Genomic DNA, 230686 nt, shown 5'->3' on the forward strand with positions numbered 1-230686 from the left:
CTAAAATTTAATATGAACACATGCATATAGACCGTATGAACTGCTCGGGGATAAAACAAAAAGGGCATTGATAGAGGAGATGCTCCCTGGAAAACCAGGGAGCATGCAAAGCATTTAAGGCCTGTTTGACCTTTGATGAAACGCGGTAAATGGGCCAAAAAGCAAGCTATTTTGTTCAAGCTATAAAATTTGCGGTCCAAAAGGCTATGAATTCAGGATTTTCTTAGCGCTTTCATTGTTCACGTCCGTGACATGGGGAATGCCTGTTTCCTGGGCAGTTTCCCTGTTTCCGGAAAAGACCTCGTTCCGGGAAATCTGGTCAAGGGAAAATTTTCTGGCCCCGGCCATGAGCTGCTGCATGCCGCATCCGAGCTTGTCTGCCAGGGTGTAAAAGCCAATGGCGCCGTAGGGAATTTTTTTCATTTCATCCTTGCCCACCTTGTCGGCAAGGTCATGGTAGCCGGCAAAGATCTCATCTGCGGTCTTGCCCACTTCAAGAACGTTCTTGGGCAGCTCATTCCAATTGCCGCTGACACTGGCCCGCCGCTCGGGATAGATGGCCCCTTCAATATTGGCGCCCAGAAATCCCGGGATCATGATGCCCCGGCCCATGCATATCAGTTTGGTGTACGGTGCCCCCAGGGCCAGGCCCTTGAAAATATGGTCTTCCAGGGCAAATCCGCCGGCAAAGGACATGTCCACGACATTTTTCCCCTTGGCAGATAAAATACTGGCATATTCACAGGCCTTGGCATGGAGATTAATGGAGGGAACCCCCCAGCTTTGCATCATGTTCCAGGGACTCATGCCGGTTCCCCCGCCTGACCCGTCTATGGTGAGCAGGTCCAGTTCAGCATCGGTTGAAAACTTGATGGCCATTGCCAGTTCTTCCATGCCGTAGGAACCTGTCTTCAGGGTGATTCTCTCAAATCCCAGACTGCGCAGGTACTCCACGGAATTCATGAAATCCTCCTGGACCTGGGCCACGGTGGACAAATGGGTGGACCCCAGCCGGCTATGCCGGGCAAAGGACTTGATCGCCCCCTGCTCAAACCCGGCCTGGACCTCGGGCAAAGAGGGATCCGGATCCACCACATAGCCCCTGTCCTTGAGGAAAACGGCATATTCAAGACTTCTGACCTGGATCTCTCCGCCAATATTCTTGGCCCCCTGCCCCCACTTAAGCTCTATGATACATTTATTCCCGTACTTGTCCATCACGTATTCAGCCACACCGTTTCGGGTGTCTTCCACGTTGAGCTGGACAATAATGGCTCCGTATCCGTCAAAATACCTCAGATAGGTGTCGATCCTCCGGTCAAATTCAGGCGCGCTTTTTATTTTACCCTGTTTGATTTCGCCTGTACCGATTTGCGAATTTCTGTCAACGCCCACCACATTTTCCCCGACGACCACGGGAATACCGATAAGGGCGCCGCCAATGGCAAAACAATCCCAGTATTTTTCAGCAATAAAGGTGGACCCCAGGGCCCCGGTCATCAAAGGCATGCGCACCTTTGTCTTCTTTTTCTTCCCAAAGGAGGTTTCAAGGCTGACATTGGGAAAAATGCAGTCATCAGGGCTGTTGGTTAAATTCTCGCCCATGCCCTGTGCCCCGTATACATACCCTTGAATCCTCAGAGAATTGTACGATACCCCGACATGGGTGGTGTTATTGGCCCCTGCCGTAACAAGGCCAAAACTTCTGGGATAGAGCAGCTTTCTTCCCACCATGCTGGACAACCAGGTTTCGCACTTGCCTTTACAGTCTGCCCGACACAGGGTGCACAGGCTTGACTCGCAGGCATTTCCCCTGTTTTTAGTGCCTAGCGCATCATTGAATTTTGAAAATCTCATTTCCATGGGATGAATTCTCCTTTTAGGTTAAGCATTAAATTTATAGGCCAATATTTAAAGCTCCGGCATTTAAATCCGGAGCCTGCATCACTGTCGGGGATTTTTTAGACTAACGATTACTTATTATGGAAAAGAATTTAATGTCAACCCATTATTTCGAATAAAAAAGACAGAAAACAGGCTGGAAAAACTCAGATTTCCCATGCCGGAAGAAAAGGCGTCCTGCCATATTCGGGTCAAGATAATTCTCTGGTTTCAAAAACAAACCTTCCTGTCTCTTCGGGCTGAATATCCCGGCAAAGGTATATCATCTCATTGTCCGCAGTGAATACGGCCTTATGGTTCAGATTCTTGGCGGCCTTATCACTTACCTGTTACTGGCAATCCATTGCCCAAAACAGTTTAATGAAAAGGTCACGATCAAAAGAGTTCGGCAGCTGCGAACCGCCATTCTAAATGACCTGTTTGGCTGCGAGGAGCAGGGCTCTCATAGTTCAAACAGGGACAATATTGTCAAAGATCAAAAAATTATTGAGCAAGCAAAAACCTAACCGGACATCACTGACTGGGAATCAGTAGTGTCCGGTTAGGTTGTTGCATATAAAAAGCATCTAAAATCATTGAAAAAACAGTCGGTTTTGTGTTGACAAATGTGCGTAAAAATTTTTGTGCGCCTTGAAAACTTAACTCAAGGAGCTCAAATGACGCACATCTCAGTCCCTAAAAAACAACTACGGTCCCTGAACTTTGACAATTTCAGGTGCCCTCTGATAAAGTCACTTTCAAAAGCACCGGAATTACAATCTCGAGGAGACCGCCCTTTAAAAATGACATTCGAAGACCAGATAAATGCTTTGGTTTATTTCCATCTTCAGGAGCACAAGTCTGCCCGACATTTAATTCAGGATCTCAAGGAGAATGTTTTTGCTAAAGAAAATATTGCGCCAGACGGTGGTATCAGCCGTAGTAGTTTCTGTGAAGCCATCAATCACAGGGGACTCGAACAACTGCAATTTATCTTTGAGGATCTTTATAAACAGGCTCTTGAGTGTCATCCGGGTGAACACGCCGAGTTAGGAGAGTTGGTTTCCATTGACGGTAGTCTCATAAATGCAGTCCTTTCAATGCACTGGGCGAACTACAGAAAAGGAAGTAAAAAAGCCAAAGTACATTGCGGATTTGACATTAATCACGGAATCCCAAACAAAATCTTTTTGACTGAAGGCAACGGCGCTGAACGCACTTTTGTTCCCAAAATACTTTCCAAGGGGCAAACAGGTGTTATGGATCGTGGATATCAATCCCATAAAGAATTTGACCTGCTTCAGGAGCAAGGCAAACATTTTGTCTGCCGTATAAAAACCAGGACAACAAGAACAATTATTGATAACCACGAGACCCCTTCCGACAGCTACATTTTTTATGATGCACTGGTTAAACTTGGTACTCCGAATCAAAACCAGACGAAAAGGCCTGTTCGGGTTGTTGGCTATAAAATTGCTGGCGTCAAATACTATGTGGCAACTGACAGGCATGATTTAACAGCGGAACAAATAGCAACAATTTATAAACTCCGGTGGACCATTGAGGATTTTTTCAAATGGTGGAAAGAACATCTGAAGGTATATCATCTCATTGCCCGCAGTGAATACGGCCTTATGGTTCAGATTCTTGGCGGCCTTATCACTTACCTGTTACTGGCAATCCATTGCCAAAAACAGTTTAATGAAAAGGTCACGATCAAAAGAGTTCGGCAGCTGCGAACCGCCATTCTAAATGACCTGTTTGGCTGCGAGGAGCAAGGCTCTCATAGTTCAAACAGGGACAATATTGTCAAAGATCAAAAAATTATTGAGCAAGCAAAAACCTAACCGGACATCACTGACTGGGAATAGGTCTCAATGAGTTTTTCAACAGAAGAATGAATATCGGCAATGGGAATTTTGAAAATAAATTTAGACAGATCCTTTCCAAACGAAGGATTTTCAAGAAGCGGCCTGCCGAATTTTGAAAAAATATAGGCTTTAAAGGCCGAGTCCCGGATGATGCCCACAGGTTCGTCATACTCATTGACCACGGGGAAAAACATAGACTGTTCCTCTTTTCTGAACCGATCCACAATAAAAATTATATCGCAGTCAGAGTTCACAGGTGTCACGTACTGGATCTTGCCTGAAATCAGGGATCTGTCCTGGAATTGGCCACGGCGTTTTTCCTGCCGGGACAATTGCCGGACTTTTTTATATTTGGGTTTGAGTTCTTCCATGTTCCGGGTGGGGATCTGGACAAAATACCCCTGGACCATATCACACCCAATGGCCTTGCACTGGGCAAACTCCTCCAGGGTTTCCACGCCCTCGGCAATGACAAGACTGCCCATGAGATGGGCAAAATTGACCATGGTGGAGACCAGGAGCCGTTTTTTGGGATCATTTTCCATATTCTGGATAAAAAACCGATCTATTTTAATATAGTCAGGTTCCGTGTAATAGATCAGCTGAAGGCCTGAAAATCCTGTGCCGCAATCGTCCACAGCAATTTTAAAGCCCTGGGAATGGTAGGCTTCCAGAATTTTAGCCGCATCCCCGTTATCATGGAACTTATGTTTTTCAGAAATTTCAAAACAGATGTCATTCTGGGAATACCCCAATGCCTTAAGAAGCCCCAGGGTGTTTCCGGGTGAATAATCCATGGAGTCAAAGAGCCGGTTGTCCAGGTTATAAAAGAGCTTGACAGGATTTTGCCTGTAGAATAAAGAAAATTTTTTCAATACCTTTTTGCGCAGGGCCAGGTCAACCTGGTGGAGCAGCCCCTTTTCATAGGCCTTGTCAAACAAATCGTCAATGGAAGAAAACCCGGCCGCTTCATGGCAGCGAACAAGGGCTTCAAACGCAAAGGTATTGCCCGTATGGATGTTCACAATGGGCTGAAATGCATAGTCAAGCCTGTCCAGCCTCAGTGCCCAGTCACCCTCTTTGATATCCGGTGGATCTGCCTCCCAGATCATACTCTCTCCTAATTCTTGTCATAAAATTATTAAAAGATTACACCAAGAATATGAGAATCGTATTAATCCCGACAAAATCACCAAAGAATAAAATCACCTTGAATGAAGGGTAAAGGTTTTGATCATAAGCTCCCGGAACACCTGGATATAATCCGTCACCTCACGGGAAAAACGGCAAAGCCTTTTAGCTTCAGCACCGTTGATACCCGGTCCAGATACCAAGAGGGCACCTGCTTTTTATAGGATTCTTTTTTAATATCCCTGACAATCATATCTGTCTGCCCAAGGATGGACTGGTTAAAAAGATCGGCACCGGATTCAATTTTAAAGGCCATGGCCGATAAAATATCTTCAGGCCGGGGGTCTCCTTTAAAAAATCTGGGTTCCATGGTGCTGGTCTCTTTTTTCTTGATGCTGATGACCACCTGGTTAAAATAAAAACAATCATCCATAACGCCCACAAGGCGGGTAAAGACCTTGTGAATACTCATCTTCCGATCAAGGGCGTCTTTTATCCGGGTCATCCCGTGGAGCAGCTCTTTTTTATCTTTGATGCCAGGATTTTTGTTCAATGTATTGTCCACCAAAGGATCAATGTCCAGAAGCTCAGCATGGCGCACCATTTTTTCTCTGGACATCCGGACCAGGTTCACAGCCGTTCTCATATCAATATCAAGGATTTCAAAATACGTGTCAGAAACCTTTCCTGCCTCTTCACAGGGGTCTTTGTCCGAAATATCGGATAAGGCCTTGATAAAGGCGCACAAATAACGCTGGGTCTCTTTTGGGGCCAAATCTGTCCGGCCATGGGGGATCTTGGGGATGGGCTTCATGGCCTGGACCACATCCTGGGGCAGGTTCAATTTCAGGGCCACCACCCGGCCCAGGTCGGAATAGGTCAGGCCGACAATCTGCTTTGCGGCAATTTCCCTGGAAATTTTTTGGTCTTCCATGGCAAGTTCCACACGGATATAGGTCTGGGGGTCAAACAGGGCCACCAGGTATTCCCCAAGATCATAGACCATGGCTGAAATCTGCAGGGCATCAGAGGTTTTACCCCCCATATCCTCGGCAATCTGTCTTGCCATAATGCTGCGCTGGAGTCCTTTTAAAGTCTTTTCCTTGAGGATTTTTGAATTGGCCAGTCCCTTCATCATCTCATAGACCTTGAGGCTGGCAGCGATCTGTCTGACCTCATCCGTGCCAAGGATGATCATGGCCTCTGAAATGGTTGAAATTCCTTTTTGGGAAAACTGGCGGTAAAAAGACGAATTCACCAGTTTGAGAACCTGGGCGGTAAGGGCCAGGTCCTTGAGAATCACCCGGGCGATATCATCGGCCGAGGAATAGGTCATATTCAAAATCTGATTCACATTATTGATCTGCCGGGAAAAGGACAAAAAGGCTTTCTGGCTTTTCATTTTCTTAAAAATGGAATTGACAAAGACCCGGTAATTTTCAGGGTCAGATGCAATCTCCTCCTTGGGGCGATTTGCCTTTTGGGAGACCAAATCATCTATGCAGATGGTATCCAGATCAATGCCTGCATGGGGGGAATCCATATCGCCCTTTCACACTCCATTTTAAAACATACTTGAAAACAATGGGAAATATTTCGTATACTGTTAGTATATCTTAAACGGTTTACCCCATATTATCAATTCATTTTAATCTCCCTTGGGAGCCAGAATCGCCATGACCCGGGAACAGGCCAGGACAAAATTAAAGATTCACGAGATGAAATCGGCATTCTCCAACTATAATATGGTGAGAATGCGAGAAGCCCTGCGTTATCTGTCAGGCCCCAAGCTGACCTTGTTCGTAAAAATCCCTTTTCTCATCCATACGAATCTGCCCCAGCTGCCGGGCTATGTCCAGGATCTGCCCACGGCCCACGGAATATACAATTTCCAGGCAACTGGTTTTTTCAAAGAGGCCCTAAGCCAGGGCAAATTAGAAGAAGCGCTGGTAAAGGCAGGCCCGGTTGAAGCCCCCTGCGTGCTTGGCTTATACCATATCGGATCTTTGGGGACCTTTACCCAGTCTCCCCAATCTGATTTTGATTATTGGGTAATCATTGATAAACACAGCTTTACTGAAAAAAGGTATTATAACTTTGAAAAAAAATTGGCCCATATTGTTAAATATTCCAGGGAAGAATTCAGCCAAAAGGTTAGTTTTTTCATCATGGACCAGGCTGATATCCGCAAAGACTGCTATGCCGGATTCAACACCCGGGAAACCATGATTGCGCCCAAGCTCTTTTTAAAAGAGGAATTTTACAGAACCTTTCTCATGATCGCAGGTAAAATACCCATCTGGACCCTTTTGCCCCCCAATATACCCAAGGGCATCTACAAAGAGAAGGTCAACGGTCTTTTGCAAAAAAAAGAGATGAATATTAACCGGGAGTATATTGATCTTGGCAAGATTGAAATTCCTGAAAACCAGGATATCTTAAAGGGCATTCTCTGGCATATCTGCAAGTCCAGGCAGGACCCGGTCAAGGCCATGATCAAGGCGAGCATGATCATGTCCCACAGGTTCGGCAGCAAGGAACAGTCGATTCTGCTCTGCGATGAAATTAAAAAAGGGTTTGCACTTGCCAATATTGACGATTACGGGGCAGACCCTTATAAAATCCTCTTTGACCGGGTGATTGCCTTTCATAAAGAGAACCAGCCCGGAAGCCTGAACCTGATCAAAAACGCCATATTTTTCAGGCTGTGCGAATATCCCATGGTTCAATCCCCGGCACCGGGATCTCCTAAAAAACAACTTTTGGACCGGTATATCAGGACCTGGAATCTGAACCCGACCCAGGTTAAAAAACTCATCACCTATCCAAAATGGCCGGAACAGGAAAAAAGACTGCTTGAAAAAACCTTTGTCAAACAATTGTCCAGGATGTACAAACAGATCAGCCAGGGCGATGAACTCAATTTTTCAGGCCTTGGCCAGACAGACCAAAGAAACCTTAAAATCCTGATCAACAAGACCCGGGAACGGCTCAACCTTTCAAAAGATAAGATCCAGGAAAGTTCCACCTACCTGGCCCGTCAATCGTACACCTTCTTTTTGTTCAGGAAAAAAAGATTTGCAGGGTGGGAATTGAGCACCCTTGAACCTAAGGGATCAAAGGAAATAACCCTTCAAACCTCTCCCAGTTTTTTGGGACTTCTGGGATGGATCATTGAAAACCGGCTCTACCATAGGGCAGAGGCCTCAATGAGAATTGATGTAAAATCCAACCTCTTTGGCAGCCAGGATCAGCCGATTTCAGCCGATGCCCTCTACCTTGAATTTCAACCGGCCAAACCCTTGTCAGACGATGTGTTTGAACATGGGGCCCTTTGGCGCAAACTGATGGTCCTTTTGGTTGAATCCACCTCTTCAAAGGGCTTTTCCCGGGTGGAAATCCTTGCCTTGAATACCTGGGGGGAACTCTTTGAATCTCAATTGGAACTTGACACCCAAACCAGGATGGATGATAGATATAAAAAAATCGCATCACAAATTAACCTGTACAAGGGGAAAAATTTAAAACTTCTTTTTTACCAGATGTCGGACCGGCGTGATCCAGATGCGGTTTTTCGGATCAGCCAATACCTGGAACCCAGATTTTTTACCCCCCAGGAAAAGGACCCTTTGAGAAAACGTCCCCTGCTGGACAAACTTTAGGAAACCCTATGACCCATCCATCAATTCTCATTGTCTCGGAAAACATAGACGAACAGGAACATTTGGAGACCGCCCTGGCCGGTTTGGGCTATGATACCCCCATGAAAGCCCATGGAGGAGGCAATGCCTGGGCCCTATTGAAATCCGCTCAAATCGACTGCGTGATTGCCGCCTATGAGATGGAGGAAATGTCAGGCCTGGCCCTGCTGAAAATCCTTCGGAGGGAAGAAAAATTAGGCGAGGTTCCCTTTTTCCTGACCCATGATGCATTTACCAAAATTAAGGTGATAAAGGCAGGTGTCTCAGGCCTTTTTGTCATTCCCTATGAACCGGCGGGAATGAAAGCCAAACTGGACATGGCCATGACCCGGACAAAAGATCCCGTAATTCATCAGGCAGAACTGCGCATTGACAAAGGGCTTGAACTCATCGAACAAAAAGAATTCACCAAGGCCCTGGCGGTGTTTGAGACCCTGGTCAACCAAAAAGAAAATCCTGAATATTATTTTAACATCGGCTATATCAAAACCGCCCAGAGCAAGCATTCAGAAGCCATAGACGCATTTTCCAAGGCCACCCAGCTCGACCGGCTGTTTGTAAAGGCCTACGAGGCCATGGCCAGGGCCTATAAAGCCATGGGAGAACTTGAAAAATCAGAACAATACATGCAGACCGCCGCTGAAATTTATATGGACACAGACAAGCTCGGTGCGGCAGAAGAACTGCTTAACGAACTTTTAGATGCCGGGGCCAACTCGTTAAATGTATTTAATACTTTAGGCGTGCTCCACAGGAAAAAAGGCAATACCAAACAGGCCCTGGCCCAGTACAAAAAGGCCCTCAAAGTCCATCCGGACGAACCCTATATCTATTACAATATCGGCCGGATCTACCTGGATATCAAAGATACAGGCAAAGCCAAAGCCTATTTTCAAACCGCCCTGGACAAGGATCACGACTTTGACGAGGCCAAACAGGTGATCAAGGCCATTGACCTGGGTCTGATCTGAGACTGCCAATCCCCTGTGAGCCGTTATCCCATGGAAATATGGTTCCGGCATTTAACAAAATTGATTCAAGAGGCCTCAAAATAATCACCGATAGCACCGATTAAAGGATCTAACCAGAACAAAATCAGAAAAAAAGATAAGCAGACGTTCAGTTCGGTGCCAAGGATGACCATGTAAAAAAATTTAGATTCTTTTTCAGCATCATATACTGAAACCCCGGTTATTTTCCCATAAAGCGGATCCATAAGAGCTTCACAAAGACTGCTGAAAAATTCAACAACATGGACAATGATGATAAATATGATGTTCAATCCCAAAAGGAATACCAGGGGGGCTGGGCTAAATTCTGTCAAGCTCTTCCAATACAGATCCAGGCTGTAAAGTGTAAAACCAGGGCTTCCATTGGCAACGATTCCCAAGACAGGAAAAAGGGCAAAAAAGACTGCCATGGTCAAAACCCAGTATATGCAAATTTTGAGTTTAAAGGATTGATTGGAATTGATTTTTACATCCGGTGGCCCCTTTTTTTCCGGATTCAGATCCACCGGCTCCGCAGAAAAGTCCCCCGCCTCAGATTCAATGACGCTGGTTGTTTCAAAACGTTTATTTTTCCCCAGTGGTTCAGGTGCTATAAAGGCAGAGATCTGCGAATAGCAAGAGGGGCAAATATTCCAGTTGGTGGTATCCGGGGCAACAATATTATGTTTCCAATGCTCAAAACTTTTTCCCCTTGTCCAGCCGAGCATTTCATAAGCAGGATCCACTGAAATCAAACCAAGAGTATAGGGGTTGAATCCTTTGCTAACCGATAATTTCACTTCATTGGAAGTCACCTCTTTAAACTGCCCCGGTCTACTGCAAATGTCACAAATCATATGGCAAAACCTCCCTAAGTCACCTTTAAAATAAACAGATCAAAATGCGGCCTTGAGTCTGAAAATCAAAACACCATTGTTGGGTTGACAAGGGCCTTTTTGCAGTCCGGGCAACATAAGGATTCTCCAATAAAGGTTGTTTTTGTACTGCTGCACTGGGGGCAGAATAATTTGGCGCAGGATTCACAATACCCCCAGGGAGATCCGCTGATCACAGCCACTCCGGTTTTATACGCCCCGGGTATAGAAATACCGCAATGACCGCAGCAATCCCCAGGTTCGGCCTCCATGTCTGTCTTGTCTCCCGGATCCTGCTTCATTCCTGTGGATGGAATATTCGTGTTTTGATCGGGTTTTGTTTCAGACCTGAGAATCTCTATTATTTTAAGTTTAATCTCTTGATTTTTTCCTTCAACAGAGTCCAGGGCGGTCTTTTTATCCCTTGCCCGGATATTGACATCTGCACCCATCTCAATAAGCTGTGTGATTACTTTCAAGCGATGGGCATCTTTTTTCTCTAAAACACTGATATCCATACCTCCGGCAAGCAAAAGCGGTTTCAGTTCTTTAAAATAATCTCCCTTGGCAACCTGAATTAATGCGGTTCGGCCCTGACTGTCCACGGCATTGATATCTGCCCCCTGGTCAATGAAAACCTTGCACATATCAAGATTGCCCTCAAGGGCCGCTTCCATCAGTCCTGTTCGACCGGATGAGTTCAGCTGATCCGGGTTATCTTTTTTTCCCAGAAGCAGTTCAAGAATCTCGGGTTTGCCATAGGCACAATCCATGGCTGATTTTCCATTTTTGGCGATCATGTCAAGGCTTGCCCCGCTGTCAATCAAACGCTTGATCAAAGGAGCCTTATCATTATGAGGACTGTGGGTTTCAATGAGAGACATGAGACCGGTTTTACCGTCATCATCCACAGCATCCAAATTTATCCCGCAACTGACCAGCAGTTCAAGAATTTTAGCTTCATCTCCCTTTCCCCAAAAAAAATGAAGCGCTGACATATTCCCCTGTTTTGCTGCGCCTGCCCCCAAACTTAGACCACGGAACTGGATTTCTTAAGTGGAAAATGCGTTCCTATGGTTCGTGATTTAAGCGGCCTGAGAGCCGCCTGTTTAAATACTTTTGTGCCATAATCCTCTTGTAATTTTATAGCATCATGGTATCCTCCTGCCGCCAGCCTGGAGGATAAGGCAATGCTGGGAAGCAACCTGAGCGCCATGACTGGTAACGGAGACATGGGGGCAGCATACAGTCAGTTTTATGCTGCCCTCTCTTCCATGTTTCTGTTCTTAATGCGTTAAATCCCCGCGCCTTAGCGCGGAATAAATACCCCGTAGGGCCGCCGGAGGCATATTCAATCATGATTCCTTATGAACCTCCTTGTTGACAAAGCTTTTCATGAATACCTCAGCCGGGGTTTGCTTGTCCAGTGCAGAATGCTTTCGTTCGCAATTATAGTATCTGAAATAAGCATCCAGCCCTCTATAAAGCGCATGACCATCACTGTAGGCTTTGGGATAAACGTCTTCATACTTGAGGGTCCACCAAAACCGTTCGATGAATACGTTGTCAATAGCCCTTCCGCGACCATCCATGCTTAAGGAGACTTGTTTATCCAACAATACACTGGTAAAGGCTTCCGAGGTAAATTGTGAACCCTGGTCTGTGTTAAAGATCTCCGGAGTGCCTTGTTCCAATGCCCGTCCCAGCGCTGCAATACAAAAAAGACTTTCCAGTGAATTCGATAATTCCCATGAAAGAACATATCTGCTATACCAGTCGATTACAGCGCTCAGGTACATGAACCCGTGCTGCATCGGAATGTAGGTAATGTCGGTTCCCCAGGCCTGGTTGACGCGTTCAATCTCAACACCACGAAGTAAATACGGATATATTTTATGTCCAGGTGCAGGCTTGCTCGTGTGTGGCCCAGGGGTGATTGCCTGAAGCCCCATGCGCTTCATCAGACGTGCCACCCGTTTATGATTGACACAATGCCCCTGATCACGAAGCCAATCGGTCATTCTCGGATAGCCGAATTCAGGATGCTTCATATACTGCTCGTCAATCAGACGCATCAACACAAGATTTTCATTTGTTTCGGGAACAGGGTTATAATAAAAACCCGAACGTGGTACGCCTGCCAGCCTACATTGGCGCCGGATCGAATAGACGGGGTCAGGTTTCACCAAACCCCGACGTGATGAAACCGGCAGGCTTATAGCTTTTTTTCAAGCCACTTGATATCCATCTTCAGTCGCCCGATTTCTTCATAAAGTGGAGAAGTAAGCTCTTCCTCGCTTTTTGACTGCCGTTTTTTTCCAGATGAAAAAAGTTCCGGGGCATTTGAAAGCAGTTGCTTCTTCCAAGCTGATATTTGATTTGGATGAACCTTATAAGTTGCCGATAACTCAGCTAATGTTTTTATCCCCTTTATTGCTTCGACTGCCACTTTAGCTTTAAATTTGTCCGAAAATTGTCTTCTTTTACGTTTCATTTTCATGCGTCCTTTTTTACCATTTTCAGGACGCAGATTCCACCTTAGTAAGTGGTCCAAAAATCGGGGTTAAGCGCAGTGCATTCACATCAGCCCCTGAATCAACAAGCAGTTTGACAATATCATAATGCCCGTTATTGACGGCAACAAGGAGTAAAGGTCTGATGTTTTTATCCTTTGAGGTTATGCTGGCGCCTTGGTTAAGCAAAAATTTGACGATTTTGGTATGCCCGCTCCAGACTGCTTTAAACAATGCATTGAACCCGATTTCCTGGGAGGTATTCAATGTTTTTGAAGAAGATGAAAATATTTTTTTAAAGTATTTTTTTACGGTCTGAAAATCGCCATTGTCACACGCTTCAAACAATTCTTCTTTATACATTTTATCTCCAAAAATTAGTAAAATATGGTTAAGGGTGAGTCCTCATTTTATAGTCACTTAAAAAAGTTTACGACGATTTTCTCCTTTGCCCGTTTATGCGTTGGATATTTTTTTATTTTCTGTGCATCATTAAATCTCTTGTTCAATATCGGCTTTAATTTTTTGTAAAAATTGCCTTGCCCCTGGTGGAGACGGGTACTTTTCCAGTGTTATCAAGGCCCTGTTACAATTTTCCAGTGCAGGGCCAAACTTTTTAAATTGAAAATAAATCAATGTTTTGTTGGTCAGGCTCTGGCATAATCCCTTTGGATCATTGATTTGGGTACAAATTTTTTCATGTTCCCGGCTTATTTCAAGGGCATGATCTTTTCTGCCGGACTCAATCAGTATTCCTGCCTGATTGCCTAGGGCATTTGCATAGGATTTTAAATTGCCTATTTCATATGCGATTTCAGCTTTTTGCCGGTTCAGCTCAATTGCTTTTTCACAGTCTTTTAACTCATAATAAATATTGCCCATATTTCCCAGACAGATGGCCAGGCTTTTTTTATTGCCGGTCTGCCTGCAGATTCTCTCTTTTTCCCGGTAAAGGGCCAATGCTTCGTCAAAGCGTTTAAAGGCCCTGAATATCATTGCCTTGTTACCGATTACAGTCTGGAGGCCATCGTTTAGTCCAAGTTCCCTGCAGATGAATTCGGCTTTTTCCAAAAGGCCCAAAGATTCTTCATACCGATGCTGGGCGTTCAAAATAAGGGATCTGGCATTATAACAGCTGACAATATCCTTTTTGAGCCCATTTCCGGCATATAGATCCTGGGCTGTTTCCAAAAGGGTCAAGGCCTGGTCCAAATGGCCCTGATTCTGAAGGATGCCTGATTTTTTAACCAAGGCATCTGCCATGTTCTGCCAGTCCTTTGTCCTGTCACTGAGACTCAAGGCCCGGTCAAGGATCTTTTGGGCCGGGCCTAATTTCCCCTGGAAAACCAATAGATCAGACTGCCCGATAAGGCTCTTGGCCACCATTGGGTCGTTGCCCAGGGTGTCAGCCTCTTTTATGCATTTTTCATAAAGAAAAAACGCCTGGGAAAAATCAGATTTCTTTTTTAAGATCGTGGCCTGATCCCACAAAAGGCTTAAAACAGAAGCGTCATCTTGAATTTCCTGGCATAGCTTCAAAGCCTTTGCTGAAAATTCAAGGGCCTTGTCAAAATCTCCGGCACTGTCAAAAACAGCTGATTTTATGGCCCAGAGATGCTGAATCATGTATTTGTTTTCCAGAGCCGTGGCAATCTCCAAAGCCTCATCAACTTTTGCCAAGGCCCTCTGGGTTTGAATCCTGGCCGCAAGTATATCGGCCTGGTGCCCCAGCACACGGGACAGGTTATCCTTGTCATTGAGATCCCGGCAGAGAGCCTCGGCATTCTCAAGTTCACCCTCGGCCTTTATAAATTGATTTTTCCGTTTATAAATATTTGTCTTCTCAATCAGGCTTGGAATCAGGTCCCGGGCATTGCCTTGGTGAATTGAAAGCCCCATAAGACAATCCTGGAGTTCCCCGGATTCATCTGGATATCCCAGGTTAAGAAAAAGGCGGGCAAGCCTGTGCAGATACCGTCTATGGAATTTGGGATGCTCAAAAACAGAGGCAAAGACCAATCTTAAATTAATGGGCTGATTCTTTTTAAGCGCTGTCCAATACCGGTACAGATCAAACTCATTAAATGCAAAGGCTGCCATGAAAAAATCAAGATCTTTTAAAAGATGCGCCAGCTTATCCCTGTTCTTGGCACACATCAGCTGCCAGGGATATTCCTCAATTCTCCGGCTGCCAAAGCTAACCTGCCCAAAATACCGGGCAAGGCATGAATGAACATCACCAGCCGCTTGGGGGCGGGTCAAATATTTTTCCTGAACAGCCTTTGAAAAATATTCATGGGAAAAATGTATATATCCGGAACTATTTACCAAAAAATTCCGGCATGCCAAAAAAAGCTGGGCCCAATAAAATTGAGGCAGGGGGCGGTCAAAAGTCTTGCCTGTCAGGCCAAGCAGTTCCGACTCCAAAAGCCCCCGCCGGGATGCCCATATAAAGGACATGATCTTTCTCACAAGACCTGGATTTTCTTTTTCATAGTCCTGCTCATACCGTGAGAGCACATATTTAAAAAGCTCAACAGGTGTTTTTGCCTCAAGGTAAGCCTCTATTTTACGGCCAAGGGTTTTATGATCTCCATGGAGACGAATTTCTTCTAAAAGGGTTCGCATGTATACCGGTAGCCATGCCTGGGGACTTTTAATAATTTTCTTTTTATTTTTCCGGTCCAGTTTTTTACGGTAGAGTTTTAAATAATCATCAATGAATTGTTTACATTCTTTTTCGCTTTCAAGGGGATAAATGACCATCTGTTCATATTTTTTTGCCGCTATATTTTTTTCAATGTCCCCAAAAGTGCAGGAAGTGACCAGATGAACATGGGCCGGCAGGGCATCTGGTATCCAGAACAACCCTTTGGAAGGGCGCATTCCCATTTTCCCGGTTTTAAAAAGGCCTGTCTTTTAGAGCAAAAAGAATGATATCCTCTGTTGCGCTGAAATGAACATAAATGGATTGTGCTAATGAAGAAAGCTGAAGATTGTAATACTGTTGATGAAGTCCTTGCATGCCTCAAAGAACTGGAAGAAGATCCAAATCGCTTGGTTCGTAACGCTAACGAATTAGAACAGATGGAGCAGGAAATCCTTGAGTATACAAATCGGATAAGCGCCTTTTTTTTAAAAAAAAGATCCTGGCCTCAGTAGATTCCTCTGAACAGGTCGACCAAGAAAAAAAATTGATGTCCAATTGGCCGGGACGGATGAAAAGCGAAGGGCTTGAGACCGTTTGGATTCAGCTTTGTACAGATAGTTCGGTTGATATTCATGTTCGATACTATCGAAGGTCCTGTGACCGCCGAAAAGGAAAAAGATATAAAGGTGCATACGCTGGCTTAATCCTTCTTGGAATCCATGATCGCTGCTCGCCTGCTTTGGCTTCTATGATGAGTTCTTGGTCAGCCTTATTAAGTTCTTTTGAAGAAGTCCGTCAAGTGCTTTGTGACCGTGGGATGACGTTGGGTATAAAGGTCATCCGTAAACTGACCTATCGGTACGCATAGCGGGCTCGAGCCGAACAACAAGCGGGCCGAATCCCATTAAATGATAGAGATTTACTTGAAGGGCGGCGAGTCGTTATCAGCACTGATGGTGGCCGCACTCGGCTCAGAGAGAAGAAAAGGGGACCAAAAACCCAAAAGGATAGAACCCGATTTCGTGGGGCATGGCGAGAACCCAAGCTTTTGATCATTTATGTAGTGGACGCCCATGGAAAACAAGAAAAAAGCTTTTCACCATTTATTGATGGCTGTTTCAATGGACCGGATGGTGTATTCCACTTGTTAAAGGGTTATTTGAACTCCCTTCATATTCAGAACTCAGACAAAATACTGTTTGTTGCAGATGGGGCACATTGGATTTGGAATCGAATCCCCGGACTGCTAAAAGCATTGGGTTTGGCTCCTGAGCGTGTGTATGAACTTCTCGATTTCTACCATGCAGTTGAGCATCTGGGTACAGTAGCAGGCTTAAGGAAGACCTGGTCATCCAAGGAACGCAAACGCTGGGTATCGAAGCAGCGAGGTCTTCTGCTGAAGGGAAAGGCGATTGAGGTGGTACAGGCCGTCCAGAAGCTTTGTAGAGGCAGAAACAGTAAGGCTATCAAGACGGAACGGGATTATTTTGTGCGCAATGAACTGAGGCTTAATTTCTCAACTGTAAAAGCGTTGAACTTACCTATTGGCAGCGGTGCTATTGAAAGTTCGATTCGGAGAGTCGTGAATTTACGTCTTAAAGGTCCATGCATCTTTTGGTATCGGGAGAATGCAGAAAAAATGATTATGCTGCGATCATTTTATAAAGCAGGGCGTTGGAACTGCCTGAAGCAGATGGCAAACATGCACAATCCAGTGCCAGCGGTATAACCGGGAAAATGGGAATGCGCCCCTTTGGAAAGGCCTTGGGCAGAAAGCGTATTAAGCGAATCAATCAGGATGACAACTCGAAAGGTTTTGGGAATCTTTTCCAAAACCCTTTGAAAGATCAGGTGAATATCTTTTAAATCCTGGGGCAGATCAACGGATAAATGATACCGGCCCGCAAGTTCATGGATAAACCGTTTTAATATCTGCTTATAATCGCTGCTCCGGCTTGAGGCCCCGACAAAATGGGTCAGCCATATCGTCCCTGGATATTTTGCCGGGGCCCGGGATACCCAGGCAGCCAAAAATGCGGATTTGCCCACCCCGGATTCACCCGAGATATTGATAAACGGATTTTCCTGGTCAATGAGTGCATTTAACTGCTCAAAATATTTTTCCCCGCCAATATAAATCTCTGACTTTTGGATACAAAAAGTCTCTTGGGCAATGGCTTCAAGAGTGTGTTCACTCAAATTTTCTTCATCTTCAGGAAACTTGGCATTGATTATGGAAATTAAATCCTTTTCAACAAGCGCTCCTAATTCCCGTAGGGATTTAAAATTTTCCCGAACCTTAAAACCGCTTTTCCTGATCTGATGCTTTAGTTGGGCAAGCTGCTTTTTTTTTTGACTGGATTGATTGACCGCCTTTTTAAGGCCCAGCCTTTGGATATCTTCAGGGGAAGGCCGTTCCTCATAACGACTGCGTTCCTGCTCAGGAAGGCTGTTGAGAACATCGGGGTCCCGAAAATAAAAAAAGGCATGTTCCGCCATATGGGGATCATTTAAAACCCCGTGGAGAATTTCAAGTTCGGTTACAGACTTGTGCCTGTGTTTTTTGACCCATTTTTCCTGGTCAACCACCTGTTTTGGAATCTGGTCAGGCACCCAGCCGTACCGTTCCCCCAACAATCCTATAAAATAGGGGCGGCAATGGTTGATTTCCTCCAGACAGATGGGCAGCACCCGCCCCTGGCGGCTTTCCTCTTCCGTGATTCCCCAGCGCAGATCAACCTCTTTAAAAGAAACAGATCGTTTTTCGCAAAGGGCTTTGAGTTTCAAAAAACTGTTTTTCAACAGATAATCCCTTTCTTTTTGCATATCAAGAAAGGTGGAGGATATAAAAACCCGGATTTCTCTGTTTTGTCTGGTGTTTTTTAATCTGATTTCCATGTTCAATCCGCTTGCCGGTGACCAAAAACATTTTTTTCCGAACCTATAAAAAAAGCAGATCTCCAAATCTCTTATGGGACATGGGGGTTGGTTCAATTTTGCAATGTTTTAAACTCATCCCATGTGCTGCGATATTTTTGTAACCGGGACAAATCTTAGTCCCTTATTTTTTTTAAATCTTCTGATATCCATATTGCCCTCAAGGTCTGCCAGTTTCGCTTTAACGGCCAGGGCATTTTCTTTGACTTTTGACATGCTCTGTTCATAGATTTCCTGACCCTGGCTCCGTGTCTGGCAAAAGATTGCATCCAAAATGTTCTTGATAAACCCGAGCCGGGCCAATTCATCAAGGGTGAATTGGGAATCCTCAACAGCATCATGAAAAACCGCTGCAATCATCTCTTCTTGGCTGTCCATTTTCATCATTACCCGCAGGGGATGATGAATATATTCCCAGCCGGAACCATCCTTTGGGAAACCTAGTATCCCAATCATTTTTCCATTGCCCTGTTTGCAAAACAAATCATTTAAAAATAAACATTGATTCGCAAAAAGATAAACAGACTTATAGTATTGCAAAGGATTTCATGTCAACAATATGGGAGAGATAAAAAAAATATTTTTCAAGTGATCAATAAAACAAAAGGCAAACCCAGAAGGCCCGCCAGGGAACAGGCAGGGAAACAAAAAAGGGGAATCAGGTCATGACAATATGAATTGACAATAATTGATAGATCCTGTTACACTTAACATCTCTTCTCTGAGATTCAATTGAGACAGACATTTTTCTTATCCCCATTGCTGCTGGCCATACTTTTTTTACACTATTTTATTAAAAAGGAGGCAATATGGCAGTTTCCATTATTATCAAACGTTCTGTAAAGAATCAGGACATCGCATCCCAACTGGCGCCCTTTATTGTTCAGATGAGGTCCAGGGCTGCGGTACAGCCGGGGTTTATCACCGGCCAGACCTTTTCATGCCTGGACTGCCAGGGGGAATATCTGGTCATCAGTACCTGGAACACTCTGGAAGACTGGAACAAATGGATGCACAGCCAAGAACGGAAAAACATCCAGAACCAGGTGGATGAACTTCTAGGCGAAAAAACCGTTTACCGGTATTATGAACCTGTGGTAGGGGGAATTCCCCCAAGGTTTCAAGAGGAATACCCGGCCGGATCATAGGATGACCCCCAAATCCGGCCCGGAAATCAAGGATATTTTGGGATCACTGATTTTCTTGAGCAGCGCATCCTTTGCCTGAGCCTGTTTCATCCCCCTGAGTCTCAAGCCCCAGATGGGTCCTGACCTTGCAGATGTCATTGCCTTCCACCACCCAGGACCCGTCAGAGGCTACAACCAGGGGAACAAAGGAGATCTGTGCCAATTTGAACAGATCATTGGTTTTTTTGATCAATTCATCGGCCTTTTCGCAGATGGCCATGGCATTTTCCCCGGTCATCCCCTGATAATCCTCATATGAATAATCATTGCAGATGGCATGGGCAGCCATGTCCCGGCTTTTTGTGCCCAGCACCGGATAGATGATCATCTCAAGGAAGAGTTTGGCTTCAAAGGCAAGTTCTTCAAGATTGGACATCAATTCTTTGCAATGGGAACAATTGGGATCCGTGATCACATAGATTGATCCTTTTGGATTCCCAGGTTTAAAGGACATGGACACAAGGGGGGCAATGACTTGATCCGGGTCTTGAAAAAGGCCTTGCGCTTTTCTACAAGCAAGGCCTCTTTTTCCTTTGCCGCCTTTTGCTCCTCTTGGGCCACATCAGACAAACCGTCCATGGTCTCCCGGGTCAGGGCCTGGCCTTGCTTGTACATCTGGCCTGCCATAACAAAATCTTTGCCCGCATATATGGGCGCAAGCCGGCCTTCAATGGAAAGGACCACTTCGCACAACCCGCTTTGCTCCTGTTTAAAAACAATTTTTGCATCAGGGGGCAGCGGGGCCTGGGCAGAAATCCAGTCCAGGTCAACGTGGGTACAGGCATCATTGGCCATGGCCAAAGGCAGAATCCCAAAAAATACAAACCATCCGATCAATAGCAACCTTACTCTCATGGAAACGTCCTTTTTCTACAGGGGGTATCAATTTTGGCACCCTTATGCCGGGTGAAAGCCTCTCTCTTTGTATCATACTCCTTTATCCGGGCACAAGAAAAGATCAGCCATCCCAGGGCTCACGCATGTAAATATCGTAAAGTGCCTATAGTTTTGATTGGTTCAAGTATCATCCAAACATAACTTCCTCCAGATATTTGATATCCATAGCAGCATTCAACCTTTTGGTTTTTACACTCCCTTTAAATGTCTTATTGTTCCGTAATAAATTTAATGCAATGTGCCGAATCGCTGCAAAATTCTCAGGAGAGTTCCCCTTTCTGACTCTGCTTTCGTCTTCACGGAACGCAATATCCAATACCCAATGCACTGAATTTTCAATTCCCCAATGCCTCCTGACAGCATTACCAAAAATATTGGGGTCGCTATCCAGGCTCGATATATAATATCGCTTTTCATGACTGATCTGGCCGTCCATTTCCCGGGTGGATTCAATCATTCCAATACTTTTCAAACCTTTCCAACTTTTTTTATCTTCAAACCAATCAATATCAGAGGTTATCACAGCCCTGCGCGTTTCGACTCGACCGTGCCCTCCGTCAACACTGGTCTGTTCATTAAACTGGTACCCCTGATTTTTCATTTCTTCCATTTTATTGAAAAAAAGTACCGCTTCATCATGCAAGGTTTTATGATTTTCTTTCAGGGCAAGGACATAGTCACACCCTTTGTTTATTATGGTTTCAGCGATTTTCTTTTGAGTGCCCATGGCATCAATGGTTATAATGCAGCCCGAGATATCTAAAAGTTTTAAAAGATTTGGAATGGCCGTAATTTCATTTGATTTTTCTTCGGTTTTTAATTGCCCTAAAACCACTTTATTAGACGAAGCCCACGCACTGATCATATGAATGGCTTTCTTATCATTGGAGGTATCGTGTGAACGCCTTAGAGTTTTGCCGTCGATTGCAATGACTTGACCTTTGGTCATCTTTGCAACCGACTGAACCCAGTGCATAAAACTGCTCTGAAATTCATTCGGGTTCATCCTTTCAAAAATTCTGCCAAAGGTGTCATGGGAGGGTATCCCATGGGGAAGGCTTAGAAATTTTGACAACCACCTTTTTCTCTTTTTGCCAAAGTTTTCAATTTGCTCATAAGTGTCTGCGCCAGCAACTACCGCACAAATTGCGATGATGACGACATCAATTAAATTATGAAGCTTATTGTGGTGTATGGGGTCCTGAATATTGTCAAAAAAAGTTTCAAGAGATTTTTTTTCGTTCATTGGCAACTCCCTGTGTTTATTGCCATATATATCGTATCTGTGCAGCGATGTCTAGGAAAATTTTGTTCGATGCTCATATACTATAACAAGCCAGGAGAGCCAGGCTGGGATAGGGTGAAGGGGGTGGAGTGGCGTAAATGAGCGGCCCGCCAGGACGGCATAGGTCCGATCATTTCCGCTTCTTAAGCGGTCAGGACGACCGCTTAAGATTTAACGGAATCCCCCTCACCTATTCCAGCTGGGTAAGGACGAATCTTAATAAAAGTTACATGCGATGACCCTGGTTGGGGCGCCATTTTTTAAAGGCAGGCCGTTGTAGTGATTCATTATAGAATCGTAAAAAAATGTAAAATTGCATTGCATATTAAAGCGGACTGGTTATTTTTCTTGAAATTTAAAAATTTGATTGACTTGAAACGGAGATCTTGTATTTTTATCATCTCAAATGAGACGCTTAAGTATCAAACGAGATGAATTTGTTTAAATTGGGATGGAATATGAATCAGACAACCCGGGAACGGATTATTAAACAGGCCATTGTCTGCATTGCACAGGACGGCAATGCCGGACTGGATGACATTGCCAGGGCTGCCAATGTCGGGCGGGCGACCCTTTACCGCCATTTTAAATCCAGGGCCGACCTTTTGACCGAGCTTAAACTCAGTGCCGGAGACCAGCTTAAGGATGCGGTGGGTCCGGTTTTTGACTCTCAGATGTCCGCTTTGGAAAAACTGGTCCGAATTGTCAGGCTCCTGGTCCCGCTGGGTGCCAGCCTTAATGTCTCTTCCTATTTTAAACAATCCATTAAAGATGAAAAAAATCTTTTGGTCAGGCAGGGGTATGAATGGCACCAAAAAAATGCCCGGCAATTATGCCTGGATCTGAAAAAAGAGGGGGCCCTGGCAGGGGATCTGCCTCTGTCCTGGCTGGTTGCCAGTATGAACAGCCTTTTGTTTGCCGCCTGGGAAAAGGTGGAAGCCGGGGATCTTGCCCCTAAACAGGCACCTTGGCTGGTGTTGACCACCTTTTTAACGGGGCACGGTACCTTAAAAACCCAAACCTGGTTTACTGATTTAAAGGAAGCAACTCAATGAAAGAAAAAAAAGTATGGCGCCTGGCTGTTCCAGCATCCTTGTTCTGCCTGGCCGTAGGCCTGTTCTGGCAATGGGATCTTGTGGATAAGCATTTGGTATCTGCTGCCGTGGGCAAAGACGAGTCAGGTTTGGAAAAAAAACAAGAGACCATATCCAGAATCGTGGGGGTGATTCAGCCAAGGCCTGTCACACAGGGAGCGGTTATCACCCTGCCGGGCAGGGCCAGGGCCGCCACCCAGGCCACCTTGTTTTTCAGGGTTTCAGCCCCCCTTTTGAAAATCCATGCCAGCCCCGGAGACCGGGTTAAAAAAGGGGATTTGCTTTTGGAACTGGATGACCGGGACTACCGCCGGAAGATTGGGGTGGTGGAAAGTCAGCTTAAATCAGCAACAGCCGGTCTTTTGAAGATGAGAACCGGTGCCAGGCCCGAGGATATCAGGATCATCAAGGCCTCCCTTGCTGCGGCCCGGGCTGATCTGGAACTGGCCAGAAAAGAACTTGAACGCCATGAGATCCTCTATCAGAACCAGGCGGTGTCCGAACAGGCCTATGACCGGGCCAAGACAAATGTTCAAGGGCTTGAGGCCCGTGTGGCCGCCTTGGATGAGCAATTGGCCCGGGATAAAAAAGGGGCCAGAAAAGAGGATATCATGACGGCCAAAGCAGGCATTGAAGAGTTGAGGGTCCGCCTTGCCATCGCCCGGGATCAGCTCGACGACACCCGGCTGGTTGCCCCCTTTGACGGGATGGTGACCAAACGCTTGCCCAATGCCCATGAAATGGTCCGCCAGGGGGCGCCTGTGATGATGCTGGAGGATATCTCCGCTTTGGAAATTCCTGTGGACGTTCCTGAAATCCAGGTCCGAAATATTCTGGGCCAGGCCGGGAATATTGACGGTGAATTTTTTTCCCAAGGTTTTGTTGCCCGGTTTCTCACCACCGGTGACCGCCGATACCCGGCAGTGCTGTCTGAATACTCCAGCCGGGCAGACCAGGCCACCGGCACATATGAGTTTGTATTTACGGTGTCTCCTGATTCCAAAGATATGATTTTTCCCGGCATGACCGCTGAAATTTTTCTCATGTCCAATGATGTAAACGCCTTTGAAACGAATCTGGCCATTCCCTTGAAAAGTCTGATGGGGGTGGCGGGAAATTCCGCCCATGTCTTTTGTGTTGATCCAAAGACAAAAATCACTGTCCGCCAGGCCATTACCTTTGAGTCCCTGGACGGTTCAGATGAGGTCCGGGTGATGACCGGGCTGTCAAAAGAGGATCTGGTGGTGGCCCAGGGCGCGGCATTTATCCGTCAGGGCCAAGCCGTTCAATTTGATTTTCCCGAAAAAAAGGGGGCAATGTAACCCAGGATGAAGTTTGCACAGGCAGTTCTCTCTACCCGGATCATCAGTATTCTTTTGTCCGCCCTTGTGGCCTTGGCCGGGCTTGTGATCTATCAGAAACTGGGCCGGCTGGCCTATCCTGATTTTACCATTAAAACCGCCCTGATTGTGACCCCCTATTCAGGGGCATCTGCCCTGGAGGTGGAAAAAGAGCTCACAGATAAAATTGAGCAGGCCGTCCAGAGCCTGGGCCAGCTGGATTATGTCAAATCCATCTCCCAGGAAGGCCTGTCACTGGTCTATGCCGAGATCAAACCTGAGTTCGGCTCGTCCCAGATTCCCCAGATCTGGGATGAACTCAGGCGCAAGGTCAATGATGCGGCAATTTATCTTCCCCCCGGGGCTGGGCCTGCCATGGTCAAGGATGATTTCGGGGATGTATACGGGATATATTTTGCCATTTCAGGAGAAGGGTTTTCCAGCCGGGAACTGAAAACGTATGCCAAATACCTGAAAAAGGAACTGCTGCTGGTGGAGGATGTAGCCAAGATTGACCTCTGGGGGGACCAGATCGAGGTGATCTATGTGGAATTTCCCAGCTCCCGCCTTTCCCAGCTGGGGATTTCTCCGGATATGATTTTTGCCACCCTGGCATCCCAGAACATGGTGACCCCGGCAGGAAAGGTCAAACATGGTTCGGAATATATCCGGTTTTCCACCACAGGTTCCATCTCCGGGGAAAAGGCCATTGCTGATCTCTATATTGCGGGCAAAGGGGGGAAATTGTTCCGGCTGGGGGATATTGCCCGGGTTTTCAGGGGGTATCAAGACCCTGAATCCAATAAGATGCTTTTCAACGGTCAGCCTGCTGTGGGGCTTGGGGTATCCACGGAAAAAGGGGGCAATGTGGTCCACATGGGGGAGAGGGTCATGGAAAAGATCAAGCGCCTGGAACCCATGAAACCCAAGGGTATGGCAGTGGATATTATCAATTTTCAGGCCTCAAGGGTGACCCGGTCTCTGGATGATTTCATGGCAAATCTGGTGGAGGCCGTGGTCATTGTCATTGTCCTGCTCTTGTTTTTCATGGGCCTTCGGGCAGGGCTGCTCATAGGCGCTGTGCTGATTTTAACCATTCTGGCGACTTTTGTGAGCATGTTCATGGCCGATATCACCCTCCAGCTCATCTCCCTGGGTGCCCTTGTCCTGGCCCTGGGCCTGTTGGTGGACAACGCCATTGTGGTCACGGATGTCTATCTCATCTGCCTGGCCCGGGGCAAATCCAAATCATTATCTGCAAAAATCGCCATCCAGAGCACCATCTGGCCTTTGCTTGGGGCGACCCTGGTGGCGATAATGGCCTTTGTACCCGTGGGGCTCAACCCAAGTGCCGGAGGGGAGTTCAGCCGTTCTCTTTTTTATGTTCTGGCCATTAGCCTGGGGTTGAGCTGGGTCTTTGCCCTGACCATTACCCCGGTGCTCTGCGTCCGGTTTTTAAAGCCGACCTCCGATACGGGCAAGGATCCCTATGACCGGCCTTTTTATCAAAAATTTCGCAGGTTTTTACATCTGTGTATCCAAAACAGGATTATCACCCTGGTGATTCTGGTCCTTGTGCTGGCAGCATCCGTGGCAGGATTTAAGGCCGTACCCAAGTATTTTTTCCCTGAATCCACCCGGAATCAGTTTTTTGTGGATTATTGGCGCCCCCAGGGAACCCATATCCTTGAGGTGGAAAAAGATATTCAAAAGATCAGCCGGTTTGTTCAAGATCTTGAAGGCGTGACCCAGGCCACCTCGTTTATCGGAGAAGGCTCTTTGCGGTTTGTGCTCAACTATGACTACCAGTCTGCCAACACAAGCTATGGGCAGGTTTTGGTCCAGGTGGATGATTACAGGCGTGTGCAGGGGCTTTTGCCAAAAATCCGGACCTATATAAAAACGGAATTTCCCGATTCTGAGTTCAAGGCCCAGCGCTTCAAGGAGGGCCCGCCGGTTCCCTATGCCGTGGAAGCCAGGTTCCGGAGGCCGGACATTAACGCCCTGCGCAAGGTGGCAGGCCAGGCCAAAGAGATGCTGCACACCCTGCCCCGGGCCGTGAACATTAAAGATGACTGGCGTCAGCCTGTTAAAGTGCTCCACCCGGTATTCACAGAGACCCAGGGTCGTCGAACCGGGATTACAAGAAAGGACGTAAGCCAGGCCTTTGACTGGAACTATTCCGGCATTACCATGGGTCTGTACCAGGAGAGTGATGAAATGATTCCCATCGTGTCCAGGCCCACAGTCAAAGAGAGGGCTTCAGGGAATCAGTTCAGTCAGATCCAGGTCTTTAGTTCAGTGCTGAACCAATACCTGCCCGTGGGGCAGGTGGTGGAAAAACTGGAATTGGCAGAAGAACTGCCCTTGATCCGGCGGCGGAACCGCATGCCCACCATCACGGTGCAGTGCGATCCTGCCTGGGGCCAGGCCCAGGAACTTGAGGCCCTTGTCCGTCCCATGTTTGAATCTTTAAAACTGCCTTTGGGAGTCTCCCTTGACTGGGGAGGAGAGTCTGAAAAGAGCGCTGAAAGCCAGGCGGCCATAAAATCCTTGTTTCCGGTCTGCCTTTTGGCCATGTTTTTTCTAGTGGTCTGTTTGTTCAACGGGCTTCGTGAGGCCTTTGTGATTTTTTTGTGTATCCCGTTTTCCCTGGTGGGGGTCACCTTTGGGCTGTTGGCCTTTTCCCTGCCCTTTGGGTTCATGGCCATTCTCGGATTTTTGGGTCTTACCGGCATGCTGGTTAAAAATGCCATTGTGCTTTTAGACCAGGTGGCAGAGGAGATCAGGGCTGGCAAATCCCGTTATCCGGCCGTGCTGGATGCCACCATTTCCAGGCTGCGGCCCGTGACCATGGCTGCCGGCACCACCATTCTGGGCATGGCCCCGCTCTTGTTTCATCCTTTTTTTGCAGCCATGGCCGCCACCATCATGGGAGGGCTTTTGGTGGCCACAGGCCTGACCCTTATTGTGGTGCCGGTGTTCTATTCCCTGTTTTTTCAGATAAAAAAAGAGGAGATGGTCTTTTGATCCCAAGCCGGGTGATGGCTTTTTTCAGGGCATGGCTGAATACACCGCAACCGCTTGTGATAAGACCATGCGGGCATCCTGGATTGCCTGGGTCCGCCAGGCCAAAGATGAGGGGTAATACCCCTCCAGGAATCGGGTCTGGACGGTTATCCTCTCGTGTTCAGATTCATATCCAAAATGGGTGCCCTGGTTTTCAAGAATGACATTCTGCAGGGACCTGACCGCACCAAAGGTGGTCTGGCTGTTCAGGGTCCCGAATTCAAGGGCCATGGGCAAATGGGTTTTCTCAGGCATGATCGCCCCCACATAGGCGGTAAAGTCTCCGGTGACCGTATAAAAGTCTTTGTCATCCCCCCAGTCAATTGAGTATCCCTTGAAAAGGGTCTGGATCTTCTGTTTGACCGGGCCCTCTTCCATGGGGCTGGGAAAAAGATGCAGGGTGCCCCGCTCACCATAGCCGGTGTGCAGGTCTATACAGAAAATCGTATCATAGGGGGCAGCCATTTCCCGGATCAGCGGCGTAACTGCGGTGATGGGTGAATCAAGGTGCTTGCCGCCAAAATAGATTCCAGTTTCAAATTGGTACTGCCCCTGTAAAATGGCCTGCCTCAGGGATGCCATCTGGCCCAGAGCCCGGACAAAGAAAAACAAGTTGGGTATGGATTTGAGCCCAACCTTTTTTTGGGGATTCAGCCATGGGGTGAGATCGGTATATCCCTTGTTTACAGATTCGTACAGGGCTTTATCAACAGAGCAATTCCGGTTGAGGTCAATATTGTTTTCCGTTACCCTGCGCCTGTTTTTAAACCCATAGGGGTTGATGCCGTGGATCAGCAGAATCCCGGTTTCATCCAGATTGACCCGGTCCAGGATCTGGTCCATAAACATTTGCTGAACCGCACTGCCCACAAATCCTTCCACCCCATGGATGCCGGAAGTTAATAGCAGAAGGCGTTTGGGGTTTTTCTGGGCGGGAATATGACAATAATCAATGGTCAGGCCTGGTTGGGAGGGGCTTGCAAGTTTAAGGGCATTGATTTGTGTGTCTGGATATTTTTCTGCCGCGGCCCGGGCGGTTTGAATAAAGGCGGTTTTGCAGTCTTCCCAGGATTCCTGAAAATAGACCAGGTCTTGTGAAACGATTTTTGTGTCAACGGGTTTGGGGGTAAAGGTGTTGTACCGAAAGGTAAGCATGGACCCAACAACGGCAATTGCCACGATAACCAGGACGAACAATGCGTTGAATCGTTTTTTCATTTTCAGCCCCCAAAGGTTAAAACAGAGTGTTGACCTTCCTTGTATGGTGTAGAAAAAACACAAGCTTTCTGTCAAGAACAATGTTATCTATAAATGATTCTTTCTTTCTTTACCGTCTTGGGTTCATGATCGAAATGATGGGATATGGCCGGGAAACCAAAAATTTTGAGACGGGGTTAATATTTTAACGGCCGGGCAAGGAAAACCTTTTTCACATAGGGAGAGGTCATGGCCGAAAGCAAAGCCCCGTATGAGAGGCTGAATTTGAATTCATGGCCAATGGGCGGGTGAAATTTATGGGTATCTAACACCAGGTGATCTGAACAGGCACCGATAATGGAGACATCATCCAAGGGCGTCAGCCCATTGGCATTCACATCCTGGCGGCCCAGCCCCAGAATGGCCCTGGCCATCCGGCCCTGGTTTTCAAATTTCGGGCGCTGTCCAAATGCATTTTTTACCACAGGTCCCTTGGGTTTTGAATCCTTGATTTTAAATTCAATCACCTCACCCACCAGGCGGATGGTGTCCTGGTACAGGCATGGCACAGGTTCCCCGGTCAGGATATTGCAGCCGGTAAATATCATCTCACCCATGCGCAGGTTATTGATACAGCCGGAGTCATAATTTTGGGTCAGCCAGGTATAATTTGCAGAATTACCCCCGGAGATCAATTCCAGGTTCAGGCTGAATCGTTTAGATACTTTTTTGACAAGGTTTGAAAAAAAGACCATCCGTTCCTGTACGGGCATCACCCCGGACAGGCAGGCCAAATTGGTGCCGATACCGGCCAGCCGGACACCTTTAAGGCCGATGGTTTGTTTGACAAGCCCGGCAAGGTCCTTGGGCAGTACCCCCTCCCTTAGATCCCCCAGTTCCACCATGAGCAGGATTTTGTGACAACGGTTCTGGTCGAGGGCGGCCTCGGACAAAGCCCGTATCACACTGATTTCGGAATTGAAACTCATATGGGTAAGGCTGACCACCTCATCTACCTGACTGAGCATGGGGGAGCGGATCAGGATATAATCTGCCCGTATACCGCCGTGTATCATTCTTTGGATATTTTCCAGCCGGGAATCTCCGATGAACCTGGCGCCGCCTTCCAGCATCATCCGGGCCACGGCAGGTTCCCCCATCATGACCTTGGTCACCCCGGTAAGGCTGATTCCCCGAAGCCCCAGCATCGTGGAAATGGCCGCACTATTGTGGCGGATCTTGTTCAGATCGATTTCAAGACGGGGAGTCTTTAAGGCGTGCCGCCTGTCACGGACAAGTCGTTTTGGATCCATTTTAACCCCAGGAGAGTCCCAGCAGGGTCGGCACCCAGAGGGTCAGGGCAGGCACATAGGAAATCAGGAGCAACGCTGAGATTTCCGCCAGAAGAAACCAGGTCACTTCTTTCATGGCCGTTTCATAGGGAACCCCGGCGATTTGGGACCCCACCATAAGAGACATGCCCATGGGAGGGGTTGCATTTCCTATGTTGACATTCACCATCATGATCATGGCAAAGTGCAAAGGGTCAAACCCCAGCTTGGTCATAACCGGGGTGACAATGGGGGCCAGAATCACAACGGCCGGACCGATATCCAGAAACATTCCCACCACCAGAAAGAGAATATTGACCATGATCAGCTGTACAATTGGATTCGGGCTGAAAGAAATCATGGCATTGCCGATGGTTTCGGTCAGGCCGCTGTATGTGATCACCCATCCCAGGATATTGGCCGCCCCGATCAGGAAAAAGACCACCCCGGACAACACTGCCGTATTTACCAGGGAATCATAAATCTGGGTAAGGCTTAAGGACTTATATACTAGACGTCCCACAACCAGGGCGTATAGTGCTGCAATGCCCCCGGCTTCTGTGACGGTTGTTAACCCGCTTAAAATAGCGGTTAAAATAATAATCGGGGTGAGCAGGGCCCAGATTGCTTTTTTCCCGGCCTTGAAAATCTGGCCCAGGGAATAGGAGGCTTCTTTTGGGTAGTTTCTGCGAATGCTGATTAAAGCCGAGATACCGAAAAGGGCCAGTCCCACAATGATGCCCGGAACGATCCCTGCGGCAAACATGGAAATAACAGACACTTCCTTGAACATGCTGGCATAAACAATCATGATCAGGCTGGGGGGGATAATGGGCCCGATCACAGAGGAGGCTGCGGTAACTGCCGCACAATATCCTGCCCCATATCCCTTTTCTTTCATGGTGGGAATCAGGATGTTTCCGATGGCCGCTGTATCGGTGACCGCTGTTCCGGTCAGCCCTGCAAACAGGATGCTTGATCCGATATTCACATGGGAGAGACCTCCCCTGAACCTTCCCACAAGACTCAGGGCAAAATCAATTAATTTATCGGTCATTCCGCTGCGGTTCAAAAATTCAGAACAGAGGATGAACAGGGGAATGGAAACCAAAATATAATTTGAGCACCCGGCCAGAAGACGGGTGGGCACAATGCTTAAAAATTCAAATCCCCCGCCTGAAATCAGCCCGAGCATGCCTGATAGACCAATGCCGTATACAATGGGAATGCCTGCCAGAATGAGAATAAAAAAGAACGGAACCACATAAATCATTGTTTACCTCCTGAGCCTCTTGGAATCGAAAACCAAGGACTGGGAATTTGAATTTAATCCGCCATTTCTTTGCGGGCCTGAATCTGCCTGCGAATAATTACAGGGGAGCTTAACAGGTGAATTCCCTGGATCAGGGCACTGATGGGTACGGCTATTGTAAACCACCGGGAACTGATCCTTGTATCCGCACTGATCATATAAAGGTCATTGCTGTTGAGGAACTCCAGCCATCCGAACCAGCCAAGGCAGACGATAAACAGAGCAATGATGCAGTAGTTCACATACCGGACTGCGATTTCAACCCTTAGGGGCAGGCGGCTGATAAGCCCTTCCACCCCCATGTGCTGGCCCCGCTTCAATGCTGCGGGAATGCCCAGAAGGGCCGCCCATATCATGAGCAAGCGTTCCACAGGCAAAGGCCAGGGCAGTGGATCGTTTAACACATACCTGAAAAATGCACCGTAAATGGAAATGGCAAGAATGAGCAGGATGGCAACCACCGCTCCAAACAGTGAAATCCTGTCTGCGAGATCACTGATGCGGTTAAAAAATGAGATCATAATGGCTCCGAAAAATTGTCCCGGGCCGGAGCAAAACCCTGGCCCGGGAGGTGTCGCTGATTGTAATCAAATTCTATTTTCCGTTCACGATAAAGTCGTCATTTTCTTTTTTCAGACGGTCGACTTCAGCCCACAATGCTTTGACTTTTTCTTCAGCAATTCCGAAATCCTTGGTAATCCAATTCAGGAAAGCCGGTCTTAGGATATCTTTCCATTCCTTGGTGGCGTCAGTGCCGGGCATATATGTATCCTTGAAATGTTTTTTGCCCTTTTCCCAATCGAGCAAGGACTGCTGGGCATCCACACCACGGCCGATGGCTGCGGCCTCACGGGCGGTGGTCAAAATAATGGTTTTCTGGTTTTCAGGGAGTTTGGCAAACCATTTTTCACTGGCCACCCAGACACCGGAGTTGAATACATGGCCGATATAGGAACTATACTTATTCACTTCCCAGAATTTTGCATAGGCATTGACGTAGGGGGCATTGAACTGTCCGTCGGCAACTCCGCTGGCAAGGGCTGTGGTGACATCTCCCCATGACAGGGGCACGGCTTTGGCTCCTAGGGATTCAATCATTGCAATTTGAGCCGGGTTTTCTTCGGTTCTTATTCTCAGTCCCTTCATGTCTGCAGGGGTTTTGATCAAACGTTTATTATTGGTAAAGGCCACAAATCCGCCACCGTCGTCCAGGGAAGCAATGTGGCGCAGCCCTGTTTTTTTCCTGCAGTCTTCCATCATATCTGAAAAGTATTTACCGTTGAAAAATTTCCAGGCTGTTCTGTAGGAGTCAAATAAGAACGGGGTGTTGAGCATCTGGTAATCCTGATAAAAGGATGAAAACGCACCTGAGTAGAGCACCGCCACCTGTACGGTGTCACCCTTGATACATTCACGGGTATATTCCACGCAATTGCCCAGCACCATGTTACCGAAGACTTTGACTTCGATTTCATTGTTGGAGCGTGCCTCTACCAGGGTTTTAAAATAGAGGGCAGAGGCGGCAATACCGTTGGTTGCGGTATCGGTCTGGGAGTAGTGGGACAATACGAGCTTGGTTTTGGCAGAGGCTGTCATGGGCACCATGAGCCCCAATACAAGAAGGGCCGTCAGCAGGCTTGAAAAACAAAATGAGTTACAAAATTTTTTCATCGCGGGATGCTCCTTTTAAAAAATTAGAATTATGGAATTATACCGATCTTTCTTTTCCGGTTTAAAGGGTATCTAAGTCCTCCTGTGCTGGGTTCAAAAGTTCCAGGGTCACCGCTTGGATCAGCCCCGGCAGGGTTTCCATGGAATAAGGCACATGGACCCGTTCGTACAACTTGTGAAAATCCTTTCCATGGACCCCCATATCCAAAACCGGAATGTTCAGTCTTCGTATTTTTTCAATATCAATTGCCCAGCCCCGCTCCCAGCAGGGCATGTTTTCTTCTAATACCGCCTTGTTTTCCCGGCCTTCGGTATAGGCGCAGAAACTTGCATCCGAAAGAAAGGGGAAAAAACGATCAAGGCGAATATCATAGGGTGTCTTTTGGGTCCGGCCCAGATAAGGGGTCAGTGCGGCTAAGGTTTTCTGGTTAAACCATTTGAATTTTGGATCTTCAAATTCAGGGTCATTGGCCGGATAATACGGGGGCATTAAAAAAATAATGGCAGCAGGGCCGGACAGGCCCGAAACATGCCAGACTTTCTGCACCAGGGCCAGGCTGTGGTCCCTTAGTTCCGGATAGGTCCCCATGCTTTGGCAGATCTCATCCATGGCGTTGTCCAGAACTTTTGCGCCCTTGTGTTCCCGGACATGGGCACAAAGCTGTGAAAAATCCATTACCCGGTAACTGCGGTTGACAGGCATTGGGGTGGTCTTGTTTTTATCAAAGAAGGTGCGGGTCTGAGTTTCAAGCCGGGTCATACAATCTTCAAATGCCTGGCCTGCAAGTGTTTGGAATATCTCCATAACCTGGGATACATTCCGTTTGTAATTTAAAATATTATAATAGGCGTAGGCCTCAAAGGGAACCTGACCGTTATAATCGGTTTTCAGGTCGGCCTGTTTCAATGAGACAGGGGGGTGGGTGAATTCTTTGTTAAAATGGTCGGCCAGTGCCATGTTGCCGTCCACAAGCCAGGTGAGCCTGGACAAAAACATATTTGCATCAAATCCCTGGAGGGATTCTCCCACATGGGCGGCTTTTCCCACGACAAATACCCCTGGCACAGCTTTGCCCATGGCTCCGAGGTACATATGGCGCTTATCCTTGGATGACCCGTCCATCTGGGTGACCACGTCCGTGTTGATGGCACCGACAAAATTTAAGTGTTCTCTGACCGCCATGGCCTCAAGCGGGCCGGCCATTGAAATCATTCCCTGGGAATCGGCCTCTTCATCACAGACCAGGCAGAGAGCAATATTTCCGGAAAAGGTATCCGGGGCTGCAGCGATTTTTTCCAAAAGGCAGATCAGTGCAGCCACACCGGTTTTCATATCTGCTGTCCCCCGGCCAAAAAGCCATCGGCCGGATTTAAGATCTTCGGAGACCTCATCGGGAAGATCACATTTTTCCAAGGCCTTCATCAGTCCATCTGGATCACAGGCCAGGGGTTCCAGGGTCTTGTACTCCTTTACATCCACCGTGTCCATATGCCCCAGGTACAAGAGGGTTTGGTCGCTGGGATCCTTTTTTCCCCGTACCAGGGCCAGGATGTTTCGCTGGTCTGTGTTGCCCATTGGGCAGGATATCAGCTGTTGCGGGTATTGTTTAAAATAATCCAGTTTTGCCAGCCGTTCCTGGATATGATCTGCGATGCGCCGTTCCCCTTTTGTGCGGCTGACGCTTTGAATCCCTACCAGATCAAGGGTTAGATCATAAATTGATTTGCCAAGGGGGGGTAAATTGTTTTTTAAAATCGTCATCATCTATATCCTATGGGCTGCTATAGGCTCCAGTTCTTTAAATTTTCCGGCAGCATGATCCATTTATTTTTGGCCTTCATCACCACAAAGGATTCACTGTCTGCAATATATCCCAAGGCCGGCAGTTTTTCTGAAACAAACCGGTATAAAGATTCCATTCCTTCTGAAAAGACCACCTCGGCAAAAATATCAAACCTGCCTGTGACCGAGTAGGCACAGTGAACTTCGTCCAGTTCTGCAATTTCATCCAATGCCCTGCCAAGCTTGGTGTCGTCATTGATCTGGATGGCCACCAGGGCCATGATCAGGTTTTTGGTCCTGAAAGGGTCAATCAGTCCTGAAATTTTCAACAAGCCCGAGCGGATCAGATTTTTCATCCGGGAATTTAATGTGGGATTTGTTATTCCCAGTGTATCAACAAGCTTTTTCACCGGAATACGGCCGTCAACGGTGAGAAGGCGAATCAATTTTCGATCAAGTGCATCCAGGCTGGGATCTTTTTCCATGTTGATTGTTCCCTATATTTTAAATATTTATAAAATAAAGACAGTATTTTTTTAAAAATTAAAATTTACTAATATTTTTTTTATTCATTGAAAGTATGTTTGTCAAGAATTAATTTTTCTCAGATCTGGCCCCATGGGGTGGGGACCGTTGAAAAGATTTGGGTTTCTCATCTGTTTTTAACCGGTCCAAATACCGGGAATTGACTTGAGCATGGGGATTTCACTGGATGGAGTCTGTCAGGGATCAATGGGTCAGGATTTTACTTGACGGAAAAAATCTGCCTGGGTATTGTTTCTTTCAGTGTTGAATGCGCAGTCCCAACCTCGTTAACCAAGTTAGGATACCACATGGACATTCCCCAGATCATCAGCCCGGACGGATATATCAATAAACTGTTTAAAAAAGATCCCGAGGAAAAAGGGGTCAGGGCCCAGTTTGTATTTCCCCAGGTGTCAGATTATATAATTTCCGCCTTAAAAGAGGATAAACCCTGGTTTTTTTCAGGGCGGAGCGGCAATGCCCAGATGGGCATCCTCACAGACACCCATCTGCCGGGAGAGCCTGTTGTCTCCCCTGAAATCAAAGGATCTAAAATTCTGCTTCCCGGCCGGATACTCAATCTCAACCCCTTGATGGAAAACGCCCTTGATCTGTTTGAGCCCGGAGATGAGATCGGGCGCCTTGTGGTCATGGACCCGGAACTTCGGATTCAGGATGTCAGGCACTATCTTCATAAACGTCTCTTTGTGGGCAGCCGTATGGGCAAAAGGTATTATGGCGGGTTTGACATCTGCCAGGAGACAGATCCTGTCACGGGCAGGACATGCGACTATATTGAGGCGGCCCTCTCCCCCTATCAATACCGGTTTGAACCTGCGGCCATGAACCAGACCAGCCTCAATGCCGTGGTGAAAAAGGGCAGAAGCGCTTTGAATACCATCCGGTCCAGGGTGCCTTTGGATCTTGCCTCGGCCGCTTTAAATCCGGGAGATCTTTTTGTGGGGGCGGTTAAGATTTCCCTTGGAGATATTTACGGGATTATTGATGCCGTGGTCAGCCCTGAAAACGAAAAGATCCTCCATTTACCGGCCAGGGTTCTGGATCCTTTCCGCACCTTCAGGGACCGGCAGGTGGAATTGTTTCACCGTGGAAAAAATCGGGTCTGCCTGGATGATATCCGGATACGGATCCGGTTTTTCAGAAGTGAAAATCCTTTGACGGTTCCCCTTGAAAAGGCAAGGGTCAAAGAGGGATACAGGCTGTGTGACCTGCTCACCCATGCCGAGGTGGCCAATCTTTTTGACACCATGGAAAAGGATTCTCTGGGACTGATCCTGAATAAGGCCAATTTTGTCCAGGTGCCAAGGGCCCTGGACCCTGACGGGGAAGCCCAGGTGGAAATCATCCGAAACAGCCTTGTGACCTCCACCACAAGAAAGCATAAACCCACCCTGCCCGATACCGTGGAACAAAAATTTAGAAAAACCCTGGGCAAACTCTCTGTGCTTGGGGGGGTCAACTCCCGGGTCTTTATTGCCAGGGAGTTTCCGGCCAGGGACGTGGTGGATGCCCTGCGGCGCAGCGGCCTGCGCACCTTTTTAATCAATGCTAAAAATCCGAGTTTTACAGATGATTATATCAAGCACATGATCGAGATTACCCATGCGCCCCATTCCCAGTGCGAGTTCATGCGCTATGATCCTGAAATTGATAAACTATACTCATTTTACCATGGCTGCTTTATGGAGCCAGACGACTGGGAGCGGTTTGACCGGGTAAGATTCTGGTTTGCCTTTTACGGGTCCCACACCCATGCCGCAGACAATCAACTGACCATGGATCTGATCAACCGGCTGGCCATCGGCCTGGGAGATGAGATGGGTATTGTCCACGGGGGCGGGCCCGGACTGATGAAAGAGGCCAATGACCTTGCAAGGCAGCACAATATCATGAGCATCGGCATTGCCATTGAGCTGGAAGGGGAAAACCAGGCTTCCTTGACCACCTGTGACGGTCTGATTAAATATGACGAGGGCCTGCGCCTGGCCCGCCAGGATCATTTGCAGAAACTGAGCAATCTGCCCATTATCAATACCGGGGGATACGGGAGTGCAGAGGAATTGTCCATCACCATCACCTCCATGAAAATCCATGAAAATCCTTTGGCCCCCATTATCCTTCTGGATCCGGACAATCTTTGGGACCATGCCAGAAAACAGACCCAGAAGATTGCAGATAAACACTACGGCCCTGCCTTTACCCCCCATCTGGTCAAGTCCTGTAAAAACGCAAGTGAGGCAGAGCGTGAAATCATAGGCTTTATTGCAGATCCGGATCTTTGGTACGAAAAAAACAAGATTCCCGAACAGAGTGTAAAAAAGGCCAGGGTAAAGGCGGCCCGGATCCGCAAAACCTTTTTGCACCAGGAAACCGTCGAGGTCTTTGCCTCTCCTTGTTTACGGCTTAAAAAATAAGGCAGTTTCCCTGTTTTGTTTTTTTTCTTGGTTTTTGGGTGGCAGGTCATCTGGGCCTGCCACTGATCCGGCTTTTATTTCAGGTGCGCAGCCGTCCCATGATATTTTTGAGTTCCACGCTCAGCCCGGCCAGTTTTTCCGAATAGGCGCTGACCTGGGAGGCGGTTGTGTAAATTTCCTTGGCCGAGTGGTCCACATCCTCGATATCTGTGGACATCTGACGTGTGGCTGCGGCGCCCTGGCTTATGTTTTCATCCATGCCGTGGATTTCATTGGAGGCAGCATGGAGGTTTTTGTCCACCTGTTGGGTGGTCTGCTTCTGGTCCTCCATGGCCAGGGCAATGGAAGAGACAATGGTGTCGATCTCATTGATGATTTCAGAGACCTCTTTGATTTCCCGGGAAAATGAAATTGTTGTTTTTTGAACCCCGAGGATGCTTTGTTTAATATCCTGGGTGGCGTCAGAGGTCTGCTGGGCCAGGGCTTTTATTTCATTGGCCACAACGGCAAATCCCCGGCCGGCAGAACCGGCCCTTGCCGCTTCTATGGTTGCATTGAGGGCCAGCAGGTTGGTCTGTTCTGAAATCTCAGTGATGGCCTCGGTTACCGTTCCAATATTTTGGGCGGAATCTCCCAGGGCCGCAATTTTATTGGACGCCAGACTGATTTTATCCACGGCCAGGCCTGAGACGGACTTTGCTTTTTCTACATTCAGGGAAATCGTGCTGATGTTGGTGCTCATCCCTTCTGTGGCCAACACCATTTCTTTGATATTTTCTGTGGTCTGTCTGGAGGCCTTGGTGATATGCGCCATGTTGACATTCATCTGAGCCCCGGTGGAGGTCATGGACATGGATTTTTCAGAGGTTTTTTCGGCATTGGATTTAAGATCTGTGGAAATGTCATCCAGCTGTTTTGTGGAGGCGGCCAGGGTTTGAATATGGGCGGAGACATCCTTGATAATGGTCTGGATCGCCTGGACAAAAGTGTTGAAGCATCCGGCCAGGTCTCCGATTTCATCATTTTGTCTGACAGCCAGGCGCAGGGTCAGATTGCCCTCCCTGGAAGCGATTTCCCTGAGCATGGAAGATACGGCCACCACGGGCCGGACCAAATGATTCATGAGAAAATATCCAAACGTCCCAAGGCAGAGACCCACAAGGATGCCCAGGATACAGGTTGTTTTTTTCGTCTGGACCATGATGGCCTGCTTGTGGATCTGCTCCAAGTCCTGAATTTTTAAGGGCGTTCAAAATTCTGTGTCAGTTGAATGAAAGCTGATATACTCAGCTAAATAAGGAGAACTGACATGACCGAAGAAAACACCGAATTTGATTTTCAAAAAGCCCTTAAAGGCATCCAGGAAGGTAAACCCTTCACAGGTAAGGGCGGCGTCCTTACATCATTAATCAAAAATCTTGCTGAAGCTGCTCTTGAAGGAGAGTTGGAGTCCCATCTCGGGCAGGAAGTTTCTGCCAACCGCCGTAATGGAAAAAGCAAAAAGACCATTAAATCCCTGGATGGTAAATTTGAGCTGGAAACCCCGCGTGACAGGGCCGGAACCTTCTCTCCACAGATCGTCAAAAAACATCAGACAACGCTCAGCGATGAAATTGAAAGAAAGATAATAGCCCTTTACGGCCTGGGCATGAGTTATAATGATATGGCTTCCCATTTACAGGAAATCTATGGACTTGAGATTTCAAATGCCACTCTGAGCACCATTACCGATAAAATCATCCATACCGTCAAAGAATGGCAGGCCAGGCCGTTGGAAAATGTGTACCCAATCGTATGGCTTGATGCCATACATTATAAAGTACGAGAAAACGGAAAGGTCGGCAGCAAAGCCGTTTACACAATTCTTGGGGTGAATATCGAGGGCCGCAAAGAGGTTCTTGGGCTGTACATATCCGAGAATGAGGGTGCGAACTTCTGGCTGCAGGTGTTAACAGACCTTTCAAACCGAGGGGTAAAAGATATCCTGATTGCCTGTGTTGATGGTCTAAAAGGTTTTCCCGAGGCCATTGAGACCATATTCCCGGACACAGAAGTTCAACTCTGCGTAGTCCACCAGATCCGAAATTCATTGAAATACGTTGGTTCCAAAAATAAAAAGGAATTTATGGCAGATCTAAAACGTGTTTATAAAGCGGTCAATAAGGATCTGGCCGAAGAAGAACTGGATATCTTGGAAAATAAATGGAATGACAAATACCCGATTGTGATAAAATCCTGGCGGAACAACTGGGAACGCCTCAGTCATTTCTTTAAATATCCAGAAGAGATTCGACGGATAATATACACCACAAATACCATTGAGGCTGTGCATCGACAGTTTCGAAAACTGACCAAAACAAAGGGATCATTCCCGAACCAGAACAGCCTGTTAAAGCTGCTTTACATGGGGATCCAGAACGCCAGTAAAAAATGGACAATGCCGATTCAAAATTGGTCACTGACAATTTCCCAGTTGGCAATTTTCTTTGAAGGCCGGCTGGATAAAGAGCTGGGAATTTGATAGGGATTTATTTACAGATGGAAAAGATGGTTCCAGGAACTCCACTCCAGCAAAAGTCAACTCCTCCGACGTGGCTGATTGAAGGCCCATTCTCGGACCTGACTTTTACTTCCGCTGGCGCTGAGGCAGATCCGGGAACCGAAACCGTGACACAGAATTCTGAACATTCCCGAATTTTTTGAATCAGGGTCTGGCTTGCCCTTGCCCTGTCCACCAGTTTTTTTTCCAGAAAAGTATCCCATGACCTTGGATTGTTTTGATCTGTTTTGACAAGTCCCTGGAATACTTTTTTGTACTCGTTTATCTCCCGGTTCACCGCGTTAAGTGAGTTTATGTATCTGGGGCCTAAGTTTTTTTCAGCCTTTTTTGTCAAAGAGAGTCCTGTTGCCAGAAGCGTTTCCCATTTTTCAACGGAGTTGAGCCTATCTTGGCCATGGACGGCAAGTCCGCGAAGCTGGTAGTTTTTTTCCTGACGGCGGCATTCCAGAAGCTTAATATTGATCTGATTCATGATTTTTAGATTTTCATCAATGGCATTCATTCGCCTGAGACTGAAAATAAAATTGCCGCAAATCCCGGACACAGAAAGGGTGATAATGATGATCAGCAACCAGGCTTTGGTTCGGATACTCATATTGAATTTCTCTCCTTATTATTTTTGTGATCCTTCATTCCAGTGTCATCCCATTGGTTTGATGACCTTTGATGTTCAGGTTTATCTGGGGAGAAAATAGCAAATACCGTGCCTATAAGAGAACTTGGACAAGAGGACAAGAGGACAAGAGGACAAGAGGACAAGAGGACAAGAGGACAAGAGGACAAGAGGACAAAATACGGGCTCGGTTAAAATTGAATTTTGCAATTGTTTTTTTTATCCCTGCCTTTGAGGAAGGGCAGATTGGCGGGCCGCATATTTTTTAAACAAGGGATTTTTTATTCGCCCAGTTATAGGCGTTGGCATTTATACCCTAAACAGGCTGTCCGGATTTTTTACAGGATGGAAAGGCGGGTGTCCCTCTTTTATTTTTGTCGGCAAAGAATGAAACCAAGGCTGGGGTACTGGCCTATACGATAAAATCAGTTTCTCTGGATGCCACAGGATCCGTATAGGTGATCTTGACCCCATAGTTTTTAACGTCAATATAGGCGGTTGCCGTGTATTTTTTCTGGGTCCACTCCAGGGTCAGGGCCGTGTCCGAGGATTTGATCAAATTAAACTCCCCGTTAAAGGCCGGATAGGAATTTCTGAACTCCATGAGTTTTAAAATCCGTTGAACCACCGGCTTTTGAATGTCCTGGCGGATTTCGGACAAGGTATAGTTATGGCGGTTGATATTTCTGCCAAGGCGGGTCCGCTCCAGCAATTCAATGTCATTTTCACCGGCCAAAAGCCCTACATAATAGACTTGAGGAATGCCCGGGGTGAAAAACTGGATGGTCCTTGCCGCAATATAGGCATCATCATGGCAGCCCAAGGCCGAGTAATATGTGCAGTTGACCTGGTAGATATCAAGGTTCTGGTATTCAGGACCCGAATAGGTCTCTTTGACATTGGAGCCCCGTTTGTAGAGCATTTTTAAGGTGTCGTCAATTTCATCCTGGTTGAGCAAATCCATCACGTCCACCACGCCGATGCCGTCATGGGTATCCAGGGTGGTAATCTGTTTTCTGGGGCATTTTCTCAGCCAGGATTTGAGCTGGCGGGTGGTGTTCATGTACAAACAGTGGAGCACCAGCATGGGCAGGGAAAAATCATAACACCAATACCCTTTTTCCGCCAGCTTGAGCTGGTAGGAGTAATGTTCGTGGATTTCGGGCAGGATCTCCGTATCAAATGCCGCAGAGTAATCGTCAAACCAGTCCAGGTATTCCCAGATTTTGGGTTCCACAAAAAAACAATTAGTGCCCAGTTCCATTGTGGTATAGGCAATGGCGTCCAGGCGGATCATTTTGGGCCGGTTCCGTGCCAGGCGGATAAGAAATTTTCTCATGACTTCACGGGTTTTGGGGGAATCATAGTCCAGATCAATCTGCTCGTAATCAAATCAAAGGTGCACCAGATTTTTTCCAGGGTGCCGTTGGGCCGTTCAAGCTGCTGATAAGGAGGGCGGGGTTTTCGGGTATATACTTTTTTTAGATCTTCTTCGGGGATAAATCCGCCCGGCACAAGCTTGTCAAAGGTGAGAAACATGTCTGCATATTCGCTCATGTTTCCTTTTTCCACATCTTCCCAGGTGCCGAATGCCGGATCCACTTCATCATAGGTTTTGGGGGCAAACCCCCTGTCAGAAGAGGAGGGGTAAAAGGGGAGGATGTGAACCCCCCGGACCGCCTTGAAAAAAATTTGCGCAGCACATAGTGGAGTTCAGGCAGGTTGGCTCCCAGGGAATCCGGATAGGTAATCAATTGAATTTTGTTTTTTAAGGTCATGGCTTACCTCATTGCAGTTTCAATAAAATTATAATGGGCCAATCCCTCTAAAATGCCGCCGGCATAAGAGTTTTTGGCAAAGTATCGTTTTCGGCCCGGTTTCAGCCGGGACAGTTCCGGGCTGTAATTTCCCACAATAACGGCACAGGGGTCTCCTTTGAGCATCTCTTCGTCATTTCCCGAATCTCCGCACACCAGAAAATGTTTTAAGGGGATTTCCCATTTATAACTCAGGTAGCGCAAGGCTTTTCCCTTGGACGCCCTGTGGGGCAGAATATCCAGGTATTTGTCATGGGAATAGATCAGGGTGTACAAAAACCGGTTTTTGGTGAGGACATGATGAATTTTAGGCAGCCGGTCTTTTCCCGGGGCCATATAGTAGGAGCGTTTATAAGGCGTTTGGCGGTCTTGGGCCTGAAGGGTGATAAAGTCGATGTCTGCAAGGCGCAGGGTCATGGTTTCAGGTTTTCATCCCCTTGAAATATGGGTTTCCCAGCCCTTGTCATGGTGCAGATCCTTGCCGTAGTTGATCCTGCTGCCCACATCCGAAATAATGATGTCCGGGCTTGGGATATGATTGAGTTTTAATATTTTGATTGTCGATTCAAGGGTTCTGCCGGTGGCCACCCCAAATCCGATCCGATCTTTGTGGATGGCTATCATTTTGATCAGCTGATCCAGCGCTTCAGGGTTTCCGCCCAAAAGGGTATTGTCAATGTCGGTGATGATCATATGGCTTAAATTGGAAAGCCTGCGCCCGATACTGTGTTTCGGGGTCCTGACACTCAGAGAAGAGGCTTCAAAATTTTTGGAGACCTTTTGTATGGCATTCATATAGGTGGCCCCATGGGTTTCCCAGGTATACATCTTCCGGGTTTTCAGGATGCCGTTTTTGGAAAATTCATTCCAGAGGTCTGGGGTAGCAATGATTTTTCTAATGGCCTCTGAAATGGCGGCATCATCTTTGGGGTCCACCAGAATACCCCCGCTGCAATTGGCCACAATATCCTTGGGCCCGCCGTCACAGGTGGCCACAATGGGCAGCCCGCAGGCCAGAGATTCCAGCAGGGTCAAGCCAAAGGGTTCGGTCAGGGCCGGGTTGACAAACACCCCTTTTTTCTGGGCGGCGATTCTGTATAGTTCCGGGACCTCATGCTCGAAATTATGGGTTTTGGGAATGGCCATTTTTCCGTAAAGATTATACTTGTCCATGAGCAAGAGCATCCGGGTGAGCACATCCCGTTCATTGTCTTCCATCTTGGAGATATCCTTGCGGATTCCTGCAAATACGGCCAGATTGGCCATGGCCTGGAGATCGTTGTCCTTGCCGAAAGCCCGGACAAAACCTGCGATATTTTTTCTCTTATCCGGTCGGCTGAGCACCAGGATCATGGGTTTGTCAGGGAATTGGAAAAACCGGTTCAGCTCTTGTTTGAGGGATGACCTGGCAAACAGGGCCTCTTCTTTTTCTACTGTGGATTCAAAGGTATCATGGGTATAGGGATAGAATTTATCAATGCCGATGCCTGGGGGGATGACCTTGTATGAGGATAGGGCCCGGCTCTGGTAAAGGCCGTACTGACCTTCTATTTCCTGGGTGGTGCTGGTGATGACAAGATCGGCATACTTGAGTATGGTCTCTTCGGTTTCAATGCGATGGTCAATTTTGAGCATTCGGTTCATCTCTTTTGTGTCCATGCCTTCATCAATCAGCCTTGCTTTTTTGGACCGGCCCAGAGAATGGCCCGTGTATAAAAAAGGGACCCCAAAAAACTGGGAAAGCTCCATGGCCACATATCCTGCATCTGGATAATGCCCATGGACAATGTCCGGAACCTGTTTTTCCTGTTGAATAAATTTGACGGTTTTATCGACAAATTCATTTAAATGGGGCCATAGCAGTTCCTTGCGTATGTATTTGCGCTCCCCGCACTGGATTCTGACGATCCTGAATTTTTCATTTATGTTTTCAATGGGCTGGCTGTAGTCCGGGGAATAGGATTTATCGCTGATGAGCCGGGTAAAAAGATCCACTTTTTCCACATCCGGGTGGGAGGAGAGGGTGCGGCACAATTCTACCACATACCGGATTTGACCTCCGGTATCGGCATCATATCCCAGTTCAAGATCATGACCCCGCAGCAGACCGTGGATGCTGAACATCTGTATATAGGGTTTATTCATGGGAAAACCTTGGTAAATAGGTGGCATAAATTTTGGAATCCAGGGGCAAAGCGCCTTGAATTTCGCAGATTTGCCCTGCAAATTTTTAGGCCATGGCCATGGCTTTTTTGGGGTCAATCTTTGAAAGGCCAGCTGCGGCAGCCATGGCGGCATAGGCATCTCCAGCCCCGACCGTATCGGCAATTGAAATATTTTTTGAGGTCTGTGAATCAGAATGAACCGCGCCTTTTTTGGATACCCAAAGGCTTCCCTTTTCCCCCAGGGTAAGAATTACGCGTTTGGGCCCTTTTTCAAGCAGGCGGGCTGCCCGCTGTTCCAGTCCCATCCCCTGGTCTGGCACCAGCAGGCAAAGCTCTTCAAGGCTGAGTTTGAGGATGTCCGAAGCCCTGATGCTGAATGCGATTGTTTTTTTGGAATAACACCCGGGCCGAAGGTTGATGTCGCAAAAGGTTTGGGTTTCAGGGGGCAGGTGGTCAAGAACGGATTTTACAAGGCTGTGTCCATGGGGGGGTCGTTGAATCAAGGTGCCGAAATAAAAGAGTGCAGGACCTGATTCACTCAGGGCCTTTAGTCGGTGGTCAAAGACGATATGATCATAGGCCGTGTTTTGGGCAATGCAAAATTCATGTGACCCGTCCACGTCCATGACAACCTTTACCCTGCCGGTGGGAAAGAGAGTATCCCTTTGAATATCGCCCGGATCAAACCGGGCGGCCTCAACGGCCTCTATGGCATTTGAACCCAAGTCATCTTGTCCCACTCTCGAGATAAACCGGACATCAAATCCCAGTTTTTTAAGGTGAAAGGCAAAATTAAAGGGTGCGCCGCCGATGCGCCGATCGTCCAAAAACAGGTCGAACAGGATTTCTCCGATTACCAGAATCATAAAATGGCTGCCTTGCCTTTGTCGGGAATTGTGTTCCCAAAGGTTTTGTATTGAAGATCATCTCTAATTCTTTGTTTTTCGACTCTTTTTTTTGCGGCAGAAAATTTAAATTTTCCTGCGACCTGAATTCAAATTCTGATGATTAGAGATATCCTGGAGTAAGAATAAAATGAGCTGAACAAATTAATTATAGCCCAACCGGTTTGATCAGGTCAAGGAGTTGCTTTCTTCCCTTGGCCATGGTCTGATACCCCGAAGATGGAAACACAGATCTAAAAAGGAGGCAATATGAACCGAAAAAGGAGGCATGCCTGGTCTGCCAAAATTGTGGTTTTAACCATTGCAGCTGTCATAGCCTTGGCCGGCATCGGGTGCACCTTGGCGGATAAGAACACAAAAGAAACCCGGGTGAGAATTACCTCAAAGAATTTTAAAAAAATCAGCGGGGTGCAGTGGGTTTTAAGGCAAATGATTGAAAACGGAAAAACAGTTGATCTAAAAGGGGAGGAGCCTGCATTTGTTCAATTTCAACTGGATGGCAAACTCAGCGGGTTTGCCTCGGTCAACCGGTTTTTCGGCCAACTGGACATTGATGAAAAAGGGAGGCTTGAGTTTTCCAAATTCGGCAGCACCAGGATGGCAGGCCCTGAAGAATTGATGGACCAGGAAGATCGATTTTTAGAGATTTTTCAAAAATCAAACCGTATTTTTTTCTAAGGAATTTATCTCTATGCCCAGTCCAAAGACACCAATACCGAGCTGGTCTTTTATCTGCCGGTTGACTAGACAATCCGCATATTTCACGAATCGATTTTGACCCGGTTTTTTCAAATTGCTAGGAAATCGTCGGGATAAGGATGGCTGACAGGGTCATCGCATGTAACTTTTATTAAGATTCGTCCTTACCCGGCTGGAATAGGTGAGGGGATTCCGTTAAATCTTAAGCGGTCGTCCTGACCGCTTAAGAAGCGGAAATGATCGGACCTATGCCGTCCTGGCGGGCCGCTCATTTACGCCACTCCACCCCCTTCACCCTATCCCAGCCTGGCTCTCCTGGCTTGCTATAGTATATGAGCATCGAACAAAATTTTCCTAGACATCGCTGCACAGATACGATATATATAGCAATAAACACAAGGAGTTGCCAATGAACGAAAAAAAATCTCTTGAAACTTTTTTTGACAATATTCAGGACCCCAGACACCACAATAAGCTTCATAATTTAATTGATGTCGTCATCATCGCAATTTGTGCGGTAGTTGCTGGCGCAGACACTTATGAGCAAATTGAAAACTTTGGCAAAAAGAGAAAAAGGTGGTTGTCAAAATTTCTAAGCCTTCCCCATGGGATACCCTCCCATGACACCTTTGGCAGAATTTTTGAAAGGATGAACCCGAATGAATTTCAGAGCAGTTTTATGCACTGGGTTCAGTCGGTTGCAAAGATGACCAAAGGTCAAGTCATTGCAATCGACGGCAAAACTCTAAGGCGTTCACACGATACCTCCAATGATAAGAAAGCCATTCATATGATCAGTTCGTGGGCTTCGTCTAATAAAGTGGTTTTAGGGCAATTAAAAACCGAAGAAAAATCAAATGAAATTACGGCCATTCCAAATCTTTTAAAACTTTTAGATATCTCGGGCTGCATTATAACCATTGATGCCATGGGCACTCAAAAGAAAATCGCTGAAACCATAATAAACAAAGGGTGTGACTATGTCCTTGCCCTGAAAGAAAATCATAAAACCTTGCATGATGAAGCGGTACTTTTTTTCAATAAAATGGAAGAAATGAAAAATCAGGGGTACCAGTTTAATGAACAGACCAGTGTTGACGGAGGGCACGGTCGAGTCGAAACGCGCAGGGCTGTGATAACCTCTGATATTGATTGGTTTGAAGATAAAAAAAGTTGGAAAGGTTTGAAAAGTATTGGAATGATTGAATCCACCCGGGAAATGGACGGCCAGATCAGTCATGAAAAGCGATATTATATATCGAGCCTGGATAGCGACCCCAATATTTTTGGTAATGCTGTCAGGAGGCATTGGGGAATTGAAAATTCAGTGCATTGGGTATTGGATATTGCGTTCCGTGAAGACGAAAGCAGAGTCAGAAAGGGGAACTCTCCTGAGAATTTTGCAGCGATTCGGCACATTGCATTAAATTTATTACGGAACAATAAGACATTTAAAGGGAGTGTAAAAACCAAAAGGTTGAATGCTGCTATGGATATCAAATATCTGAAGGAAGTTATGTTTGGATGATACTTGAACCAATCAAAATTATAGAGGACGTTCAAAATTCTGTGTCAGTTGAATGAAAGCTGATATACTCAGCTAAATAAGGAGAACTGACATGACCGAAGAAAACACCGAATTTGATTTTCAAAAAGCCCTTAAAGGCATCCAGGAAGGTAAACCCTTCACAGGTAAGGGCGGCGTCCTTACATCATTAATCAAAAATCTTGCTGAAGCTGCTCTTGAAGGAGAGTTGGAGTCCCATCTCGGGCAGGAAGTTTCTGCCAACCGCCGTAATGGAAAAAGCAAAAAGACCATTAAATCCCTGGATGGTAAATTTGAGCTGGAAACCCCGCGTGACAGGGCCGGAACCTTCTCTCCACAGATCGTCAAAAAACATCAGACAACGCTCAGCGATGAAATTGAAAGAAAGATAATAGCCCTTTACGGCCTGGGCATGAGTTATAATGATATGGCTTCCCATTTACAGGAAATCTATGGACTTGAGATTTCAAATGCCACTCTGAGCACCATTACCGATAAAATCATCTATACCGTCAAAGAATGGCAGGCCAGGCCGTTGGAAAATGTGTACCCAATCATATGGCTTGATGCCATACATTATAAAGTACGAGAAAACGGAAAGGTCGCCAGCAAAGCCGTTTACACAATTCTTGGGGTGAATATCGAGGGCCGCAAAGAGGTTCTTGGGCTGTACATATCCGAGAATGAGGGTGCGAACTTCTGGCTGCAGGTGTTAACAGACCTTTCAAACCGAGGGGTAAAAGATATCCTGATTGCCTGTGTTGATGGTCTAAAAGGTTTTCCCGAGGCCATTGAGACCATATTCCCGGACACAGAAGTTCAACTCTGCGTAGTCCACCAGATCCGAAATTCATTGAAATACGTTGGTTCCAAAAATAAAAAGGAATTTATGGCAGATCTAAAACGTGTTTATAAAGCGGTCAATAAGGATCTGGCCGAAGAAGAACTGGATATCTTGGAAAATAAATGGAATGACAAATACCCGATTGTGATAAAATCCTGGCGGAACAACTGGGAACGCCTCAGTCATTTCTTTAAATATCCAGAAGAGATTCGACGGATAATATACACCACAAATACCATTGAGGCTGTGCATCGACAGTTTCGAAAACTGACCAAAACAAAGGGATCATTCCCGAACCAGGACAGCCTGTTAAAGCTGCTTTACATGGGGATCCAGAACGCCAGTAAAAAATGGACAATGCCGATTCAAAATTGGTCACTGACAATTTCCCAGTTGGCAATTTTCTTTGAAGGCCGGCTGGATAAAGAGCTGGGAATTTGATAGGGATTTATTTACAGATGGAAAAGATGGTTCCAGGAACTCCACTCCAGCAAAAATCAACTCCTCCGACGTGGCTGATTGAAGGCCCATTCTCGGACCTGACTTTTACTTCCGCTGGCGCTGAGGCAGATCCGGGAACCGAAACCGTGACACAGAATTCTGAACATTCCCAAACTATAGGCACTTTACAATATTTACATGCGTGAGCCCTGGCGCCCCAACCTCTTTGCTTGCACAGATTTTTGGAACATGCTAGTATTAAAAAATCGCCTTGTGATCATTGTCCGGAGAAAAACAATATGGACCTGAAAAGGAAATTGTTCAGACAAACAGAATCCCCCAATTTACAACCAGAGGATTCGTGTATGGACGCTGATTATGACAGATTGATTTCATCTGTCAGCCATAATGATCTTTCCTTTGAAAGCACTCAAATTGCAGACCGCATGGACCAGTGGATCCTGGCCTGGCTCAATCACCGGGACACGCAGGGAAAAGGCTTGGCCCTGAATCTATTGCTTGACCGGGTATCCCATTTCAACACCATGGTCACCTCCAGAATTATTCAGGACAAAATCAATGAACTTGAAATCCGAAACAATATGGTCCCGCCCCTGCCCTTCTGCTGGATTTCCATGGGCTCTGATGCCAGAGGAGAACAGGTTGTCCGTACGGACCAGGACAATGCCCTGATCTATGCCGACCCGTCAAAAGAGAATAAAACAATCGCATTTGACTATTTTAAGGCACTTGCCCGGGAAGTGACCCAGGGGCTTGATCAATTTGGATTCACCCTTTGCAAAGGCAATGTCATGGCCACAAATCCGGACTGGTGCAGACCCTTGGGCCATTGGCTTAGGGCCCTGGACAATTGGGTGGGGTCCACAGATCCGGATGCTGTCCGAAAGCTGACCATTCTCCTGGATTTCAAAGCCATTTTCGGAGACCGGCGCCTGGCTGCCACACTCCATGCCAGGGTATTTCAAAACTTTAATGCCCATTCTTCGGCCAGCCATCTTCTGGTCCGGGACGACCAATTATTTGCCGCCCCGAAAACCCGGTTCAACCGGATCAATACCCGACAAAAACCCGGGTGCAAATCCTGTTTCAACATCAAGACCCAGGCCATTGCCCACATTGTTAACGGTGCCAGGCTCTTTGCCGTAAACCATGGCATCCAGATTCCCTCGACCCTCAAACGGTTGGAACGGCTCAGGGATGAAAGCATTCTCACCCAGACTGAATTTGACACCCTTACCCATGCCTTTGTCTTTTTGACCCGGATCAAACTCATCTCCCACCTGGACAAGACTAAAAAAGAGCTGGACCATAATTGGGTTGACATATCCATTCTCGATTCAAAACAAAAAAAACAATTACACCGGACGTTGGATGTTGTGGTCCAATTCCAGAAAAAAATGGTCAAAACCTATAACCAGGCATGGCTGAACTTTTTTAATTGATAAATTTTTAATAGATATGGACCAGCGCCCATGCTCCCTTGTAATCAGGGCGCTTCCCGGAGGAATGAAGACTTGGAAAACCATCGTTACAAAGCCTATTTCAGACTCTTTGCCCAGGTCAGCAAACAGATCCATGCCAACACCGCCACCACGGACATCCTGGTCTGTATTGTGGAAAATATCACCAAAATTCTTAGGGCCAAAGGGGCCATTTTCTGGATTCTCAACACTGCCCAGGAAAAAATCCAGACCAAGATCAGCCATGGATTTGACTATCAAAGCCTGTCCAGGGTTGATTTTCCAACCCTAATGACTTTGTTTGACCCCCAAACCCTTGACCCCATTGCCATCACCGATGCCAGAAATGATCAGCGAATACCCGACCTGGAACGGCTGGGCAAACATCTTATCAATGCCATAACAGGTCAGTATTTTGATATCACCGGCCCGTATAAAGGGCTTTTGGCCGTATATTTCACCGGAAACCAGACCCTGGACAAAACGGAACTGGAGCTTCTCTCGGCCCTCGGGGAACAAGGGGCCATTGCCCTTGAAAAAGCCTTTGGATATGACAAAAAAATGCTGGATCTTTACGGCCAGATCATCCAGGGATTTGCCCTGGCCATTGAGGCAAGGGACCCTGTCACCCACGGCCACTCCCTTACCGTGGCAAGGCTGGCCAAGGCCACGGCCCTGCAGATGGGGCTCAACAAAAAAGAGGCGGATCTGATCCACAATGCAGGCATCCTCCACGATATCGGAAAAATCGGAACCCGGGATAAAATTCTTGACCACTTGGGCAGGCTCTCTGAAAAAGAGATGGACCTGATCCGGCAGCATCCGGTCATCGGGGCGGATATTCTAGGCCCTTTGACATTCTTAGGGGAAATCGCGCCCCTGGTCCGCTCCCATCATGAATTATTCAACGGTAAAGGATATCACGAGGGTAAAAAAGGGGAAGACATTCCTTTGGGGGCAAGGATTCTTACCCTTTGCAATGCATTTGAAACCATGATCACAGGCCGCCCCGACATCCCGAAAAAAGATTTGGCCCAAGCATTGACCCAATTAAAACAGGGGGTCGGCTCCCGGTTTGATCCCAAGGTGGTCAAAGCCTTTTTTGATATGATCAAGTCCGATGACAAAATCCTAGAGATCAATGAATCCATTGACCACTGCATGGACCTTTTAGGCCAGAATATGGAACGTCTGGCAAAACAAAACCAGGTTGAAAAAAAACTGGCCAATCCGTTTTCAGGATTTTTCTAAACCGAAGAATAAAATTTTCCATCCTTGAATTGGGCGCCTCTAAACGCAAAAGGCACTATTCTGGCCACACACTATTTTTCAAACAAAGGAAAACAGATCATCCCCCCAGACCCAGCCCCCCGGGATTCATAATCCCGTTTGGATCCAGATGTGCCTTAAGGGCCCTTAAGATATCCATCTGCTGCTTTCCCAAATGACGTTCCATAAACGGGGCCATCATCCGGCCCACCCCGTGGTGGTGGCTCAAAGATCCCCCGGCCCGTTCAATGGCATCAAGAATGGACTGCTGATAAACTCTAAAGGACTCAATCTCGGTCATCCGGGTAATAAAAATAAAATACAGATTGGTGCCCTGTCCATAGAAATGGGAGGCATGGGTCATGCAGATGGTATCCGGCCTTGCCTTTACCACGGCCCTGACCTCTTGGTGAAGATGGTGAAGATTTTCCCAGCTAGTCGAGCATTCCAAAGTGTCGATCAGCACCCCGTAGTCATTGAGGGCATCCCTCATATAGGGATCTGAGAACCTGCCGTGATACCATTTTTTCATGGGATAGCCGGTAAGATACATCCCTTTGTGCTGCCGTGAAATTTTTTTCACCTGCCTTGTGACATTATCTGCAAATCCTTTTTCACCTTCAGCCTGGCCCATGACAAGACAGCGGCTGCCTTTTTTCATCCCCTTAAATTTAAGAATTTTGTCTAAAATCCCCCCTTCAAGGTGGTACATTTCCATGGCCACATCTGTTTCTTCTGCATCGGATATCCTGAAAATGGCCGGCATGCCGAACCGGCCCTGGCTGATCGTCCGCCCGGCTTTCACGGCAGACTTAAAATCCGGAAACATAAAGGCAAACTGATTATTATTTTGGGGCAGATATTCAAAGACTTTCAGGGTAAGGGAAACCAGAACCCCGAAACTGCCTTCGCTTCCTTTCATAATCTCGTTGACTTTAGGGCCTGTGGCAGTTGCAGGATAGGCAAGGGTCTTAAAACTGCCCGCCGGGGTCACATATTCCTGGGCAATGACCAGATCGGCAGCATCCCCGTACAATGAGGAGGCCTGGCCCGATCCCAAGGCTGCGATCCAGCCGCCCACAGAGGAAAATTCAAAACTTTGGGGAAAATGCCCTCCGGTATAGGCCTTTTGAGCGCCAAGGATCTTGGGTGCCTGATTCAGCATCTCTTCGTAAACAGGCCCCATCATGCCCGGCTCCACAACAATGGTCTGATCTGTCTCATTAAACTCAATCAATTGGTTCATGTGGGTGGACATCACCAGGATCACCCCGCCCCTGGGACAAGAGAGCCCAAAGGTGACTGAACTCCCCCCCCCGTAGACATGAACCGGGATCTTATGTTTGTGACAGATGTTTACCACCCCTGCCACATCCGCCCTGGACCTGGGATGGACCACCAGATCGCAGATTGTTTCCACCCGTTCCTGCCTCAACCGCATTAAATCTTCCATGGCTTTGCCGGAAGCATATTTGAGCCTTTCATATCCGGCCAGGGAAATGTTTTCCCGGCCCACCACCTTTTCTATGGCCTGGACCGCCTTGGGATTCAGGGCAGACGGCAGATCTTGGGGTACAGCCCCCTCCCCTGTACCAGAGGTGACGGCAAAATCCGTGTCTGCCATGGCAAGACCCTTTTGGATCACCTTTAAAAATCCTGAGCTGGGATTTTTAAAGGCATCAGGGGCGCCCCATTTAAAAACAGAACGAAAAGAATTGGGTTCAGGTAAGGTTTCTATCCATTGGGGAGTCTCTTGGGATTTTTTTTTCATTTTTCAGGATATCCTGTTATGGCTTGAATATCTCGGTATAAAGGGGAAAGGGACTTGTACATTTTTTTGTATACCCGCTGGTACAAATCCGCATAAATACTGACATGGTCTGGATTGGGGGTAAATTGCCTGGCAGGCCGTGTCATGTTTGATGCTGCCGAGCAAATACTGTCATAGGCACCGATTCCTTTGGCCGTTAGCACGGCAGCCCCCAGGCCGGAGGTTTCATGGGTGGCCGCCTTGACCATGGGCAGGTTAAAAATATCTGCGGCAATCTGGCAGATGGCGTTGCTCTGGGAAGCTCCCCCTGACAGAACGGCCTGACGAACCTTTACCCGGCCCTTGGCCTGGATACGTTCCATGCCTTCGAGCAGGGCAAATCCCAGGCCCTCGATCACGGCCCGGTAGACATGATCCTTGGTATGGACATCTCCAAACCCGATCATGGCACCCTTGGCATTGGGATGATCCAGGCCCGGCCCCCAATAGGGCTGGACCAAAAGGCCCATGGCACCGGGAGGCGTTCTTTCCAGGCATTGATCCAATAATTGTTCAGGAGCAATCCCCAAAGCATGGGCTGTTTCCACCTCTTTTTGGGCAAACTCCTTTTTAAACCATGAAATCATCCAGAACCCCCTGAAAATCTCCACCTCAGGGTTATAGCACCCGGGAACAGGTGCAGGATAGGGGGGCATCAGAGGGATGGCTTCAAAATATTTTTTTGTTGTGGTCTGAACCGTGGCCGTGGTGCCGAAACTCAACGAAATCATGGTCTGGTCCACCACGCCGGAGCCCAGGGTTTCACATCCTTTATCCGACCCGCAGGCCACCACGGGAATATTGGCCGGAATGCCGGTCAAATCGCAAGCCTCCTGGGTTGTTCGCCCTAAAATTTCTCCGGAAGGGACCAGGCGAGGCAGTTTAGATGCTTCCACGGGAAAAAGCTTGCGGGTCAGCCCCCAGGTCCCGGACCATTTTTGTCTTTTATAATCAAAGGGAAGATGCCCGATCTGGGAGGCGGTTGCATCTGCAAAATTGCGGGTGAGCTTAAAATTTAAAAACCCTGAGACCTGGAGGTATTTATGGGTGGCCTCCCAGATATCCGGCTGATTCTGACGAATCCAATTGCACTTACCCTGGGCCTGGGCCTCCATGAGTTTTGTCTCAAGGCCGGCCAGTTTCACACCGGCATTGAGCAGGCCCGAGACGGCAAACTCAGGTTGGGCCACCCGCTGGTCCAGCCAGACAATGGCCGGCCTCAGCACCCTACCCTCCTCGTCCACATTGATCATGGTGGCCCGCTGGGAGGTCACCCCCACCCCTGCAAGGGAGGCAATGAGTTCAGGGGTTTTCTCCTTTAAAATCCGGCAGGCGTTTACCAGGCTGTCCCAATAAATTTTAGGGTCCTGCTCTGCCAGTCCCGGCCCCGGGCTGACATAGGGAGGATACTCAATTTTCTCGTTGGCAAGCATCCTGCCCTCCAGGCTGAACACAAGGGCCCTGAGGCTCTGGGTGCCGCAGTCAACGGCCAATATGGTTTTAGTTGTCATATCACCCCTGTCCGGGCCGGGGGGAATAGGCCCGGTCCCACAACTGCTTGTAATTTAAGATTTCTGTTTTCCATTGGTCCGGGTCCCAGTCCAGAAAGGGGGAGACCTGTTTTTGGATCCTGTCCATGATGTCCATTCCCCCATTGGGCAAAACCAGGCCGATCCGCACTCGCCGGAGAAGCAGGTCAGACAGATGGCGAACCTGTTCTGCCCTTGCCCCGTGAATCAGTTCTGCCCACAGGGTATGGGAGGATCCCACACATTCACTTGCCCGGGAATTGAACAGATCTGTCATGGCCTCTGCCCTGGCACCGTAGCGGCCCTGAAGTCTCAACAATTGACCAGGGCTTAACCCCAACCTGCCAGAATGCCATTTCAAATGGTCCTGCGGTTTTTTTCCTTTTTCAGGCTTTGGCAGCCAGGCGCCTGCGGCCCGTAGGGCATCTTTTGCAAGCAGGCTGAAGGTGGTCAGTTTCCCTCCGGTCACCGTGACAAGCCCCTTATCCTTCCATACCACATGCTCTCGGGACTCCTTTGATGCCTGTTTTTTCTTTTTGCTCAGCACCGGCCTGACTCCGCAAATGGATGACAGGGCATTGTCAACGCCCAAGTCAAGGTGGGGGAAAATAAACCCCAGTCCTTCCATGAGGTAATCAATCTCCTGGTTTGTGATGGACGGATCCTGTTCCAGATTTCCCTTAAAATCCATGTCTGTGGTGCCGAGCACAAGGCAGCCTTCCCATGGAAAAAGAAAGACCGGCCGCCTGTCTCTGGGATGGATAAATGAAATCACCCGATCCAAGTCAAGACTGTCACCCGGAAAAATCAAATGACTCCCCCTCAGGGGCCGAATGTGAAACCCTTTAACCGGAGAGGGATGAAGTTTTTCTGCAAAGGCACCTGTGGCGTTGATCACCACGGAAGTTGCAATCTGTCTTTGGTTTCCGGTATCAGCCTCTTTGATCTGCACCGCCCTGACCCGGCCCTGTCTGTCCCGGTCAATTTTCACGGCAGCGGTATAATTTAAGGCATGCCCGCCCATGTCGCAGGCATCAAAAATCAACCGGAGTACCAAACGGGCATCATCCACCTGGGCATCCATAAACCCCACGCTTGATGCCAACGCATCCGGACAAATTCCCCGGACCATTTCCAGGGTGGTCTCCCGGTTAAAAAAACAATGCTGGCGCTGCCCTGCCATGAGGCTATAGATGGAAAGCCCGGTTTTAATAGTGGTTTTAGAGGGCCCGTAATTTTTATAGATGGGCATGATAAAATCCAAAGGGGTAACCAGGCCGGGATAGGCCGAAAGCATTCGCTGGCGCTCCTTGACGGCAGACCGTGTCAACAAAAATTTTCCCTCTTTAAGGTAACGCAGTCCCCCGTGGACCATTTTAGAAGATCGGCTGGAGGTGCCCCAGGCAAAATCCTGGGATTCCACCAGCAAGAGTTTTAGCCCCAGGTGAACAGCCCGGTGAAACACCCCGGCACCTGTCACCCCGCCGCCCACGATCACCAGGTCATAGGCAGAATCAATATCATTCATCCTCATGTTCAGCCTCCCAGAGGTCATGGGCCTGGACCATTGCCGATTCAACCAGACCATAAACGTCCTCGCCCTTTTCTATGGCCATTTTAAGGTCTGAATAATATTGGCGAGAGCTTTTTTCTGCTTTTTTCATCATAAAATACCCTTCCCCAAGAAGATGGTATACCCGTGCAAAATCGTTGAATATCATTATCAATACCGGATTCTTTGCCGTTTTCACCATCAAGGTCTGAAGCTCCCAGTCAAACCGGGCAAAAGAGGCCGGATCAAGAGAGGTGGGCAGCCCGGTATCTAAAAATTCAACAATGGCCATGGGATCGTTTTCCACCGCCTGCCGCGCAGCTCCCGGAAGAATCATGCACCTTGCCTTGAGCAGATGCAGAACCATATCCCAGGAAAGATAATCCCCATACTTGGCCAGGGTGGTTAAAATACCCAATCCCCCCTGGGATAAATAATCATTTACCCGGGTAGGCTTACCATGGGCAATGGTGACCCAGCCTTCCCTTGCAAGACGCTGCAGGGTCTCCCTGAGCGTGGGCCGGGTCACCCCGAGACTCTGGGCCAAAACCCGCTCTCCGGGCAGAGCGTCCCCGGGTTCATAGGATCTGTCCAAAATGGCTTCAAGGATCTTGCGCTCTGCAAACTCGGCCGGTTTCAAGGGTTTTTCCATCTGTTCCAATAAAGGCATGTGGTCCTCATAAAATAAATTGTTTCTGGTAAGAGGTCATACCAGTTCCATTTTCCCTTGTCAACCCGCCAGCCCCGCCATGGCAAAAAGCGTTGGTTGATCTCCGGGAATATCAGGTTTTGACAATTGAACGGCACTGCTTCAGCCCCGGAACTGAGCCCTATCGGATGTTTACCCCCTTGAAAGCCATTTCAGCAGGGCCCGGACCTTCAGACCGGCTGAATCCTGTCAAAAGGAACACAATGATAATGGCTAAAATTAATGGGAAATCGGCTTTCAACGGCTGCGGCAATGGTCAGGTTTTGACCTGGCCGCCATCTGAAAAACTGCCACCCCTCCCCTGTTCCGGCCGGGTCTGTAAATTTGATCCTGTCTTGAGGTCCCAAATCAAAGGAAAAACTGTCCAGAGGGATGGACAACCCCTTGGCCCTGGCCTTGATATAGGCCTCTTTTAAAGTCCAGATATCAAAAAGAATCTGATGGCGTCTTGACCCGGAATATTGACGGACCATCTCCGCCTCTTTTTTTGAAAAAAAGCGGTCTGCCACCCCAAGGCTTATGGATCTGTCCACCTGCTCCACATCCACCCCGATCTCATGGGTGATGCCAAGGCCCAGAACCACCGCTCCCGGGGTGTGGGAAAGGTTGAACTTAATATCCAACCCCAGCCGGTCTGCCTGTTCCTTTAAAATGGCGGGCTTGCCAAAAGAGTTGCAAAAAAAAGAAAAATATTCAGGCGCCCTGCCCGTATAGGCTGAGAGCAGATACCGCACCAGGGCCCGGCTCACAAGACTCAGGTGACGGTCCTTTTCAAATCGGTACCGGCCCACTTTTTCACGTTCCTCCCTTGAAAGCACAGACTCATATTCTTTTAACAGAGCTGTGTCATTGATCTTGTCTGCTTTGACATAAAAAAGATGAACCTGGTCTGAATCCAACGAAATCATGATTCGCGGCCTTTTAAAATCGGGGGTATCATACGGGTCAACACCCGTCCCGGCCCTGTTTCCACAAAGGTCGTGGTTCCCTGTCCTGCCATGTAGCGAACAGAGTCCATCCAGCGCACAGGAGAAATCATCTGGCGCCAGAGCAGTGCTTTGATTTCATCCCGGGGATAGGGTTTTGCCAAAACATTGGAGATTACGGGAATCTTTGGCCGGCCAAAGGAAAACCGGTCCAGATATGCCTTGAACTCAAGGGCGGCCGGCTTCATGAACGAGGCATGAAACGCGCCTGAGACCTTGAGAATTACATACCGGGTGCCGGCCATCTGTTCAAACAAGGGTTTGGCAGCCTCAATCCGCTCCCGAAGACCTGAAACAACGGTCTGGGACGGGGTATTGAAATTGGCGATTTCAATATCCGTCATCTTGTTGGTCTCAAGGCAGTCCCGGATCTTATCGGGCCCCGGCCCGATGATGGCGGCCATGCCCCCGTTTTTCGCATTGGCCATGAGCCGCCCCCTTTTTTGAACCAGTTTCAGCCCGGTGGAAAAATCAATGGCCCCTGAGGCGGCCAGGGCATTGTACTCCCCCAGGCTGTGGCCGGCCAGGAAACAAGGGGGGGGAATCCTTTTTTTTTCTTGCTCAGCATAGGCCATGGCATTGACCACAAACATTAAAGGCTGGGTATATTGGGTAAGATCCATTTTTTTTGCCGGATCAGACAAACAGACCTCCCTGACGGAAAACCCCAGAATTTGGTCGGCCTGGCTGACAAGAGAGTCAAACTGGTCAAACAGGTCTTGGCCCATCCCTTTTTTCTGGGACCCCTGGCCGGGAAAAAGAACAGCTCTCATCTTTGAATTTCTTCCTTTTTCACCTTGTTTAAGTTTCGGATTTCATTTTTCACCCGGGTCAAAGTCCTGAAAATTTTAATTTTCCCCGAAAGCCTCTTGTTCTGGCGGACAAATCCTGACATCGCCCCTCCGGGCCCAAGGTCGTAAATGTTCACAAATCCGGAAAAAGGCTCTGGCCCTTGGGTCAATCCCAGGGCCAGGAAGTTCAAGGCCTTTGAAAAAAGCACCGGCGTTGCTCCGATTCTGACCAAAATATCAAGATCCACAGGGCAGAGCAACTGTCCGGTAACACAGGAAATAATATCCATTTGGGGCCTGCCATATAAAAAATTCACCACAGAGCCTAATCCCTGCTGCCTTGGAATCTGATCCAATGCATCCATCCAGGACTTGAAAACAGGCTCTGCCCGATAGAGGCCAGCACCCATGCCCTGGTATTGAGCCCCCTGGCCGGCAAATAAAAAAATGGTTGAATACCGGGTGTTTTTCATTTGAACATGATATCACACCCTGTACCCGGATCCAAACCCCACCCGGTAACGGCTGGAAACATGGGAACAAACCATGGCAATCCCCTAAAATAAATGGTATGATCCCTGGCAGTTATCCAAAAAAGTATTATAAAAAAACATGAAAATAAAATATATATTCCATAAGGCTGACCTGGTTCATAATGGGTACCATTAAACAATTTATCATTAAAAAAACCACGCCGGCGCACCTGACAGCACAAAACGGTATCCACTATTGGCAGGAACGGGTATTGCTCTCCCTGCTTTTGACCATTGCCCTTCTGGGATCTCTCACCTGGATACCCAGCGTTTATCTTTCCATCAAAGAATCCTTGTGGATGGTGGCTGGGGCTGACACCCTGATACTGGGTTTTGGCCTTTTTCTTTTTTTCAAGCCCTCCCTTTCTTACACCTTCAGGGCCGCTGCCATGGCCGGGATATCATACGTTCTGGGGCTTATCCTGCTTTTTACCCTGGGTCCATTTGGTGCAGGCCCTTTGTGGCTGTTTTTTTTCCCCATCCTCACCGGAGTGCTCATGGGGACAAAGCCCTCTGTCTGGGCATTGGTCCTAAACGGATTGACCATTCTTTTTGTGGGAATTTTGATCCAGGTTCACCAAACAGAACTGATGGCCCAGTTCGGGTTCAAATCCTGGGATATTGCCAAGGTAAATCCAGGCATGAAATGGGTGGTCATCTCTGCCAACTTCATGCTGCTCAACATCTTGTCCACCATGCTGGTCACCATTGTCCTGACCGGGCTGCACAAATCTTTGATCGAACTTTCGGTTTCTGAAAAAAAGCACCGGCAAATATTTGAAAATATCCTGGATGTCTATTTTGAATCCAGCCTTGAAGGCACCATCCTTGAAATATCCCCCTCAATTGAGCAGGTCTCTTCCTATGTCCAGACAGAAATCCGTGGAAAGGCCATCAATGAAGTATATCAGATTCCCCAAGACCGACCCTTTATCTTTGATCTTTTGATCAAGGAAAATCAGGTTTCAGGATATGAGCTCGACCTGATGGACAAATCAGGAGAAATTCGAACCTGTTCAATCAATGCCCGGCTGGTCAGGGATGATCAGGACAAGCCTGAAAAAATCATCGGCATTTTCAGGGATATTTCCGAACAAAAAGCCATTGCCCAAAGGGAAAAGGAATTGGAAGACCGGCTCAACCGCTCCCAAAAAATGGAAGCCTTGGGCCTGCTGGCAGGCGGTGTGGCACACGATTTAAACAATGTTTTGTCAGGTATTGTCACCTATCCGGACCTTTTGCTCATGGATCTTCCTGAAAAAAGCCCGATTGCCAAGGGCCTTAAGGTCATCCAGTCTTCAGGATTAAGGGCCACGGAGATCGTTCAGGACCTGCTCACCCTGTCCCGGCGGGGGGTCGTTACCCGGGAGGTGGTGGATCTCAACGAAATTGTACAGGACTTTTTACGGATGCCTGAATATGAAAAAATTCTCTCCTTCCATCCCCATGTATCAGTTAAAACCCATATCAAGGCCACAGCCCCCCAGTTGAAAGGATCAGCCATCCATCTCCAAAAAACCGTGATGAACCTGATCTCCAATGCTGCCGAAGCCCAGAAAGAAGGCGGGGTCATTCAGATTTCAACCCGTAACCAGCATTTGGAAAAACCGGTAAAAGGGTATGATCGTGTCCATGAAGGGGACTATCTGGTCCTGACAGTGGAAGACCAGGGAGAAGGCATTTGCCCTGAAGACGTCAAACGGATTTTTGAACCTTTTTTCACTAAAAAAGTGATGGGACGTTCCGGCACAGGCCTTGGCATGGCCGTTGTATGGGGAACGGTTCAGGACCATGACGGGTATATTGATGTGTCTTCAACCCCGGGCAAGGGAACCCGGTTTGACCTTTATTTCCCGGTCACGGACGACCTGGTCGAGACGTCCATAGACCCCGTTGACTTTAAAGCGCTTATGGGCAACAAAGAAAGAATCCTCATTGTGGATGATGTGGACCACCAGCGGCAGATTGCCCTGATTGCCCTTAAACGGCTCGGCTATGATCCGATTGATGTGGGAAGCGGGGAAGAGGCGGTGCAGTTTTTGAAAAAACATTCCGCAGACCTTGTGCTGTTGGACATGATCATGGATCCGGGCATTGACGGTTTGGAAACCTTTACCAGAATCATTCAATTCAAACCCGACCAGAAAGCCGTGATTGCCAGCGGATTTTCCCAAACCCGCCAGGTTAAAAAGACCATGGCCCTGGGGGCGGGTCAGTATCTGAAAAAGCCCTATACCCTTGAAAAAATAGGGCTGGCCATTAAAAAAGAACTTGCCCGGGCATGACCCGCCCTGTGAATTCCTCTATCCTATCTTTTCCCCCCGGACAAAGATAAATTTTCAGATTCGACTCTTCCGGGACAAATCGGCCAGGCCCAGATTCCACTACTTTACAAACCCTGGGGACATACTTATATTAAGCCCAAATTTTAATGAGCCCCCTCAATTGCCAAAAAAGGAGTTATCACGTGAAACAGATCATTGTACTGGCCTCGACCAATCAAAATAAAACCAGGGAGATTCAGAACGTTCTCAAAGAGTATCCTGTTGAAATTAAAAATCTTTCTGATTTCGGTCCTATCCCGGAAGTCATTGAAGATGGAGAAACTTTTGACGACAATGCCTACAAAAAAGCCTCCTTTACAGCCAGAGTCCTGGGATACCCTGCCCTGGCAGATGATTCAGGTCTGTGCGTGGAGGCCCTGGACAATGCTCCGGGTGTCTATTCTGCGCGGTATGCCGGTGAAGATGCAACCGATGCCCAAAACCTTGCCAAACTCCTTGAGGCCTTAAAAGATGAAGAAAACCGCAAAGCAGCATTTGAATGTGTGATCTCCATTGCCATCCCCACAGGACCAGCTCTGACTTATGAAGCCCGGTGTGAAGGGGTCTTGACCCGAAAACCCCAGGGTGAAAACGGATTTGGATATGATCCCATCTTTTATTTCCCAGAACTCGACAAAACCTTTGCCCAGCTTTCCATGGAAGAAAAAGCCAGGGTCAGCCACAGGGGAAAAGCCTTAACACAAATCACCCAGGAAATGGACAAGATCCTGGACTGGATTGACATCAACATGCCCAGATTTATCAGGGAACCGTGTAAAAAATAAGGAGAACTCCATGGAGGATTTCAAAGCGCTGGTCAAATCAAACCGGTCCTGCAGACGATTCGACAATGATTTCAAGCTTAATTTAAGCACCCTGGAAAATCTGGTGGACCTGGCCCGACATACCGCCTCAGCAGCCAATAAACAGCCCTTAAAATACATTCTTTCGGTAGACCCAATAAAAAATGACCAGATTTTTTCCTGTCTGACCTGGGCCGCCTATCTCAAGGACTGGAAGGGGCCTGAAAAAAAAGAACAGCCCACAGGCTATATCGTTGTTCTAGGCGATTTATCCATTGCAGACAAATTCTGGTGCGACTACGGAATTGCCGCCCAGACCATGCTGCTGGGCGCACGGGCCCAGGGACTTGCCGGCTGTATGTTCGGGGCCATCAATATTAAAAAACTCAGCAATTTTCTGGGCATTGCCGACCATTTAGAGGTCAAGCTGGTCATTGCCCTGGGCAAGCCTGTTGAAAGGGTTATAATCGATGACCTGGAAGACCAGGGTGATATAAAATACTGGCGGGATGACTCATCAGTCCACCACGTGCCCAAACGAAAAACGGCCGACCTGATTGTTAAAGCCTTTTAATCCGGTGAAAATTCTTTTAGTCAATCCAGCCTGTCTGGACCAGCGGATCACAGATGACGACGCAAAAATTGTTCCCATCGGCCTCTACTATCTGGCGGCCCAGGCACTGGAACAAAAAATGACCGCTAACATTCTGAACCTGGCTGACCTGGGCGATGCCCCCCCTGACCCGGGCCAACAAGGCAAGGCTAATCCTTTGTCCGTGTTCAAAAAATATATTAAAACAGAGCCGCCGGATATCATTGGGTTTTCCGTGACCAACCCCAGCCGGATCAATGCAATGGCCTGTGCAACTGCGGCCAGAAAACTTTTGCCCCAAACCATTCTTGTTTTTGGCGGGCCCGCCCCCACCTTTATGGGGGAACATTTTTTCAAGGCCTGCCCGGCTCTTGATATCATAGTACAAGGCGAGGGAGAAACCAGTTTTACCGCCATGATCACGGCGGTAAAGGCCGGCAGGATTCATCCGGACAAAAAAAGGCTCCCCCAGTCTTTTGACCAGATCCCGGGCCTTGTGATCAGGCGAAAAACAGGCCGGGTGGATACAGGCCCGGCTCAACTGCTCAAGGATCTGGATACCCTGGTTCATCCTTCAAAATATTTTGTTTTCCAGCATTTGTCCATGTCCCGGGGCTGCCCGGGCAAATGCACCTTTTGCGGATCTCCGAAATTCTGGGGATCCGCCGACATCCGCCGACATTCGGCAGGTTGGTTTTTTGAAGAGATAAAAACCCTGGCCCGAAAAGGGGTCTCCCATTTTTATATTTCCGATGACACCTTTACCATGGATCGAGAAGCGGTGATCGAGCTGTGCGAAAACATCATCACCGCCGGCCTTTCCATTACCTGGAATGCCATTTCACGGGTGGATTATATTGATGCATATCTGCTCAAATCCATGCGAAAGGCCGGATGCATACAGATCAGCTTTGGGGTAGAATCGGGGTCTGCCAAAATCAGAAAAACCTTGGGAAAACCCATTGACAATGACATCTGCGTCCGCGCCTTTGACCTGGTCAAAGCCCACGGCATCCTGCCCAGGGCCTATTTTATCTACGGATCCCCGGGTGAAAACCAGGCCACCATCGACCAAAGCATTGAGTTGATGGAACGCTTAGGCCCTCTGAGCACGGTATTTTACATGCTGGTCATTTTTCCGGGCACCCATCTGTACACCCGGGCCGTTGAAAAAGGATGGGTCAACGATGATATCTGGTATCAGCAAATCGAAGACCTGCCCTGGTTTAAGGTGGATAAAGATCTGGATTTTACCTGCGTTAAATCCTATGGAGACCGTTTAAGATCCGCTTTTTTCACCAAGGTGGAACAATTTGCCGCCCAAATTGATTTCAAACAGGACAAGGAGTTGTTCCCCTTTCATGCTGATTTTCTCTCCCGTCTTGCCCTGACCTTTTCCCACGGGGAATATTCAAATGACCCCCGGATAAAAGATCCGGACAAAACCGCCCTGGCCCTGTTTGAAAAAGCGTTTGAATACCACCCCGACCCCAGAGCATACCTGGGCCTTGCCATGATCCATCAAAAGGCAAAACTTTTTTCTAAAGCCGTTCATTGTCTTGAAAACGGATTAGCACATTTTCCGGGACACAAGGACCTTTGTGTCTGTATGGGGGTCTGCCTGATGAATCAGGCCCAATTTTCAAAGGCCCTTTCTTTTTTTATCCCCTTTGACAAGGATCCTTGCCTGGGGCATTATATAGATATCTGCAAAAACCGAATTAATTCAAAAGAGAACACGCCATGAGCCAATCCCATAAACTTGCCAACATTGCCCGTCAGGAACTCAAGCGCCAGGACCAGAGAAAAAAAATTTTGTTCAGCGATTCAGAAAAAGCCTTGGACCTGATCTTGGACGCCCCGTCCCCTGCCACCCTGATCCAGTCCTTCCCAGACCAGGATTTATACTATCTCATGCATAAAATCGGGGTTCATGATTTCACCCCGGTGCTGGCCATGGCCAACTCCGACCAATGGGAATATATCCTTGACATGGAGGTCTGGGATGATGACCGCCTGGATCCGGTTATGATGACCCAGGTATTTGCCCTCCTTTACAAGGCAGATCCCCAGCGTCTGCTCAGGTGGACGATTACGAAAAAACCCGATTATATTGAATTTTTTCTCTTTCACAATATCAGTATTTTTGTACGGGAACATGATGAGCTTCCGCCTTCGGATTTTGACGACTATATCACCCTGGACGACAAATTCTACTTTAGGTTTCCAGGCCGGCAGACCCAACAGGATGGGCAGGAAGACCCCCTAACTGGGGATCATCCCCTGGATGAAGAGGCGCCTGAACTCATTGAAAATATGCTCAAGGCCCTGGCTGAAATGGATCTTTCCGTCTTCCACGGCCTGCTTCTTGAAACACCGGCCCTGCTGCCCGCAGAAACCGAAGAGGAACAGTTCAGACTCAAAAATTTGCGGCTTGCGGAAAAAGGATTTTTACCCTTTCATGAAGCTGTGGGCATTTATCAGCCAACCCCCCGGATCAGACACCGTCCGAAGATGGCCGGCCAGGGGCAGTCCCTTGACCGGGACATCCCCCATCCGCCCCTATTCTTTACCCAGTTTATCCAGGGAGACAATCTTTTTGTCCGGGCCTTAGGCCTTGCGGAAAAAGAGGCCTTGATGCTGGACAATGAAATTGCAGCCCTGATCAATAAAGTCATTACCGCAGACAGGGTGAAGATCCAGCACAAAGATGCCGTAAAAAAAACCATAAACAAAACCATGGCGTTTCTCAGCCTGGGTCTTGAGGTGCTTTTAAAACACCCCCCAAAGACAGAAGATGCTGCCCGCCTGATCAACACCTGTTTTCTGGAAGATATTTTCAGGACAGGCTCCAAGGCCAGGATCCAGATCAGAACCAGGGCCAAAGCCTGGTATGAACGAAGTTTTATCAATAAAAACAATTTGCCCTTAAATTTTCTGGACGAATCCTATCTCGGGGTGATCGGCGGCCTGCTCATCCAGCGCCCCATGTTTTTTGCCAACTATGCGGACAAGGAACTCTACCGGGATTTTTCCTCCCTCAAGGATATCCGGTCCACAGAACGGATCTTATCCCAGATCATCAGCCTGGATACATTTCTGAGGGGCCTTGACCTTGATATGAACAGTTTTACCCAAGGGGTGCTCACCTATAAAAGCCTGATTCTGACATTGTGGCTCAGAAACCGAACCGAGCTGGACAAAAAGGGAGAATTCAGTCTTGCCCCGGTTCCCATGGAGACATTCTCAGCCTTTTTTCAAGATCTGTTCAAAGGGAAAACCACCATTGACGAAACCCGGTCAAGGGACCTTGCCATCTGGGCGGCCCAATCCTCAAACATTAGTGAAAAAGACCTGGACCCATCCCTGCAGGTGGTTTTGTACAGCCTGATCCAAGAGGTGGAAGAAGAGTACGGACATGTTCCCCTGTCAGAACTTGATCCCAAATTTATCCCCCTTTTCCTTTTGACCCAGGACCAGGGGATTATAAAATGATCAACCCCGAGCACCTGACAAGGGTCTGAATCTATGGATAGAGGACAAATAGGGACCATGGTCGCCTTTTCCCCTGCCCATGGCATTGAGATCCAGGTACATCTCATCCCGGCGCTGGTAAAGTATCTGTTGAAACAGGCCCTGGATCATGCCTATGCCACGAGCCGGCCAAGGCCTTTTTCACAAAATGATTTTAAAGAACAATTTCTGAGTGACCGGGAACTTGACCGGCTGAATCAATTTAAGGCAATGAAAAAAACAGATCGAATGGCTTTGCGGAAGATTTGCCCTCAAATCTTTAGGACAAAAATTTTTACTGCCAGACCATGGGCTTAAGGATATCCAAATCCGATACATGCCCGAAGGTGCGCCTTTTTTCAAAGCCTTTCCCGATATTTGTGTTTCCCTGTCCCATTCGGGCATTTATACGGGAGCTGCCCTGGCAAAAAGATCAAACACCCGCATGGGAATTGATATTGAAGCGTTAGGCCCAAGGCCGGACAAATTTTTCCTAAACACGGCATTCACATCCAGGGAAATCCAGGATATGGGCAAGTCCCCTTTGGATATATTTTGCCGGTGGACCTTAAAAGAAGCCTACCTTAAGTATATCCGCAAAGGATTCAACAAAAGCCTGCTTGAAGTGGAAGTTCTCCAGAACAAAATATTTGACCAAGGCAGAGACCAGAACCTGGACTGCAGGTCCTGGGAACTTGCCCATGATTTTATCCTGAGCATGGTTTCAGGAAAAAACCATCTTTGAAAAAACCATGCCATGAACCGCTTTAATCATGGTCAAAAATATATCCGACCGACCTGCGGCTTTTAAAATACACGGGTTTTTTGGGCTTGGGCTCAAAATATTTTCGGAATCGGACAATAAAATTATCCACGGTGCGGGTAGAGGTGTCCCTTGAATAGCCCCACCCGGCATTGAGCAGCATTTCCCTGGACAAAGGACGGCCCTTGTGGGCAATGAAAATTTTCAGCAGGGTGACCTCCTGCTCGGTGAGTATGATCTGCCCTGCAACGCAATTGGCTTCAAAGGTGATAAAATTAATTTGATTTTCCCCAAAACAATAGGCATCTCCTTCAAACAGGGAGCAAGTCTTATTTTGTTCTTTTTTCTCCGGGGTGTACCACTCTTTTTTCTTTAACAGCCGGGAAACCCGGAGAAGAAATTCCTCCAGGTCAAAGGGTTTTGACAGATAATCATCCACCCCGTACCTCAATCCTTTGACCTTGTCACAGGTATCCCCCCGGGCTGATAAAATCAACACCGGTATTTTGTCGTCTTCCTGGCGGATGGTTTTTAAGATGGAAAATCCGTCTATCATGGGCAGCATGATATCTAAAACAATAAGATCCGGATGCCAGGTTCTCCATTTTTCAAGACCCTCTATCCCGTCGGGTGCAATGGCTGTTTCATACCCCTGTAGGGTCAGGTTCAACTGAATACCGTCAGCAATATGCGCCTCATCCTCTATGACCAGAATACGCTTTTTCTCAACCGCTTCCATAGCTTTCTCTCTCTGACACTGGCAATACTTGCCCGTGGGATGGTGATGGTGAATTTTGATCCCTTTCCTTTGCCTTCGCTGGATACAGATGCCCGCCATCCATGGATCATGGCAATACTGGATACAAGATAGAGGCCAAGGCCGGACCCGTTGACATTGTCGGCATTGTTCCTGCCGGTCTGGTAAAATTTACGGAAAATCTTTTTGGCTTCTTTTTTATCTACGCCGATCCCGTTATCAATAAAATCAATGGTGATTTTCTGAAGATAGCTTTTGAATACAATTTTCAGCCGGGGGGTTTGGCTTTCATTATATTTAATGGCATTGGCCAGGAGATTCATGAGCAAAATTTCAAACAAAAACAGGTTCACCGGGTATTGAAATTGTCCCTGGCTGGAGTTTTCAATCTGAATATCCATATCCCTGAATATGGATTTATTTTTATCGCAAAAGGCTTCAACCAGGGTGACCAGACTGTCCCTTGTCACCTTTGACCCAAAATTCTGGCTTTCAATTCGGGCCAGATTCAAAATCCGGTCAATATTTTCCGTGAGCCGGTCAATGTCCTTGAGCATATTCTCACTGTATTTTTTAACATCCAAAGGCTCCATGGGGTGACGAATAAAGGTTTCAAGGTAAATTCGCAGGGAAGTGACCGGAGTTTTAAGTTCATGGGTAAAATTATAAATAAAATTATGCTGGAGACGAAACAGGTTTACGGTTTTCTGGTAATAGATAAAGGCCAAAAGAATACCGGCCAAAACAACGGTGATCAGCAGGGTGAGCACCAGGATGGTCATCCCGGTTTTTGAGGGAAAAACAGACTGGGGATCCACACTTAATTTAAGGGCAACAATTTCAAGGACAGACCGGATCTCCATGTACAGCCCCACGGTCAGCACCAAAAAAGTGGCCAAAGCAAAAATAGAACAGGCAAAGATAAATACCGGATGAAGATACCATTTGGAGGGATTTAAAATTTGCATTGACTCTTTTTATTCGCCCAATTTTGAAAAAACCATGGTAAACTTCACCCCTTTTCCCACCTTAGTATCAAGGTTCATGGTCCCTTTCAGGGTCTGTGTCACCAGATTAAACACAATGGACATGCCAAGTCCGGTACCGCCCTTGCCCCGCATGGTGGTGAAAAAGGGATCAAAGGTTTTTTCCTTTTGAGCCTCGTCCATGCCGCATCCATTGTCCTTGTAAATAAAGACCAGGTCCTTGTTTTTCCAAAAAATGTCAATCCCCATTTCTCCGATTTCCATCTCCTTGAACCCATGGATCAGGGAATTGGTAATCAAATTGTTTAAAATCTGGGAAAAGGCACCGGGATAAGAGGTGATTTCAATATCATCGGGGCAAGAAACATTGATGGTATGGCTGGTTTTTTTATACCTGGGCCTCAGGCTCAAAAGGACTTCATCCACATATTCCTTGAGGTTAAACCGCCTGGGTTTCTCGCTGGACTGGTCCACAGCCACCTGTTTGAAGCTGGAAATCAGCTCGGCGGCCCGCTCCATGTTAATGAGGATGGAATTGGAAACTTCCTGAACCGTGCCCAGATAATTTTCCAGTTCACTGCATTTAAGCTCTCCAGATTCATAGAGTTTGAAAAAATCCCGGGTTTTGGCATCCAGAAACGAGGCCGCTGTCACGCCCACACCGACCGGGGTATTGATCTCATGGGCAACGCCTGCCACAAGCTCACCTAATGCCGCCATTTTCTCGGACTGAACCAATTGATCCCTGGCCTGTTCAAGGGTATCCAGAGAGACTTTTAATTCCTGGTTGGCTGCTTCAAGGTCCTGCTGATCCCTGGCCCTGTCCTCTATGAGCTGTTTTCGCTCAAAGGCCTTATCTACGGCATGGAACAAGACATTCATATCCTGGATGGGTTTGATAATATAATCCCAGGCCCCCAAACGCAGGGCCTCAACCGTATCTGCAATATTACCGGCTCCGGATACAATGATAATAGGAATATTTTCATTTTTATCCCGGATCCGGGCCAGTACCTCCAGGCCGTCCATCACTGGCATTCGCAAGTCACACAGGATAAGATCCGGGTGTTCTTTTTCAAATTGTTCCAGGCCTGCCTGCCCATTTTCCGCCTCAACGACCTCAAACCCGAAATCTTCCAAAAACCCAATAACAGAATCCCGGATATAGACCTCATCATCAATTACAAGTATTTTTTTACCTGTATCATTCATATATCAAGCTGTCCTCGTTTTATTTGGGTCTGTTATTGTTTAAGGGCATCAAGAATGATATTCAAATCTTTGACCGGTTTGATCAATACATCTTCCTTGGTAATACCTAAGGCCAAAACCGCTTCAGGGGGGGTATAATCAGCGGATCCCGTATGGATGACAAATTTCATTCTTTGACTGATGCGCCTTGCTTGGAGCATAAAACAATTTCCGTCCTCGCCCGGAAGCCTTATATCCACCACGGCCGCATCCACATCATGTTTTTTCACCAATTCCAGAGCAGATTCCGTACTTTCCGCGCAAAGCACCCGGTGGCCTTCGTCTTCAAGGAAGGAGGCAATACTCTGACGAATACTTTGTTCATCATCAAGAATAATAAACAACTTTTCTTCAAATTGAACCATAAGTCTTCCTCAAATTTAAACATCTGCTCGTCATCTCCAGGATTAGACGGCCTGGGGGTTGAGCAGCATTTGTATGTCCCTGGACAATAAATCCACGGTAACCGGTTTCATGACAAACCGCTGGATCCCTGCCTTGACAACCGCCTCATTGTTGATAGAGGCCGCATATCCGGAACAGAGAATCACCAGCAGATCAGGCCAGATGTCCATCATTTCCCGGGCCAGTTCAATGCCTGTCATTTCAGGCATGGTCTGGTCGGTTACCACAAGGTCGATATCCTGGTAACAGGTTTTAAAATATTCAAGGGCCTGGGTACTCGAGGTAAAAACATCCACCTGATACCCTAAAATTTCAAACCCCTCCTTGCACATGGCGGCAATATCATGGTCATCATCCACCACCAGAAGGTGTTCGCCTCTGCCAACCATGCCCCCCCCCTTTGATCTTGGAGAGCTCTGCTTTTTCTTTTTCCGCTTTAACCGCAGGAATAAAAACAGAAAAACAGCTGCCCTGCCCCGGCTGGGTTTTAACCTGGATCTCCCCCTGGCAGGACTGAATAATGCTATAGGCCGTTGCCAGGCCAAGGCCGGTGCCTTTGCCGTCCTCTTTGGTTGTAAAATAAGGATCAAATATTCGTTCCACAACATCCTCGGTCATGCCGCACCCCGTATCGCAGACCTCAAGAATCAGATAGGTGCCTGCCCCCGTGGACAGATTCGGGTAGGCCAGCATATCCGCCGGGGTCAACTCAGCCTGGCGAAGTTCGACAATCAGTTCCCCCCCGGTGTCTTCCATGGCATGGTAGGCATTGGTGCACAGGTTCATCACCACCTGGTGAATCTGGGTGGGATCGGCCAGGACAGCATCACAATTTCTATCAATTTTATCAATAATACGGATGGTTGACGGAATGGAGCCTCGCAGGAGTTTAATGACCTCTCTGATCACCGGGTGCAGTTTTATTCTGCGTTTTTCCTCTTCTATGCCCCGGTTAAAGGTCAGCACCTGGCCCCGGTTAAAGGTCAGCACCTGGCTGACCAGGTCGGCAGCCCTGAGGGCAGCCTTTTGAATTTTTTCACTCCGTTCAAATACCGGGCTCCCGGTTTCAGCCGTGCGCATAATCATATCGGCATACCCCAAAACCGGGCTTAAAATATTGTTCAGGTCATGGGCAATCCCCCCTGCCAATGTCCCGATCGCTTCCATCTTCTGGGCCTTGCGCAATTGTTTTTCCAGGCTCAGCCACCGCTGTTCTGCCTGTTTTTTCTCGGTGATATCCAAAAGGGAGGCCACCAGCCGGCCGGTGCCTGGAATCAGGCCAAGGCTGACATAAACAAATTTTATCCCGTCCGTGGCTGACATAATTTTTAACTCATATTGTAAAATAGTATCCGTCCATGGCTTTTTCCTTTTTTGAGTTTCAAGAAGATTGGCCATGATATCCACATCCTGTTCAGAAACAAAATCCTGCCATTTCTTTTGACCCTCAATATCTTTCCGGTCCATTCCAACAATCTGGGCAAACTTCGAGTTGACCATGGATACGGTATTGTCCGGTTCAATAATAATGGCCGCTCCGGTATGCTCAAACACAGCCTTATAACGCTGCTCGCTTTTTTCAAGCGCCACGGTCCGCTCCTGGACCAGTTCCTCCAGCCGCTCCTGGTATTCCCTGTTTTCTTTTTTAAGGCGGCTCTCCTTAAGACATTTTTCAATGGCATGCTTTAATACATCCATATCTTGAATGGGTTTGAAAATATAGTCCCAGGCCCCGAGCCGAAGCGCCTCAACAACCGAGGTCATATTTCCTGTGCCCGAGGCCACCACCAGGGGGGTCTCCGGTGACCGGGCTTTTAAAATTTCAAGCGCTTGAAGCCCGTCCATCTCAGGCATCCTCAAATCCAAAAGCACAAGATCCGGCAGTTCCCTGTCAAAAACCTCAATCCCTTTTTGGCCATTTTCTGCCTCAAAAACAATATACCCGTAATCCTCCAGATAGGTTCGGATACTTTGACGTATATAAAACTCATCATCAATGGTCAAAATCTTAAACAGATTGTCCTGTTCCAAAACACCAGCCTTTAAATTTTCTTATGGGTTTTCTATGAATTTATTTCCCGGTTGTATCTCTTGGTGTATATCAAACATTATTTCTTTAGTAAAAAGAATGTCAAGCAATTATAGCTTAAACAGGAAAAAATGTATTCATAAATGATCTTTTCCCTGATTTAATCTTTTACAATCTTAAAAGTTCCATTGGCCCCTGTTAAGAAGAAACAGATGCCATGGCCTGAAATCAGGCAGACCCTCTTGACTTTGCTTGACAGCGCCATATCACCAGGCGTATGGTTTGTCCGGCAATCAAATATCAATTGTAATCGGTTGAGGATACACAATGAAAGGACCATATAAATTATTTTGCGAATATGTTCATTGCTGTGGAAAAAAGACCCTGGAACTGGGGGTCGCCCAGACAGAATCCATTGCCAAACAATGGATCAAGGAACAAACCCAGAACAGGAAACGTCCCAAGCTGCCTCTGGACGATTTAATCCGGACCTGCCCTGTGAACCATTGTCCGGCAAAACGTCAATTTCCAAGATATGATTATTGTCCCATGGACAGATAACCTTGGTCTTCCCGGGTCCTGGAATGGCAAACCAGGACCCGGGAGAACAAGGATGTTACATGTCCGGCAATGAAAGCCGAATCGTCTGCCGGGCCGCAAGGCCGCGACAACCCAAGGCAGTCAGTCAGGAGATAAAGGCGGCATAAATGCCCTAAACTGCCTTGCAGCCAACCTGCCCTTTGTCACGACAGCCTGAATCATCATGAAAAAAAAGCCGGTCAAGCCTTTTTCCTCTGCGGCCGAATCCAGAATTTTAAAATAAAAAATCCCCAAACCGCAAAACTTACGATCCAGGGATGTCCCTTTTTTATCCTTAAGATCAAACTGGTCACCGTCGTGCCGCGCACGGTTTCCATATGCATTATCCGGCAGGTCTTCTGACTCTCGGATCATCCACCTGCTGCGCCTTCCCATTATAATAACAGTGGCCTATCTCCAGCAGATGTCCCCGATCACAGCGGCGGGCCCGTTTCCGATTCTCACGAAATTCCCTATTAAGCCGTCAGGCACCAGATAAATATGTTCCTCCTTGCTACAAATCCACGCAACAAAAGTCAAGACTAATTTTATTTCCTGATGATTTGCCCGGGATCATGGTAAAAAAAACGTCACCCAATGCGTGACATCCATCAGCGTTCACCCGGGGGGAGCGTTGAAAGCATGTCACGAAAGCTTTGGGCCAAAAAATGATAATACCGGATTCCAAATGCCAAGGTGTTCTTTTTCCACGGCTCCATATCATAGTGGGAAAACCGCTCTTGAATCGCCTCAAGGGCCTGTACCTGATCCTTTAATTCCTGGGTATGCACCTTGAGCTGTGCCTTTATTTTACTGTCTTCAAGATGATCAAAAAAGAAAACCTTGAGCAGGGCCTCGTCCCGGATACGCTCTATTTTTGGGGTGATTTCCAGCCAGTCCAGAAAGGCTTTTTCCCCTTCATCCGTCAAGGCATATACCTTGTTGAGTTTTCCATTTTTAACCTTCTGGCTCAGCCGGACCCTGCCCTGGGCTTCCAATTTTTTAAATTTGGGATAAATGCTGCTGAACCCGATATTGAAAAAATAGTGAGTACTGTTTTCCATATATTTTTTAATCTCATAACCAGTTTTCTCTCCATCCATGAGAAATCCGAGCAGCATCATCTCAATCATTTTATCCCCAAGGCTTTAAATTTCTTAAACTCTTTTTTAAACAAAAAGCGATAAAACACCTTAGCGTCAAACAGGAACATATCCTCCTGTCCCATTGAACAGGAGGATCAAACATTGGCCCCCCATCCAAAGGCGGCCAGACTATTACATTTTAAGGGGAACCAAAGAGGTTCCCCTTTTTTGAGCCGTAATGGACATAAGCTCCTGGCCGCTTGCCGGAGGCGGCGTATGGCGGTTTTTGGGCTTTTCCTCCAGCCCGATTGCGTCCACAGGACAGGTGGTGACGCAAAGGCCGCATCCAATACACCGTGCCGTATCCACCCTTGCGGTTTCTTCAAATTCAATGGCATTCATCTGGCACCGGTCCAGGCAAATTTCGCATCCGGAGCAGGCTTCCGGGTCAACCGCTGCCCAGTAGCGGTTATAAACCAAATCTCCGGGATTGGGTTGACGGTTGAGCGCACGAAGTACACCGCAACAGTCTCCACAGCAGTTGCACATGCCTCCGGGGTTCACCATATTGGCCGGCTGATTCACCAGCCCGGCGGCTTCGCATTTTTCCAGAATGGCAAATGCCTCTTGTTTACCGATATAACGGCCCATTTTATTTTCCACATAGTAATCCGCGTGGGAACCGAACATCATGCAGACCTCTTTAGGCTTGTCACACCCCTTATCAAGAAGTCCCTGCTGAGTCCGGCAGATGCAGTTGGCCACGGCAATTTTATCTTTCCCGCTGATAATGGCCTTGGCATCCTCGTAGGCCGCCACCTGATTGACCACGTTCACGGACTTGCCTACGGGAATGGTTCTCAGGGGCACCACATTGTCTGCCATGCCCTCCAAAAAGACCTCTTCCATGTACCTGTCAGTCAGCTCGGCAAATTCTTTGTCCATGCGCCCCAGCTGAAACTCATAGGATCCGATAACAAAAGGAATCGCAGAATACCGTTTATTCCCGTCCTTGACATGGCGGAAAAGCAGTCCCCGCTTTGCCATGGCCTCTAATTTTTCAGCACTCTCTTCCAAAGGGCGATGGGTTCTTTGGGCAAAGGCTTCGGGCGCTTCTAAAAGCATGGAAAGATCCAGGTATATTTCAGCATCCTCTATAGTGAACAATTTTTCCAGAATCTTTAATTCCACCCCGGACTTGCTGGCTGGAAATCCCGTTGAATACTGGTCCATTTGCTCCCGAAGCCGATGATAAATTTGCGCTGCCATCTTTTTCTCCTTGCACATGAAATTTTGATAAAAAAATCGTTTGCCAGCAACTGACAATCGAATTTTGCCAATCCCAAACATATATCAATGTGATATATATCTATGTATACTTTGTGTCAACCGTTTTACCCCCTTGATTTTCCCACGGCCAGATCATGCCTATAAAAAATATATCGTTAAGGTCACAGCACCGGTCTGTGGCAATTTTGGTATATTCATAAGCCTTTTTACGGATCACCATAGGAAAGGGATGATAATCTAATAAAGGTACTAAGACAGATCGCTAACCCGCGAGAAGATTGACCATGATGGACAGGGCAAAAAGATTATTCACGTCCCATGATCCGGGCTATTGTTCCATCTGTTTTCATTTCCCGGATCACCTTATTTATTCTTGGAATCACCGCTCGCGCGGGTGATTGTTTTGAAAATGCGAAATAAAACTTGTCTTGGCAAAAATCGTTGGGAACCACTTTAAATTTTGTTTTATCGATTGTTCCTGAAATAAGAAGCGGCGCTATTAAAATTTCTGATTCGACAAAGCAGTCAAAACGGCCCACAGCTAATTTTTTAAAGTTCAGTTCAATCGTTGCAGCATAATCTGTTTTAATCTCATACCTGTCAATTGCATTTTCAAAATCTTCACAATGTCGATAACCGCTAACCAAGCCAATGGTATAGGGTTTCAGATCTGAAAAAAAAGAAAAAACCGCTGGCGCCTGTTTGTCCGCTGAAAAATAGACCGCGAGTCCTGTGGTAATGACAGACTCGATATATTCCAAAAATTCAGCGCGTTCTTTTCTGAAGTATATGAATGGTACACCGTCGCCTTTACCATTTTTCATATTGGAAATCACCCGCTTCCACGGATACTCCTCTATGGAATACTCAAGGTTGATGCGATTGAATATCTCTCGGGTGATTTTATCCATGACTTGATTTCGGACACTGGTATGGAGAATGATTTTTTGAATGTCCCAGGCAAAAGCTGCATCCTTGAGCCCCATGAACAGCATGGAAACAGCGGCAATTATCATAAGTGATCGGCTGAATACCTTTTTTTTGAATCATTAATTTTGTTAAAGAATACGGCTGGTTTTAACATAGTCACCCAATGCTTTGTGAAGGTGTTCATTCATCTGCAAAAATGTTCGATGCCTCAAGATTTTAAAAGCTGCGCATAAAAAACACTGATGCCTCATCCCATGATCATCACCCCCATTGGAAAATAGGGGTGATGATACAACCTGAATTTTAAAAAAATAAGGTGTTTCAGCCCAATTTTCTAAAGGATTAAATCTGTCAGGGGATTTTGCTCATACGACCCGCACTCATTGTTTTTTGATTATTTTCGGGTGTAGCCCAGGCTTTTTTAACGCTCTTTTATAAAACACATAGAATTCTGTATATGTTTTCTTTTTCACAGCAACCACTTTGGCCTCTTTGACCGGATGCTTGTAGGCCCCGATACCCCCGAGAAAATTTTTAATATCATTCGGGTCAGTGGCCTTTTTCCATCCCCATCCACCGGTTGCTTTTCCTGTATTGGTTGAACAGTAAAAAACAAGAAATTCTAAATAACCACCGTGATTGACCGCCGTAATCTCGGCCTCTGTTATCGTTTGGTGATACGGTGCTTTACTGTTTAAAAAATTCATTACATCGTCAGGATCAGTCGTTTTTTTCCACCCCCAAGCATACCCCTGAGTCGTTGAAAGACAAATAGCAAGCAATAGGGCAAATGAGATTCTATTCATTTTAACTCCATTTTTTAAAAATTATACTATTTTATCCAAGGTGATGCTGAACGCTATGATTGGAGGATATCCTTACCCTGCTCAAAAAAGCAAGTATAAAAAGAATAGGTTACCCATCCGGGCAATGATAAAAAAACACAAAATTAAAAAGCTCATCCAGGGTTTTCCTGATGAATTAATGGCCTGACAGAGGAGTGGAAAATGATGTATTGGACTGAATGGATTGTTGGAAAAGCTATGGACTTAAAGAACAGCCTGGCTTATGTTGCCATTGTGGAAATAAGAATAACTCATGAATCTGGTTGGACGTGATCTCAAAGGAGATTTCTTCAATGAAGCCAATTACAAAAGGGAGAGGTGAAAATAATTTTTCATTATATTTTCCGTTTTCAGTTCTTGATGGAGTTGAACCTCTGGATATAGAAAGTTTGATCCTACAACTAAGCCATCATTTTTCCACAAGGATTGAAATAAAAGCAGTAGAAAGAAAAGATTTAGATATCCTCAAATTGTCAATTTTTTCATCTTATGAGAAGGCTGTCGAGGCTTTTAATGAACTGAAGAGAATCTTTCTTTATTTGTCAATTGAGAGTGATATTGCAATTTACTTTGAAGATTCTTTAATAGAGCTCATGGAACCATTTGGTCATTTCCTAAAAAGCTGGGAAGATGGCGTTCGAGCAGGATGGGAGGCAGATAAAAAAGAGGGACTTATTCTTATTGATGGAGTAGCACACATACTGAACCCAATTATTGTTTCAGAACAAAAAAAATTATTGATACAGGGGCCTTTTTGGGTAGGGTAAATAAATCTATAAAATCTAATTTATTCAGTCAGGCCGTTAACTTCTCAAGAAATACGAGGATTGATCATCCGGACGAAAAAGCAAGACTGGCGGCAAAAGCATATATGAATGCGTTTTCAAACCAAAACAGAGCGTTAAAATTTTTAAGTTTAGTAACATGCCTGGAGATATTGGCTGATCGAAAAGAGAAAAATAAAGTGTTTAAAAATGTTGTAGATTCTTCAATTGAGATGATAAAAAAAATAGTTGTCTCAAATCAAGAAGAGAAGGAGGCAATTCGGGAATGTTCAGAATTCTGTGTCACGGTTTCGGTTCCCGGATCTGCCTCAGCGCCAGCGGAAGTAAAAGTCAGGTCCGAGAATGGGCCTTCAATCAGCCACGTCGGAGGAGTTGACTTTTGCTGGAGTGGAGTTCCTGGAACCATCTTTTCCATCTGTAAATAAATCCCTATCAAATTCCCAGCTCTTTATCCAGCCGGCCTTCAAAGAAAATTGCCAACTGGGAAATTGTCAGTGACCAGTTTTGAACCGGCATTGTCCATTTCTTACTGGCGTTCTGGATCCCCATGTAAAGCAGCTTTAACAGGCTGTCCTGGTTAGGAAACGATCCCTTTGTTTTGGTCAGTTTTCGAAACTGTCGATGCACAGCCTCAATGGTATTTGTGGTGTATATTATCCGTCGGATCTCTTCTGGATATTTAAAGAAATGACTGAGGCGCTCCCAGTTGTTCCGCCAGGATTTTATCACAATCGGGTATTTGTCATTCCATTTATTTTCCAAGATATCCAGTTCTTCTTCGGCCAGATCCTTATTGACCGCTTTATAAACACGTTTTAGATCTGCCATAAATTCCTTTTTATTTTTGGAACCAACGTATTTCAATGAATTTCGGATCTGGTGGACTACGCAGAGTTGAACTTCTGTGTCCGGGAATATGGTCTCAATGGCCTCGGGAAAACCTTTTAGACCATCAACACAGGCAATCAGGATATCTTTTACCCCTCGGTTTGAAAGGTCTGTTAACACCTGCAGCCAGAAGTTCGCACCCTCATTCTCGGATATGTACAGCCCAAGAACCTCTTTGCGGCCCTCGATATTCACCCCAAGAATTGTGTAAACGGCTTTGCTGCCGACCTTTCCGTTTTCTCGTACTTTATAATGTATGGCATCAAGCCATACGATTGGGTACACATTTTCCAACGGCCTGGCCTGCCATTCTTTGACGGTATGGATGATTTTATCGGTAATGGTGCTCAGAGTGGCATTTGAAATCTCAAGTCCATAGATTTCCTGTAAATGGGAAGCCATATCATTATAACTCATGCCCAGGCCGTAAAGGGCTATTATCTTTCTTTCAATTTCATCGCTGAGCGTTGTCTGATGTTTTTTGACGATCTGTGGAGAGAAGGTTCCGGCCCTGTCACGCGGGGTTTCCAGCTCAAATTTACCATCCAGGGATTTAATGGTCTTTTTGCTTTTTCCATTACGGCGGTTGGCAGAAACTTCCTGCCCGAGATGGGACTCCAACTATCCTTCAAGAGCAGCTTCAGCAAGATTTTTGATTAATGATGTAAGGACGCCGCCCTTACCTGTGAAGGGTTTACCTTCCTGAATACCTTTAAGAGCTTTTTGAAAATCAAATTCGGTGTTGTCTTCGGTCATGTCAGTTCTCCTTATTTAGCTGAGTATATCAGCTTTGATTCAACTGACACAGAATTTTGAACGCCCTCTCAACATCCCCAATGAGGTGACTAAAAGAAAGGTGATGAGTATTAGCCTGACAACCATTTAATTCCCTGCAATCATTTAAATTCATCAATGCGATTCTGGCATTCGTTTCATTTTTAACAAATGTCGACATGTGCATGAATATTTTTATCAGTTTCAGCCAACATTTCAAAGCCACAGCATCTTGTCTGTGATTCGAATTTTTGGGGCTCAACGGTAAAAAAACTGAAGATTATCCTTACCCGGGTCCTGAATGCAAGGGGAAAAATCATACCCTGCTAAATTAATTTAAAAATCAAACCTGAATCATCAATAAAATTCAACTGTCCATTTTTTTTCAGTAGTGTCCGGTTAGGTTGTTGCATATAAAAAGCATCTAAAATCATTGAAAAAACAGTCTGTTTTGTGTTGACAAATGTGCGTAAAAATTTTTGTGCGCCTTGAAAATTTAACTCAAGGAGCTCAAATGACGCACATCTCAGTCCCTAAAAAACAACTACGGTCCCTGAACTTTGACAATTTCAGGTGCCCTCTGATAAAGTCACTTTCAAAAGCACCGGAATTACAATCTCGAGGAGACCGCCCTTTAAAAATGACATTCGAAGACCAGATAAATGCTTTGGTTTATTTCCATCTTCAGGAGCACAAGTCTGCCCGACATTTAATTCAGGATCTCAAGGAGAATGTTTTTGCTAAAGAAAATATTGCGCCAGACGGTGGTATCAGCCGTAGTAGTTTCTGTGAAGCCATCAATCACAGGGGACTCGAACAACTGCAATTTATCTTTGAGGATCTTTATAAACAGGCTCTTGAGTGTCATCCGGGTGAACACGCCGAGTTAGGAGAGTTGGTTTCCATTGACGGTAGTCTCATAAATGCAGTCCTTTCAATGCACTGGGCGAACTACAGAAAAGGAAGTAAAAAAGCCAAAGTACATTGCGGATTTGACATTAATCACGGAATCCCAAACAAAATCTTTTTGACTGAAGGCAACGGCGCTGAACGCACTTTTGTTCCCAAAATACTTTCCAAGGGGCAAACAGGTGTTATGGATCGTGGATATCAATCCCATAAAGAATTTGACCTGCTTCAGGAGCAAGGCAAACATTTTGTCTGCCGTATAAAAACCAGGACAACAAGAACAATTATTGATAACCACGAGACCCCTTCCGACAGCTACATTTTTTATGATGCACTGGTTAAACTTGGTACTCCGAATCAAAACCAGACGAAAAGGCCTGTTCGGGTTGTTGGCTATAAAATTGCTGGCGTCAAATACTATGTGGCAACTGACAGGCATGATTTAACAGCGGAACAAATAGCAACAATTTATAAACTCCGGTGGACCATTGAGGATTTTTTCAAATGGTGGAAAGAACATCTGAAGGTATATCATCTCATTGCCCGCAGTGAATACGGCCTTATGGTTCAGATTCTTGGCGGCCTTATCACTTACCTGTTACTGGCAATCCATTGCCAAAAACAGTTTAATGAAAAGGTCACGATCAAAAGAGTTCGGCAGCTGCGAACCACCATTCTAAATGACCTGTTTGGCTGCGAGGAGCAGGGCTCTCATAGTTCAAACAGGGACAATATTGTCAAAGATCAAAAAATTATTGAGCAAGCAAAAACCTAACCGGACATCACTGCATTTTTTTTAGCATAAATTTCTGACCGCACCTGCCAGAGGGGATCAAAGGTTTAACAGAATAGATCCCCTGACAAAAAATGCCTTCCTAAATTAACCCGGATCATCCGAGCAGATCAGGGCACCGAAGGAAATCGAGACCTGTCTGTATGGGGGTAGAACTTGGCCCCTGAAAACATGTTCATGAATTCCTGGTTCACGTTGAGCTCAATATAGGTGATGGTCTCCCTGATGGCCATGACCCTGGGAAACACGTCCGGATCGGTGAGCATGAGAGCGGCCCCGCCCAGAGAAGAGTTGCCCAGGACCTTGAACACGGACCTGTCCAGGTCCGGAAGCATGCCGATGGAGATGGCCGATTCAGGGTTGATGAACGATCCAAAGGTGCCGGCCACATAAAAGGTGTTCAGATCCTCAAATTCAAGGCCTGAGGTATTTTTAACAATCACCTCCAAGATGGTGTACATGGCAGCCTTGGAAGAGGTCAAAGAGTTGAGATCCACCTGGGTAAGGCAGATGGGACGGCCTGTGCCTGAACTTTCAGCCTTGACCAGGACAAAGGTTGGAACCTCTTCTTGAACGATCAGACGGTCCTGGCAGATTTCAGGATCAAACTTACCCCGGATATCAATCATGCCGGAGAGAAAAAGGGCGGCAGCCAGGTCAATCATGCCTGATCCGCAGATGCCCACAGGGGGCTTTTCTTCAATGGTATGCACCTGGACCTTCCGGGTGTCAGGATCAATGAACACCCGGTCAATGACCCCGGGTCCTGCGGTCATGCCCATCTTGCTCACCCCGCCTTCCAGGGCAGGTCCTGCTGCCCCGGCACAGGCAATGAGCCAGTCCTTGGATCCCACCACAATTTCGGCATTGGTGCCCACATCCACCACCAGGCAGGGATCCTGCTTTTTATCCAGATCGGCAAAAACAATACCGGCCAGCAAATCCCCCCCAAAATAGGACCCGATATTGGGGAATAAAAAGGCCAGACCAGAAGGACGAATCTCAAGGCCAAGGGAGGCAGCCTCTGTGGTATCCGGGATATTGACGCAGGGAATATAAGGTTCTTTGATAATTTCAAAGGATTCAATCCCCAAAAACAAATGGGTCATGGCGGTATTGCCGGCACCTGCCACCAAAAAAATATCATTGGGGCTGGATCCGATTTCCCTGGAAAGCAGGCCCAGATGATGATTCACCCCCTGGACCACAAGGGCCTGGAGTTCTTCAAGCCCGCCCGGCGTATTGGAGTGATGAATCCGGGCCAGCACATCCGGGCCAATTTTGGCCTGGGGATTGTCAAACCCCTGTTCCCCCAGGGTCTGGCCTGTCTCCAGGTCCACCAGACGGATCACAATCCGGGTGGTGCCAAGATCAATGGCCGCCCCGAGCACGGGCCGGTCATGGTCCGGGGGTAAAAGATCCACCAGCCGCCAGGAGCGCCTGTCCCGGAACACCACGGCACGGGCCTTAAATCCCCATTGTCTGAGGCGGGAGGGCAGATGTTTAAGCAGGTGCCAGGGGATATGCACAGGACAGGCGTGGACCCGGCCTGCTTGCGCCTGTCCCAAGGCCTTTTCCAGGGCCATCTCAAGACGCTGGCTGTCTGAAATATTGTTTCCCAGGACCGGTTTTTCCACCTCAATTTCTCTGACATATCCCAAGCCCTTCATATTCATTTTCGCAAGGCCTCCAGCCTGGCCTTAATCTTGGGAAAATAGTTAAGCTCGGTATGGGGCATAAAAAGCGCTCCCATATAATGGTCCATATAAGAGGGGGTGGTGGCCAACTCAAAATTGGTCATCATGTTGACCACATCGGTCACATTCCGTCTCAGAGAGTTGGTCAGGCAATTGATCTTGCATCCCAGAAGTGAGCCATTGCCCAGATAGGTGACCTTGTCCGGTTCAATCTCGGGTAAAAGTCCTATGGTGATGGCACTTTCCAAATCCACATACGAGCCGAAACCGCCTGCCAAAATAATTCGTTCCACATCCTGAATACCCAGGCCGATCTCTTCAAGCAGGGTCAGGGCCGCCGAATACATGGCCCCCTTGGCCCGGATAAGATTATCCAGATCCGGCTCGGTAATGGTAATATCCCGGTCAATCTGGGTATTTTCCCTGTCCACAATCACATATTCCCAAATATCATCCGTCTGCCGGATTCTCGGGGTGTCCAAATCCTGGTTGAACTTGCCCCTGGAGTCAATGACCCCGGCTTCCAGAAGTTTGGCTGCCAGGGTAATAAGGCCTGAACCGCAGATGCCCTTTGCCTTGACATTGCCCACGGTGATAATCATGGGGTCATAGGTCTCAGGATCAATGGAAAAATCTTCAATCGCCCCTTTGGATGCCCGCATGCCGAACTTGACCCCGCCCCCTTCAAATGCAGGACCTGCCGAAGCAGCCGTACAGACCATCCAGTCCTGGTGGCCGATAACGATCTCGGCATTGGTCCCGATATCCATATAAAGGGTCAGTTCAGACGAAAGATACATGCCCGATGCCATGACCCCGGCAATAATATCCCCACCCACATAGGAGGAGACCCCGGGATAAATCAGGGCAATGGTATGGTCGGGCAGATCCAGGTCGATCTCCTGGGCCAGGCAGGGGGGATACATGATGGAAGCCGGCACATAGGGATCTTTTCTGATATAGCTGGGATTAATTTTCAAAAGCAGCTGGGTCATGGTGGAGTTGCCTGCCAGGGTGATGGTGGAGACCTCCTGCCTGTCAATGCCGGCCTTTTTAACGATTTTCCCAATGACCTTGTTGATGGTTTCAATCACTTTTCTGCTTAAAACATCCAGGCCGTCTCCTTTTTCCGCAAACATAATTCTGGAGATCACATCCTCCCCATAGGAGATCTGGCCGTTAAACTCCCCGTGTTCGCCTAAAACCGTTCCTGATTGAAGGTCCAGAACCTGACCGTACACGGTTGTGGTGCCGATATCCACGGCAATGGCAAAATTTCTCTGGCTTGTGTCCCCGGCCTCAATATTAATAATTCTGTTTTTCCCGTCTCGGCGCACGGGCCTTACAATGGTGGCCGTAACTTTAAAATCCTGCTCCCGGATGATATCAGGCACACGGCGGATCAGTCCCAGATCCATTCTCAGCCTGTGTTCATCATGGTTAAGACGAAGATGATTTATTATCCTTGCCACATCTGCCTGGTTATCTCCTTCAGCGGCCGGATCCATTTCCAGATAAATTTTTTCCACCGGCGGAATAAACAGCCCGTTCTCCTTGAGGACATCCATATCCGTATGCATGGCCCGGGCCGTATGCCGGGCATTGGCCTGCTGGTTAAGACGGCTTGTTTCCATCTCAGATTCCACAGGCACCCTGACCACCAGATCCGAAACAACCTGGGAAATGCAGGCCAGCCGATACCCCTGGTCCTGATCTTCCTGGGAAAGATGTTCTGAAATCCCGCCTTTAACCTCTCCTTGTTCAATCAGGACCAGGCATTTGCCGCAGACCCCGCTGCCTCCACATGAGGCGTTGATATGAACACCGGCTTCCATGGCCGCACGGATCAGGCTTTCGTTTTCTTCAACTTGGACAATATTTTCATGGGGTAAAAACTCTATGGTATATGTCATTAAATCATCCTCAATATTTAGAAACCCGTAACAGAACAAACCGTTTTTTTTAAAACTTTCCTAAAACGAAACAAGTATACCCCCTGGTGAAAGGTTTGCCAAGGATGGAGATTGTTTTGCAAGGATTATTTTCAGTATATTTTTGCCAAGGCTTTATCAAAAACTGCCCGGTCACCCCCTTCACCCTTAATATGTCCAGACATCAACTGATAACGGCAGCAATGCCCCCGGGAGAACAACGGACTTAACAAGCAAACACTTATAATACAGACAAAGGAAAATGGGATTGAAATTTTCAATAACTTGTGGAAGTATGAAAAGGTTATCTCTGTAAACGACGATAAATTCGGCATTTATTCATCAAAAGGGGATTTTAAATGAAAACGGTTGATGAACCCAGATTAAGGGAAATTGTAGGAGAAAAAAACATCAAGTCAGATCCGTCTGACTTGTATGTATACGGGTCAGACGCCTCTGTTCACCATGCCATGCCATGGGTGGTTGTCAAACCTGAAAACACCTCCCAGGTTCAAAAAATCATGGTCTATGCCAACCAGGATGGTATTCCGGTCATCCCCAGGGGGGGCGGCTCGGGCATGTGCGGACAGACCGTTCCGGTCAACGGGGGCATTGTACTGGACATGAAAGGCATGAACCGAATCCTGGAAATCAACCTGCCTGATGTATACTGCCGGGTGGAGCCCGGAGTGGTGGATGATGACCTGAACCTGGCCCTGAAACCTTACGGGGTATTTTATCCGCCCACACCGGCCTCTTCCAGGATTGCCACAATCGGCGGAGAGATTGCCAACAATGCCTCGGGTGTCAGGTCGGTCAAATACGGGGCCACCCGGGATGCGGTCATGGGCATGAAGGTGGTGCTCCCCTCGGGAGACCTTGTCAGTTTAGGGGCCCATACAAGGGTTGAGGCCTCGGGATACCAGCTTCACAAACTCATGGTGGGCTCGGAAGGCACTCTAGGAGTGGTGGTGGAAGCCACCCTGAGCTTTGTTCCCATTCCCGAGTATAGATGCATGGGCGTGGCCAATTTTGACTCGCTTAAAGATGCCGGAGAAGCCATCGGCTCGATCATGGCCTCGGGCACCATTCCCTCCATGCTCGAACTTGTGGATTCCGTGGCCATCAAGGCAGTGAACAAAACCATGAATCTTGGGCTCAAAGAGGTGGAAGCCGCCCTGATTTTCGAGGCAGACGGCCAGGTCAAAGAGGCGGTGGACTATGAAATCAACAAGATGAAAAAAATCTGTGAAAGCCACCACGGCAAGGATATCATCTCAAGCTACGATCCCAAGGAGCGGGCCAAGATTTTCATGGGCCGCAAAAAACTCTTCCCTGCCCTGTCCAAGTATGACGACAACCTGTCCTCCACCTCCCTTGCAGATGACATGGCCGTGCCCTACTCAAGGATGGCGGACATGGCGGCCAAAATCCACGAGGTGGCCAAAAAAAATAATATTGTCATGACCGCTTACGGCCATTGCGGATCCGGGTGCATGCACACCAAGATACTCATGGACACCAAACGAGAAGACCAGTGGGCATCGGCCAGGGCCGCCATTACCGAAATCTATGAATTTGTAAGGTCGGTCAACGGCACCACGTCTGCAGAACACGGCATCGGCCTGTCCAAGGCAGAATCGTTTAAAGTTGAAAAGGCAGATTCAATTGATATGCTGGCCACCATTAAACAGGCTTTGGATCCCTATAATATTCTCAATCCGGGCAAACTCATGCAGGCCCCGGACAACTGGGTAACGGCAACAGACCTTAGATACTCTGTAGAGAGCTAACCAAGAGGGGTATACATGGAAAAGAATTTTGAACATTTAAAAAAATGGGAAGGCACTCTTGCCAGCTGTATCAGATGCGGATATTGTTTTGAGCATTGTCCCATGTTCAAGCATACGGGCTGGGAGTCTGATGCCCCCAGGGCAAAAATCATCACGGCATTCGGTCTTTTATCCGGCAAGGTGGATCTCACCCCCCAGGCTGCGGAAAAACTGTTCAATTGTTTTTATTGTAAACGATGCGAGGCCGCCTGTTCATCAGGGGTTCCTTTGACTGAAATCTTTACCGACGCTAAAAAAGATCTTTCTGCCATGGGATTCAAGGGTCCGGGCACCACTTCGGTCACCCATATGAACTGTGCCAGATGCCTGCTCTGTGTAGGGGCTTGTCCCCATGAGGCAAGATCCATTGGTGAAGACGGCATTGTCACGGATCCTGCCAAGTGCCAGGCCTGCGGCATCTGTGTCGAGGTCTGCCCTGCAGGGGCTGCCACCATTGAAAACACCTTCGGGGTGTCCAGAACAGAACTCACGGAAAAGGCTGCGGCCTTTCTCAGTTCACATGTCTCTGCCAAAGCCATTGTCTTTGCCTGCAACTGGTCCTATTATCCGGACCTTATGGCATCCCGGCTGCCCGAATCAGAAACCCATGACAAAGACTATGAAATTCTGGTGAATATGTGCGGAGGCAGACTTGAAGCCCAGCTTCTGATGGCCCCCTTCCTCACCGGGGCCTGGGGGGTGCTTGTGGCCTGCTGCCCGGACAGAGACTGCCAGCATGACGGCAATTTAAAGGCAAAAAACCTGGTTAAAAACATGAAACAAACCATGGAAAAGCTGGAGATCAATCCGGATCGGATCCATTTGGTTCAGATCCCTGCCGGGGATAAAACCTTGTTCCAGGCGGAAATCGACACCTTTATGGATCAATTAAACAGCATGGGCCATATACGCTAAAGGAGAATTCATGAAGATTACGGTCCCGTACGGAAAAGAGGGGTCAATGTCAGCCCATCTGGATGATGCAATCAATGTCAGCTTTCTGGAAGCCAATGATGTGGATATCCAGGATGAAGACAAGACCATTGAAGATTCCATCTTAAATCCCATCAATTCCAAACATTTCAAATCGTTTTTATCCGACGCCAAAAAGGTGCTGGTCATTGTCAATGATGCCACAAGACCCACCCCCACCCAAAAGGTGCTGGACGTTATTTTCGATGATTTAAGCAAAACCCGGTTCAACTTCATCATTGCCACAGGCGCCCACAGAGGGCCCAGTGAAGAAGAGTATCTCCAGATCTTCGGTGCTTATTATGAAAAAATCAAAGACAGAATCATTGTCCACGATGCCAGAAAAGAAGAAGACCAGGTCCTGATCGGCAAATCTTCCAACGGGACTGAGATGTATGTCAACCGAGCCGGGGTGGAGGCGGATAAATTCATTATTATCTCTTCGGTGGAACCCCATTATTTTGCAGGGTATACCGGTGGCAGAAAATCATTTCTCCCGGGCATTGCCGGATACAAGACCATTGAACAGAACCATAAGCTGGCCCTGGTACCCGAGGCAAAGGCCCTGGCCCTGGAGAATAACCCGGTCCATGAAGACATGATCGATGCCATCAAAACCGTAAAACAGGAAATCTTTTCCATCATGACGGTGCTGGACAAGCATCATAAAGTCTATGCCACCTGTTCAGGGCACATCAACGATTCTTTCCATGCCGCCATTGACCGTGCCAACGAGGTATTTGCAGCCAAGCTTGACCAAAAGGCCGACATTGTGGTCTCTGTGGTAAAATTTCCCCAGGATATTGACCTTTACCAGGCCCAAAAGGGCATTGACAATGCCAAGCTGGCCCTGAAAAAAAACGGGATCATGATTCTTGTGGCCAAGTGCCGCTGCGGCATCGGCGGCAAGGCCTTTGCAGATCTTCTAGGCTCCTGCGACACGCCCAAGGCTGCACTTGAAAAAATTGAAAAAGGCTATGTGTTAGGATATCACAAGGCCGCTAAAATGGCTGAAATAGGGCTTTGGGCACAGATGTGGGGGGTCACGGACGTTGAGCCGGATGTGATTTCAAAATTATTTATCACCCCTTTTTCCGATCTTCAGACGGCCCTTGATCAGGCCATTGCGGAAAAAGGCAAAGAGGCATCTGTTCTTTTTATCATGGACGGCGGACTTACCGTGCCTTTAGTCAAGTAAAGGTCCTCCACAACAACCATACTTAAAAACAGACAACAGCCTGTGAACCTTTCACAGGCTGAGGCTGCCTTAAAAGTGACCCATGAATATCATTGAACAAAACCACGAAATTTTAAACCTTCCCCATGACTGCCTTGAAATACTGGAAAAGGCCGGCAGGACCTGTTACAAATCCGAAACCAGGATCACCCAGGATTCCGCGGGGAAATTTGTGGATATGCTGATCCGCAACAACCACCATGCCATGATTGAATTCGGGGACATCATTGTCAAATTGACCACCAACCGGGGGGTCACCCATGAACTGGTCCGGCACCGGATGTGCAGTTTTGCCCAGGAATCCACCCGGTATGTCAAGTATGACAAGGACATTGCCTTTATCCGTCCGGTCTGGTCGGACGACCGCCTGATAGGACAATGGGACCCCAATCACCTGGATCTGCCCAAAGACCTGCCCGTTGGAGACGAGATCTGGCTCAAGTCCATGGCAAGGGCCGAATCAGAGTATAAAACCCTGATTGACGCCAAATGGAAGGCACAGGCCGCCAGGGAAATCCTGCCCAACAGCATGAAAACAGAAATCGTGGTCAAGGCCAATATCAGAGAATGGCGCCATATTTTTGCCCTGCGCTGTGCAAAGACCTCCCACCCCCAGATGGTCGGCTTGATGATCCCTCTGCTCAAGGATTTAAAGACAAAAATACCTGTGGTTTTCAATGACCTGAAATTCTAAGGGGCTGATCCCCGGTGCTCAGGCACCGGGGATGACTTAAAAAAGGTCACCACCATTGGATATCCAACCCGAGTACTGTTCAGCCATGACACCAGAGGACAAGCCGGCATTCTGATAGGACTGCTCCAGTGTTAGGTGGACAGCCAGGTCTCTTCTGAACAATACTGCCGTGTAATGGATTCAAGGTTCTCACGCAGGGCCTCATCCGGACATCCCGCCACATTTTCATACAATGAAAACGCAATGGTATTAAAAATATCAACCAGAGAGGGATCAAAATGAGTCCCGCGGCCCTCAGCAATAATCTCCATGGCTTCTTTGAACGGCATGGCTTTTTTATAGGGTCTTTCTGAAGTGATTGAATCAAAGACATCTGCAATGGCAAAAATTCGTGCAATGACCGGAATAGAGTCGCTTTTAATCCCATAGGGATAACCGCCGCCAATGAACTTTTCATGATGATATTTTACAACGTCTGCTGCATCTTTCAGCCAAGTGGATCTGGCAACAATTTCAAGACCGTAATTCACGTGGCGTTTCATGGACTCAAATTCATCCTCTGTTAATTTGCCAGGTTTTAAGAGAATATTGTCGGAAATTCCAATTTTACCCACATCGTGAAGAAAGGCCCCCTTTATCAGGGTACGAATCAAGCTTTGGCTCAGCCCCATTGCCTCGGCCAGTCTGACCGAGTATATCGTGACGCGGTAATTGTGGATATCGGTGTCACTGTCCCGTTTGGCAATTGCGCTCCCAAGCACCTCCAAAGTTTCAATATTGGCTTCCAAAAGATCATTGGCCTGCTGGGACAATCGGTTGATCAAGGTGATGATAATCGGGTAAAGTATCATGGTGGTGAGCAAAACAATCCCAATGGTCTGCAGACAGGTCCGTGTAATACGATCAACAACCTGATTTTTTGCAGCAGCGGACACGGCAAACATCCCGCTTAAAATGGCTGCCTGCTGCCCCTTATCATTTTTAAGTAAAAATGTGAGCTGAATATGCGGACTTCCATGAATATATCTAAATTTGGAGACTTGGGTGGTGCCAGCCGGAACCTGTTCTCCCAGAGACCCCATGACGGCGTCCACCTCTTTTACATAGCCTGTTTCAGGGTCTTTTTCCAAAACAATGGCACTGCCCTCAAGATCATAGATTCCCGTATAGATAAGATTGCCTATCCCCAGGTCCAACTTGCCGATGCTTGAAAGCATCTTGAGTTTATTTTGAAGCTCATCTGTTTTGGTGAGCGGCGGCGTACCCAAGTCCCCCTGAATTTCATCATTAAACCGGGCGGCAATCTCCCCTGCCCGGTTGTTGACCACCTGGCCCAACCGTTGAAATTCAAAAAAAAAGACAGTGAAGGCAAGAACAAGAGAAACCAGTGAGCCTGCGATAAAAAGCCTGACCAATAATGTTTTGTGAATATAGGACTTAAGAGATCTTTTATCAGGATTAATGCCGGATGGTACTAAATTAAACAGGTTGGATGTCATGGATCTTTTAAGCCTTGCAATTATGAAAAAAAATTATAATATATTTACCTAAATTTATTATAAAAGGTCAATCAGCTCCAGAGACCGGACAAGCTGATACTTATATAATACGGATAGTTACACGTCAAGTGATTTGTTAAAGGTTCTTTTAAGCCCCATCCCAAAGCCTTGGACTTTTTTACAAAAAAATTTTAAAAAAAGCACACTCAAAACACCGGGCGATCCAGAGGGGGGGGGGGCCGCGGTGTTAAATCCTGTAAAACGCTTGAACGAAAACCGCTGTCCTGAACAACAGCGGTACAAGAGGATGTAATTTTTTATGGAGAGACAAGTGAAGAATCAACTGAAGTGGTTAGTTTGTTTTAGCGTTTTAGCACTCCAGGCCGGATGCATTTCCAATGCTCAATTTAATACGGTCAGCAACAATCACCTCAACGAATTAAACCAATGTGAACGACTCTTGAACGATCAGATTAAATCCGATCAGATAGAAAAACAAACCCTGACCAAACAGATCAGAACCGATCAAATTGAAAAACAAGCCCTGAACAAGCAGATTATAAAACTGGAAAAAGCCTTGGAGCAAAAGGAGAATATCATCTCAATCCATAAAACGGTCATCCGGCTTTTTGACGATTCAGATCACACCCTTCAAAACGCCATCCAGGATCAGCTTGATAACCAGCAACCCGATACATCCGGATAGTATGGCCCAAGGTTCTAAAGCTTAGAAAGGGTTCCCCTCCAAGGCACTCAGAACGAACGCGGTCATGTTAACGAAAGCGGGCATGTTATAGACCAAAGTCCTGATCGAGGGTTTAACTCTGATGATCAGTTTTCAGCCACAAGCAATTATAAAATCTGGGATAAAAACAATTTGGTCCTGTCATTTTCAGGCGCGTTGAAAAAATGCTCAGGGGTCCCGATTTCAATGATTTTGCCCTTATCCATAAAAATCACTTTATCGGCAACTTCCCTTGCAAACCCCATTTCATGGGTGACACAAACCATGGTCATCCCCTCTTTGGCAAGATTTACCATAACATCCAGGACTTCACCGATCATTTCCGGGTCAAGGGCAGAGGTGGGCTCGTCAAAGAGCATGATTTTGGGATTCATTGCCAGGGCCCTGGCAATGGCCACCCGCTGCTGCTGACCTCCTGAGAGCATTTTGGGATATACATATGCCTTGTCAGAGATCCCGACTTTGTGCAGCAGCTCCATGGCAATTTTTTCGGCTTGGGCCTTTGGCAGCTTTTTAAGTTTCATGGGCGCCATCATGAGATTTCCCAGCACGGTTTTGTGGGGAAAAAGATTAAAACTTTGAAAGACCATTCCAAGTTCCTGGCGAATGGCATTGATGTCGTTGCTTTTATCATTGATATCTTTGCCGTCAATGATAATTTGCCCCTTGTCTATTTTTTCCAGGCGGTTAATCGATCGCAGCATGGTTGATTTACCCGAACCGGAAGGACCGATAACAACCACCTTCTCACCCGGTGCAATATCAAGGTTGATTTTATTTAAGGCGCATAATTTACCAAAGTATTTATAAACCTCGTGAATCTGAATAATGGCCTTAGTATCCTTCATAATAATTTAACCTTTCTTCCATTTTGCTGACCGCTTTGGATAAAATAAGGGTGATCACAAGATATACCAGCGCCACCATGGTATAGGCTTCAAAATAACTGAAGGTCACGCTTGCATACTCACGCCCGCGTCTTAATATATCGGCAACGGCCAGTATGGAAACAAGGGAGCTGTCTTTTAAAAGGGCAATAAATTCATTGCCCACAGGCGGAAGAATGGTTTTCCATGACTGGGGTAAAATCACCATGAACATGGTCTGGGTTTTGTTAAACCCAAGAGACCGGGCCGCCTCCCCCTGACCTTTGTCAATGGAAATAATACCGGCTCTGAAGACCTCTCCCATATAGGCACCATAACAAATACCCATGGCAATGATGGCCGACGGCAGTTCTGAAATTTGTAAAAACTCAAATCGTCCCAGGGCGTAATAGATGTAAAAGAGCTGAACCAACAGGGGAATCCCCCGGACAATCTCAACATAGGTTGATGCAATGGTGTTGATTATTTTGTTCTCTGAAATACGTCCAAGGCCTGTGAAAAGGCCTATGATCAGAGACAAAATAATGGAAGCAATGGTGACCTGGAAGGTGACCAATACGCCGTCCGGCAGAAATTTTAAAACTTCCCAATACATGTCCGGGTCGCTCATGCACAAATAAATAATACAGCCAATGGCGCCAATAAAGGATATGGACCATGCATTGACCAACCCCTTGTCTTTTTTGACAGGGATGGCTGCACCGTCACCGACTTCTATGTTAATGGGATGATTCTTGTCTGCCATCGTGCACTCCAATCATTACAAATTTTGATCTAAATTTTCTTGTTTAACAAAAACAAATGCCCCGGCATCAAAAAACCGGGGCATTCGCATCTCTTAATCCACTATAACCATTTTTTAAAGATTCTATCGTATTCCCCGGATGCTTTTACCTTTTTCAAGGCCTCATTCACCAGGGCCAATTTGTCTTTGGATTTTCCTTTTTTAAAGGCAAATCCCAGATATTCAGGCGTGTCAGATTCCAGCAGAAAGGCAAGGGTCAAATCCTTAGAATATTGTTCGTTTGTAAGAGCGTAATCCGCTGCAACCGCATCATCACAAACAACGGCATCGATTCTTCCGTTAAACAGATCTTCCACGGCAAGACCGATTTCGTCGTAGGATTTCATGGTAACCCCTTTAATTTTTCGGGTCACCAAAAACCCTGTGGTCCCGATTTGGGCACCGGCTTTTTTGCCTTCCAGATCTGCTTTAGATTTAATCTTGACTGTTTTTTTTGTGATCACCCCCTGTTTAACTTCAAAATAGGGATCGCTGAAACTCATTACTTTTTTGCGAACCTCGGTAATGGAAACAGAGGATGCAACCATGTCATATTTACCCGCAGCAAGACCTGCAAAAATACCGTCCCAGGCCGTATTCTTGATTTCAAATTTAATGTCGCTGACTTTTTCCATGGCAGCCAATAGTTCGGGATTAAAGCCTGTGATGGCCTTGTCTTTGTTAATATACTCCATTGGGGGCCATGTGGCGTCAGTGGCAACGGTGATAACCGTTTTTGAAAATGCACTGGGCACGAACATGAACAGGATCAAAACAGCCATTATACTTTTTTTCAACATAATAAAAAAACCTCCTAATTGTTTAAAAAAAACGTCACTGTTAAATCAGCAAGACGTATTTATGTATACAAAAAAAAGGGTATTATCACATTTTTCATTTAAATGACAGAATGTCTTGGATTTGAACACGATTTGGTTTTGCCCTTGTCAACTCACAGGTCTTTGAAACCATCTAAGGCCGCTGGCAATCGTTGCCTTTTGAATGGATTTGCCAGGGCAGAGATTCTGGCCAATGTCATGGATAAAACCGGTCTTTATCACAATCTTGAATGTGATAAAAAAGGGAAAAAAAGCTGGGCACCGATAAACTAGTTTGATTTTTTCTTCCGGGCATCCCTGACTAAAAATGAATTGCCCGGGCCCCGCTTGAGTTCAAACAAATCAATGGCCTTTAAAAGGCTGCTCAAATTTTTATACCCGTAATTTCTGGTGTCAAAAGAGGTTTTATTGGAAATGTGGGAGCCCACCGGCCCGAGTGCTGCCCAGCCGCTGTCCTCTTCTGTGGATTCAATGGCCTTGCGCAATAAATTGATCAGTTTGGTATCAGACTTAAGATTTTTCGATGTTTTTTGGATGGCGCCGTTGGGTTCGGGGTGCTGATCTAAAAATAAAAATTTGGAACAGGCATTCACAAACGGGGAAGGCGCCTTGCGCTCACCAAATCCTAAGACAACCTTACCCTCGGCCAGGGCCCGGGTCACCATGGGGGTAAAATCACAATCTGAGGAGACAAAACACATGACATCAATATCTTTGGTGTACATGACATCCATGGCATCAATGACAAGGGCAATATCCGAGGCGTTCTTCCCCTTTGTCAGGTCATACTGCTGAATGGGCTGAATCGCATATTCGTGCAGCAGCTCTTCCCAGGATTTCAAGGTGGGATTTTTCCAGTTTCCATATGCCTTTCGTATGGTTACCACCCCGTATTTTGCAACTTCACTGAGCACATCTTCAAACTTGGACGCAGGCGCATTATCTGCGTCTATGAACAAGGCTATTTTCTGTTTTGATTCATCCATATTGATTGTCACCTTTTAATGGATTGTAATGGCAGATCCACATTGAAAATAAACTGATTTTAAGCTCAATTGCAAGGGTTTTCAAAAATACAGGATTTATCCCATGGGATATCAGGGCTTTGCAAAAGAACGCCAGGGCTTCTTCCCGAAGGAACCTGTGTGTTTTCTGCAAGCGTAAGCAAACTAGGCGGCTAAATTTTGGCAGATCCTGGCCGAATGAAAACTCAGTTGCCAGGATCTGCTCTCTTTTTTTACCCTTCTGTGGCATCCTTGAACTGGGCATTCACCCGTCCTGCGCACACCGCCATGACAATGGCCCTTGCCGCCCCAATCTCTTTATCACTGATCTGGTGTTCCCTAGCATCGCTAAGGCAGTGGCCCATTCAGGGGTAGCAGCCCACAGCCATTGCAGAGGCCAGATAAATCAGACGGGTTGTTTTGTCATCCAGGATCCGATTGTCCTTTGCACTTTGCAAAAAGGCCTGAAAGGCCTGGGCCTGTTGTTCTGAAAACATTTTTTCTCCTTTTTAAAAATAGAATTTGTCTGTATGCTCACTTTCAACCATTAGATATACCGATTAATATAATTGTACGATCGAATCCAACGATTTATTTAGATGGTCTGGATCGGCAGAAGCGATCAAAGGAGGATCATGGAAATCAGGCAGCTTAAAACATTCATAACCGTGGCAGATCTGCTCAGCTTTACCCGGGCGTCCAAAGCGCTTTACATGGCCCAGTCGTCTGTTTCAGCCCAGATCAAAGCCCTGGCTGGAACAAGAACTGGACTTAAAACTCTTTGACCGCATCGGCCGCCGGGTTCTGCTCACAGATGCCGGGAAAAAACTTTATGCCTATGCCCGGCGGATGCAGGACATGACAGAGGAAATCCAATCAGAATTTTCCAATGATGAATATGCCAGGGGCGCCCTGACCGTGAGGGTGCCTGAAACCATTGCCAGCGTTTACCTGCCCCGGGTGGTTGAAAAATTTCACATGGATCATCCAAAGGTGGGCCTTGATTTCATCAATTGTTCGGACGAACAGCTCAGAGAAGAACTCAACTCCGGACGAATTGATCTGGCCTTTTTACTCACAGATACCGTCCATATCAAAGAGGTGAATGTAAAGCTGCTGAAAACAGAACCTTTGGGGCTGGTATCCGCTGCGGATCATCCCCTTTCAAATCAGGGCCGGATCCGCATGGAGGATCTTTCAGGCCGAACACTTCTTTTACCCAAAACCGACTGAAATTATCCAAAACGATTCAAGCGGTCGGTTGAACAAAATAATGTCCGTCCCAGAATCTTAGAGTTTTCCAGCATCAACGGAATGAAAAACTGCCTGAAAAAAGGAATCGGCCTGACCCTCTGCCCCCACATCTCAATAAAAAATGAACTAAAGGAAAAAACGCTGACCCGGCTTAAACTTGATTCATGTCCTGACCAGGTCTCCCTTATCATGATCTGGCATTCGGAAAAGTGGTGTTCCCCCCTGTTAACCCATTTTATGGCCTTGGCTGAACAGGAGATGGGTGAATAATTCAAGACTGTGAATTGGGTTTTGCTATAGGATGAAAAGTTTTATACAGTTAACATTGAATTCAGCCACAAGAATTCAAAAAACTTTTGACAGAATGACTGCACATGGCATTACAGACTACTTGAATCTACAGATCAAACATTTTTTTTATTAACGAAAATCTCTATTATGTGCGTTATGTTATTTATATTTTAACTTCTATAGCTGCCTTTATAATGAAGTCTAATTTTGCTTTCTCATGAGCTTCGTTTGGAATATTATGAAATGATAAATTTGTGTGCAATATTCCTTCAAACGCGTTATAAACTTCAGCTGAAAACCACGTATGAATAAGACCTTTTGAATTTTCAATGCATTGACGCGTTTCTGAACGAAAATTTATAATAGGCGCAATTCCTTCATAAGATTCTTTCTGGTTTTGAAGTGCTACATCTAATATATCAGCTTCCATCTTCCCAATTGCTTGCAAAGCGGATTGGAATGATTGATACTTCAGTTCATGATTCTTAGTAAATTTCCACCACTTAGAAGTGAGCATATTACTAACAATTGGACCAATCATCCCGCCAAACACCCCAGATATGGTTGAAATTGCAACAGCTTCTATAAATGTAATTGGCATATTATTCCTTCTCACATCGTCCTTAATCAACATGATTGATTTGCCCAAATAATAAAAATTGGGGAATCAAATCAACCGAACAAAAAACCAACTTTAATTAAAACCATAAACGCTTATTTAAACTGCGTTCAGTCACCACCATTAAACAATAGCCCTACCCTGAGTGAAATTACAAGGGGAAAGATAAAAGGAAAAAACCGGATATTCCATTCTGCCATATCCTCTAATATGCCTGGGCATCCAGGCTGGGGTGCGGGGGGGATGGTTTTTGCGGCGTGAGGACTGCCGGGTGCCAGGATGGCAAAGACGGCTGTCCGTCCGCGGCGTTCCCGGTCAGGACGACCGGGGGCGGTTTAGCTAAAACCACCCGCCCGTTCACCGGCCGGGTCCTGAAAACAAAAAGGCCCTGCAAAAAAATGCAGGGCCTTTAAAAATCTCAAACTAAGGCTCAGCCTTATGAGAGGCGAAACCTATAAGTCTTCAATGGCTTCCTGGAGTTCAGGCATGAAATCAAGAATATCTTCAACAATACCCACATCAGCCACCTGGAAAATAGGGGCTTTGGGGTTTTTGTTTACTGCCACGATAAAGGGATTGCCCTTTACCCCGCCCATGTGCTGGAAGGAGCCGGAAATACCCATGGCCATATAAACCTTGGGTTTAACGGTCTGGCCGGAGGTGCCGACCTGGCGTGATTTTTCAAGCCATTTGGCATCAACAATGGGTCTGGAGCAGGAAACCACTGCGCTCATGGCGTCGGCCAGTTCCTGGGCCACTTCAATGTTGTCCTCATCTTCAATACCGCGGCCGATGGAGACCAATACGTCTGATTTGGTGATATCCACATCACCCACTTCAGCTTCAACCACTTCCAAAAAGGCTCTTTTGGCTGAAAGATCGCCACCATCGCCTGCAGTCACATTGCCGCCTGCATCACCGCCGTCAACCGGAGCAAAGGCGCCCGGACGGATGGTAATCACAGCCCCTGCTGAAATATCGCAGGTCACATGGGTGGAAACAGCTCCCCCCAGTTCCTGGCGGACAATTTTAAGGGCAGAACCGTCCTGGCCTTCAAAATCAACCACGTCTGCTGCATAGGCAGAGTCAAGCTTAATGGAAAGGCCCGGAGCCAAATCCATGCCAAATGTATCATGTCCAACCAGAACAACGGCATCGGCCGGAACAATGTTGACCAGGGCTTTTCTCACGACTTCTGAATTGGGATAGGCCAGGGCTGCATCATCAACCTTGATCACTTGGGCATAAATTTTGGCCATTTCATTGGCCACGGTATCCAGATCTGCACCGGAACCTGTAACAACGGCAGTAACAGAAGCTGCGTCGTCAATTTTTTTAGCCGCATCCAGGAACTCTAATGCCACATCTGCTGCAGCACCGTTACTAAAAGGGATATACGCAAAAATCTGAGTCATGATTAGAGTCCTCCTTTGGCTTTGAGCTTCTCAATCAATTTTTCAATAATCTCTTCGGTGGAACCTTCAAGCATTTCAGCACCATCACCCATGTCAGGTACAAAATAATCCACCCTCCGGGTTTTGGCGCCGTCTTCGCCAATAACGGAAGCATCCACACCCAGATCTCCTGCGCTTTTCACAGGAATTTCAACCTTGGCCACCTTACGGATACCGCGGATCCCCACATAACGGGGCTCATTAATACCGGTCTGAATGGAAAGCACACAGGGAAGCTCAATTTCATTCATTTCCTGGTTGCCGCCTTCAATTTCACGACCCACACAGATCTTGGCGTCGCCGTCCACCTCAATCTTGTTGACCAGAGAGGCATAGGGGTAGTCCAGCATGGCCGCAACCATGCCGCCGACCTGACCTGCACCCTCGTCAGCCTGGGCACCGGTAAGGATAAGATCATAGCTGCCCTTTTCGATTTCAGCCTTGAGAATGGCGGCAATCCCTTTGCCGTCAGAACCTTCAAAGGCGTCGTCGGACAGGAGGACACCATTGTTGGCGCCCATGGCCATCTCACGTCTCAAAACCTCTTCTGCTTCATCATCGCCCACGGTGACCACGGTGACGCTGCCGCCCACGTTGTCCACGATCTGAATGGCTTCTTCAACCGCATAGTTGTCCCACTCATTCACAGAATAAACCAGATCGTCACGGTCCAGATCGTTTCCGTCGGAATTGAGTTCAAATTCATTCTCAGCAGTATCTGGAACGCGTTTGACGCATACCAAAATTTCCATCATCGCCTCCTTAAAACTTGGGGTTATGGCCTGCCGGGTCTCCGGCAGGCGTACACAATAAAGTATTGCTTATGCTAAATGCTGCTCAATGAGTTCGGTAAAGTCCATGGCTTCCATTTCACCTTCCTTGCCTGCCACCTTGATGGCATCCTGGATATTGACCAGGCAGAAAGGACAGGCGGTCACAATAACCGTGGCACCGGCTTCAGCAGCCATATTCACCCTTAAAACCCCCATGCGGGTTTCTTCTTCAGGCTCGTAAAAGAGCATGAGCCCGCCGCCGCCGCAACAGAATGACCGGTCCCGGCTCTTTTCAAGTTCCACCCGTGTCAGCCCGTCAATGGCATCCAGAGCATCTCGAGGATCTTCATACAGGCCGTTATGGCGGCCCAGGTAACACGGATCATGGTAAACATAAACCTGGCTCGGATCCTTGCAGGGCTTCATGGTCAAAGCACCGGTATTAATTTTTTCAGCAACCACTTCGGAAATATGACGCACCGGAGGCAGGCCTGTATAATCATTTTTCAATGCATTGTAGGCATGGGGATCGGCGGTCACAATCTCTTTGACCCCGGATTCCAGAATGGCTTCGGTGTTCTGTTCTTTAAGATCCTGGTAGAGCATTTCCTCGCCAAACCGAATAACCTCGTTGCCGCTGTCCTTTTCAGCCTTGCCAAGGATACCGAAATCAACCCCTGCCTTTTCAAGAATAACAGAGGTCCGTCTTGCAATCTCCTGGATATTATCATCATAGGAAGTGATACTGTCTACAAAGTAAAGGGTGTCAGCACTTTCCTTGGACAAATCCTTGATCGTATGCGCAGCCTTGAACTCTTTATCCTTGGCCCAGTCCGCCCGTTTCTTTTCCATCTTACCGTAGGGATTGCCTCTTTTTTCAAGGGCTTTGAGGGGCTTTTGCAATGACTGGGGAACCATACCCTCATCCACCATGCCCCGGCGAAGGTCAACGATTTTATCAATATATTCAATGCCCAAAGGACATTCCTGTTCACAGGCGCCACAGGTGGTGCAGGACCAGATTTCGTCCTCTGTATAGATATCTTCCACCAGCATCTTGGACTTGTAGATTTCCCCTGACATGGGATAATTCTTAAACATCAAATCCCGGGCCTTGATGGTGATAAACCTGGGGGAAAGAGGTCTGCCCACGGCATTGGCCGGACATTGGTCAGAACACCTGCCGCAATCGGCACAGGAATAAAAATCCAGCATATGCTTCCAGGTAAAATCTTCAAGAGTCTTAACACCAAAAGATTCAAGTTCGTCCAGTTCCTCATCTTTTATCCCGTGCATCACAGGTTTGATATTTCCCTTGCTCACCCGCATGAAAAATACGTTGAAAATGGAGATGATCACGTGAAAATGCTTGCCCATGGGCAAAAAACAGAGAAAAAAGAAAAAGGCCAGATCATGCACATAATACATGAAAATATGAAGACCCTGCAACACCTCTAAAGAGGCAGAAGAAAGCATGGCCTTGAATATCCAGACCAGGGACAGGGGCGCTACAAAATGAGACTCTCCCGTGACCTGGAAGACATAGGCCATCTCAGAGGCTTCAAACAGGCTTTCTGAAATCATCAGAGTTGAAATGATGCCCAGAACGAATACGGCTTCAGCCGTATGATCATGTCCGTATTTTTCAGGAACGCTATACCGGGCCGGCTTATAAATCCCACGCCGAATGGCCGCTATGATACAGGCGATGAGTACGGCTGTTGCTGCATAATCCTTGAAAAAATTGTATACAGCGCCGATCCCCCCGTCAAACCCGGGAAGAACAAATCCGTCGGATATTCCGATAATCACAAGGCTTGAAGATCGAATGGAAAGGATCAAAAAACCTGCAAAAATAACAATATGCAACACTCCTGCCAGCATATACCGGGGCTGACGGACCTGCCCCAGCCAGACAATGGCCAAATTTTTAATGCGCTCCGGAATCCGGTCAAACCGGTTGTCCGGGTTGGCCCTTACCAGAGGGGCGATCCTCCGTGCCATGATATAGGTAAACAGGCCAATACCGGCAATGGGCACAATAAAAGAGAGAATCACCATTGGAAAAAACCCGAACAACTGATAACTTGCCGGACCAATAATTGAAGACATACTGACTTACCTCCCGTTATTTTTAATATAATGAATTCAGGCTCATTGAGCTTTAGTAAACATGACCTTTGGCGTCAAGCAAAAAACCCTGTTCAGCAAATTTTTACCATTTATATACTATATGGGGTTTATTTACCTCTCACCCCGGTCAGATAAAGATCCACAAGCGGATCTGCCATGGATACCAGGTCATACCTGCCATGGGCAGATACCCAGGTGGATATCACCCCTTCCACAGCCCCGAGAATGAACCGCTTGACCAGGCCCACAAAAAGGTCCTGACGCATGGTTCCGTCGATCTGACCCTGCTCGATAATATCAGACAAAAGATCCAGATACATCTTTGAGATATCCTTGATCTGGGATTCAATATCCCGCAGATACCTGACCTCTGACTGAAAAATAATCACCATATTCTTGTCGTTCTGGAATTCCTCAAGGTGACACCGGATCAGATTGCGAAGCTTGGTTTCCGCATTGGTCCCCTTGGCAACGGCGGAGTTCATTTTTTGAAAAACAGACTCTGTTTTAAAGGAGATGAACTGATACAGGATATCATCTTTATTCTTAAAATAAAGGTAGAGGGTGCCGTCTGCCACACCGGCCTTGGCTGCGATTTGGGAGATGGTGGCTTTGTAAAAGCCGAACTCGGCAAACACCGCCCCTGCACTGTTTAAAATTTTATGATATTTTTCAGATTTATTCTTTTGCAAATTCTTTGGCCCCTTTCCCGGTCAAATGAATAACGATTCATCAATCTAACAATAGATTAAAACAAAAGTCAAGCCTGTATTTTTTTAACAAAAAAGAATAAGTTGCAAATTAGCTAATTTTTATAGATAGTTATAACTCGCCCTGTTTAAATGACTTGAACTCCCAATATTTAAATCTCTAAAAATTAGATATGAATAACTATTCATTCCCTGATAAGGCTTGATTTTAGGGTGGTTTCATGACAAAAAAAGAGAATTGTTCTTATAATATTAAGGTGTGACGAATACTGGGAGGAAATTTTACCATGAACAACATATATACCCAAGAATTCCAGAGCTTACTCGATTACGGCAGACCGCCCAACATCAAGAAGTGCTTTCCCAATTCAAAAGCATTAATTGTCAGCGGCAAATATATTGATCAGGCAATGCTGGCCAAGGGTAACTGCATGACCATTGCCGCCAACGGCAGAAGTTCATTTGTCATCCGGGGCACCCTTGCTGCGGCCCAAAGGGCAAATGCCGCGGTGATCATTGAAATTGCCAGATCCGAAGGCGGCACCAATGCCTATTGCCCCACAAGTCTTTGGAATATTGCAAGACAGACCGATGCCTATATGAATGAGATGGGAATTACCATTCCCGTGGCCATCCATGCTGACCATTTCGGAATCAAGTGCAATGAAGATATCGAACCTGCAAAAACAGAGATCCTTTCCCTGTTTGATGCCGGTATTACCTCAATTGCCATTGATGCCTCACACATGCCCGACGATCAGAACCTTTTGGCCAATCTTGAACTCTATCCCTTTGTGCCGGAATGGGCCGGTCTTGAAACAGAAGTCGGTGAAATCAAAGGCAAAGACGGGTTATCCACAGACGAAGAGGCCCTGTTTCTCATCCAGGGGCTCAATGCCCACGGCATTTTTCCGGACTGGATTGCCCTGAACAACGGCACCACCCACGGCATTGAACAAAGCGGTACAGGCATCAACGTGGAACTGACCACTCAGATCCATGATGCCTTGGCACCCTACGGGGTTTCAGGTGCCCAGCACGGCACCTCAGGAAACAATTCAGACAAGCTTCGGCAGATTGCCGCAAAAACCAGAACCACCAAAGCCAATGTCGCCACTGCCCTGCAGATGGTTTCCTGGGGAGTAAAGGTCAATGATTTTGGAAATGCCATCATGGACAATGATGGAAATTTCATCAAAGAATCCAACAAAGGCATTACCCGGGAAAACTGGGAAAAATTATGCGCCTATGCCCAGAATAACAGCTGGGAGGGCGGAAATTTCAAAAAGCTGAACCTGCCCTTTGAAAGCCATTTACTTGCCCAGCCCGCCACGGTCAGGGAGCAGATGATCAAAGGGGTGGAAAATTTTGTATTCACTCTGCTCACCGACGTATTCAACGCCCAGGACACGGCAGACCAGGTAAAACAGCAAATTCTGGAAACCCAGTCTCATTTCCCGGGTTTTAAAGCCAAAAAAATTGAAAATAAAGATGAGTGGACCCGGGAAAAAATTAAGGACAGAGCCTCTAAAATCGTTTCAGACAAAGGGCCTGAAGGCGATTTTGATGATTAAAAAAAATATTAAAGTTTTGATTCCCCTTATCCGATACTGTGGTTAAGGAGAAAATATAATGCAGATACCTTCATATCAAATACAGAATGTGCTCAAGGTCTATTCCAGACAGTTCAGCCAGGGAAAACTACTGGCCAAGAACAAATTTGGTGCGGCAAAGGTATCTGCTGACAATGTAAACATATCCTCGGAAGGGAAGCGCCAGGCGATTATTGATAAAGTTGCCTCCAACATTGTTGACCGTATCATTAACGAAGGACCAAAAGAAAAAAACGAAGAACAGATTACCGACCAGATTGAAAAAGAACTGGGCAAAAAAAATTGATTTTACCAAGGGTAAAAATCAATTCACCTACACCACGGTCGATGAAAGTAATAATAAGGTTACCCAAACCTTATCTGTAGAAGATTCCAGGTTTGTTGTGGAACGAATGACAGAACTGGCCCGCCAGGTAGCTAACACAAATATGGAATCCTAAGGAGTCAATCATCATGAAAATTACAAATTCAAACTATATTAGCCAAAACTACACCAACTCTCTTAAACAAGAGGGAAAAGAATCTCTGGAACGGCCTTCCGGACAACCTGAGCACTCTTCAGGAGTGGATAAAATAAATTTATCATCCACCACCCGGGAATTGCAGAAAATTTCACTTGCCGCTGAAACCGAACCTGAAAACAGGGAAAAACTGGTTGAAGATCTCAAACAGCAGGTTCAGTCCAACCAATACGCGGTAAATGCTGAACAGGTAGCGGAAAAAATGATCGGATCCATCATGGATGAACTGGGATAGACTGCAATTTTTTCCCAGTTTATCTCCCCCCTCTCCCTGTATCCCAGCATGCCGCACAAAGCATTGCCCCTTCAACCCATTGATATTTAAGCGACTTTAATATTTTTACCGATAGCCCTAAAAAACTGGCATGGGTTTTGCTTTTTATATCTCCAATACTGAAAGGAGCCCAATATGGCAAATATCAACCAGATTAATGAGATGGCGCAGTCCACGGGAACCCAGACCCAGGCAAAGCCAAAGGCTGGAGAACGTTCTACGGGGTTTGATTCCCTTCTCAGCTCTGCACTTGAAAAAACAGACGCATCTGAAGGGGATACAAAGGCAATGGGATTAGGGGAAATCTCATCACCCGGATTTGAATTGGAGGCCCCTTCATCCATTGTCACAGGAAAGACAGACAAGCTGATCGGCATGCTTGATAATTACGTAAGCCAGCTTGAAAATCCTCAAGTGTCATTGAAACACATTGAGCCTGTACTGGAAGAAATCAATGCCGATGCAACCGCTCTTCTTGAAGAAACCCGATTTTTAGGGGATGAAGACAGCCAGTTAAAGAACATTGCCACCCAAACTGTTGTGGCAGCCAAAACCGAATACCTTAAATTCCAGAGGGGGGATTATCTGTCATAGGCCTGCTTGGCCCGTTGCCAGTGTGCCTCCTTTTGATCCAAGCTCATCTTTTTCAAATCCTGCCGCTCTTTTTTAAGGGCGGCTTCCATGGTTCTGAACCGGCCTTCAAATTTGGATGTTGATCTGTACAGCGCCGTTTCCGGGTGAAATCCGGCAAACCTGGCCACATTGACCAGGGAAAAAAGAATATCACCGAATTCCATCATAGACTCATCTTTGTCCCCTTTTTCAAGGGCAGCCTCAAACTCTGAAATTTCAGATTTTGCCGTTTCCAAAATCTGGTCAATATTTTCCCATTCAAATCCGGCCTTAACCGCTGACTTGGAGACCATCAAGGCCCTGAGAAGTCCTGGCATTCCCTTGGGAACACCATCCAGGGCAGACGGGCGCCCCCCCTTTCCCGCCTGCTTTTTTTCCTGGCACTTTATCTTTTCCCATTGCCTGTTAAGGGCTTCTTCCGAGTCAATATCTGAATCTCCGTATACATGGGGATGCCGGCGGATCATTTTTTGGGCCACCCCGTCAATCACCTCAGAAAAACGAAAGTCTTTGTTCCGGGTATAAATTTCAAGGATAAACAAGACCTGGAACAGGACATCTCCCAATTCTTCAATTATATTTTCAAGGTCTTGATTGACAATGGCCTCTTCCAGCTCATATGTTTCTTCGGCCAGGCATTTCCACATGGTCAGCGGGGTCTGCTTCTGATCCCATTCACACCCGTCTTTTCCCCTGAGCCGCCGGATAATATCCAGCAGCGGGACTATAGTTTCCACTCTTTTTTCAACCCTTCCAGATGCTGATAAAAATCTGTTTTCATATTTTGAGAAACAAACAGGGTCAGGGTATCAGCCACCTGGGCAAGATATGGCGCTGTTTTTGAATCTTTAAACCGGTCATGGGTGCCCGAAGCAAAGGCCGTGGCCATGATAAAGAGGATGGTCACGATTAATATTCCCTTTGCCGTACCAAAAACAACGCCGAAAACCCTGTCCACCCAGCCGAGAAAGACCAGCCGGAGCAATTTTCGTATCAAAAAAGACAACAGACCAACCAGAATCAGGATCAGGCAGAAAAGTGCAAAAAAACAAAAAAGTTCCTGGGCATCAGCAGACCACCCCCATGGCTCAACATAGGGAACAAGCTGCAGATAATAGGTGTTGGCCCCGTAAAAACCGGCCATGACACCGATAATACCCGACACTTCTCCGATCAATCCCCTGAATCCGCCCCGGATCAGGCAAAATCCCACAATAACGGCAACGCCAAGATCAAAAAAGTTCATATTTTCCCTTCATTTTAATATGGTTCCGAAGGATAAACAGATACCAGCAGGCCTTGATTCCCGTCAAGATTTTTATTGACCTTTAAGCAAATAAAATGCACCCTATAGCCCATGAAAAATGTCGAGTTTCAAAACATAACCTTGGCCCAGAAGCTCTTTGGATCCCGCAACACCCACCTGGAAAAAATTGCCAGTTCATTTAAGGTTCAAATCAATTCACGGGGCAGCCAGGTCTCAATTTCAGGGACACCGGCCAATGCCGATGCCGCCGAATCATTATTGATTCAGCTTTACGGACTTTTGGAGGACAAGTTTTCTCTCACCCCTCCGGTTCTGGACGCTGCCATCTCCACCATGGTTAGAAATCCTGAGACCCCGTTAAAAGAGCTTTTCTCAAACACCATTTTGGTCACGGCAAAAAACCGGTCCATCACCCCGAGAAATCCGGCCCAGCATGCCTATGCAAATGCCGTTAAAACCAATGATGTTCTTTTTTCCATCGGCCCTGCAGGCACTGGCAAGACCTACCTTGCCATGGCCATGGCTGTGGCGGCCTTTACCCGGGGGGATGTCGAAAAAATCATACTCACCCGGCCGGCGGTTGAAGCAGGGGAAGCTTTAGGCTTTCTGCCAGGCGATCTGGCTGAAAAAATCAACCCCTATCTGCGGCCCCTGTATGACGCGCTTTATGATATGCTTGATTTTGAGAAAGCCAGGGCCTATATTGAACAAGAGCTGATTGAAATTGCTCCCATTGCATTCATGCGGGGACGGACCTTGAACAATGCCTTTATCATTCTGGACGAGGCCCAGAACACCACCTCGGAACAGATGAAAATGTTTTTGACCCGGATCGGATACGGATCCAAGGCCATTGTGACCGGAGATATCACCCAGATTGACCTGCCGGGCGGAAAACGGTCCGGACTGGTTGAGGCAAATAAGATCCTGACCCGGATTAAAGGAATTGGATTTATACAATTTTCCAAGGAAGATGTGGTGAGGCATCGGCTGGTGTCCGACATCATAAATGCATATGAAAAAAACAACTAGCGAAAGCTGGATAAAACAGACCGGACAATTTTTATTGTCCTCCCCTTACCTGCTCTGGGGTATGCTCATTCTTATCCTGGTATTGTTTACCCTCGCCCAGACCTTTGACCAAAATATGGTCTCCTACGCATACAGAATCGGGGATGTGGTCAACAGAGACATTAAGGCGCCCAAAGATTTTTTCATCGAAGATAAAGAAATCAACCAGGCCAAAAAAAACCAGGTCAAAGAAACCATCCGGACCGTATACGACCTTGACGACAGGCTTCTTGCGGACATCAGCGCCAATATTGAATCTGCCATGGAACTGGGGCGCACCATTTTTATTCTGCCGACCCCGTCTGCAGATGCCCAGGTCACCACTCCGCCTGAGCCGACATTTGCCATGGCCATGGCTGCGAAACCTGAATTTGAAAAACGTCTGGGCATTGAAATCTCAAAAGGCGCTTACCAGGTACTTTTTAAACAAAGATTTTCAAAAAAAATAAGCCAATATTTCATCACCATTGTGGGCAAAATTCTGGCCAACGGAATTGTGGCTAACAAGGAAATTCTTCTGGCAGAGGAAGGCAAGGGAATCTCCCTGAGAACCATTCAGTCGGGCCAAGAACGCATGGTGGTAAACCTCAAGGCCTTTTACGGGCCTGACCAGGCCAAAACCATGGTGAGAATCATTGGCCAGCCTCTGTTAAAAGAGGTGAACTACAGCCTTTCCAATCTTATCGTGGACATCAGTCAGCGCTTGCTCCGCCCGAATATCACCCTGAACAAGAATGAGACTGAAAAACGAATTCAGCAGGCCCAGGCCAATATCAACCCCACCCTTTACCAGATCAAGGCAGGAGAAATGATCATCCGGGAAGGAGAACGGGTTGACAAACTCAAGCGCATCAAATTGAATGCCCTGAATGAGCAGGTGGTTGAAAAAGACATCTACATGTCCATGAGCGGCCTGGTCATGCTGACCTGCATTCTCATCCTGGTCGTTTATTATCTTTTTCTCAAAGATCATCCCAAGCTGAAACCGGATATGAACAAGCATATGATTTTTTTGGCCATGGGCCTGGCCCTTTATCTCGGGTTTGCGGAACTTGCGGTTTACCTGGCCCATTCAGCCAATCCAGAAATGCCCAAAGCCCTTGCATCAAGAGCCGTTTACATGGCCGTGCCCATTCCGGCAGCAGCCATGATCACCTGCCTATTCCTCGGGTTTGATATTGCCCTGTTTTTCACCCTTGTCCTCTCCATTCTGTCCAGCCTTTCCTTTGGCAATAGTTTCCAGGTCTTTATTTTCTTTTTTTTAAGCTCCATTACAGCCGCATATTGGATAAAAGAGAGAGACGAACGCCGCCATTTCATTGTGGCCGGATTCAAGCTGGCCCTATTCAATGCCAGCCTGGCCATTGCCCTGGGGTTTTTCACCCAGGCCCAGCTGGACCCCATGCTTTTGACCAAGCAGGTGATTCTGGCGGTCTGCGGCGGTGTGGGAGCAGCCATACTCACGGTGGGGTTTTCCCCTTTGATCGAGGTCCTGTTCAACTACACCACGGCAGCCAAGCTTTTGGAGTTTTCCAACCTGGACCAGCCGTTGATCAAAAAACTGATGATCGAGGCCCCGGGCACCTATAACCACAGCGTGATTGTGGCCACCCTGTCAGAAGCCGCTGCCTCGGCCATCAATGCAGACAGCCTCAAGGCCAAGGTCATGGCCTATTACCATGACATCGGCAAGCTGGACAAAACCATGTATTTCATCGAGAACCAGGCAGACGGGAAAAACAGGCATGACAAGCTCTCCCCGTCCATGTCCGCCCTGATCCTGATCCAGCATGTCAAAAAAGGGGTTGAAATGGCCAAAAAGTACAAGCTGGGCAATGAAATCATCGAAGGCATTATCCAGCACCACGGCACCTCTTTGATCAAATATTTTTACAATAAAAGCCTGAACTCAGGCAATGAAAATGTCAAAAAGGAAGATTTCAGGTATCCCGGTCCCAAACCCCAGACCCGGGAAGCCGGGATTGTGATGCTTGCAGACGTGGTGGAAGCCGCAGTCCGGGCATTGGAACGGCCCACTCCGGCCAGGATCCAGGGCAGGGTCAAGGAGCTGATCAACGATATTTTTGCCGACGGCCAGTTGGAAGAGTGCGAGATGACCCTCAAAGATCTTCACCAGATTGCCAAAAGCTTTAATAATATCCTGACCTCAATTTACCACAGCCGTATTGAATATACGGACAAATCACAGGACAAGAAAAAAGAAAAAAATGGGACACCTAAAGATACTGATAGACAACCGGCAAGAAGCGAAACTCCCAACGCCCCCAATCCGTCAAAAGACCGAACAGATCTTAAACGCCTTGGGTTGTAATGATCATGAACTTTCCCTGGTGATCATGGATGATAAACAAATTCGGGAGTTGAACAAAAATTTCATGGGAATTGACAAACCCACAAATGTATTGTCCTTTCCCATGCAGGAAGGCCAGTTTTCAGAGATCACCCCAGGCCTTTTAGGGGATGTGGTGATTTCCCTGGACCGGGCAAAGCAGGAGGCAGACTCCGCAGGCATCCTTGTTCAGGAAAGAATGTCCCAGCTCTTGATTCACGGTATTCTCCATCTATTAGGCTTTGACCATGAACAAGGCGAAAACCAGGCCCAAAAAATGGAAAAAAAAAGTATTGAACTGCTTCGAATTGTTGAAGAAAACAAAGAACTAAACTCATTATAGACAAATAAACCGGAGGCATGAATAATGGCAGAGTTAGCAGTAAACGTTGATCATGTGGCAACCTTAAGAGAGGCCAGGGGGGCGAGATATCCGGAACCTGTGGCAGCGGCTCTGGCTGCAGAAACCGCAGGAGCGGACGCCATTGTGGTCCATTTGCGAGAAGATATGCGCCATATCCAGGAAAGGGATGTCAGGATATTGCGCCAGGTGGTGAAAACCCGGCTGATACTGGAAATGGCCGCCACCAGCCAGATGCTGGGGATTGCCCTGGATATCAAACCTGACACCGTCACTTTAGTCCCGGAAAAAAGAGAAGAGCTGACCACTGAAGGCGGCCTGGATCTTATTACCCACCAAGCCCACGTCCAGGAAGCCGTAACCACCTTAAAGAATGCCGGCATAAAGGTCTGCATCTTTATTGATCCGGATCTGGATCAGATCAAAATAGCCCATAAAATCAATGCCGATTCAATAGAAATTCACACAGGGGCCTTTTGCGATGCCCAAACAGAACTGGATCAGCGCAAAGAATTTTCACGGATTGTGGATGCCGCCAAGATCGCTACAAAACTGAATTTAGCGGTCAACGCAGGACACGGCATCTGCTACAATTCCATCAATGCCTTTAAAGGCCTCAGTGAAATCAGCGAATTCAGCATCGGACACAGTATTATTGCAAAGGCGGTAATGACGGGAATGGACACGGCGGTCAGGGACATGCAGCAACTGATTAAAGCCCTTTGACATTTATTCGGGATCTGATATAGTCAAAAATTATCAATCAACCTAGCATCGCTCGAGCATTAGATCATCATGCATAAAGAAACTGTTTTACTCATAGATGACGAAATCTCAATCAGGGAAAGCCTCTCTTCTTTTCTAACGGATGAAGGCTACCGGGTGTTTGCGGCTGAAAACGGGGACATCGGCCTGGACCTTTTTTTCAGGGAAGCAATTGATATTGTGGTGACCGACCTGAGAATGCCCGTAAAAGACGGGATTGAAGTCATGACCACCATTCACCAACACAACCCTGAAATTCCCATGATCGTGGTCTCCGGGGCCGGGAAAAAAAACGATGTGATCAAGGCGCTTCAGATGGGTGCAAAGGACTATATCACCAAACCCATATCCGCCATGTGATTGAAAAGGTGCTGGAAACCCGGCACCTGGTCCGGGAGAATAAAAAATACAGACAACGGCTGGAAAAAAGTGAGGCCCGGTACAGGACCATTACCCAGCAGATTGCAGAAGGGGGGTTTACCGTGGATGACCGGGAGAACCTGACCTTTGCCAACCCCGCCTTTTGCAGGATGACAGGATATGTTAAAGCAGATCTGTGCACCATGAATCTGGCACAAATATCCACCCGAAAAAGTTTTACTACCATCCTTGATGAGACCCTGGTCCGGAAAAAAGGTCTGACCAGCCGTTATGAAATCCAACTGGTCCACAGGGACAATACCCTGGTCCATGTGGAGCTGGCCTGCAGCCCCATGTATGACGACCACAACCAGTACGCCGGTGCCATTGCCATTGCCATTGCCATTGCCATTGCCATTGCCATTGCCATTGCCGTTGCCGTTGCCGTTGCCGTTGCCGTTGCCGTTGCCGTTGCCAGGGATATCACCAAACTCATTGAACTGCGACAAAAACACCAAAAATTCATCAGGCATGACCCTGAAAAGAAAAAACCGGCCATCTCCATCTGCGCCAATTGTAAAAGCATCAAAAAAGAGAATAAAAAATGGCAGCAGGTGGAAGAATTTTTCAGTCATCTGATCTTTTCCCACGGCATCTGCCCTGAGTGCTGTAAAAAGCTGTATCCGGACATCGACATCAAAGGGATTTACGAAGAAGACTTTCAGGACCCCTAAACCAAAAAACCGGCATCCCGGGCGGCCTGGCTGACGCCGCCATGATTATTTGATCCCACCAAGGGGAACTTTTTGTTCATGTTCTCCGGGCCATTATCCACCAAAAACCCCCTTCCCGACCATTCAAGAAGATCTTGATCATTATAGTCGTTTCCCACGGGAATCACCTTTTTTCGACAGATTCCCAGTCGGGTGGCAAGCCACTGGGCGGCCCGGCTTTTGGATACATTTTTATGAAAGACCTCCACCCATGCCGACTTGTGATCCAGAGGAGAGGTGGCATGGATAACGCTGAACCCGGACAGATCCGATTGAAATTTTTCAATTCTTTCCCGGGCTGCTCCTTCCGGCAAAATGGCCAGCACTTGGGTGGCATGATCAAAAAGGTCTGTTTTTTCCTCAAGGGGGCTGCCCAATGAGGGGTATAATTGAATTCTGTGAAAAAAATCCGGATTGGAACTTCCATGGGATTTGAACAAATAAGAAGCGGTATCAGGAATGGCCTTGTGCACCATATAGTCCAATTCAAGCCCGTCAAAATAAGTTATGATTTTTCTGACCTCCTGACTCTGGATGGCATGGGAAAGAATCAGGCGGTCCTGGTTCAGGTCATGAATCCCGGCACCGGTTGAAAAGATCAGATAATCCACGTCCTGGTCGGCCGGGGAAAGGCCCATCTGATCCAGGGCCCTTTGAAAGGAAAAAAAACTGCGGCCCGTTGGAATAACATTGATAATATTTTCAGCCCTAAGCCTTGCCAGGGTGGAAAGGTCGCCTGGATCTATTTTCTTTTCATCGGTGAGCAGGATACCGTCAAAATCCATTATAAACATCTGGGAGGCCGCAGCACAAGCGCCCAGAGTATCAGGTGCCAGGTTCATTCAACACATCCTTAACGATCTGGATGAGCATATCCATGTTAAATGGTTTTAACAATATTTTGGACACCCCTTTGATTTTTTCAATTTCAGGGGCAAGCCGCACACCTGTACAGAGAATTGCAGGCAAATCTTTCCTTAAATCGTGAATTTTTGCCACCAGTTGGTCTCCGGTCATTCCGGGCATGGTATAATCGGAAATCAGCAGGTCATACCGGTTTGGATCCTTTTCAAACAAGGCCAGGGCAGCCAGAGGATCGGTAAGGGTATCCACCTCATATCCATAATCTTCAAGCATTTCCTTGCCCACTTCTGCCAAATATTTCTCATCATCCACAAAAAGGATGGTTTCCTGTCCCATTACCGTGCCCCTCCTTTACTGACAAGCCATTCCACAGTTACGAGACTCAGGGTCCCAATTTTTTGGGCATAGACCTGTTTATTAATTTTCAACTCTTGAATTTGGGTCAGAATATCAGATTAAAAGCTTTTTTGAAAAGGGATAATAAATTGTTCAATGCAATTGCCATCATTTTATCTTTGGAAAGCTCAATATGCAGGCGGTGTCACCCGGAATGATAAAAGCCCCCTGAAGCTGCCGGGTATATACCTTTGCCAAATCTCCGTTTAGGACAACAAAACACACCCGCGCATCATGAAATCGGTATAGACATAATGGCCACCATCACCTCCACAAGGGTAAACCCGCGGTGATCAAGGGGTGAATTCCCCAAAAAACCTGATCTGATCATGGAAAAACCGCTTCTTGTAAAATGTTTCCTTGTTCCATTTTTCCTGTCCTTTTTGGACTGCATCATCCTTGACCCGTCACAGGATGGCCGGGAGTTGAAATTTCAGCCCATCCCCCTGTCCTGTCCCGGTTCTCAAAATTATAGTCCAGCCAAAGATATCAGAGTGAATGCTTTTTTGAAACGGGGTAACATAAATTTTTAAATCCCCATATTAAACCCCATAGATTCCCCCCCATAAATTAAACCCTTGATTAAACGGGCCTGTGCACATAGGATTCCTCTTATTCCAGACTATAGAGGTCCAAAATTACAACTTGGAAAAAAATGAAACCACCTGAATTGAGAGATATGGGGGCCAAAACAAAGCCCAGAGCCCAAACCGCCCAGAAACGGATTCCTGAATCCATTCTCATCCTGGCAGATATTGAGGGCAGTTCAGGCTGCCATACCCGGGAGGCTGCCCGGTTTATGGGCAAGGGCTGGCCCCAGGCCTGCCTTGACATGACCCTGGATCTCAACGCCGTGGTAGAGGCATTGTTTAACTCGGGTGTGGGCCGAATTCATATCCAGGATTTCCACAGAACAGGATACAATATCATTCCCAGGCTTGTCCATGACAATGCCACCCTCTCCCAGGGCTATCGCCAGGGGCATGTGCCGGGGATGGGCAATGTCAGGCATTTCCAGGGACTGATCATGCTGGGCATGCACGCCCCTTAAGGCAGCCGGGGGTTTTTACCCCATACCCTGACCTCGAGAATCGCAAATATCACCATCAAAAACGATCTCATATCCGAAGCCCAGCTTTTTGGTGCAGCCCTTGCCCCCATCCCGTTTTTCTTCTTTTCAGGCTGTCCTGTTGCCCGCAATCATACCCGAAAATTCATCCCAGGGGTGAGCTGTTTTGAAATTGACAAAAAAAAACCGGGGTTCACCCCGTCTGCCTGGAGAAAACAATTGGCCAATGCCGCTGTCATGGCAGTTCAAAAAAGCCCGGGCCGGCCCTATGACCCCAAAGGCCCGTTTCAGGTCATTGTGACCATGGCCCAAAAAAAAGAGGCCTTATCCATAGGAAAACATTGGAAGATCAACCGGAAAGGGGCTAACCTTTTATTTGAGACAGATAATTTTCCAACCTTATTCTGGACATTGTCCAGGCTGGCATATTTAAGGCCCTGGTCAGAGCGCCTGCTTCCCATTGGCCTGCCCCTGTATCATCTCATGGGCAGGGCAGGCCTGGCCTGGGTCAAGAAAAAAGCCCCGGCTTTGGATAAAAACCAGGGCTAAATTCCGGATGAATACGATTGTCCCGGGGCGCTATTTTTTCTTTTTGGCCATGGCTTCCCGGAACAGGCTTTCCATGGTACCCATGGATTTGGATTTCTGGGCCCCTGCAAAGGCTTTCCAATTATCCGGATCCTTTTGATCCGGGGGAGCCAGAGTAATGCGGCGCTTGTCCTCATCCACATCCTGAACCAGAACCTGTGCCTGATCACCGGGTTTAAGGGATTCAAATTTTGATCCTTGTTCGGACTGGCGGATGCTGGACATGGGCATCAGCCCAGTGATTCCAGGTGCCAGATTCAAAAAAAGCCCAAACCCTTCTTTTTTCTCTAAGGTGACCTCTACCACGGTTCCGGGGGCATACTTGGCGCTGGCCCCTGTCCAGGGATCTCCTGCCGCATCTTTCATGCTCAAAGAAATCCGTTTGCTGTCCATGTCAATGGCCTTGACCACCACCTGCACGGTCTCGCCCTGGCTGACCTCGTCTTCGGGGCGAACCACCCGTCTGACATGGCTCATCTCAGAGATATGCACCAGCCCGTCCACACCCGGGGCAATTTCCACAAACACCCCAAAGGAAGCCATGCGGACCACTTTCCCGCTGACCTGGTCCCCGGGTTTAAATGTCGTGCCCATATTGTCCCAGGGATTGCCCGAGGTCTGTTTGACAGAAAGGGAAATTTTAGGGTTGTCCGAATCCCAGTTTTCAATTTTCAAAATCTTGACCATGATCAGATCATCCACATGGACCACCTCATCGGGTTTTTCCACCCGGGACCAGCTCAGCTCGGAGATATGGGCCATGCCCTCAACCCCGGGTGCCAATTCCATAAACGCCCCATAGGACATCAGCTTGGTCACTTTTCCCTGAACCAGATCGTCTGCGTCAATGGTTTTCATGAAAGCTGCCCGCTCTTCTCTGATCTGCTCGTTGAGCAGTTCCCTGCGGGAGACCACGATATTCCTGCCGTTTTCCTCAAACCGGGTAATGAGAAAATGATGGGTCTGGCCCAAATAATCTTCAGGGGTTTCCACATACTTAACATCCATCTGGCTCACCGGGCAAAAGGCCCTTTTTCCCAGGATATCCAGGGCAAATCCCCCTTTGACGACTTCTGCCACCCTGCCTTCAACCGGGGTTCTGCCGCGATAGGCATCTTCAAGCATGTTGGCCATGCCGGCACCGGAAATGGCCTTGGACAGGATCACTTCACTTTCGCTCAAGGAGACCACATAGAGTTTGATTAGGTCATTGACCGCATAGGGGAATTCATTATTTTCATCCAGCAGTTCAATCTTGTCCACCACCCCGTCGCTTTTGGTGCCCGTATCAATATATACAGACTGCCGCCCGATGGAGATGATCTGCCCTTCGACCATATCCCCCTGTTTGAGTTCTTGGCTCACCTTTTTATCGTAGGACTCAAACATTTGTTCAAAACTCATCTCTTCAAAATCTTGGGTCCCTTTGTCTTCAAACTCGTCGCTCATGTTTCTTCTCCCGGATCCAAGTGATCCGTAAATATTAATTGTGTCTGCCATACCTTGGTCAAGGCAATATTGCCTCTTTTTTCAACAGGGGTCTGATTTAATAAGGACAATCCGCACCCGCTCTGTTATTTACCAGGAGTTTCAAGATATCGCCAATCTTTTTTAACCGGGCCAATAATAATTTTTAAGATTTGCATGCCCATGAACAATCAAAATAGATTTAGTCTCCAAGGGCGATGAGCAGCTCCTGGGCCATTTCCCGGGTAATTCCCGGCACCCGGGCCAGGGACTCAGGCGTCTGCTGTCGAATATTTTTCACCCCTTTAAACCGGGTTAAAAGCAGTTTCTTTTTCTTGGGACCGATGCCGGGAAGCCCGTCCAGAACAGAGGCCTGCCCTCTTTTTTCCCTGCGCTTGCGCTGGAAGGTAATGGCAAACCTGTGGGACTCATCCCTGACCTGCTCCAAAAGAAAGAGGGCTTTAAGGGCCTGGGCCGTGTTCAGGGGGTTTGACCGGCCCGGAAGATAGATCTTGTCCGCCTTTTCCCCCTTGGCCTTGTCTTTTTTGGCCAGGCCTGCCAGGCAGAATTCCCCTTCAAGGCCCAGGTCTTTGACCACGGCCATGGCCATGCCAAGCTGCCCCTTGCCCCCGTCCACCACCAAAAGGTCGGGCCGGGCCATCTGGTTTTTTGACCGGAGAAACCGCCGGGTTAGCACCTGGGTCATATAAGCATAGTCATCCTGACGAAGGATATCCTTGATAATATATTTTCGATAGGCATTCTTGTCCGGCCGGCCATGGGTAAAGACCACCATGGCGGCCACAGGGTCCCTGCCCTGGAGGTTTGAATTATCAAAACATTCAATCCGCTCGGGCAGTTTTTCCATGCCCAGAAGATTTTTAAGCATCACCAGGGCAGCCTGGGCCTCTTCTTCCCTGAGCTGGATCTTCTCAAGTTCTTTTTGGGCATTGACAACTCCCATCCGGGTAAGCTGCCGTTTTTCCCCCCGGATGGGATGATGAACGCGGACCCTATGGCTGGCCAGTGAGGAGAGTTCATCTTCAATCCTGCCCGGATTCTCAACAGCACGGCTCACAAGGATAAATCCCGGGATCTCACAGGTTTGTTTGTAATACTGGGGGATAAATGCGGCCAGCACCTCGTCTGCCTCCTTAAACCCAAGATCCAGGGGATAATGGGCCGTATCAATGAGCAGGCCTGATCTTACCCGCATCACCGTGACCACGGCCTTGCCCCTTTTCCAGGCAAGGCCCATGACATCCCTGTCCTTCTGGTCCGGGCAGACCACCACCTGCCGCTCCATCACCTGTTCAATGGCAAAAAGGATATCCCTGACCTGGGCGGCCTTTTCAAAGGCCTGGGCCTTGGCATGGGCCGCCATTTCCCGTTTAAGCTTTTTGGCCACATCATTGGACCGGCCCTGTAAAAAAAGAACCGCATCCTTTACCAATGCCCTGTACTCTTCAGGGTCCACCTCAATGCAGCAGACCCCGAGACATGCCTTGATCTGATAGTTGAGGCAGGGCCGGGACCTGTTCTTAAACTGGGTATCCTTGCATTTTCTGAGTTTAAAAATCTTCTGGATCTGTTTTAAGGTCTGGTTGACGCTTTTAACCGAGGAATACGGCCCAAAGTAGAGGGCCTTGTCATTTTTGATCTGCCGAACCTTCTGGATGGAGGGATAGGTCTGGTTCATGTCAATGCGAAGCAAAGGATAATTTTTCCCGTCCTTTAACAGCACATTGTACTTGGGTGCATGGGCCTTGATCAGGTTGGCCTCCAGAATAAAGGCCTCATGGTCGGACTGGGTGATCACCAGATCAAAATCTGCGACCAGGGCCAGCAGGGCTGCGGTTTTGGCCTCTGTCTGCTCTTTTTTGACAAAATAAGAGGAGAGCCGCTTTTTTAAATCCTTGGCCTTGCCCACGTAAAGAATCTTTTTCTTTTTATCCTTCATAAGATAGACCCCGGGAAGGTGGGGGGCCTGGCCGTACTTTTCTTCAATCAAAGGGGAAATCATGGCTGATCCGTTTTAATCCGGGCGAGTTCCTTGATCTTGTCCCGGTAGAGGGCAGCCTGCTCAAATTCCAGGTTTTCGGCTGCCAAATTCATCTTGTATTCCAGGTCCCTGATAAGATCTTCCAGATCCAGCTCTTCTCCCTCATAGGATTGAATTTCCTCGTTGACCGCAGCGGCCGTGTCCGGGTCACTATCCCGGTCAGACATGGAATAATCAAAGGGGTTGATCTTCTTGGAAATGCTTGCGGGAGTGATGTTGTGGGCCTGGTTGTACTCTCTTTGGATCTTTCTGCGGCGGTTGGTTTCCGATATGGCCTTTTTCATGGATTTGGTCTCTTTTTCCGCATACATGATCACCCGGCCGAATGCATTCCTGGCGGCCCTGCCGAAAATCTGGATAAAGGATCTAAATGACCGCAAAAATCCTTCCTTGTCCGCATCCAGAATGGCCACAAGGGAGACTTCGGGAATGTCCAGCCCTTCCCTGAGCAGGTTTATGCCGATGAGCACGTCAAACAGGCCCCGGCGAAGGTCCTGGATAATATCGATCCGCTCCACCGTGCCGATGTCCGAGTGAAGATACTTAACCTTGATCCCAAGATCCGTATAATAATCAGTAAGATCTTCGGCCATGCGCTTGGTCAGGGTGGTGACCAGAACCCGTTCTTTGGCCTCCACCCGCTTGAGAATCTCTTCGTAGAGATCATCCACCTGGGTCTTTGCATCCCGGATTTCAATGGGAGGATCTAAAAGCCCTGTGGGACGGACGATCTGTTCTGCCACCCTGTGGCCTGCCTTTTCCATCTCATAGTCGGCCGGGGTGGCTGAAACAAAAACGGTCTGGGGCACCCGTTCGTAAAATTCTTCAAACTTCAAAGGGCGGTTATCCACGGCAGAGGGCAGGCGGAACCCGAACCTTACCAGAGTCTCTTTTCTGGACCGGTCAGCCTTGTACATGGCCCCAAGCTGACTGACCGAGATATGGCTCTCGTCAAAAAACAATAAAAACTCATCATCAATATAATCTAAAAGCGTAGGCGGGGGTTCTCCCGGTGCTCTTCCGGTGAGATGCCGGGAATAATTTTCAATCCCGTTGCAATACCCGATCTCGTTGAGCATCTCAATATCATACTGGGTCCGTTCTTCCAGACGCTGGGCTTCGACCAGCTGATTTTCCTTGCGCAAAAACTCCAGCCGTTCTTTTAATTCAGCAATGATCCTTTCAACCGCCTTTTTCCGGGTCTGTTTCTTGGTTACATAGTGGGAGGCCGGATAAATCACCATCTGGTCAAAAGAGGCCAGAACCGAGCCTTTCAAAGGATCAATCTCTGAAATCTCCTCAATGGTGTCCCCGAAAAAATCAATGCGCACCGCCTTTTCCTCTTCATAGGCCGGAAAGATCTCCACCCGGTCCCCCCGGACCCTGAAGGTGCCCCTGTGAAAATCCGTATCATTTCTCGTATACTGGATATTAACAAACCCGGCAATCAGCTTTTCTCTGGGCATCTCCATATCCCGGTCCAGGGTGATCCTCAGGTCCAGATAATCTTCCGGCGCACCCAGGCCGTAAATACAGGAGACCGAGGCCACCACGATCACATCTTTTCTGGCCAGAACAGAGCGTGTGGCAGAATGGCGCATCTTGTCAATGAGCTCATTAATGGAGGAATCCTTTTGAATATAGGTATCGCTTGAGGGGATATAGGCTTCAGGCTGATAATAATCATAATAGGAGACAAAATACTCCACACAATTATCCGGAAAAAGCATCTTAAATTCGTTATAAAGCTGGGCTGCCAGGGTTTTATTGGGGGCAATAATCAAACTGGGCTTTTCCACCTGGTTGATGATATTGGCCATGGTAAAAGTTTTGCCCGATCCTGTGACCCCTAAAAGCACCTGGTGGGGCTCATTTTCTTTCACCCCCCTGACCAGGTATTCAATGGCGCCGGGCTGATCTCCCTTGGGTGAAAATTCAGATACCAGGTTGAATAATCCCATCTTCCTCCTCTGTACAAAATCCAATTTGCGGTTTATACTTTATGCCAAAATTGTCCAGCCCCATACCAGGCCGGAATTATTAATATACCATTAACGGCCGGGATAGGAAATGCGAATGGAGGAGAAAAAATGGAAACCGTTGCTGTGGTAGGCGCCAGCCCCTTAAAAGAGAGATACTCAAACAAGGCCATTAACATGCTCGAAGAATACGGCCACACCCCTGTGCCCGTGGCCCCCAAATATGACACCATTGAGGGAAAGCCGGTTTATACCTGCCTTTTGGATATACCTGAAAACATAGATACCGTAGCCCTGTATGTGGGGGTGGCCCGCCAGGAAAAAATTATCCAGGAAATCATCGACCTTAAACCCAGACGGGTGATTTTTAATCCAAACACGGAAAACCCGCAAGTTTACGATCAGCTCAAATCCGCGGGCATCGAGATCCAGGAAGCCTGCACCCTGGTATTGCTCAAAACCAACCAATATTACGAGGGCGTTCAAAATTCTGTGTCAGTTGAATGAAAGCTGATATACTCAGCTAAATAAGGAGAACTGACATGACCGAAGAAAACACCGAATTTGATTTTCAAAAAGCCCTTAAAGGCATCCAGGAAGGTAAACCCTTCACAGGTAAGGGCGGCGTCCTTACATCATTAATCAAAAATCTTGCTGAAGCTGCTCTTGAAGGAGAGTTGGAGTCCCATCTCGGGCAGGAAGTTTCTGCCAACCGCCGTAATGGAAAAAGCAAAAAGACCATTAAATCCCTGGATGGTAAATTTGAGCTGGAAACCCCGCGTGACAGGGCCGGAACCTTCTCTCCACAGATCGTCAAAAAACATCAGACAACGCTCAGCGATGAAATTGAAAGAAAGATAATAGCCCTTTACGGCCTGGGCATGAGTTATAATGATATGGCTTCCCATTTACAGGAAATCTATGGACTTGAGATTTCAAATGCCACTCTGAGCACCATTACCGATAAAATCATCCATACCGTCAAAGAATGGCAGGCCAGGCCGTTGGAAAATGTGTACCCAATCATATGGCTTGATGCCATACATTATAAAGTACGAGAAAACGGAAAGGTCGGCAGCAAAGCCGTTTACACAATTCTTGGGGTGAATATCGAGGGCCGCAAAGAGGTTCTTGGGCTGTACATATCCGAGAATGAGGGTGCGAACTTCTGGCTGCAGGTGTTAACAGACCTTTCAAACCGAGGGGTAAAAGATATCCTGATTGCCTGTGTTGATGGTCTAAAAGGTTTTCCCGAGGCCATTGAGACCATATTCCCGGACACAGAAGTTCAACTCTGCGTAGTCCACCAGATCCGAAATTCATTGAAATACGTTGGTTCCAAAAATAAAAAGGAATTTATGGCAGATCTAAAACGTGTTTATAAAGCGGTCAATAAGGATCTGGCCGAAGAAGAACTGGATATCTTGGAAAATAAATGGAATGACAAATACCCGATTGTGATAAAATCCTGGCGGAACAACTGGGAACGCCTCAGTCATTTCTTTAAATATCCAGAAGAGATTCGACGGATAATATACACCACAAATACCATTGAGGCTGTGCATCGACAGTTTCGAAAACTGACCAAAACAAAGGGATCATTCCCGAACCAGGACAGCCTGTTAAAGCTGCTTTACATGGGGATCCAGAACGCCAGTAAAAAATGGACAATGCCGATTCAAAATTGGTTACTGACAATCTCCCAGTTGGCAAGTTTCTTTGAAGGCCGGCTGGATAAAGAGCTGGGAATTTGATAGGGATTTATTTACAGATGGAAAAGATGGTTCCAGGAACTCCACTCCAGCAAAAGTCAACTCCTCCGACGTGGCTGATTGAAGGCCCATTCTCGGACCTGACTTTTACTTCCGCTGGCGCTGAGGCAGATCCGGGAACCGAAACCGTGACACAGAATTCTGAACATTCCTAATATTAGCCCCCCTTCCGCCGATGATATTCTGGACCTGAGCATCTGGTTTCTGTCCGAAGAAGGATGGACTGAGCATGGGGCCTATGATCTTGGCTTTGACGGCAGCCATACCAGCTTTACAGCCTCCGAACTGGGAATATATGCCGTAACAGGGACATCTGCGGTTCCTATCCCCGGGGGCGGCCTGGTTTTTTGGAACAGGACGTCTGAAAATTGCGGGCCTGAAAAAAAATCCAGAGTATAAATAAAACAAGGCCTGATTTTGACCTGGTACGGGCAGCCGTGCCTGTACCAGGCAAATGAATTTAAACATGCCCGCCCAGGGGAAACTGCCTTTCTCCCCAAAAATAAAAATTCAGGGTAGCCCCCAAGGTTAAAAAGCGCCCCTTTCCCACCCCAGGAATCAAAACCACCACGGATAATTTTATCTCCCCTTTAAATATTATGGTTCGCAAATTTAAATAAGACCAAAACCCATGGATAAATCCGCGTTGGGACGTGCCCCCATTGGGGCGATCGCCGCTTGTAGGTCATAGAACCTACAAAGGATGAATGGATTCGCCTATAAAAGACCACAAAAGCCACCTACCTATAAAATCAGATTTCAACCGATTGTGGAAAACCCGCAGCTTTATGACACTATATCCCGGATGGACAACGGATGGGGTCCCCTGAAAATCAGGCCAGTTTATTTTAGACCCTCACCCCATAAAAAACAAAAGCAGATCGGCAGGATAAAATATAGCGGGTAAACATCTAAATCGGAGGAAGGATATGTCGTTGGAAAGCACTTACAGAGAGGCAATGGCACTGAATGAGATCCAGGATATGGATCAGCGTGAAATCAAAGCACAGGCTTTTTTCAACAGGCTGAACAAATCCGAGCTGCCTGAAAAATTTAACTGGGCCGCAGAAATCTTCGAGGGAATCCATGTCAAGGAACGCGGTGAGCAGCTGGCCTTGATCTGGACAGATATGGATACAGATGCCGAAGCCCAGTATACTTATAAAGAACTGGCTGGAAACGGGAATAAACTTCTTAATTTTCTGCGGAAAAAAGGGGTGGAGAAAGGCAACAACCTCTACATGCTGACCCCCATTGTCCCGGAAACATGGTTTGCCACCTTTGCCGGCATCAAGGGCGGCCTTGTCTCTGTACCCACGGCCACCTCCATGACGGAAAGAGAGATCCAGTTCCGGTTTGAGGCGTACGAGCCGGATGTGATTGTTTCTTTTGAAGGATTGACAGACCTGGTGGATGATGCCCTGAAAAAAGCCGACTGCACCCCCAAGGCCAAAATTGTCCTGGGACAAAAAGAGGGATGGATCTCCTATGGGGATATTGCCCAGGAAGCCCCGGAAGCCGAGGCTGCCGATGTCAACAGTGAAGATGTCCTGTTCTGCTTTTTTACCTCGGGCACCACAGGGCTTCCCAAACGGGTGGGCCATTCTGCCGTGTCATACCCCTTGGGTCATCTTTCCTCGGCCGTGATCATCGGGCTTGAACCCGGGGATGTACACCATAACCTGAGTGCTCCGGGCTGGGCAAAATGGGCCTGGTCCAGCTTTTTCTCCCCCTTTAACATGGGGGCTACGGCCACAGGGTTTAATTTTACGGCATTGGATATTAAGAAATATATCAGCGCTGTAGCCAAGTATAAGGTCAACTCCTTTTGCGCTCCGCCCACGGCATGGCGAGCCTTTGTCGGACTTGACCTGTCAGAATACGACCTTTCCGCCATGAAATATTCCATCAGTGCGGGCGAGCCTCTAAATCCAGAAGTCATTGAACAATGGAAAGAAGGGACCGGTACGGAAATCCGGGATTTCTACGGCCAGACCGAATCCACCGCCATGATCGGGAACCCGCCCTGGATGGAAAAGAAAATGCGCCTGGGCTCCTTTGGCTATCCCTCATACATGTATGATGTCATCCTGGCGGATGACGAGGGCAAAGAAATCACCGAACCTGATATCACCGGCCACATTGTGGTTCGCCTGAGCAATTGGCGCGCCATCGGCCTGTTCCAGGAGTACATCGACAATGAAGCCAAAACAGCTGAGGCTTTCCACCATGGTCTTTATTACACAGGTGACAAAGCAACCTTTGATAAGGACGGATACTGGTGGTTTGTCGGCCGTTCAGACGATGTCATCAAATCATCTGATTTCCGTGTGGGACCTTTTGAGGTGGAAAGCGCGCTCATTGAACACCCCTCAGTCATGGAAACCGCAGTTGTGGGCGTTCCTGACCCCAAACGGCACCAACTGGTCAAAGCCTTTGTCATTCTGGCCCAGGGCCAGGAGCCCTCAAAAGCACTGGCTTTGGAATTGTTCAAGCATACCATTGAAGTGCTGGCCAAATTCAAGATCCCAAGAATCATAGAATTTGTAGACGAACTGCCCAAAACCATTTCCGGCAAAATCCGCAGGATTGAGCTCAGGGAAAATGAAGAAGGAAAAAAAGAAGAAAAAAATAATGAATTTTTCTACCATCAGTTTCCTGAACTGAGTTCCAAGAAAAAATAAGAAAAAGACATTTATTCATTTCCATCCGGAAATGGGGCCGATCCGGCACCATTTCCGGATGATTTATTTTAGGGCCCCGGCCGGGTCAATTATTTTTTGGTAATTGACAGGATCGGTATCTCCTTCGGTGCTGAAACAGAGCAAAATACTTTCAGGGGTCAATCCCATATTCTCCCGGATCTGACCAAGACCGGGATCTGTCATAAGGGCCTGGATGAGTCCCGGCCCCACCGCACCGGACTCTCCGGAAATAATAACAGGATCCCCGGGTTCGGGCCGTGCCAGGATATTCATTCCCAGGGCAGCCACCCCGTCTGAACAGGAAACAAACCCGGACGAAAAATCCCTTAAAATATTCCAGGCAAAGGGATTGGGTTCTCCGCAGGCAAGTCCTGCCATCATGGTATCCAGCGCTCCTGAAACACCTCTTGGCCTGCCGTCCCCGGCCCTTGCAGAGCGGTAGATGCAGTCGGCCCGGTCCGGTTCAATCACATAGGCTGCAGGGCAATGATCCTTTAAGGCATTGGCATAGTATCCGAGTACGGCAGCAGCCATGGACCCGACCCCTGCCTGGAGAAAAACATGGGTGGGCAGGGCAAGTTCGTTTCCCTGGATCTGGTCCAGAACCTCTGCCGCCATGGTGGTATAGCCCTGTACAACCCATAAGGGGATCTTTTCATATCCCTCCCAGGCCGTATCCTGAACCAGATGCCACCCCTTTTCCAATGATGCTTGGGCGACCATGCGCACGGTCTGGTCATAGTTGACATCGATCACCCTCACTTGAGCTCCTAAAGCTTCAATATGGGCCACCCGGGCAGGCACGGTTCCTGCCGGCATGAACACCCTTGCCCGGCATCCCAGGCGGCGTGCGGCCCAGGCAAGCCCCCGGCCGTAATTGCCGTCTGTGGCCGTGGCAAAGACCATGGACTGGATCTGTTCTCTAACCCCTGCCTGCTTAAAAAAAGAAAAATCTGTTTCATCAATATCTGTTTTAAGTTTCTGGCAAATCATCCTGGCCAGGGCCCAGGTAGCGCCCAGGGCTTTAAAGGCGTTGAGCTTGAACCGAAAGGACTCGTCCTTGACATAGATCTGTTTGACCCCTAATTTTTCAGCCAGACCGGGAAGGGTATGAAACGGGGTAAAAGAATAATGATCAATGGATTCATGGAATCGCCTGACCCTGGTTTGTTCCTTTTCACTCAAGGCCTCGGGCAGCATGGCTTTTGAGGGGGATTGGAAAACCGCCTTTGCAGAAATTGAAAACAGGTCCATTTTTTTCTCCTTGTATGCCCTTTTGTGTCTATGTCTCTTTTTGCAAATTGCAAAAAAAAGGACAATTAAATCAAAAGAAATTTTTAGCTGATAGAGTCACCCTTTTTAAGTCCATTGTCAAAGGGAATCACCAGGGTAAACCTTGCCCCGCCAAGGGGTGAATCTTTGACCCGGACACTTCCCCAGTGCCAGGTGATGATCCGCTGGGCAATGGCCAGGCCCAGGCCATGTCCACCGGATTCCCTGGACCTGCTTTTATCCATGCGAAAAAACGGGGTGAATATTTTTTCCCGGGCCTTGAGGGGAATACCGGGACCATCATCATCCACATGGATTTTAATTCTAAAAGGGCCGGGAATCAATGAGAGCAAGACCGTATGATGACAATGCCGGATACCGTTTCGTAAAAGATTTCTCACGGCCCATCCCAGGTAAATGGGTTCAAACCGGGCAATGAGATGATCCGTTTCAGGCACAAAGCGAATCTCTTTTGTCTGGGCGGTTTTTCTCTCCTGATCAACCAGGTTTTCAAGCCAGGAGACCATTTCATGGTTGAACAGCTCGGCTGAGTATTCATGTTCCCGTTCAAACCGGGCATAGGTGAGCATCTCATTGACAAGGGATTCGATCTCTTCTACATCCGTGTTGATTTCCTTGATATAGCCTGTTGTTCCATTCTCCTCCCCTGCCATTTCAAGGCTGAATTTAATCCGGGCCAGGGGGGTCCGGATCTCGTGGGAAACCGCATTGGCCAGGTCCTTTTGCGAGGCTATCAATTTTTGGGTCTTCCGGGCCATGGCGTTAAAGGCCCGGACAATTTCAGTCATGGAAGATATTTTAGAGACCTTCGCCCGCGCACCATGATCTCCGGATATAAACCGGGCAATACTCTGTTCGATTTTTCTGATATCCCGGTTGAGAAAAAATGTCCAGGCCAGGGCCGGGAGGGTCAAAAAAAGAACAAACAATAAAAGAAAAAGCACCATGGCCTTTTTATGGAGCTTCTGGTCCGGCCAGGGCCCTCCCATGGCAATGGCCTAGTTTGAGGCCGGCAGACGCATGACCAATGTCTCTTGCTCATCAATTTCCACGATCAGCCCCTTTAAAAAATCAGCCTGATCCCCTTTGTCCACGTCCACCTCAGACAGGGTCAAAAGGGTTAAAGGATAGCCAAACCTGTTCTGGAGAACCTCAAGCTCTTCCTGCCTTTTCCCGGGGTCTAATCGGCCCAGCCGTTCTGCCAGCAGGGAAAAGGTCCCCCTTGCAAACGCCCGTTCCGCCTTGAGCACTTCATCCTTAAACAGCGCCTTGACAATGGGCCCCACCCCTAAGGGAATGGTAAAAAGGGTGCCCAAAAGCAAAATATAAATGGTGATAAAAATTCGTTTCATCCGGAAGAATCCATTGTCCAGGCATCTGCCACAAACAAGTACCCGCTGCCCCACACGGTTTTGATTTTACAGGGCTGGTCAGGGTTGTCCTTTAATTTTTTTCTCAGCCTGGACACGGCCACATCAATGGAGCGGTCAATACCGTCGTACTCAATGCCTTTGACACTCTGGTAGAGCAGGTCCCTGTCCAGGACCTCACCGGCCCGGAAGGCCAGAAGCCAGAAGCCAGAGCAGGTCAAACTCGCTGGTGGACAGATCAACCACCCTTCCTTCCAGGGTCACCCTTCTGGAGGCAAAAAATAATTCCAATGCACCAAAGGTCAGCTCCGTGGCTTCCAGAGGGGCCGACGGGGGAACTGCCCGGCGGAACAATGCCCTGATCCTGGCCAAAAGAACCCGGGGTTCAACTGGTTTTTTCACATAATCATCTGCCCCGATCTCCAGCCCCACCACCTGGTCCATATCCCCCTCCCGGGCGGTTAAAATAAGGATGGGGCCCTGATACCGGTGCCGGACCTCTTGGCAGATGGAAAACCCGTCCTTGCCCGGAAGCATGAGATCCAGAATCACAAGGTCCGAATTCTCTTTGATAATCTTCTGAACAGCCAGATCCCCTCGGTGCTCCACATCAACCTGATATGCCTGCTTGCTCAGGTACCGGCTGACCAGGGCGGCCAACCGCAGGTCATCTTCAACCAGAAGAATCTTTTTTTCTGCCTTAAAATCCATGATCGTAATTCCTAAAATAGTAGACGGGTCAGAAGATCATCTTTGGGGAGTAAACTACCACAAGCCCCCAATCCCCTTCAAAGGGAAAAATGTTTTAAAATGTAATCTTTTTACACGGCCAAAGCATCTGCCCCCTTTAATCATACTCACGAATATGATATGAATTTTCTTTTAAATCAATACTCAAAAATGAGGGACAGATGGAAGAAGAGAATAAAAAAGGGCATTTTATAGAAAGCATTATCCAGGAAGATGTCAGCACAAATAAAAACCAGGGCCGGGTGGCCACGCGGTTTCCGCCTGAGCCCAACGGGTTCCTCCATATCGGCCATGCCAAATCCATTTGTCTGAATTTTAATATGGCGGCCCAGTTTGACGGCAAATGCAATTTGAGATTTGACGATTCAAATCCTGCCAAGGAAAAAAAGATCTACATCGACTCCATTAAAGAGACGGTCAATTGGCTCGGGTTTGACTATGGGACCCCCTTTTTTGCATCTGACTATTTTGACCGGCTTTACGGGTTTGCCATAGAACTCATTGAAACGGGCAAAGCCTATGTGTGCAGCCTCAACCCCGAAGAGATCAGGGAATACCGGGGCACCTTGACCCGGCCGGGCAAAGATTCCCCTTTTCGGAACAGAAGCGTGGCCGAAAACCTGGATCTCTTTGACCGGATGAAAAACGGAGAATTTAGTGAGGGAGAGATCACCCTCAGGGCAAAAATCGATATGGGCTCTCCCAACATCAACCTGAGGGACCCCATCATCTACCGAGTGAAAAAGGCCACCCACCCCAGAACCGCCGACAAGTGGTGCATCTATCCCATGTATGACTTTACCCATTGCATCTCAGATGCACTCGAAGGGATCACCCATTCATTGTGCAGCCTGGAGTTTGAAGACCACCGCCCCCTTTACGACTGGATACTGGACAATATCTCGCTTGCCTGCCATCCCCAGCAGATTGAGTTTGCACGGATGAACATCAACTATACCCTATTGAGCAAACGTAAACTCCAGCGGCTCATTGATGAAAAAAAGGTCTCAGGATGGGATGACCCCCGACTTCCCACATTGGAAGGGATGCGGAGAAGGGGATATACCTCGGCATCCATACGCAAATTCTGCAATATCATCGGGGTGTCCAAAAAAGATAGCCGAATCGACATGGGACTGCTGGAATCCTGCCTCAGGGACGATTTAAATGAAACGGCCCTGAGGGTGATGGGGGTGATCCGCCCCCTCAAGGTGACCATTGAAAACTATCCTGAGGGCAAAACCGAAACCCTGGAAGCCATGAACCATCCTCTCAAGCCCGAGCTTGGCAAGCGGGAGGTGAGCTTTTCCCGGGAGATCTACGTGGAGCAGGACGATTTCATGGAAGCCCCCCCTAAAAAGTTTTTCCGCCTGGGACCGGGCCGGGAAGTGCGGCTTCGGGCCGCCTATTTAATCACCTGCAAAGAGGTGATTAAAAATGAGGCAGGACAAGTGATTGAACTCATCTGCACCTATGATCCGGCCACCCGGGGGGGGAACTCTCCTGACGGCCGCAAGGTCAAGGGCACCATCCACTGGGTCAATGCCAATGACAGCCTGGACGGAGAAGTCCGTCTCTATGACCGCTTGTTCAAGGATGAAAACCCGGAAGCAGACGGCCAGGATTTTGTGGACAATCTAAATCCTGACTCCCTGGAAATCCTGGATCACTGCAAGCTTGAAAAATGCCTTGAAAATGCGGCTCCGGAACAGGTGTTCCAATTTGAACGACTGGGATACTTCTGCCTGGACAAAAAAGACAGCACCGCGGCAGCCCCGGTATTCAACCGCACCGTAACCCTCAGGGATGCCTGGGCCAAACTGGCCAAGCAGCACCCGCCCAGAAAGAACAAGCCGCCCAAACAAAAGAAACAAAAGAAATCAAACACCAAAGAATAAGGCCCGAACACTTTTCATAAAATATTTTGGGTTCGGGTCAACAGACAAAAGGGCTGTAAATTTTAATAAAATTTACAGCCCCTTTATCCTCATCCATTCAGATGACGCGCTTATTCAAATCGCCATACCGTTCCCTGGGGACCGTCCTCCAGCACAATGTTCCTCTCCTGGAGTTCATCTCTTATTTCATCGGCCCTGGCAAAATTTTTCTCCGTTCTTGCTGCGGCCCGCTGGGCAATGAGATCCTCAACATAGGCAAGATCGATATCCTGGTCAGCCATGCCCCTTTCCTTTTTGGCGGCAAAATATTTTTGGGTCGGCAGTAAAAAGATACCCAGAATATCTGAACTGGCCCTGATATCCGCATATACATCAGCAAGCAAGGACCGGTCTGAATCCCCGGGTTTTTCTCGGGTGTCGTCCAAAAGCTTGTTCCCCTTTTTCACGGCCTCAAACACGGCCGCCAATGCCCTTGCAGAGTTAAAATCATCATTCATGGCCCGGGTAAAATCCTCCCACAACGCCCCTTTGCCGTTACCGCCCGTGTCCAGGCCTGCAAGTTCCAGCCGCTCCAAAAAGGCGTAGATCCGGTCCAGGCCCGTGGAAATTTCACCCATGCTCTCCTCGCTGTAATCAATGGGAGACCTGTACTGCTTGGAGAGTAAAAACAGGCGGATCACCTCAGGAGAATAATCGGCAAGCACCTCCTTGATCATGGTGAAATTACCCAAGGATTTGGACATTTTCTCATTGTTGATATCCACAAACCCGTTATGAATCCAGTATTTGACAAACTGCTGCCCGAACACGGCCTCGCTCTGGGCAATCTCGTTTTCATGGTGGGGGAAAATCAAATCCTTGCCCCCGCCGTGGATATCAAAGCTCTCTCCTAAATATTCATAGCTCATGGCCGAACATTCAATATGCCAGCCGGGACGCCCGTTCCCCCAGGGGCTTTCCCAATAGGGCTCACCTGGCTTGGCCGGTTTCCACAGGGTAAAATCCAAGGGGTTTTTCTTTTTCTCGTCCACGGCAATCCTGGCCCCGGCCTGCATATCGTCAGGATTTCTGCCTGACAATTTGCCGTACTCTTCAAAGGATCTGATGGAAAAATAAACATCCCCCCCCGGCACATGGTAGGCTTTTTTCTTGTCTATGAGCATCTGGACAAACCGGATAATATGATCAATGTGGGTTGTGGCCTTGGGTGCAATGGTGGGCCGCAGCACGTTGAGTTCATCCATTTCATTGTGGAATTCATCAATATACTTTTCAGTGATGGCAGTGCAGGAGTTTCCTGTTTCATTGGCTTTTTTTATGATCTTGTCATCCACATCCGTAAAATTACGCACATAGGTCACCTCATAGGCCAGATGCTTGAGCCATCTGTAAACCACATCAAAGACCACCACCGAACGTGCATGGCCGATATGACTGGTATCATAAACCGTGGGCCCGCAGACATACATGCCGACCTTCCCGGGATTGATGGGGATAAATTCCTCTTTCTTACCGCTCAGGGTATTGTAAATTTTCAAACTCATTTTAATTTTCCCGTATACTTAAGTGTCCTTATACAGCAGCACGGTTGACTGGGCTGCAATGCCCTCTTTTCTGCCGATAAAGCCTAAATTCTCAGTTGTGGTGGCCTTGATGTTCACGCAATCGGTATCCATTTCCAGGATCCTTGCAATTTGATCGGTCATGGCCTGTTTATGGGGCGCCATTTTCGGGGCCTGTGCCAACAGGGTACAGTCCAGGTTGACAATTTTAAAATCTTGGGCCTTAATTTTTTGAAGGCAGGCAGCCAAGAGCCGAGAGGAGGAGATGCCTTTATAGGACGGGTCAGTATCCGGGAAATGCTCACCAATATCCCCGAGTCCTGCCGCCCCGAGAAGGGCATCGCAGATGGAGTGAAGCAGCACGTCCGCATCTGAATGGCCCTTCAGCCCCAGGGGGTAATCTATTTTTACCCCGCCGATGACAAGATCCCTTTTGGGTACCAGTTCATGGACATCTGTGCCGGTCCCGATCCTCATCCCTGAAAACCTCATTTTTATCCTGCAACGCCTCCTTTTTCAGCCTGATTTGTGCCCGATACTATATTCATCTTTCCCGGAAAAGTCAAAATCCCTTCAAATTTCAGAATCCTGGCTTTGGCAGATTTCTCCCAGAACAGTTCAGCCCTTTTTTCCTGAGCTTGCTGACCCGTGCATGCTCACAAGCCGGGCAACAAGGACGGCAAGATAAATCTGTCCAAAAATGGCTTCCACACTGACCAAAGATCTTGCCGGGCTGGACATGGGAACAATATCCCCATACCCCAGGGTGGACAGGGTGACAATGCTGAAATACTTTAGCACCCCTGGTGATTCCACAATAAGATTGTGGTCCATGGAAAAAGAGCCTGGATAGACAAGCTCTAAAATCATGTAGAGCTTGGCAAAAAGCAGGGAGGCAAACAGATAAACCACAACAGCCGCTGCAATCACATCCCTTGTCACCTTTGGGGCCTTGAAAATGGACAAAATAATCATCAGGGCAATATAGAGAATAAAAAAGGCCTGAAGCACGGAAGATGCCAAAATCACATTTTCTTTAGGGGTATAAAAATACCCCAGCCAGATAAAAAACAGACAGGGAAGCATCAATGTCACCGAGGCCACCAAGGAGACCGTACCACTCTTTGAAAGGGAAAAAATAGCCGGTATTGGAAAAAAAGGGGGCGGCAATGACGTTGAGCAAAAGCATGGTCAATAAAATGATAAATTTTTCCCGGTTAAAAAATTTGAGCATATGCTCTCCTGAATATTAAACAGATAATGGGGGTATTTTTGATTCCTATCCTCTATCTAAAGACCGTCCCCAAGTCAAGCCCGTACCTCACCTGAATCAGGCTTTTATGGTGGCATTACCCCAAAGATTATTGTATAGATCAAAAAAGGGCGGAACCATAAATTTAAAAGGAAAAGCCATGGAGCGTTGCGACTGGGCCACAACAGATCAAGACTACATTCATTATCATGATACCGAATGGGGCGTCCCTGTCCATGACGATCGAAAAATTTTTGAATTTCTGATTCTGGAAGGGGCACAGGCCGGTTTGTCCTGGCTCACCATTTTAAAACGACGCCACGGTTATAAAAAAGCGTTTGCCGATTTTGATCCCAACCAGGTGGCCCGGTTTACCCCGGACAAGATCCAGGCCCTGATCCAAAATCCCTCTATCATCAGAAACAAGCTTAAAATCAATTCAGCCGTGACCAATGCCCAGACCTTTTTAAAAATCCAGGAGGAATTCGGATCCTTTGATGCCTATGCCTGGAGATTTGTGGATGGTTGCCAGAAAATAAATTCATTCACCGCCATGGAGCAGATTCCTGCCACCTCAAAAGAGAGTGACGCCTTTTCAAAGGATTTAAAACAGCGGGGATTTAAATTTACAGGCTCCACCATTATCTACGCTCATATGCAGGCCACAGGCATGGTCAATGACCATTTGGTCTCCTGTTTCAGATATCAACAAGTCATGGAGGATAGATCATGAGTCTTGTTCACCCCTGGTCCGGCCCTTTTAACCGTCAAGACACCTCAGGCCTGGTTGGCCTGCCCCTGCCCCAAAAATTCAAAAATGCATTCAAAGAAAAACGCTGGTGCTATGCCGGAATTGTATCCGACGATATTTTTTTCGGGGCAGCCGTTGTCCACCTCGGATATGCAGCCTCTGGATTCTGTTTCGGGTTTGACAGAAAGACCAAAAAAATGGTGGAATATACAAAGGTGGGCCTTCCCACAAACCAGGTCCGGTATGACCGGAATCCGGAATCCGGCACCTGTTGGTTTAAAAGGGGTCAAAACCTCATTGAGATTTCAGGGTGCCGTCCCCAGCGAAAACTCAAGGTCAACCTTAAAGAAAAAAACCTGACCGCAGATATTGATATTTTCCCGCCCGACTCAGGGTTTGCCCCCATGCATTTCCCCATGGACATGGGCCGCGGTAAAAACGCCTTTACCACCAAGGCTGCCGGGTTGAGCGCCAAAGGCCATATCAAGATGGGGGATAAACACTATTTTTTATCCCCTGAAACAGGATTTGCCATTTTTGACTGGACCCATGGGGCCTATCCCCGGCAGACCTTTTGGAACTGGGCCTGCGGGGCCGGACAGACCCGGGATAAAACGGATACAAATGAGACACAGGCCATTGGGTTTAATTTTTCAAAGGGGGTGTATGAAAACGGGAGACTGGAAAATACCCTGTGGATCAACGGGAAGCCTGAGCCGGTATCGGCCGTGGACTTTTCCTATGATCCCAAAAATCCGACAGCTCCCTGGGAGATCGTATCAACTGAGCCGAAAATAAAGCTGAGGTTTACCCCGGAAGGCATGCGCCAGGCCAATGACAATTTCATTGTTCTGGCCAGCCGATTTATCCAGCCCTGCGGCCGGTTCAAAGGAGAAATCACCTTAAAATCCGGCCAGACCCTTGTCTTAAAAAACACAGGCGGAGTGGTTGAAGAACACTATGCCAAATGGTAGTTTTAACCTCAGGTAAAAGGCTTTAACGCCCTATGGGCAATGAATTTTATAACCTGTTCAAGTAAAAAAGGAAACTCAGCCATGATCCTTGTCACAGCAGCACAGATGCAGGCCATGGACCAAAAGACCATTCATGAATTTGGCATCCCGGGACGGGTACTCATGGAAAATACAGGAAGAGGCGCCCTGGAAATGCTGGTAGATCTTTTCGACCCCATTGAAAACCACAGGGTGGCCATTGTTGCGGGCCGGGGAAACAACGGCGGGGATGGATTTGTCATAGGCCGCTACCTCATGGAAATGGGGGTAAGCGTCAGTTTTTTTCTCCTGTCCGACCGGAACCGGGTCACAGGGGATGCCAAGGCAAATATGGCCCTGGCAGAAACCCTTCTGGCCCAGCATCCAGACTCCCAGTTCATTGAGATACCGGATGCGCCGGCCTTTAACAGGTATTTTGAACATCTATTGGACCATGACCTTTTTGTGGATGCGATTTTCGGAACCGGGCTCAACTCAGATATCCGAGGTTTTTTCGAGGAGGTGATCACCTGCCTGAACCAGTCTGGCAAACCTGTTTTCAGCGTGGATATTCCCTCGGGCATTCATGCGGACACAGGCAAAGTCTGCGGGGTGGCCATTGAGGCCGATGCCACGGCCACCTTTGGCTTTGCCAAGGCAGGCCAGGTCCTGTATCCGGGCAATTTTCACACCAATGACCTGGAAATCATTGACATCGGCATTCCCGGCCACATTGCCAAGGCTGAAACCCCAACGCTTTTTTTACCTGAGATAAAAGAGGTGGCCAGCCTTTTGCCCCCAAGAGCCTTTGTTTCCCACAAGGGAAATTTCGGCCATGTGATGGTCCTGGCAGGGTCGCCGGGTAAAACAGGGGCCGCAGCCCTTTGCGCCAATGCTGCCATGCGCAGCGGTGCAGGCCTTGTGACCTTGGGGATTCCTGAAAAACTCATGGATGTGATCGAACCCATGGTGATCGAACCCATGACCCTGGGGCTTGCCCAGACAGACTCAGGCGGTCTGTCAGCAAAGGCGGCCGGCCCTGTTCTGGACCAGATAAAAGACAAGCAGGTCCTGGCCATTGGGCCTGGAATCGGCACAGATCCCCAGACCCGGACGCTTTTAAAAGAACTTGTAAAAAAATCCCATCTGCCCATGGTTATTGACGCGGACGGCCTCAACTGCCTGGCCGGGGATCCCGATATTTTCCGATCCGCAAAAGCGCCGGTCATACTCACCCCCCACCCCGGAGAAATGGGGCGGCTGACCCATAAAACAGCCCAAGAAATCCAGGCCGACCGGTTGGCCATTGCCCAAGGCTTTTCAAAAAAATTTAATCTTATCCTGGTGCTCAAAGGGGCCCAGTCCCTGGTCGCCTGTCCGGACGGCACCTGTTTTATCTGCCCCACGGGCAACCCCGGAATGGCGTCAGGGGGCATGGGGGATGTGCTCACCGGCATGATCGCAGGGTTTTTGGGGCAGGGCCTGGCCCCCGAGGCTGCCGCGCTCACTGCGGTTTTCGTCCATGGCCTGTGCGGAGACCGCTTGGCTGAAAACCATGCTGTGGGCTTTCTGGCATCTGACATGGTCAATGAGATTCCTGCAGCGATAGAGGACTTGCAACCATGATCAGCCTGGTCTCTGAATCTGCCCAGACCACAGCAGATCTGGGCTGTAAAATCGGTACCCACCTGTCAACCCTGACCAATGGGTTTGCCATCGCCCTCACAGGGGATCTGGGCACGGGAAAAACCTGCTTTGTCCAGGGACTGGCCCAGGGCCTCATGGTGGATCAGGGGTATTATATCACCAGCCCCACCTTTAATATCATCAATGAATATCCTGCCCGGTCCAAGCGGCTTGTACACATGGACCTATACCGCTTGTCAGATGCAGAGGAACTTGAATACCTCGGAATTGAAGACCTTTTAGGAGAGGATGCGGTCCTGGCTGTGGAGTGGCCGGTATTCTTAGAAGAAACAGGGTTTAAGTTCGATCTTGAATTACGGTTTGAATTTGACAAGGATTTTAACCGGGTGATTTCCATTTTTCCGTCTGGACAACACGGAACAAATCTGTTAAGCAGTTTGATTCTATAAATAAACGAATGATACCCAATATTCAGGAGAAATTATGTCGTTAAGGGTTCAAAAATACGGCGGCACGTCAGTGGCAGATATCGAACGGATCTCCCATGTGGCTGACCGGGTGCAAAAAGCCCATGACCAAGGAGACCAGGTGGTGGTGGTACTCTCTGCCATGGCCGGAGTAACAGACAAACTCATTGCCCTGGCCAACCAGGCATCATCGGCCCCGGACAAAAGAGAACTGGATGTATTGCTGGCCACAGGCGAACAGACCACGGCAGCCATCCTGGCCATGATGCTCAAGGCCAGGGGATACAAAGCCAAATCCTTTTTAGGGTTCCAGGCCGGGATCCACACGGATCACATGTCCGGAAAGGCAAGGATACTTGATATTGACAGCCAAAAATTAAAAATGGCCCTAGATGAAGGGCAGATTGTCGTGGTTGCAGGATTCCAGGGCGCAGACGACGAGGGAGACATTACCACCCTGGGCCGGGGAGGATCTGATACCTCAGCCGTTGCCATTGCCGCCTCCGTCAAGGCGGATGTCTGTGAAATATTTACAGATGTGGACGGCGTCTATACCACGGATCCCAGAATCTGTCCCGATGCCAAAAAGATATCTGCCATTTCCTACGAAGAAATGCTTGAGATGGCCATTCTCGGAGCAAAGGTGCTCCAGATCAGGTCCGTAGAATTTGCAAAAAAATACAATGTGCCCGTACATGTCCGGTCATCATTTAACGAGGAGGAAGGAACCATGGTTATCAATGAAAGCGCTGATATGGAAAGTCCGGTTGTATCAGGCATTACCTGTGACATGAATGAAGCAAGGATCACCCTGAAACGGGTTCCGGATCAGCCCGGGGTCTCTGCAAAAATCTTCGGCCCCCTGGCCGAGGCGGAAATCATGGTGGACATGATCATCCAGAATACCCGGAGCCAGGGCGAAACCGACCTGACCTTCACCGTCACCAATGATGATTTTGAACGGGCCAAAGAAATCTCCGAAGCTGTTGCCAAAAAAATAGGCGCAGGGGAAATCAAAACCGCCACGGAAATTGCCAAAGTATCGGTCATCGGCCTGGGCATGAAGAGTCATTCAGGGGTGGCTGCCACTATGTTCGAGGCCCTGGCCTCTGAAAACATTAATATCAGATTAATCTCCACCTCTGAGATCAGAATTTCCTGTGTAATCTTGTCAAAATATGCAGAACTTGCAGTCAGAACCCTGCACGCGGCATTTGGACTGGACCAGGAATAATCCCTCCAACGCATCAGAAAAAGCCCGGACAAATGCCCGGGCTTTTTTTTACAAAGAGTGTAATACCATCTCAACTTCCTGGGCCACCATTTCAGCGGCCTTGACAGGATCTTTTGCATCCCTGATGGGCCTGCCGATGACAAGATAATCACTGCCGGCCAGGACAGCCTGTCCAGGGGTGGTGATCCGTTTTTGATCATCCTGGGCCAATAAACTCCAATCCGGCCGAATACCAGGGGTCACGGCCAAAAATGACTTGCCCAGGCTCTGTTTGATCATGGTGGTTTCCCTGCCGGAACAGACCACGCCGGCACACCCGGCTGCCTCGGCCATCTTTGCCCGGAGCATGACAAGATCCATGGGAGACTGCACATAGGCCTCTTTGAACCCCCCGGCTTTGACAGCAGAGGCATCATTGTCCGTGAGCAAAGTAACCCCGAGGACCTTTAAATTCCCGCCGCCGGCCTTGACTGCCGATTCAAGCATATCAATTGAAGAGGAACAATGCACCGTAATAAGATCCACGCCTAAATCCGCCACCCGGGTCATGGCCCGGCCAACGGTCGCCGAAATATCATGAAGCTTAAGATCCAGAAAAATTTCAGCCCGGGTCAATGATCTGATCGTTTCCACAACCGAGTGGCCCTGGGAAATAAAAAGTTCCAGACCGATCTTGAACATGCCCACATGGCCGTCCAAAATCCGAACATGGGATATCGCCTCTTCCATTGAGGGAAAATCCAAGGGAAATACAATATAATCCTTACCGTTTTTCTGCATAATTTGGTCCTGTTTACCCGTTATTTTATAATCAAAGTTTAACATCATACCATAAACATCGGGAGATTTCCCGGGTAAAATAGAGGGGCATCAAGCAGGACTTTTTCAATATTTTCCGCCATGGCGGTGAAAATCAAAACAATGTCCAGCAAAAAACCTTGGACAGACCCTCTGTGATTTCGCAGACCTTGGACAGACCCTCTGTGATTTCGCAGACTAGGATAAATTTAAAAAATCAGGAAAACAAAGAGCATCCCAACCCGCATATTTCACGAATTGAGTTTGCTTTAGCTGCAAGGCCCAGGCCGTGAAGTCGTAAAATATTCGGGATAAACGAGTTATCATCTCTTTATCTCGTTTGACTTCCGGGCAATTCATCCTGGTAGAAAACCTTGCAGGCCTGGAAAACAGACTGTCCGCCCCATGATTAAACATATTGATAAAATTTTGGTTTGCTTCTTTGATATGAATCTGATAACAGATGGATATTCATTAGTCGGAAATTACAAATGCAGTATAATATTTATTATAAATTCTTGGGGTAAACACCTTAATTATTATGACTGACGATACCAAATCCAGGCAGGCGCTGATTGATGAAATCAATGCCCTTTCCGCGGAAAACAAACGATTAAAACAGGCGCTTTCTTGTTCCCAGCCGGATCTTAAATCCGGTCAAAAAGCAAAATCAGTACAAGGGAAAACCATACTCATCGTAGACGATAATGAGCATACCAGAACCCTTGTCGCAGACATGGTCATGGAACTTGGATATGATGGGGTGGAGGCTGCCACGCCAGACGATGCCATAAGTTTTTTTTCAAGCGCTCAGGACAAAATTGACCTGATCATCTCGGACATTGTCATGCCCGGAGGAGACGGGCCTGCCATGGTCAATAAAATCCTGAAAATCAAACCCGACATCAAGGTCATTTTCATGTCCGGATACGCAGAGGACGAAATTGTTCACGATGCCGTGTATCAAATCCAGGATTCCTGCACGGCCTTTATTAAAAAGCCTTTTACCCTGACAGATCTTGAAGCTCTGATTGGGGAACAAATTAATGAATAATCATCGTTACTAACAGGTTGACTCATGCTTAATCATATATATCCCGATACCTTGGAAACCACTGGAAATTATCTGCGCCTGGCCTTAAAACAAATTGCCAAGCACAAACAGCCTTACAATCCCATATCCTACGCCTTGTGGTATGAGTATGCCTCTGGCCGGAACCCCCAATTAAACAAGGATATTGAGGAATTTGAAAAAAAGGATTCTATTATTCCCTTTGATATGATTCTCAAGTGGTTCAGAAAATATATTGCGGATCAACAGACCCTGCTGGCTGAAAAAAAGACAAAGAAATTCCAGTCCATTCTCAATGAAATGACCAAGCACCTGGGCAATTCGGGGGACCGGCTAAACGACCAGGGAAACCGCTTGGAGGCCTATACCAGCCATTTGGGCAAAACCGCTTCCATGGAAGATGTCAGAAATATTTCCCAGGGTATTATGTCCGAAACCAAATCCATCATCAAAGGCTCCAGCGCCCTGAAACAGGATATGGATGAGACCATGAGTGAAATAGATGCCTTAAAAAAAGAGCTGGAAGGATTTAAAGAGGCTGCCAAAACCGATATGCTGACAGGCCTGCTCAACCGGCGGGGATTTGATGAGGCTGTTGATTCTGTTATTGAATTATCCCATGAAAAGGACTCTCCTTTAACCCTTATTATCACGGATATTGATCATTTTAAAAAAGTCAACGATACCCATGGCCATCTTATCGGGGACAATGTTCTAAAAATGCTGGCCAAACTCCTCAAGGACCATATTAAAGGCAAGGATATTGCCGCCAGATTCGGGGGGGGGGAAGAATTTATCCTGGTGTTGCCTGAAACCAACCTGAAAGGCGGATTTATCCTTTCCGAACAGATCCGTCACAGCCTTCAAAACATGCGGTGGCGGACCAAGAATTCGGGCGAACCCATAGGCTCTATCACCATTTCCCTGGGCGTGGCCCAGTATAAGAAGGGTGAAGACTTGAACACATTGATTGAAAGGGCAGACAATGCCCTGTACTATGCCAAGGAAAATGGCCGGAATAAAACCATCACAGAACTGGACATAGAAGCAGCCTGATACCATGAAAACAAACAGATCACCCTGACCATGCTGGTTGAAAATGAACCCGGGGTCACAGCCAGAATCACAGGACTTTTTGCAGGCAGAGGATGCAATATTGAAACCATCTGCGGCGCCCCAACGGCCAACCCTAAAATGTCTATAATCACCATCACCACCCTGACCAGTCCCTTGATGCTTGAACAATGCATGAAACAAATCAAACGGCTGGTCAATGTGATCAAGCTTCGAGATATGACCGGGGAAAGAGCAGTAAAAAGAGAAATGGCCCTGGTCTGCGTCAAGGCAAATCCAGAACACCAGGAACGCATCAAAACCCTGATCCGGGATTTTGGTGGAAAACTTCTGGACCAGGGCAGTCTTCACTATATATTTGAAGTCACCGGAGACGAGGATGCCATTGATCTGCTTTTAGAAGAACTGGCACCCTTTGGAATTAAAAAACTGGCCCGCTCCGGAGTCCTTGCCCTGTACCGGGAATCCTGATCAAACCATAAAATCACGCCTGCCAGGAGTGAAATGTTTTCAGCCCCAGAGGATCCGGGTGAATCATCTCATAGATACGGGCATTTGAAAATGCCATGGCCTGGTTGCGTATCCCCTGAAATGAACGGGTCCGGGAAGTATCCTGGCCTAAAATCTGGGCAATTTCCTCCCGAAGGGCCTTGATCTCTTCCATGAGTTCCGTTAAGCGTGTTTCCCTTTCATTCCCCCCAGGCGCTGCCAGGCCTAATTTAGAAAAGAAAACACCCAAATCGGGATCCACACCCTTTCCCGGCATGTCTCCTTGTTCATGGGGTGAGACCGTATTCGTGTCCGCGGAGGCCCGAACGGCAAGATCAATTTGCTGAATCCCGCCTACATTGCCATTTTCAAACAAAAACACACCCGATCGCCTCACCTCTCCTTTTACCTGGTTATCCATGGTGGTCATGGAAAACTCTGTCTGGGCATTGTCCAGATAGACAGCCCCTATCCCGGCATCCTTTAAAGAGATCAGCTGATCATTGCCATCTTTATCCCGGGTCCACACGGAAAGTTGAGAAAAAACAGAATCATTTTCATCTATCCACCCGTTTTTGTCCTGGTCAAATTCGGCCAGTTCATTAAACCCATTTCCCGTCCCCGGTCCGAAAAGCTCAGACCCGTTATTGATCTTTCCGTCATGGTTGCGGTCAAAACTTAAAAATCCGCTGCCTTTGGCAACAAAGGAAATTGATTCCAAATCCCCGTCATTGTCCAAATCAAATTCAAACCGTTCGTCGGTCAATGACGGCAGACTGCCGTCCAGGCTGATCACCAAAGGATCCACAAAACTGACCTCTTCCTGCCAGGTATGGATAAGGGTTTGCTCCTGGGTTTTGGATAGATAGGCCCGGTCCATGGACATCTCCAGGGAAAAATCAATCATCCGCCCATCTTGGGTGTGAACCTGACCCTGGGAAGAAAACCCCATTTGTTCCTGTTCAAAATGTATTTTTGTTTGATTCAGGGAAACAAGCGTTTGACCGGAATCATGAACAGATACCGATTCAAATCCACCGGACACAGGGTTCGCCGGTCCGATCCTATCCCCTTGCCTAAGCTGCCTGGCCACAACATCCCGTTCCATCACCCCTCCCACAAGACGTTCCACCAGCTCTTTTTGCCCAAACTCCGCAGCCATGCTTCCATCTGTACGACTCACCCTGGATGTTGATTCCAAACTTGAGGTGTATTGGGACTGAATTTTTTGGCGGGTCTGTTGGGAAATGCTCACCCGGTCCACCACACCCAGGGGCAGGCGCTTTTGACCTCCCCCCCAGGGAATTGGCCGGCCAGACACCCTCCCCCGGGTTGACCGGGTCATGGTCTTTTGCTCCTTTTCCTCGTAGAACAGGTCTACTTCTTCTCCGGTATGAAATGATGATAGCTGAATGGAATGGTCTAAAATTTTCATGGTATTTTCCCTGGATTCAAGTCGTAGATATTCATATCATAGTCATCGACCCCACCCTCCCAAACCTTTACTCGTCCAAGCCCTGTTTTTTAAAAGAATAAGGCTTGAATCCTTTTGAGAATTAATGATATCTAATGGTAATTTACATTTAGGATAATCCATAAGCATAAATGAGCTATTCAACAATCGAACCTGTTGCCGCCGGTCAATTCAAGGCAATGAAAAAATCCAACCTGGTTTTCCAGGCCTATCTGAGAACCTGTCTTGGGGTAGCCCTGTACGATCGGGTAAACAACGCCGGAGGCATGATCCATATTCTTTTACCTGCACCGCCTGGGAAATCTGCCACAGATACACCTGAAAAATACGCTTCCACAGGTATTCCCATGCTGATCAAAGCGTTGACCGACCTGGGGTGTAGCCCGGGCAATCTCAAAGCCTGCATTGCCGGCGGCGCCCTGGTGGGTCCCATATCCCAGCAGGACATGGGCCTGGATATCGGGGGGCGGTCTGCAGACATTGCCCGGTCCATCTTAAAAACCCAGGGCATAGAAATTCTTACATCCGAAACCGGAGGATTTTTCACCTGCACCCTTGAGCTGGACATGAATACCGGAAACACCCAGATAAAACCGGCATGGGAGCAGACCCTCACCCATGATGGGGTTTTCAATCCACCGGACATGGAAAAAATAATTCAGACCATTGACACCCTTAAACCCATCCCCCAGATGGCTTTGAAAATTTTAAGGATGTTCCAGCAGGGAACGGCGAATCTTTCCGACATTACCCAAGAATTGTCCCAGGATCAGGTGCTCAGCGCCCAGACTCTGAAATTGTGCAATTCAGCCCTGTTTGCAGGCACCATTAAAATTGACACCCTTAAAGATGCCGTCGTCCTCCTGGGAAAAGACATGCTGGTCAAAACCGTGATTACCGCTGCCGTGAAAACCTATTATACCCAAACCGGCCCGTCAGGATACTCATTGTGCAAAGGCGGGCTTTTCTTCCATGCCGTGGGCATGGGCGCCATGGCTGAAAAACTGGCCCAAAAGACCCAAAAAGCCGACCCGCAAAAAGCATATACGGCAGGTCTTCTTCACGATATCGGCAAGGTTGTTCTGGACCAGTTCATTTCAGACGCAGCCCCCCTGATGTTCAGAACCCTGGGCAAGGAAAACCAGAGCTTCATTGATTCGGAAAAAAAGATACTCGGCATCACCCATTGCCAGGCCGGCGCCATCCTGGCGGACAAGTGGCAGCTGTCCGATGCTCTATGCCAGGTCATCCGCTACCACCATACCCCTGAAAAAGCAAATGAGAACCAAGATCTTGTTGCCATTGTCTACCTGGCAGATCTGATCATGGAAAAATTTCTTGCCGGATATGATCTTGAACAGATCCAGACCCATAGCCTGGTGCCGGTCCTCAAACAATTGGACCTGAACATGATGGACCTGTCTGAAATAATTGACGGTCTGCCCTTGGAAGCCATCACCCAAAACCCTATGTCAAAAGACGGAACAGCCAATGACAGATAAACAGCAGCAATTAAAAACCTTGCCAGGGGTGGATCACCTTCTGGTGATTGCCCAGGAGGATGAGCGGTTTTCCACCCTTCCCCGGAAGGTCGTCCTTGAAGCCATCAGAACAAGTATTGACAGGACCCGGAAAAATATTCTGGCAGACATCCCCACAAAGCCCCATGATGATGCCATTCTGTCATCTGCCGCCGCCCTGGCCCAAGAAACCATGAAAAACCGCCTGATTCCCCTGATCAATGCCACAGGCGTGGTGCTCCACACCAACCTGGGCCGGGCCCTGCTTTGCCAGGATTCAGTTGACAACATCCAAAAAATTTCACAATCCTATTCAAACCTGGAACTCAACCTTGACACGGGTAAACGGGGCATAAGATATGCCGCCATTGAAGACCTGATCTGCGAACTTACAGGGGCCCAGGCGGCCATGGCTGTAAATAATAATGCAGGTGCCGTGCTTCTGGCCCTGAACACCATTGCCCAAGGCACCCAGGTTGTGGTGTCAAGGGGAGAACTTGTGGAAATCGGCGGCTCCTTTAGAATACCGGATGTGATGACCAAAAGCGGCTGCATCCTCAAAGAGGTCGGCACCACCAACCGGACCCATTTAAAGGATTACCAGGATGCCGTCACAGAAGAGACAGGGCTCCTTCTCAAGGTCCATACCAGCAACTACAAAATTGAAGGGTTTACCGCCTCTGTTTCTCTGACCGACCTGGTTCATCTGGGAAAAGAAAAAAACATTCCGGTTATGGAAGATTTAGGCTCGGGCACCCTCATTGATTTCAGCCCCTTTGGCATGCCCCCTGAACCCCTGGTCTCTGAACGGGTGGCCGCAGGCACGGACGTGGTGACATTCAGCGGGGACAAACTGCTGGGCGGCCCCCAGGCCGGCATCATCGTGGGTAAAAAACAGACCATTGACCAGATCAAGGCCAACCCCCTGACCCGGGCCCTGCGCATTGACAAGTTGACCCTGGCGGCCCTGGAATCCACACTCAAGCTGTACAAGGATCCCCAGACAGCCATGTCCAAGATCCCCACCTTGAGAATGCTGACCCTGCCCTATGAAAAAATCTGCAAAAAAGCCCAGGCCCTTTTCAATCTTCTGGAAAAAGCACTTGGTCCTAAAGCTGAAATCGGGCAGGCCGACATGGAATCCAGGCCCGGAGGCGGATCTTTTCCCGAGCTGAAACTGCCCACCCGGTGCGTGACCGTACGGCCCAAGGCCATGTCCGTATCCGCCCTGGAAAAAGCATTACGCGCGTCAAATCCTCCGGTAATGGGCCGGATCGAGGATAACAAATTTATTATCGATCCAAGGACCCTCCAAGAGGGTCAGGATGAACTGCTTTTACTAACCCTTAACAGTCTACTGAATAAAAAATGATGAAAAAATTCACCTCCAAAGAAATTCATTTTTTAAAAACCGGATCTGAAACCCAGCCGCTTTTTCCGCCGGAAACCTATCTTTCAGATCTCCTCCACAGCCCCAGTATCCAGTTTACCGCTTTTGAGCAGAGAATGGCCCAGACCAAAATCGTCAAGGATAATTTCATTGCCGCCGTGATCCAGATTGATGCCAGGGCCCCTGAGAAAACCAGGGAAAAAGCAAGGGATATTTTTGAAGCCTGCTTTCACTCGGTTCTGGACAAGGAGCGGGGAATCTGGGAAAGCCTGGATACCATGACCTTTATCCTGGTATTCTGGGATTATAAGGACAAACAGGACGGGACAAGGCTGTTGACCCTGCTCAAAGACAAAATTTCCGCCCAGCTCAAGGCGGACCTGCTCATGGGCCTTGCACCCTGCCCATTTCATGATTTTACCCAGGACAAAATCCTGGGCAATGCCCTCAAGGCCATTGATCATGCGGCCTTTTTCGGCCCCGGCCATATGATAACCTTTGATGCCGTCTCCCTGAATATCAGCGGTGACCGCCTTTACCAGCTGAAAAAATACGAGCAGGCCATTCAGGAGTATGAATCAGGATTAGCCATTGAACCCCAAAACATCAATCTCATCAACAGTTTAGGGGTTGCTTACGGGATCACCGGCCAGTTGGACAAAGCCCTGAATTATTTTGAGCAGGCCTCGGCCATCAGTCCGGAAGAGGTCATGGTCATTTACAATATCGGCCTGATTCACAGAATCAATGAAAATGAAAAAAAAGCCATGGTTTACCTGAGAAAGGCCCATGGGATCAACCCGGAAATCTTTGAAATCGAACTGCTTTTAGGGCACCTGCTCTTCAAGCAGGACCAATATGACCAGGCCATGGTTCACCTGAGTGCTGCTGTGCGCCTCAACCCGGAATCAGGAGCGGCCTTTAGAATGAAAGGTCAGATCTTTCTATATAAAAAAGAAACTGCGTCAGCAGGGGCTCAGTTCAACCTGGCAGTAAAACTCAACCCCCAGGATGCAACGGCCCTGTCCGGATATGCCAAGGCCATGGTTCTTGAAAGAAAAAATCTGTCCATTGCCCTAAGCTTTGCCAAAAAAAGTGTGGCCCTTGATCCAGACAACCCAACGTTCAGCCGGCGGCTGGAAGAGATCCAAGAAATTCATGATCAGGCACAGAGCCAACGCCGGGGGAAAACCATTAAGTCGGCATAAGCCGCAGAAAAAGGAATCATATGAAGGCCATTATCCGCCAGAGCCTTGAAGATAGCATCCAGGCCAAACAAATTTTTTTTAAAAATCATGAACCCCTTGTCATGGAATGCGCCCAGGCCATGGCCAAAACCCTTGACCGGGGCGGGAAAATTTTGCTGTTCGGCAATGGGGGCTCGGCTGCCGACTGCCAGCATATTGCCGCAGAATTTGTCAACCGTTTCCAGATCGAACGCCCCCCCCTGGCAGCCATCGCACTCACCTGCGACACCTCCATCATCACAAGCATAGGCAATGATTATTCCTATGATGATATTTTTTTAAAACAGGTCCAAGCCCTGGGAAAAAAAGGGGATATGGCCCTGGGAATTTCCACGTCAGGCAACTCCGGCAACGTTATTAAGGCAGCAAAAACCGCTAAAGACATGGGCCTTTGTTTGGTGGGTTTTTCAGGCAAAGGCGGCCAGCTAAAGGCCTTGAGTGACATGGCCTTTTGTGTGGATTCCCCTGTGACGGCTCGAATCCAGGAAGTTCACATCCTCCTGGCCCATATCCTGTGTGATCTGACAGAAAGGATAATCGTCAATGGCTGACCCCAAGGGATTGGATTTTAGCAAGCTTGCCACCTATTCCATTAACACCAGAAAAAGCCTGGTGTCCAAGGATGATTTTGCACAGCCCTGGACCCGGGGAGAAAATATAACGACCTTTCTCGGCCGCCTGCCCTCCATCCTGGCCGGCAAAGATATCAGAATGGTGATCAATGCCATTGCCAAGGCCGCCAAAAATAAACACCAGGTCTGCTTTGCCATGGGCGGTCATGTTATCAAAACCGGGATGAACCCCATCCTCATTGACCTTATGGAAAAAAATATTATCTCGGTTCTGGCCATGAACGGATCCTGCATCATCCATGATCTTGAAACCGCCCTCACCGGGCAGACCAGTGAAGATGTGGCCGACAGCATTACCAGCGGCAGTTTCGGCATGGCCAGGGAAACCTCAGAACTTCTTAACCAGGCCATTGAATCGGCCGGAAAAGAGGATTTAGGCCTGGGCCGGGCCGTGGGCCGGCTTATCCTGGACCAGGACCTGCCGTTCAAAGAGCTGAGCCTCACAGCTGCAGGCGCCCGGCTCGACCTCCCTGTCACCGTCCATGTGGCCATGGGCACGGATATCATCCACATGCACCCGGATTTTGACGGGGCTGCCTGCGGCAAGGCCTCCCATGATGATTTTTTCACCTTGGCCCAAGAAATTTCAAAACTTGAAAAGGGCGTGTTTATCAATGCCGGATCTGCTGTAATCCTGCCTGAAGTCTTTTTAAAGGCACTTACCCTGGTCCGAAACCTGGGCCATCATGTGGATGAATTTACCACCGTGAACCTGGACTTTATCCGCCATTACCGGCCCATGACCAATGTGGTCAACCGCCCCACCCTGGGTCGGGGCAAAGGTTACTCCCTGGTGGGCCATCACGAAATTCTCATCCCCCTGATCGCAGCAGGTGTGATTGAATCCGTATAACAAAGCAGATTTAATCACACCGGAAGATCCGGGTAACAATAGAACACCTTAACAAGACAAGGGGAAAAAAATGAAAGATATCATAAAAATCATATGCGCAATTATACTCCCGCCGGTTGCCGCTTTTCTACAGGTAGGCATTGGTAAACATTTTTGGCTAAATATTGTTCTGACCATTTTAGGCGGTATTCCCGGAATGGTTCATGCCATTTGGCTAATTGTTAAAAATAACCGAACCAGAGGTTAAGTTCAAAGCAAGCGTATACCGCGTGGCAATTAATTTTCAGGTAAATCCCGGTTAATGGATCAAAGGCCTGCCTCCCTATATATTCCCAGGGGCAAGGGATTCTTCCCTGTGAATCTTTCAGTTCCGACTTGAAAATATTCGACTAAACCCTTATATTAGTTTGTTTATTAAACTTGAAAGACCACAAGGAAAGAAAAATGCCAATTTACGAATATAAATGCAATGCCTGCGGCAAGGATTTTGAGACCCTTGTCATGGGCAGCTTAAAACCCCAATGCCCTGAATGCGAGAGCCAGGATCTTGCCAGACTCATGTCCAAATGCGGTTTTGTTTCCAAATCTGCAGGCCCGGGCGGCCAGGTTCAGACCACCACCTCTGCCGGCAGTTCAGGCTGCGCCGGCTGTTCGGCAACCAATTGCAGCACCTGCAGCTCCAGTGCCACCATAGGATAAATACCCAATGAAAACATTAGTTCGTATCGGCACCCGGGGAAGCCAGCTGGCCCTGTGGCAGGCCAATTATGTAAAAGACCGCATTGAGCTCGAAGTTCCTAGAACAACCGTTGAAATCACCGTTATCAAAACCACTGGGGACAGGATCACGGACAGACCCCTGGCCATGGTCGGAGGAAAAGGACTCTTTGTAAAGGAAATCGAAACCGCCCTCATGGAAAACCGAATTGACCTTGCCGTCCATTCCATGAAAGACATGCCGGGTGAACTGCCTGCCGGACTGATTATTGGCGCCATACCCCAAAGGGAAAATCCCTTTGACGTAATGATCTGCCAGAAAAAGATGACTCTGGCCGAGTATCCTAAAGGCGCCCGAATAGGCACCTCCAGTCTGAGACGGGGCTCCCAGCTCAAACATGCCAGGCCGGACTTTGAGGTTCTGTCCATCCGGGGCAATCTGGACACCCGCCTTAAAAAACTCAAATCCGGGGAATATGATGCCATTGTTCTGGCAGCCGCAGGCTTAAGACGCCTTGGTCAGGAAAATAAAATCACCGAGTACCTGACCCAGGAAACCATGGTGCCTGCCGTGGGCCAGGGTGCGCTTTGTATCCAAGCCCGGGAAAATGATGCCCAGATGGCCCCCATTATGGCAACACTGGACCATTGGGAGACCCGGATCTGTGTTGAAGGTGAGCGGGCCTTTCTCAAACAAATCGAAGGATCCTGCCATATCCCGGTGGCCTGCTTTGGCATACTCCAGGATAACAAGGTCTCTTTCACGGCAATTGTCGCCTCTGAAGACGGAAAAGAGGTGATCAAAGAAACCATGATTTCCGCTCCGGATACCGTGGTAGAAACCGGCAGGAAACTGGCTGAACAATTACTTAAAAACGGCGGCAAACGCATATTGGAGAGTTTAAATCCCCATGAATAACCCAAAGGGCAAGGTAACCCTCATCGGAGCAGGGCCGGGTGATCCCGGACTGCTCACCATCAAAGCCAAAGAATGTATTGAAACAGCCGACGTGGTGGTCTATGACTACCTGGCCTCCCCCTATCTGCTTGAATATGCCCGCAAGGATGCCCAAATCATCTATGTGGGAAAAAAGGGGGGTGACCATACCCTGACCCAGGATAAAATAAACCTTTTGCTGGTGGACAAGGCCAAGGCCGGACTCAACGTGGCTCGTCTCAAAGGGGGAGATCCCTTTGTTTTCGGACGAGGCGGAGAAGAAGCCCAAGAACTTCTGGAATACGGAATTTCCTATGAGGTCATCCCCGGGGTTACCTCGGCCATATCGGCTCCTGCTTACGCCGGCATCCCTGTCACCCACAGGGACCATACCTCTTTTGTCTCCTTTATCACCGGCCATGAACGGCCGGATAAAAAAGGGAGCCGGATGCAATGGGATGTGTTTGCCAAATCCGATGCCACCCTGGTCTTTCTCATGGGAGTGAAAAACCTGGGCAACATCGTGAAAAACCTCATGGCCAACGGAAAACCCGGAGACACACCGGTGGCCTTAGTCAGATGGGGCACCACCACCCGGCAGCAAACCGTTACCGGCACCCTTGACACCATTGTCCAGGTCGTCAAAGAGGCAAAACTTAAATCTCCTGCCATTATTGTGGTGGGCCATGTGGTCTCCCTGCGCAAGGAACTGGCCTGGTTTGATAAAAAGCCCTTGTTCGGCAAACGGATCGTCATTACCCGGGCCCGGTCCCAGGCCAGCGGCCTGGTCTCCCAGTTAAACCGGCTGGGGGCACAATGTATTGAAATCCCCACCATTAAAATTGTTCCTCCCAAGGACAGGACGCCCCTGGAAAAGGCCATTGAGAATCTGGATAAATATGAATGGCTGGTGCTGACCTCGGTGAACGGGGTCAAATATTTCTTTGATACTTTGTTTGAAAAAGGTCTTGATGTCAGGGCATTGGGGCATTTAAAATTTGCCTGTATCGGCCCTGTGACCAAAGAACGGCTGGCAGATTACGGTATCGTTTCAGATATCCTTCCTGAAACCTATCGGGCGGAATCTGTGGTGGATGCATTTGCAAATGTAGATATTCAGGGCAAGCAAATATTGCTGCCCCGGGCCAAAAAGGCCAGAACCATTCTGCCCGAGGAGCTGGCCAAAATGGGGGCCATGGTGGATGAGGTTGCCGCCTATGAAACCCAGCTGGCCCAAGAGGGAAAAGAATCCCTCATTGACATGCTCAAGGACAATGCCATTGATGCGGTGACCTTTACCTCATCTTCCACGGTGAGCAATTTCATCTCCCTGCTTGAAAACCAGGACAGCCGCCCCCTGCTCAAGGATGTGACCCTGGCCAGCATCGGTCCCATCACATCGGATACGGCAAGATCTCTGGGGCTTGAGCCTGAGATTGAGGCATCCCCGTATACGATCCAGGCCCTGGTTAATGCCCTGGTGGATCATTTTGCTCCCGACACAGACGAAAGCTGCGCCCAATCATGAACGCAGGCGGGCGCAATATAAACTACTTAAGAATATCGGTTACAGACCGGTGTAACTTCAGATGCCGCTATTGTGTTCCTTCAACTCCGTTCCGGGTCATCGGCCATGATCAGATTGCCAGGTATGAAGAAATTTTAAGGATCACCCGCCTGGCATGTGAAATGGGGATTACCAAGGTCAGGATCACAGGGGGGGAACCCTTTGTGCGCAAGGGAATTTTTAGTTTTCTTGAGCAGCTCTGCCAAATTAAGACCCTTGAGGACATCTCCATCACCACCAATGGATCCCAGCTGAACAAAAAAAAAATAAAAGCCCTTCTGGATATGGGTATCAAACGGCTGAACTTCAGCCTGGATACCCTGGTGCCGGAAAAATTTGAGACGATCACCAGACGGAACCGATTCCGTCAAGTCTGGAACGCCATCCAATGGGCCCATGAACTGGGGATCTCTCCTCTAAAAATAAATACCGTGGCCCTGAAAGGATTCAACGATGATGAAATCCAGGCCCTGGCAGGACTGACCCTGAAATACCCCTTTCATGTCCGGTTCATTGAATACATGCCCATGGGCGATTCAGATGTGGAAAAAAACCAGCAGATCCTGACCCGGGAAATCCAGGAAAAAATCACTGAGGCCCACGGTCCTTTGACAGCAGTGGCAAAAACGGAAAATGACGGTCCGGCAAAAAAATTCAGGCTTGCCAATGCCCCGGGCGTCCTGGGATTCATCACCCCGGTCTCCTGCCATTTCTGCAGTGAATGCAACAGGCTGCGCCTGACCTCCCGGGGGACCTTGAGGCCCTGCCTGCTGAGAAACTATGAAACAGATATTCTCTCAGCCCTTAGAGAGGGGGCAAACGACAGGGAACTCAAAGAATTCATTGAATCCACCCTGGCCCACAAGCCTCTGTCTCATGGCCTTGATTCCCGCAGCCCCAAGGATATTCCCATAAGCCACATGACCTCCATAGGCGGATAAAGCCAAGACGGGGCCATTTTTTTTATTTTTTAGGGAAGTTTTCTAAAGTTTTGGTGTCTATACCTTTTAACCGGGAAAATATATCCGGTTAAAAGGTATACAAACCCCATTGAGGAGGACACCATGAAAAAGCAAATTGCCATTATCACAGCATCGTTTCTGATCATCGCCGTTTTCGCAGGGTTTGCAGATGCAGGGGCTGCCCGTCGCCACACCATAGAAGGCTTCCTGCTCGGCACAGGGGTCACCCTTTTGGGCACCGCCATTGTCCATAACATGAACAGACCCGAACCCGTTGCAATCCGGAAAGGACGCCACCATGGCAACAGAAACTGTCGCAAAGGCCATTGGGAAACCCAGCGCATATGGGTTGAGCCTGTTTATGAAACCCGATGGAACCCCGGCCATTATAACAGGCGTGGCAGATGGATTTGCGGAAGGCAGGAAAGATTCGAGATCGCCCAGGGGTATTGGCAACGAGAAAGGGTGTGGGTCAGACATCACCCTATATATTAGAAGGTAAGCGATGAATTAACCCCACCTATTGCTGAGTCCAGCCATGGGATAGTATGCTCCCCCAAAAGGAGGCAAGACTATGACCAAATCCTGGAAAGAAAAAAATCAAGAGCGGACCAAATTTTGGAGAACACACATAGAGCAATGGACTGAAACCGGTCTTTCCCAGAGAGAATATTGTAAACAGAACAACCTGAGGTCGAACAGATTCACTTATTGGAAGGTCAAGTTCAGCAAGACTGATCAGCCCATGGAGCTGGTCCAGATCCCATTCCCGATTCATCATTTTAAGCCACCAGGGTTGAAGATCAATATAGGCCGGGGCCTGCAAGTGGAGATCCCGGATGGATTTAAAAAAGAAACCCTTGAGCAGGTATTGCTGGCGTTGAAGGTTGTATCCTGATGAACTTCCCGCCGGAAACAAAGGTGTATCTTGCCCTGGGCGCCACTGATATGCGCAAGGCCATTAACGGTTTATCCGTCATTGTCAGCGAACAAATGCACTTGGATATATTTGCAGGCCATCTGTTTGGCTTTTGTAACCGGGCCCAGACCATTTTGAAAATTTTATACTGGGATAAAAACGGCTTTTGCCTGTGGCAGAAGCGCCTTGAAAAAGACCGATTCAAGTGGCCAAAAACGTCAGAAGAGGTCGTGAATATTTCAAGCCGGGAGTTGACCTGGTTGATTGAAGGATTGAATATAAACCAAGCCCACAAACCCCTGAAATATTCTATGATTTATTGATGTTAAAACTATGAAAAGCCCCGTGGTTATGGTATATACAGCACATGACTAAAGGCAAAGTAAAAGATAATCAGAACCTGGATGAATTGAAAAAAATTGCTTGTGATTTGATTGACGAAAATCAAATCCTTAAAGACCAGATCAAATCACTTCAGAATATGGTCTTTGGTCGTAAATCAGAGAAAACGCCTAAAGATGACGAGCAAATGTCTCTCTTCGATATGCCGGAACCCGAGCTTCCTATTTTGGAAAAAGATAACACTGTAACCATTGGCGAACATACTCGTAAAAAGCGTGGGCGCAAGCCTTTACCCGCTGATCTTCCCCGCGTAGATGTCATACATGAACTAAACGAGGATGAAAGACAGTGTGATTGCGGCTGTCTCAAAGATCGCATCGGCCAGGAAGTGTCAGAACAGCTGGATTATATCCCTGCAAAAGTCAGGGTCCTCCGGAATATCCGGTATAAATACGCCTGCAAAAACTGCGAAGGGACCGAAGATGACGGCCCTACCGTATCCATTGCCAGGATGCCGGATCAGATTATCCCCAAAAGCATAGCAACGCCTGGACTACTTGCCCACATCCTGACCGCAAAATTTGCAGATGCACTGCCGTTTTACCGCCAGGAAAAACAATTTACCAGAATCGGCATTGAGCTTGGCAGGTCGACCATGTGTACATGGGCCATGAAAGTCGCTGATGCTTGTGATATTTTAATCGACATGATGAAAAAAGACATACTGGCAAGCCCAATGATTGGTGTTGATGAAACACCTCTTCAGGTCTTAAAGGGGCCTCGAAAATCAAAATCATATATGTGGATTTTTAGAGGTGGTCCGCCTGATAAGCCAATTCTTCAATTTCAATATCATCCGACACGATCCGGAGATATTGCCGCATCATTTTTGGATGGATACAAAGGCATTGTTCAGACGGATGGCTATAAAGGATATGATTTTCTGGACAAAATAACGGATATCATTCATGTGGCATGCTGGACTCACGCCCGCAGGGGATTTAAAAATGTAACCAAAGCTGCAGGGAATAAAAAGAACTCATCGGGCAATGCAGGTACCGCTTTAAAATATATCAGTCTGCTTTATAAAATTGAAAAAGAAGCCCGGGTGCAGGAATTAACGCCTGAACAATTATATGCTCGGAGGCAAAAAGAAGCGGTTCCAATTTTAGAAGAGTTCAAGAAATGGCTTGATGCAAGAGTGGAAAAAGTTCCCCCCAAAAGCCTGCTTGGCAAGGCGATCCATTATACTCTCAGCCAATGGCATAGGCTCATCCAATACACAATAGACGGAATCATCAGGCCTGATAACAATCTGGTTGAAAATGCCATCCGACCATTTGTGGTCGGACGAAAGAATTGGCTTTTCTCGGACACCGTTCAGGGTGCCCGAGCCAGTGCACTGATTTACAGCTTGATTGAAACAGCCAAACCAAATGGGCTGGAGCCATATTGGTATTTGAAATATCTGTTTGAACACCTGCCTGAAGCCATGTCGACAGATGATTTTAAAGCCCTACTTCCTTACAACGTTGAAAAAAATTTGCTTGCCGGACCCGCCACCTCCTGAATGGGGTTAAAACATCGCTTACATTAGAAGCAATTGTTCATTTCAACCCGGATGGAACAGCAATGCCTGATGATAAAAAAACGGCAAGATCCCGACATGGTTCAAACGCCCTGCCCCCAAAATGAGGCCATTGATGAGCCGGCCCTGATCGAGGGGCTTGAACAGGGCCGGACTTGGGCATGCAATGCCCTGGTTTTCAACTACCAGGACAGATTGCTGAAGATCGCCTATGGGATTACCCTGGACCACGAGGAGAGCAGGGAAATTGTTCAGGATGTCTTTGTCAGCGCCATGGGCAGTATCAAAAATTTCAGAGGAGAATCAGGCCTTGGGTCCTGGCTTAGGAAAATCACCCTCAATGCCTGCCTCAACTGGAAACGCAAATGGAAGCGCAGGTTCAAATGGCATCATACCTCCCTGGGACCGGAAACTGAATTTTTAACCTATGACAAGGCCTTCCAGGGACATACGCCTGAGACAGAACTCAAAGCCAAACAAGAACAAATGCGTCTGGTTCAGGCTGTGCAAGCACTTCCCGAACCCCTTAGAGTCGTCTTTGTGCTCAGCACCTTGGAAGGCCTGTCCTATCAACAAATCTCTGCTGAATTGAAAATAAAGGAGGGAACAGTGAGTTCCCGGCTTTACAGGGCACGAAAAACAATTGTTAATGGCTTAAAGGCAAATGAAAAGGAGGTTTTCCATGGCAGCCTGCGATAAATATTCAACCGAGTTTATCAGCCGATTTGTTGACAATGAAGTCTCAAAACAGGACCATGATGCCTTTGTCCGGCACACGGCCGGCTGCAGGGCGTGTGCACAAACAGAAGTCAAATTCAGGCAGATGGCCAAAACCTTTGACCGACATGCCCGATCCGGAGCTGCCCACATCCAAAGCCAGCTGCCCCCCATAATCCTTGAACAAAAGCCCAAAAAGACAGTTAAAATTTTGTCCGGATTTAAGCGTCCCATGGGGATCGGCCTGAGGCTGGCCTCCATCGGGGCAGCAGCTTTGATCCTTATGCTCGCGGTTTATCCCTGGTCAAAGACTCCCGGGCCCGGACCTTCGGCCATTGTAAATTCAGTTGACACCTACGGATCATCGGTTATGATCATTGAGAGTGCAAATGCCCATCATACCATTATCTGGTTTTCCGAAACCTGAAGACCGAGAGGAAAAAAATGTATAAAGGTCTAAAATCAATCTTTGTCTGGGTCTGCCTAGTCTTTTTGATCACGACGCCTGCCCAGGCAGACCCCGTCTATAACACCCGGGTAAGGGTAATCCATGCCCGGACAGGTCCGGCACAGATTGACCCGGGTATAAAGGCTGTTGTCCGGGAAATACAACCGGTATTCAAATATACCCGTTTTAATCTTCTTAATGATAAAAAAATGATGCTGGCCCAGGGCCAGAAGGGATCTTTATTCCTTCCGGGAAACCGCAGCCTTGTTATCACCCCTGTGACCCGGAAAAAAAACAGGATTCAATATCATATCCGCATCAATGCCAAGGGAAATCCTGTATTCCAGACCAATGTCATGCTCAAGAACCATGACAGCGTCACCATTGGGGGGCCAAAATTCAAAAAAGGGGTCTTGCTGCTCAATATTTTAGGAAGCACCCCCTAATCCTTTATTCCAGCCCCCGACGGGCCAGAAGATCAAACGCCTCCCGATTGGATCCCAAAAGGATGGAAATCCACTGGGTGGATTCATTGCCGTTCAGGGCAATTTTAACGGCCATGGTCAGGGGAACTGACAATAGCATGCCCACCGGTCCCAATACCCACCCCCAGAATGCCAGGGATAAAAAGACAACAAGCGTCGACAGGCCGATCCCCTTGCCCATAATGCGAGGCTCGACCACAGATCCCACCAGGATGTTTACCAATAAAAACCCAATCCCTGCCACCAAAGCGGACATGGGGCCCAATTGAATCAAGGCCAGAAGAACCGCAGGCACAGCCGCAATTATAGAACCGATATTGGGTATATAATTAAGCAAAAAGGCAAATACCCCCCACATCACCGGGTAATCCACCCCCTGAAGGGTCAGCCAGAGCGCAATAATCATCCCGGTGCCAAGACTGGTAAGGCTCTTTATGCCCAAATACCGATTAACCCCGTCCATTATCTGGGTATACTTGTCCATGCTGCCGTGTCCGTCCCTGGACAAGGCTTTGAGTTTACTTGGAAAGCCGGCCGCCTCTGACAGGATAAAAATAAAGGTAAGAAAGACAAAAAAAGTATTGGTCAGCACCCCGCCCAAGCCGTTCAGGGTATTGGCGACCAGGCCAAGAATCCGGCCGGGGTTGAATAGGTCCGTGAGCTTATCGGCTTCAACCTCTATCCCGTAATTTGAAAGCAATTGGATCCCCTGGGACATCAGGGAAAGCAGCCGTTCCTGATACATAGGGAGGTTTTTTGAAAAATCAGCAATGGAAGATGAAACCAAAGAGACCAGAATCACCTGAGCCAGCACCACCCCGAGCATGAGTACGAGAATACTCACCAGGCTGGGAATGCCTTTTTTCTGCATCCAATAAAGAGGAGGGGCACAGATAATGGCCAAAAAACCGGCCAGCAAAAAGGGAACCACCAGTACGGCTGCTGTTTTCATCCCGGCCACCACAACCACAAAAGCAGCGCAGCCCAAAAGAGAACTGATGCCAAAAGACGTTGATTTCATTTTTTAACCTTTTTTCAAATTGTTTGCCCAAGGCCTCAACCCCAAGTATAATTTGGACCTTGGAACGCTGTAATTTTTTATCATACACTAAAAGCATGGCCGGTCAAAAAAAATCAGCCACAAAACATCAAATCAATTTAATATTCAGATCAATTGGGAATATTTTTTCTTAACTTTTTGATAAATTATAGGTGAAAAAAAGGGAATCATATTGACTTTATCTTCATTGCCCTTTAAAGGATGAAGGTAAATTAAACATTGGGCAGCACCACTGACAAAGAGACCGAAACTATAGCAGAGCAAACAATTACTTGAACAAGGATTTATACAACTTATATTTTCCCCATGAGATATTCATCAGATTTACGCAAACGCGTTATAGATTTTGTAGAAAATGGAGGAAGCAAGACGGAAGCTGCCAGTCAGTTTAATGTATCCCGTGGAAGTGTTCACAACTGGACGTCTGCCGAAGATGGTTTGTCATACAAGAAACCCGGTCCAAAAGGACCACGAAGTTTGGATCTGGAAGCTTTGCGCCTCCATGTGGAGACAAATGATGACATGACACAATCGGAAAGGGCGCAGCATTTCGGAGTATCCCGTGCCTGTATCTGGTATAATATGAAACAACTCGGAATCACTCGAAAAAAAAGATGACGGGATACAGGGAGCGAAGCGACAGCAAAAGAAAGGCATATCTTCGTCTTCGTGAACGTTATGTACGTCGTTGCAAAACGTTTGTTTATGTTGATGAAAAGAGGGCGTTCAAAATTCTGTGTCAGTTGAATCAAAGCTGATATACTCAGCTAAATAAGGAGAACTGACATGACCGAAGAAAACACCGAATTTGATTTTCAAAAAGCCCTTAAAGGCATCCAGGAAGGTAAACCCTTCACAGGTAAGGGCGGCGTCCTTACATCATTAATCAAAAATCTTGCTGAAGCTGCTCTTGAAGGAGAGTTGGAGTCCCATCTCGGGCAGGAAGTTTCTGCCAACCGCCGTAATGGAAAAAGCAAAAAGACCATTAAATCCCTGGATGGTAAATTTGAGCTGGAAACCCCGCGTGACAGGGCCGGAACCTTCTCTCCACAGATCGTCAAAAAACATCAGACAACGCTCAGCGATGAAATTGAAAGAAAGATAATAGCCCTTTACGGCCTGGGCATGAGTTATAATGATATGGCTTCCCATTTACAGGAAATCTATGGACTTGAGATTTCAAATGCCACTCTGAGCACCATTACCGATAAAATCATCCATACCGTCAAAGAATGGCAGGCCAGGCCGTTGGAAAATGTGTACCCAATCGTATGGCTTGATGCCATACATTATAAAGTACGAGAAAACGGAAAGGTCGGCAGCAAGGCCGTTTACACAATTCTTGGGGTGAATATCGAGGGCCGCAAAGAGGTTCTTGGGCTGTACATATCCGAGAATGAGGGTGCGAACTTCTGGCTGCAGGTGTTAACAGACCTTTCAAACCGAGGGGTAAAAGATATCCTGATTGCCTGTGTTGATGGTCTAAAAGGTTTTCCCGAGGCCATTGAGACCATATTCCCGGACACAGAAGTTCAACTCTGCGTAGTCCACCAGATCCGAAATTCATTGAAATACGTTGGTTCCAAAAATAAAAAGGAATTTATGGCAGATCTAAAACGTGTTTATAAAGCGGTCAATAAGGATCTGGCCGAAGAAGAACTGGATATCTTGGAAAATAAATGGAATGACAAATACCCGATTGTGATAAAATCCTGGCGGAACAACTGGGAACGCCTCAGTCATTTCTTTAAATATCCAGAAGAGATTCGACGGATAATATACACCACAAATACCATTGAGGCTGTGCATCGACAGTTTCGAAAACTGACCAAAACAAAGGGATCATTTCCGAACCAGGACAGCCTGTTAAAGCTGCTTTACATGGGGATCCAGAACGCCAGTAAAAAATGGACAATGCCGATTCAAAATTGGTCACTGACAATTTCCCAGTTGGCAATTTTCTTTGAAGGCCGGCTGGATAAAGAGCTGGGAATTTTATAGGGATTTATTTACAGATGGAAAAGATGGTTCCAGGAACTCCACTCCAGCAAAAGAAAGGCATATCTTCGTCTTCGTGAACGTTATGTACGTCGTTGCAAAACGTTTGTTTATGTTGATGAAAGCGGCTTTTCGCCTTATACAACCCGTCGCTATGGATATGCTCTCAAAGGGCGAGGGCGTTCAAAATTCTGTGTCAGTTGAATGAAAGCTGATATACTCAGCTAAATAAGGAGAACTGACATGACCGAAGAAAACACCGAATTTGATTTTCAAAAAGCCCTTAAAGGCATCCAGGAAGGTAAACCCTTCACAGGTAAGGGCGGCGTCCTTACATCATTAATCAAAAATCTTGCTGAAGCTGCTCTTGAAGGAGAGTTGGAGTCCCATCTCGGGCAGGAAGTTTCTGCCAACCGCCGTAATGGAAAAAGCAAAAAGACCATTAAATCCCTGGATGGTAAATTTGAGCTAAAAACCCCGCGTGACAGGGCCGGAACCTTCTCTCCACAGATCGTCAAAAAACATCAGACAACGCTCAGCGATGAAATTGAAAGAAAGATAATAGCCCTTTACGGCCTGGGCATGAGTTATAATGATATGGCTTCCCATTTACAGGAAATCTATGGACTTGAGATTTCAAATGCCACTCTGAGCACCATTACCGATAAAATCATCCATACCGTCAAAGAATGGCAGGCCAGGCCGTTGGAAAATGTGTACCCAATCGTATGGCTTGATGCCATACATTATAAAGTACGAGAAAACGGAAAGGTCGGCAGCAAAGCCGTTTACACAATTCTTGGGGTGAATATCGAGGGCCGCAAAGAGGTTCTTGGGCTGTACATATCCGAGAATGAGGGTGCGAACTTCTGGCTGCAGGTGTTAACAGACCTTTCAAACCGAGGGGTAAAAGATATCCTGATTGCCTGTGTTGATGGTCTAAAAGGTTTTCCCGAGGCCATTGAGACCATATTCCCGGACACAGAAGTTCAACTCTGCGTAGTCCACCAGATCCGAAATTCATTGAAATACGTTGGTTCCAAAAATAAAAAGGAATTTATGGCAGATCTAAAACGTGTTTATAAAGCGGTCAATAAGGATCTGGCCGAAGAAGAACTGGATATCTTGGAAAATAAATGGAATGACAAATACCCGATTGTGATAAAATCCTGGCGGAACAACTGGGAACGCCTCAGTCATTTCTTTAAATATCCAGAAGAGATTCGACGGATAATATACACCACAAATACCATTGAGGCTGTGCATCGACAGTTTCGAAAACTGACCAAAACAAAGGGATCATTCCCGAACCAGGACAGCCTGTTAAAACTGCTTTACATGGGGATCCAGAACGCCAGTAAAAAATGGACAATGCCGATTCAAAATTGGTCACTGACAATTTCCCAGTTGGCAATTTTCTTTGAAGGCCGGCTGGATAAAGAGCTGGGAATTTGATAGGGATTTATTTACAGATGGAAAAGATGGTTCCAGGAACTCCGCTCCAGCAAAAGTCAACTCCTCCGACGTGGCTGATTGAAGGCCCATTCTCGGACCTGACTTTTACTTCCGCTGGCGCTGAGGCAGATCCGGGAACCGAAACCGTGACACAGAATTCTGAACATTCCCCAAAGGGCAGCGTGTTCATGGTTTGATTGCAGGAACAAAGCACCCTCGAACGTCTTTGATTGCTGCCCGCATCGAATATAGTTTTGAAGAACCATTTTTGTTTCAGGGAACATGCAATGCGGATATCTTTAATGCTTGGATCGAACACCAGTTGAGTCCACATCTGAACGATAATCATGTCGTTGTGATGGATAACGCATCCTTCCACAAGGGCGAAGAAACCAAATATTTGATAGAAAGAACTGGTGCAGCTCTTTTGTTTTTGCCCCCGTATTCACCGGATCTCAATCCGATTGAACACGATTTTGCGGCCCTAAAAACCATCCGTGAATACAATGAAAACGAAACGATTGATGAGATTATCAGGATGTATAAATAATTATCGGTATTGCTATAATTCAGGACAGAATCATGGCAATCCCAAAGGCATTAATCGACCGTCTGAAAAAAAACGAAGAAATTGCAAAAAAATTCACCGAGATTGAAGTCAGTATCCTCTCAATCCTAAATTTCAACGATTTTTTTGAACGTCTCCTATGGGAAATTTCTAAAAAATTTTCCATCCCTTATATTTGGATATCCATCATCAAGGAAAGCCGCATTGCAGATCAGCTTAAAAATATCAAAGAGTCTGAACTGCTAATGAGATCCACGGCATTTGTGGATAAACAGGCCTTTATTTCAATCATTAACAATCAGTTGACCCCTTGCCTGGCCAATGAAAACTTAGGGATCTACGATACCCTGATGCCCGAAATCTCAAATTATGCAATCGGCTCCATTGCCATTGCCCCCATCACTCTGGACGGGGAGATTGTGGGCAGCATCAACCAGGCAGATATTGATCCGTTGCGCTTTGAACCGGGGATTGATACCTCTTTGCTTGAACAATTGGCTTTAAAAGTCTCACTTTGCCTTTCCAATGTAACCGCCCATGAACAATTAAAATTCATGGCTTTTCATGATCCGCTCACAGGCCTGCTCAACCGCGGCGTCATGGAAAGAATCCTTGATCGGGAATTCCTGCGGGCCCAAAGGTATAAAACAGATCTCTCCCTTTTATTCCTCGATCTGGATAAATTTAAAACCATTAATGATACAGCAGGACATGATACAGGGGATATGGCCCTATGCCTTGCCGCAGAGACCCTGACCCGGTTGAAACGGGATTCAGATATCGTGGCAAGATTTGCAGGTGACGAATTCGTCGTTATCCTGCCCTCCACCGGCAGGACCCAGGCAGAAAAATATATCAACCGGGTGACCCAGGATATGCTCAAGACGGCTGACCAATTGCTCTACAAAGCCAAAAGAGGCAAAAATAAAGACAGCCATAGGGTGTGAATCTCAGGGTCATCGCATGTAACTTTTATTAAGATTCGTCCTTACCCGGCTGGAATAGGTGAGGGGGATTCCGTTAAATCTTAAGCGGTCGTCCTGACCGCTTAAGAAGCGGAAATGATCGGACCTATGCCGTCCTGGCGGGCCGCTCATTTACGCCACTCCACCCCCTTCACCCTATCCCAGCCTGGCTCTCCTGGCTTGCTATAGTATATGAGCATCGAACAAAATTTTCCTAGACATCGCTGCACAGATACGATATATATGGCAATAAACACAAGGAGTTGCCAATGAACGAAAAAAAATCTCTTGAAACTTTTTTTGACAATATTCAGGACCCCAGACACCACAATAAGCTTCATAATTTAATTGATGTCGTCATCATCGCAATTTGTGCGGTAGTTGCTGGCGCAGACACTTATGAGCAAATTGAAAACTTTGGCAAAAAGAGAAAAAGGTGGTTGTCAAAATTTCTAAGCCTTCCCCATGGGATACCCTCCCATGACACCTTTGGCAGAATTTTTGAAAGGATGAACCCGAATGAATTTCAGAGCAGTTTTATGCACTGGGTTCAGTCGGTTGCAAAGATGACCAAAGGTCAAGTCATTGCAATCGACGGCAAAACTCTAAGGCGTTCACACGATACCTCCAATGATAAGAAAGCCATTCATATGATCAGTGCGTGGGCTTCGTCTAATAAAGTGGTTTTAGGGCAATTAAAAACCGAAGAAAAATCAAATGAAATTACGGCCATTCCAAATCTTTTAAAACTTTTAGATATCTCGGGCTGCATTATAACCATTGATGCCATGGGCACTCAAAAGAAAATCGCTGAAACCATAATAAACAAAGGGTGTGACTATGTCCTTGCCCTGAAAGAAAATCATAAAACCTTGCATGATGAAGCGGTACTTTTTTTCAATAAAATGGAAGAAATGAAAAATCAGGGGTACCAGTTTAATGAACAGACCAGTGTTGACGGAGGGCACGGTCGAGTCGAAACGCGCAGGGCTGTGATAACCTCTGATATTGATTGGTTTGAAGATAAAAAAAGTTGGAAAGGTTTGAAAAGTATTGGAATGATTGAATCCACCCGGGAAATGGACGGCCAGATCAGTCATGAAAAGCGATATTATATATCGAGCCTGGATAGCGACCCCAATATTTTTGGTAATGCTGTCAGGAGGCATTGGGGAATTGAAAATTCAGTGCATTGGGTATTGGATATTGCGTTCCGTGAAGACGAAAGCAGAGTCAGAAAGGGGAACTCTCCTGAGAATTTTGCAGCGATTCGGCACATTGCATTAAATTTATTACGGAACAATAAGACATTTAAAGGGAGTGTAAAAACCAAAAGGTTGAATGCTGCTATGGATATCAAATATCTGGAGGAAGTTATGTTTGGATGATACTTGAACCAATCAAAACTATAGGCACTTTACAATATTTACATGCGTGAGCCCTGGTGTGAATCTTTTTTCTGCTTTTATAATTTTTTTTGATATAGTATTCTTATTTATTGATTGATCATCTTTGAAAAATCCATGTTCAAAAATTCAAAAGGATATAATCGAGCCTTTGACCGAATTTATGAAAAATCGGCATCTCAAATTCAGAAACAGACTGCTTCTTTCTTTTGTAATCATACTCATTCCCCTGGTCATCATTTCCAATACATTTTTATTTTTTCAAATCAAACGATTAATTGAAACCGGAATTGAAAATGAGTTGCACCGAAGTTCAGAATCCTTGGCCGATCTCATCCGCACATCTGCGAGCATCAGCATAAAAAACCGCCTCCAGGCCATTGCGGAAAAGAATTTTGAAATTGCAGAATATTATTATTCCAAACACAGATCAGGGCTGCTGACCCGGGGCCAGGCCATTCAGATGGTCCGTGAAATTTTTCTCAACCAGCGCATCGGCATCAGCGGATACATCTATTGCCTTAACAGCCAGGGGGATGTGATCATTCATCCCAACGAAAAGCTTCAGGGGACCAATGTATCAAATTTTGACTTTGTTCAACAGCAGATGGGCATCAAAGACGGATACCTTGAATATGACTGGCAAAACCCGGGAGAAACACAGAGACGGCCCAAGGCGCTGTTCATGGTCTATTATAAGCCTTTGGACTGGATCATATCCGTGTCCTCCTACAGAAATGAGTTCAGCTACCTTGTGGATATCAGAGATATTTAAAAACTCTGTCCTTTCCTTCAAGTCCGGCAAAAGCGGATATGCCTTTATCCTGGATGAAAAAGGAGAGGCATTGATTCATCCAATCTTCCAGGGGGAAAACCTTTTAGACAAAACCCGGAAAATGTCAGATATCATTCAATCCATGCTCGCCCAAAAAAATGGGAAACTCAACTATTTGTGGCAAAATCCCGGTGAAGGCAATCCCCGGGAAAAACTTGTCATTTTCACTCACCTGCCTGAATACAAATGGATCATAGGGGCCACAAGTTATACAGATGAAGTCTTTTCCCCTTTGTCTGCTTTTGCATCTTTGCTGATTTTTAATATTTTCATGTTTCTGCTCGCCTTTGTGGGGGTGGCCTATATGGTGACAAAATCCATCACCCGCCCCCTGGAAAAACTGACCCATACCCTTGGAGTTGCCAGCATGGGCGATTACAGCATTCGAATGAACCATAGTCCCCGTGATGAATTAGGAGAGCTTTCCGATCATTTTAATGCATTTATGGATCGCCTTGAGACCTATCACAACCAATTGAACAGGGAAATCCAAAAAACCATTGACACACAGGCAGCCCTCGTGGAAAACGAACTCAAACTGCGGGGATTGTTCAACCAGTCCTTCCAATTCACCTGTATTTTGTCTCCTTATGGTATTATAGAGGAAGTCAACAAAAGCATGCTGAAATTTGCAGGATGCACAGAGACAGACGTCCTTTACCAGCCCTATTGGGAAACCCCGTGGTGGCCCGAAAATTATAAAAACCAGGTCCAGGCGGCCATACAGGGTGCCGTGGAGGGAAATACCGTCCGCCTTGAAACCAGTCACATTACCCATTCAGGAGATGTCCGTGATATAGACATATCCATAAAACCCATTCTCAATAACTCAAACCATGTGGAATTTATTGTCACCGAAGGACGGGATATCACCGAGTTGAAACAAGGGGAAAAAGAAAGGCGAAAACTTGCGGTTCAACTTGAAAAATCACAAAAAATGGAAGCCATCGGTACCCTGGCCGGAGGAATCGCCCATGATTTTAACAATATATTGTCCAGCATTTTCGGCTATGCCCAGCTTGCCCAAATGACCCTGGACTCTCCTGATCAATCCCAAAAACATCTGTCCCAGATTGTAAAAGGAGCCCAGAAAGCCTCGGGCCTGGTTCAACAGATCCTTACCTTCAGCAGGCAGACCGAATATAGGAAACAGGCCTTAAAATTTCACCTGGTGGTCAAAGAGGTATTAAAACTGCTGCGGTCATCCATACCCACCACCATCGAAATGGTCTCCCAGATAAACACCAGAGAGATGGTCAATGCCGACCCGACCCAGATGCATCAGGTTATCATGAACCTGTGCACCAATGCCTACCATTCCATGATGAAAAAAGGCGGCATCATGACCGTTGGACTTGATACCGTAGACCAGGTGGACAAGTCACATATCCATGAAGATTATAACAGGCCGGGTCCGTTCTTATGCCTGCTGGTAAAGGACACAGGTCACGGCATGGAGCCCAAAACCCTTGAAAAAGCCTTTGATCCTTACTTCACCACCAAAGAGGTCGGACGGGGTACCGGGTTTGGACTGGCACTGGTACGGGCCATTGTGGAAGAACATGACGGGCTCATCCATGTGGAAAGTGTTCCGGGGAATGTTCAGAATTCTGTGTCACGGTTTCGGTTCCCGGATCTGCCTCAGCGCCAGCGGAAGTAAAAGTCAGGTCCGAGAATGGGCCTTCAATCAGCCACGTCGGAGGAGTTGACTTTTGCTGGAGTGGAGTTCCTGGAACCATCTTTTCCATCTGTAAATAAATCCCTATCAAATTCCCAGCTCTTTATCCAGCCGGCCTTCAAAGAAAATTGCCAACTGGGAAATTGTCAGTGACCAATTTTGAATCGGCATTGTCCATTTTTTACTGGCGTTCTGGATCCCCATGTAAAGCAGCTTTAACAGGCTGTCCTGGTTCGGGAATGATCCCTTTGTTTTGGTCAGTTTTCGAAACTGTCGATGCACAGCCTCAATGGTATTTGTGGTGTATATTATCCGTCGAATCTCTTCTGGATATTTAAAGAAATGACTGAGGCGCTCCCAGTTGTTCCGCCAGGATTTTATCACAATCGGGTATTTGTCATTCCATTTGTTTTCCAACATATCCAGTTCTTCTTCGGCCAGATCCTTATTAACCGCTTTATAAACACGTTTTAGATCTGCCATAAATTCCTTTTTATTTTTGGAACCAACGTATTTCAATGAATTTCGGATCTGGTGGACTACGCAGAGTTGAACTTCTGTGTCCGGGAATATGGTCTCAATGGCTTCGGGAAAACCTTTTAGACCATCAACACAGGCAATCAGGATATCTTTTACCCCTCGGTTTGAAAGGTCTGTTAACACCTGCAGCCAGAAGTTCGCACCCTCATTCTCGGATATGTACAGCCCAAGAACCTCTTTGCGGCCCTCGATATTCACCCCAAGAATTGTGTAAACGGCTTTGCTGCTGACCTTTCCGTTTTCTCGTACTTTATAATGTATGGCATCAAGCCATACGATTGGGTACACATTTTCCAACGGCCTGGCCTGCCATTCTTTGACGGTATGGATGATTTTATCGGTAATGGTGCTCAGAGTGGCATTTGAAATCTCAAGTCCATAGATTTCCTGTAAATGGGAAGCCATATCATTATAACTCATGCCCAGGCCGTAAAGGGCTATTATCTTTCTTTCAATTTCATCGCTGAGCGTTGTCTGATGTTTTTTGACGATCTGTGGAGAGAAGGTTCCGGCCCTGTCACGCGGGGTTTTTAGCTCAAATTTACCATCCAGGGATTTAATGGTCTTTTTGCTTTTTCCATTACGGCGGTTGGCAGAAACTTCCTGCCCGAGATGGGACTCCAACTCTCCTTCAAGAGCAGCTTCAGCAAGATTTTTGATTAATGATGTAAGGACGCCGCCCTTACCTGTGAAGGGTTTACCTTCCTGGATGCCTTTAAGGGCTTTTTGAAAATCAAATTCGGTGTTTTCTTCGGTCATGTCAGTTCTCCTTATTTAGCTGAGTATATCAGCTTTCATTCAACTGACACAGAATTTTGAACGCCCTCGTGTTCCGGGCAAGGGGTCCTGCTTTTTTATTTATCTGCCTGTGGTCAAAACCCTAGAATCAGACCCGGGCAGACCCCAAAAACCGACATCTGCCCTTGAAGGAGGGACTGAGACCATTATGGTGGTAGATGATGAACCAGATATCCGAGAGCTGACTACCGAACTTTTGGAAAGATTCGGCTATACTGTCCATACCTATGAAAACGGACAAACCGCTTTGGATGCATTTTCAAATACCGCCATAAAATTTGATCTGGTGCTTACGGACATGACCATGCCTTTAATGACCGGGGTTGATCTTGCCAAGGCGATTTTAAAAACAAGCCCTGATTTACCCATCATCCTGTGCTCGGGATACAGTAAAACCATATCCAAACAGAATGCAAAAGAACTGGGTATCAGAGAATTTTTACAAAAGCCGTTAAAAAATCACTCCCTTCTGGCTGCCATCAGAAAAACCCTGGACACCTGATCCTCTATCTGGGCACATGGATCCTTTGTGCAAAGCCCCCAACACAAAAAAGGCCCTGGCAGCAATCTGCCAGGGCCTTTTTACGGGATTCTATTTAAAACAACAGAGGATTAGTCGAAAATCAGCTCAATCTGAACCATGGGGGCAACATCCCCTTTTCTCGGTCCAAGTTTGGTTATTCTCGTATATCCACCCTGTCTTGAATTGAACTTCTCTGATACCTCTTCAAAGAGGGTGTGAACAACATCTTTTTCCCGGATCACAGCCAAAGCCTGCCGTCTGGCATGAAGGTCACCTCTTTTTGCAAGAGTAACCATTTTATCGGCAATTTTCCTCAAGCCTTTGGCTTTGGCTTCTGTGGTTTTGATGCTGCTGTGTTTGAACAGAGAAGTTACCATGTTTCTAAACATCGCCTTTCTATGGGCAGAGGTCCTGTTCAGTTTTAATACGGATTTTCTATGCTTCATGGTATCTATTCTCCTTCCTGATTGTTCTCATCTTCCGGCGGTTCAAATCCTTCAAGATCCATACCCAGGGAAAGATCCATGGAACTCAGGACTTCTTTGATTTCATTGAGTGATTTTCTGCCGAAATTCTTGGTTTTCAGCATTTCGGAATCTGTTTTTTGTACCAGTTGATAAATCGTGTGGATTCTGGCGTTCTTAAGGCAGTTGGAACTTCTGACGGACAGTTCAAGTTCATCCACAGACCGGTAAATATTCTCGTTAAATCCTTTTTCCCCGTCTTCTGATTTTACTTCAACATTATCGGGTTCAAGTTCTTCATCAAAATTGATAAAGGGATTCATCTGTTCTTTGAGAATCTTTGCCCCGTAAGCCACTGAATCATCGGGGGTTACGCTGCCATCTGTCCAGACTTCAAGGGTGAGCTTGTCATAGTCAGTTTTCTGTCCGATCCGGGATGTACCCACCACGTATTTCACCCGTTTAATGGGGGAAAAAACAGAATCAATGGGAATGGTTCCGATGGGGGCATCTTCATCCTTATTGGCAGATGCCAGGGCATAGCCTTTACCGGTTTTAACCACCATGACCATATTGAGCACACCGTTTTTGTTCACGGTGGCAATATGCTGTTCCGGGTTCAAAACTTCGACTTTTCCGTCAGGGCTGATGATGTCAGCGCCGGTCACATCGGCCTCCCCCGTGATGTTTAGGGTCAGAATCTTATCTTCGGTGTCATCCACACGAAGTTTGAGATCCTTGAGGTTAAGGATGATTTCCGATACGTCTTCTCTGACATCAGAGATAACGCTGTACTCGTGAAGGGCATCATCAAATTTAACAGAGACTATGGCAGCACCGTATATGGATGATAAAATGATTCGCCGTAATGAGTTACCAATGGTGATACCATACCCCCTTTCCAAGGGCTCACACACGAATTTTCCGTATGTTGAGGTTGTGGTAACATCAAGCTTTTCCGGCTTGATCATCTCTCGCCAGTTTACATATGCAAGGTTTTCAGATGACATTTAAATCTCCTGAATAAATATTTGGATAAACCATATTTAATGATGTACCTATTTAGAATAGAGCTCGACGATCAATTGTTCCTGAATGGGCAATGTGATATCTTCCCTGGTCGGGACGCCCTTAACTTCGCCTTTAAAATTCTCTTTGCTGATTTCGAGCCACTGGGGTACGCCCCGTCTTACAATGGCTTCCAAGGAATCGGTAATCGCCTGAATCTTCTTACTTTTTTCACGAAGCTCGATCACATCACCTTTTTTGACCTGATAAGAAGGGATGTTCACCTTTTTACCATTTACAACAAAATGATTGTGACGGACAAAATGCCGGCCCTGGTTTCTTGAATTCACAAATCCAAGACGGAACACGGTATTGTCCAGACGGGTTTCAAGCAGGCTGAGCAAATTGGTACCGGTAATTCCTTTTTTACGATCCGCCCGTTTAAACGCAATCCTGAACTGTTTTTCAGAAATGCCATAAATCCGACGAACTTTTTGTTTTTCCCGGAGCTGCATGCCGTAATCAGACTGTTTACTTCTTTTCTGTCCATGCTCTCCCGGAGGAAAGCCCCTTCTGTCAAAACTGCATTTGTCTGAAAAACAACGGTCGCCCTTCAGAAAAAGCTTCATATTCTCGCGTCTGCACTGACGGCAAACAGATCCTCTATATCTTGCCAATGTTTCCTCCTTTATCGATCCGGATAAAGTTTACACAGATCCTTTGTCTATCCATAATTGAACTGACGGATCCGGATATTTAAATTTTATGTTGTTATACTCTTCTTCTCTTGGGCGGACGGCACCCATTGTGGGGTACCGGAGTGACATCCTTGATCATGGAAATATTAAATCCAAGGGCATGCAGGGCACGCAGGGCAGATTCACGTCCGGGTCCAGGACCTTTGACAAATACACCTACATTTTTCATGCCATGTTCCATGGCTTTGGCACCGGCATCTTCGGCCACGAGCTTGGCAGCAAAGGGTGTACTTTTTCTGGACCCTTTAAATCCCTGCCTCCCGGCAGAAGACCAGGAAATTGTATTTCCGTTTTCATCTGCAATGGTAACAATCGTGTTGTTAAAGGTAGATTGAATATGCACAATACCTGTAGAAATATTCTTTTTTACCCGTTTTTTCGTTATGGTTTTTTTAGACTTTTTTGCCATAATGGTTCACCTTTTGAATTATCCTACTTTTTCTTTTTAACAGCAGTACGCTTGGGACCTTTTCTGGTTCTTGCGTTGGTGCTGGTCCGCTGTCCGTGGCAGGGAAGGCCTTTACGATGACGGAGTCCTCTGTAGCAGCCAAGATCCATCAACCGTTTGATGTTCATGGAAACTTCAGAGCGAAGCTCGCCTTCTACCTTGAATTCCGCGTCAATGACCTTTCTGATGTCATTGACCTGTTCTTCGGTCAGGTCGTTGGCCTTGGTTGTAGGATCAATACCTGTTTTTTCAAGTATCAGTCTGGATCTGCTGGCTCCGATACCATAGATATAGGTTAAAGCGATCCATGCATGCTTATCTCTTGGTAAATCTACTCCTGCTAAACGTGCCAAATTTCTTTCCCCCTATCCCTGACGCTGTTTATGGCGTTTATTGATACAAATGACTCTGATGACACCACGCCTTTTGATGACTTTACAGTCTCTACAAATTTTTTTAACAGATGCTCTAACTTTCATCCATTTGCTCCTAGTCTTATAATATCTTTAAAATATATTTAAAATAAGTGGTCTACTTATATCTATACGTTATTCTGCCACGGCTCAAATCATAGGGTGAAATTTCAACGGTCACCTTATCTCCGGGCAAAATTTTAATAAAATGCATTCTCATTTTCCCGGAAATATGGGCCAACAAAACGTGTTTGTTCTCCAATTCCACCTTGAACATGGCATTGGGAAGTGTTTCAAGTACTTTCCCGTCTACTTTGATGGGCTCTTCTTTTGCCATAATCTAAATTCATCTCCTTTGTGATGTAAATGGTTGAATCAGGACCTGCCCTTAATTCGTTTTGCCCCTGAACGCCCCAGGAATCCATCGTAGTTACCTGTAATGAGGTGTGATTCAATCTGGGATATGGTATCTATGGACACACCGACAACAATCAAAAGGGCGGTGCCGCCAAAATAAAACGGTACGTTAAATTTATCCATAAGCATGGTAGGCAACACACAGACTGCTGACACATAAATAGCTCCCCCCACAGTAATCCGCGTGAGCACCTTATCTATATATTCGGCAGTTCGTTTACCCGGTCTGATGCCAGGGATATAACCACCATTTTTTTTCATATTCTCGGCAACATCCTCGGGGTTAAATTGGACTGCTGTATAAAAAAAGCAGAAGAACACAATAAACCCGATATAAAGCATGTAATACCAGATCGTTCCGGGACTGAACATGGCCGCCATCGTCTGCATTGCAGGCAGATTAATAAACTGGGCCAATGTGGTCGGGAACATGATGATGGAAGATGCAAAAATCGGTGGAATAACCCCGGCAGTATTGATCTTCAAGGGCAGGTGCGAAGTCTGCCCCCCATACATTTTCCGTCCCACAACCCGCTTGGCGTAATGAACCGGTATTCTGCGCTGGGCCTGCTCCATATAGATAATTGCCGCTACCACGGCCACCATCATAATAATCAAAAGAATGATAGAAAAGATACCCATCTCACCGGTGGTCAGCAACCTGCCCGTATTTCCTATGGCAGAGGGCATATTGGCTACAATACCGGCAAAAATTATCAAAGAAATGCCGTTGCCGATACCTCTTTCAGTGATCTGCTCTCCAAGCCACATGATAAAGGCGGTCCCCGCAGTCAAAGTGATAATGGTAATCAGTCTGAATCCCCATCCCGGATAGGGAACAATGGCAACTCCGGCAGGAGATGTCATGGATTCAAGCCCAACGGCGATACCAAACCCCTGAATCGTACTCAGAACCACGGTGCCATACCGGGTATACTGGGTTTTCTTTTTGCGGCCGGCATCCCCTTCTTTTTTCAACTGCTCAAGATGGGGTATCACCACAGTCATCAGCTCCAGGATAATGGAGGCACTGATATAGGGCATAATACCCAGGGCAAAAATAGAAAGCCTTTCCAGTGCCCCTCCCGAGAACATATTAAACATGGAGAATAATGTTCCTGAAGCAGCAGCAAAAAACGATTCAAGGGCAGCGCCGTCAATACCTGGAGTGGGTACATGTACCCCGACCCGGTATACAAATAGCAAGGCCAGTGTAATCAGGATTTTCCTTTTAAGCTCAGGAAGTTTAAACAGATTCTGGTAGCTGTTCTCGATCATCTATACTATCCTTAAAGTGATTTTATTGTTCAATACTTCCGCCGGCAGATTCAATCTTTTCTTTGGCTGTTTTGGAAACCAAAACATTTTTCAGGGCCAACTTTTTTGCAATCTCGCCCTGTCCAAGAATTTTAACGCCGTCGACCCGACCTTTTACAAGTCCGGTGGATCTTAAAACGTCAATATCAATAACGGCACCGTCATCAAAACGGTCAAGATCTCTAACGTTTAAAACCGCATTAGTGGTTTTGAACGGATAATTTTTAAACCCGCGTTTGGGCAACCGTCTGTAAATGGGCATCTGTCCGCCTTCAAAACCGGGACGGACAGAACCGCCGGAGCGGGCCTTTAATCCTTTATGTCCCCGTGTGGAGGTTTTACCCATGCCGGAACCGGGGCCCCGACCTACCCTTTTTCTATTTTTTCTGCTGCCCGGTGCGGGAGCCAGATCGTAAAGCTGCATCTTAAACCTCCTCTACTTTCACCAGGTGTGAAACTTTTTTAATCTGTCCCATGATGACTGGGGTATTTTCGTGCTCTACTGTGTGGTGCATCCGTTTGATGCCCAGAGAGCGAATGATCCGGCCGTGTTTGGCCGGACGCCCGATAGTGCTCTTGATCTGTGTAATTTTCAGCTTGTCAGCCATGTCTACCTCTTTATATCTCTTCAGGTTTGAGACCACGTCTTTTGGCAACTTCCTCTTTGGTGCACAAAGACTGGAGCCCTGCCATGGTTGCTCGAACGATATTTTGAGTATTGTGGGTGCCGATGCATTTGGTCAGGATATCGGTAACGCCGGCAGCCTCAAGGACCGCACGGATACCGCCACCTGCAATCAGACCAGTACCAGGAGAGGCGGGTTTCAAAAGAACCCGGCCTGCGCCTGCGTGTCCAACCACTTCAAAGGGAACTGTTCCGTTTAGAAGAGCGACCTTGACCATATTGCGTTTGGCCTTTTCCATGCCTTTTTTAATGGCCTCGGGAACCTCTTTTGCTTTTCCAAGACCATAACCGACACTGCCTTCTCCGTCGCCGACAACGACCAGGGCACTGAATGTAAAATTTCTACCGCCTTTTACAACTTTAGCCACCCGGTTGATTCTGACGACTTTATCGATTAATCCTGTATCTTCCATCTGTTGTTGTTGTCTTGCCAAGGGTAATCCTCCTTAATTAGAATTCAAGACCGGCTTCACGGGCCCCGTCTGAAAGCGCTTTAATTCTTCCGTGATAAAGAAAGCCGTTCCTGTCCAGAACCACTCGTTTAATCCCTTTATCCAGAGCCCTTTTGCCGATGAGGGTGCCAACCGCCTTTGCAACATCCTGTTTTTTTCCTTCTACAGGGGCATCTTTGTAATCCTTGTCCAAGGTAGATGCGGCGGCAAGAGTTTCCCCTTTGGTGTCATCAATAACCTGAGCATAGATGTGCTTTGTACTTCTGAATACACTCAATCTCGGCCGGTCTTGATTACCGAGAATATTCTTTCTGATCCGTTTTTTTCTTTTAAGCCTTGCGACAAGCCTTGGTGATGTATTTGCCATAATCTATATTTCCCAATTATTATTCTTTACCAGCTGTTTTACCGGCTTTTCTCATAATTCTCTCGTCAGCATAGCTGATGCCTTTACCCTTATAGGGTTCGGGAGGTCTAATATCTCTGATGTTGGCTGCAGCCTGGCCCAAAAGTTCTTTATCAATGCTGGCAAGGGTAATTTCCGTATTTTTATCCACATTGGCTGAAACACCGTCGGGAAGCGGGAAATCCACCGGATTTGAATACCCCACATTTAACACAAGATTGTTACCCTTGGTTTCTGCGCGGTACCCGATACCGGTAAGTACCAGTTTCTTTTCATATCCTGTAGTGACGCCTTGAACCATATTAAAAATAAGGGATCTGAACAAGCCTTGCAGAGCCACTTTCTTTTTATTGGTCATATCTGTTTTAACGTTCAACACAGTGTCGTTGATTTCAATATCGATTGCCGGATGCAGTTTACGGTCTAAGTTGCCTTTAGGGCCATTGACCTTAATAATATCCCCATCAAGGGTGACTTTGACCTTATCTGGAAGCTGAACCGGCTGTTTTCCTATTCTTGACATTCTTAATACTCCTGTCTTACCAAACGTTACAAAGAATTTCACCGCCGACGTTCGCTTCTTTAGCCTGTTTGTCAGTCATCAACCCCTTGGAAGTTGAAATGACGGAAATACCCAGACCGTTTAAAACCGGCTTAATGTTTTTTGATTTGCTGTAAACCCTGCATGAGGGTTTGCTAACACGCTGAATACCAAAGATGGTGGGTTTCCCCTCGGATACATATTTGAGATATACACGGAGCACGCCCTGTGTCTCATTTTCAAGGAATTTATAATCTTTGATATATCCTTGTTCTTTAAGCACCCGCACCAGGTCCAGTTTGATCTTTGATCCGGGGATATCCACTTTGGCCAGACTCGCTTTTCCACCATTTCTAATGATTGTCAGCATGTCTGCAATTGGATCACTAATTGCCATTTGTAATTCTCCTTAAAATCCGCTGATAGTAACTTAATCTATTGCATAAAGTTTTCAGAATCTGTCTTACTTACCAGGATGATTTGGTAACCCCTGGAAGTTTTCCTTCAGATGCAAGTGTTCTGAAACAGATTCTGCAAATACCAGCTTTTCTGATAAATGCTCTTGGTCTACCGCATAAAGGGCATCTGTTATACGCACGAACAGAAAATTTTGGTTTCCGGTTCGCCTTTGCGATTAAAGCTTTTTTAGCCAAGCTCTCCTCCTTACGATCCTTAGTTTTTGAAGGGCATTCCCATACGTTTCAGGAACGCTTTCCCCTCTTCATCGGTTTTAGCTGTGGTCACAACTGTAATATTAAGACCTTTGATACTATCGGTCTTGTCATAGTCGATTTCAGGGAAAATGATGTGCTCGGTGATACCAAGGCTATAATTTCCTCGGCCGTCAAAGGCTTTCCCGGAAATTCCCCTGAAATCCCTTACACGGGGCAGAGCAATGTTGATCAGTCTTTCGAAAAAATCATACATTTTTTCCCTGCGTAGGGTTACTTTGCATCCAATGGGGAGGTCTGCGCGAAGCTTAAAATTGGCTATGGGCTTTTTAGCCCTTGTAATAACAGCCTTCTGGCCTGCAATCAACCCCAGTTCCTGGGCAGCGGATTCAACAATTTTGGGATTGCGAACCGCTTCACCAAGACCCATATTCAATACGATTTTATCCAACTTGGGAACCTGTAACTGATTGGTGTAGCTAAACTCTTCAGTCAGTGCAGGTGCAACCTCATTGGTATATTTTTCCTTAAGCGTGGTCATTTATTCTCTCCGGCTTTGGGCGTTAAGAATCTATCTGCTGGTCGCATTTTTTGCAGATTCTCACCCGTTTTCCATCTTCCAGCTGTTTAATTCCAATTCGAGTCGGTTTTACACAGGAATTACACATGAGCATCAGGTTGGATATGTCAATGGGCATGGCCTTGTCAACGATACCGCCCTGGGGGTTTGCCTGTGTGGGCCGCTGGTGAACTTTTACAACGTTAATGTTTTCAACGACAACCCGGTTGGTCTTCTTGACTACCTTGAGGACCTTGCCGATCTTACCCTTGTCCTTACCGGTAAGCACTTTTACCTTGTCATCTTTTTTTATTCTAATTTTCATAATTTCAATTCTCCACTGACCCGATATTAAAGTACATCCGGAGCAAGGGAAACAATTTTCATGAACCGTTTTGCCCGAAGTTCTCTTGCCACCGGACCAAAAATACGGGTACCGACAGGCTCATTATTTTTAGTAAGAACTACTGCGGAATTATCATCAAATCTAATGGATGATCCATCCGGCCTGGCAATCTCTTTTTTGGTCCGCACAATAACCGCCTGGACAATATCCCCTTTGCTGACCTTGGAGTTGGGGATGGCTTCTTTAACAGAAACAACAATAATATCCCCAATGCTGGCATACCGTCTTTTGGATCCGCCCAATACCTTGATGCAGTAAAGTTCTTTTGCCCCTGAGTTGTCAGCGACAGTCAGTCTGGTTTCACTCTGAATCATAATTCAACTCCTTATCGCTAAACCGCTTTTTTAACAATTTCGGTTACCCGGAACCGTTTAAGCTTACTCAAAGGCCTGGTTTCGATGATTTTTACCTCATCACCAATTCTACATTCGTTGCTCTCGTCATGGGCATGATATTTTTTGTATCTTTTGATGAACTTTTTATACACCGTATGCTGTACAAATCTTTCAACCCTGACGACTACGGATTTATCCATTTTATCGGATACAATCAGACCGATCAGCTCTTTTTTATTATTTTTTATATTTTCCATATCAATAACTCTTACATTAGCTAATGTTTAAATTCATCTCTTTTGAAATGGTATAGAGTCTGGCGATGTCTTTTCTAACATTTGGAAGCGTTGCGGTATTCTCAAGCTGTCCAACATCATTCTGGAAACGAAGATTGAAAAGTTCTTTTTTAAGTTCAACGAGCTTTTCTTTAATCTGATCTGCGTCCATTTCTCTAATTTCACTGGCCTTCATCATGACTAACTCCTCTCCACAAAACGGGTTTTTACGGAAAGTTTTCTTGCAGCAAGTCGAAGTGCTTCTTTTGCCAGCTCTCTGGGAATTCCTTCCATTTCATAGAGAATCTTACCGGGTTTTACCCTGGCAACCCAGGCGTCAGTAGCACCTTTACCCTTACCCATTCGAACTTCAGCAGGTTTTTTAGTTACCGGATGATCTGGAAAAAACCGAATCCAGGTTTTGCCGGCTCTTTTGGCATGTCGGGTCATCGCAACCCTGGCTGCTTCAATTTGTCTTGCATTTACATATCCGCATTCGACCGCCTGGAGGCCAAAGTCACCAAAACTCAGGGTGTTTCCCCTGGTGGGTGTTCCCTTGGTTCTACCCCGGAACTCTTTACGGAATTTAACATTTTTTGGACTAAGCATTTGCTAATCTCTCCTAATCGCCTCTATTTTGTCGCCAAAGCCTGCTCACCAGGACTCAACACTTCACCTTTAAAGATAAAGGTTTTAATACCGATGGTGCCGTATGTGGTCTTGGCTTCAATAAACCCGTAATCCACGTCGGCTCTCAGGGTATGAAGAGGGATACGCCCTTCTTTATACCATTCGGTCCTGGCCATTTCAGCGCCACCCAGACGACCGGAGCAGATAATTTTAATTCCTTTGGCTCCGAACCGCATGGCAGACGACACGCTTCTTTTCATGGCTCTTCTGAATGCAATTCTGCGCTCAAGCTGGCTGGCAATATTCTCAGCCACCAGTTGCGCATCAATTTCAGGTCTTCTGACCTCTTTGATATCAATGAGGACATCAGGGTTGAGCATTTTTTCGAGCTCTTTTTTGAGCAGTGCAATTTCAGACCCTTTTTTACCGATAATAATACCGGGTCTGGCGGCAAACACTCTCAACCTGATTTGTTTTGAAAATCTTTCGATTTCAATTTTTGAAATACCTGCATGGTAAAGTTTCTTTTTCAAAAATTTTCTGACTTTGAAATCTTCTTCTACAAAATCAGCGTAATCTTTATCTGCATACCATCTGGAATCCCAAGTCCTAATGATGCCTAATCTTAACCCGGTAGGATGTACTTTCTGGCCCAAGCCTTTTCCTCCTTATTTAGACAGTTTCTTCAACAATCACGGTTATATGACTGGTTCTCTTCAAAATGCGGGAAGCTCTTCCTCTTGCCCGCGGCCTGAACCGTTTCATGGAAGGTCCATGATCAACAATAACATTTTTCACTACCAGCTTATCAACATCCATCTCATTGTTATGCTCGGCATTGGCAATGGCGGACTGCAGGGTTTTGTACATAATCCCTGCGGCTTTCAGCGGCATAAATTTCAGTAACGTCAATGCCTGTTCAGCGTTTTTCCCTTTTATCTCACTTATGGGCAGCCGAAGCTTAAACGGTGAAATCCTTGCATATCTTGTACTTGCTTTAATTTCCATATCACTATTTCCTCTTATCATGGGAAGTCAAGATTAGCGCTTGGCTCTCTTGTCTCCGGCATGACCCCAAAAAGTTCTTGTCGGTGAAAACTCACCAAGCTTATGTCCAACCATGTTTTCAGTAACAAAAACCGGGATAAATTTTTTCCCGTTATGAACCGCAAAGGTAATTCCAACCATTTCTGGAAAAATAGTTGACCTTCTCGACCAGGTTTTAATAACTTTATTGTTGTTGGACTTGTTGGCGTCCAGAACTTTTTTCAAAAGCTCGGCTGCGATATAGGGTCCTTTTTTTAATGATCTTGGCATAATTATTCACCTATTATTTGCGTTTAGCCCTTCTTTTTACAATATACTGATCAGTTCTGGCACTCTTCCGAGTCCTCTTACCTTTTGTGGGCACACCCCATGGGGTACAAGGCTGGCGACCACCTGAAGACCGGCCTTCACCACCACCCATGGGATGGTCAACCGGGTTCATGGCAACACCCCTGACAGAAGGACGTTTGCCCATCCACCGGGAACGACCGGCTTTACCGATACTGACATCACCATGTTTTTCGTTTCCAACTCTACCCACAGTGGCTTTGCATTTCACATGAATCATGCGAACTTCACCAGAGGGAAGAAGAACCTGAGCATAGGTGCCTTCTTTGGCCATCAGCCGGGCGTAACCGCCGGCACTTCTGACAATCTGACCACCTTTGTTCTCTTTGAGCTCAATGTTGTGAATACGGGTACCTGTTGGAATATTCTCCAGGGGCAGGCAATTTCCGGGCTTGATATCTGCCTCGGGTCCGGTTTCAAGAATATCCCCCACCTTTACATCAAGTGGGGCAAGGATATATCTCTTTTCACCGTCCGCATATACCAACAAAGCGATACGCGCACTTCTGTTGGGATCATATTCGATTGCAGAAACCTTGGCCGGAATCCCGTCCTTGTTCCGCTTAAAATCTATAATACGATATTTTTTCTTGGCACCGCCGCCTCTGTGTTTGGCGGTTATTCTTCCGTAAGAGTTACGACCGGACCTTTTATTAAGCTTTTTGGTCAGCCGACGTTCAGGTTTTGTTTTGGTAATTTCTTCAAAAGAAAGGTATTCCTGAGCACGTCTTCCGGGAGATGTCGGTTTTGCCTTAACTATTGTTGACATATATATACCTCTTTAAACACCTTCAAAAAAATCAATTCTTTGTCCTGGCATTAGAGTGACAATCGCCTTTTTCCAGTCTTTTCTTTTGCCAATGATTCTGCCGCGCTGTTTTACCTTACCTTTTACCTGTACGGTTCTAACCTGCTTTACCTGGGTATTAAAGGTCTTTTCGACAGCGTCTTTGATCTCAACCCGGTTTGCCTGCTTGGCAACCTTAAAGGTGACCTGATTGTTGAGTTCTTTTTGAAGGGTAGTTTTTTCTGTGACCACAGGTCCGCGGATAATGTCATATTCTTTCATGTTAGCTCAACCTCCCCTTGATGTTCTCAATACTGGATTCAACCAGTAGAAGGTTCTTAAACTTTAAGATGTCATAGACATTCAGACCTGCTGTTTTAATGACCTTCACGTCAGGAATATTTCTTGAAGAAAGGGCAAGTTTAATATCATCGGAATCTGAGACAATCAAAATATCCTCTAAATTGAGGGTTTTGAGAATATCAGCCAACACCTTAGTTTTAATATCTTCGAGTTCCAAGGCATCCACGACAAAAAGATTGCTGTCCTCAACCTTGGCGCTAAGTGCCATTTTCAAGGCAAGTCTGCGCACCTTTTTGGGTACTTTGTATGCATAGGAGCGCTGGCTTGGGCCAAAAATAACCCCGCCACCTTTTCTCAGGGGATTTTTAACACTACCAGACCGGGCATTACCGGTTCCTTTTTGCCTGAACAATTTCCTTGTAGAGCCGGCAACCATTCCACGCGTTTTAGACGCAGCCGTTCCTTCCCGTTTTGCAACGAGCTGGGATCTAACGACTTCGTGAAGAACGCTTGTCTTAACCGGAATGCTGAATATTTCATCAGGCAACTCTGCTTCAGACACTTTTTTCCCTGCACTGTTTAATACATCTACAGCAGCCATTATTCTTCCTCTTAAATTTTGATCGACTATGCATCACTGCGAAAAGATTGCAATACCCATAGCCGCATTTAGTCTTTTTCAAGACTGATGCACGCCTATTACGGCGTTAAAAAAATCTAGTTTTTTTCATCAGCTTTCCGCACTTCAATGACCCCTGTTTTAAAGCCCGGGACTGCGCCCTTGACCAGCAGAAGATTGTCGTCGTGCTTAATATCAACGATCGTAAGATTTTTTACAGTGGTTTTATCAACCCCCATATGACCTGGCATTTTCTTGCCTTTAATAATCTTTCCTGGCCATGCAGAGTTACCCACTGAACCGGGTTTCCGGTGATTTCTGTTACCATGGGTTTCAGGTCCCCGGCTAAATCCGTGCCGTTTAATAGTCCCCTGAAAACCGCGACCTTTGGAGATCCCTGAGACAGTGACTTTATCACCAACTGAAAAGAGGTTTATGTCCAGGGTTGCACCTGCTTCAACATCTCCTACGTTTTCAGTTCTAAACTCCCTGAGAACCCTAAATCCTTTGTCGGTAGCCTTTGCAAGGTGGCCTGCAACCGGTTTATTCAACCGTTCAACAGGTTTTTCATCAAACCCAAGTTGAAGCGCGGTATACCCGTCTGTCTCTTGGTTTTTCACCTGGGTTACCACACAAGGTCCAACCTGCAATACGGTAACAGGAATGAGCTTTCCGGCTGAGGAAAACACATTGGTCATCCCGATTTTTTTTCCAAGTAATGCACTCATAATCTGTTTATTCCTGTTAATGACCTATAATTTTATTTCAACATCAACACCCGGTGAAAGATCAAGCTTCATCAGGGCATCAACGGTCTGTTGCGTGGGCTCAAGAATATCCATCATTCTTTTATGGGTCCGAATCTCAAACTGCTCACGTGATTTCTTGTTCACATGGGGAGACCGCAACACAGTAAACTTATTGATTCTTGTCGGAAGGGGAACCGGCCCCACGATTCTGGCGCCGGTTTTCCTTGCCGTATCAACAATGTCCACTGAAGATTGATCAAGTAACTTATGATCATAGGCTTTAAGCCTAATTCTTATCTTAGTTTTCAACATGTCAATGTTCTTTCTTATTCAACGATTTCACCGACAACGCCGGCGCCTACGGTACGACCGCCTTCACGAATAGCAAAACGGAGTTCTTTTTCCATGGCAATGGGGTTGATCAGCTCAACATTAATTGTGGCATTATCGCCAGGCATGATCATTTCAACACCCTCATCCAAAGTCAGGACACCAGTGATATCTGTAGTTCTGAAGAAAAACTGAGGTCTGTAACCTGTAAAGAACGGTGTATGACGACCACCTTCTTCTTTACTCAAGGCGTACATCTCAGCTTTAAATTTGGTATGGGGATTGATAGTACCGGGTTTACAAACGACCTGGCCGCGTTCAACCTGGTCTCTTTTAGTACCGCGAAGCAGCAGACCAACATTATCACCGGCCTGACCTTCATCAAGAAGTTTTCTAAACATCTCAACACCGGTACATACGGTTTTAGCTGTCTCTCTGATACCAACGATTTCAACCTCTTCACCGGTTTTGACAATACCACGTTCAATACGACCTGTCACAACCGTTCCACGCCCGGAGATTGAAAACACATCTTCAATGGGCATAAGAAAGGGTTTATCCGTATCTCTTTCAGGCTCGGGCACATAGTCATCAAGCACGTCAAGAAGCTCAAAAATAGGCTTGGCTGCATCAGAGTCAAGGTCTTCTGCCTCAAGGGCCTTAAGAGCAGAACCACGAATAATGGGAGTCTCATCACCAGGAAATTCATAGGTATCAAGCAATTCCTGAAGCTCCATTTCAACGAGCTCGATCAACTCTTCGTCATCAACCATGTCACATTTGTTCAGGAAAACAACGATTTTAGGCACACCCACCTGACGGGCAAGCAGAATATGCTCACGAGTCTGGGGCATGGGACCATCATCTGCACTAACAACCAGAACCGCGCCGTCCATCTGGGCTGCACCGGTAATCATGTTCTTGATATAATCCGCATGGCCCGGGCAGTCAACGTGGGCATAATGACGATTTTCTGTTTCATACTCAACATGGGCAGTAGCAATAGTAATACCGCGTTCTCTTTCCTCAGGTGCCTTATCAATCTCATCAAAGGGAACATACTCTCCGTTACCTTTCATGCCGGCAAGCTTAGTGATTGCTGCAGTCAGAGTGGTCTTACCATGGTCAATATGACCGATTGTACCTATGTTCACGTGCGGCTTAGTCCGCTCAAATTTCTCCTTAGCCATCTTCTGTATTCCTCCTGTGGAATGTTTTCAAAGATATTTTAAACTATTTACCACCGAAAATGGGCAAAAGCCTTGTTGGCTTCGGCCATCTTGTGCGTATCTTCTTTTTTCTTCATTGCGCCACCTCTCTGGTTGTAGGCGTCAAGCACCTCAGCAGCCAGTTTGTTGGCATATCCTTTTTCAGACCGGTTCCGGCTAAAGGTAATCAGCCACCTAAAAGCCAGCGCAGTCTGCCTGCTGGGCTTAATATCAGTGGGCACTTGATAGGTTGACCCGCCGATTCTCCTGGATTTTACCTCAACAGAAGGCCTGATATTGTCGATTGCTTTCTTGAATACACCAAGAGCAGGTTCACCGACCTTTTCCTCGGCCATTGTCAATGCAGCGGTTACCACTTTACGGGCAGCATTTTTCTTGCCGTCCTTCATAACACAGTTCACAAACTTGGCTGCAAGTTTTTCTTCCTGCGTGGCATCCTGCATGAAATTTTCTTTAATAACTAATTTTTCTGCCATTTGTCATGTCCACCAAAATTATTTTCTATTTTTATCTTGTCAACCCAGCATTATTTCGGACGCTTGGCACCGTATTTAGAACGGCCCTGACGTCTATCATCAACACCCAATGTATCAAGCGCACCCCTGACAATATGGTAGCGCACACCGGGAAGATCCTTTACCCTGCCGCCCCTTACCAGAACAACAGAATGCTCCTGAAGATTATGACCCATACCCGGAATATACGCGGCAACTTCCATGCCGGTTGTCAAACGAACCCTGGCAACCTTTCTCAAGGCGGAGTTCGGTTTTTTAGGGGTAGATGTGTATACTCTGGTACACACACCGCGCTTCTGGGGACCACCCTTCAAAGCAGGTGTATTCACCTTTTTTTCTGCTTTCTTTCTACCTTTTCGAACCAATTGATTAATGGTCGGCATAACTCTCCCAACGCTCCTTATCAAATATAATACGTCATCATACACGACAAAATATTTAATCTTACTTTCACTTGTTTAAGTTGTCAAGCAAAAATTAATTTTTAACTAAACCTCAGCCACTTCACCATACTCGACTTCGATATCTTTATACCCCGCAAACCCTGTGCCTGCAGGAATGAGACGGCCCATTACCACATTTTCTTTTAAGCCTTTTAGGCTGTCATACTTACCTTCAATGGCCGCCAAAGTCAGCACCTTGGTTGTCTCCTGGAAAGATGCGGCAGACAAAAAGGAATCCGTGGACAAGGATGCTTTGGTAATTCCCAAGATCAGGGGTTCACCCTTGGCAGGTTCTCCGCCGTTCATGGCCACCTCACGGTTGGTCTCTTCAAAAAGAATCCGATCCACCTGCTCATCCGGAATAAAATTGGTATCTCCGGTAGAAATCACTTTGACCCGGCGCATCATCTGCCGGATAACCACCTCAATGTGCTTGTCATTGATCCGAACCCCCTGGAGCCTATAAACCTCCTGGACTTCATCCACCAGGTACTTGGCCAGGGCAACCTCACCCTTGATATTCATAATATCCTGGGGGTTGGCAGAGCCTGCAATAAGGGGATCTCCAGCCTTGACATAATCCCCGTCATATACGGAGACGTGCTGACCTTTCGGGATGGAGTATTCTTTCTTCTCCCCGACATCGGCCGGCGTTACCGCTACCCTCTGACGTCCCTTTGTCCCTTTGGAAACCGTGACATATCCGTTAATCTCGGTAAGCACAGAAGGATCTTTGGGTTTTCTGACCTCGAACAATTCAGCTACCCGCGGCAGACCACCGGTGATATCCTTGGTTTTAGTGGTTGCTCTCGGCAGCTTGGCAATAACATCCCCTGCCATAATGGAGTCATCCTCTTCTACGGTAAGGATGGCATTCACAGGCAGATAATACCGGGCCGGTGTATTGGAATTGGGCAGTTTAACGGATTTTCCGTCTTTATCTTTTACCGTAATCCGAGGCCGGACCTCGGTATCTTTACCCTCAATAATGGTCCTTGAAACCTTGCCGGTTACCGGGTCAATCTGCTCCTGAACCGTGTTGCCTACCAAAATATCGGCAAACCGAATCCGGCCGGAAACCTCGGTTATAATCGGCGTGGTAAAAGGATCCCAGGACGCGATGATATCACCCGGTTCAATGGTCTTCCCATCTTTAACATGCAGGGTCGCACCATAAATAACCGTTTCCTTGGCACGCTCCCGTCCTTCTTCACCCACAATGGTGATTCCGCCACCCTTACGGTTCATAACGATGACATCGCCTTCAGCCGAAACAACGGTCTGGATATCTTCGTTGTACCGGAGAATCCCCCCGACCCTTGCCTTGATTTCAGCAACCTCAACCTTTCGTGAGGCCGTACCCCCAATATGGAAGGTACGCATGGTCAGCTGGGTACCAGGCTCGCCGATTGACTGAGCCGCAACAATACCGATGGCCTGGCCAATTTCAACGGTGACCCCGTGGGCAAGATCCCTGCCGTAGCATCGGGAACAGACCCCGTGTTTTGAATTACAGGTCAAAACCGATCTGATCTTGACCTTTTGAACACCGGCGGCCTCAATTTTGGCCACGTGGGATTCGGTCAATTCCGTATCTACACTGACGATATGCTCATCCGAGTAGGGATCACGGATTTCTTCCTGGGTGACCCTCCCGAGGATCCTTTCCCCAAGGGTCTGGATGATCTCACCGCCTTCATAAAGGGCCTCGACCTCAATACCGTTAATGGTACCGCAATCAACTTCCACAATGGTGCAGTCCTGCCCGACATCGGCCAGACGACGGGTAAGATACCCGGAGTTGGCTGTTTTAAGTGCAGTATCTGCAAGACCCTTACGGGCACCATGGGTGGAAATAAAATACTGAAGGACTGAAAGACCTTCCCTGAAGCAGGCCGTGATCGGGTTTTCAATGATCTCGCCGGAAGGCTTGGCCATCAACCCACGCATACCCGCCAACTGGCGCATCTGATCCTTGGACCCACGGGCCCCGGAATCCGCCATCACATAAACCGCATTCAGCTGTTCTTTGTCGTCATCCCCGGGTTTTCTGGGCGGATTTTTCATGACTTCCATCATGGCATTGGCAATATCATCTGTGGCCTGGGCCCAGATATCAACCACCTTATTGTACTTTTCACCCTGGGTGATCAGCCCTTCGGAATATTGATTTTTAATATCTTCAATACTCTCTTCGGCCTTGGCAATCATATCCCATTTATTGTCCGGAATAATCATGTCATCCACACAAATAGACAGTCCGCCCAAGGTGGAATACTTATACCCAATATCTTTGAGCCGGTCAGAAAGAATAACTGTCTCTTTAAGACCGATATTTCGATATGCATAGTCAATGAGCTTGACAATGGAACTCTTGTCCATGAGTTTATTGACCAGGTTAAAGGGCAGGGTTGAATTGCGTTCATCCACCCTAAAAATGGTAAATTTTTCACCCACCATTCTCACCTCGGTAAACTGATCTTTTTTCAGGCCGTAAAGCTGTTCCACAACCACATCAGAGACCTGGAAAATATTTTTAAACTCTTTACGAGTCAAAATCCCTGTTTTACCTCTGGTGGTTTTAATTTCATCATCCGCATACTTATCAAGCACCTTATCAAAATCCTGGCCGTCTTTAAGGGCTTCAAGTGCAGCTTCGCACTCTTCCTGGGTTTCGGTTCTGATACGGCTCATATCCAGAAGAATATCCCCGGGTATGGTCTCCCAAAGCAGAATCCGGCCGGTTGTGGTCTCATAAATCTCGTCATCTATCCGGACACGTATCTTGGCATGGAGACTGAGTTCACCAGAGTTAAAGGCGAACCTCACCTCTTCTAGGCTTGAAAAGGTAATGCCCTCACCCTTTTGTCCTGATACCGCCCGTGTCATGTAATAAATTCCCAGAACAATATCCTGGGTAGGCACAATAATTGGCTGCCCATTGGCCGGAGAAAGGATATTATTGGTGGACAGCATCATAATCCGGGCTTCAAGCTGAGACTCCAGAGAAAGAGGCACATGAACCGCCATCTGGTCACCGTCAAAGTCAGCATTGAATGCCGGACATACAAGGGGGTGAAGCTGGATGGCCTTGCCCTCGATGAGTACCGGTTCAAAAGCCTGGAATCCAAGACGATGAAGGGTTGGCGCCCTGTTGAGCATCACTGGATATTCTTTAACAACAGCCTCCAATGCATCCCATACCTCGGTTTCTTCCCGTTCAACCATCTTTTTGGCGCTTTTGACCGTTGAAACCAGCCCTTTCTGCTCCAAATAGTTATAAATAAAGGGTTTGAACAACTCCAGAGCCATTTTCTTAGGAATACCGCATTGATGGAGCCTGAGCTCAGATCCCACCGTAATAACGGTACGTCCGGAATAGTCCACACGTTTACCCAAGAGGTTCTGACGAAACCGTCCCTGTTTACCCTTGAGGGTGTCAGATAAGGATTTGAGAGGACGTTTATTGGTTCCGGTAACCACACGGCCATGGCGGCCGTTGTCAAAAAGAACGTCTACGGCTTCCTGAAGCATCCGCTTTTCATTTCTGACAATAATATCGGGGGCATTCAGATCCACCAGTCTTTTAAGACGGTTGTTCCGGTTTAAAACCCTCCGATAGAGATCGTTGAGATCTGAGGTGGCAAACCGTCCGCCCTCCAAGGGGACCAGAGGACGCAAATCCGGTGGCAGAATGGGACAGGCGGTCAGAATCATCCTGGCCGGCTCAATTCCTGAATTGAGAAAAGCATCGATTACCTTGAGCCGCTTGGCCATCTTCTGCTGTTTGGCCACGGATTTGGTCATGCCGATCTCTTCTTTGAGTTCGTCATGGGTGGCCTGGAGATCAATTTCCTCCAATAATTTTAAAATGGCCTCAGCACCGATCCCCGCCTCAAAATGCTCTCCAAAGGCTTCAAGGGCTTCATAGTATTGATCGTCGGACAAAAGCTGCATTTTCTTCAGCCCGGTCTCCTTGGGATCAATAACCAGATAGGAATCAAAATAAAGGACCTTTTCAAGATTTTTCAAGGTCAGGTCCAGCACATTCCCGATTTTAGAGGGCAGACTTTTGAGAAACCAGATATGGGAAACCGGAGAAGCAAGCTCTATATGAGCCATTCTTTCCCGCCTTACCTTGGACTGGATTACCTCTACTCCGCATTTTTCACAAACCACGCCTCGGTGCTTCATGCGCTTATATTTACCGCAATTGCACTCATAATCCTTGGTCGGACCAAACACCTTGGCGCAGAACAGACCGTCACGTTCCGGTTTAAAGGTTCTATAGTTAATGGTCTCGGGTTTTTTTATTTCACCGTGGGACCATTCCCGGATCTGGTCTGAAGATGCCAGGCTGATCTGAACGCCCTGGTAAATCTTAGGATCTTTGGGTTTTGCGAAGAAATCATAAATATTGTCCAATGTCTTCTCCTTATTTGCTTCCTTCTATAAGATTCATATCCAAACCCAATGCATTCAGCTCTTTTGTCAGAACCCTGAAGGATTCCGGCATGCCGGGTTCGAGAACGTTCTGGCCTTTTACAATTTTTTCATACATCCGGGTACGCCCTGTCATATCATCGGATTTTACCGTGAGAAACTCCTGTAGGGCATGGGCGGCCCCATAGGCTTCCATGGCCCAGACCTCCATCTCCCCGAGCCGCTGACCCCCAAACTGGGCCTTGCCGCCAAGGGGCTGCTGGGTCACCAGAGAATAGGGTCCAATGGACCGGGCATGAAGTTTATCGTCAACCAGATGATGAAGTTTAAGCATATACATGGTTCCCACGGTAACAGCCTTGTCAAACCGTTCTCCGGTACGCCCGTCATAAAGTACGGACTGACCCGAAGGATCTGATCCAGACATCTGGATCAGATCCTTGATCTCTTCTTCCGTGGCCCCGTCAAACACAGGTGTGGCCGTATGAACACCTCGCCGGTATAAAGATGCGAATTTCACCAACTTCTCATCGGACATCTGATCGATATCCTGGGTGATCACATCTTCAGCCTCACCATCTTTCTGCTTCTGGGTCAGGGCAAAAATAGTTTTCACCTTTTCCCGAAGCTGTTCAAGTTTCTTTTCTTCAAGCAGTTCGTCAATCTGCTGGCCCAAAGAAAATGCCGCATGACCCAGATGAATTTCAAGGATCTGACCGACATTCATACGGGATGGAACCCCCAGGGGATTCAGCACCATGTCCACAGGACGGCCATCTGCAAAATAGGGCAGATCTTCGACCCTTAAAATTCTTGAAACAACACCTTTATTTCCATGGCGGCCTGCCATTTTATCCCCCACAGACAACACCCGCTCCATGGCCACTGAAATTTTAATCAGCTTGAGGACGCCGGGAGGCAGATCATCCCCTTTTTCAAACCGTGAAACCTGGCGGTTGAAATGCTCCCTTGCCTTCTTGATCTGGTTTTGGGCCAGTTCAAGAACCATCTGGGCCCGTTCGGTAAGAACGGCATCTTCAACTGCCACGTTGACCAGGACAGAGACGGGAACTTTCTCAAAAAGGCCCTGTTCGACCACTTCCCCCGATTTGACCAGGACTTTACCGTTCCGTTCAAGATCGGTCAAAAGAGTTGCACCGCTGAGAAGGGCTTCAATTTTTTCCCGGCCCACCAGGGTAATGATCTTTATCTCGTCATCCCTGTCTTTTTCCAGGCGCTCGATTTCTTCATCTTCTATAAGTCTTGTCCTGTCATCCTTGGACAAGCCCCGCCTTGAAAACACCTTGGCATCAATGACCTTGCCTTTAACACCCGGGGGGACGCAAAGGGAGGTATCTTTAACATCGCCTGCTTTTTCACCAAATATGGCCCTGAGCAGTTTTTCTTCAGGAGAAAGCTGGGTTTCACCCTTGGGTGTAATCTTACCCACAAGAATATCTCCGGACTGAACTTCTGCGCCCAAACGGATAATCCCGCTTTCATCCAAATTCTTCAAGGCTTCTTCACCCACATTGGGAATATCCCGGGTGATCTCTTCCTTGCCAAGTTTGGTATCCCTGGCCAGAACTTCAAATTCCTCCACATGGACAGAGGTGTAGACCCCGTCTTTTACCAGGCGCTCGCTGACCAGGATGGAATCCTCATAGTTGTACCCGTCCCAGGGCATGAACGCCACGGTAACATTTTTACCCAAGGCAAGCTCGCCAAGTTCAGTGGAGGGACCGTCGGCAATAACCTGACCTTTTTTGACAGATTCACCCCGTTCAACAATAGGCCTGTGATTAAAGCAGGTATTTTGATTGGAGCGAACAAATTTTGTGCAGCTATAAATGGATACGGCCTTTTCAAAACTGCCGCCTTCAGGATCTTCATTTTTAACCACAATACGTTTGGAATCCACATCCACAACCACGCCGTCGCATTCGGCAACAATGGTAACCCCGGAATCCCTGGCAACAACAGGCTCCATACCCGTTCCCACAAGCGGGGCTTCACTCTGGATCAAAGGCACGGCCTGACGCTGCATGTTGGATCCCATCAGCGCCCTGTTGGCATCATCGTTTTCAAGAAAGGGAATCAAAGATGCAGATACGGATACCAGCTGATTGGGTGAGACATCCATGAATTTGACATCCTTGGGAGAGACCATCTCAAACTCGCCTTCAACCCGTGCAGAAACCGTGGGATTGATATAATTCCCCTCTGCGTCCAAGGGCGCACTTGCCTGGGCAATGGGATGCTCCTTTTCTTCAAAGGCGCTCAAGTGTTTGATTTCCTTGCTGGCATTCCCATCTTCAACCAGACGGAAAGGCGTCTCAATAAACCCGAAATCGTTGACCCGGGCATAGGTGCACAGGGAAACGATCAGCCCAATGTTGGGACCTTCAGGGGTTTCAATGGGACAAATTCGCCCATAATGGGAGGGATGGACATCGCGAACCTCAAAACCGGCTCTTTCACGGGTAAGACCCCCTGGGCCCAATGCGGACAGCCGCCGTTTATGAGTGGTTTCCGACAGCGGGTTGGTCTGGTCCATGAACTGTGACAGCTGAGAGGTACCAAAAAATTCTCTGACCACAGCAGATACCGGTTTCGGATTGATAAGATCGTGGGGCATCATGGCATCCACTTCCTGCATACTCATCTTTTCCTTGATGGCCCGTTCCATCCGGACCAGGCCGATACGGTAATGGTTTTCCAACAGCTCGCCAACGGCACGGACACGCCTGTTGCCAAGATGGTCAATATCATCCACCTGACCCTGGGTGTCTTTGAGTTCAATCAGAGTAGAGGTCGTGAGCAGCACATCTTCTTTTCTCAGGGTTTTTACGTCAATTTTGGTATTCACCCCAAGCCTGTGATTCATCTTGAGACGGCCGACCTTGGACAGGTCGTAATATGCCTGACGGAAAAAAAGATGGTCAATAAAATCCTGGGCTACCTCGATGGTGGCGGGATTTCCGGGACGAAGCCGCCTGTAAATATCCATCAAGGCCTCTTCCTTGGTTTCAATCTTGTCGGAAACCAGGGTTTTGCGCATGGAGTCAGAGCTTCTGGCTTCCACATAAAGAATGTAAAATTCGTCAAGCCCGACCTCTTCAAGCCGTTCAAATGTCTCTTCGGTGATGATTTCCCCTGCCTTGAAAACAAATTCAGCACCGTCCTTGTCATAATGATTCCTGGCAAAGGCCTTGTCTAAAATATCTTCATCGGAAACAGGAATAAAATCAAGGGATTCATCTTTGAGCTGCTTGAGAGCTCTTTTGGTAAAAATCCGACCCGCCTTGACAACCACCTCACCGCTCTTGGGAGATTTGATATCAAAGCTGGCCCGTTGCCGGACCAGATTCTCAGGAATGAATTCCTTGAAAAAAGACCCGTTTTTACGGACAAGTTTTTCCTTGGTATAAAAGAAATCTAAGATATCTTCACTGGTATAACCAAAGGATTTGAAAAGAATTGACACTGGAAATTTTCGACGTCTGTCAATACGGATATTTACAATGTCCTTGGCATCGATTTCCATATCGATCCAGGATCCCCGGACCGGAATAATCCTGGCATTGTAAATAATCTTACCTGTGGAATAATTTTTGCCCTTATCATGGTCAAAAAAGACACCGGAGGACCTGTGAAGCTGGCTGACGACAGCACGTTCCGTCCCGTTGATGATAAAGGTTCCCCTGGGGGTCATCAAAGGGATGGTACCAAAATAAATTTCTTGTTCCTTGATGTCCCGGATGGTGGACAGGCCTGTTTCCTTATCATGGTCATAGACAACAAGTCTGACCCGGATATTAACAGGGATGTCGTAGGTCATCCCGCGACTGATACACTCTTTCATCGAGTGTTTGGTTTCCCCAAAGGAATAAGAGACATATTCCAAAGAAGAAGTATCGGTGAAATCCTTGATCGGAAACACCGATTTAAACACAGAATGGAGTCCCTTTTCCTCTCTATCTTGGGGAGGAATGTCTCTTTGGAGGAAACTCTCAAAAGAATTGCGCTGCATCCCGATAAGATCCGGGATGTCTATAATTTTTCTTTTACTACCAAACTCTTTTCTAATACGCTTATTCGTCAAAAGACTTCCGGTCATGATATCTCCCAGTGTGAGTTTTTCCAACCGTAAAAGCGGAGACAAGGCACTATTGCCTCGTCCCCGCGTATAGTTTATGCACAAAAGTTTTGTGCTTATCAGCTATGCTAAACTATTTTACAGATACTTGAGCGCCTGCACCCTCAAGCTGTTCTTTAACTTTCTCAGCTTCGTCTTTAGCAATTCCTTCTTTCACTGCTTTGGGCGCTTCTTCAACCAAGGCTTTGGCTTCTTTCAGGCCCAGGCCTGTAATTGCCCTGACTTCTTTAATAACATTGATCTTTTTGTCACCAATGGTTTCAAGGATAACGTCAAACTCGGTCTGCTCTTCAGCAGCAGCGCCTGCATCACCGCCTGCAGGCATTGCGCCGCCCATCATGGCAACGGGAGCTGCAGCGGAAACGCCAAATTTATCTTCAAGTTCTTTAACCAGTTCTGAAAGCTCCAGAACACTCATGCTAGCAATGAATTCAATAACATCATCTTTTGTGATATCAGCCATTTTAATCTCCTAAATCGACACGATAAATATCGTAATTTAAATTTTTTGTTTGGTTTTGTTTCTTAAGCTGCGTCTTTTTGGTCTTTGACCGCATTAAGCACATTGACAAAAGCCCTGGGAACACCTGAAAGCACGTTGACCAAATTCGTTGGAACGGCGTTGAGAGTGTATACCAGTTGGGCAAGCAAGTCTTCTTTTGACGGCATCTTTGCAAGCTGCTTGATCTCTTCTTCATTCAGCAGTTTTCCGGCAAGTGCTGCGCCTTTGATCTCAAGTTTACCATTGTCTTTTGCAAACTCTACAAGAATTTTTGCAGGGGCTACAGGATCGTCCTGGGAAATGATAATCGCATTAGGACCCGTATACAGATCGGTGAGCACTTCAGAGTCAGTCCCCTTTGAGGCCAGCCTCATGAGCGTGTTCTTTACAACCTCCATCTGAACGCCTGCGTCCCTGAGCTTGGCGCGAAGTTCGGTAACCTGCAATACAGTCAATCCTTTATAATCGACCAATACAGTGATCTCCGCAGTTCCAAGCTGTTTTACAAGTCTTTCGACCAGCTCTTTTTTCTGGGATATGTTCAGCAATTTACTTACACCTCCTTCCATAAAATATTAACGTCGAAGGTGCCAACGAAACCAAAACAAAAATTTTTTAAGTCTTCTGTCTCGGCAGGCCGGCAATTCCGATTATGCATGAAATCATGCACCTACTGTCTGTGACAGGTTTGGTTGGTACTATTATTTGATCAACAGAGGATCGACCTTGATTCCGGGACCCATTGTTGAAGAAACACAAATAGTTCTCAGGTACGTGCCTTTGCTTGATGCCGGCTTAAGGGCCAAAATTTTATCAAAAAAAGCTGTGATGTTTTCAAGGAGCTTTTCCGGACCAAAGGAAATTTTTCCAATGGGCACATGGACTATGCCTGCTTTTTCAACCCTGAAATCAATCTTACCGGCTTTGAGTTCATTGATGGCTTTGTCAAGCTCAAAGGTAACGGTACCGGTCTTGGCATTGGGCATCAGACCTCTGGGACCTAAAACCCTGCCCAGCTTTCCGACGGTCCCCATCATATCAGGGGTGGCCACGGCTTTGTCAAAACCAAACCAGCCTTCTTTAATCTTTTCAACAATCTCATCGGTTGCAATAAAATCAGCACCTGCATCAAGGGCTTCCTGTTCTTTTTCACCCTTGGCAAATACGAGAACCTTAACCTCTTTACCCAATCCATTTGGAAGCACAACAGTCCCTCGGACCATCTGATCTGCATGCCGCGGGTCAACACCCAGTCTAACCGCCACATCAACCGTTTCATCAAATTTGACATAGCTGGAAGATACGGCAAGTTCCAAGGCATCTTTTGGACCATACTGAAGTGTATTGTCGACCTTTTTCAGTGCTTCGATATGTTTTTTACTCCGCTTAGGCATTTTTCATCACTCTTATACTTAAAGTTAAACTACTTCTATCCCCATACTTCTAGCTGTGCCTTCGATGATCTTTACGGCGGCGTCAATATTTGAGGCATTCAAATCTTCTTTTTTGGTTTCCGCGATGGCCACAACCTGATCACGGGTCACCTTTCCCACTTTATCCCTGTTGGGTTCACCAGACCCTTTGGCAAGCTTTGCCGCAGCCAGCAAGAGCCTGGATGCGGGAGGTGTTTTTGTAATAAAGCTAAAGGACCGGTCCTGATACACGGTGATGACAACGGGAATAATAGATCCGGCATCATTGGCGGTCTTGGCATTAAAAGCCTTGCAAAAATCCATAATATTAACGCCGTGCTGGCCCAGTGCAGGGCCAATGGGAGGAGATGGATTTGCCTTTCCCGCTTCAACCTGAAGCTTTATTTGTGTCATTACTTTTTTTGCCATTTTAACACTCCTGAAACTCGCTATTCATAACCAAATTAAATTTTGGTTACCTGTATAAAATTTAACTCAACCGGGGTCGCTCGCCCAAATATACTGACCAGCACTTTTACCTTTTCCTTATCCGGAGAAACCTCTTCAATGGTTCCGTTAAAATTGGAAAAAGGACCGTCAATTACCCGGACATCGTCTCCAGGCTCAAAAAAGTATTTAGGCTGAGGTTTATCCTTGCCCTGTTCCATCTTATCAATGATACTCTGGGCCTCTTTATCCGTAATCGGGGCGGGTTTATTCTTGCCCCCCAGAAAACCGGTGACCTTTGCCGTGGAACTGACAATATGCCATGTCTCGTTATCAAGATACATGCGCACAAGGATATAACCCGGATAAAACTTTCTGGATGATTCCTTTTTCTTTCCCCCGACCAACTCAACAACATTCTCTGTGGGGATCAGGATATCACCAAATTTTTCCGGATGCTTAGATCCCTGGATCTTTTCCTCCAGAGCGGTTTTCACCTTTTGCTCGTGGCCTGAGTACACATGAACGACGTACCATTTTAGAGACATACTATTTCCCTTAATCTATGTAAGGACAACCTGAACAAGCCTTGAAAGACTGAAATCGAACAGTCCTAAAAAGGCAGCAACAACAAATACAAAGAGGATAACCACAATGGTTGTCCCGGTGGTTTGTTTGCGCGTCGGCCAGGTTACTTTTTCCAGCTCAATTTTTACTTCTCGAACAAACGCGGCAGCCCGGGTAAATATATTATCACTAACCGGTTCCGCACCTGCTTTTTCTACTTTAGACCTCGGTGCTACCTTTGGAGCTGCCTGCTTTGCAGTTGAAACTGCATTCGGCGCCCCATCTTCGGGCCCAACCTTTCTCTTCTTCTTTTCACTCAAAGGTTTTTTCTTTTGTATTTTTGACATATTCCACCCGATTAGGAAGCCTTCAACTTTATTTTAAAAAAAATCAAGGCCTTAAAAAATGGCAGGTCAGGAGGGAGTCGAACCCCCAACCCCCAGATTTGGAGTCTGGTGCTCTACCAATTAGAGCTACTGACCTGCATGGTAAACTATTTTATTTTAGTCTCTTTATGAACAAGATGCTGATTACAGAATTTGCAGTATTTCTTAAACTCTATTTTGTCCGGAGTTTTCCGCTTATTCTTGGTCGTTGTATAATTTCTTCTCTTGCAGCCTGTGCAGGCCAGAGCAATAAGTACTCTATCCACTATAAACCCCTTGACATTTATTCTATAATTTCGCCGACAACACCGGCACCAACAGTACGCCCACCCTCACGGATAGCAAACCTAAGTTCTTTTTCCATTGCAATGGGAGAAATCAACTCAACATTAATGGTTGCATTATCACCCGGCATGATCATCTCAACACCGGCGTCCAAACTCAACACACCTGTCACATCTGTAGTACGGAAAAAGAACTGAGGCCGATACCCACTAAAAAACGAAGCATGGCGCCCGCCCTCTTCTTTACTCAACGCATACATCTCAGCTTTAAACCTTGAATGGGGCGTAATCGACCCGGGCTTGGCAACCACCTGCCCGCGTTCAACCTGATCACGTTTGGCCCCCCTGAGAAGCAGCCCTACATTATCTCCGGCCTGACCTTCACCCAGCAACTTCCGAAACATTTCCACGCCAGTGCAAACCGTTTTTGCAGTCTCTCGAATCCCTACAAGCTCAACTTCATCACTGGTCCGGACAATGCCCCGCTCTATCCTGCCCGTAACAACCGTACCACGACCGGAAATACTGAACACATCCTCAATGGGCATCAGAAAAGGTTTATCCGTATCCCGCTCAGGTTCAGGCACGTAAGAATCAAGGGTTTCCAAAAGTTCAAAAATCGGCTTGGCCGCATCCGACTCAAGATCATCGGTTTCAAGCGCCTTTAAAGCAGACCCTCTTATAATCGGTGTCTCGTCACCCGGGAACTCATAGGCATCCAACAACTCCTGAAGCTCCATCTCGACCAGCTCGATCAACTCTTCATCATCAACCATATCACATTTATTCTTCATCATCAACCATATCACATTTATTCAGAAACACCACAATCTTAGACACACCAACCTGACGAGCAAGAAGAATATGCTCCCGGGTCTGGGGCATGGGGGCCGTCATCTGCACTAACCACCAGAACAGCTCCATCCATCTGGGCCGCACCCGTTATCATATTCTCAATGTAGTCAGCATGCCCAGGACAGTCCACATGGGCATAATGACGATTATCGGTTTCATATTCAACATGGGCAGTGGCAATGGTGATACCGCGCTCGCGTTCTTCAGGCGCTTTATCAATCTCATCAAAGGGGAACAAACTCGGCATCACCTTTTAACCCGGCAAGCTTTGTAATCGCTGCCGTAAGCGTCGTTTTGCCATGATCAATATGACCAATTGTCCCGATGTTTACATGGGGCTTTGTCCGCTCGAATTTTTCCTTAGCCATTTTAATTCCTCCTGCCGTTGAAATATGGAGCCCATGACCAGAATCGAACTGGTGAACCCCTTCCTTACCAAGGAAGCGCTCTACCGGCTGAGCTACATGGGCCTACATGGCAATTCAAATTAAACTCTTCTACCTAAGGACATCTGGCGTGTGGAGCGGGAGACGAGGCTCGAACTCGCGACATTCAGCTTGGAAGGCTGAAGCTCTACCAACTGAGCTACTCCCGCTTATGATGAAACTAAATATAGTCAATCAACCAAACCGACTATGTAGTAACGATCACACTAAAACAGATCTCCTACACAATACTTTTGGTGGTGGGGGGAGGATTTGAACCTCCGAAGGCTGAGCCGTCAGATTTACAGTCTGATCCCTTTGACCACTCGGGAACCCCACCTAAGCATTTCTTCTGGAGCCGATACCCCGAATCGAACGGAGGACATTCTCATTACAAGTGAGATGCTCTACCAACTGAGCTATATCGGCCCATCCTGACACAGCACTTTTGCTGCGTCAAAAAGACCGAGAGATAATATCAGAGGCTTTTTAGTTTATCAACCACATTCTGCAGTCAATAAACGCAAGCTCAGCAAAACAGGGGCTTTCTCACTATCAAAAAATCTATTTTGCTTTGATATACTCATTTTTAAACCTTTTTAATCGATTTTTGATCCAAACGGTAAAATCCGTCCAATTCCCGGGGAGTCTTTGCACTCTACAACCTATTGTAACTATATCACTTCTTGATAAAATACAAGTTAAATTCATTTTCTTCTTTTTTTTAACACAGCTCTTTTGTTATGGGACTGGCAACGGGCCTTGATATTGCCTTAACCCCTCAAAAAACAATGGTTTCACGTGTTTTTCATTGACATTTTATTAATTTTCGAATATCTAATGCCAAAATGCAAACATAGCGTCCCCTTAAGGAGGAGAATGAAAATCAGCAGATTGGGCACACTCGTCTTCGTCATCCTGTTCACCACCGGTTGTCAGCAAACGCAAATGTCAGCCAGCAAACCCCTAACGGACAATTCAGCGCCCGCACTCTCCCATCAACTTAAAACGGCACAACCCAAAACAGATCTTGCCGGAATAGAGGCAGGGAACCAGAATTCAGCAAATCAAACAGCCCCTGCCTGCGAAACAGGCAATAATGATGTCGATACCCCGGCCAAAGATACAAAACAAAAACGGATTGACCAAGCCCTTGAGCTTTGCAATATGGCCCAGAATTACTGGGAGGAAGGCAACCTTGAAGAAGCCCTTTCCAGCCTGGACTCCGCTTATTTTTTGATCCTGGAAATCGACCACCATGCCCTGCCGGAACTCAGCCAGCAAAAAGAAGACATCCGCTACCTGATATCCAAACGAATCCTGGAAATTTACGCCTCCCGCCAGATTGTTGTCACCGGTCGGCATGAAGCCATTCCCGTGACCATGAATCGTCATGTACAAAACGAAATCAAACGCCTCACAGGTCCGGAACGCAAATTTTTAATCCAGTCCCTGGAGCGCTCTTCACTTTACAGGCCCTATATTGTTCAGGAACTCAAAAAGGCAGGCCTTCCCGAAGAAATTTCCTGGCTTCCCCTTATTGAAAGCGGATTTAAAATCAGGGCGCTTTCTTCGGCGCGTGCCCTTGGGCTTTGGCAGTTCATCCCCTCAACCGGCCATAAGTTCGGTCTGAGCCGAAACTATTATATAGATGAACGCATGGATCCTGAAAAAGCCACCCAGGCCGCCATTGCCTACTTAAAAGAGCTGCACAATCTCTTTGGAGACTGGACCACAGCCCTGGCTGCATACAATTGCGGAGAATTCCGTGTCCTGAAAACCATCCGCCGCCAAAAAATAAATTATCTGGACAACTTTTGGGACCTTTACCAGAGCCTGCCCAGAGAGACCGCCAAGTACGTGCCAAGATTCCTTGCCACGGTCCACATTGTAAACAACCTGGAAAAGTATAATATCACCATAAAATCTCCCCAGGTCCCAATTGCTTATAAAAAATTTGATATCAAAAAGCAGGTCCGGCTCAAAGACATTGCCAAAGAAATCCATGTGAGCACCAAGCAGCTTGTTGCCCTCAACCCGGAACTGAGACATGCGCTTCTGCCACCTGAAACCTATTCCATTAAAATCCCGGCGGAACAGGCAGATCTGTTTCTGGCACGGCTGGATAAAATCAAAACCACCTATACCCCTCCGCCCATGTATGTTTACCACAGGGTCAGACGGGGCGATACCCTTTCCGGTATAGCCAAAAAATACAGAACCTCTGTAAAAACCATTTCAAGATGCAACAAGATCTATAAAAACCACCGCATCATTGCCGGCAAGGTATTGAAAATACCGACCCGGAACTACCCCGGGGGCAGTTATTCTGCGGCCAGCTCATCCAAGACCCGTATTCCTGCGGGCCAATCTGTAAAATATAAGGTGAGACGGGGGGACAACCTGTGGCTCATTGCCAAAAAGTTTTCAACCACAACCAAACAGATCATGGTGCAAAACCAGCTGTCAGGCACCACCCTTCATATTGGCCAGACCTTGACCATCTCTTCGGGGAAGGCCAAAATAAATTCCGGCAAAGGCGCTGGAACCTATCGGGTTAAATCAGGAGACAGTCCCTTTCTCATTGCAAAAAAGCACAAGATGACATTGAACAGACTCCTGGCCTTAAACCATCTGAACAAGAGAAGCAAAATTTACCCAGGACAAAAGCTCATTGTTGAATAGTGACAGGATCAGGTCTTGTTTGAAACCAGGCGTTTTTGACTTGCCTTATCAGACCCGGTCGTGTATAAAACATGGTCGTATTTGCTAAACCACAGTTAACAACTGCCTTGGTTCATGCAAATACCGACCCGGTTTCGCCCCCGTAGCTCAGTGGATAGAGCATTGGATTCCTAATCCATGTGCGCAAGTTCGATTCTTGCCGGGGGTACCATCTCAAAATCCTTATTCAAGGCATTCTTCAGCGTTTATTCTTGGTCACAGCAAGTCTCTCAAAACGATCATCGGAATGTGTCAATGACAATGAGACACTTTATGCCTAAAATTAGGCTCCAATCTTATCCTTCTCTTCCTGTTCCGGTTTGTTGATCCAGGCTGCTTCTGGTAAAGCTGGTGGCCGAGGGATTTTCCCCTTAAAGCGTATTGGGTTTTTAATAAACGCCTCTTTCAAAGTTCTACAGCAAGACCCATAAATCTCTTTAGCAATGCCATAATGAAACTGTTCCGGGGTTACCAGGCCAATACCAGAATGGTAATACTCTTTATTGTAGTATCCAAAGAAATCCTGGCAGAAGGCTCTTGTATCCTCGATCGAACCAAAATGATTTGGAAATTTTGGACAATATTTCAATGTTTTAAACTGAGCTTCAGAGTAAGGATTATCATTGCTGACGTGCGGTCTGCTGTGGGTTTTGGTTACCCCTAAATCGACAAGAAGTTGGGCAACCCCTTTGGATTTCATACTGGCTCCCCGATCTGCATGAAGTCCAAGCTGACCGGGTAATATATTTTGGTTTTCACAGGACTTCTCAATAAGCCTTTTGGCCAATGCTGTTTGTTCCCTATGGGCGACCATCCAGCCGACAACATACCTGCTGACAATATCCATGATTACATACAGATAGAAATAAGTCCATTTTGTGACACTTTTCAACTTGGTAATATCCCAGGACCAGACCTGATTCGGTCCGGTTGCCAGCAATTCAGGTTTTTTATATTTCGGGCGATTTACCTGCCGTCTTCGTTCCGGCACAGAACCATGTTCTTTGTGAAGAAGCCGATACATCGTTCTGATGGAGCAATAGTATTTTCCTTTATCAAGAAGAGAGGCATAAACCTGGTATGGGGCCTGGTCTCGATACGTGTCCGAGTGAAGAATATCCAAAACCGTTTGTTGTTCATCAGGATTCAAAGAAAGAGGAGAGCTGCCCCGCTTTGATTTCACCTGTTTTTTCGGAGAATAAAACCTATAAAAAGATGAGCGAGGGACACCGAAAGCCTCACATGAAGGCTTTTTCCCAAGATCGTGACTTAACGTTAGGGCGGCATTCATCAGTCGTCTCCTTTAAGGTCGTCCAGATTTTGTTGGATTCCCAGGATCTGAGAAATTTTTTTTTGGGCTTCAATGATGAGTTCCGCCTGTTTTAACTTATGCTCTAATTTAGATTTTTCTTTTTGAAGTCTGGCGACCTCTGTTGCCAATGGGTTCTTCTCTTTGGATTTCCTCCCTCGCTTTCGAGGTGCCATGGCGTTGAGAAGTCCTTTATTCCGGGCTTTGCGCCAATCGGCTAAATTTGAAGAATAGAGGCCCTCTCTTCGAAGTATCCTACCTATTCCTCCGGATTCATTGCAGTTTTCAACCTCTTGGAGAATACGCAGTTTATAAGAAGCAGTGAAATTACGCCGGGGCTTTTTCTCAGGAACTTCAGGATCAGGGATTGAATCCTGTCCCCCCAAGGAGGCACCAATTCCAGTCGCCCTATGGGCTCCTTCCATTGGTGCCTCCTTGGGGGCTGCCTGTTTTTCGGACTCTGGTAGTGGGTTCATTTTTATCGGTTTCATATAAGTATTGCCTTACCCGCCCTACACTAATTTATCAAGGGGTAAGTGTCTCACTTATATTGTCACAGAGGGATTTTGGGGGTATTCCCTGGCCTGATGTGACACTTTTGTGACACCAGGTGACACCATTTACAGGGTGTTATAGCTCAAATACCATAACTTTATCCTAAATTTATAATAAAGCCCGAGGGCGTTCAAAATTCTGTGTCAGTTGAATCAAAGCTGATATACTCAGCTAAATAAGGAGAACTGACATGACCGAAGACAACACCGAATTTGATTTTCAAAAAGCTCTTAAAGGTATTCAGGAAGGTAAACCCTTCACAGGTAAGGGCGGCGTCCTTACATCATTAATCAAAAATCTTGCGGAAGCTGCTCTTGAAGGAGAGTTGGAGTCCCATCTCGGACAGGAAATTTCTGCCAACCGCCGTAATGGAAAAAGCAGAAAGACCATTAAGTCCCTGGATGGTAAATTTGAGCTAAAAACCCCGCGTGATCGGAACGGAACCTTCTCTCCACAGATCGTCAAAAAACATCAGACAACGCTCAGCGATGAAATTGAAAGAAAGATAATAGCCCTTTACGGCCTGGGCATGAGTTATAATGATATGGCTTCCCATTTACAGGAAATCTATGGACTTGAGATTTCAAATGCCACTCTGAGCACCATTACCGATAAAATCATCCATACCGTCAAAGAATGGCAGGCCAGGCCGTTGGAAAATGTGTACCCAATCATATGGCTTGATGCCATACATTATAAAGTACGAGAAAACGGAAAGGTCGCCAGCAAAGCCGTTTACACAATTCTTGGGGTGAATATCGAGGGCCGCAAAGAGGTTCTTGGGCTGTACATATCCGAGAATGAGGGTGCGAACTTCTGGCTGCAGGTGTTAACAGACCTTTCAAACCGAGGGGTAAAAGATATCCTGATTGCCTGTGTTGATGGTCTAAAAGGTTTTCCCGAGGCCATTGAGACCATATTCCCGGACACAGAAGTTCAACTCTGCGTAGTCCACCAGATCCGAAATTCATTGAAATACGTTGGTTCCAAAAATAAAAAGGAATTTATGGCAGATCTAAAACGTGTTTATAAAGCGGTCAATAAGGATCTGGCCGAAGAAGAACTGGATATCTTGGAAAATAAATGGAATGACAAATACCCGATTGTGATAAAATCCTGGCGGAACAACTGGGAACGCCTCAGTCATTTCTTTAAATATCCAGAAGAGATTCGACGGATAATATACACCACAAATACCATTGAGGCTGTGCATCGACAGTTTCGAAAACTGACCAAAACAAAGGGATCATTCCCGAACCAGGACAGCCTGTTAAAGCTGCTTTACATGGGGATCCAGAACGCCAGTAAAAAATGGACAATGCCGATTCAAAATTGGTCACTGACAATTTCCCAGTTGGCAATTTTCTTTGAAGGCCGGCTGGATAAAGAGCTGGGAATTTGATAGGGATTTATTTACAGATGGAAAAGATGGTTCCAGGAACTCCACTCCAGCAAAAGTCAACTCCTCCGACGTGGCTGATTGAAGGCCCATTCTCGGACCTGACTTTTACTTCCGCTGGCGCTGAGGCAGATCCGGGAACCGAAACCGTGACACAGAATTCTGAACATTCCCGAATAACCAGGCAAAATGCCAATAATAATTTCTGCTTAATGGATCTGTTTTTCATGTTGTGCTCCTAATTTAAAAAAATGATACGCTATAAATTATACACTATAATATGGTTCATCCGATTAATACGTACCTTTTATTGTGAAGGTCCAAAAGTTTCAACCTGAAAAACTCCGAATCCCTGTATCCATAAGCTTTCCGTTTCATGGTTTTTATCTTGTTATTTGTCCCTTCTAAAGGACCTGTAGATATCCTGTAATCATAGTATGAAAGGATTCTTTGCCTGTGCACAGCCAAGGTCTTGGCAAATTTCATCAACATTGGAATTTTGGAAATATTGGCCAGATTGATCCAATTGCTGACTATCTTTTCAGCTGTTTCTTTTTTCTTTTGATTCCATATTTGCCTGAGTTCCTCTTTCATGTAGTAGACTACCAATAGCGGCTGATTTATTTTCAATGCTTCTTCTAACCGTTGGGCCTCCTTCTTGTCATCACTGAGGTTTTCGGGATTTTTTAACAAAAGCCACCGGACTCCCTTCAGAAGTTTTTGTTGCCCGGTATTGGCAAGAAGGTTGTAGAGCTTTCGCCTGAAATCCGACAGTTTCTCATTGAACAATTTAACAACATGAAATCTGTCAAAGACAATTGCTGAACCAGAAAGATTTTCAATAACAGCACTCAAGTATGCCGGGGACATATCGATGCTGACGGCTTTGATTTTTGCTTTCGATATTTTCACTTTTGTCCAAAAAGATTTCAAAGCTTCACCACCTTTTCCTTCTCCCACGTGCAGAATTCTACCGGATTCCAGATCCATCACGATGGTCAAGTATTTATGCCCTTTCCCTATGGAAATTTCATCTATGGCAATCTGCCGGACTTTCTCAAGGGGGATATTTCGATAACGCCTCAGCAGGTCTTCTTTCTGGATCTGCTTTATCGTATCCCAGCTGATCCTTAAATGGATGGCAATATCTTTGATTGTCATGAACTGAGACAACTCCAAGACATACCGTTCAAAAGCCCGGGTATAGCTTTTCCCCTCCTGGGCAAAGGATAGTTTGATTTGCCGGACAAATTGACAGAACGAACACCAAATTCTCTGGATAGCCGTCCTGAGAATCACGGGTTTTGAACCTACCGGTATTGTTCTGAGATCTCTTGTCACAATCCCTTTCCTGGTGACGGACCTGGAATTACATTCCGGGCATTTTACCGCCTCCGGTTTTGGTATGAGTTCAAAAGTGATTATTCCACCGATGAAACGCGTTGTTTTATAAAAGTAGTCACGAAGGCCAAAGGCATGGTATATGAAGCTTGTGGACATTAATTCATTCTCCGATTTTGTGCGAATAACACAAAAAAATTAGAACATGATCATGTTCACACCATCATTTCAAGCATAAAAATCCTTACTGTGTTATTGCCTTCCCAGTGATGTTTCTCAGTCCAGGTACGCGATTTTCTGATGAACCTATAATATTTAGGGAGGGGTGACTTATCCGCTGAACAGCAGAACGCCTTCCAGAGATGGTTGAATTAGAAAATTTAACCTATAAAATTAAGGGGACGTTCAGCAGCCGGGACCCAAGTCAATTCCCGGCAAGAATTGTACAGACATCGTAATCTTTTTTTCAAGGCGAATATCAATCCTGGGCCATTTGGCCATTGAGTATTGTAAAAATACAAAAGACGCCCGTGCCAGGGGCAGACAGGCAAAAAATATTCCCCAGTAGATTTGGCCATGCTGACGTTGCATTCATTTTTTCTTTGGTATATATAAGCCCCGAACCTAACCAATGGAAGGATATCTGCCCAGAGTGAATTTTAAAAACCTCAAAAGACCGGAACTGCTTGCGCCTGCGGGCAACTTTGAAAAACTGGAAATTGCTGTCCACTATGGTGCAGATGCCGTTTACCTGGCCGGCAAAGAGTTCAGCCTTAGAAATTTTTCAGGTAATTTCACAGACCAGGAACTGATGGATAGTGTATCCTTTGCCAGAAGCCGCAAGGTCAAAGTCTATCTGGCCTGCAATATATATTCCCGGAACCATGAACAGGAAAAGATCAAGGATTACCTTAAAAAAATCAGCCGGGTAGATCCAGATGCCATTATCATTTCAGATCCCGGAATTGTGATGCTGGCAAAAAAAATTATCCCCCACATTGATATTCACCTGAGCACCCAGGCCAATACCACCAATTACAACACCGCCCTGTTCTGGCAGGACTTAGGTGTCAAGCGGGTCAACCTGGCCCGGGAACTTTCCCTGGAAGAAATCAAGCAAGTGGTTGACCGCTGTGAAATTGAAACTGAAACCTTTATCCACGGAGCCATGTGTGTATCTTACTCGGGCAGATGTCTTTTAAGTACGATTTTAAGCAAACGGGACAGCAATCGGGGACTTTGCAGCCATCCTTGCCGGTGGAAATACTCTGTTGTCGAAGAAAAAAGGCCCAATGATTTTCACCCCTTGATGGAGGATGAGAGAGGGTCTTATATTTTCAACTCCAAGGATATGTGCATGATTGATCATATCCCGGAACTTGTGGCGTCCAAGATCACCTCCCTTAAAATAGAGGGCCGGATGAAGGGAATCAACTACCTGGGATCGGTTGTAAAAACATATCGCAATGCCATTGACGCATATCTCGCAGACCCGGAAAATTATCAGGTCCTGCCCGAGTGGCGATCCTCGCTATATCAGGTATACCACCGGGAGTATTGCACGGGCTTTTACTTTTCCCACCCGGATGATTCCGGCACAATAGATATGAACAGGAACAATGTCCACCAGGGAAAAATTCACAGTTTTATCGGAAAAATTCTTAAATGTTATGACAACAATCAATACCTGGTTGAAATCAGGAACAAACTCAGTGCCGACGATCTGGTCGAAGTCCTCAGTCCCCAAGGCAGGGCACAGAAATTAAAGCTAATATCTCTCGCAGATCATAATCATGAACCCATTGAAATCGCCCAGCCAAACACCCGGGCAATTTTAAAAATAAATCAGACGAGTCAAATCAACGATATTATACGTAAAATATAGGTGGGGACTGTTTTTTACCCCTATCTTTAGTTTGACTTTCTATATTCTTTTCTGTAAATAATTTCATTATCGGTATAGTTTTATCATCTCTTAGACAACCTTTCAGGAGAGTTAATATGTTTGAAGACGACGAAACCCTACAAATGTACATTGAGGAATCACTGGACCATCTTGCAAATATAGAAAGTGATCTCCTAACCATTGAAGAGGGTGGGGAAAACATCGATCTGGATCTGGTAAATAATGTTTTCAGGGCAGCCCATTCTGTAAAGGGGGGAGCCGGGTTCATGGGTCTTACGACCATCAAGGACCTTGCCCACCACCTTGAGAATGTCCTAGGTCTTATCAGAAACAATGAACTGACACCGGATTCCATGAGAATCAGCGTTCTGCTAAAGGGATTTGACAAGTTAGAAACGCTGTTGAACAATATTGAAACCAGCAATGATATAGATATTTCAGAACATGTCACCGCTCTGGAAAACATAACCAAATTCTCTCTGCCCGAAGACAAGCAGGACATGGTTTCAGAGATGGTGGATGTTCAGCTTCGGGACGGCAGGGTCTTTCAGCAGGTCTCTTTGTATGAGATTGAACAAAATAAAGCCGAAGGGAAAAACCTCTTTCTTGTAGAATATGACCTGATCAACGATATCCAGCGAAAAGAAAAAAATCCCATTGAAGTATTAAACAACCTCCAAAAAACCGGCACCATTATAGATTCAAGGATTGATTTTGAATCCGTGGGCACCCTGGAAAAAACTGCAGGTCCCAGCAGAATCCCTTTTCAGGTTCTGTTTGCCTCCATTATCGAACAGGATATGGCAGAAACCCTTTTTGATATCTCCAGCCAGTATATTCATGCGGTCAGCGACCCGATGGTGGTGCCTTCAGCAGGAGGAGAGATAAATATTCAGTCCGCCATGGCCCCGGTTGAAACCATGGCAGCCCCCCAGCCTGTAGCACCGGTTGCGGCGCCAACAGCGGAATCCGTCCAGAACAAAACGGTGGCCGCTACCAAACCAGCCCCTAAAACAGTTCAAAAACAACCTGCGGTAACGGCCAAATCCCAGGACAAAGATATGAACCTGGGCAGCAAGCCCCAGACCTCTTTAAGGGTGAATGTCGGCCTTTTGGATACTTTGATGAACCTTGCCGGAGAACTTGTTCTCAGCCGGAATCAGCTTCTCCAGGGAATAAATTCCTCAAACGCTAAGGCAACGGAACTTTCAAGCCAGCGCATTGATATGATCACATCCGAACTCCAGGAAGCCATCATGCGGACAAGGATGCAGCCCATTGCCAATATTTTAAATAAATTTACCCGGGTGGTCAGGGATCTGTCCCAGCAGCTGGGCAAATCCATTGACCTGGAAATCGAGGGAAAGGATGTGGAACTGGATAAAACCATTCTGGAATCCATTAATGATCCCTTGACCCACCTGGTCAGGAACTCTGTGGACCATGGAATTGAAACCCCCATGGAAAGAGAGCAGATGGGCAAGGAAGGTACCGGAACCATAACCTTAAAAGCATTCCACGATGCCGGCCAAGTGAATATTGTCATCTCAGACGACGGCCGGGGTCTTGAACCCCAGAAAATTGCAAATTCAGCCGTTGAAAAAGGCTTGATCTCGGATGCCCAGATCGCTGAAATGTCTGACAAGCAAAAAATGGAACTGATTTTCCTGCCCGGTTTTTCAACGGCCAAAGAAGTTACGGACGTGTCCGGCCGAGGGGTGGGCATGGATGTGGTGGTCACCAATATTGAAAGCCTTGGCGGCATCATCGAACTGGATTCCACTCCGGGTCAGGGAACCGATATCCAGATCAAACTGCCCCTAACCCTGGCAATCATCCCCAGCCAGATCACTTCAGTGGGTAATGAACGCTATGCCCTGCCCCAGGTCAACCTTAACGAACTGCTCAGGATCCCGGCAGGACAGATCAAGGATAAAATAGAGAAAGTCGGGGATGCCGCGGTTGTCAGGCTCAGGGGCGAACTGCTTCCCCTGCTGAACCTCTCTGAAATGCTCGGCATAGAAAAAACCTATACCGATCCCAAAGATCTGACAGAACAGCCGGACAGAAGGGAAAACCTTGCCGACAGAAGATCCAAAACCCATTTAACGGGTCAGGAGACCTCTGCAGACAGCCAGGATGCAAGCGTGGTGGAACGGGAGGGTCCCGACCGCAGGTACCATGCCGCCTCTGCCATGAATATTGCCGTGGTCTCTGCCGGTGCCTTTAAATACGGTTTGGTGGTAGACCAGCTCCATGACTCAGAAGAAATTGTTGTCAAACCCGTAGGCCGGCACTTGAAAAAATGTTCTGCCTATGCCGGCGCCACCATCATGGGAGACGGTAAAGTGGCCCTGATCTTAGATATTTCCAACCTTGCTCAGATGGCTGAGCTTTCATCGATTGCCGAAGCCGGGCAGCAGGCAGCCAAAGCCAAAGAAGAAGCAGATGCCAAGGCAGACAAAATGGCCCTGCTCACCTTTAAGAACGGGGAAGCCGAACATTTTGCAACGCCCCTGAGCATTGTCGAAAGAATCGAACGGATCAAGACCTCGTCCATCGAACAGATCGGCGACAGAAAAGTGGTTCAATACCGAGGCGGATCCCTGCCGCTCTATGAATTAAGCCAGGTGGCAGACTTGGAAGAACTCCCGGTCAAAGATCAGCAGGAGGTCATTGTATTTAAGGTCAAGGAAAAAGAACTCGGCCTCATGGTGACTCCGCCGGTGGATGCGCTGGAGGTCCAGCTCAACATTGATACCAGTACCCTGAAACAGACCGCCATCAGCGGGTCCATGATCATCAACGACCATACCACCCTTTTGGTGGATATATTTGAACTGGTCAAAACCATGAATCCCGAATGGTTTTCAGAAGAGGCCAAGGTTGCGGCAGGAATGGCTGAGGAGGGAGAAAAAATTCTCTTGTTTGCCGAAGATTCCGCCTTTTTCAGGAACCAGGTTAAAAGCTTTATGGAAGAAGACGGATTCAAGTTCATTGAAGCAGAAGACGGGCTGATTGCCTGGGAACTGCTCAAAGAGCGGGTGGATGAAATCGACCTTGTGGTCACGGACCTTGAAATGCCGAATATGGACGGATTTGAACTCACCAAACGGATTAAAAATGATCCCAAATATTCCCATTTGGGCGTCATTGCTCTGACCTCATTGGCCAGCGAGGCCCATATCGAAAAAGGTAAAGCCGTGGGTATTGACGAATATGAGATCAAACTGGACCGGGAAAAACTCATGGCCGTTGTCAGAAGATACCTCAGTCTTTAATCGCCTGATGGACTTGCGCAAAGGAGATAAAATGAACGAAGACACCATTGAAAACACCTCGACTGATCTTGAATTTTCAACCTTCTATGTGGGGGGCGCCTTGTGCGGGATTAATATCCTTAATATTCAGGAAATCAACAAGCATTTTGAATTCACCAAAGTTCCCCAGGCATCTGAATATATCAAGGGGATACTGAATTTAAGGGGACGTATTGTCACCATTATCGATCTGGGTAAAAAGCTTGGGTTAGATTCTGTCAATAACGGCAAGGACAACAGGAACATCATTGTAAACTCAGAAGACGAACATATCGGTCTTCTGGTAGATTCAATCTCTGATGTGGTATTGACCCAGAAAGAAAAAATTGAACCGGCCCCTTCCAATATCGGGGGGGGTCAAAGGAAAATTTTTCCAAGGGGTGTTAAAAACAGAGAACCAACTGATTGGCATACTTGATATTGATGAGGTACTCAAAGAATAATGGAATCCATTAAAGCTGTGGTTGTGGATGATACGATCGTTTACCGGAAAATAGTTGGCGATGTATTAAAGGAGATGCCCGGAATAGAAGTGGTGGGAACGGCCAATAACGGCAAAATTGCCTTATCCAAAATCAAAACCCTGAAACCGGATTTGATCACCCTGGACATTGAAATGCCCGAAGTCAGCGGCATAGAAGTGCTTCAGGAACTTCGGAGCATGGAGAATCCCCCCATCATAGTCATGCTCTCCACCCTGACCCAGCAGGGCAGTGAAATGACCATCAAAGCCTTGGAACTTGGTTCCTTTGATTTTGTGCCCAAGCCTGAAGATGGTAAGATGGCCGAAAATATGCTCAAGGTCAAACAAGCCTTAGAGCCCATTGTCAAACAGATTAAGCTCAGAAAAAGGGGCGGAAAAGCACTTGGGACCAGCAAGCCTGCCCCTGTAAGACCTGCCCCTAAAAAGGCGGTCCCGGCCTGGGCTGCCCCCCCAAAAAAACGGGGATCATTGGAATCGGTATCTCAACCGGGGGGCCCAACGCTTTGACAAAAATGATTCCCATGCTGCCGGCAACCTTAACGGCCCCGGTTCTCATTGTCCAGCACATGCCGCCTATGTTTACGGCATCCCTGGCCAACAGCCTCAACAAAAAGGCTGCCCTTGAAATCAAAGAGGCTGAGGATGGTGATATTATCCAGGCAGGACGGGTATTGATCGCCCCCGGCGGAAAACAGATGAAAATAGTGGCCGGTGCTGACGGCCTCACCCGAAAGATAAAAATCACGGACGACCCACCGGAAAATTCCTGCAAACCGTCTGTTGATTACCTGTTCAGATCCATAGCCCAGCCTTATGTCGGCAGGGCAACCGGTGTGATCATGACCGGGATGGGGTCAGACGGATCAAAAGGGCTTGTTCAGATGAAGAAAAACGGCAGCACCGTCATCGCCCAGGACGAGGCCAGTTGTACGGTATTTGGCATGCCCAAAGAGCCGATTGAATCAGGACTTGCCGATATCATCGCACCATTGGACAAGATAGCGGACGAAATAGTAAAAACCGTGGTACTCTAACATCAGACCAACAGCCATACACTAAATTATGACAAAAATCACCGTAACTCCCGAAGAGTTCAAAACATTTGCCAAGTATATTCTGGACATATCAGGTATTGCCCTGGATGTGGGAAAGGAATACCTTTTGGAAACCAGGCTCAATGCCCTTCTTGGCCAATATGGATGCAACTCGTATTCGGAGTTGCTCAACAAGGCAAAGCTGGATTTCAAAAAAGAAATTGAAAATAATATCATTGATGCCATTTCCACTAATGAAACCTATTTTTTCAGGGATAAATCCCCGTTTCAACTGCTTCAACACAAAATTTTCCCGGACCTCATCGATAAACGGTCTGCAAAAAGCATAGGCAAACCCACCCTCCGCCTTTGGAGTGCTGCCAATTCAACGGGTCAGGAGATTTACAGCATTGCCATGACTCTCCTGGAAATGGGGGTATCCCCCAAGGATTACAACATTAAGCTGTTTGGCACAGATATCTCAGATGCAGCCATTGCCCAGGCCAGTTACGGAAGCTATAATAAATTTGAAGTGGCCAGAGGTTTAGACCCATCCCGACTCAACAAATATTTTGTCCCCCAGGAGGACCGCTACAAAATAAAAGATGAGCTCAGGGCCATGGCCCAGTTTAAAAAAATGAACCTCATGAAACCTTTTGTGGGGATCGGCAAGTTTGATATTGTGCTGTGCCGAAACGTCATGATCTATTTTACCAGTGAAGACCGACGTAAAATCTATGCCAATATTGCCAAGGTGCTGGAGCCTGACGGGTATCTGCTCATTGGCTCCACAGAATCCTTGGTCAATGATACTGACTTGTTTGCCTCCAATAAATATTTAAATTCTGTATTTTATCAATTTAAAACCTGAAAAGGTCATTACCATGGGTACGATCAACGAAAATGAATTTATTGAGGAACTGATTTTCTGCCTTAATGAGGAGGACGTTGTTAAGGCCAAAGCCCTTCTCCAGTTTGCCTCTGATACCAATATCAATGCCGATATTCAAAAAAAAGCCCTTGCAGAGCTTGGCAGGGGCCAAGCCACTCTGGTCTTTCCCCTTCTTGAATTCTTGACAAAACTTGAAATCAAAAATGTGGAGGTTCAAGAGGGTCTGTACGACCTGATTCTTGACAAGGCTTACGGGAATACAGATCGGGTCATCGAGTATATTGGCCAAAATGAAAAACCGACCCGGATGCAATTCATAAAGGCGGCCGGAGATCTTTATCTCAAGGAAACCGCCCCGACCCTGGCCCGTGTGATCCAAACGGAACAGGATCCGGATATCATCATGCGGGCAGTCATATCACTCGGCGTACTCCGTTCAGAAGAAAACGTTGACGTCTTTTCTTCCCTGACCGCTCACCCTGATCTGTCCGTGCGCAAGGCAGCCATTTTTGCCATTGCCGAAAACAATACGCCCAAGGCTGTGGATACGCTTTTAACCTTTTTGGGAGAAAATGAAGACACCAATAAACTTGCGGTTGAAGCCCTGGCTGATATGCAGGACCTTTATGCCCTTGAAAAAATGACCACCCTGCTCAGGTCTTCCATCACCATTGTCAGGGATACGGCCATAGATCAGCTCATGAAGCTTGGAAACAAGGCAACCCCGTTGCTCACCCGGGCCTTTAAAAATGCAGAGTCAGATTACCTGATCCATTTGATTACCACCCTGGGGTATATCAGGGATCCAGCCGCAATCTCACCGATTTTAGATATTATCAACACCCAGCCCAAGGATGCCAATATCAGGCAGGCAGCCTATGAGGCCATGGAAAGAATCCCCTCTCCCAAAACGGCCATCTGCCTTGCCCAGGGACTCCAGGATCCCGTTGAATCCGTAAGGATGAGCGCGGCCCGTGCCATTGATAAAAATTTATCAAAACCCCTGGTGGCAGGACTAAAAAATATTATCAGACAAGGCTCGGATCAATCCCTGATGACGGTTGCAGCCCTTATTGACACAGAGGCCGGCAATATTTTTAACTTTCTTGTGGAAGAAGAATCCTTTCAAACCCTGGCTCAAAAACACATTATTGAAGCTGCAACCCCTGCCACCCGAAACACCTTTTTAAAACAGATGGCCGGCATTGGCCAGAAAGAATTTGCCAACAAAATCCTTGAACAATCCCCTGAAAAACCCAAAACCGACAGCACCCTAAAAATCATTGTGGTGGATGACTCCAAAATGATGCTTAAATTATATCAAAACAAATTGTCAGCCCTGGGGTTTGATTCCCAGACCTTTAACCGGCCTGAAGATGCCATTCCCGAAATTCTTTCACAAGGGGCCAATCTGGTGATCACGGATTTAAACATGCCCAATATCAGCGGCCTAGAACTCACCTGTGAAGTCAGAAAAAAATTTAACCGTAAAGATCTGCCCATCCTCATGATCACGACCCAAAGCGATTTTGTAGAAGAAAAATCCGGGGATGTTGATGTAAATGATGCCCTGTTAAAAAAATCAGGCATCAATCAGGTATTGCACAAACCATTTTCTGATGATGACTTTAAAAAAGCCATTTTAAAATTTCTGACCCCCTAATGGTTTTATCCCGAAAAAAGATGTATGGGGGGATTATTTTTATCGGCCTGATGGCCGGCCTGATGGCCGGTGCATTCTACGGGCTCATATATGACCTGCCCGAAATTAATCACTTAAAACAATTTAAACCCTCGGCGGTTACCTCGGTTTACTCTTCGGACAAAAAGGTAATCACCCGGTTTTATTTGGAAAAAAGATTCCCCATTTCCATTGATATGATACCGGATCATCTCAAGCAGGCCCTGATTGTCACCGAGGATCGGGCCTTTTTCAAACATTCCGGTGTTAATCTCAAGGCCATTGCCAGGGCTGTATTTCACGACATCAAGGCCGGCAGCTTTAAACAGGGGGCATCAACCCTGACCCAGCAGCTGGCCAAAACCCTGTTTTTGTCACCTGAAAAATCCATTCTCCGGAAAATCAGAGAAGCCATCCTGGCCATCCAGATCGAACGCAGGTACACCAAAAACGAAATCCTTGAACTCTATTTCAACCTGGTCTACCTTGGATCAGGGGCTTACGGGGTTGAGGCGGCATCCAGAACCTATTTTGATAGCTCTGCCGCAGGACTCACCCTTGGGCAGGCCGCCTTGATCGCCGGACTGCCCAAGGCACCGAGTGTTTATTCTCCTCTGAACAATCCAGACCGGGCAAGACAGCGACGCTCTATTGTCCTTAAACAACTTCTGGATACCGGTAAAATCACTGCCAAGGCCTTTGACCTGGCAAATGCAGAACCCGTCACAGTCCAGTCGTCGGGAGAACTTGCACCGCCGGCACCTTTTTTTGTCTCCTATCTGAAAAATATTTTGGGCAAAACCCCCAGCTTAACCTATACCAACGGCCTTGCCATTCATACCACCTTGAATTTAAGGCTCCAAACCATTGCTGAACATTCCCTTGTTCACCACCTAAAGCAGCTTGAGCTGCGGATGGAAAAAAATAAAATCCAATCCCCAGACCCCGAAGCCGCCTTGATTGCATTGGATATCCACACCGGTGCCATCCTGAGCATGGTCGGTGGAAAAAATTTTAATAAAAACAAATTTAACCGAGCGGTCCAGGCCATGCGCCAGCCCGGATCTGCTTTTAAACCCCTGGTCTATGCCGCAGCCGTTGAAAAAGGGTATGAACAAAATGACATCCTCACAGATGCGCCGCTCACCTATACCCTGCCTCATTCCAAAACATGGACGGTTAAAAATTTTTCAAGATCCTTTAGCGGCGATATGACCCTTAGAAAGGCCCTGGCCTTGTCCAAAAATACCCCTGTGGTCAGGCTCATGGAAAAAATCGGCCCCCAAACTGTCATTGATTTTGCCCGAAAAGCCGGTATTACGGCCCGGTTGAATCCATATCCTTCTTTGGCTCTGGGAACAGCGGAGGTAAGTCTCATCGATTTAACTTCCGCCTATACCCCCTTTCCCAACCACGGGGTCCGGGCCCTTCCATTTGCCATTGAAAAAATCGTTGACCCGGACGGCCAAATTCTTTTTACCCACACAATCAAAAAAACTGCGGTTACAGACCGGGTCTCGGCTGCCATCATGACCGACATGCTCAAGGGGGTTGTTTATGAAGGCACAGGGAAAAAAGCCAGCCATATCAAAAAAGAAATCGGCGGGAAAACCGGTACCACAGATCAGTATAAAGATGCATTGTTTATCGGGTTCAGCCCGGACATTGCCTGCGGTGTCTGGGTGGGAAACGACAATGCCACCACACTTGGGCCCTATGAAACAGGGGCAAAGGCCGCCCTTCCCATCTGGATTGACTATATGCAAGCCTTTCTCAAAGACAAGCCCTATCAATATTTTGATATACCCGACCAAACCAAAATGATATATATCCACCCGGATTCGGGAACCCGATTCTCCCAAAAAGCCCCCGGCACGACCCAGGCCATGGTGAGAAGCAAATAAAGAATGTCCAACGAGGAAACACATGATAAGAAAAGCTCTGCTGGATGATGTCAGCCAGATCCATTCCCTGCTTCAGTTTTATAGTAAACAAGGAGATCTTTTGGCCCGGCCCCTAAGCCAGCTATACGATCATATCAGAGATTTTTGGGTGTATGAAGATCCTGAGACCCAAAAGGTTGTGGGCTGCTGCGCCCTGCAATTCTGCTGGGAGACCCTTGCTGAAATCCGTTCCCTTGCCGTTGATCAGGCTTTTACCCATAAAACTATCGGCAGTTCGCTTGTGGAACGCACCATCCAGGAAGCCTTTTATTTTAAAATCAAAGAATTGTTTACCCTGACCTACCGCCCAGAATTCTTTGACCGGTTTGGATTTTCCCAAATTGACAAGGCAGCGCTTCCGGTAAAGGTCTGGTCCGATTGTATCGGCTGTGTCTCCTACCCTGACTGCGATGAAATTGCCATGCTCAAAAAATTTTAAAACCGGCTGGCCAGCTCTTTTGTTTTTCAGGCGTAAATCATTTTATAGGGAATAGGGGGATATTTGATTACGGCCGGTTTGGGAAGGATATGCTCCTGGGCCACGGTCAGCCAGTTGGTATCAAAGTTAAGCTCCCTGAGACGACCGCCCTCAGAGGGCAGCGCATGGCTGGTATAGTCATAACGCACATTGAGAATGCAGACATAAAATTTCCCCTGCCGTGCCACCACATAATTTTTGGTAAAACTATTTCTTGGGATACCGCCAAGTTCAGCCAGTTTGTTTACCTGGTCCGGCCTGAGTTTAACCAGCAGGGATTTAGAAACCCCCTTTTCATCAATCCTGAGCAGGTTCCTGGATTCACTGGAAGAGACATAAATGGTGGTAATCCCGCCAAACTGCCTGAAATACTGGGCCGCCACAATGGCTGCGGTCCGCCGGCCCCCGGACATCACAGGCACCCCGTAATATTCAAACAATTTTTTTTGCATGTTTTCTGCGTATTTATCCCCTTTTTCATAGAGATCCTTGGAAATATAACGCAGGGATTTGGCCAGATCTTCCGAGGCATCGGCAATGGGCCAGTCCACCCTGACATGAAAATGGGTCAGGGCGTATTGAACCTTGGTTCTCTGATTTCTCTGGATGAGCAGGGCATAATCCACAGGCAGCAGGGAGCGGAGCAGGGAAAAGAATTCTCCGGTCTCAAAATACTTTAAATTCCGATTGTAATTTTCAACATCCGGAAAATATTTATGGCGGAGAAGATTGGTCTTGGTGGTTTTATTGGCATCAAAATATCGGATATACTTTTTATGCTTTTTGTCGATAAAATCTTCTGAAAATATGATCAAAAAAGAATTCTGGGCATCAAACTCCACCGAGGGAATTCTCGCCCTGGGTTTGAGTTCCCGGAGTTCCACAAAGGGATAAGGGGTTCTGATCCTTAAAAAATTATTATAGGATCCTACCAGGGAATACCCAATGACAAACTGATCAAGTTCATCTCTCAACACCTGGTAATATGACCGTCTCAACCGGTCTTCCCTGCTCAGACACTCTCTTGATGTACAAAATTTCACGATCTTATCCCTTTTTGATAAAAATTATTCCAGGGCAACCACCCCGGGCAATTTTCTGCCTTCCATCATGTGCAAAAAGGCCCCGCCGCCTGTGGAAATATAACTGACCTTGTCTGCAATTTTGCATTGCTTGGCGGCAAGCCCGGTATCGCCCCCACCCACAATGGAAAAAGCGGCGGCATCTGCGATGGCGTCGGCTATGGCCTGTGTGCCTTTGGCAAATTGATCTATTTCAAAAACCCCCATGGGACCGTTCCAGACAATGGTGCCGGCATCTTTAACAGCATTGGCAAATTTTTCGGCTGTGTCAGGACCGATATCCAATGCCATCCAATTTTCCGGAATATCATTTAACCCCACAATCTTTGTATCGGCTTTGGGGTCAAACCGATCGGCCACCAGAAGGTCGGTCGGCAAAAGCAGGTTTATCTTTTTTTGGTCTGCTTTTTCAAGAATATCCTGGGCTGTCCCCAGCAACTCTTTTTCGATCATGGATCCTTTTGTATCCACACCCTGGGCCGCTAAAAAGGTGTTGGCCATGGCACCGCCGATAATCAGGCTGTCCACAAAGTTGAGCATATTTTCCAGCGCTGCAAGTTTGCTTGACACTTTCGCACCGCCAATAACGGCTGTCAGAGGACGTTTAGGAGTTTCAACGGAATCGTAATATGATCGTACCTCTTTTTCAAGCAAAAAACCGGCCCCGGACTGTTTTACAAACTTGGGCACCCCTGTAACTGATGCCTGATCCCTGTGGGATACAGCAAAGGCGTTGTTCACATAGACATCGGAAAAAGAGGCCAAATCCCGTGCAAACTCAGGATCATTTTTCTTTTCCCCGTCGTAAAATCTTAAATTCTCCAGCATGAGAATCTCAGACGAGTGAAGATCTGCCACCCGCGCTCGAACCTCAGGCCCGATACAATCGTGAACAAATTGAACCTGGGTGTTTAAAAGTTCAGATAACCGCCTTGCCGCAGGAAGCAGGCTGTAGGCGTCATCCTTCGTCCCATTGGGCCGCCCCAAATGGGAGGCCAGAATCAGCTTTGCCTTTTTATCCATCAGGTATCGGATCAGATCCAGGGTCGCCTGAATCCGGTTGTCGTCTGTTATATGATTATTTTCATCCATGGGAACATTATAATCCACCCGGATAAACACCCGTTTATTTTCAACGTCAAGATCTCTTACAGATTTCATTTTTAACTCCTTACGGCATGGCGCGGGTTTAATCTGTTTCTTTTACTCTTTGCCCTTCTGTGCAGACAAGCCTTTTGACCTGTACCCAGGTTCATTCTTTGATTTTTTGGCTGCGGCGGTGGGCCTGTTTTTTTCGGGACCAGCGTTCAAAAAAAGTCATGGCACCGGCTTTGGTGGACCGCTCAATGATCTCCTCTTCAACCTGAACCCCGCCCTTGGTGCCCATGGCCTGCTGAAGACACCGAGTCTTTACCGGGCAATGGAAAAAACAGTCTTCAGGGGTTTGACGAAGGCCATTGGCCCCCATGGGAAATACTTTTTCCAAATTGCCGAAACAATCGGGAAGATCTTCTTTATCGCTCATTTAGCTGATTAAACTCCTGTGTATACTTTGCCATTAATCCATGGCCTGCAAAACTAAAATGCCCCTCACTTCCTGTGATCAGATGGTCGTGAACCGTTATGCCCACAAATAGCAAGGCAATGCACAGGGTCCTTGTAATGCCAAGGTCCTGTTTTGAAGGCTCAACATCGCCTGAAGGATGGTTGTGGGCAAAAATGACAGAAGCGGCCCTGTGATACAGCGCCCTTGTGATCACTTCCCAGGGATAGACAGCAGAGGCCGTAAGAGATCCTGTAAACAGGATCTCAGATCCAATCACCCGATTTTTGGCATCCAGAAAAATCCCGACAAAATGCTCTTTGACCTTATATCCGATCATCTGGTTTAAATAGGCCAGAAGGCTGTCAGGATCTTTGACCACATCCCGGTTTAACATCCGGGTTTCAAGATACCGGTCTGCCACGGCTTTGATCAGATGAATGCCAAAACTATTGGCCGGCCCCACCCCGCTCACCTGGCAGAGTTCAGGCGTTGAGGCCTCCAATACCCGGGGAAGGGTTTCAAAGGTTTTCATCAAAGCTTTGGCGACCTCTTTGGTATCCTTTCTCGGGGTATTTAAGGAGAGAAGCAATTCCAGGACTTCATAGTCTTGGAACCCGGAAAGACCGGCAACAAGGAATCTTTCCCTGAGCCGTTTCCGGTGGCCAGCCCCCTTATGCCTTAGATTCTCCGTCCCCATCTGCCTCAGGTCCTGAATCAGGAGAATCACTCTCCTGGCTTAAAGGTTCATCCCCCTCATCTGAGTCAGATTCCGAGGTTTCTTCTTCGGGAAGCCTTGCAATGCCGATCAGAGTTTCTTTCTTGGCCAGATTAATAAGTCTGACCCCCTGGGTATTTCTGGAAATAACATTGATGCCGTCAATGGCTGTCCGGATGAGTTTTCCCTTGTCCGTGACCATCATGAGTTCATCATTGTCGCCCACCAGGGCCATGGATACCATCTTACCGTTCCGTTTTGAGGTCTTAATGGAAAAGACCCCTTTGCCCCCGCGGGTCTGGGTTCTGTACTCTTCAACCAGGGAACGCTTGCCATAGCCGTTTTCGGTCACCGTGAGCAGGGTCTCTTCATCTCCCAATACTTCCATGCCGACCACACGGGACTCTTTATCAATCCTCATCCCTCTGACCCCCATGGAGCCCCGGGCCGTGGCCCTGACATCAGCCTCATGGAAACGGATGACCTTGCCCCCTTCAGAGCCCAGGAACACATTCATATCCCCGTCTGTGATCCGGGCACAAATAAGCTCATCCCCCTCGGCCAGTTTCACACCGATAAGGCCGCCGGACCGTCTCCGGGAGTACGCCATGAGATATGTTTTCTTGACCCGCCCTTTTTTGGTGGCCATGACCACGTACCGGTTTTCGGTAAATTCATCCACGGTGAGCACAGTGGCCAGTTTTTCACCCTCGTCAAAATTCAGAAGATTGACAATGGCCTTGCCCAAAGACGATCTCCCGGCCATGGGCAGTTCATATACCTTGGACTGGTAGACCTTGCCGAAATTGGTAATAAACAAAAAGGTCGAATGGGTGGACGCCACAAAAAGGTGCTCTACAAAATCATCAGACTTTGTGCCCATGGCGGTCTTTCCCTTGCCCCCCCGGTGTTGGCTTGCATAGAGGGTGATGGGATTACGCTTGATATAACCGCTCCGTGTCACGGTGACCACCATATCTTCCTGGGCAATAAGATCTTCAATGGAAATTTCCGCAGTGCTTTCCACAATCCGTGTCCTGCGGGGATCACCAAACTCTTCATCCAGCTCGTTGAGTTCGTCCTTGATCAGGCCCCGGACCACGGTCTCACTGCCCAGGATCTCATTGAACCAGGCAATGTCTTTTAACAATGCTGCATACTCGGTTTCAATTTTCTCCCGTTCAAGTCCTGTGAGACGCTGAAGCCTCATGTCCAGAATGGCCTGGGCCTGGATGGGGCTTAAGCTGAATGTCTTGATCAAACCGTTTTTGGCCTCTTCAGGCGATTGGGAGGCCCGGATCAGGGCCACCACCTCGTCAAGATTGTCCAGGGCGATTTTCAACCCCTCAAGGATATGAGCCCGCTCTTCTGCACGGCGAAGGTCATACCGGGTCCTTCTGACAATGACGTTCATCCTGTGGACGATAAAATGGTTGAGGATCTCTTTAAGGCTGAGCAGTTCAGGCCGGTTGTTGACCACGGCCAAAAGAATAATCCCAAAGCTGGTCTGCATATAGGTATGCTTGTACAATCGGTTGATCACCACTTCGGCAATCTGATCCCGTTTAAGGCCCACGGCAATCCGCATCCCGTCTCGGTCGGATTCATCCCGTACAAACGAGGCCCCGGTAATCACCTTGTCGCGCATAAGCTCGGCAATTTTTTCGACCACACGGGCCTTGTTCACCTGGTAGGGCAATTCCGTGACCACAATGGTTTTCTGGCCGTTTTTATTGTTTTCCTCCACCTCCATCTTTGCCCTGAGGGTGATAATTCCGCGGCCGCCGTCATAGGCTTCAAATATCCCTTTGGTCCCATAGATATGGCCGTAAGTTGGGAAATCAGGTCCGGGGATATATTCCATCAAGTCCCGGGTTTCCATATCCGGATTATCAATCAGCGCCTTTAACCCCTCAATCACCTCGTTGATGTTGTGGGGAGGAATATTGGTGGTCATGCCCACGGCAATCCCGGAAGATCCGTTGACTAAAAGAGCCGGAAATTTGGTGGGAAGCACCGAGGGCTCGTCCATGGTCTCATCGTAATTGGGGATGAAATCAACAGTCTCTTTTTCAAGGTCGGCCAGCATCTGGTGGGAGAGCTTGCGCATACGGATTTCCGTATAACGCATGGCAGCCGGGTTATCCCCGTCCACAGATCCAAAGTTGCCCTGGCCGTCCACCAGGGTGTAGCGCAGGGAAAAATCCTGGGCCATACGGACAATGGTATCATAAACGGCCGAGTCACCGTGGGGGTGATATTTACCAATCACGTCACCCACAATGCGGGCAGATTTTTTATAGGACTTGTTCCAGTCATTGCGCAATTGCTGCATGGCATATAATACGCGCCTGTGCACCGGTTTCAACCCGTCCCGGACATCGGGCAGAGCCCGTCCGATAATGACACTCATAGCATACTCGAGATAGGATTGTTTCATCTCTTTCTCGATACTGGTGACGTTGCTTTCGTTCTGAATCATCCTAGATTCCTACTCCCAATTAAAGTTACTGCCTACCCTTTGCCAGGTTCCACCATGGACTGAAAACTTGAAAAATAAATATCAGCAAGGGTTAAAAACAAAGTGGCAATCAAAGGCCCGTAAATTATGCCTAAAATCCCATAAACCTTTAAGCCGCCGATAATGGAAAAAAAAACAATGAGCGGATGCATGGCCACCCTGTCTCCCACCACTTTCGGTTTAAAAAAGTACTCAACACCCCAGGACAAAATCCCGTAAAACGCAAGGATAAAAAGCCCCAGGATAATATTGCTTTTTAATAAAAAAAATCCAGCCAAGGGCACCAGGACCACACCGATGCCCACAATGGGCAAAAAGGCGAGAAATCCCATAATCACCCCCCATAAAAACGGAGAATTCAGCCCGACAAACCAAAAGAGCAGCCCTCCTGCACATCCCTGGATGAGCCCGCCAAGTCCGTTTCCAACAAGGACAGCACCTGCCATCTCGTTGAATTTCTCATATAACTCCTTGTCATGCTCATCCTTAAGGGGAGACAGATCATAAAGATACTCGATAAATCGTTCTCCGTCCACGAGCATATAAAAGACCACAAGAAGCATGAGAAAAAAGTAAAACACCAGGTTCAGCAAATTCGATGTCACAAACCTGGCCTGTTGAAACAAAGAAAACCCAACCGTCTTACCCAGTTCCGAAACCGGTGCAATCAGTTCGTTCCACGAGACAACGGTTTCTATCCCAGCCCCTGCAAGCAGTTCATTGAGCCGGTCCAGGGCCTTGGTGTTTTCAAGCAGATCAATCAAATGGTTTGAAAACACAGCATCCTTGGCCATGTTATACAAGCCCAATGCCTCTTTTGACAATATGCCAACGAAAAAGACCACCGGTATAAAGACCAGAAAAAAAATGGCCATGCAGGTTAGAACAGAGGCCATTCTGGATGAGACACGGTTTGACATCCATTTGAAAAATGGTTTGAAAATTCCTGTGATCACCACCCCTAAAATAATGCTGGCGAAAAAAGGGGAGATCAGTTTTCCCACAAGGAAAATAGAGATACAGAACAGGGCCAGAAAAAAAAAGAACACGGCACGCTGAAATATATTCGGCTCCAAAAAATCACCATTCGATTAGCTGCGTAATACAGAAAAAAGGCCTTTGAAAAAACCAGGCTTTACAAACCAGGTAAAGCCGCAGCATGCAAAAACAAACGGCACGGCTACGGCTTTACAAAATTAGAAGGGGATCGGGTGTTAACTGCTGATAATCCCCAGGGCAGCCAGTACAAGCATGATCTCAAAGATGATGACCTGGGTCCAGCTTCCAAAAAAGTGGTAAACAATGCCGCCCCCGACAATGGCAGGCACAGCCGTGTAGATCAGTATACCGAGTTTACGGGGAATATCCATAATAAAAACACCTCTTTAGTCAAAATTTAGTTTATTCATTTACATGGTAATCACTTGGCCAAGTATTACCATTTTAGCGGTTTCAAGTAAAGCGAAAACTAAGGACCGCAGATGAAATAAGCTGAACAGAAATAGCGCAGAATTTTGGGTTATCTACAAGGCGCATTAAAGATTTAATAGCAGGCCTATTTGGCCTTTGATCTAACGCGGCAGATGGACCAAAAGGCAAGTTATTTCGTTCAAGTTATAAAATTTGTGGTCCTAAAGGCCTTATCCCCTATCGCTCTATGACCATGGCCATACCCATTCCACCGCCGATACACATGGATATCAGGCCTGTATTATAGTCTTTTCTTTTCATGTGATGAACGGCGGTGACCATCTGTCTTGCGCCGGTGCAGCCGATGGGGTGTCCAATGGAAATCCCGGATCCCAATTCATTGGGTCTTTCCACATCAATATCAAGCTCTCGCATGCACCCGATGGCCTGGGCGGCAAAGGCTTCGTTCAACTCAATCATATCAATATCCGCCATGGTCATGCCTGTGGATTTCAATACCTTTTTCACGGCAGGAACAGGACCTAATCCCATATAGGCCGGATCCAGACCGCCTGCGGCAAACCCCTTGACTCGGGCCAGTGTTTCAAGGCCCAGTTCATCAGCTCTTTTTGCGGACATCATCAAAACCGCGGCTGCCGCATCATTGATCCCAGACGCATTGCCTGCGGTCACACTCCCGTCTTTTCTAAAGGCAGGCCTCAGTTTCCCCAGTTTTTCCATGCTGGTTTCCATGGGCCGCTCATCCTTGTCCACGATGATATCCCCCTTTCTGGATGAAATGGTCACCGGAACAATTTCCCCAGCAAAGGTGCCGTCATGAACAGCGCCATAGGCCCTGGTATGGCTCAGCAGGGCAAGCTGGTCCTGTTCTTCTCTGGTAATCCCGTATTTTTCAACAATATTTTCAGCGGTCTGACCCATGTGATACCCGTAAAAAATCTCATACAGTCCGTCATAGACCATAAGATCGTGGACAGGGCCCTGGCCCGTCAGTTCCATCCGATGCCCCCACCTGGCTTTGAGCAAGGCCATGGGCGCGTTGCTCATGCTCTCCTGGCCGCCGGCAATAATAGCATCTGCCTGGCCGGTCATGATGGCCTGGGCACCCAAGACAATGGCCTTAAGACCCGAACCGCAGATCTTGTTGATGGTAAATGCCGGTGTCTGGCGGGAAATGCCTGAACTGATCATGGCCTGGCGGGCGGTATTCTGTCCCTGGCCTGCCTGTAACACATTTCCCATGATCACTTCGTCCAGAAACACCGGGGCTAAATCGTCCTGATAATCATATCCTTTTTTCTCCAGGTCAATCATGCCCTGGTCTTTCAGGGTTTCAGGGGAAAACTCAGCCTGGAACGGATCCTGTCCGGGTTTAAGCCCCACCCGCTTGAGCACCTCTTTCATCACACAGGTGCCAAGTTCCACCACAGGAACGTTTTTCAAAGAACCGCCAAAAGATCCCACCGGTGTTCTGACTCCACTGACAATGACCACGTCTTGCATGCGCACCTCCGAATATAATTGATTTTTCCTTAGCAAACGTTTACATATCTGTTCATAGGCTCCATAGCAAAGAGACAGATAAAAAACAAGGAAAACTCAATGTGCCTGATTCTCTTCGGTATTGAAATCTCCAAGGATTTTCCCTTTATCCTGGCGGCCAACCGGGATGAATTTTACAACCGCCCCACCCTGGCCATGGACTTTTGGCCGGACAATCCTGAGATATTGGCAGGAAAAGACCTTGAAGGCCAAGGGACCTGGTTTGGCATCAGCACCCGGGGCAGGTTTGCCGCCCTGACCAATTACCGGGACTTAAGCCAGATCAAACCCCAGGCGCCTTCCAGGGGAGAAATCATTCCCAGCCTACTGGAATCTTCAGAATCCATCCCCAGCTATCTGACCGAACTGGATAAAAAGGCAGATCTGTACAGCGGGTTCAACCTTTTGGCAGGAGAAGGAAACACAATATTCTGGTATTCAAACCAGCAGCGATGTGTCACCCAGGTGCCCAAAGGGGTGCACGGCCTGAGCAACCATTTTTTAAATACCCCCTGGCCCAAAATCACAAGGGGCAAAAAGGGATTTAAAACCATTGCTCAAAAACGTCCGCTGGATCATTCAGCCTTGTTTGAACTGCTCTCAGACAGAACCCGGCCCCGGGACAACCAGCTCCCGGATACAGGGGTGGGCCTTGAATGGGAACAGCGCCTCTCCCCCTTGTTTATTTCAAGCCCGGGATACGGCACCCGGAGTTCCACCCTGATGAAGATCAGCCGAACCGGAAAAATCTGGGTCACCGAACGAACCCATAGTCCAGATCCCAAGAATGAACCAGATCCAAAAAACAGACCGGGTCCCGAAAAAAAAATCTTCCCGAAAAATGGAACAGACCCAGACAAAAAACCAATATCTCAGGACAGGGTTTTTACCATATCCCAGTAGTGTCCGGTTAGGTTGTTGCATATAAAAAGCATCTAAAATCATTGAAAAAACAGTCTGTTTTGTGTTGACAAATGTGCGTAAAAATTTTTGTGCGCCTTGAAAACTTAACTCAAGGAGCTCAAATGACGCACATCTCAGTCCCTAAAAAACAACTACGGTCCCTGAACTTTGACAATTTCAGGTGCCCTCTGATAAAGTCACTTTCAAAAGCACCGGAATTACAATCTCGAGGAGACCGCCCTTTAAAAATGACATTCGAAGACCAGATAAATGCTTTGGTTTATTTCCATCTTCAGGAGCACAAGTCTGCCCGACATTTAATTCAGGATCTCAAGGAGAATGTTTTTGCTAAAGAAAATATTGCGCCAGACGGTGGTATCAGCCGTAGTAGTTTCTGTGAAGCCATCAATCACAGGGGACTCGAACAACTGCAATTTATCTTTGAGGATCTTTATAAACAGGCTCTTGAGTGTCATCCGGGTGAACACGCCGAGTTAGGAGAGTTGGTTTCCATTGACGGTAGTCTCATAAATGCAGTCCTTTCAATGCACTGGGCGAACTACAGAAAAGGAAGTAAAAAAGCCAAAGTACATTGCGGATTTGACATTAATCACGGAATCCCAAACAAAATCTTTTTGACTGAAGGCAACGGCGCTGAACGCACTTTTGTTCCCAAAATACTTTCCAAGGGGCAAACAGGTGTTATGGATCGTGGATATCAATCCCATAAAGAATTTGACCTGCTTCAGGAGCAAGGCAAACATTTTGTCTGCCGTATAAAAACCAGGACAACAAGAACAATTATTGATAACCACGAGACCCCTTCCGACAGCTACATTTTTTATGATGCACTGGTTAAACTTGGTACTCCGAATCAAAACCAGACGAAAAGGCCTGTTCGGGTTGTTGGCTATAAAATTGCTGGCGTCAAATACTATGTGGCAACTGACAGGCATGATTTAACAGCGGAACAAATAGCAACAATTTATAAACTCCGGTGGACCATTGAGGATTTTTTCAAATGGTGGAAAGAACATCTGAAGGTATATCATCTCATTGCCCGCAGTGAATACGGCCTTATGGTTCAGATTCTTGGCGGCCTTATCACTTACCTGTTACTGGCAATCCATTGCCAAAAACAGTTTAATGAAAAGGTCACGATCAAAAGAGTTCGGCAGCTGCGAACCGCCATTCTAAATGACCTGTTTGGCTGCGAGGAGCAGGGCTCTCATAGTTCAAACAGGGACAATATTGTCAAAGATCAAAAAATTATTGAGCAAGCAAAAACCTAACCGGACATCACTGACCATATCCCCCCTTTTTCCTGATCCCACAACTTGATTTACAGGAACAAGCAATGCCAAAGACAAACCCGATTTAAACAGGGTCATCACATGTAACTTTTATTAAGATTCGTCCTTACCCGGCTGGAATAGGTGAGGGGGATTCCGTTAAATCTTAAGCGGTCGTCCTGACCGCTTAAGAAGCGGAAATGATCGGAC

Annotated in this window: 214 protein-coding genes, 6 tRNA genes, 11 pseudogenes and 1 riboswitch; of the genes and pseudogenes, 99 read left to right on the top strand and 132 right to left on the bottom strand. The window is 47.2% G+C overall.

All coding sequences use genetic code 11. The features are described 5' to 3' along the window. Positions 1–204 precede the first annotated feature (204 nt). Positions 205–1857, bottom strand: a complete 1653-nt coding sequence (locus HUN05_19395; protein WDP88149.1) for an FMN-binding glutamate synthase family protein — start codon at positions 1855–1857, stop codon at positions 205–207. Between the two features lie 299 nt (positions 1858–2156). On the opposite strand from HUN05_19395, the pseudogene HUN05_19400 reads away from it, so the two are divergent. Further along, positions 2157–2408 (top strand): annotated as a pseudogene (locus HUN05_19400) (IS4 family transposase). 150 nt (positions 2409–2558) lie between these two features. Next, a complete protein-coding gene (locus tag HUN05_19405; protein WDP88150.1) occupies positions 2559–3728 on the top strand; it encodes an IS4 family transposase in 1170 nt (389 codons plus the stop codon). Here HUN05_19405 and HUN05_19410 read toward each other — a convergent pair. Further along, complete coding sequence (locus HUN05_19410) at positions 3725–4864, bottom strand: EAL domain-containing protein (GenBank protein WDP87023.1); 1140 nt, start codon at positions 4862–4864, stop codon at positions 3725–3727. The two genes, HUN05_19405 and HUN05_19410, sit on opposite strands and share 4 nt — an antisense overlap. A 93-nt stretch (positions 4865–4957) precedes the next feature. Then, positions 4958–6426: pseudogene (locus tag HUN05_19415) on the bottom strand (HDOD domain-containing protein). Between the two features lie 133 nt (positions 6427–6559). On the opposite strand from HUN05_19415, the gene HUN05_19420 reads away from it, so the two are divergent. Both HUN05_19420 and HUN05_19425 read left to right on the top strand, forming a co-directional pair. Next, positions 6560–8545 carry a class I adenylate cyclase gene (locus HUN05_19420; protein ID WDP87024.1) on the top strand — a complete coding sequence of 662 codons (1986 nt, stop codon included), beginning with the start codon at positions 6560–6562 and terminating at the stop codon, positions 8543–8545. Between the two features lie 8 nt (positions 8546–8553). Continuing rightward, complete coding sequence (locus tag HUN05_19425) at positions 8554–9555, top strand: tetratricopeptide repeat protein (protein WDP87025.1); 1002 nt, start codon at positions 8554–8556, stop codon at positions 9553–9555. 65 nt (positions 9556–9620) lie between these two features. Here the strand turns inward: HUN05_19425 and HUN05_19430 are convergent, their stop codons facing one another. From HUN05_19430 to HUN05_19450, 5 genes are all read right to left on the bottom strand, one after another. Continuing rightward, entirely contained in the window at positions 9621–10430 is an 810-nt protein-coding gene (locus HUN05_19430; protein WDP87026.1) for a hypothetical protein, read from the bottom strand. Between the two features lie 65 nt (positions 10431–10495). Then, positions 10496–11446, bottom strand: a complete 951-nt coding sequence (locus HUN05_19435) for an ankyrin repeat domain-containing protein (GenBank protein WDP87027.1) — start codon at positions 11444–11446, stop codon at positions 10496–10498. 357 nt (positions 11447–11803) lie between these two features. Beyond that, positions 11804–12948, bottom strand: a protein-coding gene (locus HUN05_19440) for an IS3 family transposase (GenBank protein ID WDP87028.1) whose coding sequence is annotated in 2 segments (ribosomal slippage) — positions 11804–12666 and positions 12666–12948 — 1146 coding nt in all. Because the reading frame shifts where the segments join, the coding sequence is not laid out codon by codon here. A 19-nt stretch (positions 12949–12967) separates the two neighbouring features. Next, on the bottom strand, positions 12968–13324 hold the full coding sequence (locus tag HUN05_19445; protein WDP87029.1) for an ankyrin repeat domain-containing protein: 357 nt from the start codon (positions 13322–13324) through the stop codon (positions 12968–12970). A gap of 129 nt (positions 13325–13453) precedes the next feature. Further along, positions 13454–15847 carry a tetratricopeptide repeat protein gene (locus HUN05_19450; protein ID WDP87030.1) on the bottom strand — a complete coding sequence of 798 codons (2394 nt, stop codon included), beginning with the start codon at positions 15845–15847 and terminating at the stop codon, positions 13454–13456. A gap of 93 nt (positions 15848–15940) precedes the next feature. Here HUN05_19450 and HUN05_19455 point away from each other — a divergent pair, with 93 nt between their 5' ends. The 3 genes from HUN05_19455 to HUN05_19465 all read left to right on the top strand — a co-directional run bounded on the left by HUN05_19455 (position 15941) and on the right by HUN05_19465 (position 17340). Then, positions 15941–16123 (top strand): hypothetical protein, encoded by a 183-nt coding sequence (locus HUN05_19455; protein WDP87031.1) that lies wholly within the window; start codon positions 15941–15943, stop codon positions 16121–16123. Between the two features lie 56 nt (positions 16124–16179). Continuing rightward, positions 16180–16479, top strand: a complete 300-nt coding sequence (locus HUN05_19460) for a hypothetical protein (GenBank protein WDP87032.1) — start codon at positions 16180–16182, stop codon at positions 16477–16479. 180 nt (positions 16480–16659) lie between these two features. Beyond that, entirely contained in the window at positions 16660–17340 is a 681-nt protein-coding gene (locus HUN05_19465; GenBank protein ID WDP87033.1) for a hypothetical protein, read from the top strand. Here the strand turns inward: HUN05_19465 and HUN05_19470 are convergent. Both HUN05_19470 and HUN05_19475 read right to left on the bottom strand, forming a co-directional pair. After that, positions 17271–18509: a DUF4062 domain-containing protein gene (locus HUN05_19470; protein WDP87034.1), complete on the bottom strand. Its 1239-nt coding sequence runs from the start codon at positions 18507–18509 to the stop codon at positions 17271–17273. The two genes, HUN05_19465 and HUN05_19470, sit on opposite strands and share 70 nt — an antisense overlap. A gap of 114 nt (positions 18510–18623) precedes the next feature. Continuing rightward, positions 18624–19004 carry a GTP pyrophosphokinase gene (locus tag HUN05_19475; protein WDP87035.1) on the bottom strand — a complete coding sequence of 127 codons (381 nt, stop codon included), beginning with the start codon at positions 19002–19004 and terminating at the stop codon, positions 18624–18626. Between the two features lie 353 nt (positions 19005–19357). Between HUN05_19475 and HUN05_19480 the strand changes: the two genes are divergently transcribed. Continuing rightward, on the top strand, positions 19358–19696 hold the full coding sequence (locus HUN05_19480; protein WDP87036.1) for an antibiotic biosynthesis monooxygenase: 339 nt from the start codon (positions 19358–19360) through the stop codon (positions 19694–19696). 43 nt (positions 19697–19739) lie between these two features. Here the strand turns inward: HUN05_19480 and HUN05_19485 are convergent, their stop codons facing one another. The 3 genes from HUN05_19485 to HUN05_19495 all read right to left on the bottom strand — a co-directional run bounded on the left by HUN05_19485 (position 19740) and on the right by HUN05_19495 (position 21878). Beyond that, positions 19740–20150 (bottom strand): hypothetical protein, encoded by a 411-nt coding sequence (locus tag HUN05_19485; GenBank protein ID WDP87037.1) that lies wholly within the window; start codon positions 20148–20150, stop codon positions 19740–19742. Continuing rightward, positions 20147–20590, bottom strand: coding sequence for a hypothetical protein (locus HUN05_19490; GenBank protein ID WDP87038.1), 444 nt, complete (start codon positions 20588–20590; stop codon positions 20147–20149). The genes HUN05_19485 and HUN05_19490 overlap by 4 nt, the downstream gene beginning before the upstream one ends. Before the next feature lie 169 nt (positions 20591–20759). Further along, positions 20760–21878, bottom strand: a complete 1119-nt coding sequence (locus HUN05_19495; protein ID WDP87039.1) for an ISAs1 family transposase — start codon at positions 21876–21878, stop codon at positions 20760–20762. A 497-nt stretch (positions 21879–22375) separates the two neighbouring features. On the opposite strand from HUN05_19495, the gene HUN05_19500 reads away from it, so the two are divergent. From HUN05_19500 to HUN05_19510, 3 genes are read left to right on the top strand one after another with little or no spacing between them, the layout of a single operon-like run. Beyond that, positions 22376–22972, top strand: a complete 597-nt coding sequence (locus HUN05_19500) for a helix-turn-helix transcriptional regulator (GenBank protein WDP87040.1) — start codon at positions 22376–22378, stop codon at positions 22970–22972. After that, positions 22969–24333: an efflux RND transporter periplasmic adaptor subunit gene (locus HUN05_19505; GenBank protein ID WDP87041.1), complete on the top strand. Its 1365-nt coding sequence runs from the start codon at positions 22969–22971 to the stop codon at positions 24331–24333. The genes HUN05_19500 and HUN05_19505 overlap by 4 nt, the downstream gene beginning before the upstream one ends. A 6-nt stretch (positions 24334–24339) precedes the next feature. Further along, the gene (locus HUN05_19510; protein WDP87042.1) at positions 24340–27381 is read left to right on the top strand and encodes an efflux RND transporter permease subunit; all 3042 of its coding nucleotides are present in this window, start codon (positions 24340–24342) and stop codon (positions 27379–27381) included. A 24-nt stretch (positions 27382–27405) separates the two neighbouring features. On the opposite strand, the gene HUN05_19515 is transcribed toward HUN05_19510, so the two are convergent. The 7 genes from HUN05_19515 to HUN05_19545 all read right to left on the bottom strand — a co-directional run bounded on the left by HUN05_19515 (position 27406) and on the right by HUN05_19545 (position 35199). Beyond that, positions 27406–28638: a DUF2817 domain-containing protein gene (locus HUN05_19515; GenBank protein WDP87043.1), complete on the bottom strand. Its 1233-nt coding sequence runs from the start codon at positions 28636–28638 to the stop codon at positions 27406–27408. Positions 28639–28814: 176 nt separating this feature from the next. Then, a complete protein-coding gene (locus tag HUN05_19520) occupies positions 28815–29930 on the bottom strand; it encodes an alanine/ornithine racemase family PLP-dependent enzyme (GenBank protein WDP87044.1) in 1116 nt (371 codons plus the stop codon). A gap of 1 nt (position 29931) precedes the next feature. Then, on the bottom strand, positions 29932–31221 hold the full coding sequence (locus HUN05_19525) for a TRAP transporter large permease (protein WDP87045.1): 1290 nt from the start codon (positions 31219–31221) through the stop codon (positions 29932–29934). A 53-nt stretch (positions 31222–31274) separates the two neighbouring features. Next, complete coding sequence (locus tag HUN05_19530) at positions 31275–31781, bottom strand: TRAP transporter small permease (GenBank protein WDP87046.1); 507 nt, start codon at positions 31779–31781, stop codon at positions 31275–31277. Between the two features lie 73 nt (positions 31782–31854). Next, complete coding sequence (dctP, locus tag HUN05_19535; protein WDP87047.1) at positions 31855–32931, bottom strand: TRAP transporter substrate-binding protein DctP; 1077 nt, start codon at positions 32929–32931, stop codon at positions 31855–31857. A gap of 61 nt (positions 32932–32992) precedes the next feature. Next, positions 32993–34696 carry a M20/M25/M40 family metallo-hydrolase gene (locus HUN05_19540; GenBank protein ID WDP87048.1) on the bottom strand — a complete coding sequence of 568 codons (1704 nt, stop codon included), beginning with the start codon at positions 34694–34696 and terminating at the stop codon, positions 32993–32995. A 17-nt stretch (positions 34697–34713) separates the two neighbouring features. Continuing rightward, complete coding sequence (locus HUN05_19545) at positions 34714–35199, bottom strand: Lrp/AsnC family transcriptional regulator (GenBank protein ID WDP87049.1); 486 nt, start codon at positions 35197–35199, stop codon at positions 34714–34716. A 348-nt stretch (positions 35200–35547) separates the two neighbouring features. Between HUN05_19545 and HUN05_19550 the strand changes: the two genes are divergently transcribed. Continuing rightward, on the top strand, positions 35548–37674 hold the full coding sequence (locus tag HUN05_19550) for an LOG family protein (protein ID WDP88151.1): 2127 nt from the start codon (positions 35548–35550) through the stop codon (positions 37672–37674). Between the two features lie 79 nt (positions 37675–37753). Here HUN05_19550 and HUN05_19555 read toward each other — a convergent pair whose 3' ends face one another. Then, positions 37754–38875, bottom strand: coding sequence for a methyl-accepting chemotaxis protein (locus HUN05_19555; protein WDP87050.1), 1122 nt, complete (start codon positions 38873–38875; stop codon positions 37754–37756). Between the two features lie 108 nt (positions 38876–38983). Here HUN05_19555 and HUN05_19560 point away from each other — a divergent pair, with 108 nt between their 5' ends. Next, positions 38984–40195 carry an IS256 family transposase gene (locus tag HUN05_19560; GenBank protein ID WDP87051.1) on the top strand — a complete coding sequence of 404 codons (1212 nt, stop codon included), beginning with the start codon at positions 38984–38986 and terminating at the stop codon, positions 40193–40195. Positions 40196–40202: 7 nt separating this feature from the next. On the opposite strand, the gene HUN05_19565 is transcribed toward HUN05_19560, so the two are convergent. The 4 genes and pseudogenes from HUN05_19565 to HUN05_19580 form a co-directional block, all read right to left on the bottom strand. Further along, the gene (locus tag HUN05_19565; GenBank protein ID WDP87052.1) at positions 40203–40829 is read right to left on the bottom strand and encodes a hypothetical protein; all 627 of its coding nucleotides are present in this window, start codon (positions 40827–40829) and stop codon (positions 40203–40205) included. 430 nt (positions 40830–41259) lie between these two features. Next, positions 41260–42625 (bottom strand): annotated as a pseudogene (gene gtfA / locus HUN05_19570) (sucrose phosphorylase). Between the two features lie 3 nt (positions 42626–42628). Further along, positions 42629–44809 (bottom strand): annotated as a pseudogene (locus HUN05_19575) (HAD-IIB family hydrolase). 85 nt (positions 44810–44894) lie between these two features. Further along, positions 44895–45695, bottom strand: a complete 801-nt coding sequence (locus HUN05_19580; protein ID WDP87053.1) for a hypothetical protein — start codon at positions 45693–45695, stop codon at positions 44895–44897. Between the two features lie 288 nt (positions 45696–45983). On the opposite strand from HUN05_19580, the gene HUN05_19585 reads away from it, so the two are divergent. From HUN05_19585 to HUN05_19605, 5 genes are all read left to right on the top strand, one after another. Continuing rightward, a complete protein-coding gene (locus HUN05_19585) occupies positions 45984–46412 on the top strand; it encodes an META domain-containing protein (GenBank protein ID WDP87054.1) in 429 nt (142 codons plus the stop codon). A 430-nt stretch (positions 46413–46842) separates the two neighbouring features. Continuing rightward, entirely contained in the window at positions 46843–47961 is a 1119-nt protein-coding gene (locus tag HUN05_19590) for an ISAs1 family transposase (protein ID WDP87055.1), read from the top strand. A gap of 91 nt (positions 47962–48052) precedes the next feature. Then, positions 48053–49264 (top strand): IS256 family transposase, encoded by a 1212-nt coding sequence (locus HUN05_19595; GenBank protein ID WDP87056.1) that lies wholly within the window; start codon positions 48053–48055, stop codon positions 49262–49264. Between the two features lie 365 nt (positions 49265–49629). After that, positions 49630–50727, top strand: coding sequence for a hypothetical protein (locus tag HUN05_19600; GenBank protein ID WDP87057.1), 1098 nt, complete (start codon positions 49630–49632; stop codon positions 50725–50727). A gap of 72 nt (positions 50728–50799) precedes the next feature. Continuing rightward, a complete protein-coding gene (locus HUN05_19605) occupies positions 50800–51996 on the top strand; it encodes an HD domain-containing protein (GenBank protein ID WDP87058.1) in 1197 nt (398 codons plus the stop codon). Between the two features lie 97 nt (positions 51997–52093). Here the strand turns inward: HUN05_19605 and HUN05_19610 are convergent, their stop codons facing one another. The 7 genes from HUN05_19610 to HUN05_19640 all read right to left on the bottom strand — a co-directional run bounded on the left by HUN05_19610 (position 52094) and on the right by HUN05_19640 (position 59864). Continuing rightward, positions 52094–53785, bottom strand: coding sequence for an FAD-binding oxidoreductase (locus HUN05_19610; GenBank protein WDP87059.1), 1692 nt, complete (start codon positions 53783–53785; stop codon positions 52094–52096). Continuing rightward, positions 53782–55335 carry a carbohydrate kinase gene (locus tag HUN05_19615; protein ID WDP87060.1) on the bottom strand — a complete coding sequence of 518 codons (1554 nt, stop codon included), beginning with the start codon at positions 55333–55335 and terminating at the stop codon, positions 53782–53784. Before HUN05_19615 ends, HUN05_19610 begins: the two co-directional genes overlap by 4 nt. Before the next feature lies 1 nt (position 55336). Beyond that, positions 55337–56887, bottom strand: a complete 1551-nt coding sequence (locus HUN05_19620; GenBank protein WDP87061.1) for a glycerol-3-phosphate dehydrogenase/oxidase — start codon at positions 56885–56887, stop codon at positions 55337–55339. Then, positions 56874–57575: a GntR family transcriptional regulator gene (locus tag HUN05_19625; protein ID WDP87062.1), complete on the bottom strand. Its 702-nt coding sequence runs from the start codon at positions 57573–57575 to the stop codon at positions 56874–56876. The genes HUN05_19620 and HUN05_19625 overlap by 14 nt, the downstream gene beginning before the upstream one ends. Before the next feature lie 209 nt (positions 57576–57784). Then, complete coding sequence (locus HUN05_19630) at positions 57785–58522, bottom strand: 4'-phosphopantetheinyl transferase superfamily protein (protein ID WDP87063.1); 738 nt, start codon at positions 58520–58522, stop codon at positions 57785–57787. Next, the gene (fabD, locus tag HUN05_19635) at positions 58519–59373 is read right to left on the bottom strand and encodes an ACP S-malonyltransferase (protein WDP87064.1); all 855 of its coding nucleotides are present in this window, start codon (positions 59371–59373) and stop codon (positions 58519–58521) included. The genes HUN05_19630 and fabD overlap by 4 nt, the downstream gene beginning before the upstream one ends. Beyond that, positions 59370–59864 carry an acyltransferase domain-containing protein gene (locus tag HUN05_19640; GenBank protein ID WDP87065.1) on the bottom strand — a complete coding sequence of 165 codons (495 nt, stop codon included), beginning with the start codon at positions 59862–59864 and terminating at the stop codon, positions 59370–59372. Before HUN05_19640 ends, fabD begins: the two co-directional genes overlap by 4 nt. Before the next feature lie 182 nt (positions 59865–60046). Here HUN05_19640 and HUN05_19645 point away from each other — a divergent pair, with 182 nt between their 5' ends. The 7 genes from HUN05_19645 to HUN05_19675 all read left to right on the top strand — a co-directional run bounded on the left by HUN05_19645 (position 60047) and on the right by HUN05_19675 (position 67901). Next, on the top strand, positions 60047–62209 hold the full coding sequence (locus HUN05_19645; GenBank protein WDP87066.1) for a response regulator: 2163 nt from the start codon (positions 60047–60049) through the stop codon (positions 62207–62209). A 182-nt stretch (positions 62210–62391) separates the two neighbouring features. Continuing rightward, on the top strand, positions 62392–63033 hold the full coding sequence (locus tag HUN05_19650; GenBank protein ID WDP87067.1) for an XTP/dITP diphosphatase: 642 nt from the start codon (positions 62392–62394) through the stop codon (positions 63031–63033). A gap of 10 nt (positions 63034–63043) precedes the next feature. After that, positions 63044–63625, top strand: a complete 582-nt coding sequence (locus HUN05_19655; protein WDP87068.1) for a nitroreductase family protein — start codon at positions 63044–63046, stop codon at positions 63623–63625. Positions 63626–63629: 4 nt separating this feature from the next. Next, a complete protein-coding gene (locus HUN05_19660) occupies positions 63630–65390 on the top strand; it encodes a radical SAM protein (protein ID WDP87069.1) in 1761 nt (586 codons plus the stop codon). Continuing rightward, the gene (locus tag HUN05_19665) at positions 65387–67138 is read left to right on the top strand and encodes a hypothetical protein (GenBank protein ID WDP87070.1); all 1752 of its coding nucleotides are present in this window, start codon (positions 65387–65389) and stop codon (positions 67136–67138) included. Before HUN05_19660 ends, HUN05_19665 begins: the two co-directional genes overlap by 4 nt. 57 nt (positions 67139–67195) lie before the next feature. Next, positions 67196–67474 carry a hypothetical protein gene (locus HUN05_19670; GenBank protein WDP87071.1) on the top strand — a complete coding sequence of 93 codons (279 nt, stop codon included), beginning with the start codon at positions 67196–67198 and terminating at the stop codon, positions 67472–67474. Between the two features lie 19 nt (positions 67475–67493). After that, complete coding sequence (locus HUN05_19675) at positions 67494–67901, top strand: 4'-phosphopantetheinyl transferase superfamily protein (protein WDP87072.1); 408 nt, start codon at positions 67494–67496, stop codon at positions 67899–67901. Positions 67902–67923: 22 nt separating this feature from the next. Here HUN05_19675 and HUN05_19680 read toward each other — a convergent pair whose 3' ends face one another. Genes HUN05_19680 through HUN05_19705 form a run of 6 tightly spaced genes read right to left on the bottom strand, consistent with a single transcriptional unit; the run spans position 67924 to position 73349 of the window. Continuing rightward, entirely contained in the window at positions 67924–68658 is a 735-nt protein-coding gene (locus HUN05_19680) for a response regulator transcription factor (GenBank protein WDP87073.1), read from the bottom strand. Beyond that, positions 68622–69644: a HAMP domain-containing histidine kinase gene (locus HUN05_19685; protein WDP87074.1), complete on the bottom strand. Its 1023-nt coding sequence runs from the start codon at positions 69642–69644 to the stop codon at positions 68622–68624. Before HUN05_19685 ends, HUN05_19680 begins: the two co-directional genes overlap by 37 nt. A gap of 9 nt (positions 69645–69653) precedes the next feature. Next, positions 69654–70874, bottom strand: a complete 1221-nt coding sequence (locus tag HUN05_19690) for a response regulator (protein ID WDP87075.1) — start codon at positions 70872–70874, stop codon at positions 69654–69656. Between the two features lie 32 nt (positions 70875–70906). Continuing rightward, positions 70907–71278, bottom strand: a complete 372-nt coding sequence (locus HUN05_19695) for a response regulator (protein WDP87076.1) — start codon at positions 71276–71278, stop codon at positions 70907–70909. A gap of 42 nt (positions 71279–71320) precedes the next feature. Then, positions 71321–71707 (bottom strand): response regulator, encoded by a 387-nt coding sequence (locus HUN05_19700; GenBank protein ID WDP87077.1) that lies wholly within the window; start codon positions 71705–71707, stop codon positions 71321–71323. Next, entirely contained in the window at positions 71670–73349 is a 1680-nt protein-coding gene (locus tag HUN05_19705; GenBank protein WDP87078.1) for a response regulator, read from the bottom strand. The genes HUN05_19700 and HUN05_19705 overlap by 38 nt, the downstream gene beginning before the upstream one ends. A 325-nt stretch (positions 73350–73674) precedes the next feature. On the opposite strand from HUN05_19705, the gene HUN05_19710 reads away from it, so the two are divergent. After that, positions 73675–73908 (top strand): hypothetical protein, encoded by a 234-nt coding sequence (locus HUN05_19710; protein WDP87079.1) that lies wholly within the window; start codon positions 73675–73677, stop codon positions 73906–73908. A gap of 349 nt (positions 73909–74257) precedes the next feature. Next, positions 74258–74437: riboswitch (cobalamin riboswitch) on the bottom strand. Positions 74438–74537: 100 nt separating this feature from the next. On the opposite strand, the gene HUN05_19715 is transcribed toward HUN05_19710, so the two are convergent. From HUN05_19715 to HUN05_19730, 4 genes are all read right to left on the bottom strand, one after another. Further along, the gene (locus HUN05_19715; GenBank protein WDP87080.1) at positions 74538–75059 is read right to left on the bottom strand and encodes a PadR family transcriptional regulator; all 522 of its coding nucleotides are present in this window, start codon (positions 75057–75059) and stop codon (positions 74538–74540) included. 144 nt (positions 75060–75203) lie between these two features. After that, positions 75204–76280 carry a 4Fe-4S dicluster domain-containing protein gene (locus tag HUN05_19720; protein ID WDP87081.1) on the bottom strand — a complete coding sequence of 359 codons (1077 nt, stop codon included), beginning with the start codon at positions 76278–76280 and terminating at the stop codon, positions 75204–75206. 326 nt (positions 76281–76606) lie between these two features. Continuing rightward, positions 76607–77296, bottom strand: a complete 690-nt coding sequence (locus HUN05_19725) for a transporter substrate-binding domain-containing protein (protein WDP87082.1) — start codon at positions 77294–77296, stop codon at positions 76607–76609. A gap of 315 nt (positions 77297–77611) precedes the next feature. Next, a complete protein-coding gene (locus HUN05_19730) occupies positions 77612–78037 on the bottom strand; it encodes a hypothetical protein (protein WDP87083.1) in 426 nt (141 codons plus the stop codon). Between the two features lie 332 nt (positions 78038–78369). Between HUN05_19730 and HUN05_19735 the strand changes: the two genes are divergently transcribed. Continuing rightward, positions 78370–78843 carry a hypothetical protein gene (locus HUN05_19735; protein ID WDP87084.1) on the top strand — a complete coding sequence of 158 codons (474 nt, stop codon included), beginning with the start codon at positions 78370–78372 and terminating at the stop codon, positions 78841–78843. After that, positions 78831–79286 (top strand): hypothetical protein, encoded by a 456-nt coding sequence (locus tag HUN05_19740; GenBank protein WDP87085.1) that lies wholly within the window; start codon positions 78831–78833, stop codon positions 79284–79286. Before HUN05_19735 ends, HUN05_19740 begins: the two co-directional genes overlap by 13 nt. A 7-nt stretch (positions 79287–79293) precedes the next feature. On the opposite strand, the pseudogene HUN05_19745 reads toward HUN05_19740, so the two are convergent. Continuing rightward, positions 79294–80505, bottom strand: a pseudogene (locus HUN05_19745) (IS256 family transposase). Between the two features lie 532 nt (positions 80506–81037). On the opposite strand from HUN05_19745, the gene HUN05_19750 reads away from it, so the two are divergent. After that, positions 81038–82207 carry an IS4 family transposase gene (locus HUN05_19750; protein ID WDP88152.1) on the top strand — a complete coding sequence of 390 codons (1170 nt, stop codon included), beginning with the start codon at positions 81038–81040 and terminating at the stop codon, positions 82205–82207. 128 nt (positions 82208–82335) lie between these two features. On the opposite strand, the gene HUN05_19755 is transcribed toward HUN05_19750, so the two are convergent. Continuing rightward, complete coding sequence (locus tag HUN05_19755; GenBank protein WDP88153.1) at positions 82336–83895, bottom strand: DUF4445 domain-containing protein; 1560 nt, start codon at positions 83893–83895, stop codon at positions 82336–82338. Between the two features lie 2 nt (positions 83896–83897). Then, positions 83898–85835: a DUF4445 domain-containing protein gene (locus HUN05_19760; protein WDP87086.1), complete on the bottom strand. Its 1938-nt coding sequence runs from the start codon at positions 85833–85835 to the stop codon at positions 83898–83900. Between the two features lie 377 nt (positions 85836–86212). On the opposite strand from HUN05_19760, the gene HUN05_19765 reads away from it, so the two are divergent. The 4 genes from HUN05_19765 to thyX all read left to right on the top strand — a co-directional run bounded on the left by HUN05_19765 (position 86213) and on the right by thyX (position 90588). Further along, entirely contained in the window at positions 86213–87646 is a 1434-nt protein-coding gene (locus HUN05_19765; GenBank protein WDP87087.1) for an FAD-binding protein, read from the top strand. A gap of 15 nt (positions 87647–87661) precedes the next feature. Then, positions 87662–88600, top strand: coding sequence for a hydrogenase iron-sulfur subunit (locus tag HUN05_19770; protein ID WDP87088.1), 939 nt, complete (start codon positions 87662–87664; stop codon positions 88598–88600). 10 nt (positions 88601–88610) lie between these two features. Then, positions 88611–89855: a nickel-dependent lactate racemase gene (larA, locus tag HUN05_19775; protein WDP87089.1), complete on the top strand. Its 1245-nt coding sequence runs from the start codon at positions 88611–88613 to the stop codon at positions 89853–89855. A gap of 82 nt (positions 89856–89937) precedes the next feature. Continuing rightward, positions 89938–90588, top strand: coding sequence for an FAD-dependent thymidylate synthase (gene thyX, locus HUN05_19780; GenBank protein WDP87090.1), 651 nt, complete (start codon positions 89938–89940; stop codon positions 90586–90588). Positions 90589–90719: 131 nt separating this feature from the next. On the opposite strand, the gene HUN05_19785 is transcribed toward thyX, so the two are convergent. Then, a complete protein-coding gene (locus HUN05_19785; protein WDP87091.1) occupies positions 90720–92087 on the bottom strand; it encodes an HD domain-containing protein in 1368 nt (455 codons plus the stop codon). A 460-nt stretch (positions 92088–92547) separates the two neighbouring features. On the opposite strand from HUN05_19785, the gene HUN05_19790 reads away from it, so the two are divergent. After that, a complete protein-coding gene (locus HUN05_19790; GenBank protein WDP87092.1) occupies positions 92548–92793 on the top strand; it encodes a hypothetical protein in 246 nt (81 codons plus the stop codon). Positions 92794–92939: 146 nt separating this feature from the next. Here the strand turns inward: HUN05_19790 and HUN05_19795 are convergent, their stop codons facing one another. From HUN05_19795 to HUN05_19810, 4 genes are all read right to left on the bottom strand, one after another. Beyond that, positions 92940–93680, bottom strand: a complete 741-nt coding sequence (locus HUN05_19795) for an amino acid ABC transporter ATP-binding protein (protein ID WDP87093.1) — start codon at positions 93678–93680, stop codon at positions 92940–92942. Beyond that, on the bottom strand, positions 93667–94464 hold the full coding sequence (locus HUN05_19800; GenBank protein ID WDP87094.1) for an amino acid ABC transporter permease: 798 nt from the start codon (positions 94462–94464) through the stop codon (positions 93667–93669). Before HUN05_19800 ends, HUN05_19795 begins: the two co-directional genes overlap by 14 nt. A 101-nt stretch (positions 94465–94565) precedes the next feature. After that, the gene (locus HUN05_19805; protein WDP87095.1) at positions 94566–95303 is read right to left on the bottom strand and encodes a basic amino acid ABC transporter substrate-binding protein; all 738 of its coding nucleotides are present in this window, start codon (positions 95301–95303) and stop codon (positions 94566–94568) included. A 308-nt stretch (positions 95304–95611) separates the two neighbouring features. After that, positions 95612–96328 (bottom strand): NYN domain-containing protein, encoded by a 717-nt coding sequence (locus tag HUN05_19810; protein ID WDP87096.1) that lies wholly within the window; start codon positions 96326–96328, stop codon positions 95612–95614. 653 nt (positions 96329–96981) lie between these two features. Between HUN05_19810 and HUN05_19815 the strand changes: the two genes are divergently transcribed. The 3 genes from HUN05_19815 to HUN05_19825 all read left to right on the top strand — a co-directional run bounded on the left by HUN05_19815 (position 96982) and on the right by HUN05_19825 (position 97870). After that, the gene (locus HUN05_19815; GenBank protein WDP87097.1) at positions 96982–97131 is read left to right on the top strand and encodes a LysR family transcriptional regulator; all 150 of its coding nucleotides are present in this window, start codon (positions 96982–96984) and stop codon (positions 97129–97131) included. Between the two features lie 73 nt (positions 97132–97204). Beyond that, positions 97205–97579, top strand: a complete 375-nt coding sequence (locus HUN05_19820) for a LysR family transcriptional regulator substrate-binding protein (GenBank protein ID WDP87098.1) — start codon at positions 97205–97207, stop codon at positions 97577–97579. A 54-nt stretch (positions 97580–97633) separates the two neighbouring features. Beyond that, complete coding sequence (locus HUN05_19825; protein WDP88154.1) at positions 97634–97870, top strand: hypothetical protein; 237 nt, start codon at positions 97634–97636, stop codon at positions 97868–97870. Positions 97871–98054: 184 nt separating this feature from the next. Here HUN05_19825 and HUN05_19830 read toward each other — a convergent pair whose 3' ends face one another. The 5 genes from HUN05_19830 to HUN05_19850 form a co-directional block, all read right to left on the bottom strand. Next, entirely contained in the window at positions 98055–98492 is a 438-nt protein-coding gene (locus tag HUN05_19830) for a hypothetical protein (protein WDP87099.1), read from the bottom strand. Between the two features lie 470 nt (positions 98493–98962). Further along, positions 98963–99925 carry an electron transfer flavoprotein subunit alpha/FixB family protein gene (locus HUN05_19835; GenBank protein WDP87100.1) on the bottom strand — a complete coding sequence of 321 codons (963 nt, stop codon included), beginning with the start codon at positions 99923–99925 and terminating at the stop codon, positions 98963–98965. Between the two features lie 2 nt (positions 99926–99927). Continuing rightward, entirely contained in the window at positions 99928–100716 is a 789-nt protein-coding gene (locus HUN05_19840; GenBank protein WDP88155.1) for an electron transfer flavoprotein subunit beta/FixA family protein, read from the bottom strand. A gap of 69 nt (positions 100717–100785) precedes the next feature. Continuing rightward, positions 100786–102849 carry a (Fe-S)-binding protein gene (locus HUN05_19845; protein WDP87101.1) on the bottom strand — a complete coding sequence of 688 codons (2064 nt, stop codon included), beginning with the start codon at positions 102847–102849 and terminating at the stop codon, positions 100786–100788. A gap of 128 nt (positions 102850–102977) precedes the next feature. Continuing rightward, positions 102978–103562 carry a TetR/AcrR family transcriptional regulator gene (locus tag HUN05_19850; GenBank protein ID WDP87102.1) on the bottom strand — a complete coding sequence of 195 codons (585 nt, stop codon included), beginning with the start codon at positions 103560–103562 and terminating at the stop codon, positions 102978–102980. Positions 103563–103867: 305 nt separating this feature from the next. On the opposite strand from HUN05_19850, the gene HUN05_19855 reads away from it, so the two are divergent. The 4 genes and pseudogenes from HUN05_19855 (at position 103868) to HUN05_19870 (ending at position 106582) form a co-directional block, all read left to right on the top strand. After that, positions 103868–105154, top strand: coding sequence for a class II fructose-bisphosphate aldolase (locus HUN05_19855; protein ID WDP87103.1), 1287 nt, complete (start codon positions 103868–103870; stop codon positions 105152–105154). A 58-nt stretch (positions 105155–105212) separates the two neighbouring features. After that, a pseudogene (locus tag HUN05_19860) lies at positions 105213–105633 on the top strand (hypothetical protein). A gap of 13 nt (positions 105634–105646) precedes the next feature. Continuing rightward, positions 105647–105949: a flagellar biosynthesis anti-sigma factor FlgM gene (gene flgM / locus HUN05_19865; GenBank protein WDP87104.1), complete on the top strand. Its 303-nt coding sequence runs from the start codon at positions 105647–105649 to the stop codon at positions 105947–105949. Positions 105950–106123: 174 nt separating this feature from the next. Beyond that, positions 106124–106582, top strand: a complete 459-nt coding sequence (locus HUN05_19870) for a hypothetical protein (protein WDP87105.1) — start codon at positions 106124–106126, stop codon at positions 106580–106582. Here the strand turns inward: HUN05_19870 and mazG are convergent. Then, positions 106570–107358 carry a nucleoside triphosphate pyrophosphohydrolase gene (gene mazG, locus HUN05_19875; protein WDP87106.1) on the bottom strand — a complete coding sequence of 263 codons (789 nt, stop codon included), beginning with the start codon at positions 107356–107358 and terminating at the stop codon, positions 106570–106572. The genes HUN05_19870 and mazG overlap by 13 nt on opposite strands. Next, complete coding sequence (locus HUN05_19880) at positions 107346–107867, bottom strand: CvpA family protein (protein ID WDP87107.1); 522 nt, start codon at positions 107865–107867, stop codon at positions 107346–107348. The genes mazG and HUN05_19880 overlap by 13 nt, the downstream gene beginning before the upstream one ends. A 111-nt stretch (positions 107868–107978) precedes the next feature. On the opposite strand from HUN05_19880, the gene HUN05_19885 reads away from it, so the two are divergent. The 5 genes and pseudogenes from HUN05_19885 to HUN05_19905 all read left to right on the top strand — a co-directional run bounded on the left by HUN05_19885 (position 107979) and on the right by HUN05_19905 (position 113529). Beyond that, a complete protein-coding gene (locus HUN05_19885; GenBank protein ID WDP87108.1) occupies positions 107979–108920 on the top strand; it encodes a PhoH family protein in 942 nt (313 codons plus the stop codon). Further along, complete coding sequence (locus tag HUN05_19890) at positions 108904–111291, top strand: HDIG domain-containing protein (protein WDP87109.1); 2388 nt, start codon at positions 108904–108906, stop codon at positions 111289–111291. The genes HUN05_19885 and HUN05_19890 overlap by 17 nt, the downstream gene beginning before the upstream one ends. Continuing rightward, positions 111188–111652 (top strand): rRNA maturation RNase YbeY, encoded by a 465-nt coding sequence (ybeY, locus tag HUN05_19895; GenBank protein ID WDP87110.1) that lies wholly within the window; start codon positions 111188–111190, stop codon positions 111650–111652. Before HUN05_19890 ends, ybeY begins: the two co-directional genes overlap by 104 nt. A gap of 24 nt (positions 111653–111676) precedes the next feature. Next, entirely contained in the window at positions 111677–112396 is a 720-nt protein-coding gene (locus tag HUN05_19900; protein ID WDP87111.1) for a pyridoxine 5'-phosphate synthase, read from the top strand. A 69-nt stretch (positions 112397–112465) separates the two neighbouring features. Further along, positions 112466–113529: pseudogene (locus HUN05_19905) on the top strand (response regulator). Here the strand turns inward: HUN05_19905 and HUN05_19910 are convergent. From HUN05_19910 to HUN05_19920, 3 genes are all read right to left on the bottom strand, one after another. Continuing rightward, on the bottom strand, positions 113526–114362 hold the full coding sequence (locus HUN05_19910) for an HAD-IIB family hydrolase (protein ID WDP88156.1): 837 nt from the start codon (positions 114360–114362) through the stop codon (positions 113526–113528). The pseudogene HUN05_19905 and the gene HUN05_19910 overlap by 4 nt on opposite strands. A 31-nt stretch (positions 114363–114393) precedes the next feature. Next, positions 114394–114768 carry a response regulator gene (locus HUN05_19915; protein WDP87112.1) on the bottom strand — a complete coding sequence of 125 codons (375 nt, stop codon included), beginning with the start codon at positions 114766–114768 and terminating at the stop codon, positions 114394–114396. A 292-nt stretch (positions 114769–115060) separates the two neighbouring features. Continuing rightward, complete coding sequence (locus tag HUN05_19920; protein WDP87113.1) at positions 115061–115159, bottom strand: prepilin-type N-terminal cleavage/methylation domain-containing protein; 99 nt, start codon at positions 115157–115159, stop codon at positions 115061–115063. Positions 115160–115483: 324 nt separating this feature from the next. Here HUN05_19920 and HUN05_19925 point away from each other — a divergent pair, with 324 nt between their 5' ends. Together HUN05_19925 and HUN05_19930 are read left to right on the top strand one after the other, a co-directional pair. After that, positions 115484–115879 (top strand): M55 family metallopeptidase, encoded by a 396-nt coding sequence (locus HUN05_19925; GenBank protein ID WDP87114.1) that lies wholly within the window; start codon positions 115484–115486, stop codon positions 115877–115879. A gap of 237 nt (positions 115880–116116) precedes the next feature. Continuing rightward, a complete protein-coding gene (locus tag HUN05_19930; GenBank protein WDP87115.1) occupies positions 116117–116446 on the top strand; it encodes a hypothetical protein in 330 nt (109 codons plus the stop codon). A 30-nt stretch (positions 116447–116476) separates the two neighbouring features. Here the strand turns inward: HUN05_19930 and HUN05_19935 are convergent, their stop codons facing one another. The 3 genes from HUN05_19935 to uvrB all read right to left on the bottom strand — a co-directional run bounded on the left by HUN05_19935 (position 116477) and on the right by uvrB (position 121975). Beyond that, positions 116477–117934 carry a 30S ribosomal protein S1 gene (locus HUN05_19935; protein ID WDP87116.1) on the bottom strand — a complete coding sequence of 486 codons (1458 nt, stop codon included), beginning with the start codon at positions 117932–117934 and terminating at the stop codon, positions 116477–116479. A 220-nt stretch (positions 117935–118154) separates the two neighbouring features. Further along, a complete protein-coding gene (gene uvrC / locus HUN05_19940) occupies positions 118155–119975 on the bottom strand; it encodes an excinuclease ABC subunit UvrC (GenBank protein ID WDP87117.1) in 1821 nt (606 codons plus the stop codon). Continuing rightward, positions 119972–121975 carry an excinuclease ABC subunit UvrB gene (gene uvrB, locus HUN05_19945; GenBank protein WDP87118.1) on the bottom strand — a complete coding sequence of 668 codons (2004 nt, stop codon included), beginning with the start codon at positions 121973–121975 and terminating at the stop codon, positions 119972–119974. Before uvrB ends, uvrC begins: the two co-directional genes overlap by 4 nt. Positions 121976–122104: 129 nt before the next feature. Here uvrB and HUN05_19950 point away from each other — a divergent pair, with 129 nt between their 5' ends. The 3 genes from HUN05_19950 to HUN05_19960 all read left to right on the top strand — a co-directional run bounded on the left by HUN05_19950 (position 122105) and on the right by HUN05_19960 (position 126449). After that, positions 122105–122500: a CoA-binding protein gene (locus tag HUN05_19950; protein ID WDP87119.1), complete on the top strand. Its 396-nt coding sequence runs from the start codon at positions 122105–122107 to the stop codon at positions 122498–122500. A gap of 35 nt (positions 122501–122535) precedes the next feature. After that, on the top strand, positions 122536–123747 hold the full coding sequence (locus tag HUN05_19955) for an IS256 family transposase (protein ID WDP87120.1): 1212 nt from the start codon (positions 122536–122538) through the stop codon (positions 123745–123747). 947 nt (positions 123748–124694) lie between these two features. Further along, the gene (locus tag HUN05_19960) at positions 124695–126449 is read left to right on the top strand and encodes an AMP-binding protein (GenBank protein WDP87121.1); all 1755 of its coding nucleotides are present in this window, start codon (positions 124695–124697) and stop codon (positions 126447–126449) included. 63 nt (positions 126450–126512) lie between these two features. On the opposite strand, the gene HUN05_19965 is transcribed toward HUN05_19960, so the two are convergent. The 4 genes and pseudogenes from HUN05_19965 to HUN05_19980 form a co-directional block, all read right to left on the bottom strand. Further along, the gene (locus tag HUN05_19965) at positions 126513–127724 is read right to left on the bottom strand and encodes a diaminopropionate ammonia-lyase (GenBank protein WDP87122.1); all 1212 of its coding nucleotides are present in this window, start codon (positions 127722–127724) and stop codon (positions 126513–126515) included. An 83-nt stretch (positions 127725–127807) separates the two neighbouring features. Continuing rightward, entirely contained in the window at positions 127808–128752 is a 945-nt protein-coding gene (locus HUN05_19970) for a hypothetical protein (protein ID WDP87123.1), read from the bottom strand. A 9-nt stretch (positions 128753–128761) separates the two neighbouring features. Further along, positions 128762–129115: a hypothetical protein gene (locus tag HUN05_19975; GenBank protein ID WDP87124.1), complete on the bottom strand. Its 354-nt coding sequence runs from the start codon at positions 129113–129115 to the stop codon at positions 128762–128764. Continuing rightward, positions 129112–129844 (bottom strand): annotated as a pseudogene (locus tag HUN05_19980) (response regulator). Before HUN05_19980 ends, HUN05_19975 begins: the two are co-directional and overlap by 4 nt. A 200-nt stretch (positions 129845–130044) precedes the next feature. On the opposite strand from HUN05_19980, the gene HUN05_19985 reads away from it, so the two are divergent. Then, positions 130045–131781 carry a glutamine--tRNA ligase/YqeY domain fusion protein gene (locus HUN05_19985; protein WDP87125.1) on the top strand — a complete coding sequence of 579 codons (1737 nt, stop codon included), beginning with the start codon at positions 130045–130047 and terminating at the stop codon, positions 131779–131781. A 110-nt stretch (positions 131782–131891) separates the two neighbouring features. Here HUN05_19985 and HUN05_19990 read toward each other — a convergent pair whose 3' ends face one another. The 3 genes from HUN05_19990 to HUN05_20000 form a co-directional block, all read right to left on the bottom strand. Continuing rightward, positions 131892–133325, bottom strand: coding sequence for a cysteine--tRNA ligase (locus HUN05_19990; protein WDP87126.1), 1434 nt, complete (start codon positions 133323–133325; stop codon positions 131892–131894). An 18-nt stretch (positions 133326–133343) separates the two neighbouring features. Then, a complete protein-coding gene (locus HUN05_19995; GenBank protein WDP88157.1) occupies positions 133344–133820 on the bottom strand; it encodes a 2-C-methyl-D-erythritol 2,4-cyclodiphosphate synthase in 477 nt (158 codons plus the stop codon). 141 nt (positions 133821–133961) lie between these two features. Continuing rightward, a complete protein-coding gene (locus tag HUN05_20000; protein WDP87127.1) occupies positions 133962–134429 on the bottom strand; it encodes a hypothetical protein in 468 nt (155 codons plus the stop codon). Between the two features lie 326 nt (positions 134430–134755). Here HUN05_20000 and HUN05_20005 point away from each other — a divergent pair, with 326 nt between their 5' ends. From HUN05_20005 to HUN05_20025, 5 genes are all read left to right on the top strand, one after another. Continuing rightward, the gene (locus HUN05_20005) at positions 134756–135328 is read left to right on the top strand and encodes a DNA-3-methyladenine glycosylase I (protein WDP87128.1); all 573 of its coding nucleotides are present in this window, start codon (positions 134756–134758) and stop codon (positions 135326–135328) included. Beyond that, a complete protein-coding gene (locus HUN05_20010; GenBank protein ID WDP87129.1) occupies positions 135325–136320 on the top strand; it encodes a DUF2804 domain-containing protein in 996 nt (331 codons plus the stop codon). Before HUN05_20005 ends, HUN05_20010 begins: the two co-directional genes overlap by 4 nt. A gap of 81 nt (positions 136321–136401) precedes the next feature. After that, positions 136402–137964, top strand: a complete 1563-nt coding sequence (locus HUN05_20015) for an NAD(P)H-hydrate dehydratase (GenBank protein ID WDP87130.1) — start codon at positions 136402–136404, stop codon at positions 137962–137964. Continuing rightward, positions 137961–138434: a tRNA (adenosine(37)-N6)-threonylcarbamoyltransferase complex ATPase subunit type 1 TsaE gene (tsaE, locus tag HUN05_20020; protein WDP87131.1), complete on the top strand. Its 474-nt coding sequence runs from the start codon at positions 137961–137963 to the stop codon at positions 138432–138434. Before HUN05_20015 ends, tsaE begins: the two co-directional genes overlap by 4 nt. 34 nt (positions 138435–138468) lie before the next feature. Next, complete coding sequence (locus tag HUN05_20025; GenBank protein WDP87132.1) at positions 138469–139686, top strand: aspartate kinase; 1218 nt, start codon at positions 138469–138471, stop codon at positions 139684–139686. Between the two features lie 48 nt (positions 139687–139734). Here HUN05_20025 and pyrF read toward each other — a convergent pair whose 3' ends face one another. After that, on the bottom strand, positions 139735–140466 hold the full coding sequence (pyrF, locus tag HUN05_20030) for an orotidine-5'-phosphate decarboxylase (protein WDP87133.1): 732 nt from the start codon (positions 140464–140466) through the stop codon (positions 139735–139737). A 559-nt stretch (positions 140467–141025) separates the two neighbouring features. Here pyrF and HUN05_20035 point away from each other — a divergent pair. The 3 genes from HUN05_20035 to ilvN are packed head-to-tail and all read left to right on the top strand — an operon-like array spanning position 141026 to position 143101. Next, positions 141026–141538, top strand: a complete 513-nt coding sequence (locus HUN05_20035) for a response regulator (GenBank protein ID WDP87134.1) — start codon at positions 141026–141028, stop codon at positions 141536–141538. A gap of 24 nt (positions 141539–141562) precedes the next feature. Further along, a complete protein-coding gene (locus HUN05_20040) occupies positions 141563–142612 on the top strand; it encodes a GGDEF domain-containing protein (protein WDP87135.1) in 1050 nt (349 codons plus the stop codon). A gap of 30 nt (positions 142613–142642) precedes the next feature. Continuing rightward, positions 142643–143101 carry an acetolactate synthase small subunit gene (gene ilvN, locus HUN05_20045; protein WDP87136.1) on the top strand — a complete coding sequence of 153 codons (459 nt, stop codon included), beginning with the start codon at positions 142643–142645 and terminating at the stop codon, positions 143099–143101. 13 nt (positions 143102–143114) lie between these two features. On the opposite strand, the gene HUN05_20050 is transcribed toward ilvN, so the two are convergent. Beyond that, on the bottom strand, positions 143115–144554 hold the full coding sequence (locus tag HUN05_20050) for a hypothetical protein (GenBank protein ID WDP87137.1): 1440 nt from the start codon (positions 144552–144554) through the stop codon (positions 143115–143117). Between the two features lie 170 nt (positions 144555–144724). Between HUN05_20050 and HUN05_20055 the strand changes: the two genes are divergently transcribed. From HUN05_20055 to HUN05_20135, 17 genes are all read left to right on the top strand, one after another. After that, positions 144725–146095, top strand: a complete 1371-nt coding sequence (locus HUN05_20055) for an HDOD domain-containing protein (protein ID WDP87138.1) — start codon at positions 144725–144727, stop codon at positions 146093–146095. After that, entirely contained in the window at positions 146085–147485 is a 1401-nt protein-coding gene (locus tag HUN05_20060) for an L-seryl-tRNA(Sec) selenium transferase (GenBank protein ID WDP87139.1), read from the top strand. The genes HUN05_20055 and HUN05_20060 overlap by 11 nt, the downstream gene beginning before the upstream one ends. Then, on the top strand, positions 147482–148711 hold the full coding sequence (locus HUN05_20065) for a tetratricopeptide repeat protein (GenBank protein WDP87140.1): 1230 nt from the start codon (positions 147482–147484) through the stop codon (positions 148709–148711). The genes HUN05_20060 and HUN05_20065 overlap by 4 nt, the downstream gene beginning before the upstream one ends. Before the next feature lie 20 nt (positions 148712–148731). Continuing rightward, a complete protein-coding gene (locus HUN05_20070) occupies positions 148732–149301 on the top strand; it encodes a D-sedoheptulose 7-phosphate isomerase (GenBank protein WDP87141.1) in 570 nt (189 codons plus the stop codon). After that, positions 149294–150235: a deoxyhypusine synthase family protein gene (locus HUN05_20075; GenBank protein WDP87142.1), complete on the top strand. Its 942-nt coding sequence runs from the start codon at positions 149294–149296 to the stop codon at positions 150233–150235. The genes HUN05_20070 and HUN05_20075 overlap by 8 nt, the downstream gene beginning before the upstream one ends. Positions 150236–150305: 70 nt before the next feature. After that, the gene (locus tag HUN05_20080) at positions 150306–150482 is read left to right on the top strand and encodes a YqaE/Pmp3 family membrane protein (protein ID WDP87143.1); all 177 of its coding nucleotides are present in this window, start codon (positions 150306–150308) and stop codon (positions 150480–150482) included. Positions 150483–150679: 197 nt separating this feature from the next. Beyond that, positions 150680–150934: a zinc ribbon domain-containing protein gene (locus tag HUN05_20085; GenBank protein ID WDP87144.1), complete on the top strand. Its 255-nt coding sequence runs from the start codon at positions 150680–150682 to the stop codon at positions 150932–150934. 7 nt (positions 150935–150941) lie between these two features. Next, positions 150942–151871, top strand: a complete 930-nt coding sequence (gene hemC / locus HUN05_20090) for a hydroxymethylbilane synthase (protein WDP87145.1) — start codon at positions 150942–150944, stop codon at positions 151869–151871. Beyond that, a complete protein-coding gene (cobA, locus tag HUN05_20095) occupies positions 151864–153417 on the top strand; it encodes a uroporphyrinogen-III C-methyltransferase (protein WDP87146.1) in 1554 nt (517 codons plus the stop codon). The genes hemC and cobA overlap by 8 nt, the downstream gene beginning before the upstream one ends. Continuing rightward, positions 153414–154397 (top strand): GTP 3',8-cyclase MoaA, encoded by a 984-nt coding sequence (moaA, locus tag HUN05_20100; GenBank protein ID WDP87147.1) that lies wholly within the window; start codon positions 153414–153416, stop codon positions 154395–154397. The genes cobA and moaA overlap by 4 nt, the downstream gene beginning before the upstream one ends. A gap of 123 nt (positions 154398–154520) precedes the next feature. Next, positions 154521–154913 carry a hypothetical protein gene (locus tag HUN05_20105; protein ID WDP87148.1) on the top strand — a complete coding sequence of 131 codons (393 nt, stop codon included), beginning with the start codon at positions 154521–154523 and terminating at the stop codon, positions 154911–154913. A gap of 79 nt (positions 154914–154992) precedes the next feature. Beyond that, complete coding sequence (locus HUN05_20110; GenBank protein WDP87149.1) at positions 154993–155316, top strand: IS66 family insertion sequence element accessory protein TnpB; 324 nt, start codon at positions 154993–154995, stop codon at positions 155314–155316. Next, on the top strand, positions 155316–155660 hold the full coding sequence (gene tnpB / locus HUN05_20115; GenBank protein ID WDP87150.1) for an IS66 family insertion sequence element accessory protein TnpB: 345 nt from the start codon (positions 155316–155318) through the stop codon (positions 155658–155660). Before HUN05_20110 ends, tnpB begins: the two co-directional genes overlap by 1 nt. 44 nt (positions 155661–155704) lie before the next feature. Further along, on the top strand, positions 155705–157249 hold the full coding sequence (locus tag HUN05_20120) for an IS66 family transposase (GenBank protein ID WDP87151.1): 1545 nt from the start codon (positions 155705–155707) through the stop codon (positions 157247–157249). Positions 157250–157345: 96 nt separating this feature from the next. Then, positions 157346–157966, top strand: a complete 621-nt coding sequence (locus tag HUN05_20125) for an RNA polymerase sigma factor (GenBank protein WDP88158.1) — start codon at positions 157346–157348, stop codon at positions 157964–157966. Continuing rightward, the gene (locus tag HUN05_20130) at positions 157950–158411 is read left to right on the top strand and encodes a zf-HC2 domain-containing protein (protein WDP87152.1); all 462 of its coding nucleotides are present in this window, start codon (positions 157950–157952) and stop codon (positions 158409–158411) included. The genes HUN05_20125 and HUN05_20130 overlap by 17 nt, the downstream gene beginning before the upstream one ends. 17 nt (positions 158412–158428) lie before the next feature. Further along, positions 158429–158878, top strand: coding sequence for a hypothetical protein (locus tag HUN05_20135; GenBank protein WDP87153.1), 450 nt, complete (start codon positions 158429–158431; stop codon positions 158876–158878). Positions 158879–158882: 4 nt separating this feature from the next. Here HUN05_20135 and HUN05_20140 read toward each other — a convergent pair whose 3' ends face one another. Continuing rightward, positions 158883–159938: an AI-2E family transporter gene (locus tag HUN05_20140; GenBank protein ID WDP87154.1), complete on the bottom strand. Its 1056-nt coding sequence runs from the start codon at positions 159936–159938 to the stop codon at positions 158883–158885. A gap of 345 nt (positions 159939–160283) precedes the next feature. On the opposite strand from HUN05_20140, the gene HUN05_20145 reads away from it, so the two are divergent. From HUN05_20145 to HUN05_20180, 8 genes are all read left to right on the top strand, one after another. Next, positions 160284–160595, top strand: coding sequence for a hypothetical protein (locus HUN05_20145; protein ID WDP87155.1), 312 nt, complete (start codon positions 160284–160286; stop codon positions 160593–160595). Between the two features lie 168 nt (positions 160596–160763). Then, positions 160764–161978, top strand: a complete 1215-nt coding sequence (locus HUN05_20150; GenBank protein WDP87156.1) for an IS256 family transposase — start codon at positions 160764–160766, stop codon at positions 161976–161978. 240 nt (positions 161979–162218) lie between these two features. Further along, positions 162219–163430, top strand: coding sequence for an IS256 family transposase (locus HUN05_20155; GenBank protein WDP87157.1), 1212 nt, complete (start codon positions 162219–162221; stop codon positions 163428–163430). 193 nt (positions 163431–163623) lie between these two features. After that, positions 163624–163980 carry a transposase gene (locus HUN05_20160; GenBank protein WDP87158.1) on the top strand — a complete coding sequence of 119 codons (357 nt, stop codon included), beginning with the start codon at positions 163624–163626 and terminating at the stop codon, positions 163978–163980. Between the two features lie 32 nt (positions 163981–164012). Further along, entirely contained in the window at positions 164013–164945 is a 933-nt protein-coding gene (locus HUN05_20165) for a GGDEF domain-containing protein (GenBank protein ID WDP87159.1), read from the top strand. A 287-nt stretch (positions 164946–165232) separates the two neighbouring features. Then, positions 165233–166351 (top strand): ISAs1 family transposase, encoded by a 1119-nt coding sequence (locus tag HUN05_20170; GenBank protein WDP87160.1) that lies wholly within the window; start codon positions 165233–165235, stop codon positions 166349–166351. Positions 166352–166520: 169 nt separating this feature from the next. Beyond that, positions 166521–167144, top strand: a complete 624-nt coding sequence (locus HUN05_20175; GenBank protein ID WDP87161.1) for a cache domain-containing protein — start codon at positions 166521–166523, stop codon at positions 167142–167144. After that, positions 167122–168864, top strand: coding sequence for a Cache 3/Cache 2 fusion domain-containing protein (locus HUN05_20180; protein ID WDP87162.1), 1743 nt, complete (start codon positions 167122–167124; stop codon positions 168862–168864). Before HUN05_20175 ends, HUN05_20180 begins: the two co-directional genes overlap by 23 nt. 105 nt (positions 168865–168969) lie before the next feature. On the opposite strand, the gene HUN05_20185 is transcribed toward HUN05_20180, so the two are convergent. Next, positions 168970–170181: an IS256 family transposase gene (locus HUN05_20185; GenBank protein ID WDP87163.1), complete on the bottom strand. Its 1212-nt coding sequence runs from the start codon at positions 170179–170181 to the stop codon at positions 168970–168972. A 187-nt stretch (positions 170182–170368) separates the two neighbouring features. Between HUN05_20185 and HUN05_20190 the strand changes: the two genes are divergently transcribed. Next, a complete protein-coding gene (locus HUN05_20190) occupies positions 170369–170722 on the top strand; it encodes a response regulator (protein WDP87164.1) in 354 nt (117 codons plus the stop codon). 110 nt (positions 170723–170832) lie between these two features. Here HUN05_20190 and rplQ read toward each other — a convergent pair whose 3' ends face one another. The 47 genes and pseudogenes from rplQ to HUN05_20425 all read right to left on the bottom strand — a co-directional run bounded on the left by rplQ (position 170833) and on the right by HUN05_20425 (position 200807). Then, positions 170833–171189 carry a 50S ribosomal protein L17 gene (rplQ, locus tag HUN05_20195; GenBank protein ID WDP87165.1) on the bottom strand — a complete coding sequence of 119 codons (357 nt, stop codon included), beginning with the start codon at positions 171187–171189 and terminating at the stop codon, positions 170833–170835. A 5-nt stretch (positions 171190–171194) separates the two neighbouring features. Further along, positions 171195–172217, bottom strand: coding sequence for a DNA-directed RNA polymerase subunit alpha (locus tag HUN05_20200; GenBank protein ID WDP87166.1), 1023 nt, complete (start codon positions 172215–172217; stop codon positions 171195–171197). Positions 172218–172265: 48 nt separating this feature from the next. Next, complete coding sequence (rpsD, locus tag HUN05_20205) at positions 172266–172892, bottom strand: 30S ribosomal protein S4 (protein WDP87167.1); 627 nt, start codon at positions 172890–172892, stop codon at positions 172266–172268. A gap of 94 nt (positions 172893–172986) precedes the next feature. After that, positions 172987–173382, bottom strand: coding sequence for a 30S ribosomal protein S11 (gene rpsK / locus HUN05_20210; protein ID WDP87168.1), 396 nt, complete (start codon positions 173380–173382; stop codon positions 172987–172989). Positions 173383–173405: 23 nt separating this feature from the next. After that, positions 173406–173774, bottom strand: coding sequence for a 30S ribosomal protein S13 (gene rpsM / locus HUN05_20215; GenBank protein WDP87169.1), 369 nt, complete (start codon positions 173772–173774; stop codon positions 173406–173408). Positions 173775–173786: 12 nt separating this feature from the next. Next, positions 173787–173900: a 50S ribosomal protein L36 gene (gene rpmJ, locus HUN05_20220; GenBank protein ID WDP87170.1), complete on the bottom strand. Its 114-nt coding sequence runs from the start codon at positions 173898–173900 to the stop codon at positions 173787–173789. A gap of 52 nt (positions 173901–173952) precedes the next feature. Beyond that, positions 173953–174171: a translation initiation factor IF-1 gene (infA, locus tag HUN05_20225; GenBank protein WDP87171.1), complete on the bottom strand. Its 219-nt coding sequence runs from the start codon at positions 174169–174171 to the stop codon at positions 173953–173955. Positions 174172–174209: 38 nt separating this feature from the next. Beyond that, positions 174210–175529 carry a preprotein translocase subunit SecY gene (secY, locus tag HUN05_20230; protein WDP87172.1) on the bottom strand — a complete coding sequence of 440 codons (1320 nt, stop codon included), beginning with the start codon at positions 175527–175529 and terminating at the stop codon, positions 174210–174212. Between the two features lie 22 nt (positions 175530–175551). Further along, positions 175552–175992: a 50S ribosomal protein L15 gene (rplO, locus tag HUN05_20235; GenBank protein WDP87173.1), complete on the bottom strand. Its 441-nt coding sequence runs from the start codon at positions 175990–175992 to the stop codon at positions 175552–175554. Between the two features lies 1 nt (position 175993). After that, a complete protein-coding gene (gene rpmD, locus HUN05_20240) occupies positions 175994–176176 on the bottom strand; it encodes a 50S ribosomal protein L30 (GenBank protein ID WDP87174.1) in 183 nt (60 codons plus the stop codon). 10 nt (positions 176177–176186) lie between these two features. Next, positions 176187–176666, bottom strand: a complete 480-nt coding sequence (gene rpsE / locus HUN05_20245) for a 30S ribosomal protein S5 (protein ID WDP88159.1) — start codon at positions 176664–176666, stop codon at positions 176187–176189. A gap of 37 nt (positions 176667–176703) precedes the next feature. Continuing rightward, positions 176704–177072: a 50S ribosomal protein L18 gene (locus HUN05_20250; protein ID WDP87175.1), complete on the bottom strand. Its 369-nt coding sequence runs from the start codon at positions 177070–177072 to the stop codon at positions 176704–176706. 19 nt (positions 177073–177091) lie between these two features. Continuing rightward, positions 177092–177634 (bottom strand): 50S ribosomal protein L6, encoded by a 543-nt coding sequence (gene rplF, locus HUN05_20255; GenBank protein ID WDP87176.1) that lies wholly within the window; start codon positions 177632–177634, stop codon positions 177092–177094. Between the two features lie 16 nt (positions 177635–177650). Then, positions 177651–178049 carry a 30S ribosomal protein S8 gene (rpsH, locus tag HUN05_20260; GenBank protein WDP87177.1) on the bottom strand — a complete coding sequence of 133 codons (399 nt, stop codon included), beginning with the start codon at positions 178047–178049 and terminating at the stop codon, positions 177651–177653. A gap of 70 nt (positions 178050–178119) precedes the next feature. Continuing rightward, positions 178120–178305: a type Z 30S ribosomal protein S14 gene (locus HUN05_20265; GenBank protein ID WDP87178.1), complete on the bottom strand. Its 186-nt coding sequence runs from the start codon at positions 178303–178305 to the stop codon at positions 178120–178122. 19 nt (positions 178306–178324) lie between these two features. After that, complete coding sequence (rplE, locus tag HUN05_20270; protein WDP87179.1) at positions 178325–178864, bottom strand: 50S ribosomal protein L5; 540 nt, start codon at positions 178862–178864, stop codon at positions 178325–178327. Between the two features lie 22 nt (positions 178865–178886). Then, complete coding sequence (locus HUN05_20275; GenBank protein WDP88160.1) at positions 178887–179201, bottom strand: 50S ribosomal protein L24; 315 nt, start codon at positions 179199–179201, stop codon at positions 178887–178889. Between the two features lie 32 nt (positions 179202–179233). Continuing rightward, positions 179234–179602 (bottom strand): 50S ribosomal protein L14, encoded by a 369-nt coding sequence (rplN, locus tag HUN05_20280; protein ID WDP87180.1) that lies wholly within the window; start codon positions 179600–179602, stop codon positions 179234–179236. Positions 179603–179619: 17 nt separating this feature from the next. Further along, on the bottom strand, positions 179620–179880 hold the full coding sequence (gene rpsQ / locus HUN05_20285; protein WDP87181.1) for a 30S ribosomal protein S17: 261 nt from the start codon (positions 179878–179880) through the stop codon (positions 179620–179622). A gap of 16 nt (positions 179881–179896) precedes the next feature. Continuing rightward, the gene (rpmC, locus tag HUN05_20290) at positions 179897–180094 is read right to left on the bottom strand and encodes a 50S ribosomal protein L29 (GenBank protein ID WDP88161.1); all 198 of its coding nucleotides are present in this window, start codon (positions 180092–180094) and stop codon (positions 179897–179899) included. Between the two features lie 5 nt (positions 180095–180099). Beyond that, on the bottom strand, positions 180100–180507 hold the full coding sequence (gene rplP, locus HUN05_20295; GenBank protein ID WDP87182.1) for a 50S ribosomal protein L16: 408 nt from the start codon (positions 180505–180507) through the stop codon (positions 180100–180102). Between the two features lie 23 nt (positions 180508–180530). After that, the gene (rpsC, locus tag HUN05_20300) at positions 180531–181184 is read right to left on the bottom strand and encodes a 30S ribosomal protein S3 (protein ID WDP87183.1); all 654 of its coding nucleotides are present in this window, start codon (positions 181182–181184) and stop codon (positions 180531–180533) included. Between the two features lie 16 nt (positions 181185–181200). Further along, entirely contained in the window at positions 181201–181536 is a 336-nt protein-coding gene (gene rplV / locus HUN05_20305; protein ID WDP87184.1) for a 50S ribosomal protein L22, read from the bottom strand. Positions 181537–181569: 33 nt separating this feature from the next. Next, on the bottom strand, positions 181570–181845 hold the full coding sequence (gene rpsS / locus HUN05_20310) for a 30S ribosomal protein S19 (GenBank protein ID WDP87185.1): 276 nt from the start codon (positions 181843–181845) through the stop codon (positions 181570–181572). 13 nt (positions 181846–181858) lie between these two features. Then, entirely contained in the window at positions 181859–182683 is an 825-nt protein-coding gene (gene rplB, locus HUN05_20315; protein ID WDP88162.1) for a 50S ribosomal protein L2, read from the bottom strand. A 21-nt stretch (positions 182684–182704) separates the two neighbouring features. Next, positions 182705–182992, bottom strand: a complete 288-nt coding sequence (rplW, locus tag HUN05_20320) for a 50S ribosomal protein L23 (GenBank protein WDP87186.1) — start codon at positions 182990–182992, stop codon at positions 182705–182707. A 1-nt stretch (position 182993) separates the two neighbouring features. After that, positions 182994–183614: a 50S ribosomal protein L4 gene (rplD, locus tag HUN05_20325; GenBank protein WDP87187.1), complete on the bottom strand. Its 621-nt coding sequence runs from the start codon at positions 183612–183614 to the stop codon at positions 182994–182996. 116 nt (positions 183615–183730) lie between these two features. Beyond that, on the bottom strand, positions 183731–184363 hold the full coding sequence (gene rplC, locus HUN05_20330; protein ID WDP88163.1) for a 50S ribosomal protein L3: 633 nt from the start codon (positions 184361–184363) through the stop codon (positions 183731–183733). 21 nt (positions 184364–184384) lie between these two features. Then, positions 184385–184693 carry a 30S ribosomal protein S10 gene (gene rpsJ, locus HUN05_20335; GenBank protein ID WDP87188.1) on the bottom strand — a complete coding sequence of 103 codons (309 nt, stop codon included), beginning with the start codon at positions 184691–184693 and terminating at the stop codon, positions 184385–184387. Positions 184694–184707: 14 nt separating this feature from the next. Further along, positions 184708–185901: an elongation factor Tu gene (tuf, locus tag HUN05_20340; GenBank protein WDP87189.1), complete on the bottom strand. Its 1194-nt coding sequence runs from the start codon at positions 185899–185901 to the stop codon at positions 184708–184710. A 47-nt stretch (positions 185902–185948) separates the two neighbouring features. Further along, positions 185949–186416, bottom strand: coding sequence for a 30S ribosomal protein S7 (rpsG, locus tag HUN05_20345; protein ID WDP87190.1), 468 nt, complete (start codon positions 186414–186416; stop codon positions 185949–185951). A gap of 50 nt (positions 186417–186466) precedes the next feature. Then, positions 186467–186838, bottom strand: coding sequence for a 30S ribosomal protein S12 (locus tag HUN05_20350; GenBank protein WDP87191.1), 372 nt, complete (start codon positions 186836–186838; stop codon positions 186467–186469). A gap of 105 nt (positions 186839–186943) precedes the next feature. After that, on the bottom strand, positions 186944–191323 hold the full coding sequence (rpoC, locus tag HUN05_20355) for a DNA-directed RNA polymerase subunit beta' (GenBank protein ID WDP87192.1): 4380 nt from the start codon (positions 191321–191323) through the stop codon (positions 186944–186946). A 10-nt stretch (positions 191324–191333) separates the two neighbouring features. Continuing rightward, positions 191334–195461: a DNA-directed RNA polymerase subunit beta gene (gene rpoB / locus HUN05_20360; GenBank protein WDP87193.1), complete on the bottom strand. Its 4128-nt coding sequence runs from the start codon at positions 195459–195461 to the stop codon at positions 191334–191336. Between the two features lie 112 nt (positions 195462–195573). After that, positions 195574–195954, bottom strand: coding sequence for a 50S ribosomal protein L7/L12 (gene rplL / locus HUN05_20365; GenBank protein ID WDP88164.1), 381 nt, complete (start codon positions 195952–195954; stop codon positions 195574–195576). A gap of 71 nt (positions 195955–196025) precedes the next feature. Further along, entirely contained in the window at positions 196026–196550 is a 525-nt protein-coding gene (gene rplJ / locus HUN05_20370; GenBank protein ID WDP87194.1) for a 50S ribosomal protein L10, read from the bottom strand. Between the two features lie 153 nt (positions 196551–196703). Beyond that, positions 196704–197396, bottom strand: coding sequence for a 50S ribosomal protein L1 (locus HUN05_20375; GenBank protein WDP87195.1), 693 nt, complete (start codon positions 197394–197396; stop codon positions 196704–196706). 24 nt (positions 197397–197420) lie between these two features. Beyond that, the gene (rplK, locus tag HUN05_20380; protein WDP87196.1) at positions 197421–197843 is read right to left on the bottom strand and encodes a 50S ribosomal protein L11; all 423 of its coding nucleotides are present in this window, start codon (positions 197841–197843) and stop codon (positions 197421–197423) included. A 35-nt stretch (positions 197844–197878) separates the two neighbouring features. Continuing rightward, positions 197879–198409, bottom strand: coding sequence for a transcription termination/antitermination protein NusG (nusG, locus tag HUN05_20385; protein WDP87197.1), 531 nt, complete (start codon positions 198407–198409; stop codon positions 197879–197881). A gap of 15 nt (positions 198410–198424) precedes the next feature. Beyond that, on the bottom strand, positions 198425–198775 hold the full coding sequence (secE, locus tag HUN05_20390; GenBank protein WDP87198.1) for a preprotein translocase subunit SecE: 351 nt from the start codon (positions 198773–198775) through the stop codon (positions 198425–198427). 59 nt (positions 198776–198834) lie between these two features. After that, positions 198835–198911: transfer RNA gene (locus tag HUN05_20395), tRNA-Trp, on the bottom strand. Between the two features lie 10 nt (positions 198912–198921). Next, positions 198922–199080, bottom strand: a complete 159-nt coding sequence (rpmG, locus tag HUN05_20400) for a 50S ribosomal protein L33 (protein WDP87199.1) — start codon at positions 199078–199080, stop codon at positions 198922–198924. Positions 199081–199097: 17 nt separating this feature from the next. Further along, a pseudogene (locus HUN05_20405) lies at positions 199098–200321 on the bottom strand (elongation factor Tu). Positions 200322–200346: 25 nt separating this feature from the next. Continuing rightward, positions 200347–200423: transfer RNA gene (locus tag HUN05_20410), tRNA-Thr, on the bottom strand. A gap of 49 nt (positions 200424–200472) precedes the next feature. Beyond that, positions 200473–200548: transfer RNA gene (locus HUN05_20415), tRNA-Gly, on the bottom strand. Between the two features lie 85 nt (positions 200549–200633). Next, positions 200634–200718: transfer RNA gene (locus HUN05_20420), tRNA-Tyr, on the bottom strand. Positions 200719–200731: 13 nt separating this feature from the next. Beyond that, positions 200732–200807, bottom strand: a tRNA-Thr gene (locus HUN05_20425). A gap of 450 nt (positions 200808–201257) precedes the next feature. Between HUN05_20425 and HUN05_20430 the strand changes: the two genes are divergently transcribed. Next, positions 201258–203063 (top strand): LysM peptidoglycan-binding domain-containing protein, encoded by a 1806-nt coding sequence (locus tag HUN05_20430; GenBank protein WDP87200.1) that lies wholly within the window; start codon positions 201258–201260, stop codon positions 203061–203063. Between the two features lie 136 nt (positions 203064–203199). Continuing rightward, a tRNA-Arg gene (locus HUN05_20435) sits at positions 203200–203274 on the top strand. Between the two features lie 111 nt (positions 203275–203385). Here the strand turns inward: HUN05_20435 and HUN05_20440 are convergent. Continuing rightward, positions 203386–204396 (bottom strand): IS3 family transposase, encoded by a 1011-nt coding sequence (locus HUN05_20440; GenBank protein WDP88165.1) that lies wholly within the window; start codon positions 204394–204396, stop codon positions 203386–203388. Next, positions 204393–204902 (bottom strand): hypothetical protein, encoded by a 510-nt coding sequence (locus HUN05_20445; protein WDP87201.1) that lies wholly within the window; start codon positions 204900–204902, stop codon positions 204393–204395. The genes HUN05_20440 and HUN05_20445 overlap by 4 nt, the downstream gene beginning before the upstream one ends. Before the next feature lie 254 nt (positions 204903–205156). Here HUN05_20445 and HUN05_20450 point away from each other — a divergent pair, with 254 nt between their 5' ends. Then, positions 205157–206368 carry an IS256 family transposase gene (locus tag HUN05_20450; GenBank protein ID WDP87202.1) on the top strand — a complete coding sequence of 404 codons (1212 nt, stop codon included), beginning with the start codon at positions 205157–205159 and terminating at the stop codon, positions 206366–206368. A 282-nt stretch (positions 206369–206650) separates the two neighbouring features. Here the strand turns inward: HUN05_20450 and HUN05_20455 are convergent, their stop codons facing one another. Beyond that, a complete protein-coding gene (locus tag HUN05_20455) occupies positions 206651–207865 on the bottom strand; it encodes an ISL3 family transposase (protein WDP87203.1) in 1215 nt (404 codons plus the stop codon). Positions 207866–208337: 472 nt separating this feature from the next. Here HUN05_20455 and HUN05_20460 point away from each other — a divergent pair, with 472 nt between their 5' ends. The 8 genes and pseudogenes from HUN05_20460 (at position 208338) to HUN05_20495 (ending at position 219405) form a co-directional block, all read left to right on the top strand. After that, the gene (locus HUN05_20460; protein WDP87204.1) at positions 208338–209591 is read left to right on the top strand and encodes a U32 family peptidase; all 1254 of its coding nucleotides are present in this window, start codon (positions 208338–208340) and stop codon (positions 209589–209591) included. A 116-nt stretch (positions 209592–209707) separates the two neighbouring features. Further along, the gene (locus HUN05_20465; protein WDP87205.1) at positions 209708–212893 is read left to right on the top strand and encodes a chemotaxis protein CheW; all 3186 of its coding nucleotides are present in this window, start codon (positions 209708–209710) and stop codon (positions 212891–212893) included. A 31-nt stretch (positions 212894–212924) separates the two neighbouring features. After that, positions 212925–213375 (top strand): annotated as a pseudogene (locus HUN05_20470) (purine-binding chemotaxis protein CheW). Further along, positions 213375–214450: pseudogene (locus HUN05_20475) on the top strand (chemotaxis response regulator protein-glutamate methylesterase). The pseudogenes HUN05_20470 and HUN05_20475 overlap by 1 nt, the downstream one beginning before the upstream one ends. Positions 214451–214478: 28 nt before the next feature. Then, positions 214479–215321: a protein-glutamate O-methyltransferase CheR gene (locus tag HUN05_20480; GenBank protein ID WDP87206.1), complete on the top strand. Its 843-nt coding sequence runs from the start codon at positions 214479–214481 to the stop codon at positions 215319–215321. 13 nt (positions 215322–215334) lie between these two features. Further along, complete coding sequence (locus HUN05_20485; protein WDP87207.1) at positions 215335–217005, top strand: response regulator; 1671 nt, start codon at positions 215335–215337, stop codon at positions 217003–217005. Further along, on the top strand, positions 217005–218927 hold the full coding sequence (locus tag HUN05_20490; protein WDP87208.1) for a PBP1A family penicillin-binding protein: 1923 nt from the start codon (positions 217005–217007) through the stop codon (positions 218925–218927). The genes HUN05_20485 and HUN05_20490 overlap by 1 nt, the downstream gene beginning before the upstream one ends. 22 nt (positions 218928–218949) lie before the next feature. Next, positions 218950–219405, top strand: a complete 456-nt coding sequence (locus tag HUN05_20495; GenBank protein ID WDP87209.1) for an N-acetyltransferase — start codon at positions 218950–218952, stop codon at positions 219403–219405. A 26-nt stretch (positions 219406–219431) separates the two neighbouring features. Here HUN05_20495 and HUN05_20500 read toward each other — a convergent pair whose 3' ends face one another. The 8 genes from HUN05_20500 to HUN05_20535 form a co-directional block, all read right to left on the bottom strand. Beyond that, positions 219432–220487, bottom strand: coding sequence for a hypothetical protein (locus tag HUN05_20500; GenBank protein WDP87210.1), 1056 nt, complete (start codon positions 220485–220487; stop codon positions 219432–219434). Between the two features lie 24 nt (positions 220488–220511). Then, positions 220512–221687 carry a phosphoglycerate kinase gene (locus HUN05_20505; GenBank protein ID WDP87211.1) on the bottom strand — a complete coding sequence of 392 codons (1176 nt, stop codon included), beginning with the start codon at positions 221685–221687 and terminating at the stop codon, positions 220512–220514. Between the two features lie 91 nt (positions 221688–221778). Then, entirely contained in the window at positions 221779–222051 is a 273-nt protein-coding gene (locus tag HUN05_20510; protein WDP87212.1) for a hypothetical protein, read from the bottom strand. After that, complete coding sequence (gene radC / locus HUN05_20515; protein WDP87213.1) at positions 222041–222769, bottom strand: DNA repair protein RadC; 729 nt, start codon at positions 222767–222769, stop codon at positions 222041–222043. The genes HUN05_20510 and radC overlap by 11 nt, the downstream gene beginning before the upstream one ends. Further along, a complete protein-coding gene (gene gyrA / locus HUN05_20520; GenBank protein ID WDP87214.1) occupies positions 222744–225269 on the bottom strand; it encodes a DNA gyrase subunit A in 2526 nt (841 codons plus the stop codon). Before gyrA ends, radC begins: the two co-directional genes overlap by 26 nt. 32 nt (positions 225270–225301) lie before the next feature. After that, positions 225302–226384, bottom strand: a complete 1083-nt coding sequence (locus HUN05_20525; GenBank protein ID WDP87215.1) for an AI-2E family transporter — start codon at positions 226382–226384, stop codon at positions 225302–225304. Positions 226385–226522: 138 nt separating this feature from the next. After that, positions 226523–226678: a hypothetical protein gene (locus HUN05_20530; GenBank protein WDP87216.1), complete on the bottom strand. Its 156-nt coding sequence runs from the start codon at positions 226676–226678 to the stop codon at positions 226523–226525. A 277-nt stretch (positions 226679–226955) separates the two neighbouring features. Continuing rightward, the gene (locus tag HUN05_20535) at positions 226956–228242 is read right to left on the bottom strand and encodes an acetyl-CoA C-acetyltransferase (protein ID WDP87217.1); all 1287 of its coding nucleotides are present in this window, start codon (positions 228240–228242) and stop codon (positions 226956–226958) included. 99 nt (positions 228243–228341) lie between these two features. Here HUN05_20535 and HUN05_20540 point away from each other — a divergent pair, with 99 nt between their 5' ends. Next, on the top strand, positions 228342–229184 hold the full coding sequence (locus HUN05_20540) for an NRDE family protein (protein WDP87218.1): 843 nt from the start codon (positions 228342–228344) through the stop codon (positions 229182–229184). A 122-nt stretch (positions 229185–229306) separates the two neighbouring features. Further along, a complete protein-coding gene (locus HUN05_20545) occupies positions 229307–230476 on the top strand; it encodes an IS4 family transposase (GenBank protein ID WDP88166.1) in 1170 nt (389 codons plus the stop codon). Positions 230477–230686 lie beyond the last annotated feature (210 nt).

It is taken from the genome of Desulfobacter sp., assembly GCA_028768545.1.
In the GTDB taxonomy this organism is placed as follows: domain Bacteria; phylum Desulfobacterota; class Desulfobacteria; order Desulfobacterales; family Desulfobacteraceae; genus Desulfobacter.

Excerpts from the sequence above, each read along its gene's own strand:
- HUN05_19395 (WDP88149.1), bottom strand. The coding sequence starts at position 1,857 with ATGAGATTTTCAAAATTCAATGATGCGCTAGGCACTAAAAACAGGGGA.
- HUN05_19405 (WDP88150.1), top strand. The coding sequence starts at position 2,559 with ATGACGCACATCTCAGTCCCTAAAAAACAACTACGGTCCCTGAACTTT.
- HUN05_19410 (WDP87023.1), bottom strand. The coding sequence starts at position 4,864 with ATGATCTGGGAGGCAGATCCACCGGATATCAAAGAGGGTGACTGGGCA.
- HUN05_19420 (WDP87024.1), top strand. The coding sequence starts at position 6,560 with ATGACCCGGGAACAGGCCAGGACAAAATTAAAGATTCACGAGATGAAA.
- HUN05_19425 (WDP87025.1), top strand. The coding sequence starts at position 8,554 with ATGACCCATCCATCAATTCTCATTGTCTCGGAAAACATAGACGAACAG.
- HUN05_19430 (WDP87026.1), bottom strand. The coding sequence starts at position 10,430 with ATGATTTGTGACATTTGCAGTAGACCGGGGCAGTTTAAAGAGGTGACT.
- HUN05_19435 (WDP87027.1), bottom strand. The coding sequence starts at position 11,446 with ATGTCAGCGCTTCATTTTTTTTGGGGAAAGGGAGATGAAGCTAAAATT.
- HUN05_19445 (WDP87029.1), bottom strand. The coding sequence starts at position 13,324 with ATGTATAAAGAAGAATTGTTTGAAGCGTGTGACAATGGCGATTTTCAG.
- HUN05_19450 (WDP87030.1), bottom strand. The coding sequence starts at position 15,847 with ATGCGCCCTTCCAAAGGGTTGTTCTGGATACCAGATGCCCTGCCGGCC.
- HUN05_19455 (WDP87031.1), top strand. The coding sequence starts at position 15,941 with ATGAAGAAAGCTGAAGATTGTAATACTGTTGATGAAGTCCTTGCATGC.
- HUN05_19460 (WDP87032.1), top strand. The coding sequence starts at position 16,180 with ATGAAAAGCGAAGGGCTTGAGACCGTTTGGATTCAGCTTTGTACAGAT.
- HUN05_19470 (WDP87034.1), bottom strand. The coding sequence starts at position 18,509 with ATGGAAATCAGATTAAAAAACACCAGACAAAACAGAGAAATCCGGGTT.
- HUN05_19475 (WDP87035.1), bottom strand. The coding sequence starts at position 19,004 with ATGATTGGGATACTAGGTTTCCCAAAGGATGGTTCCGGCTGGGAATAT.
- HUN05_19480 (WDP87036.1), top strand. The coding sequence starts at position 19,358 with ATGGCAGTTTCCATTATTATCAAACGTTCTGTAAAGAATCAGGACATC.
- HUN05_19490 (WDP87038.1), bottom strand. The coding sequence starts at position 20,590 with ATGAGAGTAAGGTTGCTATTGATCGGATGGTTTGTATTTTTTGGGATT.
- HUN05_19495 (WDP87039.1), bottom strand. The coding sequence starts at position 21,878 with ATGAACGAAAAAAAATCTCTTGAAACTTTTTTTGACAATATTCAGGAC.
- HUN05_19500 (WDP87040.1), top strand. The coding sequence starts at position 22,376 with ATGAATCAGACAACCCGGGAACGGATTATTAAACAGGCCATTGTCTGC.
- HUN05_19505 (WDP87041.1), top strand. The coding sequence starts at position 22,969 with ATGAAAGAAAAAAAAGTATGGCGCCTGGCTGTTCCAGCATCCTTGTTC.
- HUN05_19510 (WDP87042.1), top strand. The coding sequence starts at position 24,340 with ATGAAGTTTGCACAGGCAGTTCTCTCTACCCGGATCATCAGTATTCTT.
- HUN05_19515 (WDP87043.1), bottom strand. The coding sequence starts at position 28,638 with ATGAAAAAACGATTCAACGCATTGTTCGTCCTGGTTATCGTGGCAATT.
- HUN05_19520 (WDP87044.1), bottom strand. The coding sequence starts at position 29,930 with ATGGATCCAAAACGACTTGTCCGTGACAGGCGGCACGCCTTAAAGACT.
- HUN05_19525 (WDP87045.1), bottom strand. The coding sequence starts at position 31,221 with ATGATTTATGTGGTTCCGTTCTTTTTTATTCTCATTCTGGCAGGCATT.
- HUN05_19530 (WDP87046.1), bottom strand. The coding sequence starts at position 31,781 with ATGATCTCATTTTTTAACCGCATCAGTGATCTCGCAGACAGGATTTCA.
- dctP (WDP87047.1), bottom strand. The coding sequence starts at position 32,931 with ATGAAAAAATTTTGTAACTCATTTTGTTTTTCAAGCCTGCTGACGGCC.
- HUN05_19540 (WDP87048.1), bottom strand. The coding sequence starts at position 34,696 with ATGATGACGATTTTAAAAAACAATTTACCCCCCCTTGGCAAATCAATT.
- HUN05_19545 (WDP87049.1), bottom strand. The coding sequence starts at position 35,199 with ATGGAAAAAGATCCCAGCCTGGATGCACTTGATCGAAAATTGATTCGC.
- HUN05_19550 (WDP88151.1), top strand. The coding sequence starts at position 35,548 with ATGGACATTCCCCAGATCATCAGCCCGGACGGATATATCAATAAACTG.
- HUN05_19555 (WDP87050.1), bottom strand. The coding sequence starts at position 38,875 with ATGGTCCAGACGAAAAAAACAACCTGTATCCTGGGCATCCTTGTGGGT.
- HUN05_19560 (WDP87051.1), top strand. The coding sequence starts at position 38,984 with ATGACCGAAGAAAACACCGAATTTGATTTTCAAAAAGCCCTTAAAGGC.
- HUN05_19565 (WDP87052.1), bottom strand. The coding sequence starts at position 40,829 with ATGAGTATCCGAACCAAAGCCTGGTTGCTGATCATCATTATCACCCTT.
- HUN05_19580 (WDP87053.1), bottom strand. The coding sequence starts at position 45,695 with ATGATTCTGGTAATCGGAGAAATCCTGTTCGACCTGTTTTTGGACGAT.
- HUN05_19585 (WDP87054.1), top strand. The coding sequence starts at position 45,984 with ATGAACCGAAAAAGGAGGCATGCCTGGTCTGCCAAAATTGTGGTTTTA.
- HUN05_19590 (WDP87055.1), top strand. The coding sequence starts at position 46,843 with ATGAACGAAAAAAAATCTCTTGAAACTTTTTTTGACAATATTCAGGAC.
- HUN05_19595 (WDP87056.1), top strand. The coding sequence starts at position 48,053 with ATGACCGAAGAAAACACCGAATTTGATTTTCAAAAAGCCCTTAAAGGC.
- HUN05_19600 (WDP87057.1), top strand. The coding sequence starts at position 49,630 with ATGGACGCTGATTATGACAGATTGATTTCATCTGTCAGCCATAATGAT.
- HUN05_19610 (WDP87059.1), bottom strand. The coding sequence starts at position 53,785 with ATGAAAAAAAAATCCCAAGAGACTCCCCAATGGATAGAAACCTTACCT.
- HUN05_19615 (WDP87060.1), bottom strand. The coding sequence starts at position 55,335 with ATGACAACTAAAACCATATTGGCCGTTGACTGCGGCACCCAGAGCCTC.
- HUN05_19620 (WDP87061.1), bottom strand. The coding sequence starts at position 56,887 with ATGAGGATGAATGATATTGATTCTGCCTATGACCTGGTGATCGTGGGC.
- HUN05_19625 (WDP87062.1), bottom strand. The coding sequence starts at position 57,575 with ATGCCTTTATTGGAACAGATGGAAAAACCCTTGAAACCGGCCGAGTTT.
- HUN05_19630 (WDP87063.1), bottom strand. The coding sequence starts at position 58,522 with ATGATTTCGTTGGATTCAGACCAGGTTCATCTTTTTTATGTCAAAGCA.
- fabD (WDP87064.1), bottom strand. The coding sequence starts at position 59,373 with ATGAGAGCTGTTCTTTTTCCCGGCCAGGGGTCCCAGAAAAAAGGGATG.
- HUN05_19640 (WDP87065.1), bottom strand. The coding sequence starts at position 59,864 with ATGAAAAACACCCGGTATTCAACCATTTTTTTATTTGCCGGCCAGGGG.
- HUN05_19645 (WDP87066.1), top strand. The coding sequence starts at position 60,047 with ATGGGTACCATTAAACAATTTATCATTAAAAAAACCACGCCGGCGCAC.
- HUN05_19655 (WDP87068.1), top strand. The coding sequence starts at position 63,044 with ATGGAGGATTTCAAAGCGCTGGTCAAATCAAACCGGTCCTGCAGACGA.
- HUN05_19665 (WDP87070.1), top strand. The coding sequence starts at position 65,387 with ATGAGCCAATCCCATAAACTTGCCAACATTGCCCGTCAGGAACTCAAG.
- HUN05_19670 (WDP87071.1), top strand. The coding sequence starts at position 67,196 with ATGGTCGCCTTTTCCCCTGCCCATGGCATTGAGATCCAGGTACATCTC.
- HUN05_19675 (WDP87072.1), top strand. The coding sequence starts at position 67,494 with ATGCCCGAAGGTGCGCCTTTTTTCAAAGCCTTTCCCGATATTTGTGTT.
- HUN05_19680 (WDP87073.1), bottom strand. The coding sequence starts at position 68,658 with ATGGAAGCGGTTGAGAAAAAGCGTATTCTGGTCATAGAGGATGAGGCG.
- HUN05_19685 (WDP87074.1), bottom strand. The coding sequence starts at position 69,644 with ATGCAAATTTTAAATCCCTCCAAATGGTATCTTCATCCGGTATTTATC.
- HUN05_19690 (WDP87075.1), bottom strand. The coding sequence starts at position 70,874 with ATGAATGATACAGGTAAAAAAATACTTGTAATTGATGATGAGGTCTAT.
- HUN05_19695 (WDP87076.1), bottom strand. The coding sequence starts at position 71,278 with ATGGTTCAATTTGAAGAAAAGTTGTTTATTATTCTTGATGATGAACAA.
- HUN05_19700 (WDP87077.1), bottom strand. The coding sequence starts at position 71,707 with ATGGTTGGCAGAGGCGAACACCTTCTGGTGGTGGATGATGACCATGAT.
- HUN05_19710 (WDP87079.1), top strand. The coding sequence starts at position 73,675 with ATGAAAGGACCATATAAATTATTTTGCGAATATGTTCATTGCTGTGGA.
- HUN05_19715 (WDP87080.1), bottom strand. The coding sequence starts at position 75,059 with ATGATTGAGATGATGCTGCTCGGATTTCTCATGGATGGAGAGAAAACT.
- HUN05_19720 (WDP87081.1), bottom strand. The coding sequence starts at position 76,280 with ATGGCAGCGCAAATTTATCATCGGCTTCGGGAGCAAATGGACCAGTAT.
- HUN05_19725 (WDP87082.1), bottom strand. The coding sequence starts at position 77,296 with ATGCTGTTCATGGGGCTCAAGGATGCAGCTTTTGCCTGGGACATTCAA.
- HUN05_19730 (WDP87083.1), bottom strand. The coding sequence starts at position 78,037 with ATGAATAGAATCTCATTTGCCCTATTGCTTGCTATTTGTCTTTCAACG.
- HUN05_19735 (WDP87084.1), top strand. The coding sequence starts at position 78,370 with ATGAAGCCAATTACAAAAGGGAGAGGTGAAAATAATTTTTCATTATAT.
- HUN05_19750 (WDP88152.1), top strand. The coding sequence starts at position 81,038 with ATGACGCACATCTCAGTCCCTAAAAAACAACTACGGTCCCTGAACTTT.
- HUN05_19755 (WDP88153.1), bottom strand. The coding sequence starts at position 83,895 with ATGAAGGGCTTGGGATATGTCAGAGAAATTGAGGTGGAAAAACCGGTC.
- HUN05_19760 (WDP87086.1), bottom strand. The coding sequence starts at position 85,835 with ATGACATATACCATAGAGTTTTTACCCCATGAAAATATTGTCCAAGTT.
- HUN05_19765 (WDP87087.1), top strand. The coding sequence starts at position 86,213 with ATGAAAACGGTTGATGAACCCAGATTAAGGGAAATTGTAGGAGAAAAA.
- HUN05_19770 (WDP87088.1), top strand. The coding sequence starts at position 87,662 with ATGGAAAAGAATTTTGAACATTTAAAAAAATGGGAAGGCACTCTTGCC.
- larA (WDP87089.1), top strand. The coding sequence starts at position 88,611 with ATGAAGATTACGGTCCCGTACGGAAAAGAGGGGTCAATGTCAGCCCAT.
- thyX (WDP87090.1), top strand. The coding sequence starts at position 89,938 with ATGAATATCATTGAACAAAACCACGAAATTTTAAACCTTCCCCATGAC.
- HUN05_19785 (WDP87091.1), bottom strand. The coding sequence starts at position 92,087 with ATGACATCCAACCTGTTTAATTTAGTACCATCCGGCATTAATCCTGAT.
- HUN05_19795 (WDP87093.1), bottom strand. The coding sequence starts at position 93,680 with ATGAAGGATACTAAGGCCATTATTCAGATTCACGAGGTTTATAAATAC.
- HUN05_19800 (WDP87094.1), bottom strand. The coding sequence starts at position 94,464 with ATGGCAGACAAGAATCATCCCATTAACATAGAAGTCGGTGACGGTGCA.
- HUN05_19805 (WDP87095.1), bottom strand. The coding sequence starts at position 95,303 with ATGTTGAAAAAAAGTATAATGGCTGTTTTGATCCTGTTCATGTTCGTG.
- HUN05_19810 (WDP87096.1), bottom strand. The coding sequence starts at position 96,328 with ATGGATGAATCAAAACAGAAAATAGCCTTGTTCATAGACGCAGATAAT.
- HUN05_19815 (WDP87097.1), top strand. The coding sequence starts at position 96,982 with ATGGAAATCAGGCAGCTTAAAACATTCATAACCGTGGCAGATCTGCTC.
- HUN05_19820 (WDP87098.1), top strand. The coding sequence starts at position 97,205 with ATGACAGAGGAAATCCAATCAGAATTTTCCAATGATGAATATGCCAGG.
- HUN05_19830 (WDP87099.1), bottom strand. The coding sequence starts at position 98,492 with ATGCCAATTACATTTATAGAAGCTGTTGCAATTTCAACCATATCTGGG.
- HUN05_19835 (WDP87100.1), bottom strand. The coding sequence starts at position 99,925 with ATGACTCAGATTTTTGCGTATATCCCTTTTAGTAACGGTGCTGCAGCA.
- HUN05_19840 (WDP88155.1), bottom strand. The coding sequence starts at position 100,716 with ATGGAAATTTTGGTATGCGTCAAACGCGTTCCAGATACTGCTGAGAAT.
- HUN05_19845 (WDP87101.1), bottom strand. The coding sequence starts at position 102,849 with ATGTCTTCAATTATTGGTCCGGCAAGTTATCAGTTGTTCGGGTTTTTT.
- HUN05_19855 (WDP87103.1), top strand. The coding sequence starts at position 103,868 with ATGAACAACATATATACCCAAGAATTCCAGAGCTTACTCGATTACGGC.
- flgM (WDP87104.1), top strand. The coding sequence starts at position 105,647 with ATGAAAATTACAAATTCAAACTATATTAGCCAAAACTACACCAACTCT.
- HUN05_19870 (WDP87105.1), top strand. The coding sequence starts at position 106,124 with ATGGCAAATATCAACCAGATTAATGAGATGGCGCAGTCCACGGGAACC.
- HUN05_19880 (WDP87107.1), bottom strand. The coding sequence starts at position 107,867 with ATGAACTTTTTTGATCTTGGCGTTGCCGTTATTGTGGGATTTTGCCTG.
- HUN05_19885 (WDP87108.1), top strand. The coding sequence starts at position 107,979 with ATGAAAAATGTCGAGTTTCAAAACATAACCTTGGCCCAGAAGCTCTTT.
- HUN05_19890 (WDP87109.1), top strand. The coding sequence starts at position 108,904 with ATGAAAAAAACAACTAGCGAAAGCTGGATAAAACAGACCGGACAATTT.
- ybeY (WDP87110.1), top strand. The coding sequence starts at position 111,188 with ATGGGACACCTAAAGATACTGATAGACAACCGGCAAGAAGCGAAACTC.
- HUN05_19900 (WDP87111.1), top strand. The coding sequence starts at position 111,677 with ATGGCAGAGTTAGCAGTAAACGTTGATCATGTGGCAACCTTAAGAGAG.
- HUN05_19910 (WDP88156.1), bottom strand. The coding sequence starts at position 114,362 with ATGTTTATAATGGATTTTGACGGTATCCTGCTCACCGATGAAAAGAAA.
- HUN05_19915 (WDP87112.1), bottom strand. The coding sequence starts at position 114,768 with ATGGGACAGGAAACCATCCTTTTTGTGGATGATGAGAAATATTTGGCA.
- HUN05_19920 (WDP87113.1), bottom strand. The coding sequence starts at position 115,159 with ATGATCAGATCAGGTTTTTTGGGGAATTCACCCCTTGATCACCGCGGG.
- HUN05_19925 (WDP87114.1), top strand. The coding sequence starts at position 115,484 with ATGAAACCACCTGAATTGAGAGATATGGGGGCCAAAACAAAGCCCAGA.
- HUN05_19935 (WDP87116.1), bottom strand. The coding sequence starts at position 117,934 with ATGAGCGACGAGTTTGAAGACAAAGGGACCCAAGATTTTGAAGAGATG.
- uvrC (WDP87117.1), bottom strand. The coding sequence starts at position 119,975 with ATGATTTCCCCTTTGATTGAAGAAAAGTACGGCCAGGCCCCCCACCTT.
- uvrB (WDP87118.1), bottom strand. The coding sequence starts at position 121,975 with ATGGGATTATTCAACCTGGTATCTGAATTTTCACCCAAGGGAGATCAG.
- HUN05_19950 (WDP87119.1), top strand. The coding sequence starts at position 122,105 with ATGGAAACCGTTGCTGTGGTAGGCGCCAGCCCCTTAAAAGAGAGATAC.
- HUN05_19955 (WDP87120.1), top strand. The coding sequence starts at position 122,536 with ATGACCGAAGAAAACACCGAATTTGATTTTCAAAAAGCCCTTAAAGGC.
- HUN05_19960 (WDP87121.1), top strand. The coding sequence starts at position 124,695 with ATGTCGTTGGAAAGCACTTACAGAGAGGCAATGGCACTGAATGAGATC.
- HUN05_19965 (WDP87122.1), bottom strand. The coding sequence starts at position 127,724 with ATGGACCTGTTTTCAATTTCTGCAAAGGCGGTTTTCCAATCCCCCTCA.
- HUN05_19970 (WDP87123.1), bottom strand. The coding sequence starts at position 128,752 with ATGGGAGGGCCCTGGCCGGACCAGAAGCTCCATAAAAAGGCCATGGTG.
- HUN05_19975 (WDP87124.1), bottom strand. The coding sequence starts at position 129,115 with ATGAAACGAATTTTTATCACCATTTATATTTTGCTTTTGGGCACCCTT.
- HUN05_19985 (WDP87125.1), top strand. The coding sequence starts at position 130,045 with ATGGAAGAAGAGAATAAAAAAGGGCATTTTATAGAAAGCATTATCCAG.
- HUN05_19990 (WDP87126.1), bottom strand. The coding sequence starts at position 133,325 with ATGAGTTTGAAAATTTACAATACCCTGAGCGGTAAGAAAGAGGAATTT.
- HUN05_19995 (WDP88157.1), bottom strand. The coding sequence starts at position 133,820 with ATGAGGATCGGGACCGGCACAGATGTCCATGAACTGGTACCCAAAAGG.
- HUN05_20000 (WDP87127.1), bottom strand. The coding sequence starts at position 134,429 with ATGCTTCCCTGTCTGTTTTTTATCTGGCTGGGGTATTTTTATACCCCT.
- HUN05_20005 (WDP87128.1), top strand. The coding sequence starts at position 134,756 with ATGGAGCGTTGCGACTGGGCCACAACAGATCAAGACTACATTCATTAT.
- HUN05_20010 (WDP87129.1), top strand. The coding sequence starts at position 135,325 with ATGAGTCTTGTTCACCCCTGGTCCGGCCCTTTTAACCGTCAAGACACC.
- HUN05_20015 (WDP87130.1), top strand. The coding sequence starts at position 136,402 with ATGATCCTTGTCACAGCAGCACAGATGCAGGCCATGGACCAAAAGACC.
- tsaE (WDP87131.1), top strand. The coding sequence starts at position 137,961 with ATGATCAGCCTGGTCTCTGAATCTGCCCAGACCACAGCAGATCTGGGC.
- HUN05_20025 (WDP87132.1), top strand. The coding sequence starts at position 138,469 with ATGTCGTTAAGGGTTCAAAAATACGGCGGCACGTCAGTGGCAGATATC.
- pyrF (WDP87133.1), bottom strand. The coding sequence starts at position 140,466 with ATGCAGAAAAACGGTAAGGATTATATTGTATTTCCCTTGGATTTTCCC.
- HUN05_20035 (WDP87134.1), top strand. The coding sequence starts at position 141,026 with ATGACTGACGATACCAAATCCAGGCAGGCGCTGATTGATGAAATCAAT.
- HUN05_20040 (WDP87135.1), top strand. The coding sequence starts at position 141,563 with ATGCTTAATCATATATATCCCGATACCTTGGAAACCACTGGAAATTAT.
- ilvN (WDP87136.1), top strand. The coding sequence starts at position 142,643 with ATGCTGGTTGAAAATGAACCCGGGGTCACAGCCAGAATCACAGGACTT.
- HUN05_20050 (WDP87137.1), bottom strand. The coding sequence starts at position 144,554 with ATGAAAATTTTAGACCATTCCATTCAGCTATCATCATTTCATACCGGA.
- HUN05_20055 (WDP87138.1), top strand. The coding sequence starts at position 144,725 with ATGAGCTATTCAACAATCGAACCTGTTGCCGCCGGTCAATTCAAGGCA.
- HUN05_20060 (WDP87139.1), top strand. The coding sequence starts at position 146,085 with ATGACAGATAAACAGCAGCAATTAAAAACCTTGCCAGGGGTGGATCAC.
- HUN05_20065 (WDP87140.1), top strand. The coding sequence starts at position 147,482 with ATGATGAAAAAATTCACCTCCAAAGAAATTCATTTTTTAAAAACCGGA.
- HUN05_20070 (WDP87141.1), top strand. The coding sequence starts at position 148,732 with ATGAAGGCCATTATCCGCCAGAGCCTTGAAGATAGCATCCAGGCCAAA.
- HUN05_20075 (WDP87142.1), top strand. The coding sequence starts at position 149,294 with ATGGCTGACCCCAAGGGATTGGATTTTAGCAAGCTTGCCACCTATTCC.
- HUN05_20080 (WDP87143.1), top strand. The coding sequence starts at position 150,306 with ATGAAAGATATCATAAAAATCATATGCGCAATTATACTCCCGCCGGTT.
- HUN05_20085 (WDP87144.1), top strand. The coding sequence starts at position 150,680 with ATGCCAATTTACGAATATAAATGCAATGCCTGCGGCAAGGATTTTGAG.
- hemC (WDP87145.1), top strand. The coding sequence starts at position 150,942 with ATGAAAACATTAGTTCGTATCGGCACCCGGGGAAGCCAGCTGGCCCTG.
- cobA (WDP87146.1), top strand. The coding sequence starts at position 151,864 with ATGAATAACCCAAAGGGCAAGGTAACCCTCATCGGAGCAGGGCCGGGT.
- moaA (WDP87147.1), top strand. The coding sequence starts at position 153,414 with ATGAACGCAGGCGGGCGCAATATAAACTACTTAAGAATATCGGTTACA.
- HUN05_20105 (WDP87148.1), top strand. The coding sequence starts at position 154,521 with ATGAAAAAGCAAATTGCCATTATCACAGCATCGTTTCTGATCATCGCC.
- HUN05_20110 (WDP87149.1), top strand. The coding sequence starts at position 154,993 with ATGACCAAATCCTGGAAAGAAAAAAATCAAGAGCGGACCAAATTTTGG.
- tnpB (WDP87150.1), top strand. The coding sequence starts at position 155,316 with ATGAACTTCCCGCCGGAAACAAAGGTGTATCTTGCCCTGGGCGCCACT.
- HUN05_20120 (WDP87151.1), top strand. The coding sequence starts at position 155,705 with ATGACTAAAGGCAAAGTAAAAGATAATCAGAACCTGGATGAATTGAAA.
- HUN05_20125 (WDP88158.1), top strand. The coding sequence starts at position 157,346 with ATGGTTCAAACGCCCTGCCCCCAAAATGAGGCCATTGATGAGCCGGCC.
- HUN05_20130 (WDP87152.1), top strand. The coding sequence starts at position 157,950 with ATGGCAGCCTGCGATAAATATTCAACCGAGTTTATCAGCCGATTTGTT.
- HUN05_20135 (WDP87153.1), top strand. The coding sequence starts at position 158,429 with ATGTATAAAGGTCTAAAATCAATCTTTGTCTGGGTCTGCCTAGTCTTT.
- HUN05_20140 (WDP87154.1), bottom strand. The coding sequence starts at position 159,938 with ATGAAATCAACGTCTTTTGGCATCAGTTCTCTTTTGGGCTGCGCTGCT.
- HUN05_20145 (WDP87155.1), top strand. The coding sequence starts at position 160,284 with ATGAGATATTCATCAGATTTACGCAAACGCGTTATAGATTTTGTAGAA.
- HUN05_20150 (WDP87156.1), top strand. The coding sequence starts at position 160,764 with ATGACCGAAGAAAACACCGAATTTGATTTTCAAAAAGCCCTTAAAGGC.
- HUN05_20155 (WDP87157.1), top strand. The coding sequence starts at position 162,219 with ATGACCGAAGAAAACACCGAATTTGATTTTCAAAAAGCCCTTAAAGGC.
- HUN05_20165 (WDP87159.1), top strand. The coding sequence starts at position 164,013 with ATGGCAATCCCAAAGGCATTAATCGACCGTCTGAAAAAAAACGAAGAA.
- HUN05_20170 (WDP87160.1), top strand. The coding sequence starts at position 165,233 with ATGAACGAAAAAAAATCTCTTGAAACTTTTTTTGACAATATTCAGGAC.
- HUN05_20185 (WDP87163.1), bottom strand. The coding sequence starts at position 170,181 with ATGACCGAAGAAAACACCGAATTTGATTTTCAAAAAGCCCTTAAAGGC.
- HUN05_20190 (WDP87164.1), top strand. The coding sequence starts at position 170,369 with ATGGTGGTAGATGATGAACCAGATATCCGAGAGCTGACTACCGAACTT.
- rplQ (WDP87165.1), bottom strand. The coding sequence starts at position 171,189 with ATGAAGCATAGAAAATCCGTATTAAAACTGAACAGGACCTCTGCCCAT.
- HUN05_20200 (WDP87166.1), bottom strand. The coding sequence starts at position 172,217 with ATGTCATCTGAAAACCTTGCATATGTAAACTGGCGAGAGATGATCAAG.
- rpsK (WDP87168.1), bottom strand. The coding sequence starts at position 173,382 with ATGGCAAAAAAGTCTAAAAAAACCATAACGAAAAAACGGGTAAAAAAG.
- rpmJ (WDP87170.1), bottom strand. The coding sequence starts at position 173,900 with ATGAAAGTTAGAGCATCTGTTAAAAAAATTTGTAGAGACTGTAAAGTC.
- infA (WDP87171.1), bottom strand. The coding sequence starts at position 174,171 with ATGGCAAAAGAAGAGCCCATCAAAGTAGACGGGAAAGTACTTGAAACA.
- secY (WDP87172.1), bottom strand. The coding sequence starts at position 175,529 with ATGATCGAGAACAGCTACCAGAATCTGTTTAAACTTCCTGAGCTTAAA.
- rplO (WDP87173.1), bottom strand. The coding sequence starts at position 175,992 with ATGCAGCTTTACGATCTGGCTCCCGCACCGGGCAGCAGAAAAAATAGA.
- rpmD (WDP87174.1), bottom strand. The coding sequence starts at position 176,176 with ATGGCTGACAAGCTGAAAATTACACAGATCAAGAGCACTATCGGGCGT.
- rpsE (WDP88159.1), bottom strand. The coding sequence starts at position 176,666 with ATGGAAGATACAGGATTAATCGATAAAGTCGTCAGAATCAACCGGGTG.
- HUN05_20250 (WDP87175.1), bottom strand. The coding sequence starts at position 177,072 with ATGGCAAATACATCACCAAGGCTTGTCGCAAGGCTTAAAAGAAAAAAA.
- rplF (WDP87176.1), bottom strand. The coding sequence starts at position 177,634 with ATGTCAAGAATAGGAAAACAGCCGGTTCAGCTTCCAGATAAGGTCAAA.
- rpsH (WDP87177.1), bottom strand. The coding sequence starts at position 178,049 with ATGGCAATTAGTGATCCAATTGCAGACATGCTGACAATCATTAGAAAT.
- rplE (WDP87179.1), bottom strand. The coding sequence starts at position 178,864 with ATGACCACGCTTAAGGAAAAATATACCAATGAGGTTGCACCTGCACTG.
- rplN (WDP87180.1), bottom strand. The coding sequence starts at position 179,602 with ATGATTCAGAGTGAAACCAGACTGACTGTCGCTGACAACTCAGGGGCA.
- rpsQ (WDP87181.1), bottom strand. The coding sequence starts at position 179,880 with ATGGAAAATATAAAAAATAATAAAAAAGAGCTGATCGGTCTGATTGTA.
- rpmC (WDP88161.1), bottom strand. The coding sequence starts at position 180,094 with ATGAAGGCCAGTGAAATTAGAGAAATGGACGCAGATCAGATTAAAGAA.
- rplP (WDP87182.1), bottom strand. The coding sequence starts at position 180,507 with ATGCTTAGTCCAAAAAATGTTAAATTCCGTAAAGAGTTCCGGGGTAGA.
- rplV (WDP87184.1), bottom strand. The coding sequence starts at position 181,536 with ATGGAAATTAAAGCAAGTACAAGATATGCAAGGATTTCACCGTTTAAG.
- rpsS (WDP87185.1), bottom strand. The coding sequence starts at position 181,845 with ATGCCAAGATCATTAAAAAAAGGACCCTATATCGCAGCCGAGCTTTTG.
- rplW (WDP87186.1), bottom strand. The coding sequence starts at position 182,992 with ATGAAAGAATATGACATTATCCGCGGACCTGTGGTCACAGAAAAAACT.
- rplD (WDP87187.1), bottom strand. The coding sequence starts at position 183,614 with ATGGCTGCTGTAGATGTATTAAACAGTGCAGGGAAAAAAGTGTCTGAA.
- rpsJ (WDP87188.1), bottom strand. The coding sequence starts at position 184,693 with ATGTTGAAAACTAAGATAAGAATTAGGCTTAAAGCCTATGATCATAAG.
- tuf (WDP87189.1), bottom strand. The coding sequence starts at position 185,901 with ATGGCTAAGGAGAAATTTGAGCGGACTAAGCCGCACGTGAACATAGGT.
- rpsG (WDP87190.1), bottom strand. The coding sequence starts at position 186,416 with ATGGCAGAAAAATTAGTTATTAAAGAAAATTTCATGCAGGATGCCACG.
- HUN05_20350 (WDP87191.1), bottom strand. The coding sequence starts at position 186,838 with ATGCCGACCATTAATCAATTGGTTCGAAAAGGTAGAAAGAAAGCAGAA.
- rpoB (WDP87193.1), bottom strand. The coding sequence starts at position 195,461 with ATGACCGGAAGTCTTTTGACGAATAAGCGTATTAGAAAAGAGTTTGGT.
- HUN05_20375 (WDP87195.1), bottom strand. The coding sequence starts at position 197,396 with ATGCCTAAGCGGAGTAAAAAACATATCGAAGCACTGAAAAAGGTCGAC.
- rplK (WDP87196.1), bottom strand. The coding sequence starts at position 197,843 with ATGGCAAAAAAAGTAATGACACAAATAAAGCTTCAGGTTGAAGCGGGA.
- nusG (WDP87197.1), bottom strand. The coding sequence starts at position 198,409 with ATGTCTCTAAAATGGTACGTCGTTCATGTGTACTCAGGCCACGAGCAA.
- secE (WDP87198.1), bottom strand. The coding sequence starts at position 198,775 with ATGTCAAAAATACAAAAGAAAAAACCTTTGAGTGAAAAGAAGAAGAGA.
- HUN05_20430 (WDP87200.1), top strand. The coding sequence starts at position 201,258 with ATGAAAATCAGCAGATTGGGCACACTCGTCTTCGTCATCCTGTTCACC.
- HUN05_20445 (WDP87201.1), bottom strand. The coding sequence starts at position 204,902 with ATGAAACCGATAAAAATGAACCCACTACCAGAGTCCGAAAAACAGGCA.
- HUN05_20450 (WDP87202.1), top strand. The coding sequence starts at position 205,157 with ATGACCGAAGACAACACCGAATTTGATTTTCAAAAAGCTCTTAAAGGT.
- HUN05_20455 (WDP87203.1), bottom strand. The coding sequence starts at position 207,865 with ATGTCCACAAGCTTCATATACCATGCCTTTGGCCTTCGTGACTACTTT.
- HUN05_20460 (WDP87204.1), top strand. The coding sequence starts at position 208,338 with ATGGAAGGATATCTGCCCAGAGTGAATTTTAAAAACCTCAAAAGACCG.
- HUN05_20465 (WDP87205.1), top strand. The coding sequence starts at position 209,708 with ATGTTTGAAGACGACGAAACCCTACAAATGTACATTGAGGAATCACTG.
- HUN05_20480 (WDP87206.1), top strand. The coding sequence starts at position 214,479 with ATGACAAAAATCACCGTAACTCCCGAAGAGTTCAAAACATTTGCCAAG.
- HUN05_20485 (WDP87207.1), top strand. The coding sequence starts at position 215,335 with ATGGGTACGATCAACGAAAATGAATTTATTGAGGAACTGATTTTCTGC.
- HUN05_20490 (WDP87208.1), top strand. The coding sequence starts at position 217,005 with ATGGTTTTATCCCGAAAAAAGATGTATGGGGGGATTATTTTTATCGGC.
- HUN05_20495 (WDP87209.1), top strand. The coding sequence starts at position 218,950 with ATGATAAGAAAAGCTCTGCTGGATGATGTCAGCCAGATCCATTCCCTG.
- HUN05_20505 (WDP87211.1), bottom strand. The coding sequence starts at position 221,687 with ATGAAATCTGTAAGAGATCTTGACGTTGAAAATAAACGGGTGTTTATC.
- HUN05_20510 (WDP87212.1), bottom strand. The coding sequence starts at position 222,051 with ATGAGCGATAAAGAAGATCTTCCCGATTGTTTCGGCAATTTGGAAAAA.
- radC (WDP87213.1), bottom strand. The coding sequence starts at position 222,769 with ATGGGGACGGAGAATCTAAGGCATAAGGGGGCTGGCCACCGGAAACGG.
- gyrA (WDP87214.1), bottom strand. The coding sequence starts at position 225,269 with ATGATTCAGAACGAAAGCAACGTCACCAGTATCGAGAAAGAGATGAAA.
- HUN05_20530 (WDP87216.1), bottom strand. The coding sequence starts at position 226,678 with ATGGATATTCCCCGTAAACTCGGTATACTGATCTACACGGCTGTGCCT.
- HUN05_20535 (WDP87217.1), bottom strand. The coding sequence starts at position 228,242 with ATGCAAGACGTGGTCATTGTCAGTGGAGTCAGAACACCGGTGGGATCT.
- HUN05_20540 (WDP87218.1), top strand. The coding sequence starts at position 228,342 with ATGTGCCTGATTCTCTTCGGTATTGAAATCTCCAAGGATTTTCCCTTT.
- HUN05_20545 (WDP88166.1), top strand. The coding sequence starts at position 229,307 with ATGACGCACATCTCAGTCCCTAAAAAACAACTACGGTCCCTGAACTTT.